195 protein-coding genes, 10 pseudogenes and 1 riboswitch (2 of these 206 running past the window's edge) are annotated in these 226,971 nt (G+C 72.6%); of the genes and pseudogenes, 88 read left to right on the forward strand and 117 right to left on the reverse strand.

The features are described 5' to 3' along the window. Both lnt and ADK64_RS38745 read right to left on the reverse strand, forming a co-directional pair. A protein-coding gene (gene lnt, locus ADK64_RS38740) for an apolipoprotein N-acyltransferase (protein ID WP_053666803.1) crosses the window boundary here: on the reverse strand, nucleotides 1-1,437 show its 5' portion. The gene continues 129 nt to the left of window position 1, outside the view; only the first 1,437 of its 1,566 coding nucleotides appear in the window; its start codon is at nucleotides 1,435-1,437; its stop codon lies off the left edge, out of view. Between the two features lie 91 nt (nucleotides 1,438-1,528). After that, nucleotides 1,529-2,005, reverse strand: a complete 477-nt coding sequence (locus ADK64_RS38745; protein ID WP_199829834.1) for a nuclear transport factor 2 family protein — start codon at nucleotides 2,003-2,005, stop codon at nucleotides 1,529-1,531. Between the two features lie 92 nt (nucleotides 2,006-2,097). Here ADK64_RS38745 and ADK64_RS38750 point away from each other — a divergent pair, with 92 nt between their 5' ends. After that, nucleotides 2,098-2,766: a DUF4291 domain-containing protein gene (locus tag ADK64_RS38750; RefSeq protein ID WP_053666804.1), complete on the forward strand. Its 669-nt coding sequence runs from the start codon at nucleotides 2,098-2,100 to the stop codon at nucleotides 2,764-2,766. Here the strand turns inward: ADK64_RS38750 and ADK64_RS44430 are convergent. From ADK64_RS44430 to ADK64_RS38765, 4 genes are all read right to left on the reverse strand, one after another. Beyond that, the gene (locus ADK64_RS44430) at nucleotides 2,750-2,929 is read right to left on the reverse strand and encodes a hypothetical protein (RefSeq protein WP_078993116.1); all 180 of its coding nucleotides are present in this window, start codon (nucleotides 2,927-2,929) and stop codon (nucleotides 2,750-2,752) included. The genes ADK64_RS38750 and ADK64_RS44430 overlap by 17 nt on opposite strands. Nucleotides 2,930-3,066: 137 nt before the next feature. Further along, entirely contained in the window at nucleotides 3,067-3,942 is an 876-nt protein-coding gene (locus ADK64_RS38755) for an undecaprenyl-diphosphate phosphatase (protein ID WP_053666805.1), read from the reverse strand. 205 nt (nucleotides 3,943-4,147) lie between these two features. After that, nucleotides 4,148-6,376 carry a trypsin-like serine protease gene (locus tag ADK64_RS38760; RefSeq protein WP_078993117.1) on the reverse strand — a complete coding sequence of 743 codons (2,229 nt, stop codon included), beginning with the start codon at nucleotides 6,374-6,376 and terminating at the stop codon, nucleotides 4,148-4,150. 287 nt (nucleotides 6,377-6,663) lie between these two features. Next, nucleotides 6,664-7,164 (reverse strand): hypothetical protein, encoded by a 501-nt coding sequence (locus ADK64_RS38765; protein ID WP_234384900.1) that lies wholly within the window; start codon nucleotides 7,162-7,164, stop codon nucleotides 6,664-6,666. A gap of 268 nt (nucleotides 7,165-7,432) precedes the next feature. On the opposite strand from ADK64_RS38765, the gene ADK64_RS38770 reads away from it, so the two are divergent. Continuing rightward, the gene (locus tag ADK64_RS38770) at nucleotides 7,433-11,440 is read left to right on the forward strand and encodes a polymorphic toxin-type HINT domain-containing protein (RefSeq protein WP_063790025.1); all 4,008 of its coding nucleotides are present in this window, start codon (nucleotides 7,433-7,435) and stop codon (nucleotides 11,438-11,440) included. 12 nt (nucleotides 11,441-11,452) lie between these two features. After that, on the forward strand, nucleotides 11,453-11,644 hold the full coding sequence (locus tag ADK64_RS38775) for a hypothetical protein (RefSeq protein ID WP_053666808.1): 192 nt from the start codon (nucleotides 11,453-11,455) through the stop codon (nucleotides 11,642-11,644). Between the two features lie 87 nt (nucleotides 11,645-11,731). On the opposite strand, the gene ADK64_RS38780 is transcribed toward ADK64_RS38775, so the two are convergent. Then, nucleotides 11,732-12,211 (reverse strand): winged helix-turn-helix transcriptional regulator, encoded by a 480-nt coding sequence (locus tag ADK64_RS38780; RefSeq protein ID WP_053666809.1) that lies wholly within the window; start codon nucleotides 12,209-12,211, stop codon nucleotides 11,732-11,734. A gap of 125 nt (nucleotides 12,212-12,336) precedes the next feature. On the opposite strand from ADK64_RS38780, the gene ADK64_RS38785 reads away from it, so the two are divergent. After that, entirely contained in the window at nucleotides 12,337-13,506 is a 1,170-nt protein-coding gene (locus ADK64_RS38785) for a thiolase family protein (protein ID WP_053666810.1), read from the forward strand. Nucleotides 13,507-13,509: 3 nt separating this feature from the next. Here ADK64_RS38785 and ADK64_RS38790 read toward each other — a convergent pair whose 3' ends face one another. Then, entirely contained in the window at nucleotides 13,510-14,286 is a 777-nt protein-coding gene (locus tag ADK64_RS38790; protein WP_053666811.1) for a TVP38/TMEM64 family protein, read from the reverse strand. Nucleotides 14,287-14,335: 49 nt separating this feature from the next. Here ADK64_RS38790 and ADK64_RS38795 point away from each other — a divergent pair, with 49 nt between their 5' ends. From ADK64_RS38795 to ADK64_RS38805, 3 genes are all read left to right on the forward strand, one after another. After that, the gene (locus ADK64_RS38795; RefSeq protein WP_053666812.1) at nucleotides 14,336-15,058 is read left to right on the forward strand and encodes a DNA alkylation repair protein; all 723 of its coding nucleotides are present in this window, start codon (nucleotides 14,336-14,338) and stop codon (nucleotides 15,056-15,058) included. 261 nt (nucleotides 15,059-15,319) lie between these two features. Further along, nucleotides 15,320-16,495, forward strand: a complete 1,176-nt coding sequence (gene tuf, locus ADK64_RS38800) for an elongation factor Tu (RefSeq protein ID WP_053666813.1) — start codon at nucleotides 15,320-15,322, stop codon at nucleotides 16,493-16,495. Nucleotides 16,496-16,538: 43 nt separating this feature from the next. Beyond that, on the forward strand, nucleotides 16,539-17,384 hold the full coding sequence (locus ADK64_RS38805) for a spermidine synthase (RefSeq protein ID WP_053666814.1): 846 nt from the start codon (nucleotides 16,539-16,541) through the stop codon (nucleotides 17,382-17,384). A 649-nt stretch (nucleotides 17,385-18,033) separates the two neighbouring features. Here the strand turns inward: ADK64_RS38805 and ADK64_RS49395 are convergent. Further along, nucleotides 18,034-18,240, reverse strand: a complete 207-nt coding sequence (locus ADK64_RS49395; RefSeq protein ID WP_063790026.1) for a hypothetical protein — start codon at nucleotides 18,238-18,240, stop codon at nucleotides 18,034-18,036. A gap of 96 nt (nucleotides 18,241-18,336) precedes the next feature. Next, nucleotides 18,337-19,422, reverse strand: a complete 1,086-nt coding sequence (locus ADK64_RS38815; RefSeq protein WP_053666815.1) for a hypothetical protein — start codon at nucleotides 19,420-19,422, stop codon at nucleotides 18,337-18,339. 127 nt (nucleotides 19,423-19,549) lie between these two features. Between ADK64_RS38815 and ADK64_RS38820 the strand changes: the two genes are divergently transcribed. Continuing rightward, nucleotides 19,550-20,008: a DUF4442 domain-containing protein gene (locus ADK64_RS38820; RefSeq protein ID WP_199829835.1), complete on the forward strand. Its 459-nt coding sequence runs from the start codon at nucleotides 19,550-19,552 to the stop codon at nucleotides 20,006-20,008. A gap of 87 nt (nucleotides 20,009-20,095) precedes the next feature. On the opposite strand, the gene galU is transcribed toward ADK64_RS38820, so the two are convergent. Then, nucleotides 20,096-21,049 (reverse strand): UTP--glucose-1-phosphate uridylyltransferase GalU, encoded by a 954-nt coding sequence (gene galU / locus ADK64_RS38825; RefSeq protein WP_053667133.1) that lies wholly within the window; start codon nucleotides 21,047-21,049, stop codon nucleotides 20,096-20,098. A 332-nt stretch (nucleotides 21,050-21,381) separates the two neighbouring features. On the opposite strand from galU, the gene ADK64_RS38830 reads away from it, so the two are divergent. From ADK64_RS38830 to ADK64_RS38860, 7 genes are all read left to right on the forward strand, one after another. Then, complete coding sequence (locus tag ADK64_RS38830; RefSeq protein WP_234384901.1) at nucleotides 21,382-23,304, forward strand: RICIN domain-containing protein; 1,923 nt, start codon at nucleotides 21,382-21,384, stop codon at nucleotides 23,302-23,304. A 393-nt stretch (nucleotides 23,305-23,697) separates the two neighbouring features. Beyond that, nucleotides 23,698-30,741 carry a type I polyketide synthase gene (locus ADK64_RS38835; protein WP_053666817.1) on the forward strand — a complete coding sequence of 2,348 codons (7,044 nt, stop codon included), beginning with the start codon at nucleotides 23,698-23,700 and terminating at the stop codon, nucleotides 30,739-30,741. A gap of 10 nt (nucleotides 30,742-30,751) precedes the next feature. After that, a complete protein-coding gene (locus ADK64_RS38840; RefSeq protein ID WP_053667137.1) occupies nucleotides 30,752-35,530 on the forward strand; it encodes a type I polyketide synthase in 4,779 nt (1,592 codons plus the stop codon). Then, nucleotides 35,527-35,847 carry an acyl carrier protein gene (locus tag ADK64_RS38845; RefSeq protein WP_053666818.1) on the forward strand — a complete coding sequence of 107 codons (321 nt, stop codon included), beginning with the start codon at nucleotides 35,527-35,529 and terminating at the stop codon, nucleotides 35,845-35,847. The genes ADK64_RS38840 and ADK64_RS38845 overlap by 4 nt, the downstream gene beginning before the upstream one ends. Before the next feature lie 3 nt (nucleotides 35,848-35,850). Next, on the forward strand, nucleotides 35,851-36,651 hold the full coding sequence (locus ADK64_RS38850) for an alpha/beta fold hydrolase (RefSeq protein WP_053666819.1): 801 nt from the start codon (nucleotides 35,851-35,853) through the stop codon (nucleotides 36,649-36,651). Next, nucleotides 36,648-37,847 carry a glycosyltransferase gene (locus ADK64_RS38855; protein ID WP_053666820.1) on the forward strand — a complete coding sequence of 400 codons (1,200 nt, stop codon included), beginning with the start codon at nucleotides 36,648-36,650 and terminating at the stop codon, nucleotides 37,845-37,847. Before ADK64_RS38850 ends, ADK64_RS38855 begins: the two co-directional genes overlap by 4 nt. Further along, entirely contained in the window at nucleotides 37,844-38,914 is a 1,071-nt protein-coding gene (locus ADK64_RS38860; protein WP_199829836.1) for a class I SAM-dependent methyltransferase, read from the forward strand. The genes ADK64_RS38855 and ADK64_RS38860 overlap by 4 nt, the downstream gene beginning before the upstream one ends. A 4-nt stretch (nucleotides 38,915-38,918) precedes the next feature. On the opposite strand, the gene ADK64_RS38865 is transcribed toward ADK64_RS38860, so the two are convergent. Next, nucleotides 38,919-39,971, reverse strand: a complete 1,053-nt coding sequence (locus tag ADK64_RS38865) for a lysylphosphatidylglycerol synthase transmembrane domain-containing protein (protein WP_053666821.1) — start codon at nucleotides 39,969-39,971, stop codon at nucleotides 38,919-38,921. Nucleotides 39,972-40,222: 251 nt separating this feature from the next. On the opposite strand from ADK64_RS38865, the gene ADK64_RS38870 reads away from it, so the two are divergent. Then, nucleotides 40,223-40,864 carry a DedA family protein gene (locus tag ADK64_RS38870; RefSeq protein WP_053666822.1) on the forward strand — a complete coding sequence of 214 codons (642 nt, stop codon included), beginning with the start codon at nucleotides 40,223-40,225 and terminating at the stop codon, nucleotides 40,862-40,864. A gap of 20 nt (nucleotides 40,865-40,884) precedes the next feature. On the opposite strand, the gene ADK64_RS38875 is transcribed toward ADK64_RS38870, so the two are convergent. Beyond that, nucleotides 40,885-41,412 (reverse strand): gamma carbonic anhydrase family protein, encoded by a 528-nt coding sequence (locus ADK64_RS38875; RefSeq protein ID WP_053666823.1) that lies wholly within the window; start codon nucleotides 41,410-41,412, stop codon nucleotides 40,885-40,887. A gap of 108 nt (nucleotides 41,413-41,520) precedes the next feature. On the opposite strand from ADK64_RS38875, the gene ADK64_RS38880 reads away from it, so the two are divergent. Then, complete coding sequence (locus ADK64_RS38880; RefSeq protein ID WP_053666824.1) at nucleotides 41,521-42,285, forward strand: acyltransferase; 765 nt, start codon at nucleotides 41,521-41,523, stop codon at nucleotides 42,283-42,285. Between the two features lies 1 nt (nucleotide 42,286). Here ADK64_RS38880 and ADK64_RS38885 read toward each other — a convergent pair whose 3' ends face one another. Then, nucleotides 42,287-43,144, reverse strand: a complete 858-nt coding sequence (locus ADK64_RS38885; protein WP_053666825.1) for an EamA family transporter — start codon at nucleotides 43,142-43,144, stop codon at nucleotides 42,287-42,289. 107 nt (nucleotides 43,145-43,251) lie between these two features. On the opposite strand from ADK64_RS38885, the gene ADK64_RS38890 reads away from it, so the two are divergent. Further along, entirely contained in the window at nucleotides 43,252-43,824 is a 573-nt protein-coding gene (locus tag ADK64_RS38890) for an XRE family transcriptional regulator (RefSeq protein ID WP_053666826.1), read from the forward strand. A gap of 32 nt (nucleotides 43,825-43,856) precedes the next feature. Then, the gene (locus ADK64_RS38895; RefSeq protein WP_053666827.1) at nucleotides 43,857-44,414 is read left to right on the forward strand and encodes a YbaK/EbsC family protein; all 558 of its coding nucleotides are present in this window, start codon (nucleotides 43,857-43,859) and stop codon (nucleotides 44,412-44,414) included. 2 nt (nucleotides 44,415-44,416) lie between these two features. On the opposite strand, the gene ADK64_RS38900 is transcribed toward ADK64_RS38895, so the two are convergent. Then, complete coding sequence (locus ADK64_RS38900) at nucleotides 44,417-45,457, reverse strand: cation diffusion facilitator family transporter (RefSeq protein ID WP_053666828.1); 1,041 nt, start codon at nucleotides 45,455-45,457, stop codon at nucleotides 44,417-44,419. A 61-nt stretch (nucleotides 45,458-45,518) separates the two neighbouring features. Here ADK64_RS38900 and ADK64_RS38905 point away from each other — a divergent pair, with 61 nt between their 5' ends. After that, a complete protein-coding gene (locus ADK64_RS38905) occupies nucleotides 45,519-45,872 on the forward strand; it encodes an ArsR/SmtB family transcription factor (protein ID WP_199829837.1) in 354 nt (117 codons plus the stop codon). Here the strand turns inward: ADK64_RS38905 and ADK64_RS38910 are convergent. The 3 genes from ADK64_RS38910 to ADK64_RS38920 all read right to left on the reverse strand — a co-directional run bounded on the left by ADK64_RS38910 (nucleotide 45,866) and on the right by ADK64_RS38920 (nucleotide 49,428). Further along, nucleotides 45,866-47,095 carry a 4-hydroxybenzoate 3-monooxygenase gene (locus tag ADK64_RS38910; protein WP_053667143.1) on the reverse strand — a complete coding sequence of 410 codons (1,230 nt, stop codon included), beginning with the start codon at nucleotides 47,093-47,095 and terminating at the stop codon, nucleotides 45,866-45,868. The genes ADK64_RS38905 and ADK64_RS38910 overlap by 7 nt on opposite strands. 78 nt (nucleotides 47,096-47,173) lie before the next feature. Further along, the gene (locus tag ADK64_RS38915) at nucleotides 47,174-48,811 is read right to left on the reverse strand and encodes an APC family permease (RefSeq protein ID WP_053666829.1); all 1,638 of its coding nucleotides are present in this window, start codon (nucleotides 48,809-48,811) and stop codon (nucleotides 47,174-47,176) included. Nucleotides 48,812-49,026: 215 nt separating this feature from the next. Further along, the gene (locus ADK64_RS38920) at nucleotides 49,027-49,428 is read right to left on the reverse strand and encodes a CoA-binding protein (protein WP_107093224.1); all 402 of its coding nucleotides are present in this window, start codon (nucleotides 49,426-49,428) and stop codon (nucleotides 49,027-49,029) included. A gap of 190 nt (nucleotides 49,429-49,618) precedes the next feature. On the opposite strand from ADK64_RS38920, the pseudogene ADK64_RS44445 reads away from it, so the two are divergent. From ADK64_RS44445 to ADK64_RS38945, 6 genes and pseudogenes are all read left to right on the forward strand, one after another. Then, nucleotides 49,619-49,984: pseudogene (locus ADK64_RS44445) on the forward strand (hypothetical protein); the annotation flags it as partial. A 510-nt stretch (nucleotides 49,985-50,494) separates the two neighbouring features. Continuing rightward, nucleotides 50,495-50,908, forward strand: a pseudogene (locus ADK64_RS38925) (hypothetical protein); the annotation flags it as partial. Next, nucleotides 50,905-51,450, forward strand: a complete 546-nt coding sequence (locus ADK64_RS38930) for a SixA phosphatase family protein (RefSeq protein ID WP_053666830.1) — start codon at nucleotides 50,905-50,907, stop codon at nucleotides 51,448-51,450. The pseudogene ADK64_RS38925 and the gene ADK64_RS38930, both read left to right, overlap by 4 nt. Before the next feature lie 99 nt (nucleotides 51,451-51,549). Further along, on the forward strand, nucleotides 51,550-52,176 hold the full coding sequence (locus ADK64_RS38935; RefSeq protein ID WP_053666831.1) for a YigZ family protein: 627 nt from the start codon (nucleotides 51,550-51,552) through the stop codon (nucleotides 52,174-52,176). Nucleotides 52,177-52,281: 105 nt separating this feature from the next. Next, nucleotides 52,282-53,445: an exonuclease SbcCD subunit D gene (locus ADK64_RS38940; RefSeq protein ID WP_053666832.1), complete on the forward strand. Its 1,164-nt coding sequence runs from the start codon at nucleotides 52,282-52,284 to the stop codon at nucleotides 53,443-53,445. Further along, nucleotides 53,442-56,438 (forward strand): AAA family ATPase, encoded by a 2,997-nt coding sequence (locus ADK64_RS38945; protein WP_053666833.1) that lies wholly within the window; start codon nucleotides 53,442-53,444, stop codon nucleotides 56,436-56,438. Before ADK64_RS38940 ends, ADK64_RS38945 begins: the two co-directional genes overlap by 4 nt. 4 nt (nucleotides 56,439-56,442) lie before the next feature. Here the strand turns inward: ADK64_RS38945 and ADK64_RS38950 are convergent, their stop codons facing one another. Next, complete coding sequence (locus ADK64_RS38950; RefSeq protein ID WP_053666834.1) at nucleotides 56,443-56,889, reverse strand: Lrp/AsnC family transcriptional regulator; 447 nt, start codon at nucleotides 56,887-56,889, stop codon at nucleotides 56,443-56,445. A 94-nt stretch (nucleotides 56,890-56,983) separates the two neighbouring features. Here ADK64_RS38950 and ADK64_RS38955 point away from each other — a divergent pair, with 94 nt between their 5' ends. Further along, a complete protein-coding gene (locus tag ADK64_RS38955; protein ID WP_053666835.1) occupies nucleotides 56,984-57,460 on the forward strand; it encodes a rhodanese-like domain-containing protein in 477 nt (158 codons plus the stop codon). A 26-nt stretch (nucleotides 57,461-57,486) separates the two neighbouring features. After that, nucleotides 57,487-58,002, forward strand: a complete 516-nt coding sequence (locus ADK64_RS38960; RefSeq protein ID WP_053667147.1) for an immunity 21 family protein — start codon at nucleotides 57,487-57,489, stop codon at nucleotides 58,000-58,002. 142 nt (nucleotides 58,003-58,144) lie between these two features. Here the strand turns inward: ADK64_RS38960 and ADK64_RS38965 are convergent, their stop codons facing one another. The 4 genes from ADK64_RS38965 to ADK64_RS38980 all read right to left on the reverse strand — a co-directional run bounded on the left by ADK64_RS38965 (nucleotide 58,145) and on the right by ADK64_RS38980 (nucleotide 61,843). Next, nucleotides 58,145-59,380: a cytochrome P450 gene (locus tag ADK64_RS38965; RefSeq protein ID WP_053666836.1), complete on the reverse strand. Its 1,236-nt coding sequence runs from the start codon at nucleotides 59,378-59,380 to the stop codon at nucleotides 58,145-58,147. A gap of 33 nt (nucleotides 59,381-59,413) precedes the next feature. Then, the gene (locus ADK64_RS38970) at nucleotides 59,414-60,805 is read right to left on the reverse strand and encodes an NAD(P)/FAD-dependent oxidoreductase (RefSeq protein ID WP_053666837.1); all 1,392 of its coding nucleotides are present in this window, start codon (nucleotides 60,803-60,805) and stop codon (nucleotides 59,414-59,416) included. After that, entirely contained in the window at nucleotides 60,795-61,052 is a 258-nt protein-coding gene (locus ADK64_RS38975; protein WP_053666838.1) for a ferredoxin, read from the reverse strand. The genes ADK64_RS38970 and ADK64_RS38975 overlap by 11 nt, the downstream gene beginning before the upstream one ends. Before the next feature lie 134 nt (nucleotides 61,053-61,186). Further along, nucleotides 61,187-61,843 (reverse strand): hypothetical protein, encoded by a 657-nt coding sequence (locus tag ADK64_RS38980; RefSeq protein WP_053666839.1) that lies wholly within the window; start codon nucleotides 61,841-61,843, stop codon nucleotides 61,187-61,189. Between the two features lie 164 nt (nucleotides 61,844-62,007). On the opposite strand from ADK64_RS38980, the gene ADK64_RS38985 reads away from it, so the two are divergent. Further along, a complete protein-coding gene (locus ADK64_RS38985; protein WP_053666840.1) occupies nucleotides 62,008-62,850 on the forward strand; it encodes an SDR family oxidoreductase in 843 nt (280 codons plus the stop codon). A 16-nt stretch (nucleotides 62,851-62,866) separates the two neighbouring features. Here ADK64_RS38985 and ADK64_RS38990 read toward each other — a convergent pair whose 3' ends face one another. Together ADK64_RS38990 and ADK64_RS38995 are read right to left on the reverse strand one after the other, a co-directional pair. Next, nucleotides 62,867-64,558: a DUF885 domain-containing protein gene (locus ADK64_RS38990; protein ID WP_053666841.1), complete on the reverse strand. Its 1,692-nt coding sequence runs from the start codon at nucleotides 64,556-64,558 to the stop codon at nucleotides 62,867-62,869. A 52-nt stretch (nucleotides 64,559-64,610) separates the two neighbouring features. Next, complete coding sequence (locus ADK64_RS38995) at nucleotides 64,611-65,096, reverse strand: Lrp/AsnC family transcriptional regulator (protein ID WP_053666842.1); 486 nt, start codon at nucleotides 65,094-65,096, stop codon at nucleotides 64,611-64,613. A 60-nt stretch (nucleotides 65,097-65,156) separates the two neighbouring features. On the opposite strand from ADK64_RS38995, the gene ADK64_RS39000 reads away from it, so the two are divergent. After that, complete coding sequence (locus ADK64_RS39000) at nucleotides 65,157-66,377, forward strand: trans-sulfuration enzyme family protein (RefSeq protein ID WP_053666843.1); 1,221 nt, start codon at nucleotides 65,157-65,159, stop codon at nucleotides 66,375-66,377. Nucleotides 66,378-66,615: 238 nt separating this feature from the next. On the opposite strand, the gene ADK64_RS39005 is transcribed toward ADK64_RS39000, so the two are convergent. The 4 genes from ADK64_RS39005 to ADK64_RS48205 form a co-directional block, all read right to left on the reverse strand. Further along, nucleotides 66,616-68,040 carry a GNAT family N-acetyltransferase gene (locus tag ADK64_RS39005; protein WP_234384902.1) on the reverse strand — a complete coding sequence of 475 codons (1,425 nt, stop codon included), beginning with the start codon at nucleotides 68,038-68,040 and terminating at the stop codon, nucleotides 66,616-66,618. Nucleotides 68,041-68,232: 192 nt separating this feature from the next. Beyond that, nucleotides 68,233-69,816 carry an alkaline phosphatase D family protein gene (locus tag ADK64_RS39010; protein ID WP_053666844.1) on the reverse strand — a complete coding sequence of 528 codons (1,584 nt, stop codon included), beginning with the start codon at nucleotides 69,814-69,816 and terminating at the stop codon, nucleotides 68,233-68,235. A gap of 137 nt (nucleotides 69,817-69,953) precedes the next feature. After that, the gene (locus ADK64_RS39015) at nucleotides 69,954-70,784 is read right to left on the reverse strand and encodes an alpha/beta fold hydrolase (RefSeq protein WP_053666845.1); all 831 of its coding nucleotides are present in this window, start codon (nucleotides 70,782-70,784) and stop codon (nucleotides 69,954-69,956) included. Nucleotides 70,785-70,927: 143 nt separating this feature from the next. Then, nucleotides 70,928-71,233, reverse strand: a complete 306-nt coding sequence (locus ADK64_RS48205) for a hypothetical protein (protein ID WP_234384903.1) — start codon at nucleotides 71,231-71,233, stop codon at nucleotides 70,928-70,930. A 564-nt stretch (nucleotides 71,234-71,797) separates the two neighbouring features. On the opposite strand from ADK64_RS48205, the gene ADK64_RS39025 reads away from it, so the two are divergent. Both ADK64_RS39025 and ADK64_RS39030 read left to right on the forward strand, forming a co-directional pair. Then, nucleotides 71,798-72,682: an RNA polymerase sigma-70 factor gene (locus ADK64_RS39025; protein WP_053666846.1), complete on the forward strand. Its 885-nt coding sequence runs from the start codon at nucleotides 71,798-71,800 to the stop codon at nucleotides 72,680-72,682. 191 nt (nucleotides 72,683-72,873) lie between these two features. Beyond that, nucleotides 72,874-73,635: a GntR family transcriptional regulator gene (locus ADK64_RS39030; RefSeq protein ID WP_053666847.1), complete on the forward strand. Its 762-nt coding sequence runs from the start codon at nucleotides 72,874-72,876 to the stop codon at nucleotides 73,633-73,635. 62 nt (nucleotides 73,636-73,697) lie between these two features. On the opposite strand, the gene ADK64_RS39035 is transcribed toward ADK64_RS39030, so the two are convergent. Further along, complete coding sequence (locus ADK64_RS39035) at nucleotides 73,698-74,855, reverse strand: ROK family transcriptional regulator (RefSeq protein WP_053666848.1); 1,158 nt, start codon at nucleotides 74,853-74,855, stop codon at nucleotides 73,698-73,700. Nucleotides 74,856-74,946: 91 nt separating this feature from the next. Between ADK64_RS39035 and ADK64_RS39040 the strand changes: the two genes are divergently transcribed. Both ADK64_RS39040 and ADK64_RS39045 read left to right on the forward strand, forming a co-directional pair. Continuing rightward, entirely contained in the window at nucleotides 74,947-75,297 is a 351-nt protein-coding gene (locus ADK64_RS39040; protein WP_053666849.1) for a hypothetical protein, read from the forward strand. 41 nt (nucleotides 75,298-75,338) lie between these two features. Further along, entirely contained in the window at nucleotides 75,339-75,779 is a 441-nt protein-coding gene (locus tag ADK64_RS39045; RefSeq protein ID WP_053666850.1) for a hypothetical protein, read from the forward strand. A gap of 5 nt (nucleotides 75,780-75,784) precedes the next feature. Here the strand turns inward: ADK64_RS39045 and mug are convergent, their stop codons facing one another. The 9 genes from mug to ADK64_RS39090 all read right to left on the reverse strand — a co-directional run bounded on the left by mug (nucleotide 75,785) and on the right by ADK64_RS39090 (nucleotide 86,704). Beyond that, nucleotides 75,785-76,306: a G/U mismatch-specific DNA glycosylase gene (gene mug / locus ADK64_RS39050; RefSeq protein ID WP_267888606.1), complete on the reverse strand. Its 522-nt coding sequence runs from the start codon at nucleotides 76,304-76,306 to the stop codon at nucleotides 75,785-75,787. 38 nt (nucleotides 76,307-76,344) lie between these two features. Further along, complete coding sequence (purB, locus tag ADK64_RS39055; protein WP_053666852.1) at nucleotides 76,345-77,787, reverse strand: adenylosuccinate lyase; 1,443 nt, start codon at nucleotides 77,785-77,787, stop codon at nucleotides 76,345-76,347. A 204-nt stretch (nucleotides 77,788-77,991) separates the two neighbouring features. Next, the gene (locus ADK64_RS39060) at nucleotides 77,992-78,780 is read right to left on the reverse strand and encodes an SGNH/GDSL hydrolase family protein (protein ID WP_053666853.1); all 789 of its coding nucleotides are present in this window, start codon (nucleotides 78,778-78,780) and stop codon (nucleotides 77,992-77,994) included. Between the two features lie 492 nt (nucleotides 78,781-79,272). After that, nucleotides 79,273-80,286, reverse strand: coding sequence for a hemolysin family protein (locus ADK64_RS39065; RefSeq protein WP_053666854.1), 1,014 nt, complete (start codon nucleotides 80,284-80,286; stop codon nucleotides 79,273-79,275). Next, complete coding sequence (locus tag ADK64_RS39070; RefSeq protein WP_053666855.1) at nucleotides 80,283-81,626, reverse strand: hemolysin family protein; 1,344 nt, start codon at nucleotides 81,624-81,626, stop codon at nucleotides 80,283-80,285. The genes ADK64_RS39065 and ADK64_RS39070 overlap by 4 nt, the downstream gene beginning before the upstream one ends. Before the next feature lie 154 nt (nucleotides 81,627-81,780). Then, nucleotides 81,781-82,206, reverse strand: a complete 426-nt coding sequence (locus tag ADK64_RS39075; RefSeq protein WP_053667151.1) for a GNAT family N-acetyltransferase — start codon at nucleotides 82,204-82,206, stop codon at nucleotides 81,781-81,783. Nucleotides 82,207-82,243: 37 nt separating this feature from the next. Then, nucleotides 82,244-83,164, reverse strand: a complete 921-nt coding sequence (locus tag ADK64_RS39080) for an LLM class F420-dependent oxidoreductase (RefSeq protein ID WP_053666856.1) — start codon at nucleotides 83,162-83,164, stop codon at nucleotides 82,244-82,246. A gap of 155 nt (nucleotides 83,165-83,319) precedes the next feature. Continuing rightward, nucleotides 83,320-85,887 (reverse strand): ABC transporter permease, encoded by a 2,568-nt coding sequence (locus tag ADK64_RS39085; protein ID WP_053666857.1) that lies wholly within the window; start codon nucleotides 85,885-85,887, stop codon nucleotides 83,320-83,322. Between the two features lie 4 nt (nucleotides 85,888-85,891). Continuing rightward, nucleotides 85,892-86,704, reverse strand: coding sequence for an ABC transporter ATP-binding protein (locus ADK64_RS39090; protein ID WP_053666858.1), 813 nt, complete (start codon nucleotides 86,702-86,704; stop codon nucleotides 85,892-85,894). 141 nt (nucleotides 86,705-86,845) lie between these two features. Between ADK64_RS39090 and ADK64_RS39095 the strand changes: the two genes are divergently transcribed. Next, complete coding sequence (locus ADK64_RS39095; RefSeq protein WP_053666859.1) at nucleotides 86,846-87,085, forward strand: toxin-antitoxin system antitoxin component; 240 nt, start codon at nucleotides 86,846-86,848, stop codon at nucleotides 87,083-87,085. Nucleotides 87,086-87,089: 4 nt separating this feature from the next. Beyond that, nucleotides 87,090-87,464, forward strand: a complete 375-nt coding sequence (locus ADK64_RS39100; RefSeq protein ID WP_053666860.1) for a hypothetical protein — start codon at nucleotides 87,090-87,092, stop codon at nucleotides 87,462-87,464. Between the two features lie 218 nt (nucleotides 87,465-87,682). Here the strand turns inward: ADK64_RS39100 and ADK64_RS39105 are convergent, their stop codons facing one another. The 4 genes from ADK64_RS39105 to bioB form a co-directional block, all read right to left on the reverse strand. Further along, complete coding sequence (locus tag ADK64_RS39105) at nucleotides 87,683-88,375, reverse strand: class I SAM-dependent methyltransferase (RefSeq protein WP_053666861.1); 693 nt, start codon at nucleotides 88,373-88,375, stop codon at nucleotides 87,683-87,685. Nucleotides 88,376-88,581: 206 nt separating this feature from the next. Next, the gene (gene bioD / locus ADK64_RS39110; RefSeq protein WP_053666862.1) at nucleotides 88,582-89,298 is read right to left on the reverse strand and encodes a dethiobiotin synthase; all 717 of its coding nucleotides are present in this window, start codon (nucleotides 89,296-89,298) and stop codon (nucleotides 88,582-88,584) included. Nucleotide 89,299: 1 nt separating this feature from the next. Further along, complete coding sequence (locus tag ADK64_RS39115) at nucleotides 89,300-90,598, reverse strand: adenosylmethionine--8-amino-7-oxononanoate transaminase (protein WP_053666863.1); 1,299 nt, start codon at nucleotides 90,596-90,598, stop codon at nucleotides 89,300-89,302. Continuing rightward, a complete protein-coding gene (gene bioB, locus ADK64_RS39120) occupies nucleotides 90,591-91,799 on the reverse strand; it encodes a biotin synthase BioB (RefSeq protein WP_053666864.1) in 1,209 nt (402 codons plus the stop codon). Before bioB ends, ADK64_RS39115 begins: the two co-directional genes overlap by 8 nt. Before the next feature lie 147 nt (nucleotides 91,800-91,946). On the opposite strand from bioB, the gene ADK64_RS39125 reads away from it, so the two are divergent. Next, complete coding sequence (locus ADK64_RS39125; RefSeq protein ID WP_053666865.1) at nucleotides 91,947-93,074, forward strand: 8-amino-7-oxononanoate synthase; 1,128 nt, start codon at nucleotides 91,947-91,949, stop codon at nucleotides 93,072-93,074. A 56-nt stretch (nucleotides 93,075-93,130) separates the two neighbouring features. Here the strand turns inward: ADK64_RS39125 and ADK64_RS39130 are convergent, their stop codons facing one another. Further along, a complete protein-coding gene (locus ADK64_RS39130; RefSeq protein WP_053666866.1) occupies nucleotides 93,131-93,352 on the reverse strand; it encodes a DUF397 domain-containing protein in 222 nt (73 codons plus the stop codon). Nucleotides 93,353-93,361: 9 nt separating this feature from the next. After that, nucleotides 93,362-94,222, reverse strand: coding sequence for a helix-turn-helix domain-containing protein (locus tag ADK64_RS39135; RefSeq protein ID WP_053666867.1), 861 nt, complete (start codon nucleotides 94,220-94,222; stop codon nucleotides 93,362-93,364). A 210-nt stretch (nucleotides 94,223-94,432) separates the two neighbouring features. Between ADK64_RS39135 and ADK64_RS39140 the strand changes: the two genes are divergently transcribed. After that, a complete protein-coding gene (locus tag ADK64_RS39140; protein ID WP_053666868.1) occupies nucleotides 94,433-94,870 on the forward strand; it encodes an ATP-binding protein in 438 nt (145 codons plus the stop codon). 112 nt (nucleotides 94,871-94,982) lie between these two features. Here ADK64_RS39140 and ADK64_RS39145 read toward each other — a convergent pair whose 3' ends face one another. Further along, the gene (locus tag ADK64_RS39145) at nucleotides 94,983-95,894 is read right to left on the reverse strand and encodes a LysR family transcriptional regulator (protein ID WP_053666869.1); all 912 of its coding nucleotides are present in this window, start codon (nucleotides 95,892-95,894) and stop codon (nucleotides 94,983-94,985) included. Nucleotides 95,895-95,977: 83 nt separating this feature from the next. On the opposite strand from ADK64_RS39145, the pseudogene ADK64_RS39150 reads away from it, so the two are divergent. Continuing rightward, a pseudogene (locus ADK64_RS39150) lies at nucleotides 95,978-96,596 on the forward strand (LysE family translocator). Nucleotides 96,597-96,603: 7 nt separating this feature from the next. Here the strand turns inward: ADK64_RS39150 and ADK64_RS39155 are convergent. From ADK64_RS39155 to ADK64_RS39165, 3 genes are all read right to left on the reverse strand, one after another. Continuing rightward, entirely contained in the window at nucleotides 96,604-97,077 is a 474-nt protein-coding gene (locus tag ADK64_RS39155) for a C40 family peptidase (protein ID WP_053666870.1), read from the reverse strand. 2 nt (nucleotides 97,078-97,079) lie between these two features. Next, a riboswitch (cyclic di-AMP (ydaO/yuaA leader) is annotated at nucleotides 97,080-97,216 on the reverse strand. A gap of 441 nt (nucleotides 97,217-97,657) precedes the next feature. Beyond that, the gene (locus ADK64_RS39160) at nucleotides 97,658-97,963 is read right to left on the reverse strand and encodes a hypothetical protein (protein ID WP_053666871.1); all 306 of its coding nucleotides are present in this window, start codon (nucleotides 97,961-97,963) and stop codon (nucleotides 97,658-97,660) included. 7 nt (nucleotides 97,964-97,970) lie between these two features. Continuing rightward, complete coding sequence (locus ADK64_RS39165) at nucleotides 97,971-98,606, reverse strand: ATP-dependent Clp protease proteolytic subunit (RefSeq protein ID WP_053667153.1); 636 nt, start codon at nucleotides 98,604-98,606, stop codon at nucleotides 97,971-97,973. An 86-nt stretch (nucleotides 98,607-98,692) separates the two neighbouring features. Here ADK64_RS39165 and ADK64_RS39170 point away from each other — a divergent pair, with 86 nt between their 5' ends. The 8 genes from ADK64_RS39170 (at nucleotide 98,693) to ADK64_RS39205 (ending at nucleotide 105,529) form a co-directional block, all read left to right on the forward strand. Beyond that, nucleotides 98,693-98,971 carry a type II toxin-antitoxin system Phd/YefM family antitoxin gene (locus tag ADK64_RS39170; RefSeq protein ID WP_053666872.1) on the forward strand — a complete coding sequence of 93 codons (279 nt, stop codon included), beginning with the start codon at nucleotides 98,693-98,695 and terminating at the stop codon, nucleotides 98,969-98,971. Between the two features lie 227 nt (nucleotides 98,972-99,198). Then, on the forward strand, nucleotides 99,199-99,501 hold the full coding sequence (locus ADK64_RS39175) for an urease subunit gamma (protein WP_053666873.1): 303 nt from the start codon (nucleotides 99,199-99,201) through the stop codon (nucleotides 99,499-99,501). Between the two features lie 8 nt (nucleotides 99,502-99,509). Beyond that, the gene (locus ADK64_RS39180) at nucleotides 99,510-99,821 is read left to right on the forward strand and encodes an urease subunit beta (protein WP_053666874.1); all 312 of its coding nucleotides are present in this window, start codon (nucleotides 99,510-99,512) and stop codon (nucleotides 99,819-99,821) included. Further along, a complete protein-coding gene (locus tag ADK64_RS39185; protein ID WP_053667155.1) occupies nucleotides 99,814-101,535 on the forward strand; it encodes an urease subunit alpha in 1,722 nt (573 codons plus the stop codon). The genes ADK64_RS39180 and ADK64_RS39185 overlap by 8 nt, the downstream gene beginning before the upstream one ends. Before the next feature lie 13 nt (nucleotides 101,536-101,548). Beyond that, nucleotides 101,549-102,223 carry an urease accessory protein UreF gene (locus ADK64_RS39190; RefSeq protein ID WP_053666875.1) on the forward strand — a complete coding sequence of 225 codons (675 nt, stop codon included), beginning with the start codon at nucleotides 101,549-101,551 and terminating at the stop codon, nucleotides 102,221-102,223. A gap of 117 nt (nucleotides 102,224-102,340) precedes the next feature. Continuing rightward, nucleotides 102,341-103,018, forward strand: coding sequence for an urease accessory protein UreG (gene ureG / locus ADK64_RS39195; protein WP_053666876.1), 678 nt, complete (start codon nucleotides 102,341-102,343; stop codon nucleotides 103,016-103,018). After that, complete coding sequence (locus ADK64_RS39200) at nucleotides 103,015-103,773, forward strand: urease accessory protein UreD (protein WP_053667157.1); 759 nt, start codon at nucleotides 103,015-103,017, stop codon at nucleotides 103,771-103,773. The genes ureG and ADK64_RS39200 overlap by 4 nt, the downstream gene beginning before the upstream one ends. A 160-nt stretch (nucleotides 103,774-103,933) precedes the next feature. Continuing rightward, nucleotides 103,934-105,529 carry an alpha/beta hydrolase gene (locus tag ADK64_RS39205; protein ID WP_234384905.1) on the forward strand — a complete coding sequence of 532 codons (1,596 nt, stop codon included), beginning with the start codon at nucleotides 103,934-103,936 and terminating at the stop codon, nucleotides 105,527-105,529. Nucleotides 105,530-105,614: 85 nt separating this feature from the next. On the opposite strand, the gene ADK64_RS39210 is transcribed toward ADK64_RS39205, so the two are convergent. The 11 genes from ADK64_RS39210 to ADK64_RS39255 all read right to left on the reverse strand — a co-directional run bounded on the left by ADK64_RS39210 (nucleotide 105,615) and on the right by ADK64_RS39255 (nucleotide 117,679). Beyond that, nucleotides 105,615-106,340: a lysophospholipid acyltransferase family protein gene (locus tag ADK64_RS39210; RefSeq protein ID WP_053666877.1), complete on the reverse strand. Its 726-nt coding sequence runs from the start codon at nucleotides 106,338-106,340 to the stop codon at nucleotides 105,615-105,617. A gap of 196 nt (nucleotides 106,341-106,536) precedes the next feature. Beyond that, nucleotides 106,537-107,766 (reverse strand): PP2C family protein-serine/threonine phosphatase, encoded by a 1,230-nt coding sequence (locus ADK64_RS39215; protein WP_053666878.1) that lies wholly within the window; start codon nucleotides 107,764-107,766, stop codon nucleotides 106,537-106,539. A gap of 69 nt (nucleotides 107,767-107,835) precedes the next feature. Continuing rightward, complete coding sequence (locus tag ADK64_RS39220; RefSeq protein ID WP_053666879.1) at nucleotides 107,836-110,298, reverse strand: SpoIIE family protein phosphatase; 2,463 nt, start codon at nucleotides 110,296-110,298, stop codon at nucleotides 107,836-107,838. Nucleotides 110,299-110,424: 126 nt separating this feature from the next. Then, a complete protein-coding gene (gene rocD / locus ADK64_RS39225; RefSeq protein WP_053666880.1) occupies nucleotides 110,425-111,657 on the reverse strand; it encodes an ornithine--oxo-acid transaminase in 1,233 nt (410 codons plus the stop codon). Further along, nucleotides 111,657-112,466, reverse strand: a complete 810-nt coding sequence (ddaH, locus tag ADK64_RS39230; RefSeq protein WP_078993122.1) for a dimethylargininase — start codon at nucleotides 112,464-112,466, stop codon at nucleotides 111,657-111,659. Before ddaH ends, rocD begins: the two co-directional genes overlap by 1 nt. Before the next feature lie 152 nt (nucleotides 112,467-112,618). Beyond that, the gene (locus ADK64_RS39235; RefSeq protein ID WP_053666882.1) at nucleotides 112,619-113,104 is read right to left on the reverse strand and encodes an Lrp/AsnC family transcriptional regulator; all 486 of its coding nucleotides are present in this window, start codon (nucleotides 113,102-113,104) and stop codon (nucleotides 112,619-112,621) included. 58 nt (nucleotides 113,105-113,162) lie between these two features. Continuing rightward, entirely contained in the window at nucleotides 113,163-113,330 is a 168-nt protein-coding gene (locus tag ADK64_RS45640; protein WP_107093214.1) for a hypothetical protein, read from the reverse strand. 70 nt (nucleotides 113,331-113,400) lie between these two features. After that, entirely contained in the window at nucleotides 113,401-114,351 is a 951-nt protein-coding gene (locus tag ADK64_RS39240; RefSeq protein WP_053666883.1) for a cytochrome c oxidase assembly protein, read from the reverse strand. A gap of 111 nt (nucleotides 114,352-114,462) precedes the next feature. Then, entirely contained in the window at nucleotides 114,463-115,488 is a 1,026-nt protein-coding gene (locus tag ADK64_RS39245; RefSeq protein ID WP_053666884.1) for a 6-phosphofructokinase, read from the reverse strand. 202 nt (nucleotides 115,489-115,690) lie between these two features. Further along, nucleotides 115,691-116,419, reverse strand: a complete 729-nt coding sequence (locus tag ADK64_RS39250; protein WP_053666885.1) for a type 1 glutamine amidotransferase — start codon at nucleotides 116,417-116,419, stop codon at nucleotides 115,691-115,693. A gap of 21 nt (nucleotides 116,420-116,440) precedes the next feature. After that, nucleotides 116,441-117,679 (reverse strand): MurT ligase domain-containing protein, encoded by a 1,239-nt coding sequence (locus tag ADK64_RS39255; RefSeq protein ID WP_053666886.1) that lies wholly within the window; start codon nucleotides 117,677-117,679, stop codon nucleotides 116,441-116,443. Between the two features lie 149 nt (nucleotides 117,680-117,828). On the opposite strand from ADK64_RS39255, the gene def reads away from it, so the two are divergent. After that, nucleotides 117,829-118,368: a peptide deformylase gene (gene def, locus ADK64_RS39260; RefSeq protein WP_053666887.1), complete on the forward strand. Its 540-nt coding sequence runs from the start codon at nucleotides 117,829-117,831 to the stop codon at nucleotides 118,366-118,368. A 1-nt stretch (nucleotide 118,369) separates the two neighbouring features. Here the strand turns inward: def and ADK64_RS39265 are convergent, their stop codons facing one another. Further along, a complete protein-coding gene (locus tag ADK64_RS39265; protein ID WP_053666888.1) occupies nucleotides 118,370-119,014 on the reverse strand; it encodes a TetR family transcriptional regulator in 645 nt (214 codons plus the stop codon). A gap of 170 nt (nucleotides 119,015-119,184) precedes the next feature. Here ADK64_RS39265 and ADK64_RS39270 point away from each other — a divergent pair, with 170 nt between their 5' ends. Next, nucleotides 119,185-120,414, forward strand: coding sequence for an acyl-CoA dehydrogenase family protein (locus ADK64_RS39270; protein WP_053666889.1), 1,230 nt, complete (start codon nucleotides 119,185-119,187; stop codon nucleotides 120,412-120,414). A 50-nt stretch (nucleotides 120,415-120,464) separates the two neighbouring features. Here the strand turns inward: ADK64_RS39270 and ADK64_RS39275 are convergent, their stop codons facing one another. From ADK64_RS39275 to ADK64_RS39285, 3 genes are read right to left on the reverse strand one after another with little or no spacing between them, the layout of a single operon-like run. Further along, nucleotides 120,465-120,986, reverse strand: coding sequence for a cupin domain-containing protein (locus ADK64_RS39275; RefSeq protein ID WP_053666890.1), 522 nt, complete (start codon nucleotides 120,984-120,986; stop codon nucleotides 120,465-120,467). Between the two features lie 7 nt (nucleotides 120,987-120,993). Further along, nucleotides 120,994-122,208, reverse strand: a complete 1,215-nt coding sequence (locus ADK64_RS39280; RefSeq protein ID WP_053666891.1) for a cytochrome P450 — start codon at nucleotides 122,206-122,208, stop codon at nucleotides 120,994-120,996. Nucleotides 122,209-122,215: 7 nt separating this feature from the next. Continuing rightward, nucleotides 122,216-123,280, reverse strand: a complete 1,065-nt coding sequence (locus ADK64_RS39285) for a type III polyketide synthase (protein ID WP_053666892.1) — start codon at nucleotides 123,278-123,280, stop codon at nucleotides 122,216-122,218. A 183-nt stretch (nucleotides 123,281-123,463) separates the two neighbouring features. Here ADK64_RS39285 and ADK64_RS39290 point away from each other — a divergent pair, with 183 nt between their 5' ends. Then, the gene (locus tag ADK64_RS39290) at nucleotides 123,464-124,111 is read left to right on the forward strand and encodes a transcriptional regulator (RefSeq protein ID WP_053666893.1); all 648 of its coding nucleotides are present in this window, start codon (nucleotides 123,464-123,466) and stop codon (nucleotides 124,109-124,111) included. Between the two features lie 6 nt (nucleotides 124,112-124,117). Here ADK64_RS39290 and ADK64_RS39295 read toward each other — a convergent pair whose 3' ends face one another. The 5 genes from ADK64_RS39295 to ADK64_RS39315 all read right to left on the reverse strand — a co-directional run bounded on the left by ADK64_RS39295 (nucleotide 124,118) and on the right by ADK64_RS39315 (nucleotide 128,891). After that, complete coding sequence (locus ADK64_RS39295; protein ID WP_078993123.1) at nucleotides 124,118-124,351, reverse strand: DUF6213 family protein; 234 nt, start codon at nucleotides 124,349-124,351, stop codon at nucleotides 124,118-124,120. Between the two features lie 25 nt (nucleotides 124,352-124,376). Continuing rightward, nucleotides 124,377-125,762: an NADP-dependent succinic semialdehyde dehydrogenase gene (locus ADK64_RS39300; RefSeq protein WP_053666895.1), complete on the reverse strand. Its 1,386-nt coding sequence runs from the start codon at nucleotides 125,760-125,762 to the stop codon at nucleotides 124,377-124,379. Nucleotides 125,763-125,837: 75 nt separating this feature from the next. After that, entirely contained in the window at nucleotides 125,838-126,311 is a 474-nt protein-coding gene (locus tag ADK64_RS39305) for an NUDIX domain-containing protein (protein WP_053666896.1), read from the reverse strand. Further along, entirely contained in the window at nucleotides 126,308-127,846 is a 1,539-nt protein-coding gene (locus ADK64_RS39310; protein WP_053666897.1) for an ATP-dependent DNA ligase, read from the reverse strand. The genes ADK64_RS39305 and ADK64_RS39310 overlap by 4 nt, the downstream gene beginning before the upstream one ends. A gap of 70 nt (nucleotides 127,847-127,916) precedes the next feature. Continuing rightward, nucleotides 127,917-128,891 (reverse strand): NAD(P)/FAD-dependent oxidoreductase, encoded by a 975-nt coding sequence (locus ADK64_RS39315; protein WP_053666898.1) that lies wholly within the window; start codon nucleotides 128,889-128,891, stop codon nucleotides 127,917-127,919. 65 nt (nucleotides 128,892-128,956) lie between these two features. Between ADK64_RS39315 and ADK64_RS39320 the strand changes: the two genes are divergently transcribed. From ADK64_RS39320 to ADK64_RS39345, 6 genes are all read left to right on the forward strand, one after another. Beyond that, entirely contained in the window at nucleotides 128,957-129,529 is a 573-nt protein-coding gene (locus ADK64_RS39320) for a helix-turn-helix domain-containing protein (protein WP_053667160.1), read from the forward strand. Nucleotides 129,530-129,634: 105 nt separating this feature from the next. Continuing rightward, nucleotides 129,635-130,600, forward strand: a complete 966-nt coding sequence (locus ADK64_RS39325; protein WP_053666899.1) for an NADPH:quinone oxidoreductase family protein — start codon at nucleotides 129,635-129,637, stop codon at nucleotides 130,598-130,600. Then, entirely contained in the window at nucleotides 130,597-131,778 is a 1,182-nt protein-coding gene (locus tag ADK64_RS39330) for an acyl-CoA dehydrogenase family protein (RefSeq protein ID WP_053666900.1), read from the forward strand. The genes ADK64_RS39325 and ADK64_RS39330 overlap by 4 nt, the downstream gene beginning before the upstream one ends. Continuing rightward, nucleotides 131,775-132,848 (forward strand): acyl-CoA dehydrogenase family protein, encoded by a 1,074-nt coding sequence (locus ADK64_RS39335; RefSeq protein ID WP_053666901.1) that lies wholly within the window; start codon nucleotides 131,775-131,777, stop codon nucleotides 132,846-132,848. Before ADK64_RS39330 ends, ADK64_RS39335 begins: the two co-directional genes overlap by 4 nt. Nucleotides 132,849-133,009: 161 nt before the next feature. Further along, nucleotides 133,010-133,873: a phosphatidylinositol-specific phospholipase C/glycerophosphodiester phosphodiesterase family protein gene (locus ADK64_RS39340; protein WP_053666902.1), complete on the forward strand. Its 864-nt coding sequence runs from the start codon at nucleotides 133,010-133,012 to the stop codon at nucleotides 133,871-133,873. A 103-nt stretch (nucleotides 133,874-133,976) separates the two neighbouring features. Beyond that, nucleotides 133,977-134,171 (forward strand): hypothetical protein, encoded by a 195-nt coding sequence (locus ADK64_RS39345; protein WP_053666903.1) that lies wholly within the window; start codon nucleotides 133,977-133,979, stop codon nucleotides 134,169-134,171. Between the two features lie 23 nt (nucleotides 134,172-134,194). Here the strand turns inward: ADK64_RS39345 and ADK64_RS39350 are convergent, their stop codons facing one another. Next, entirely contained in the window at nucleotides 134,195-135,433 is a 1,239-nt protein-coding gene (locus tag ADK64_RS39350; protein ID WP_199829839.1) for a phosphodiester glycosidase family protein, read from the reverse strand. 84 nt (nucleotides 135,434-135,517) lie between these two features. Next, on the reverse strand, nucleotides 135,518-135,877 hold the full coding sequence (locus ADK64_RS39355) for a DUF779 domain-containing protein (RefSeq protein WP_053666904.1): 360 nt from the start codon (nucleotides 135,875-135,877) through the stop codon (nucleotides 135,518-135,520). 192 nt (nucleotides 135,878-136,069) lie between these two features. Here ADK64_RS39355 and ADK64_RS39360 point away from each other — a divergent pair, with 192 nt between their 5' ends. After that, nucleotides 136,070-136,558 (forward strand): hypothetical protein, encoded by a 489-nt coding sequence (locus tag ADK64_RS39360; RefSeq protein WP_053666905.1) that lies wholly within the window; start codon nucleotides 136,070-136,072, stop codon nucleotides 136,556-136,558. Between the two features lie 13 nt (nucleotides 136,559-136,571). Here ADK64_RS39360 and ADK64_RS44450 read toward each other — a convergent pair. The 5 genes and pseudogenes from ADK64_RS44450 to ADK64_RS39380 all read right to left on the reverse strand — a co-directional run. Further along, nucleotides 136,572-137,127: pseudogene (locus ADK64_RS44450) on the reverse strand (nitrate reductase); the annotation flags it as partial. Between the two features lie 90 nt (nucleotides 137,128-137,217). Further along, a pseudogene (locus ADK64_RS44455) lies at nucleotides 137,218-137,601 on the reverse strand (amidohydrolase family protein); the annotation flags it as partial. 198 nt (nucleotides 137,602-137,799) lie between these two features. Further along, complete coding sequence (locus ADK64_RS39370) at nucleotides 137,800-138,417, reverse strand: DedA family protein (RefSeq protein ID WP_053667164.1); 618 nt, start codon at nucleotides 138,415-138,417, stop codon at nucleotides 137,800-137,802. A 359-nt stretch (nucleotides 138,418-138,776) separates the two neighbouring features. Next, the gene (locus ADK64_RS39375) at nucleotides 138,777-139,712 is read right to left on the reverse strand and encodes a hypothetical protein (RefSeq protein ID WP_053666907.1); all 936 of its coding nucleotides are present in this window, start codon (nucleotides 139,710-139,712) and stop codon (nucleotides 138,777-138,779) included. 93 nt (nucleotides 139,713-139,805) lie between these two features. Beyond that, nucleotides 139,806-140,375, reverse strand: a complete 570-nt coding sequence (locus ADK64_RS39380) for a hypothetical protein (protein WP_159046459.1) — start codon at nucleotides 140,373-140,375, stop codon at nucleotides 139,806-139,808. A 1,231-nt stretch (nucleotides 140,376-141,606) separates the two neighbouring features. On the opposite strand from ADK64_RS39380, the gene ADK64_RS39385 reads away from it, so the two are divergent. Beyond that, nucleotides 141,607-143,958, forward strand: coding sequence for a tetratricopeptide repeat protein (locus tag ADK64_RS39385; RefSeq protein WP_053666909.1), 2,352 nt, complete (start codon nucleotides 141,607-141,609; stop codon nucleotides 143,956-143,958). 1,218 nt (nucleotides 143,959-145,176) lie between these two features. On the opposite strand, the gene adh is transcribed toward ADK64_RS39385, so the two are convergent. From adh to xylB, 7 genes are all read right to left on the reverse strand, one after another. Next, nucleotides 145,177-146,700 carry an aldehyde dehydrogenase gene (gene adh / locus ADK64_RS39395; RefSeq protein WP_053666911.1) on the reverse strand — a complete coding sequence of 508 codons (1,524 nt, stop codon included), beginning with the start codon at nucleotides 146,698-146,700 and terminating at the stop codon, nucleotides 145,177-145,179. Nucleotides 146,701-146,756: 56 nt separating this feature from the next. Further along, entirely contained in the window at nucleotides 146,757-148,067 is a 1,311-nt protein-coding gene (locus tag ADK64_RS39400; RefSeq protein WP_053666912.1) for a GAF domain-containing protein, read from the reverse strand. 143 nt (nucleotides 148,068-148,210) lie between these two features. Beyond that, on the reverse strand, nucleotides 148,211-148,897 hold the full coding sequence (locus tag ADK64_RS39405; RefSeq protein ID WP_234384906.1) for an N-acetylmuramoyl-L-alanine amidase: 687 nt from the start codon (nucleotides 148,895-148,897) through the stop codon (nucleotides 148,211-148,213). 63 nt (nucleotides 148,898-148,960) lie between these two features. Further along, nucleotides 148,961-149,974 carry an acetamidase/formamidase family protein gene (locus ADK64_RS39410; protein ID WP_053666913.1) on the reverse strand — a complete coding sequence of 338 codons (1,014 nt, stop codon included), beginning with the start codon at nucleotides 149,972-149,974 and terminating at the stop codon, nucleotides 148,961-148,963. A 98-nt stretch (nucleotides 149,975-150,072) separates the two neighbouring features. Beyond that, entirely contained in the window at nucleotides 150,073-151,557 is a 1,485-nt protein-coding gene (locus tag ADK64_RS39415) for an APC family permease (RefSeq protein ID WP_053666914.1), read from the reverse strand. A gap of 239 nt (nucleotides 151,558-151,796) precedes the next feature. After that, entirely contained in the window at nucleotides 151,797-153,005 is a 1,209-nt protein-coding gene (locus ADK64_RS39420; RefSeq protein ID WP_053666915.1) for an ROK family transcriptional regulator, read from the reverse strand. A gap of 34 nt (nucleotides 153,006-153,039) precedes the next feature. Continuing rightward, complete coding sequence (xylB, locus tag ADK64_RS39425; RefSeq protein ID WP_053666916.1) at nucleotides 153,040-154,494, reverse strand: xylulokinase; 1,455 nt, start codon at nucleotides 154,492-154,494, stop codon at nucleotides 153,040-153,042. Nucleotides 154,495-154,616: 122 nt separating this feature from the next. On the opposite strand from xylB, the gene xylA reads away from it, so the two are divergent. Continuing rightward, entirely contained in the window at nucleotides 154,617-155,783 is a 1,167-nt protein-coding gene (gene xylA, locus ADK64_RS39430; protein ID WP_053666917.1) for a xylose isomerase, read from the forward strand. 302 nt (nucleotides 155,784-156,085) lie between these two features. On the opposite strand, the gene ADK64_RS39435 is transcribed toward xylA, so the two are convergent. Both ADK64_RS39435 and ADK64_RS39440 read right to left on the reverse strand, forming a co-directional pair. Continuing rightward, nucleotides 156,086-157,372 carry an SWF or SNF family helicase gene (locus ADK64_RS39435; RefSeq protein ID WP_053666918.1) on the reverse strand — a complete coding sequence of 429 codons (1,287 nt, stop codon included), beginning with the start codon at nucleotides 157,370-157,372 and terminating at the stop codon, nucleotides 156,086-156,088. Then, nucleotides 157,369-160,251, reverse strand: coding sequence for a DEAD/DEAH box helicase (locus ADK64_RS39440; protein ID WP_053666919.1), 2,883 nt, complete (start codon nucleotides 160,249-160,251; stop codon nucleotides 157,369-157,371). Before ADK64_RS39440 ends, ADK64_RS39435 begins: the two co-directional genes overlap by 4 nt. Before the next feature lie 393 nt (nucleotides 160,252-160,644). Here ADK64_RS39440 and ADK64_RS39445 point away from each other — a divergent pair, with 393 nt between their 5' ends. Then, nucleotides 160,645-160,827, forward strand: a complete 183-nt coding sequence (locus ADK64_RS39445; protein WP_053667172.1) for a hypothetical protein — start codon at nucleotides 160,645-160,647, stop codon at nucleotides 160,825-160,827. Nucleotides 160,828-161,001: 174 nt separating this feature from the next. On the opposite strand, the gene ADK64_RS39450 is transcribed toward ADK64_RS39445, so the two are convergent. Next, the gene (locus ADK64_RS39450; protein ID WP_053666920.1) at nucleotides 161,002-161,871 is read right to left on the reverse strand and encodes a hypothetical protein; all 870 of its coding nucleotides are present in this window, start codon (nucleotides 161,869-161,871) and stop codon (nucleotides 161,002-161,004) included. Between the two features lie 303 nt (nucleotides 161,872-162,174). On the opposite strand from ADK64_RS39450, the gene ADK64_RS39455 reads away from it, so the two are divergent. After that, on the forward strand, nucleotides 162,175-163,080 hold the full coding sequence (locus tag ADK64_RS39455; RefSeq protein ID WP_053666921.1) for an oxygenase MpaB family protein: 906 nt from the start codon (nucleotides 162,175-162,177) through the stop codon (nucleotides 163,078-163,080). On the opposite strand, the pseudogene ADK64_RS39460 reads toward ADK64_RS39455, so the two are convergent. Next, nucleotides 163,057-163,266: pseudogene (locus ADK64_RS39460) on the reverse strand (PadR family transcriptional regulator); the annotation flags it as partial. The gene ADK64_RS39455 and the pseudogene ADK64_RS39460 overlap by 24 nt on opposite strands. Here ADK64_RS39460 and ADK64_RS48220 point away from each other — a divergent pair. Next, nucleotides 163,262-163,613: pseudogene (locus ADK64_RS48220) on the forward strand (alpha/beta hydrolase); the annotation flags it as partial. The pseudogenes ADK64_RS39460 and ADK64_RS48220 sit on opposite strands and share 5 nt — an antisense overlap. Nucleotides 163,614-163,650: 37 nt before the next feature. Here ADK64_RS48220 and ADK64_RS39470 read toward each other — a convergent pair. Continuing rightward, nucleotides 163,651-164,250 (reverse strand): class I SAM-dependent methyltransferase, encoded by a 600-nt coding sequence (locus ADK64_RS39470; RefSeq protein WP_053667174.1) that lies wholly within the window; start codon nucleotides 164,248-164,250, stop codon nucleotides 163,651-163,653. A gap of 150 nt (nucleotides 164,251-164,400) precedes the next feature. On the opposite strand from ADK64_RS39470, the gene ADK64_RS39475 reads away from it, so the two are divergent. From ADK64_RS39475 to ADK64_RS39505, 7 genes and pseudogenes are all read left to right on the forward strand, one after another. After that, the gene (locus tag ADK64_RS39475; protein ID WP_053666922.1) at nucleotides 164,401-165,174 is read left to right on the forward strand and encodes an MHYT domain-containing protein; all 774 of its coding nucleotides are present in this window, start codon (nucleotides 164,401-164,403) and stop codon (nucleotides 165,172-165,174) included. A 48-nt stretch (nucleotides 165,175-165,222) separates the two neighbouring features. After that, nucleotides 165,223-167,817 carry a nitrate- and nitrite sensing domain-containing protein gene (locus ADK64_RS39480; protein ID WP_199829840.1) on the forward strand — a complete coding sequence of 865 codons (2,595 nt, stop codon included), beginning with the start codon at nucleotides 165,223-165,225 and terminating at the stop codon, nucleotides 167,815-167,817. Then, entirely contained in the window at nucleotides 167,814-168,251 is a 438-nt protein-coding gene (locus ADK64_RS39485) for a roadblock/LC7 domain-containing protein (RefSeq protein ID WP_053666923.1), read from the forward strand. Before ADK64_RS39480 ends, ADK64_RS39485 begins: the two co-directional genes overlap by 4 nt. A gap of 18 nt (nucleotides 168,252-168,269) precedes the next feature. Further along, entirely contained in the window at nucleotides 168,270-168,683 is a 414-nt protein-coding gene (locus tag ADK64_RS39490; RefSeq protein WP_053666924.1) for a DUF742 domain-containing protein, read from the forward strand. A 197-nt stretch (nucleotides 168,684-168,880) separates the two neighbouring features. Beyond that, a complete protein-coding gene (locus ADK64_RS39495) occupies nucleotides 168,881-169,483 on the forward strand; it encodes a GTP-binding protein (protein WP_053667177.1) in 603 nt (200 codons plus the stop codon). 276 nt (nucleotides 169,484-169,759) lie between these two features. After that, the gene (locus ADK64_RS39500) at nucleotides 169,760-170,173 is read left to right on the forward strand and encodes a roadblock/LC7 domain-containing protein (protein WP_053666925.1); all 414 of its coding nucleotides are present in this window, start codon (nucleotides 169,760-169,762) and stop codon (nucleotides 170,171-170,173) included. A gap of 125 nt (nucleotides 170,174-170,298) precedes the next feature. Beyond that, nucleotides 170,299-171,132 (forward strand): annotated as a pseudogene (locus ADK64_RS39505) (DUF6397 family protein); the annotation flags it as partial. A 480-nt stretch (nucleotides 171,133-171,612) separates the two neighbouring features. Here ADK64_RS39505 and ADK64_RS39510 read toward each other — a convergent pair. Together ADK64_RS39510 and ADK64_RS39515 are read right to left on the reverse strand one after the other, a co-directional pair. Beyond that, the gene (locus ADK64_RS39510) at nucleotides 171,613-172,479 is read right to left on the reverse strand and encodes an acyl-CoA thioesterase (RefSeq protein ID WP_053666926.1); all 867 of its coding nucleotides are present in this window, start codon (nucleotides 172,477-172,479) and stop codon (nucleotides 171,613-171,615) included. A gap of 40 nt (nucleotides 172,480-172,519) precedes the next feature. Beyond that, entirely contained in the window at nucleotides 172,520-175,033 is a 2,514-nt protein-coding gene (locus ADK64_RS39515) for a DEAD/DEAH box helicase (RefSeq protein ID WP_053666927.1), read from the reverse strand. A 145-nt stretch (nucleotides 175,034-175,178) separates the two neighbouring features. On the opposite strand from ADK64_RS39515, the gene ADK64_RS39520 reads away from it, so the two are divergent. Beyond that, the gene (locus ADK64_RS39520; protein ID WP_053666928.1) at nucleotides 175,179-175,973 is read left to right on the forward strand and encodes a metal-dependent hydrolase; all 795 of its coding nucleotides are present in this window, start codon (nucleotides 175,179-175,181) and stop codon (nucleotides 175,971-175,973) included. 98 nt (nucleotides 175,974-176,071) lie between these two features. Here ADK64_RS39520 and ADK64_RS39525 read toward each other — a convergent pair whose 3' ends face one another. From ADK64_RS39525 to ADK64_RS39540, 4 genes are all read right to left on the reverse strand, one after another. Continuing rightward, entirely contained in the window at nucleotides 176,072-176,335 is a 264-nt protein-coding gene (locus tag ADK64_RS39525) for a type B 50S ribosomal protein L31 (RefSeq protein ID WP_053666929.1), read from the reverse strand. A 27-nt stretch (nucleotides 176,336-176,362) separates the two neighbouring features. Then, nucleotides 176,363-176,833 carry a DUF5709 domain-containing protein gene (locus tag ADK64_RS39530; RefSeq protein ID WP_053666930.1) on the reverse strand — a complete coding sequence of 157 codons (471 nt, stop codon included), beginning with the start codon at nucleotides 176,831-176,833 and terminating at the stop codon, nucleotides 176,363-176,365. Between the two features lie 540 nt (nucleotides 176,834-177,373). Then, nucleotides 177,374-179,155, reverse strand: coding sequence for an ABC transporter ATP-binding protein (locus tag ADK64_RS39535; protein ID WP_053666931.1), 1,782 nt, complete (start codon nucleotides 179,153-179,155; stop codon nucleotides 177,374-177,376). Continuing rightward, complete coding sequence (locus ADK64_RS39540) at nucleotides 179,152-180,957, reverse strand: ABC transporter transmembrane domain-containing protein (protein WP_053666932.1); 1,806 nt, start codon at nucleotides 180,955-180,957, stop codon at nucleotides 179,152-179,154. The genes ADK64_RS39535 and ADK64_RS39540 overlap by 4 nt, the downstream gene beginning before the upstream one ends. 307 nt (nucleotides 180,958-181,264) lie before the next feature. On the opposite strand from ADK64_RS39540, the gene ADK64_RS39545 reads away from it, so the two are divergent. From ADK64_RS39545 to ADK64_RS39555, 3 genes are all read left to right on the forward strand, one after another. Further along, complete coding sequence (locus tag ADK64_RS39545; RefSeq protein WP_053666933.1) at nucleotides 181,265-182,008, forward strand: hypothetical protein; 744 nt, start codon at nucleotides 181,265-181,267, stop codon at nucleotides 182,006-182,008. Between the two features lie 52 nt (nucleotides 182,009-182,060). Next, a complete protein-coding gene (locus tag ADK64_RS39550; protein WP_199829841.1) occupies nucleotides 182,061-183,671 on the forward strand; it encodes a peptide-N4-asparagine amidase in 1,611 nt (536 codons plus the stop codon). Nucleotides 183,672-183,849: 178 nt separating this feature from the next. Next, a complete protein-coding gene (locus tag ADK64_RS39555; protein WP_053666935.1) occupies nucleotides 183,850-185,226 on the forward strand; it encodes a cation:dicarboxylate symporter family transporter in 1,377 nt (458 codons plus the stop codon). Nucleotides 185,227-185,564: 338 nt separating this feature from the next. Here ADK64_RS39555 and ADK64_RS39560 read toward each other — a convergent pair whose 3' ends face one another. Then, the gene (locus ADK64_RS39560) at nucleotides 185,565-186,014 is read right to left on the reverse strand and encodes a MarR family winged helix-turn-helix transcriptional regulator (protein ID WP_053666936.1); all 450 of its coding nucleotides are present in this window, start codon (nucleotides 186,012-186,014) and stop codon (nucleotides 185,565-185,567) included. 114 nt (nucleotides 186,015-186,128) lie between these two features. On the opposite strand from ADK64_RS39560, the gene ADK64_RS39565 reads away from it, so the two are divergent. Next, nucleotides 186,129-187,937 (forward strand): ABC transporter ATP-binding protein, encoded by a 1,809-nt coding sequence (locus ADK64_RS39565; RefSeq protein WP_053666937.1) that lies wholly within the window; start codon nucleotides 186,129-186,131, stop codon nucleotides 187,935-187,937. Nucleotides 187,938-188,013: 76 nt separating this feature from the next. After that, nucleotides 188,014-188,910, forward strand: coding sequence for an endolytic transglycosylase MltG (gene mltG / locus ADK64_RS39570; RefSeq protein WP_053666938.1), 897 nt, complete (start codon nucleotides 188,014-188,016; stop codon nucleotides 188,908-188,910). Between the two features lie 12 nt (nucleotides 188,911-188,922). On the opposite strand, the gene ADK64_RS39575 is transcribed toward mltG, so the two are convergent. From ADK64_RS39575 to ADK64_RS39590, 4 genes are all read right to left on the reverse strand, one after another. Beyond that, nucleotides 188,923-190,002 carry an NAD(P)-binding domain-containing protein gene (locus ADK64_RS39575; protein WP_053666939.1) on the reverse strand — a complete coding sequence of 360 codons (1,080 nt, stop codon included), beginning with the start codon at nucleotides 190,000-190,002 and terminating at the stop codon, nucleotides 188,923-188,925. Between the two features lie 122 nt (nucleotides 190,003-190,124). Beyond that, on the reverse strand, nucleotides 190,125-191,138 hold the full coding sequence (locus ADK64_RS39580; RefSeq protein ID WP_199829846.1) for an ABC transporter substrate-binding protein: 1,014 nt from the start codon (nucleotides 191,136-191,138) through the stop codon (nucleotides 190,125-190,127). A 65-nt stretch (nucleotides 191,139-191,203) separates the two neighbouring features. After that, nucleotides 191,204-191,950: an ABC transporter ATP-binding protein gene (locus ADK64_RS39585; protein ID WP_053666941.1), complete on the reverse strand. Its 747-nt coding sequence runs from the start codon at nucleotides 191,948-191,950 to the stop codon at nucleotides 191,204-191,206. Next, entirely contained in the window at nucleotides 191,923-192,825 is a 903-nt protein-coding gene (locus tag ADK64_RS39590) for an ABC transporter permease (RefSeq protein WP_053666942.1), read from the reverse strand. The genes ADK64_RS39585 and ADK64_RS39590 overlap by 28 nt, the downstream gene beginning before the upstream one ends. Before the next feature lie 361 nt (nucleotides 192,826-193,186). Between ADK64_RS39590 and ADK64_RS39595 the strand changes: the two genes are divergently transcribed. From ADK64_RS39595 to ADK64_RS39605, 3 genes are all read left to right on the forward strand, one after another. Then, nucleotides 193,187-193,609: a secondary thiamine-phosphate synthase enzyme YjbQ gene (locus tag ADK64_RS39595; protein ID WP_053666943.1), complete on the forward strand. Its 423-nt coding sequence runs from the start codon at nucleotides 193,187-193,189 to the stop codon at nucleotides 193,607-193,609. A 439-nt stretch (nucleotides 193,610-194,048) separates the two neighbouring features. Further along, on the forward strand, nucleotides 194,049-194,252 hold the full coding sequence (locus ADK64_RS39600; protein ID WP_053666944.1) for a cold-shock protein: 204 nt from the start codon (nucleotides 194,049-194,051) through the stop codon (nucleotides 194,250-194,252). A 186-nt stretch (nucleotides 194,253-194,438) separates the two neighbouring features. Continuing rightward, nucleotides 194,439-195,863 (forward strand): DEAD/DEAH box helicase, encoded by a 1,425-nt coding sequence (locus tag ADK64_RS39605; RefSeq protein ID WP_053666945.1) that lies wholly within the window; start codon nucleotides 194,439-194,441, stop codon nucleotides 195,861-195,863. A 44-nt stretch (nucleotides 195,864-195,907) separates the two neighbouring features. Here the strand turns inward: ADK64_RS39605 and ADK64_RS48225 are convergent. The 3 genes and pseudogenes from ADK64_RS48225 to ADK64_RS39615 form a co-directional block, all read right to left on the reverse strand. Next, a pseudogene (locus tag ADK64_RS48225) lies at nucleotides 195,908-196,183 on the reverse strand (SAM-dependent methyltransferase); the annotation flags it as partial. Nucleotides 196,184-196,336: 153 nt separating this feature from the next. Then, nucleotides 196,337-196,552, reverse strand: coding sequence for a DUF4177 domain-containing protein (locus ADK64_RS39610; protein ID WP_053666946.1), 216 nt, complete (start codon nucleotides 196,550-196,552; stop codon nucleotides 196,337-196,339). A gap of 320 nt (nucleotides 196,553-196,872) precedes the next feature. Continuing rightward, nucleotides 196,873-198,060, reverse strand: coding sequence for a cytochrome P450 (locus tag ADK64_RS39615; protein ID WP_053666947.1), 1,188 nt, complete (start codon nucleotides 198,058-198,060; stop codon nucleotides 196,873-196,875). A gap of 284 nt (nucleotides 198,061-198,344) precedes the next feature. Between ADK64_RS39615 and ADK64_RS39620 the strand changes: the two genes are divergently transcribed. Together ADK64_RS39620 and ADK64_RS39625 are read left to right on the forward strand one after the other, a co-directional pair. Then, nucleotides 198,345-199,796: an amidase gene (locus tag ADK64_RS39620; protein WP_053666948.1), complete on the forward strand. Its 1,452-nt coding sequence runs from the start codon at nucleotides 198,345-198,347 to the stop codon at nucleotides 199,794-199,796. A 177-nt stretch (nucleotides 199,797-199,973) separates the two neighbouring features. Continuing rightward, entirely contained in the window at nucleotides 199,974-202,418 is a 2,445-nt protein-coding gene (locus ADK64_RS39625; RefSeq protein WP_063790032.1) for an ATP-binding protein, read from the forward strand. Here ADK64_RS39625 and ADK64_RS39630 read toward each other — a convergent pair. The 3 genes and pseudogenes from ADK64_RS39630 to ADK64_RS39635 form a co-directional block, all read right to left on the reverse strand. Then, nucleotides 202,411-204,141: a hypothetical protein gene (locus tag ADK64_RS39630; RefSeq protein WP_234384907.1), complete on the reverse strand. Its 1,731-nt coding sequence runs from the start codon at nucleotides 204,139-204,141 to the stop codon at nucleotides 202,411-202,413. The two genes, ADK64_RS39625 and ADK64_RS39630, sit on opposite strands and share 8 nt — an antisense overlap. Before the next feature lie 395 nt (nucleotides 204,142-204,536). After that, nucleotides 204,537-204,940: pseudogene (locus tag ADK64_RS44460) on the reverse strand (DUF4132 domain-containing protein); the annotation flags it as partial. A 96-nt stretch (nucleotides 204,941-205,036) separates the two neighbouring features. Continuing rightward, complete coding sequence (locus tag ADK64_RS39635) at nucleotides 205,037-205,438, reverse strand: DUF5997 family protein (protein ID WP_053666951.1); 402 nt, start codon at nucleotides 205,436-205,438, stop codon at nucleotides 205,037-205,039. Between the two features lie 58 nt (nucleotides 205,439-205,496). Between ADK64_RS39635 and ADK64_RS39640 the strand changes: the two genes are divergently transcribed. Continuing rightward, nucleotides 205,497-206,258, forward strand: coding sequence for a LysR family substrate-binding domain-containing protein (locus ADK64_RS39640; RefSeq protein ID WP_053666952.1), 762 nt, complete (start codon nucleotides 205,497-205,499; stop codon nucleotides 206,256-206,258). A gap of 53 nt (nucleotides 206,259-206,311) precedes the next feature. Here the strand turns inward: ADK64_RS39640 and ADK64_RS39645 are convergent, their stop codons facing one another. The 3 genes from ADK64_RS39645 to ADK64_RS39655 form a co-directional block, all read right to left on the reverse strand. Then, nucleotides 206,312-207,781 (reverse strand): MFS transporter, encoded by a 1,470-nt coding sequence (locus ADK64_RS39645; RefSeq protein WP_053666953.1) that lies wholly within the window; start codon nucleotides 207,779-207,781, stop codon nucleotides 206,312-206,314. Nucleotides 207,782-207,930: 149 nt separating this feature from the next. Next, entirely contained in the window at nucleotides 207,931-208,629 is a 699-nt protein-coding gene (locus tag ADK64_RS39650) for an HAD family hydrolase (protein WP_053667182.1), read from the reverse strand. Nucleotides 208,630-208,649: 20 nt separating this feature from the next. Then, nucleotides 208,650-209,126: an Lrp/AsnC family transcriptional regulator gene (locus ADK64_RS39655; protein WP_053666954.1), complete on the reverse strand. Its 477-nt coding sequence runs from the start codon at nucleotides 209,124-209,126 to the stop codon at nucleotides 208,650-208,652. 230 nt (nucleotides 209,127-209,356) lie between these two features. Between ADK64_RS39655 and ADK64_RS39660 the strand changes: the two genes are divergently transcribed. Next, nucleotides 209,357-210,847 carry an FUSC family protein gene (locus tag ADK64_RS39660; RefSeq protein WP_053666955.1) on the forward strand — a complete coding sequence of 497 codons (1,491 nt, stop codon included), beginning with the start codon at nucleotides 209,357-209,359 and terminating at the stop codon, nucleotides 210,845-210,847. A 104-nt stretch (nucleotides 210,848-210,951) separates the two neighbouring features. Then, entirely contained in the window at nucleotides 210,952-211,992 is a 1,041-nt protein-coding gene (locus ADK64_RS39665) for a lactonase family protein (RefSeq protein ID WP_053666956.1), read from the forward strand. Nucleotides 211,993-212,089: 97 nt separating this feature from the next. Here ADK64_RS39665 and ADK64_RS39670 read toward each other — a convergent pair whose 3' ends face one another. The 4 genes from ADK64_RS39670 to ADK64_RS39685 all read right to left on the reverse strand — a co-directional run bounded on the left by ADK64_RS39670 (nucleotide 212,090) and on the right by ADK64_RS39685 (nucleotide 216,030). Then, on the reverse strand, nucleotides 212,090-213,016 hold the full coding sequence (locus tag ADK64_RS39670) for a sirohydrochlorin chelatase (RefSeq protein WP_107093217.1): 927 nt from the start codon (nucleotides 213,014-213,016) through the stop codon (nucleotides 212,090-212,092). Nucleotides 213,017-213,205: 189 nt separating this feature from the next. Continuing rightward, the gene (locus tag ADK64_RS39675) at nucleotides 213,206-214,180 is read right to left on the reverse strand and encodes an N-acetylglucosamine kinase (RefSeq protein WP_053666958.1); all 975 of its coding nucleotides are present in this window, start codon (nucleotides 214,178-214,180) and stop codon (nucleotides 213,206-213,208) included. Beyond that, the gene (locus tag ADK64_RS39680; RefSeq protein ID WP_053666959.1) at nucleotides 214,177-214,854 is read right to left on the reverse strand and encodes a uracil-DNA glycosylase; all 678 of its coding nucleotides are present in this window, start codon (nucleotides 214,852-214,854) and stop codon (nucleotides 214,177-214,179) included. Before ADK64_RS39680 ends, ADK64_RS39675 begins: the two co-directional genes overlap by 4 nt. Before the next feature lie 87 nt (nucleotides 214,855-214,941). Beyond that, nucleotides 214,942-216,030: a WD40/YVTN/BNR-like repeat-containing protein gene (locus ADK64_RS39685; RefSeq protein WP_053667183.1), complete on the reverse strand. Its 1,089-nt coding sequence runs from the start codon at nucleotides 216,028-216,030 to the stop codon at nucleotides 214,942-214,944. Nucleotides 216,031-216,302: 272 nt separating this feature from the next. Between ADK64_RS39685 and ADK64_RS39690 the strand changes: the two genes are divergently transcribed. Then, nucleotides 216,303-216,890 carry a hypothetical protein gene (locus tag ADK64_RS39690; RefSeq protein ID WP_053666960.1) on the forward strand — a complete coding sequence of 196 codons (588 nt, stop codon included), beginning with the start codon at nucleotides 216,303-216,305 and terminating at the stop codon, nucleotides 216,888-216,890. A gap of 32 nt (nucleotides 216,891-216,922) precedes the next feature. On the opposite strand, the gene ADK64_RS39695 is transcribed toward ADK64_RS39690, so the two are convergent. Then, the gene (locus tag ADK64_RS39695; protein ID WP_053666961.1) at nucleotides 216,923-218,905 is read right to left on the reverse strand and encodes a hypothetical protein; all 1,983 of its coding nucleotides are present in this window, start codon (nucleotides 218,903-218,905) and stop codon (nucleotides 216,923-216,925) included. 144 nt (nucleotides 218,906-219,049) lie between these two features. Further along, nucleotides 219,050-220,723 carry an acyl-CoA dehydrogenase family protein gene (locus ADK64_RS39700; protein ID WP_053666962.1) on the reverse strand — a complete coding sequence of 558 codons (1,674 nt, stop codon included), beginning with the start codon at nucleotides 220,721-220,723 and terminating at the stop codon, nucleotides 219,050-219,052. A 73-nt stretch (nucleotides 220,724-220,796) separates the two neighbouring features. On the opposite strand from ADK64_RS39700, the gene ADK64_RS39705 reads away from it, so the two are divergent. Both ADK64_RS39705 and ADK64_RS45655 read left to right on the forward strand, forming a co-directional pair. After that, nucleotides 220,797-221,555, forward strand: a complete 759-nt coding sequence (locus tag ADK64_RS39705) for a PaaX family transcriptional regulator C-terminal domain-containing protein (RefSeq protein WP_053666963.1) — start codon at nucleotides 220,797-220,799, stop codon at nucleotides 221,553-221,555. Then, nucleotides 221,552-221,971, forward strand: a complete 420-nt coding sequence (locus tag ADK64_RS45655) for a DUF6221 family protein (RefSeq protein ID WP_053666964.1) — start codon at nucleotides 221,552-221,554, stop codon at nucleotides 221,969-221,971. Before ADK64_RS39705 ends, ADK64_RS45655 begins: the two co-directional genes overlap by 4 nt. Nucleotides 221,972-222,154: 183 nt before the next feature. Here the strand turns inward: ADK64_RS45655 and ADK64_RS39715 are convergent, their stop codons facing one another. Further along, a complete protein-coding gene (locus ADK64_RS39715) occupies nucleotides 222,155-223,234 on the reverse strand; it encodes an NADH:flavin oxidoreductase/NADH oxidase (protein WP_053667185.1) in 1,080 nt (359 codons plus the stop codon). A 131-nt stretch (nucleotides 223,235-223,365) separates the two neighbouring features. On the opposite strand from ADK64_RS39715, the gene ADK64_RS39720 reads away from it, so the two are divergent. Next, nucleotides 223,366-223,722: an ArsR/SmtB family transcription factor gene (locus ADK64_RS39720; protein ID WP_053666965.1), complete on the forward strand. Its 357-nt coding sequence runs from the start codon at nucleotides 223,366-223,368 to the stop codon at nucleotides 223,720-223,722. Here ADK64_RS39720 and ADK64_RS39725 read toward each other — a convergent pair. Continuing rightward, entirely contained in the window at nucleotides 223,690-225,021 is a 1,332-nt protein-coding gene (locus ADK64_RS39725) for a nucleobase:cation symporter-2 family protein (RefSeq protein ID WP_053666966.1), read from the reverse strand. The genes ADK64_RS39720 and ADK64_RS39725 overlap by 33 nt on opposite strands. A gap of 136 nt (nucleotides 225,022-225,157) precedes the next feature. Further along, nucleotides 225,158-226,492, reverse strand: a complete 1,335-nt coding sequence (locus tag ADK64_RS39730; RefSeq protein WP_053666967.1) for an FAD-dependent oxidoreductase — start codon at nucleotides 226,490-226,492, stop codon at nucleotides 225,158-225,160. Nucleotides 226,493-226,702: 210 nt separating this feature from the next. Between ADK64_RS39730 and ADK64_RS39735 the strand changes: the two genes are divergently transcribed. Beyond that, nucleotides 226,703-226,971, forward strand: the 5' portion of a protein-coding gene (locus ADK64_RS39735; RefSeq protein ID WP_053666968.1) for a DUF6214 family protein. It continues 313 nt past the right edge of the window; the window shows 269 of its 582 coding nt (coding positions 1-269); it begins with the start codon at nucleotides 226,703-226,705; the stop codon falls past the right edge of the window.

The following is a 226,971-nucleotide window of genomic DNA, read 5'->3' on the forward strand; positions in this document are numbered from 1 at the left end:
CGCGCCCTGCACCGGCCAGTCGCCGTAGCGGACGAACGGCGTGATGCCGTGGGCGAGCGGTACGTCGTACACGCGGGCCGTGCTCGCATCGCTGCCGAGCCACGGCCCGATCCGCTGCCCGCTCGGCCCGTACACGGCGGAGACGCCGGTGAGGGTCGCGTGCACCATGGGACGGCCGGTCTCGGCGGCCCGCAGCGCGCCCAGCGAGGCGTGCTGCTCCGGCGCCCAACTGTCCTGGAACGTCGAGGTGGAGGACTGGCCGAGCAGGACGTCCGCGCCGTCCTCGGCGAGATGCCGGCTCATGTCCGGGAACGCGGTCTCGAAGCAGATCAGCGGGCCGATCCGCAGCCCGTGCCCGACGTTCATCACGACCTGCTCGGTGCCGCGCCTGCGGTCCTCGCCGGCCGCCTTGCCGACCGAGGTGGCCCAGCCGAGCAGCGAACGGGCCGGTATGTACTCGCCGAACGGGACCAGCCGCATCTTGTCGTACCGCTCGTCCGTCAGGCCGTTCGGGCCGACCAGTATCGAACTCTTGTAGATGCCGGGCTTGTCGGAGCGTCGGGCGTCGACGTTGACCAGCACATCGGCGCCGACCGTGCGGGACAGCGCGGCGATCCGGCGGGCCAGGTCGGGCCGCCGGGCCAGGTCGAAGCCGACGCTGGACTCACCCCACACGACCAGGTCGACGTGCTGCCCGGTCAGCTGCCGGGTCAGCTGCTCCTCACGGTCGAACCGCCTGTCCCCACCGTCCATGATCCCGGGCTGTACGACGGCGATCCGCACCTGTCCGTCGACCTGCGGGCGCGGCGCCCACGCCCACGCGGCCGAGGTCGCGGCGGCCGTGGCGACCAGCGAGGCCACGGCCGGCACGCGCGCCTCGCGCACCGCGATCAGCACGGCCGCCGCCACGTTCACGGCCACGAGCAGGAAGCTGAGCAGCCAGACGCCGCCGACCGAGGCCAGCCGCAGGGCCGGGGAGACCTGCCACTGGCTGGCGCCCAGCATGCCCCACGGCCCGCCGAGGCCCTGCCAGGACCGCACCAGCTCCACCATCAGCCAGGCAGACGGCAGCACCAGCAGCGCCGCGGCAGCCCGGCCCGGCGTGGGCCGCCCGCCGAGGAAACGGCGCACCAGCCAGCCCCAGGGCGCCCACAGCGCGCCCAGCAGAGCGGCGATCACGAAGAGGAACACGGTCAGGCTCGGCAGCAGCCAGTGGTGCACGGCGAGCAGAAAGCCGAAGCCGCCGCTCCAGCCGTCGTACGCCGCCCGCCGCCCCGTCGGCGCCGAGCGGGCCAGCAGGATCCAGGGGACCAGCGCGACGTACGCGAACCACCACAGCGACGGAGCGGGGAAGGCCAGCACGGGCAGGGCGCCGGCGAGCGCGGCGACGCAGGAGCGTCGCCAGGGGGAGGTGAGACAGTGGTCGATCGTCCTCATAGGGACCCTCCCTACCCAGCGCTCACCTTCAGTGTGCGCCGGGGGACCGATCCATGACAGAGGGCGTGGAACCGGCGCGGGGCACAGCCTTTCAGGGGGTCGGCGCGGCCACGGCTGTCAGCCGGCGCCACTTCTCGTGTACGACCACCTCGCGCAGGCGCCAGCCCTCCGCGGTCCTCAGCAGCGCGAAGTCGTACCGGCCGCCGCAGACCAGGTCCGGCTCGGCGGGCCCGCCCTCGGTCGCGAAGCGCATCGGGTTGAGATAGTCGGCCCGGATCCGGGCGGTGTCACCGGTGTCGTGGTCCAGGACACCGAACCGTACCTGGCGGTTGACGATCAGATGCTGGCGCATGGCGAACAGGGCCAGGTTCTCCGCGAGCCATGCGGCGATCCGGCCCGCGTCGCCCTCGATGCCGCCGGCCGAGCGGTAGTCGGCGCGCCCGTCCGTCGTGAACAGCCGCCGGTACGCCGCCCAGTCCCCTTCGTCCACCGCCACGGCGTACGCCGTGACCACCTCGTCCACGGCCAGCCGGTCGATCACGGTCGCGAGCTCCGCACGCTGCGTCATCGGCCAAGTGTTGGGCATGGCGGGCGAGGAGCCAAGGGGGTGTGCGGGGTTATTCGGTGGTGCGGATGCGGCGTACGGCCGAATCTGTGCCCATGAACGATCAGCACGAGGAACGGACCGACGATCGAACCATGGGGTCCGAACCGAAGTTCCGCATCCGCGCCTGCTACACGGACGCCACGGTCACGGTCTACCAGGCCTACCGCCCGGAGATCGGCCGGCCGGCGGCCCGCACCGGACGCTTTCCGTCCGCCTGGAAGCGGGACCGGATGACGTGGATCAAGCCGTCCTTCCTGTGGATGATGTACCGCTGCGGCTGGGGCACCAAGGAAGGGCAGGAGACCGTTGTCGCCGTCGAGATCGACCGCGCCGGCTTCGAGTGGGCCCTGCGGAACGCCTGTCTGTCGCACTACGTGCCGGGACTGCACGCGGACCGGGCTTCCTGGAAGCGGCAGTTGAGGCAGGCGCCAGCCCGTGTCCAGTGGGATCCCGAGCGAGATCTGCACCACCAGCCGTTGCCCCACCGGTCGTTGCAGCTCGGTCTCGCCGGGGAGGCGGCGGCTCGGTACGCCGACGAGTGGACCAGGGGCATCGAGGACGTGACGCCACTGGCCACGGAGGTCCACCGGCTGGTGCGGGCGGGCGAACCGGAGCGCGCCGCCGGGCTGTTGCCTCCGGAGCGGCCGTACCCCGTGGCCGACGGGATGCTCGCGCATCTGCTCGCCCGCCCGGGCGGGCCTGGCCTCAGGCCGCCTCGATGATCTCCTCGCGGATGGCCGCGGCCCACTCGACCACCAACAGCTCGTACTCCGCGCGCTCTTGGGTCGACAGGGTGCCGCCCGCACGCAGCCAGAGCGCCCGGATCTGCTCGTTCACCTCGGCGGCGGACCGCACGGAACCAGAGGTCGGGAATTCGGGGGACATGCGGACAGCCTAGGGGCAAGCACTGACACTGCGCTACCGGGCGGCTACGCAGAACGTATGGGGTTGGTCACCGCCGCCGACGCAATCCGCAGGCCGCGACGGCCTCCATGGCCCGGAGACGCCCGGAACAACCGCGCTCAGCCCGCCGACTCCGCCGCGTGCGGGCTCAGCACGCCCGCCGAGACCAGGGCGATGATGACGATGCCGAGGGCGACGCGGTAGTGGACGAACGGCATGAAGCTCTTGTGGGAGATCCACTTCATGAACCACGCGATGACGGCGTATCCCGAGGCGAACGCGATCGCCGTCGCGAACAGGGTCGGCCCCCAGTCCGCATGGCCCCCGCCCACCGAGTCCTTCACCTCGAACGCGCCCGAGGCGAGCACCGCCGGGATGGCGAGCAGGAAGGAGTAGCGGGCCGCGGCCTCGCGCTTGTAGCCCATGAACAGGCCGCCGCTGATGGTCGCGCCGGAACGGGAGACACCGGGGATCAGGGCGCAGGCCTGGCACAGGCCGAAGATCAGTCCGTCCTTGACGCCCAGGTTCTCCAGGGACTTGCGCTGCTTGGGCGCCCGGTGCCGGCCGCCGGTCTCGTCGCGGGCCGCGAGCCGGTCGGCGACGCCGATGACCAGTCCGACGACGATCAGCATCGTCGCGGTGATGCGGAGGTCGCGGAACGGGCCCTCGATCTGGTCCTTGAGCGTCACGCCCAGCAGCCCGATCGGGATCGAGCCGACGATCACCAGCCAGCCCGTCTGCGCGTCGTGGTCCCGGCGCAGCGCCTTGCTGAACAGCGACCGGAACCAGGCCGAGACGATACGGCCGATGTCCTTGCGGAAGTAGATCAGCACCGCGGTCTCGGTGCCGATCTGCGTGATCGCCGTGAAGGCCGCGCCGGGGTCCTCCCAGCCGGCGAACGCCGCGGTCAGCCGCAGATGCGCGCTGGAGGAGACGGGCAGGAATTCGGTCAGCCCCTGGACGAGTCCGAGGACGAGGGATTCAAACCAAGACATGAAGGTAAGGCGTCCAAGTCCTGTCGGGTAAAGAACTGATCAAATGACGAGGGCAGCGTAGCGGGCCGGGACGACGGCGTGGCACCGGGGTCGAGCCCCGCCCTCGACGGCCATGACGGGACGGCGTGCACAGGCCGCGGGCCCCGGAGGGGAGGTGACCCTCCGGGGCCCGCGGTGAACTGCGGCCCCGCTGTGCGGAGTTGGATCAGCGGGCGGTGTAGCCGAAACGGCCGCCGGTGGCGGGGAGGCCGCCCTTGCCGGGCTGGTAGGTGGTGATGGCGGCGTTGGTGCCGCCGGCGGTCACGTTGGACAGCGGCAGGGCGTGCAGCGTGCCGTGGGCGTTCGGGCCGTAGGGCATGCCGACGTAGAGCTGGGTGCCGGTGTAGTGGATGCTCGAGCCGAGCTGCTGGTCGGCGCCTGCCGGGCCGGGGATGCCGGAGGTGCCGGCCTCGATCCAGCGGTCGCTCGCGCCGGGCGAGCCGAGCAGGGAGAAGGTGGTGACGGCGCCGGACTTGGCGGCGGTGCCGATCGCCTCGCCCGGTGCGCCGACGGCGAGCTTCATCGTGGCCGCGGTGCCGACCGCGCCGGGCGCGGTGTTGACGGCGGCCAGGGTCTGGCCGAAGCGGTCGCCGGCCTCGGAGGTGCCGGCGACGTCGTCGGTGGCGGTGCCCGAGCTGTACACGTTCAGCTGGCTGTAGCTGCCGGCCGCGGTGATGCGGAAGGTGATCACGTTGCCGGTGTCGGTCTTGTTGACGCCGTCGATGTCCAGGTCCTCACCGGGCGAGCCCACCGCGAGGACGGAGTCGGTCGCGGCGGCCGCTTGGGAGGGGCGGTAGGGGACCATGGCGAGGGACTTGCCGAACTGGTCGCCCGGTTCGGCGCCGCCGGAGACCTTGTCCAGGTCCTGGTCGAGGCCGAACAGCGGGGTGGGGCGGTTCTCGGAGGTCAGCTTGTGGGAGAAGACCGCCACGTTGCCGGCGCCGGCGTCGGTGCCGATGGCTTCGCCGGGGGCGCCGATCGCGATGTGGTTGGCGTCGGCCGCGACGGCGCCGCCGAAGTTGTCGTTGGCCTCCACCGCGCCGGGCACGCCCGTGCTGTCCTGGGTGATGCCGACGTTGGCGGTGGTGATGCCGATGCTGGTGCTGTCGCGCACGTAGAACGCGATGCCCGCCTTGGGTACGGAGCCGATGGCCTCGCCCGGGGCGCCGATCACCAGGAACGGCTCGCCGGACGCGGTGGTGCCGGCGGCCAGGGCCTGGCCCATGCGGTCACCGGCCTCGGGGGTGGAGGCGGCGATGGACCCGGTGCCGGCCTTCTGCTCGAAGTGGGTGTCCTTCACCGAGCCGGTGCCGATGCCGCCCGGCGCGCCGTACAGGACGTCGACCATGCCCGCGTCGGTCGCCTTGTCGAGGTCCTCGGAGGGAGTGCCGACGACCAGGTCGGTGCAGCCGTCCTGGTTGTAGTCGACGGTGTCGACGCTCTCGCCGAACCAGTCGCCGGCCTCGGCCCCGCCGGCCACCCAGTCCAGGTCCTGGTCGATCGACGCGGTGCCCTTGCCGCCGCCGTAGACGACACGGACGGCACCCGCGCCGTCGTTCCCGCCGACCGCGGCCTTGGGGTCGGCGATCGCGATGTCCTCGACACCGTCGCAGTCGAAGTCGGTGACGGGAGCCGCCTGAACGGTGGAGTCGATCCAGCCGCCGAGGTCGTCCAGACGGACGTCGCGGGCGTCGGTACGGGTCTCGGCCCCGTCCTGCCCGAGGCAACCGCCCTGCCAGGAGCGGGTGGTGAGCGACGTCAGTTCATAGCTGCCGCCGGTGGCGCGCAGCACCGGGGCGCCGGTGTCACCGGCGCACACGGCGGCGCCGTTCTGGCCGGTCATGTCGACGGTCTCGGACTGCACGGCGCCGACCTTGAAGCTGCCCGTGTGCAGCTTCAGCGGGGCCCACTCGGTCTGCGTGCGGCCGTAGCCCGGCACCGTGAGGGACTCGCCGGTGGCCGGAGCGGTGGTGCCGACCTTGACCGGCGTGATCCCGGCGACGGGCCGGCTCAGCCGGGCCAGTACGACGTCGCGGCCGCCGTGGGGCACCAGCTCGACGACCTGGCGGACCTGCCCCGCGCTGGACGTCAGGTCGGTGCGGCCGATCGTCGCGGTGGTGGCCCTGACCGGCTTGCCCGCGCGGACGGCGGAGCTCTGCTCGGGGTCGTCGGCGAAGCAGCTCGCGGCGGTGACGACCCACTGCGGGTCGATCAGCGCACCGGTGCAGGCCCGCTCGTCCGAGCCGATGGCGAGGCGGGCGGTGTAGGCGAAGGAGCCGTTGGCCGCCGTGTCGCCGGTAACGGCGTGGGCGCCGGTGCCGGTGAGCACGCCGGACACGACGGTGGCCGCGAGCAGGGTGCTCGTCAGTGCCACGCGGGGGCGGAGGTTGGACACGTTGGACTTTCCTGGTGGTTCAAGGGCGTGCAGGCCCGCCGGGGCATGTGCCGTGGTGCGGGCGACGCGTGACGTGTGCGGAGCCGGTGCGGAACATCGGCCGGAAGACGGACGGCGGGGCGTGGTGCGGGCCGTGACCACGGGCGCCGCGTCTTTCGCGGCGGAGGTCTCTCGGCACGCGGAGGTGGCGTCCCGGCCGTCGGCGGTCGAGCGGGCTGTGGCGCGCGGCGACCGGGGCCGTGGACCCGCCGGAGCCGAGCTCGTGCCTGCGCTTCCGCGGCCGCGGGTCAGCTGTTGACGCGGAGTTCGACGAGGACGGAGCGCTTGGCGGTGCTGCCCGACTCGCCGACGGGCGTGTAGTCGTTCTTGGGCGCGTTGACGACGGTCTCCTTGCCGTCCGTCGTCAGCGTCGCCTTGACGGGGTGGTCCTCGGTCCAGATGCCGTACGCGTCGGGGAGTTCCATCGTCAGGTGGCCCTGCTTCCCGCTGACCTTGAAGCAGAAGAACATGTCCGCGGTGCGGGACTCGACCTTGATGTCGTACGCCGCGTCGCAGCCCGTCAGCACGATGTGGCCGTCGCCGCGCTTGAGGACGATCTTGCGCTCGGCCTGGATCCGGGCGGCGCCGGGGTAGTCGAAGGTCTCGACGGCGGACGGCATGCCGGTGGCGGCCGTCCGCGGCGCGGTCGGTCCGGAGCCGTCGGCCGACGCGATCGCGACGCATCCGATGGAGCTGACTGTCGCCGCCGTGGCGCCGACCACGAGTGCCTTGACGGCACGGGAAATCACCACAGATTCCTTCCGATTGGGGAGTTAGGGGGCATCACCACCCTGAAGAGGCCTGTAAGTAAAGCATATGTAAGATGCGGGTGAAGAGACCCCCTCTATTCGTTCACGCATCAGTCAAGTTGATGACTGGTCAGCCGCGATGCCACTTCTTGGCTCCGGCGGCGGTTCTCCTGCGTGAACCGCTGTAAACACGAACAGAACGGGCAGCCCTGGGTGGGGTGACCGTGATGAGACGAGGAGGGGGCACGAGCAATCGAAGTGGACTCAGATGAGAAAGCGTTGGCGCCCTGTGCGGGCGTCACACACACGGGCCGGCGACTCCGCGCGAGCCCGGGGCGGTCGTGCCGCGCTGCGTGGTGCGGCTGCCGCACTGCTGCCCCTCGCCTTGACGGCGGAACTCCTCGGGGCCTCGCCGGCGGCCGCCGCCGACGACGACGTGAACCCCTTGAGCTACCGCGGGCTCGTCGTCGAGTACTGGCGCGACGGTGGCAGTGGTGTCAAGGAGGCCGCCGAGCGGGCGCTGCTCGGTGGCCCCGCGGACATCCGGGCGTTCCTCGACGACCGGCCCGCACTCCAGGCGGTCGATGACCGGGTGGACGTCAGCCGCGTGATCAACGCGGGCGGTCCGGCGGTGCGCGAGGCGGCGAAGACCGCCCTCGGGTCGCAGAACCCGGAGAACGTGGCCGCGTTCCTGCGCGACGGCTGGAAGGCTCCTCTGGAGCAGGACCGGCGTGTGGAGGTGTCGCGGGTCATCAACCTCGGCGGCCCCGGCGTCCAGGACGCGGGCAAGGCGGCTTTGCAGGGCTCGCCCGAGGACGTGGCGAAGTTCCTCGCCGAGGGGCAGTACACGGCCCGTGAGACCGACAACCGGGTGCGGGTCTCCCAGCTGGTCGCCGCGGGCGGTCCGGCGATGAAGGCGGCCGGCAAGCTCGCGCTGCAGGGAACGCCGGACGACGTCGTCGAGTTCCTGGAGGTCGGGCAGTTCATCGCGCGCGACCGTGATCAGGAACACGCCACGATCGCTCAGCTGACCGAGCAGGCCGAGCAGGCCGGCAAGCAGGCCGAGGACGCCACGAAGTCGGCCCAGGAGGCGTCCGCGAAGGCGGTCGCCGCCTCGGAGCTGGCGAAGGAGGCCGCTGCCACGGCGGCCAAGGAGACCCTGGCCGCCAAGAACGACTCGCTCAAGGCCGCGGCCAAGGCCCGCCAGGCCGCCGAGGCCGCCAAGGCGGCCTCGGAAGCGGCACAGACCGCCATCAACGCGGCGAACGCGGCGAACCGTTCGGCGCGCATCGCGGCGCTGGCGGCCGCGCAGACCTCCGCGGCCGCCACCGCCGCGGCCAACGCGGCCAGTGCCGCCTACAAGGCCGCCGCCGACGCGGCCAGTGATGCGAAGGCCGCCGACAAGGCGCGCGACATGGCCAAGCAGGCGCGTGCCGCGGGCGCCCTGGCCAAGAAGTCGGCGGACGCCGCCGACCAGGCCGCCAAGGCGTCCACGGCCGCCCGGGCCGCCGTGGCGGCATCGCGGAGCGCGACCGGCAACGCGAACGCCGCGGCGGACTCGGCCGACGAGGCCAACCGTGCCGCCGACGCGGCGGGTGCGCACTCGGCGGAGGCGCAGGCCGCCGCGGCCGAGACGCGACGCCACGCCCGTGAGGCGGACCGCGCGGCGAACGCGGCCGACGCCCTCGCCAGGGAGTCCGCCGAGGCGGCCGCTGGGGCACGGGACGCGGCGAACTCGGCGGCCACACACGCCGAGAACGCGGCGACGGCGGCGGAGGAAGCCGCCAAGCAGGCGGGCAAGGCGACGGACGCCGCCAAGGAGGCCGCCAAGCAGGCGGCCAACGCCAAGAAGGCGGCCGACACGGCGACCGCGGCCGCGACCACCGCGCACAAGGTCTTCGACGTCGCCCGCAAGACCGAGGCGGAAGACCTCACCAGCCGCACCAACGCGTCCATGGAGGCCGCGCAGTCGCAGAAGGACGCCACCGACGCCTTCACCTCCGAGCTGGCCGGCGTCGCGCTGGAGGACAAGCGGATCGGCGAGGACACCGCCTCCCTCGCGGCCGAGGCGGACAAGCCCGGAGCCGACACCGCGGCGATCGCCGCCAAGGGGCGCGCCGTGGCCCTGCGCGCCCTCGAGCAGTACGGCGCCTGGCGCCAGGACGCGGCCGCCGAGGCCCTTTCGGGCGACGACGCCGGCGTCCTCGACTATCTGCGCACCGGTGCGCGGCAGGCCGAAACGGATCAGATACGCCAGCAGGTCGCCGATCTCGCGTCGCAGAGCCCGTACGAAGCTGTCCGGACCGGTGCGACCGAGGCGCTGACCGGCGGCGACGAGCAGGTCCGCGACTTCTACAGCTCGGGTCAGTACACGGTGGCGGCCGCCGACTACCGGGTGCTCGTCTCCCGGATCAACAACGCCGGCGGGCCGGCGGTGAAGGAGGCGTCCAAGGCGGCTCTTGCCGACGGCAGCCCCCGGGCCATGCTGTCGTTCCTCAACGGCGGTCAGTACCAGGCCCGTAACTCCGACGAGCGGGTGCTGGCGTCCAAGCTGGTCAACGACGGCGGGCCGGAGGTGCAGGCGGCCGCGAAGATCGCCCTGACCGGACCGGCCGACCGGCTCCACGAGTTCATCGAGGTCGGGCAGTACATGGCCGACCGCAAGGACAGGCTGGCCCAGACCCACACCGCGCAGATGCAGCGGCTGCTCGACGAGGCCGACGGCATCGCGGCGACGGCACGCAAGGACAGCGCGCTGGCGGCCCAGGCCGCCGCGATCGCCAAGAACGCGAAGACCGAGGCGGACAAGGCGGCTGCCGAGGCGAAGAAGAACGCCGCGCAGGCCGGCACGTACGCCGAGGACGCCAAGAAGTCGGCCGACCAGGCACAGCAGAGCGCCGACCGGGCCGCCCAGTCCGCGAAGACCGCCCGCAGCGCCGCCGACCGGGCCGACCAGGACGCCGCCGACGCCGAGGAATCGGCCGCCCAGGCGGAATGGTCCGCGTCCTACGCGCGCGACTCGGCCTATGCGGCGGACGACGCCGCCGATGAGGCCTGGGACGACGCGGTACGGGCCGGCAAGAGTGCCACCGAGGCCAAGAAGGAGGCCTCCAAGGCCTGGGCCGACGTGGTGACCAAGCGGCGGGCCGAGGAGGCCGCCGCCAAGAAGCAGGCGGAAGACCAGCGCAAGAAGCAGCGCGAGCAGGAAAAGAAGGCCAAGGAAAGAAAGCGCTGCATCGCCTACATGTCCCGGGACAGCCTTCCGCCGTGTGCGCTGGCCGGGCAGCCCCTGGAGAATCCGGAGGCCTCTCCGGACCTCGCCAAGCATCTGCTCAACGGCGGCATGGAGGTTCTCGGCGTCAATGACCTGCTGGACTGCATCGACAAACCGACGCTCGGCAAATGCGCGATGGCTGTGGCGGGCGTGCTTCCCGTCGGGAAGCTGAAGCTGCTCAAGAAGGTCGAGGAGGGCGTCGAGGGCATCGCCGAGGGCTCACGTGCCGCCAAGGCGGCGGAGAAGTGCCTCCAGTGTTTTCTCGCCGGCACCAGGGTGCTGTTGGCCGACGGCTCGACGAAGAACATCGAGTCCGTCGAGATCGGTGACCAGGTTCTGGCGACCGACCCCCTGACCGGGGTCACAGGGGCGCGACCGGTGACCGACCTGATCGTCACCGAGCACGACAAGCGCTTCAACGACCTCACGATCGACACCCGCAACGGCGCCGAGCACCTCACCGCGACGAACGAGCACCCTTTCTGGTCGCCCTCGGCCGGGACCTGGGTGGCGGCGGCGAATCTGCAGGTCGGAGCGACCCTGCGGACGGCTGACGGCAGCACCGCCACGGTCAGCCACAACCGTGCCTTCGGAGAGACCGCCCGGACGTACAACCTCACCGTCGCCGATCTGCACACGTACTACGTGCTGGCCGGTCGGACGCCCGTCCTCGTCCACAACGCGAACTGCAACGTCGCCGAGGCGCGGCGTCTGCAGGCCAAGCTGGCCGCCGAGGAACTCGCGGGCGCCGACGGGCACGCGTTCCGCAAGCACGTCGTGGAGCAGGGGGAGTTCCCCGGCATTCAGACGCGGCAGCAGTTCGCCGACATGGTCGAGGACGTCGTGCTCAACGGCGAGCGACGAGTCGGCGGGGGCGGACGCAGCGCCTACTGGCGTAACGGGGTGATCGTGATCAGGAACCCCAATTCACGGGACGGGGGCACCGTTTTCGCCCCCAAGAACGGCAAGGAATACTTCCTCACGAACTTCCGGCCGGAATAGGAGGCACATTTCATGCAGGTAGAGGATCTCGGTGCGGAGATCGTGGTCTCGATGCCCAGGGAAGAATACTTTCTCGTGGTGTCGCTCATGAGTGAAGCGATCGAGACGGGCGACGAGCGCGACTTCCAGACGCGCACAGGCGCGACGAAGGACGAGGTACGGGCCATTCTGCGCAGCCTGCCCGACCTGCGCTTCGGCTACTAGGACTGCCGGTCCGATCGGCCACGGCGGCGCGGAACGGTGCTCGGCCGGGGGTGTTCCCCGGCCGAGCACCCGGCCGTGTGCTCGGGCTCAGCCCGGGACGGGCCCCGAGAGCGTCCACCCCGGGGCCTGGGGGTGGGCCGTGAGGTCCTCGTGGCGGACCTCTTCGCCACAGGCCCGGCAGGAGACGACCGGGACCAGTTCGCTGCCGCAGCTGTGCTCGACGGCCATGGGCAGGTCGGCGCCCTTGCGTAGATGGCGGTCGCCCCACTCCTTGAGGGTCATCAGGACCGGCTCCAGCTCCAGCCCCGCCTGCGTGGCCCGGTACTCGAAACGCCGCGGGCGCTCGCTGTAGGCGCGCTTGGTGAGGATGCCCGCGTCCACGAGCCGGCGCAGCCGGGTGGCCAGGATGTCGCGCGGGGCGCCGATGTTGCGCACGAGCTGGTCGAAGCGGCCGTTGCCCAGGCAGACCTCCCGCAGGACGAGCAGGGAGTACTTCTCGCCGACCAGCGCGAGGGCGTCGGCGATGGAGCAGGGGCGCGGGTCTTGCGCGGTCTTCCGTACGGCCATGGGGGCCAGTCTAAGGGAGGGTTTGATTTTCCAACTCTGCGAGTTATCGTGAGTTTGGATTTCCTACTCACTGGTAGCTGCCGTAGCCCGCTACGGACAGCCAGGCGGCCAAGGAGGCCGGCGCCATGCGCGACGCAGTGATCGTCGAAGCGGTACGCACCCCCATCGGCAAGGGCAAGCCGAGCGGTGCCCTCGCCCACGTCCACCCCGTGCAGCTCCTCGCCCACACCCTGCGCACCCTGGTCGAGCGCTCCGGCGTCGACCCGGCGCTGATCGACGACGTCATCGGCGGCACCGTCGACCAGGTCGGCGAGCAGGCCATGAACACCACGCGCTACGCCGTGCTCGCGGCCGGGTTTCCCGAGTCGGTCCCGGCGACCACCGTGGACCGGCAGTGCGGCTCCTCCCAGCAGGCTGTGCACTTCGCCGCGCAGGGCGTCATCTCCGGCGCCTACGACCTCGTGGTCGCCTGCGGTGTGGAGTCGATGAGCCGGGTGCCGATGTGGTCCAACGTGCCCGCGGGAAAAGATCCGTTCGGGCCGGGTGTCGCCGAGCGCTACCCGGAGGGCCTGGTCCCCCAGGGCGTCAGTGCCGAGCTGATCGCCGCCAAATGGTCCCTCACACGCGCGCGGATGGACGAGTTCGCCGTCTCCTCGCACCACAAGGCGGCCCGGGCCTGGGCGAACGGCCTGTTCGACGCCGAGGTCGCCCCGCTCGACGGCGTCGCCCGCGACGAGTGCGTACGCCCCGGCAGCACCCCGGAGATCCTCGCCGGCCTCAAGCCCGCCTACTACGACCCCGGCTTCGCCGAGCGCTTCCCGCAGATCGAGTGGAACGTCACCGCGGGCAACGCGAGCCCGGTCAACGACGGTGCCTCCGCCGTCCTGATCACCTCCGGCGAGACCGCGGCCCGCCTCGGCCTGCGCCCGCTCGCCCGTCTGCACAGCTTCGCCGTCACCGGCTCCGACCCGCTGCTGATGCTCACCGGTGTCGTCCCGGCCACCGAGAAGGTGCTGCGCAGGGCGGGGCTGGGCATCGACGACATCGACCTCTTCGAGGTCAACGAGGCCTTCGCCAGCGTGGTGCTGGCCTGGCAGCAGGAGACCGGCGCCGACCTGGACCGGGTCAACACGCACGGCGGCGCGATCGCCCTCGGCCACCCGCTCGGCGCCAGCGGCACGCGGCTGACCACCACCCTGGTCCACGCGATGCGCGAACGCGGCGCCCGCTACGCCCTGCAGACCATGTGCGAGGCGGGCGGACTCGCCAACGCCATGATTCTGGAAGGCGTTTGATCCCTACCGGCCGCGCAGGTGGTGGCGCCGCCGCCAGGCCACCACCGTGCCCAGCAGCGCCGGCACGGCGATGCAGGCCATCGCGATCAGGAAGGCGGGGGACGTCGGTGCCGAGGCGCGGGCGCCGGCGACCGCGTAGGCAGCGGTGTTGGGCACCGAGCCCAGCGCCGTGGCCAGCAGGAACGGCAGCCAGCCCATACGGGAGACGGCCGCGCAGTAGTTCACCGCCCAGAACGGCACCCCCGGGAACAGCCGCGCCGCCAGCATCGACCGGAACCCGTGCCGGCTCAGCTGCCCGTCGACCGCCTTCAGCAGGCGGCCCCGCAGCAGCGGCCGCAGCGCGTCCTGCCCGAGGAACCGGCCGAGCCCGAAGGCCACGCCCGCCCCGAGCACCGTGCCCGCCAGCGCCGTCGCCAGCCCCAGCTGGGAGCCGAACAGCGCGCCCGCCGCCAGGTTGAGCAACGGCCGCGGCACGAACGCCACCGTGCACAGCCCGTACGCCGCCCCGAACACCACGGCCGCCGCGGCCCCGCCGAGCTGCGGCGGCCACCCGTGCGTCAGCAGTCGCTGCGGCTCGAAGACCAGCACACCCGCACCGGCCCCCGCGAGCAGGGCGAGCAACAGCGACAGCCGGGCGTACGGGGACACCAGCGCGCGCGTGCAACGGGCGGCGAATCCGGTGCGGGGCAGGGCCGGGACGGGGACGACCGGGGGGACGGTCGGCTCCGTGGCGGCGGGCCGGGAGGCCGTGGCGGTGCCAGAGCGGTCGGCATCGAGCATCCGGTGACACTAGCCGACGTCCGCGTGTGATCGCCGTATGGTTCGTCTCATGACCGTCACAGGCGCGGCCCCGCCCCAGGTGCCGCGCAGCGCACTCGCCGACACCGTGCTGGAACGGCTGACGGCCGCCTACGAGGCCGCCCATGACCCCGGGCGGGCCGTCTCGATGCGGGCCTACATGAAGGACGCGGCCCCCTTCCTCGGCATCCCCACCCCGGCCCGCCGCGCCCTGTCCCGCACCGTCCTCGCGGGCACACCGCGCCCCGCCGAGGCCGACTGTACCGCGATCGCCCTGCGCTGCTGGGCGCTGCCCGAGCGCGAATACCACTACTTCGCCGTGGACTATCTGCGCCGGTACGCCGCCCGCTGCTCCTCCGGCTTCCTCCCGGTGACCCGGTACCTCGTGACGACCGCGCCCTGGTGGGACACCGTCGATCTGCTCGCCGCGCACGTCGTCGGCACGCTCGTCGCCGCCGATCCGAAGCTCACCGCCGACATGGACACGTGGATCACCGACGGCGACCTGTGGGTGGCGCGCACGGCCCTGCTCCACCAGCTGACCTGGAAGGAACGCACCGACGCCGAGCGGCTGTTCGGCTACTGCCTGCTCCAGTCCGGGCACCCCGACTTCTTCATCCGCAAGGCCATCGGCTGGGCCCTGCGTGAATACGCCAAGACGGACCCCGAGGCCGTACGGACGTTCCTGGCGCGCGAGCGGGGCCGGTTCGCGCCGCTGAGCGTGCGGGAGGCGCTGAAGAACATCGGCGTCTGAACGCGCCCGCCGCGGAAAACCGTTCGACGCCGGACGACTCCTCGGCGATGATCGACGTCATGTTCCGGTATGCCTTCGTCCTCGCAGCATCCGCCCTCGCGGATGCGCCGAAGGCTGCCGTCCCACTCCTCGCGGCCGCTGTCGACGGCGCCCGAAGCTGACCCTCTCCGGAACGTCCGGCGGACCCCGCAGGGGGAGGGTCGGCCGGTCCCCGGGGTCCCGCGTTCTTCTTTCCAGGCTGAGAGGCTTCGAGGTACAGCCATGTCCAAAACGGCCTACGTGCGCACCAAGCCGCACCTGAACATCGGCACCATGGGTCACGTCGACCACGGCAAGACCACCCTGACCGCCGCCATCACCAAGGTCCTCGCCGAGCGCGGCACCGGCACCTTCGTACCGTTCGACCGCATCGACCGGGCCCCGGAGGAGGCGGCACGCGGCATCACCATCAACATCGCGCACGTCGAGTACGAGACCGACACCCGGCACTACGCCCACGTGGACATGCCGGGCCACGCCGACTACATCAAGAACATGGTCACCGGCGCCGCGCAGCTCGACGGCGCGATCCTCGTCGTCTCCGCGCTCGACGGGATCATGCCGCAGACCGCCGAGCACGTGCTGCTCGCCCGTCAGGTGGGCGTCGACCACATCGTCGTCGCGCTCAACAAGGCGGACGGCACGGCGGACGAGGAGCTGATCGACCTGGTCGAACTGGAGGTCCGCGATCTGCTCACGGCGCAGGGCTACCCGGGGGACGCCGTACCGGTCGTACGGGTCTCGGGGCTCAGGGCGCTGGAGGGCGACCCGCGCTGGACGGCTTCCGTCGAGGCGCTGCTCGACGCGGTGGACACGTACGTGCCCATGCCCGAGCGGTACCTGGACGCGCCGTTCCTGCTGCCGGTGGAGAACGTGCTCACCATCACCGGGCGGGGCACGGTGGTCACGGGCGCGGTGGAGCGGGGGACGCTCCGCCTGGGGGACCGGGTCTGCGTGCTCGGCGCCGGGGTGGACAGCGTGGTCACCGGGCTGGAGACCTTCGGCAAGCCGATGGAGGAGGCGCAGGCGGGTGACAACGTGGCGTTGCTGCTGCGGGGAGTCCCGAGGGACGCGGTCCGGCGGGGGCACGTCGTGGCGGCACCGGGAAGCGTCGTACCGGCACGTCGGTTCTCGGCGCGGGTGTATCTGCTGTCCGGGCGCGAGGGCGGTCGTACGACACCGGTCACGAGCGCGTACCGGCCGCAGTTCTACATCCGAACGGCCGATGTGGTGGGGGACGTCGACCTCGGCGAGGCCGCGGTCGCCCGGCCCGGGGAGACGGTCGGTATGACCGTCGAACTGGGTCGGGAGGTTCCCCTGGAGCCGGGGCTCGGGTTCGCCATCCGTGAGGGCGGGCGGACCGTCGGCGCGGGGACGGTCGTCTCCGTCGGCTGGTAGGGGGAGGGGTCCCCGCCCCTGGGCGGGGACCCACAATGGAGAAGTGAACGAATCCATACCCGTCAGTCGCACCACCGACCACGGCACCGCCAAACTCATGCCCGACGTCGACCGTGCGCGGGCCTGGCTGCTCACCGTCGACGGGGCGCCGCAGTCGTACGTCGATCTCGACGAGCCGGCGCATCTGCAGTTCGAGTACGCGCGGCGGCTCGGGCATGTGCTGGATGTCGTGGCCGAGGCCGGGCGGGCGCTGGACGTGGTGCATCTCGGCGGGGGTGCGCTGACGCTGCCCCGGTACGTGGCGGCCACCCGGCCCGGCTCGCGGCAGGATGTCGTGGAGGCCGACGCGGGGCTGCTGGAGCTGGTCGTCGAGCATCTGCCGCTGCCGGCGGGCTCGGGTGTCGCGCTGCACGCGGCCGACGCCCGGGCCTGGCTGGAGGGGGCGCCGGACGATCACGCCGATGTGCTGATCGCCGACGTCTTCGGCGGCTCCCGGGTACCGGCCCATCTCACGACGCTGGCCTACGTCCGCGAGGCCCGGCGGGTGCTGCGGCCGGACGGTGTGTATCTGGCCAACCTCGCCGACCAGGCGCCGTTCGCCTTCCTGCGGTCCCAACTGGCCACGCTCGCCGAGTACTTCGGTGAGCTGGTGCTGATCGCCGAGCCGGGCGTGCTGCGCGGGCGCCGGTTCGGCAACGCCGTGCTGGTCGCCTCGCACCGCCCCCTCGACATCGCCGCCCTGGCCCGTCGCACGGCGGCGGACGCCTTTCCGGCGAGGGTCGAACACGGCACGGCGGTGCGGGAGTTCACCGGCGCCGCACGGCCGGTCGGGGACGCGGACGCCGTACCGTCACCCGAGCCCCCCGACGGGGCCTTCGGCATCGGCTGACACGGGCCGGGGCGGGCCGGGACGACCGGCCGGCTCCGGCGGGTCAGCTCGCGCACGTCCGGGACCAGCGGCACCAGGGCCGTGACCAGGACGACCAGGACGGCGCAGCCCCACAACGCGGCCGTCCGGCCGGACGCGACCTCGGCGGGACCCGCCGGCGCGGTGGCGAGGGGCAGGAGGGAGACCGAGCCGGACCAGTCGTAGGCCGAGAGCCGGGAGAGCCTGTCCTCGGGGATCTCCTGGTGCGGCGCGATCAGCCAGTGCGCGCCTCGGGTGTTCCCCGCAGGAACTGGCACGCGTCCGGCACGACCTCGCAGACCGGCACGCAACCCGGATGACCACCGCGTTGGCGAGGGGGAACCGTACGACGATGCCCACAGCCAGGGTCGGCCGGCGAACTTCCGCCAGCCCTCGCGGAGATCGGCCGCCATGCCCTGGGCCGGGGCGCGCGGCGGGATGTGACTGACGTCGAGGAAGGAGCGCAGGGCGCCGAGAGGGCGAAGCCGGCCGCGTCGACCGCGAGCACTCAGCCGGGGCCGACGGCCGCGACCGGCGCGCCGCCGAGAGCGGCCCCGCCGATGGCCGCTCCCTGTGTGGCCGTACGGGAGAGGGCGAACGCCCGCCCCCCGCTCGCCCTCCACCGAGGACTTCAGCATGCCCTCCACGGCCGGGCCGAAGAACGCCTGCCCGGTGCCGCCCAGCGCCGGTCGGCGAGGGCGTCGCCGATGAGCAGGAGCCTCACCAGCGGCAGCGTGCGCGCGGCCGCCGCCGGTCCCACGTCCCCGCAGTCGTCGCCCGCGTCCAGCACGGCCAACGCGGCGGCGATGAGCGAACCGTTCGCCCCGAGGCCGGTCACGACGGCCGCCGCGGTCAGCGGCGAGTAGGTGCGCCCGCCCAGACGGGTCTGCCGGGGCGGCTCGGCAGAACGATCCTCCTCAGGGGGCGATCCGCGTCATGACCCTGTCGGGTCCCCGTGGAGACGGACCGTGCTCAGGATCTTCATGACGGTCGCGTCCGGAACCTCTCCCGCGACGCCCGTGGCGCCGTAGAAGTTGAAGGACACGAAGTCGTCCTGGGAGTTCTTGAAGCCGAACGTGATGGCCTTTCCGTCACTGGCGCACTTCGACTTGCCCTTCTTCGGGCTGTTGTGCGACCGGGCCCAGGCGTAGCTGCCGGTGATGCCCGAGGCCGTCTTGAACTGCTTGGCCGTCTTGTCGTAGGTGATGCTCTTCTTGTCGGGCTGGGTGTAGCCGCCGTAGACCCACCAGGCCGGTGTGTTCACCGCGATCTGGTTCGCGTCCTTGGCTCCGCTGGCTCCCTTGGAACCCACGACCGCCAGCGGGGTGTTGTCGACGCGGCCGTCCTTGTCATCGTCCGAACTGCACCACTTGGGCTGGTCCTCGGCGGTGCCCGACATCAGGATGAGCGGCTTGGTGCCGTCGCCCTTGTCGTCCGTGAACCCGACCTCGAGCGTGGGGGACTGCACCGACCAGTCCGCGGGGACGTCGTAGGCGATGCCCCACTTGGCGTTCACCACGACCTTCCAGCCGGCGACGGTCGGCTTCTCCGTGCTGATGCCGCGCGGGTCGTCGGTCACCGACGAGGTCGGCGTGGGCTGTGCCGTCGGCGACTGGCTGGTGTGCCCGCCGCCCTTGGCGGCCGTGTCGTCCTTCTTGTTGTCGTCCTTGCCGAGGACCAGGAATCCGGTCACGCCGGCGGCGACCACGACCGCGCCCGCCGCGATGATCGCGATCAGTTTCGTACGGCCGCCACCGCCCTGCGGCGGCTGCGGAATCGGCACGGTGGGCGGCTGCGGCTGCCCCCACTGCGGCTGCTGACCGTACTGGCCGGGCTGCGGATACTGCTGGTATCCCGGCTGCTGGTACGGATTCGGCTGCTGCTGACCCGGTTGTTGGTAACCCGGCTGCTGGTAACCCGGCTGCGGCTGCCCCGGCTGCCCCGGCTGCTGATACGGGTTCTGCTGCGGGTTCTGCTGCGGGTTTGGCGCGCCCCCTGGCGGCTGCTGATCTGGCCACATGGCCAGTAACCCTAGTGCCGCCAGAGACACGATTCGGTCACCGGCCGTCGTCAGGGTCGTTGCGAAGGGCGGCCGGCGGTGGATCCGTGCTGGTCAGTCTCCGCTACCCGTGAGTAACATGAGGTCCATGAGCGCAGACCAGATGTCGATCGGCGAGATGCTCGCCGCCACCGTGCCCATGGCCCGGACCCTGAACCTGGAGTTCCTGGAGACGAACCGGGACCGGGCCGTGGTGTCCCTGCCGGACCAGGGTGCCTATCACAACCACGTGGGCGGGCCGCACGCCGGCGCGATGTTCACGCTCGGGGAGTCCGCCAGCGGGGCCATCGTGCTGGCCGCCTTCGGGGACCAGCTCTCGCGTGCGGTGCCGCTCGCCGTCCGCGCCGAGATCGCCTACAAGAAGCTGGCGATGGGCGCCGTCACCGCGACCGCGACCCTGGGGCGCCCGGCCGCCGAGGTCGTCGCCGAACTGGACGCGGGTCAGCGCCCCGAGTTCCCCGTGACGATCGAGATCCGGCGCGCGGACGGCGCGGTGACCGGAGAGATGACCGTGGTCTGGACTCTGCGGCCCAACCATCAGGACTGACCCTTTACACAGGGGTCTACTGCGATACGCGGCGGTATGTCGGAGAGGGGCCCGGACCCGGGCCCCTCCTGTCGTGCGCCGGTGGTGTCAGGCGGCTCGCCACGCCTCGCCGTCGCCGGTCCGGTCGTCCTCCAGACCGGCCACGAACTCCCTGAGCCAGCGGCTGAATTCGGGCCCCAGGTCCGGGCGGGCGCAGGCCAGGCGGACCACTGTGCGCAGATAGTCGGCCTTGTCGCCGGTGTCGTAGCGCAGCCCGTCGAAGACGACCCCGTGCACGGTGCCTCCCGCCGCGAGGTCCTGGAGGGCGTCGGTCAGCTGGATCTCGCCGCCGCGGCCCGGCGGGGTGCGCTCCAGGACGTCGAACACGGCCGGGTCCAGGACATAGCGGCCGATGACCGCGTACCGGCTCGGCGCGGTCCCGGGCGCCGGCTTCTCCACCAGCCCGGTGACCCGTACGACACCGTCCTCGTCCGTCGGCTCCACCGCCGCGCAGCCGTAGAGGTGGGCCTGTTCGGGAGCGACCTCCATCAGCGCGACCACACTGCCCGCGTGCCGCTCGCGGACCTCCAGCATGCGGCTCAGCAGGGTCTCGCGGGCGTCGATCAGATCGTCGCCGAGCAGGACCGCGAAGGGCTGGTCGCCCACGTGGTGACGGGCGCACAGCACCGCGTGGCCGAGGCCGAGCGGGTCGCCCTGGCGGATGTGGTGGATGTCGGCGAGCCGGGCGGGATCGCGTACGGCGTCCAGGCGCACGGTGTCGCCCTTGGCGGCCAGCGCCTGCTCCAGTTCCAAGGCGTTGTCGAAGTGGTCCTCGATGGCCCGCTTGTGCCGGCCCGTGACCATCAGGATGTCGTCGAGACCGGCCGCGGCGGCCTCCTCGACCACGTACTGGATGGCCGGCTTGTCGACGACCGGAAGCATCTCCTTCGGCGTGGCCTTGGTCGCGGGCAGAAACCGGGTGCCGAGTCCCGCGGCCGGTACGACGGCCTTGCGGACCGTGCGGGGCGGGACGGGGGGCGCTGTGGAGTGGGGGGCGATCATGCGGCCCATGCTGGGACACGTGGATGAGAGTGCGCCCGGAGAAACATGGGAACCGGCTGTGGACGTTCGAGAACCGGCCTGGGGTGCGTGAGAACGGGTCGCAGAGGCGATACCGGCGGTAACTCTCGTGCAATTCGCCGACTTTGAGGTCGGGTCAATCCAGCTTCTTGTTTCCTGTGTTGTGCATGTGCGAAGGTGAGCCTCCCCGCGGGAAGGGCAAAGGCCGGCGCCGAACGCCGAGGCCGGCCCTGGTGGTACGCACCAATCAGGCACTGCTTTCCGACAGCACCGCATTTCGCATGCGGTGCCGCGGCTGGAAAGGAAATGGTTCCGTGCAGTCCCCTCACCCCCCACGCCCGCCTTACCCGCCTCTGCCGGTTCCGACCGGGGAGTCCGACCGCGAACTCGTCGCCCGGCTGACCGGCCCGGGCGACACCCGCCACCACGCCGTCGCCCTGCTGTTGGCCCGGCACTGGCGGGCCGCCCGCGACTACGCCGCCGTCTGCCTGGCCTCCGCGGGTCCCACGGCCCCGCTCGTGGCCACCGCCGCCTTCCACGAGGCCCTCGGCCGCATGGCGGGCGGGGCCGTCGGCGGCGCGCTGCGCCCGCACCTGCTCGTCGCCGTCCGTGACACCGTCCGCGCCTGGGCGGCGGACGACGGAACCTGTGCGACTCTGCCGGAATTGCGCAAACCCACCGGAGGTCGCGGACTGCGCGCCACAAAGCCCGGAACGCCGGAAAGGAGACTGCTCGCCGAGCGCGCATTCCGGGCCCTTCCCGGCGCTTCGCAATGCCTTCTGTGGCACACCGAGGCGGAAGCCGAACCCATAAACATACCCGCCGGTCTGCTGGGGGTCGACCCGGCCACCGCGTCGACCGCCCTGGAACAGGCACGCGAGCAATTCCGCACGGGTTGCGTACGTGCCCACAGAGAACTCGCGCCGTCCAAGGAATGCCGCTTCTACAACCGGCTGCTCGACGTCCCGATGCGCCGGGGCGGAGTCCTGCTGCCGGATGTGCGGCGGCATCTGACGGCCTGCGCGTACTGCCGCCACGCCGCCGACACCATCGGACGGTTCGAGGGCGGTCTGGAGCTGCTGCTGGCCGAGACGGTGCTGGGCTGGGGGGCCCGCCGGTATCTCGACTCACGCCCCGGGCGCGGCGCCGCCGGGAACTGGTCGCCCGCACCGCAGTCGCTGCGGGAGGAGGCCGGCGGCCGGCACCGCACCGGGTCCGCGAGCCGCCACCGTACGGCCGTGCTGGTGGGCGTCGGACTGACCTCGCTCGCGCTGCTCGCCACCGTCCTCGTGGCCAGAAGCTGGTCCGACGACAACGGTGTCCCGGTGCCCGGCACCACCTGGGGCGCCCCCGCCGGCCACACCGCGCACCCGAACGGAACCGGCGCCCGGCGCGCCACCTCGCCCTCCGCCGCCGCGGCCGGCGACCCCGTCGAGATCGCCCGCGGCAGCCTGCGCGAACTCGCCTCCGGACGCTGTCTGGACGTGGGCGAGGACCGGAGCGCCGCGAGCGCGGGAATCCGGGTCGCGGCGGGCACGGGGGTCCGGCTCGCGCCGTGCTCGTCGGGGGCCTCGCAGCAGTGGTCGTACCAGGACGACGGTCTGCTGCGCAGCGCCGTCGACCCGTCCCTGTGCCTTGCCGCCGACCCGGGGACGAGGGACGTCGCGCTGGCCGACTGCCTCGTGCACGCGGGGGAGGTGGCCTACGACATCACCGTGCGCGGCGAGATCCTGCTCCGCTCGGACGAGGCGCTCGCGCTGACTCCGGGTGCGGGTGGATCGGCCATGAGTGTGGGGCTTGCGCGGCGGGACGGTTCGCCGGGGCAGCTGTGGGGGCTGGAGCCGGGTGCGGGTGCTGCGGGGGGCGCGGCGGCTGGTGCCGCGGGGGTGCCGGACGAGGGCGGTGCGCCCGGTGTGCCGGGTGCTGTGCCTGGTGCGCCGGGGGCTGAGCAGTGGGGTCGGCCGAAGGGGGACGGCGAAGGGGGTGGCTCGCCCGGGGCGCAGGAGGGCCCCGGCGATGGGCGGGGGACGCCGGAGATGCCGGGGGTGCCGGGGGAGCCAGGGCGGTCGGGAGACGGGAACGAGCCGCGGATCGCCCAGGTCGCTGCTACCGGTGAACGGCGCCGTACCGGGCCCGTGTCGCCCGGCGACGCGTTGCACGCGGTGGGCGGTGTCCTCCGGCAGGTCACCGGCCCGGTCGGTGCCGCGCCGACGGCGGTGGGGGCACTGCTCGGCTGACCTGCCGGGGTCCGGGGCCGGCCCGCCGACCCGCTGAACCGTGTTCGAGCCACGGACATGAAGTCATCCGGAATTTACAGATGTCGAGTGGATGTCCCGGCGCGTTGCGAGAGGGTGAGTGCCCGGTGAAGCGGGCGGACGCTTTGCCGGGGTTGGGGTGGTGTGGCGCGTGGGGCCTGGCGGTCCCGCGCCCTCGCCCATGACGGAATTCGCCGCGTTTCCCGCAGCTTGCGGGGAATTCGATCGCCTGGCCGAATCGGCGTCTCCGGACAGGTAAAGGGCGCGCTGTTATTGACCCATGAGTAACACCTCGCTAGGTTCCGGTGCCCTCGCACCAGAGAGTTCCGCCGCACACCCCCCACCGTGCTGTCTCGCCGACCGTGCCGGAGCATCATGACCTCCCCTGTGCGCGCCCACGACCTGATCCTGTGCCTCACCCCGTTCGGGGAGCCCGACGCCGGGCTCGCCGCAGCCGCCAGTGCCGCCGGCGGGCTCGGCATCCTCGATCTGGGCACCGGCGACCGAAGAGCCCGTGAGGAACTGTCCCGGCTGAGCCGGGCCGCGCCGGGCCCCTTCGGGATACGGGTGACCGGTCGCTGCACCCTGACCCCGGCCGACGTCGCCGACGCCCCCGACACGGTGCTCCTCACCCCGGACGCACCGTGGAGCGTGGCCGAACTACCGCCCTCGTGGCGGGTGTTGGCGGAGGTGACGGATCTCGGGCAGGCTCGGGAGGCCGTCCGCTGCGGCGCCCGGGGCCTGATCGCCCGGGGTGGCGAGAGCGGCGGCCGGGTGGGCGAACTGAGCACCTTCGTCCTCCTGCAACAGCTCTTGTCGGAGCGGGAGTTGAGCGAGGTGCCGGTCTGGGCCTGCGGCGGCATCGGACCGCGTACGGCGGCGGCCGCCGTGGCAGGCGGGGCGGCCGGGGTCGTCCTCGACAGCCAACTGGCCCTGCTGGCCGAGTCGGGGCTCCCCGAGGCGGTCCGTGCGGCGCTGCGGTCCCTGGACGGCTCGGAGACCGTGCTGCTGGCCGGCCACCGGGTACTGCGCCGCCGCGGCCCCGACGCCCCGCAACCGCCCGCCGACGACCCCGAGGCCGTCGCGACGCTGCTCGGCGCGAGAGACCTGCGCGGCCAGCTGCTGCCGGTGGGCCAGGACGGCTTCCTCGCCGCCCGGTTCGCCGAGCGGTGGGGGGACGTACGGGGAGTGGTGCGGGGGGTGTCGGCGGCGATCCGCGAGGTGACGGACGCCGGGCCGGCGGCTTGCCGGGTGGTGGCTTCTGCGGGATCAGAGGTGTCGCGCGGCGTCGTGGATGCCGGATCGGGGGTGTCGCGCGGCGTCGTGGATGCCGGATCAGAAGTGTCGTGTGGGGTGGCTGGTGCCGGGGCGGCGCCGGTGGAGGGTGCGGCGGATGCCGGGCGCGTGGTGATGCGTGACGTGGTGGATGCCGATGCCCGGCCCGCAGCCGCCCTGCGCCCTGGCTCTGCCATGAGCCGGGCCCTCGGGACTCGGCTGCCCGTTGCGCAGGGGCCGATGACGCGGGTCAGTGACCGGGCGGGATTCGCCGCCGCTGTCGCCGGGGACGGTGCGCTGCCGTTTCTGGCGCTGGCCCTGGCCGACGGGGAGCGGACGCGGGCGATGCTGACCGAGGCCCGGGCCGTGCTGGACGGGCGGCCCTGGGGGGTGGGCGTCCTCGGGTTCGCACCCGAGGAGATCAGGAATGCTCAGCTCGATGCCGTACGGGAGTCGGGGCCCACGCACGCGATCATCGCGGGCGGGCGGCCCGCTCAGGCCGAGGCGCTGGAGCGGGCCGGGATCCGGACCTTCCTGCATGTGCCCTCGCCAGGGCTGCTGCGGCAGTTCCTCGATGCGGGCGCCCGCAGGTTCGTGTTCGAGGGGTCCGAGTGCGGCGGGCATGTGGGGCCCCGCGCGTCCTTCCCGCTGTGGGAGGCTCAACTGGCAGTACTCGAGGACCATTTGGCGCAACGCGACGAACGGGCGGGGCGACAGCTCGAGGTCTTCTTCGCGGGCGGGATCCACGACGAGCGGTCGGCCGCGATGGTGGCCGCCCTGGCCGCGCCGCTCACCGCGCGGGGCGTCGCCGTCGGTGTCCTGATGGGCACCGCCTACCTGTTCACGGAGGAAGCCGTCGCCCACGGCGCCATCCGGCCGCTCTTCCAGCGGCAGGTTCTCGCCGCCTGCGCGACCGCCCTGCTGGAGACGGCGCCCGGCCACGCGACCCGCTGCGTGCCCAGCCCCTTCACCGGCGACTACCGGGAGCGCGAAACCGAGCTGCGGGCCCAGGGGCTGGACGACCGTGACATCTGGGAGGGGCTGGAACGGCTCAATGTGGGGCGGCTCCGCATCGCCAGCAAGGGGGTGGAGCGGGCCGTCGACGGTGCGTTGGCGGCCGTCGGCGAGGAACGGCAGCTCAGCGACGGGATGTTCATGGCGGGCGAGGTCGCCGTCCTGCGCTCGGCCACCACCAGCCTGGCCGAGCTGCACCGCTCGGTCACCGACGGTGCCGCGGACTTCCTGACGGACAGGGCCGCCGCCCGCCCGGGCCCGCTGCCCGCGGCCGAGCCGGCGGCGCCCGCTCCGCTCGACATCGCGATCGTCGGCATGGCCTGCATGTTCCCCGAGGCCCCCGACCTCGCCGCCTTCTGGGCCAACGTGGTCGCGGGGCGCGACAGCGTCACCGAGGTCCCGCCCGACCGCTGGGACCCCGCCGTGCACCACACCGCAGGCAGCACGGCGTCGAAGTGGGGCGGCTTCCTGCCCCGCATCCCCTTCGACCCGCTGCGCTACGGCATCCCGCCCGCCTCACTCGGCAGCATCGAACCCGTCCAGCTGCTGTCCCTGGAAGCGGCCCGCCGCGCGCTGGAGGACGCCGGATACGGTGATCAGGGGCGGGAGTTCGACCGCGCGCGGACCTCCGTGGTCTTCGGTGCCGAGGCCGGCAGCGACCTCTCCAACGCGGTCACCCTGCGCGCCGTCCTCCCCTCGTACTACGGCCACGTCCCGCCCGGGATCGAGGAGCAGCTGCCCCGGCTGACCGAGGACTCCTTCCCCGGCATGCTGGCCAACGTCGTCTCCGGCCGGATCGCCAACCGCCTGGACCTCGGCGGTGCCAACTTCACCGTCGACGCCGCCTGCGCCTCCTCCCTCGCCGCCCTCGACGTGGCGTGCAAGGAACTCGTCTCCGGCACCAGCGACGTCGTGCTGTGCGGGGGCGCCGACCTGCACAACGGCATCAACGACTATGTCCTGTTCTCCTCCGTCCACGCGCTCTCCGCGACCGGACGTTCCCGCGCCTTCGACGCCTCGGCCGACGGCATCGCCCTCGGTGAGGGCGTGGCCTGCCTGGTCCTCAAACGGCTCGCGGACGCCGAACGGGACGGCGACCGGATCTACGGCGTGGTCAAGGGCATCGGCTCCGCCAGCGACGGCCGTTCCCGCGGTCTGACCGCGCCCCGTCCCGAAGGCCAGCGCGTCGCGCTGGAGCGGGCGTACCGCAACGCCGGTGTCTCACCGGCGGACGTCGGCCTCGTCGAGGCGCACGGCACCGGTACGGTCGTCGGCGACCGCACCGAACTCACGGTACTCGGCGAGGTGTTCACCGAGTCGGGTGCCACCACGGGGCGCTGTGCCCTCGGCTCGGTCAAGTCGCAGATCGGGCACACCAAGTGCGCCGCCGGACTCGCCGGCCTGATCAAGGCCACCCTCGCCCTGTACACCGGGATCACGCCGCCCACCCTCCACCTGGAGCGGCCCAACCCGGCCTGGACGCAGGACGACAGCCCCTTCGTCTTCCACACCCGTGCCCGCCCCTGGACGGCACCGGCGCCCCAACGGCTCGCCGGAGTCAGCGCGTTCGGCTTCGGCGGCACCAACTTCCATGCCGTACTGGCCGCTCACGCCCCCGCCGTACCGCCCGCGCAGGCCCTGGACGCCTGGCCGTGCGAGCTGCTGCTGTTCCGGGGCCGGGACACGGCGGCGGCCCATCGGGTGGTCGAGGAGATCCTCGGGGCCGCCGAGGCCGACGGCCGCCCCTGGCGCCTGCGGGACCTCGCCCTCGCCGCCGCCCGCCGCGCCGACACGGCACACGAACCGGTACGGGCCGCCGTCGTGGCCCGCGACATCGGGGAACTGACCGGACAGCTACGGCGGGTCCTCGCCGGGGAGCACGATCCGGCCGCCGGGATCCACCTCGCCGACCCGGTGGAGGGCCGGATCGCCTTCCTCTTCCCCGGCCAGGGCAGCCAGCGCGCCGGCATGCTCGCCGACCTCCTGGTCACCCTCCCCGCGCTGCGTCACTATCTGCATCTCGGCCGCGCCCACGCCGACGTCGTCCACCCGCCGGCCGCCTTCGACGACACCGCCCGCGAACGCCGGCGGGCCGCCCTCACCGACACCCGGGCCGCACAGCCCGCCCTCGGCATCGCGGGCCTCGCCGCCCACGCCTTCCTCGTCTTCGCGGGGGTCCGCCCCGACCAGGCCGCCGGTCACAGCTACGGCGAACTGGTCGCCCTCGCCGCGGCCGGCGCCCTCGACCCCGAGACCCTGCTGGAGCTGAGCGGCGAACGGGCCGGCGCGATCCTGGCGGCGGCCGGCGACGACCCCGGCACCATGGCCGCCGTCGGCGCCCCCGCCGAGACCGTCGTACGCACCCTGGGCACGGCGCAGGCCCCCGCGACGGTCGTCGTCGCCAACCTCAACTCGCCGCAACAGACCGTCATTTCGGGACCCACGGCGGACGTCGAGACGGCCGTACGGCTACTGCGCGCGGCCGGACTCGGCGCCCGGCGCATCCCCGTGGCCTGCGCCTTCCACAGCCCCGTCGTGGCGGCGGCGGGCGAGCGGTTCGCCAAGGTCCTCGCGGACAAGACCGTACGGGCGCCCGAGTTCCCCGTCTGGGCCAACCGCACGGCCGCGCCCTACGCCGCCGACCCCGGCGCGGTGCGCGCCGAACTCGCCGCCCAGATCGGCTCCCCGGTCGCCTTCGCCGCCCAGATCGAGGCCATGTACGAGGCGGGCGCGCGGCTCTTCGTCGAGGCGGGCCCCGGCACCGTGCTCACCCGGCTCGTGGGCCAGATCCTCGGCGACCGCCCGCACCGCACGGTCGCCTGCGAACCGACGGCCGACAGCGGTCTGCGTGGCTGGCTCGACGCGCTCGCCCGGCTCGCCGTCGCCGGGCAGCCGGTGCGCACCGCCTGGCTGCTGCGGGGTCGCGACGCGGTCGACGCACTGCGCGTCCCGGCACCGAAACGGCCCGGCTGGACGGTGGACGGGCACCTCGTCCGCACCGTCGACGGAGCACTCCTGCCCGGTGCCCTCGCACCGGCCCGAAGAGTCGTGGAGACGACCGTGACCACCGACCAGCCGCATGGCGCCCCCACCGACCGGGACGCACTGATCTCCGAATTCCTGCGCACCAGCCGCGAGATGATCGCCGCCCAGCGCGATGTGCTGCTCACGTACTTCGGCGCCGCACCGGGTACGACACCGGCGCCGCCGCCGGTCGCCGCCGCACCGGTTCCGATTCAGGCTCCGGTTCCGATGGGAACGCGTGAACTTCCGCCCAGTGAGCCTCAGTTGACGGATCCTGCCTCTCTCGATCCGGTGGACGACGTCGAGCGGGTCGTTCTGGAGATCATCAGCGAACGCACCGGCTACCCCGTCGACATGATCGAGCCCGACCTCGATCTGGAGGCGGACCTCAGTATCGACTCCATCAAGCGCGCCGAGATAGCGGGCGAACTCGCCAAACGGCTCGGCATCGCGGGCGGCGCCGGGATCCTGGACGACGCCGAGCTGGAGGAGCTGGCCAAGGCGCGTACGGCCGCGGCGGTGACGGCATGGCTGACGGCGCGGGCCGGCGAGGGAGGCAGGGGCGAGCCGGCCCAGGAGCGGGCGGAGGCGTCGTACGACGGCGAGCGGGCCCAGGAACACACCCTGGTCCCCGGCGTACCGCCCCGGCGCTGTGAACTGCGGCCCGTACCCCTGACCGAGCCCGGCCCCGCCGGCCTCGACCTCTCCGGCCGGCGCTTCGCCCTGCTGGGCGGTGGCGAGGACGCGGCTGCCCAAGTCGCCGCGCGGCTCGCCCGGGAGGGTGCCGACGCCGTACTCCTCGACCGTGGCCACCTCCTCACCGAGGCCGACGGCCCGGTGGACGGTGTGCTGTACCTGGGCGCGTTGCCCGGCCCGGACCTCCCGGTGCTGCCGGACGCCTTCCCGGTGCTCCGGGCGGCACTGGCGTGCGGCCCGCGCTCGCTGCTCGCCGTGCGGGCCGCCGACCGCGCGGCAGCGGTGCGGGCGGCCGGTCTGGACGGACTGTTCCGCACCGTCGGCCGCGAGTACCCCGACCTCCTCACCCGGGTCGTCGCCGTGGCGGACACCACCCCGGCGGCCGTCGCCGACGCCCTGCTCGCCGAGCTGCGCGCCCCGGAACCGGCCCCCGTCGTGCTGCGTACGGCGGCCGGAGTCCGCCAGGGACTCGACCTGGTGCCCGCGCCCCTCGGCCTGCTCGGCGGCACCGGCGCCGGACCCGCCGACGACGGTGCCGCCGAGGCCGCGGCCCTGGGCCTCGACCGGGACTCCGTCGTCCTGCTGGCCGGCGGTGCCCGGGGCATCACCGCCCGGTTCGCGGCCACGCTGGCCCGCGCCTGCCGGTGCCGCATCGAGCTGCTGGGCCGCACCCCGGCGCCCACCGCACCCGACGACCCGCGCACCGAGGCCGCCCGCACCCCCGTCGAGCTGCGGGCGGCGCTCGCCGCCGGGCCCGACGCGCCCCAGCCGGCCGAGATCAACCGGGCCGCCGAACTGATCCTCGCCCAGCGGGAGATCGCCGCCACGCTCGCCGAACTCGGCGCGCTGGGCAGCGAGGCCCGCTACCGCTCGGTCGACTTCCGGGAGCGGGAGGCCGTCCTCCAGGCGGTCAAGGAGATCCACGCCGAGCACGGCCGCCTCGACGGTGTCGTCTTCGCCGCCGGAGTGATCGAGGACCGGCTGATCGCCGACAAGACCCCCGAGTCCTTCCAACGGGTCTACGGCACGAAGACGGCCGGGGCCGCCGCACTGTTCGCCGCCCTGGACGACCTGCCCGCCGCGCCCGCGTTCACCGTGCTGTTCGGCAGCATCGCCGCTGTCCTCGGCAACCGCGGCCAGGCCGACTACGCCGCCGCCAACGACGCCCTGGAAGCGCTCGGCACGGACTGGGCCGCCCGCACCGGGCACCGTGCGCTGACCGTCCACTGGGGGCCCTGGGCACCCTCCGGCACGCACACCGGCATGGTCGGCGCGGAACTCGGCCGCGCGTACGCCCGGCGCGGAGTCGAGCTGATCGACCCGGACGAGGGCACCGCGGCCCTGCTCCGGGAACTCGCCTGGGGCGACCCGGCGGCCCGTGCCGTCGTCCACACCGCGTCGGGCTGGTGACATGCGGGACATGACGGACCGTCAGACACCCGTCGCCGTCGTCGGGATGGCGGTGCTGCTGCCCGGCGCCCCCGGCCTGGACGCCTACTGGCGCAATCTGCGCGACGGCGTCGACGCGATCAGCGAGGTCCCCGCGGGCCGCTGGGACACCGACTACTACCGGCCCGGTACGGCCGGCGGGCCCGCCGTCGCCGACCAGGTGTACTGCCGGCGCGGCGGGTTCGTGGACCGCCTGGCCGAGGTGGAGGTCACGCGTTACGGCATCATGCCCGCGTCGGTGCCCGGCACCGAGCCCGACCAGCTGATCGCGCTCGACGTGGCCGCCGCCGCGCTCGCCGACGCGGGCGGCACGCAGCGGTTGCCCGAGCGGCACCGGATCGGGGTCGCCCTGGGCCGCGGCGGCTACCTCACGCCCGGCCTGGTCCGGCTCGACCAGCGAGTGCGGACCGCCGGCCAACTCGTGCGCACTCTCGGTGAGTTGCTGCCAGACCTCGACTCCGCACAACTCGACCGCATCCGCACCGCGTTCACCGACCGGCTCGGCCCCGACAGCCCGGAGTCCGCGATCGGCCTGGTCCCCAACCTGGCCGCGTCCCGCATCGCCAACCGGCTCGATCTGCGCGGCCCCGCCTACACCGTGGACGCGGCCTGTGCCTCCTCCCTGGTCGCCGTGGACCAGGCGGTCACCGAACTGGCCACCGGCCGCTGCGACATGATGCTGGCCGGAGGAGTGCATCACTGTCACGACATCACGCTCTGGAGCGTCTTCTCGCAACTACGCGCCCTGTCCCCGACCGAGCGCATCCGCCCCTTCCACCGGGAGGCGGACGGCATCCTCATCGGCGAGGGCACGGGCGTCGTCGTCCTGAAACGGCTCGCGGACGCCGAACGCGCGGGAGACCGTGTCTACGCGGTGATCCGGGGCGCGGGCGTGGCCAGCGACGGCCGTACGGCAGGGCTCGTCACCCCCGACCCGGGCGGGCAGGCCCGCGCCGTACGGCAGGCCTGGCGGGCCGCCGGGCTCGACCCCGCCGCACCGGACTCCCTGGGCCTGCTGGAGGCGCACGGCACCGCCACCCCCGCCGGTGACGAGGCCGAACTCGCCACGCTGGCCGCGGTGTTCGGACCCGGGGCCGGGCACGGCGACGGCTTCCGCCCGGTCCTCGGCTCGGTGAAGTCGATGATCGGCCACACCATGCCGGCCGCCGGAGTCGCGGGCCTGGTCAAGGCCGCCCTCGCGCTCCACCACGCCACCCTGCTGCCCACCCTCCACTGCGACGACCCCCACCCCGGCCTCGCCGCCACCCGCTTCCGCACCCTGGAGAGCTCCCTGCCCTGGGAGACCGACGCCGACCGCCCGGTCCGCAGGGCCGCCGTGAACGCCTTCGGGTTCGGCGGCATCAACGCCCATGTGGTGCTGGAGGAGGCACCGGGGGCGCGTCCGGCTCCGGCGCCCGCACGGGGTCCCGGCCTGGCACCGGCTCGCGCGCAGGGACCCGGGCCCGTGGAGGTGCGGGCATCCGCAACGGCTCGCGGGCAAGCGTCCGGGCCCGTGGAGGTGCGGGCACCCGAACCGGCCCACGCACACCGCCCGGCACCCGCCCGCGTACAACAGCCCGCCGCCGTCCCTGTCCGCGCCGACGTCACCGAGCCCGAGCCCGTCCTGCTCCTCGCCGCCGACAGCGTGACCGACCTCGCCGCCCTCCTCGCCGCCGACGACGCCGCCGTACGTGCCGCCGGACTCGACCCCGCCCGGCCGCACCCGGGGGCCGGTCCCGTCCGGCTCGGTGTCGCCGTCCCGAACGCCAAGCGGCTCGCCCTGGCCCGCCGCGCGGTCGCCAAGGGCCGGGCCTGGCAGGGGCGCGGGGACGTGTGGTTCCGGCCGGGGCCGCTGCTCGGCCGCGCCGGCGGCAGGCTGGCGTTCGTCTTCCCGGGCCTGGAGGGCGACTTCGCCCCGCGCACCGACGACATCGCCGCCCACTTCGGCCTGCGTCCGCTGTCCGGCACGGACGTCGAGGTCGGCGACGTCGCACGGCACGGCTTCGGCGTCGTCGGCGTGGGTCGCCTGCTGGACCGGGCGCTGCGCCGGATGGGTGTCGTACCGGACGCGGTCGCCGGGCACAGCGTCGGCGAATGGACGGCCATGGCGGCGGCCGGGCTCTACTCGGCCGCCCAGGTGGACGCCTTCATGGCCGAGTTCGACCCCGACACGCTCACCGTCCCCGGCCTCGCCTTCGCCGCCCTCGGTACCTCGGCCGCGCACGTCCGTACCGCGCTGGGCGAGGACTGGCCGGACGCCGGGATCGTGCTCTCCCACGACAACGCGCCCCGCCAGTCCATGGTCTGCGGACCCGGTACGGCGGTCGAGGCGTTCGTGCGGTCCCTGCGCGCCCAGGGGGTGATCTGCCAGGTGCTGCCCTTCCGCTCCGGCTTCCACACCTCGATGCTCGAACCGTACCTCGCCCCCATCAAGGAGGCCGCCGACCGCTTCCGGCTCCACCCGCCGACCGTGCCGGTGTGGTCCGGAACCACCGCGGCGCCGTTCCCACGGGCCGAGGCGGAGGTGCGCGAGCTGTTCGTACGGCATCTGCTGGAGCCCGTGCGGTTCCGTGAGCTGACCGAGGCGCTGTACACCGCCGGGCACCGCGTCTTCGTCCAGACCGGCCCGGGCCGGCTCACTTCCCTGATCGACGACACCCTCGGCGACCGCGACCACCTGGCCGTCGCCGCGAACGCGTCCCAGCACAGCGGCATGGCCCAACTCCGACGGACGGCAACGGCGTTGTGGACGGCGGGAGCCCGCGTGGCACCGGCGCTGCCACCCCGGGCGCCGGCGGCCGCGACCACGGCACACCGGCGTCCACCGGTCCGCCTCGACCTCGGCGGAGCCCTCGTCTCGCTGGACGGGCCGGAACTGGACGCGCTCCGAGCGGAACTACGCGCGGACCGCCCGGCCGCGCACCCGGTACCCGCCCGCCGTGCCGGCCCGCCCGCCCTCGGCGCACTGGACGACCTGGCCACCCGCTTCCCGGCCGCCGCCGAACTGAGCGCCCTGCTGCGGGACACGGCCGACACGGCGGCCGAGCTGATCGCGACGAACGTCAGGCGCGACCGGAGAACGCAGGGGGCCGCAGCCGCAGCCGGACCCGTGGCCACCACCACGGCTCCCGCACCGCACGTGGCGATCAACGCGACCACCACCACCGTGCACGTCTCCCCGCGCACCATGCCCCACCTCCTGGACCACTGCTTCTTCCCCCAGCGCGCCAACTGGCCCGATGTGGCGGACCGTTGGCCGGTGGTGCCCGCCACCACCATCGTCCGGCACATGATGGACGCGGCGGAGGCCGCGGCCCCCGGTCTGCGCGCGGTCGCCGTGCACGGGGCCCGCTTCGACCGCTGGCTCACCGCCACACCCCCCGTCGACGTCCAGGTCACCGTCACCCCCGACCCCGGCCGCCCGGACCGCGCCACCGTCGCCTTCGGCCCCACGGCCCGCGCCGTCGTCGAACTGGCCCCGCAGCACGCCGCACCGCCCCGGCCCCGTCCTCGTCCGGACGCCCCGGAACACCGTCCCGAGCACACCGCCGCCCAGCTCTATCAGGACCGCTGGATGTTCCACGGCCCCGGCTTCCAGGGGCTCACCGACCTCACCGCGATCGGTGAGCGGCACGTCCGCGGAGTGATCACCGCGCCCGCCGCCCCCGGCGCCCTGCTGGACAACGTGGGCCAGCTCCTCGGCTACTGGATCATGGCGACCCGCACCGAACGGACCGTCGTCTTCCCCGTGCAGATGCGGCAGTTGCGGTTCCACGGTCCGCATCCGGACCCCGGCGCCGAGGTCGGATGCCTGGTGCGGATCACCACCCTCACGGAGACCCTCCTGGAGGCGGACGCGGAGCTGACGGTCGGCGGACGGGTGTGGGCGCGGCTCACCGGCTGGCAGGACCGCCGCTTCGACAACGACCCGACGACCCGGCCCGTCGAGCGCTTCCCCGAGCGCCACACCCTCTCCACGGTCCGGCCCGGCGGCTGGACGCTGGTGCACGAACGCTGGCCGGACCTCGCCTCCCGCGAGCTGATCATGTGCAACTCGCTGGGCGGTGCCGAGCGCGCCGCGTACGCCGAACGCCCGCCGCGCGGCCGCCGGCAGTGGCTGCTCGGCCGGATCGCGGCCAAGGACGCCGTACGGCAGTGGCTCTGGCAGCACGGCGAAGGCCCCGTCTTCCCCGCTGAACTTCGGGTGGAAAATGACGAGTTGGGCCGCCCATTCGTCACCGGGGTGCACGGTCGGACGCTGCCCCCGCTGGACGTCTCGCTCGCCCACCGGGCCGAGGCGGGCGTGGCGATCGTACGGCCGCACAGCCCGCACCCCGGACCCGGCATCGACATCGAAGAGGTCACCGCACGCGACCCGGCGACCCTCGCCACCGCACTCGGCCCGGCCGAACTGCGGCTGCTGCGCGGCCTGTCGGCGGACGGTCCCGACCCGCAGGAGCTGTGGTTCACGCGCTTCTGGGCCGCCAAGGAGGCGGTCGCCAAGGCCGAGGGCGTCGGATTCGGCGGCCGGCCACGGGACTTCGCGGTGCTGGAGGCCACCCCCGACGGCGGCCGGCTGCGGGTCTCCGGCCGACTGGAGCGCGCCTACACCGTGCACTGCGCGCCGGCCGGCAATCCACCGGCGCTGCCCGAGCGGGCCTACGTCGTGGCCTGGACGACCGGGCCCGGCGCCGACGACGACGCACATCCCCCGCAAGCAACCGCAGCAGCCGAGGAGTCCCCCCGATGAACCCCACCCAGCCGGCCCCGGCGCAGCCCACCGCCGACACCGTGCTCACCGACGTCACCGGCATGCTGCGCAGGGTGCTTGCCGAGTACGGCGACGACGACGCGGTGATCGGCATGTCCACCACCTTCAACCGCGACCTGGAGCTGGAGAGCATCGACCTCGTCACCCTGGCGGGGCTGCTGGAGGAGCGGTACGGCAACCGGGTCAACCTAGCCGAGTTCCTGGCCGGCATGGAGTTCGACGAGATCATCGAGCTGACCGTGGGCCGGCTGGTCGAGTACGTGGTGTGGAGCCTGAATTCCACGCAGGCGGGCTGAGCCATGGCGATCGTCGACGCCGGCGGGATCCGGCTGCACGTCCAGCGCACGGGGCCCGCCGACGGCCGGGTCCCGCACGCCACCGTCGTCCTGGTGCACGGGCTGCTCACCGACAGCCTGGCCAGCTACTACTTCACCGTCGCCCCCGGCTTCGCGACGGCCGGACTCGACGTCGTCATGTACGACCTGCGCGGCCACGGCCGCAGTGAGCGCCCGCCGCGGGGCTACACCCTCGACCACAACATCGACGACCTGGAGTCCCTCCTCGACCGGCTGGCCGTCACCGGGCCCGTCCACCTCGTCGGCAACTCCTACGGCGGCACCATCGCCTTCGGCTACGCGGCCCGGCACCCCGACCGCGTCACCAGCCTGACGCTGATCGAGTCCGAGCCCGCGACCGCCGCCTGGGCGGTGAAACTCGGCCGCATCCTCGACCGGGTCGTCACCGAACTCGCCCACAACGAACCCGACGCCGTCGCCTGGATCACCGCGAACCGGGGCCACAACACCGCCCGCCTGGCCAAGGGCGCGGCCCGGCTCGCCCGCGAGACCACCCTCGGCCGGGACATCCCGGCCAGCCGGGTGCTCACCGAGGCCGAGATCACCGCCGTACGCTGCCCGGTTCTCGGCGTGTACGGCGGTGAGTCGGACCTCGCCGACCTGGTGCCGCTGAAGCGGGCGCTGCTGACGGACTTCCGTGCGGTCGTGCTGCCCGGGCACGAGCACTCGGTGCTGGTGGAGGCGCCCGCGGCCGTCGGCGGACACATCCTGGACCTGATCCACGCGGGGGCGGGGGTCCGGTGAGCGCCTTCCTCTTCGTCGTGCCGCCGCTGACCGGGCACATCAACCCGGCGGTCGGCGTCGCCGCCCGCCTCACCGCGCGCGGGCACCGGGTGGCCTGGGTGTGCGCCGACCCGCCCCTGGTGCGGCGGCTCGCGGGCCCGGACGCCGAGGTGCACAGGTGCGCGGGCCCGGTGCCGGGCGCCGAGGGGGTCGTACGACCGCCGGGGCTGCGGGGCGCGGAGGCGCTGAAGTTCCTGTGGGAGTGGTATCTGCTCCCGCTCGCCGACGCCATGGCGCCGGGCGTCCGGGCGGCGGCGAGGGAGTTCCGCCCCGACGTGGTCGTGACCGACCAGCAGGCCTTCGCCGGCGCCCTGGTGGCCGAGCGCCTGGGGCTGCGGTGGGCCACCTCCGCCACCACCTCGGCCGAGTTCAGCGGCGCCTACGACGGCCTGCCGAAGGTGGCCGAGTGGCTGCGGGGGAGCCTGACCGCGCTGCGCTCCCGCATCGGCGACCCGTCCGGCACCGCCGACCCGCGCTTCTCACCGCACCTGCTGCTGATCTTCAGCACGCCCGAACTCATCGGCCCCCAGGCGCCGTTGGCCCCGCACATCCACTACGTCGGCCCCTCGCTGGGCGGCCGTCCGGCCGGACCGGGTTTCCCCTGGCAACGACTCGACCGGGGCCGGGCCAAGGTTCTGGTGACCCTGGGCACGGCGAACGCCGACACGGGCGCCCGGTTCCTCGCCGCATGCCTGACCGCGCTGCGCGAACGCGCCGACCGGGTGCAGGCGGTGATCGCCGACCCGGCCCGCGTCCTGCCGGTGCCGCCCGGTGACAGGGACGTCCTGGTCCTCCCGTCGGTGCCCCAACTCCCGCTGCTGGAACGGATGGACGCCGTGGTCTGCCATGCGGGGCACAACACGGTGTGCGAGGCGCTGTGGCACGGTGTCCCGCTCGTCGTCGCGCCCATCCGTGACGATCAGCCGGTGGTGGCCGGGCAGGTTGTGGACGCGGGCGCGGGCGTCCGGGTCCGGTTCGGCCGGGTCGGCGCGGACCGGCTGGGCGCGGCCCTCGACACCGCCCTGCACGACCGTGCCCACCGGGCCGCCGCCGTCCGCATCCGCACCGCGTTCCGCGCGGCGGGCGGCGCCCAGGCCGCGGCGGCCCATCTCGAACACCTCGCAGACCGTGCAGACTTCGAAGCGGAGAGCCGATGACCGACGACAAGAACGAGAAGAAGGCGCGCATCGCCGCCCTGCGCCCCGCCTACCAGGACGACCTGGGAGCCGGCACGGAGCGCTTCTTCGCCGCCCGTCGCACCGACTGTCCCTGGTGCGGCGCGGAGCGGCTCACCACCCGGCTGCGCACCACCGACCTGCTCCAGCACAAGCCCGGCCGCTTCACCCTCGACCGCTGCGCCGACTGCGGCCACACCTTCCAGAACCCCCGACTCACCGAACAGGGGCTGGAGTTCTACTACCGGGATTTCTACGACGGCCTCGGCGAGCAGCGTATGAGCGGCACCTTCGGCGGCCGCGGCGCCATGTACCGCGGCCGCGCCGAGGCGATGCTGCCGCACGACCCCACCCCGAAGACCTGGCTGGACGTCGGCACCGGACACGGCCACTTTTGCGCCGCCGCCCGCGCCGTCCTGCCCGGCACCTCCTTCGACGGGCTCGACTTCACCGACGGCGTCGAACTCGCCGCCCGCGAGGGCCGCGTGGACCACGCCTACCGCGGTGCCTTCCCCGCCCTCGCTCCCGAACTCGGCGCCCGCTACGACGTGGTGAGCATGTTCCACTACCTGGAGCACAGCACCGACCCCGACCGCGAACTCCGCGCCGCCCACGAGGCCGTACGCCCCGGCGGTCACCTCCTCATCGAGGTACCGGACCCGCAGAGCCGCTACGCCCGGCTGCTCGGCCGCTGGTGGCTGCCCTGGCTCCAGCCGCAGCACCTGCACTTCATGCCCGTCGCCAACCTCCGGCGGCGGCTGACCGAGCTGGGCTTCACCGTGGTCGCGGAGCAGCACGCCGAGCCGCACGATCCGGTCGATCTGCTCGCGGCCGTCTGGCTGGCCCTCGACCACACCGCCCCGCGCGAGGACGTGCCCTGGCTGCCCGAGCCGCCCGGCGTCCTGAGCCGTGCCCTGCGCAGCACGCTGTTCCTCGCGGGCGTGCCCGCCCTGGTCACCGCGACACTCCTCGACCGCTTCGCGCTGCGCCCCCTGTCCCACCGCCTCGGCCTCGCCAACGCCTACCGCCTGGTGGTCCGCCGCGACTGACCGCTCACAGGACCTTGGCGCGGATCAGCGACGACAGCACCACGGCGCCGGGCAGCAGCGGCACCCAGTCGGTCAGCACCCGGTAGCCGATGACCGTCGCGGTCGCCAGAGCGGGCGTGGTGCCGAACGTGACCAGGGTCCACACCAGCGCCGCGTCGACCGCGAGACCGCCCGGCACCGGAGCCGCCCCGACGGCCGTACCGGCCGCGAGGTAGGCGAGCACCACGTGCGCCCACGGCAGCTCCAGGCCGAGCGAGGCGCCGACACAGACCAGCGTGGCCCCCTGGAGCAGCGGCATCGCGACCGCCCCGCCCCACAGAGCGGCCACCCGGCAGGGCCGCGTGTGCACCTCCCGTGCGTCGGCGAGGGCGCAGCGCAGCATCCCGGTAACCGGTCGCCGCAACGGCCGGACGACCGTCAGCAGCACCCCCGCGACCGCGAGGGCACCGCCCACGACGGCGGCGAGCGGCACCAGCAGCCGCCCGTCCGGGACCAGTTCGCCCAGCCGCCGCCAGGCCGGCGACGCGGCCAGGAACACCAGCAGCACCAGCGTCTTGGCGGACGACTTGGCCACCGAGTACAGGCCGATCGACGCGGTCGCGCGGTCCAGCGGCACCCCGCGCGCCCGCAGAAAACGCACGGTGACGGCGTGGGCGCCGAGCCCGCCGGGGAGCGCGTGGTTGGCGGCACCGGCGGCGAACTGCGAGGCCAGCAGCTGTCCCGCCGGCACCCGGTCGGGCAGGGCGCCCTGCCGGACGCAGGAGGCCGCCACCCAGTTCAGGCAGGTGAAACCGCCCCCGGCCAGCAGCCACCAGGGATCGGCCGCGACGAGCCGCCGGACCCCCTCGTACACCACCGGGCGGTTGGTCACCGCCCAGCCGCCCGCCAGCAGCAGCGGAGCCAGACACAGGGCCAGCCGTACGGACCGGGCCGCCATGAGGGACGAGGGCCGGTGCGAAGCCGTTGCCTGCGCGAGGGAGGAGGAAGAGGGTGCCGCGGACGGCGGCGACAGGGAGAGCGAGGAGGACAGTGAGGAAGAGGGAGACGGTGAGGGCACGGGGACGTCGTCCTTCCGCGGCGGGCCCCGCGGTGGGGACCTGGGGGAGGCGGGTCGGGCGATACCGGGGGAGCCTTCCCCGCCCGCGTGACACCGGGGTGTCCGAAAACCCAAGGACCGAGGGCGGGACGGTGCCGCCGGGAAGGTGTGCGCAAGCCGCCGTTCACCGCCGACCAGGTAGCCTTCCCTTGGGACGCCCTTTACATGCGGCGCCCGGCAGGCAAGGACAGGGAACAGGGGAGGATCCGGCGGTGCACGTCCAGGAATGGCTCGACTCGGTGCCCGCGGTCGCCGTCTACGCCGCGGTGGCCCTGGTGATCGGTCTGGAGAGCCTGGGCATTCCGCTTCCGGGCGAGATCATCCTGGTCTCGGCGGCGCTGATGTCCTCCCAGCACTCCGGCATCAACCCGATCGTCCTGGGCGCGTGCGCGACCGCCGGCGCCGTGATCGGCGACTCCATCGGCTACGCGATCGGCCGCAAGGGGGGCCGCCCGCTGCTGGCCTGGCTGGGCCGGAAGTTCCCGAAACACTTCAGCGAGGGCCATGTGGCCACCGCCGAGCGGTCCTTCGAGAAGTGGGGCATGTGGGCCGTCTTCTTCGGCCGCTTCATCGCCCTGCTGCGGATCTTCGCGGGCCCCCTCGCGGGCGTCCTGCACATGCCGTACTGGAAGTTCCTGATCGCCAACGTCCTCGGCGGCATCTGCTGGGCGGGCGGCACGACGGCCGTCATCTACTACGTGGGCGTGGTCGCCGAGGGCTGGCTGAAGAAGTTCTCCTACGTCGGCCTCGCGGCAGCGGTCCTGATCGGCCTGGCCTCCATGCTGATCATCAAGCGCAAGGCGAAGAAGGCCCAGCAGCAGAACGACCGGGAACCGGTGACCGCGGGCGAGTGAGGGGCGCCCAGCGGGGCCGTCTAGAGGTGCACGTCCTGGTGCGCCTTGGCCAACTCCGCGTACATCGTGCCGTTGAGGGTGACCCCCTGCCGCTCTTCCTCGCTCAGCTCCCGCCGGACCTTCGCCGGCACCCCGGCCACCAGCGACCCGGGCGGCACCACCATCCCCTGCGGCACCAGCGCCTGCGCGGCGACGAGCGACCCGGCGCCGATGACGGCCCCGTTCAGCACGGTCGCTCCCATCCCGATCAGACAGTCGTCCCTGACGGTCGCCCCGTGCACCACCGCGTTGTGCCCGATGGACACCCGCTCACCCACGCTGACGGGAAACCCGGGGTCCGCGTGCAGCGTCACGTTGTCCTGCACGTTCGCGCTCGCCCCGACGGTGATCTTCTCGACGTCACCGCGTACGACCGCCCCGTACCAGACACTGGCCCCGGCGTGCAGGGTGACGTCCCCGATCACGGAGGCCGTGGGCGCCACGAACGCCTCGGGATCGACCTGGGGTTCCTTGCCACCGATGCCCACGATCAGGGCCTGCTGCGTCATCACCGTTCTCCTCGTGTCGTAGTACCCCGCACGGTACGACACGGGCTGGGGCAAAGATCACAGCAGGCAGCCCTCTCGCTGAAAGCACCCGCTTAGTAACGTAACCCCGTGCCCCAGCGCAAGAACACGTTCTCATCCTGGCGTCACCGCGCAGCGCAGCGCGCGGTGCACGCGGCCTGGGCCTGGGCGCAGCGCAGCGGTTCCGTCACCGCCGAGCGCCCGGGCCGGCTCCGCTTCGGCGCGATCGGCGAAGCCACCCGCCTCGCCTTCCCGCTCGGCACGGTCTTCGGCGAGCCCTGGATCCACCTGGGCTCCCACTGCATCATCGGCGAGCAGGTCACACTGACCGCCGGTCTGATGCCGGACCTGGATCTCGGACCGGACCCGATCCTGCGCATCGGCGACGGAGTGGTCCTCGGCCGCGGCAGCCATGTCATCGCGGACACGACGGTCACCATCGGCAGCGACTGCTACTTCGGCCCGTACGTCTACGTCACCTCCACCAACCACTCCTACGACGACCCGCACCAGCCCATCGGCAGGCAGTGGCCGCGGATGCAGCCGGTGGAGATCGGCCCGGGCTGCTGGATCGGCACCGGCGCGGTGATCCTGCCCGGCGCGCGGATCGGCCGGAACGTGGTCGTCGCGGCCGGTGCCGTGGTGCGCGGCTCGGTGCCCGATCACGCCGTGGTGGCCGGGGCGCCGGCCCGGGTCGTCCGGCGCTGGACGCCCGACGACGGCTGGCAGCCCCCGCTCAGGACGCCCGCTCCGGTGCCGATACCCGACGGTATGACGCCGGGGCAACTCGCGGCGCTGGCGGAGCTGGACGAGGACGGGCTGGCCCGGCTCGCGCAACTGGAGACCGAGGGCTGACTCAGCCGGTCGCCAGCAGCAGCGTGCCGAGCAGGGCCAGGCCCGCGCCCGCCGCCTGGATCGCGCGCAGCCGCTCGCTGAGGAAGCCGCGTGCGGCCAGCGCGGTCACCACCGGGTACAGCGAGGCGAGGACGGCCGCCACGGTGACCGGGCCGTGCTGGGCGGCGACCGAGTAGGTGCCGTTCGCCGCCACGTCGGCGAGCCCGACGAAGGCGAGCGCGGGCAGCGAGGCCCAGGGGAGACCGCCGTCCGGCACGGCCCGGCCGCCCCGCCGGACCGAGACGGCGAGCGCGGTCCCGCCGGCCGCGACACTGGTCAGCCGCTGCACGAACAGGGCGAGGAACAGGCCGGTGACCGTGGTGGAGGCCTCCGCGATCAGCGCGAAGACCGTGCCGAAGCCCATGGCCGCGACCAGGGTGAGCAGGATCGCCTGCCGCTGTACGGCCGCGCCGCGCAGCTGGGGGCCGCCCGCGAGGACGACGCCGGTGACGGCGACCGCGATGCCCGTGCCCTGGAGCAGCCCCGGGCGCTCGCCGAGGACCAGGCCCACGCCGACCGGGACGGCCACGCTGAGGGTGGCGAGCGGTGAGACGACTCCCATGGGGCCGAGCGCGAGCGCCTTGTAGAAGCAGAGCAGGGCGACGGGTCCGGCCAGGCCCGCGGCGAACGCGAACCACAGCCGGGGTCCGGCCTCGCTCCAGCCGCCGGTCGCGACGACGATGGCGCCGAGCACGGTCGCCGCGATGGCCTGCGAGACGACCACGACCGTCAGTGCGGGGAAACGCCGGGTCAGCAGTCCGCCGCCGAAGTCGGCCAGCCCCCACAGGAGGCTGGTGGTGAGCGCGAAGAATGCTGTCACGGCCAGCCTCGCAGTACAGTTTGATGAACGATCGGGTGCACCCCACCGTAGTTCAACCAAGTGAACTCTGTCATCCCATATACTGGACTCTCCTTGATGGACGTGATGTGTCGGACCTCGACCTGCTGACCCAGTCCCTGGCGCGCAACGTCAAGCGCTGGCGCACCGAGCGCGGCTTCACCCTGGACGCGCTCGCCGCCCGTGCGGGAGTCAGCCGCGGCATGCTCATCCAGATCGAGCAGGCCCGGACGAACCCCAGCATCGGCACCGTCGTCAAGATCGGCGACGCACTCGGCATCAGCATCACCACGCTGCTCGACTACGAGCAGGGCTCCAAGGTCCGCATCGTCGCCCCCGAGCAGGCCGTACGGCTGTGGCACACCGACGCCGGCAGCTACAACCGCCTGCTGGCCGGCACGGAGGCCCCCGGCCCGGTGGAGATGTGGGACTGGCGGCTGATGCCGGGCGAGTCCAGCCCCTCCGAGCCGCACCCGGTGGGCACCGTGGAGCTCGTCCACGTCACCGCCGGCGACCTGACCCTCACCGTCGACGGCGTGGCCCATCTGGTGCCGGTCGGGGCGAGCGCCACGTTCGAGGCCAGCACCGAGCACACGTACAGCAACGAGGGCGGCGTACCGATGGAGATGGTGATGGCCGTCTCGGTGCCGCCGGTGCGCTGAACCGCGCCGGACCGGGCTGTTAGCGTCCGGCCATGCGCGCACCCATCGGACACTTCGACACCGCCACCCCGGCCCCGGACTGCCTGGACGAACTGATCGCGCCCGTCGCCGACGCCGTACGCGGCTGGCGGGGCGCGGTCCCCGCCGACCGCGTCCTCTACGTCGAGACCGATCCGCGCTGGGCCGACACCGCCGTCTTCGTCGAGCACTACGGCCGCGACCTGCTGGAGCAGTCGGCGAACTGCGTGGTGGTCGCGGGCAAGCGGGGCGGTGAGACCACGCTCGCCGCGTGCCTGGTGCTGTCCACCACCCGGGTCGACGTCAACGGCGTCGTCCGCCGCCATCTCGGCGCCCGCAAGGCCTCGTTCGCCTCGATGGACACGGCGACCGGCGAGACCGGCATGGAGTACGGCGGCATCACCCCTGTCGGTCTGCCCGCCGACTGGCCGGTGCTGGTGGACGCGGCCGTCGCCGACCTGCCGTACGTCCTCGTCGGCAGCGGACGCCGGCGCGGCAAGCTGCTGGTGCCCGGCAAGGCCCTCGCCGAACTGCCCGCAGCCGTGGTGCTGGAGGGCCTCGGGGCCGACTGACGTCAGGCCGTCAGATGGTGGGCCAGTGCCAGGTGCGGGTCCGTCTCGCCCGGCGCCGGTACCGGATCGGCGTGCACCAGGGCGGCCGTCAGCCTCGGTACGGCGTGCAGCAGCGCGTGTTCGGCCTCGACGGCGATCGCGTGCGCCTGCCGTACCGTCGCCTCGCCGTCCACCACCAACACGAGTTCGGCCCGCAGCCGGTGCCCGATCCAGCGCAGCCGCAGCTCGCCCACCTCGCGCACGCCCGGCACTGCCCGCACCGCCTGCTCGGCCCGGTCCACCAGCGCCGGGTCGACGGCGTCCATGACCCGCCGGAACACCTCCCGCGCCGCGTCCCGCAGCGCCAGCACGATCGCGGCCGTGATCGCCAACCCCACGATCGGGTCGGCCAGTCGCAGACCGAGAGCGGAGCCGCCGGCGCCCACGAGCACGGCCAGGGAGGTGAACCCGTCGGTGCGGGCGTGCAGGCCGTCGGCGACGAGCGCCGCCGAGCCGATCTCACGGCCCACCCGGATCCGGTACCGGGCCACCCACTCGTTGCCGACGAAGCCGACCAGCGCGGCCGCCGCGACCGCCGGCACCTGCGCGACCGGGCGCGGGTCGAGCAGCCGCCCGACGGCCGCCCACGCGGCGAAGGCGGCGGAGGCGGCGATGGTCAGCACGACCACCAGCCCCGCCAGATCCTCGGCCCGCCCGTAGCCGTAGGTGAACCGGCGGGTCGCCGCCCGCCGCCCCAGCACGAAGGCGATGGCGAGGGGTACGGCGGTCAGGGCGTCGGCGGCGTTGTGCACGGTGTCCCCGAGCAGTGCCACCGACCCGGACCCGGCCACCACGACCGCCTGTGCCAGCGCGGTCGTCCCCAGCACGGCCAGCGACACCCACAGTGCCCGCATCCCGCGCGCCGAGGCCTCCAGGGCGGCGTCCAGCTTGTCGGCGCTCTCGTGGGAGTGCGGGGTGAGCAGGTGCGCGAGACGGTGGCGCAGGGAGGGAGAGCCGTGGTCGTGCGGGTGCTCGTGCGGCCGGTGCTCGTGGTGGTCGCTCACGTGGATCCCCTTCCGGTGCGCGGAGGTGGACGCGCGGCGCCCACGGAGCCATTATGTGCGTATGAGCGCACGCATGCACCTGTCACCTGCGCACCATGCGCACCCGCGCAGCCCGGGCGAGGAGCAGTTCGCGCTGGCCGCCGAGCTGTTGTCCCTGCTCGGCGACCGCACCCGGCTCACGCTCCTGCACGCCCTGACCGCGGGAGAGGCCGATGTCACCACGCTCACCGACACGTGCGGCGCGGCCCGTCCCGCCGTCAGCCAGCATCTGGCCCGGCTGCGGCTCGCGGGTCTGGTGAAGACCCGCAAGGAGGGCCGCCGGGTGGTCTACTCGCTCGCGCACGGGCACTTGCGCCGGCTGGTGGACGAGGCGCTGAAGACGGCCGACCACCACCTCGCCGAGCGGGCTCAGTAGGCAGGGGCCGAGCCCAGGTACTGCTCGGCGAAGGCCGCCGCGGCGGCGGGCGAGGAGAACAGCCGGCGCAGCCGGGCCAGCGTGGTCCCGGCGCGGAACGGATCACCCGACGCGAGGCCGTGGTAGACGTCCGACAGCCACTGCGAGAACTCCTGGTAGTCCCACACCCGGCGCAGACACGCGGCCGAGTAGCCGTCCAGACCGCTCACGTCGCCCAGGGACACGTAGGCGGCGAGCGCGTCGCCGAGCACGAAGGCGTCGTTGAGGGCGAGGTTCATGCCCTTCGCGGCGATCGGCGCGACCAGGTGACCGGCGTCGCCGGCCAGGAACAGCCGCCCGTGGACGAGGGGCTCGACGACGTAGTGGTGCATGTCCAGCACGCGCTTCTCGATCAGCCGGCCCTCGGCGAGCGGGGGCGCCCCGGCCGCGCCGAGCCGTTCGCGCAGCTCGGTCCAGACCCGCTCGTGCGGCCAGTTCTCCGGATCGTCGCCCGGCGGGCACTGGAGATAGAACCGGGTCACCTCGGGGCTGCGGGGCATCTGCCCGGCGAACCCGCGCGGATGGAGGCCGAACAGGACGCAGTCCATCGACGGCGGGACCTCGGCGAGCAGCGCCAGCCAGCCGATGCCGTCGTCCTGCCGTGCGATCCTGCGGTGTCGGGCGGGTATCGCGTCCCGCGTCACCCCCCGCGCCCCGTCGCACCCGGCGATGAAGTCGCAGCGCAGCAACCGCGTTTCACCCGTGTCCGGGCAGCGGTACGACACCGCGGGCCGGTCCGTGTGCAGGTCGTGCAGCGTGACGTCGCGCACGCCGAAGCGGATGTCGCCGCCGCGAACGTCGGCGTACTCCCGCAGCAGGTCCGTCACCAGCAACGGCTGCGGATAGACATAGTGATGACGGCCCGTCAGTTCGGTGTAGGGGAAGCGGTACCGCTCGCCGGCGAAGCGGAACTCGCACGCGCTGTGCGGTGCGGCCCGCTCCGGCAGCCGCCCGGCCAGGCCGCGGCGGTCGAGTTCGCGCACCGCCCATTCCTCGATGACACCGGCCCGCGGCCGCGTCTCGACGAACTGCCTGCTCTCGGTCTCCAGCACGACACAGTCGACCGAGGCGGCCCGCAGGATGTTGGCGACGGCGAGCCCGGCGGGCCCGGCGCCCACGATGACGACCGTACGGCCGTCATCGGGCGCGGAGTTGGAGTGGGGGGATCGGGGGGAGGGGGAGATCACCCCCGCATTATGACGGTGTCCCGTCAGCCGGGGTGCGGCCGACGGGACACCAGGGGGGATCCGGGGGAGTCGGGGTCAGTGCGCGGGCGCGTCCGTGACCACGACCTCGTCGATGCTGCGCTCGATCGCCTCGGGCGCCGAGGCGGTGGCCTTGGCCCAGTAGTAGATGACGATCGAGAACACCGCGATGACTGCCATGTCCCACCACAGCGGGAGGGTGCCCCGGCCGCCGAAGCCGCCCAGCCAGGAGATCACGCCCATCCCGAGCAGGTAGGGCGGCAGCCACTGCGCGGCCTTGAAGTCCAGCCGGGGCGCGTCGGGCAGGTTCTTGCGGATCGCGTACCAGGCGTAGGAGCCCAGCAGCACGTAACCGAGCAGGATCGCGAAGCCCAGGCGCCACAGGGTGCCCCAGCCGGCCCAGTAGATGATGAGGTTGGCGATCACGAACGACACCGGAGAGATGATCTTGCCGGCGGGCAGCCTGTACGGCCGCGGCAGGTGCGGCAGCCGGTCGCTGAACACGCCGTACGCGAGGGGCGCGCCGGCGTACATCAGCACGCTCGCCGAAGTGATGAAGCCGACCAGCGTCTGCCAGCTCGGGAACGGCAGGAAGCAGACCACGCCCGTGATGAACGAGATGAGCAGACCGAACCACGGCACGCCGCGCTTGTCCGTCTTGATGAACAGCTTCGGCGCGTAGCCGTTCTTCGCCAGGCCGTAGGAGACGCGCGAGGTGGCGGTCGTGTAGATCAGACCGGTACCGGCGGGAGAGATCACCGCGTCGATGTAGAGGACCACGCCGAGCCAGCCGAGGCCCACGATGGTGGCGAGACCAGCCCAGGGGCCGCTGATGCCGGCGAAGTTCAGGTGAGCCCAGCCGTGCGCGAACGAGGCGTGCGGCAGCGCGGCGATGAACACGACCTGGAGCAGGACGTAGATCACCGCACCGATCGCGACCGAGCCGAGGGTCGCACGCGGCAGGTCCCGCTGGGGGTTCCGGCTCTCACCGGCCAGCTGGATGGCCTGCTCGAAGCCGAGCAGGGCGAAGATGATGCCGCTGTCGCTGATGGCGCTGAGCACGCCCTTGGCGCCGAACGGGGCGAAGCCCTCGGAGGTGAAGTTGGCGGGGTGGAAGTTGCCGATGGCGATGATGAAGATCGCGCCGAGCGGGACCGCGATCTTCCACCAGGTGGCGGCGCTGTTGGTGTGCGCGAGGGCGCGGACACCGAAGAAGTTGACACCGACGAAGACCGCCATGAGGACGACCGCGAGGGCGAAACCGCTGGTGGTGAGGGTGCTGTCGGCGTGCTGGAGCCCGTCGGCCCACTTCCAGTGCTTGGCGTAGCCGATCATGGCCTCGACCTCGATCGGGGCCACCGTTGCGGCCTGGAGCCAGGAGAACCAGCCGAAGGACATACCGGCCAGGCCGCCGAAGGCGTAGTGCGGATAGCGCGCGGTGCCGCCCGCCACCGGGAACATGCCGCCGAGTTCGGCGTGCACCAGCGCCAGCAGCACGATGGCCACCGCGCCGATCACCCACGAGATGATCGCCGCGGGGCCCGCCGCCACGACCGCCTTCTCGGCGCCGAAGAGCCAGCCCGACCCGATGATGGATCCCACCGAGGCCCACATCAGACCGATGAGTCCGACGTCGCGGCGCAGACCCCCGGTGTCGCTTGTGGCTACCGGTGCAGCCTGGTCGACATTCGCCATGTCAAGTGGCCTCTCAGATCGTAAACGCGGAATTAACGAGCAAGGGGGCCACAGGCTAGGGACGCTTTCCATGTGAGCAAAAGACTGTTAACCAAGTTTTGACCCGGGATCTTGAGTGTCTTGGGTGCACCCTCAGCCACAGGCTTGGCACAGGTCAGACGTCGACTTCGAATGTCAATATTCAGCGCCGAATTGTGAGAAGAAGGTGAGACAACCTAGTCGAGGCGAGGAATTTCGATCGCCGGGCAGCGGTCCATGACCATCTCCAGCCCGGCCGACCGGGCTCGCGCGTAGGCGGCCCGGTCCACGACGCCCAGCTGGAACCACACGCCTCGCGCGCCCTTCGCCACGGCCTCGTCGGCGACCGCGCCGGCCAGCTCGCTGTTGACGAAGACGTCGACCACGTCCACCTCGAAGGGGACCTTTGAGAGGGAGGCGTAGCCCCGCTCGCCGTGCACCGTCTCCGCCTTCGGATGCACCGGCACGATCCGCTTGCCGAACCGCTGCAGCACCTGTGCCACTCCGTACGCGGCCCGGTTCCGGTTGGTGGACAGCCCGACGACGGCCCAGGTGTCGCCCAACTCGGTCAGGAGCCTCCGGACGGCCGCTTCGTCCATTTCGTCCGTCATGTTGTCGATCGTGTCATCGCCGTGCATGGCCGCCATGGCCGCCTCCTCGGTACGCGGGAACCGTTCGCCCGCTCAACAGGGTGCCGCCGGGTCCGGATTCCCGTCCCGTACCCGCCGCCATGTCCGGAATCGCCGCAAGATGCCTGCGTACGGCCGTCCGCCCGCCTACGCTCGCCCCGTGCTGCGCATCCTCGACGAACGAACCGGTGAGCCCGTCCCCGCCGCCCCCGCCCGCCGCGGCCTGACCCGCATCGAGGCCTACGCCTCCGGACTGGACCCGACCGCCCTGCGGGTCCTGCTCACGGCCGACCTCCTGGTCCGGGCCCTCGAACTGGGCGGCACCCCGGTCTGGACGATCCTCACGGCCCCCCGCCAGCACGCCGAACTGCGCACCGCTGCCACGACCCTGGCCATCCGCCCCTTCGAGGACGGCCGCGACCTGGCCTCGGGCCTCGGCGAGGCCCAGGCGATCCACGTGGCGAACGACCCCGCGACCGCCTTCGGGGCCGGACCGGTGATGCGGGTGGCACCGGTGAGCTGGGAGGGGGAGAAGACGAGGGAGCGCGAGACGGGGGCTGCTGGGGGTGGTGGCTCCGAGTCCGGCTCCGGTGGTGGGTCCGGGGGTGCTGGGGGCCGTGGTGCTGGGTCCGGCTCCGGTGGTGGGTCCGGGGGTGCTGGGGGCCGCGAGCCCGGGTGTGGGGCAGGTGGTGGCTCCGGGTTCGCCTCCGATCAGGGTTCCGGCCGTGGGTCCGGGCCTGCTGGGGGTCACGGTTCCGAGCCCGCTTCCGGCGGCCGGGTGCCAGGATCCGGTCCTGGCGGCGCTCCCGAGCCGGGTGCCGGCCGTTCGCCCGGGTCTGCGCCGGGCCGTGGTTCCGGCTCCGGCTCCGGCTCCGGCTCCGGTGGTGCGTCCGGACCTGCTGCGGGCCATGACTCCGAGCCCGCTCACGGCCCTGAGGCCGGGCCTGCCGCGGGCCCCGTCTCCGAGTCCGCTTCCGAGCGGCGGTCCGGCCCCGCGCCTGGATCCGCTCCCGGCCCTGCCTTCGAGCCTGCCCCCGGATCCGCCCCCGGCGGTGCGCCCCACCCGGCTGTCCACCCCACTGCCCACCCCGCGCTCCCCCTCCTCCTCGCCGACCCCGAGGCCTTCCGGTTCGCGCTGCTGGCCGTTCCGCGCAGTGAGCCCGTGCGGCTCGACCGGGCCGTGCTGGACGAGGCGGCCGGGTCGCTCGCGCGGTGGCGGCGGGCTGTGGCCGGGTGGGCGCGACAGCCGTCGCGGCCGGTGCCCGAGGCGGTGCGGGCGCGGCTGCGTTCCGCGTGGGAGGACGATCTCGATCTGCCCGGCGTCCTGGACGTGCTGCGGGACGTGGCCGGCGCCCCGGACCTGCCCGACGGTGCCCGCTTCGAGACGTACGCCTACGCCGACCGCCTGCTGGCCCTCGACCTCCTCCGCGACGTCGGGACCCTCGCGTGATCACGCGCGCGGGCGCGACGGGCCCGCTGCGCCGGCTGGTGGTGCTGCGGCACGCCAAGTCCGCCTGGCCCGAGGGCGTAGAGGACCGCCGCAGGCCGCTCGCGCGACGCGGCCTGCGGGACGCCCCGGCCGCCGGACGCGCCCTCGCCGAGGCCGACTGCCTGCCCGACCTCGCCCTGTGCTCCACGGCCGCGCGGGCGCGCCGCACCTGGGAGCTGGCCTCCGCCGAGTGGGGCACCCCGCCGCCGGTGCGCTACGACCCGCGGCTGTACGCGGCCGACGTGGCGGAACTGGTGGAGGTGGTCCACGAGGTGCCGTCCGAGGTGGAGACCCTGCTGCTCGTCGGGCACAACCCGGGCTTGGAGGAACTGGTCCTGGAGCTGGCCGGGGACGGCCTCGACGACACGCTGCAGCGGGTGCGGACGAAGTTCCCGACGTCCGCGATCGCCGTCCTCAACTGGCGCGGCACCGGCTGGTCCGCCCTCGCCCCGGGGGCCGCCCTGCTGACCTGGATGACCGTGCCGCGCGGCGTCAAGGAGTGACGCGCCTCACGCGCGCGTGCCCGAGCCGCAGCACCCCGCGCGCGTGGCCGCGTCCTCGGCCCGGGAGGGGCACTCCCCGTCACCGCATAGGCTGACGGGATGCAGGACGAGTACCGCACAGTCGCTCGCGCGGGCGTGCACGAGACCGAGATCAACCGCTCCCGCTTCCTGTGCGCCCTCGCCCCGGCCGCCACCGAGCAGGAGGCGCAGGACTTCATCGCCTCCGTCGGCAAGGAGCACGCCGACGCGACCCACAACTGCTGGGCGTACGTCATCGGCACGGACGCCTCCGTGCAGAAGGCCAGCGACGACGGCGAACCGGGCGGCACCGCCGGCGTCCCCATGCTCCAGATGCTGCTGCGCCGTGAGATGCGCTACGTCGTCGCGGTCGTCACCCGCTACTACGGCGGCGTCAAGCTCGGCGCCGGCGGACTGATCCGCGCGTACGGCGGTGCCGTCGGCGAGGCCCTCGACACGCTCGGCACGCTTACCCGGCGCCGCTTCCGGCTGGCCACGGTGACCGTCGACCACCAGCGCGCGGGCAAGGTCCAGAACGACCTGCGCGCCACCGGGCGCGAGGTCCGGGACGTCCGCTACGGCGAGGCCGTCACCATCGAGATCGGCCTGCCCGACGCCGACGTGGACGCCTTCCGCGCCTGGCTGGCGGATGCCACGGCGGGCACGGCGGGGTTCGAACTGGGCGGAGAAGCCTACGGAGACGCGTGACACAGCGGGCTGATCGTTCATATTCGCATCAACTTCGCGGTCGTGAAGGGCTGATACGGGAGTAACCGCCCGTGATGTCAGGCCCGGCCGTTAACCTCGGGGATCATGAGACTGCTGCACACGTCCGACTGGCATCTCGGCCGGGCCTTCCACCGGGTGAACCTGCTCGGGGCCCAGGCCGAGTTCATCGGTCACCTCGTCAGCGTCGTGCGCGAGCACGCCGTGGACGCGGTGGTCGTGTCCGGCGACGTGTACGACCGCGCGGTGCCCCCGCTTGCCGCGGTCGAGCTGTTCGACGACGCGCTGCACCGCCTCGCGGACCTCGGCGTGCCCACGGTGATGATCTCCGGCAACCACGACTCGGCCCGTCGTCTCGGCGTCGGCGCCGGGCTCATCGAGCGCGCCGGCATCCACCTGCGCACCGATGCGGCCGCCGCCGGCACGCCGGTCGTGCTGCCCGACGCCCATGGGGACGTCGCCTTCTACGGGCTGCCCTATCTCGAACCCGCCCTGGTGAAGGACGAGTTCGGGGTGGAGAAGGCCGGGCACGAGGCCGTGCTCGGCGCCGCCATGGACCGCGTCCGCGCCGACCTCGCCACGCGCGCGCGGGGCACCCGCTCCGTCGTCCTCGCCCACGCCTTCGTCGCCGGCGGCCAGGCCAGCGACAGCGAGCGGGACATCACCGTCGGCGGGGTCGCCGCCGTACCGGCCGGTGTCTTCGACGGGGTCGACTACGTGGCGCTCGGCCATCTGCACGGCTGCCAGACCCTCACCGGGCGCGTGCGCTACTCCGGCTCCCCGCTCGCCTACTCCTTCTCCGAGGCCGACCACCGCAAGAGCATGTGGCTGATCGACCTCGGCGCAGACGGTTCCGTCAGCGCCGAGCGCCTGGACTGCCCGGTGCCGCGACCGCTGGCCCGCATCCGGGGCACCCTGGAGGACCTGCTGGCGGACCCGGCGCTGAGCGGCCACGAGGACGCCTGGGTCGAGGCCACGCTCACCGACCCGGTCCGCCCGGCCGACCCCATGGCCCGGCTCACCGAGCGCTTCCCGCACACCCTCAGCCTCGTCTTCGCCCCGGAGCGGGCTCCCGGCGGCCCCGGGGCGTCGTACGCCCGGCGGCTCGCGGGCCGCAGCGACCAGCAGGTCGCCCAGGACTTCGTCGCCCATGTGCGCGGGGCCGGACCGGACGACCGGGAGCTGGACGTGCTGCGCGAGGCGTTCGACGCCGTGCGCGCCGACGACGTCGTACGGGAGGTGGCCCGATGAGGCTGCACCGGCTCGACATCACCGCCTTCGGGCCCTTCGGCGGCTCCCAGAGCGTCGACTTCGACGCGCTGTCCGCCGCCGGCCTCTTCCTGCTGCACGGCCCCACCGGCGCGGGCAAGACCTCCGTCCTGGACGCCGTCTGCTACGCCCTGTACGGCTCGGTCCCCGGCGCCCGCCAGAGCGGCGGCGGCCAGGGGATGAACCTGCGCAGCGACCACGCCGAGCCCGGTATCCGCACCGAGGTCCGCCTCGACCTCACCGTCGCCGGACGGCGGCTGGAGATCACCCGGCAGCCGCCCCGGGAGCGGCGCAAACTGCGCGGCACGGGCACGACGGTCGACAAGGCCCAGACCTGGCTGCGCGAGTACGACGCCGCGGCCGGCGCCTGGAAGGACCGCAGCCGCTCCCACCAGGAGATCGGCGAGGAGATCACCCAGCTGCTCGGGATGAGCCGCGAGCAGTTCTGCCAGGTCGTGCTGCTGCCCCAGGGCGACTTCGCCCGCTTCCTGCGCGCCGACGCCGAGGCCCGCGGCCGGCTGCTCGGCCGGCTCTTCGACACCCAGCGCTTCGCCGATGTCGAAAAGCGCCTCGCCGACCGCCGCCGCGCCACCGAGGCACGCGTGCGCGAGGGTGACGCGGGTCTGCTCGCCGACGCCCACCGCATGCAGCAGGAGGCCGGCGACGCCATGGAGCTGCCCGAGCTGGCGCCCGGCGACCCGGGCCTGGCCGAGGCGGTCCTGGGAGCCGCCGCCGTGGCCCGCGTCACCGCCCGCGAGCGCCTCACGGTCGCCCACTGCCGCCTCGGTGCCGCCGAGTCCGCCCACACCGAGGCCCGCCGCGCCCTGGACGACGTACGCGAACTCGACCGGCTGCAGGGCAGGTTCGCCGAGGCGCGGCGGCGCGCCGAGCGGCTTCAGCAGCACGCGGGCGCCCACCGCGAGGCCCAGCAGCGCATGGAGCGGGCCCGCAAGGCGGAGGCGGTGGCGCCCGCGCTGGAGCTGCGCGAGGCCGCCGAACAGGAGCACCACAGGGCCGCGGCGGCCGAGGCACGCGCGCGCGGGACGCTCCCCGGCTCCTACGCCGATTCCGGCCCGAGCGGACTGGCCACCGCCGCCCGCCGGGTCGCCGAGGAGCTGGGCGGCCTGGACGCGGCCCGGCGCGCCGAGCGCCGGCTCGCCCGCCTGACCGAGGAGCGCTCCGGGCTCGACCGGCAGGAGCGCGCCGACGAGGACGTGCTGCGCGAGGCCGACGCCTGGCTCGACGGCTGGGACACCGCCCGCGCGGCGCTCCAGTCCCGCGTCGACTCCGCCCAGGAGGCCGCCACCCGCGCCGAACAGCTCGCCGTACAGCGGGAACCGATGGGCGGGCGGCTCGGCGCGGCCCGCACCCGGGACGCCCTGGCCGCCGACCTGGAGGACGCGCAGCGCCGGGTGCGCGCGTCCCAGCAGCAGGCCCTCGGCGCCCGCGCCCACTGGCTCGACCTCAAGGAACAGCGCCTGAACGGTATCGCCGCCGAACTGGCCGCCCACCTCACCGACGGCGAGCCCTGCGCCGTCTGCGGAGCCACCGCACACCCCGCCCCGGCCCGCAAGGTCGCCGGACACGTCGACCGCGAAGCCGAGGAACGGGCTCAGGCCACCTCCCAGCAGGCCGACCGGCAGCACGCCGAGGACGAGCGGCGGCTCGGCGTCGTCCGCGAGGCCCTGGCCGCCGCCACCGCCGAGGCCGGCGACACGCCCACGGCCCAACTCGAAGAGAACGCGGCCGAGTTGGAGCAGGAGTACGCTCGGGCCCGCCGTGAGGCCTCCGCCCTGCACGCCGCCCACGAGGAGCTGCGGCGCGCCGAGCACGAGCGCGAGCAGCGCCTCGCCGATCGCCAGCAGGCCGCCGTACGGGCCGCCTCCCGGCTCACCCGGCGCGAGACCCTGGAGCGCGAACAGGCCGAACTGGAAGCGGAGTTGGTGCAGGCGCGCGGTGCCGCGGGCAGCGTGGCCGCGCGCGCCGCGCAACTGGAGCGGCGGGTGGCGCTGCTCACCGACGCCGCCGACGCGGCGCGCACCGCCGAGGACGCCGCGCAGCGCCTGAAGGACGCCGACGCCCGCCTCGCCGACGCCGCCTACCGCGCCGGGTTCGAGACCCCGCAGGCCGCGGCCGCCGCCCTCCTGGACGCCACCGCCCACCGCGAGCTGCAACACCGCCTGGACGCCTGGCAGTCGGAGGAGGCGGCCGTACGGGCCGTGCTGGCCGAGGCCGACGCCGCGGCCGCCGCCCAGCAGCCGCCCGCCGATCTCGCCACGGCCGAACGGGCCGCGGCGGAGGCGGAGCGGCGCCTGCGCACGGCCGCCTCGGCCCGCGACGCCGCCGCCCGCTGCCGCACCGAGCTGGACCGGCTCTCCGGGCGCGCCGCCGAGGCGGTACGGCGGCTCGCCCCCGTGCGCGAGGAGTACGACCGGGTCGCCCGTCTCGCCGCCCTCACCGCGGGCACCTCCGCCGACAACGAACGCAAGATGCGCCTGGAGTCGTATGTGCTCGCGGCCCGCCTGGAGCAGGTCGCCGCCGCCGCGACCGCCCGGCTGCAGCGCATGTCGTCCGGCCGCTACACCCTCGTCCACTCCGACGACCGCTCCGGACGCGGCCGCAGCGGGCTGGGGCTGCACGTGGTCGACGCCTGGACCGGACGCGAACGCGACACCGCCACCCTCTCCGGCGGCGAGACCTTCTTCGCGTCGCTCGCACTCGCCCTGGGCCTCGCGGACGTCGTCACGGACGAGGCCGGCGGGGTCCGGCTGGACACCCTCTTCATCGACGAGGGCTTCGGCAGCCTCGACGACCAGACCCTCGACGAGGTCCTCGACGTCCTCGACTCACTCCGGGAGCGGGACCGCAGCGTGGGCATCGTCAGCCACGTCCCCGACCTGCGGCGGCGGATCCACGCGCAGCTGGAGGTCGTGAAGGACAGAGCGGGGTCCACGGTGCGGCAGCGGGGCGTCTGACGCGTCAGCGGCCCAGCGCCCGCCGGGGCAGTGGCGAGGAGTACACGACGCTGGTCGTCACCGAGCCCAGCGCGCCGATCTTCCCGGATATCTGCTCCAGATGGGACATGGACCGTGCGGCGACCTTGATGACGAAGCAGTCGTCGCCCGTCACATGGTGCGCCTCCAGGATCTCGGGCGTGGCGGCCACCAGGTCGTGAAACGGCTTGTAGTTGCCATTCGGATAGCGCAGCCGCACGAAGGCCAGGATCGGCAGCCCGAGCCGCTCGGGGTCGACGACCGCCGCGTAGCCCTGGATCACGCCGGCCTCCTCCAGCCGTCGTACCCGTTCGGTGACGGCGCTCGGCGACATCGAGACGGCACGCGCCAGTTCGGCGTAGCTGGCCCGGCCCTCCCGCTGGAGGACCTCGAGGATGCGCCAGTCGGTGGCGTCCGGGGAATACACGGTCATCCCGGATGGATAGCAGGGAAATCCCCGGCCCATCAAGGGGAAGCCCGTGCATCGTCCCTTCAGGGAGCGGCCCGGCGGCCGTAGATTCTCAGCCATGATCACCACGACCACCACGAACCCCGTCCTGCGCGTGGCCCCGGCCGCCCCCGCCGAGGCAGCCGCCTACTTCCGGGCGAGCCTCGCCTTCCACGCCGACGTCTCCGACGTGGCCGCCGCCCTCACGGCCGACGGCGACCCCGGCTTCGTCGTCGTGGACTCCCGCTCGACCGAGTCCTGGGACCAGGGCCATCTGCCCGGCGCGATCCACCTGCCCACCGCGCTCATCCCCGAACAGGCCGGGCAACTCCTCGACCGGTCCGTGCCGGTGGTGACGTACTGCTGGGGCCCGGGCTGCAACGGCGCCACCCGCGCCGCCCTCGCCCTCGCCGAACTCGGCTACCAGGTCAAGGAGATGCTCGGGGGGTTCGAGTACTGGGCGCGCGAGGGCTTCGCCTACGAGACCTGGCAGGGCCCGGCACGCCGCGACGCCGACCCGCTGACCGCTCCCGTCGAAGGCGAGTGCGGCTGCTGACGACGGCCCGTGTAGGTTCTCTGCCCATGGCTCGATACGCGGATCCAGGCGCCCTGGAGTGGGTGGAATCGGGCGGCGGCCCCCTCATAGCCGTACCCGAGACGGTGCTGCCGTTCTGGGCGGGCGCCGACAGCGAGGACCTCGCCACGGACTACGACCGGGCGTGCGAGGTCGACGGACCCGTCGGCCTGCTCCCCGTCGGCGACAGCGCCGCCCTCGTCTTCGGTGACGAACCCGACTCCACCTCCTTCCTGCCGGAGCACGCCACCTTCGTACGGTGGTCCGCCGCGTACTCCGAGGCGGAGCTGCTCGCCGGTGTCCCGGCCGCCCTCGACGCGGCGGTGTGGGGGAGCGAGGTCCGCTGGCGGGTGCCCGGACCGGTGCTGCTGTTCGACGCGGCCCGGCCCGGCCGGGCCGCGGGTCGCACCGAGCACCTGCGGGTGCCGCTGGAGGCCGGCACGTACGCGGTGCGCGCCGCCTATGCGCAGCCGGGGCCGGAGACCTGGCTCGGGCTGGTGCGGCTCAGCCGGATCAGCGCCTGAGCCCCCGTCGCCCGGGCCCCCGTGGCCCGGGCCTTCGTCGTCCGGGCCCCCGTGGCCCGGGCCTTCGTCGTCCGGGCCCCCGTGGCCCGGGCCTTCGTCGTCCGGGCCCCCGTGGCCCGGGCCCTCGTCGGCCGAGCCCTCGTCACTTCAGCGCGTCGAAGGCGATCTCCAGATGCCGGGGGCCGCGCAGCACCGCGTTGGGCCGGTAGGGCGGCGGGTCCGCCACCAGACGGGGATTCTCCAGCCGCCGGGCCAGCGCCTCCAGGGCGATCTGGGCCTCCAGCCGGGCCAGCGGGGCGCCGAAGCAGCTGTGGACGCCGCTGCCGAAGCCCAGGTGCTGGATGTCCTCGCGGTCCGGGTCGAAGCGATCGGGGTCCTTGAACCGCTCGGGGTCACGGTTGCCCGCGGCCAGCATCAGCCAGATCCGCGAGCCCTTGGGGACGGTGGTCCCGCGCACCTCGATGTCGGCGATGCAGGTGCGCTGCGGCAGGAGCTGCACCGGCGGTTCGTAGCGCAGCAGCTCCTCCACGATGTGGGCGGCCAGGTCCGGGTCCGCCCGCAGCCGCTGGAGGATCTCCGGGTGGCGCAGCAGGGTGAGCATGCCGTTGGCGATGAGGTTGACCGTCGTCTCGTGCCCGGCGATCAGCAGCAGCACGGCGGTGGTCATCACCTCCATCATCGTCATGGCGCCGTCCGGACCCCGGTGGTTGACCATGTCGGACAGCAGGTCGTCGCGCGCGTCCTTGGCGCGCTCGTCGACCAGCCCGGCCAGGTACATACCGAGCTGCATGCGCGCTTCCGTCGTGGCCTTCGCCATCTCGGCGTCCGCGCTCCTGCGGGTGTCGGGGTCGAGGCCGGCGACGATCGGATCGACCCAGGAGCGAAAGCGCGGCTCGTCCTCGCGGGGCACGCCGAGCAGCCGGCAGATCATCGTCACCGGGAGGGGGTAGGCGAACTGGTCGACCAGATCGATCTGCCGCGCGTCCCCGAAGCCGTCGATCAGATCGTCGGCGAGGCTCTCCAGGTCGCCCCGCATGTCCTCGATCCGGTGCGGCCGGTGCGGCGGCCCGAAGCCGCTGTTGGTGATGCGCCGCAGCCGGTCGTGCTCCGGCGGGTCGAGCCGGATGAAGGACGGCGGCAGCCCCGTGTTCTCCGCCTGGGAGATCTCGTCGTCCCCGGCCGCGGTCAGATTGACGGCGTCGGAGCTGATCCGTGGATCGTGCAGCAGGCTCTCGATGTCGTAGTAGGAGCTGAAGACATAGGGGCCGCCCTCCTCCTCGTGCAGCACCGGCGTCCTGCGCAGTTCCGCGTAGAGCGGGTACGGGTCGGCGCGGTTGGCGAAGTCGGTGATCTGGCGCAACAGCGGGGTCTGCGTCATGACAGGTCCTTGGGGCGTCGGGCCGGGCGGCGGTCAGTGGCGGGCGGGGTGGAAGACCAGCTGCTGGTCGGCCGGTGAGTAGCCGCTGAGGGTCACGGTCGGGCCGTGGGTCGGCAGCGACGGGTCGGGGAAGTCGGAGGAGAGCGGCTGCCGGCCCTCGGGACGCCGGTCGACCGTCGGATAGTCCACCGGGAACGGCGCGCCCCGCTCGATCTGCCGCTGGTAGAACTCCAGCCACCGGCAGTTGTCGAAGCTCACGGCGGCCACGATCCGGCCCAGATGGCCGTAGACGCCGACGAACCGGCGCTCGGCCAGCGACCCCTGGGTGATCATGAGTTGCTCGCCCATGGGCGGCACGCCGACCGACTTGATGTTCACCCGGAACTGCGAGGACCAGAACGCGGGCATCCACAGATGCGGGCGCCGGTCGGCACCCCGGCAGATCATGTTGTGCGCGGCGGTCTCCGCCTGCGCGACGGCGTTGCCCCAGTGCTCCAGCGAGAGGAACTGGTAACCGAAGAGCGCGTGCGGCGAACGTGCGACGTCCCCCGCGACGAAGACGTCGTCGGTGACGATCCCCCGGAAGTCGAAGGCCCGGCAGCCCGCGTCACAGGCGATCCCCCGGGGCCCGGCGCCGAGCCCCGACCCGGCCAGCCATTCCGTGTTGCGCATCGAACCCAGCGAGACGACCACGACATCCGCCTCGACGATGCTCTCGTCGGAGAGGTGCACCGCCCGCACCCGTCCCGCCGGGTCGCCCTCCAGGGCCGTGACCGAGACATGGGTGCGCAGGTCCACGCCGTTCTCGTGCTGCAGGTCGGCCGCGACCGCGCCGATCACCCCGCCGAGCGCGCCCACCAGCGGCCCGCCCGCCCGTTCCGCCACGGTGACGGGGATGCCCCGCTCGCGGCAGGCCGAGGCGACCTCCGACCCCGTGAACCCGGCGCCGATGACGAACACCCGGCGCGGCCCCGACCGCAGCCGCTGGTACAGCCCGGCCGCGTCGTCGCGGGTGCGCAGCACGAACACGCCGTCCAGGCCGGCCTCCGCCTCCTTCGGCCAGGGCCGGGCGCGCACCCCGGTCGCGATGAGCAGCCGGTCGTACTCGACCTCGTCGCCGTCGGCCAGCTTCACGCGCTTGGCCGACAGGTCCAGGCCGGTCGCCGCGACCCCGAGCCGCCACTTCGCGTCGATGTCGCGGCGCCGGGGCAGCTCGGTGCGGTGCGGGGACGCCTTCTCCAGCAGGACCGACTTCGACAGCGGCGGGCGGTCGTACGGCTCGTAGGGCTCGTCGCCGATCAGCGTGAGCGACCCGGCGAAGCCCTCGGCGCGCAGCGTCTCCGCCGCCCGCAGGCCCGCCAGGGACGCGCCCACGATCGCGATCCGGCCCTCGCGCCTGAGCCGGTCCACGTGGTCAGTGGCCATCCGACGCCTCCCCGGCGGATCCGGCCCCCGGCCCACCCACGAGCCCGTCCAGCCCGTCCAGCCCGTCCGCCGTGATCGCCTGCACCGGGCAGGCGGCGACCGCGCGGGCCAGCCGCTCCCGCTGTTCCTCGGGTGCGTGCGGGTTGTAGAGCAGCGACTCCTCGCCGTGCAGGGCGAAGACGTCGGGTGCGAGGAACGCGCACTGGGCGTACCCCTGACATTTGTTGAGATCCACGACGAGCCTCATCGACGCTGTGCCCTTCCCGTGGCCAGGTCCGGTGCGCGTTCCGCGATGCGCGCGGCGGCCCGGACGGTGGTCATGTCCCGCCCGCCAGCATGAGAGCCCCGGGGCGAGCCCGCCTGTCGGCGACACCGTCCGGGTCAACGGGCGCGCCGGCTCACCACGAGGATGTACCCGCTGAGCACCAGCGACCACGCGGGAAACACCAGCTCCGCCCAGGGCACGTTCGACGCGGCGAAGAGCAGCGTCAGGGCGGTGAGGAGGCCCAGCACGGTGAGCGGGCGGGGCAGCGCACCGAGGCGGTGGCCGATCACCGACGTGGAGCACACGAAGACGGCCGCCATCCGCATGGCGTAGTCGTTCATCAGCAGGTACGCCACATGGCGGCCGAAGTCCCAGGAGGCTGCCCCGGGTGCCGCGCCGGGCCGGTGCGTGAGGGCGAGTACGGCACCGGCCGCCGCGGCGGCGCCGAACAGGGTGGCGGTGAAGACGAGCCCGCTGCCGAGGAAGACGGTCGCGAGGAACTGGTCCTCCCTGGCGCCGACGTGTGCCCGTACGGCGCCGATGAACCAGAGGAAGAAGATACCGGCGAACGGCACCAGGGCGAGGGCCCACCCCACCGCTTCGCGCCGTGCGGTGTCCGTGAACACCGGGCCGGTGACCGCCTCGGCCCGGTCCGGGATGCCCAGCCGGATCAGGACGATCGCCGCCGCCAGCAGCAGCGCGAAGACGACGCCCGCCAGCCCGGCGGCGCGCGGTGTCTGAAGTGCCTGCTGCACCGGCCTGTTGTCCTGCATGCAGGCCCGCCTCCTTGCATCGGCCCCGGGCACCAGCTAGCCGCCTGCCGGTGCCCCGTGCCACCGGGGGAGGGCCGTACGGCCGACCCGGACGCCGTACGGACGCGCCGGGGCCCGACTATCGCGTCGCGCCGGGCCCCGTACGCCCCCTACGGTGTTCGACCATGCCCACGGACACGTACCCCCCTCCGGCCGGTCTGCGCCGCGACCCGCTCCCGCTGCGCGGCCGTACCGCACTCGTCACCGGCGCCTCCCGGCGCGCCGGGATCGGGCATGCCGTGGCCCGGCGGCTGGCCGCGTACGGCGCGAGCGTCCATCTGCACCACCATGTGCCGCACGACGCGGCCATGCCCTGGGGCGCCGACAGCCCCGGCGCCGTGGCCGACTCGGTACGCGCGGCGCTCGGCGATCCCGGGGCCCGGGTCGACTCGGGCCCCGGTGACCTCGCCGACCCGGCGGAACCGGCCCGGCTGATCGACATCGTCGTCCGGGAGTACGGCCGCCTCGACATCCTCGTCGCCAACCACGCCCTCAGCGGCTGCGACGGCACGCTGGACGAGATCGACGCCGCGATGCTCGACGCGCACTGGGCGGTTGACACCCGCTCGGTGCTGCTGCTCGTCCAGACCTACGCCCGCTCACGCGCGGCCCTGCCCCCGGGCACCTCCGGCGGGCGCGTGGTACTCATGACCTCGGGGCAGGACATCGGCGGCGGCATGCCGGACGAGATCGCCTACGCCCTGCAGAAGGGCGCGCTCGCCTCGGTCACCAGGTCCCTGGCCGGCCCGCTGGCCGAGCACGGCATCACCGTGAACACCGTCAACCCCGGCCCGGTGGACACCGGTTACGCCAGCGGGGAGGCCCACGCGGCCGTCGCCGCCCGGTTTCCCGCCGGACACTGGGGCCTGCCCGACGACCCCGCGCGGCTCATCGCGTGGCTGGCCACCGACGAGGCGCGCTGGATCACCGGGCAGGTCATCAACTCGGAAGGCGGCTTCCGGCGTTGACGCCGGCGCCGGGCCGTCAGAGCAGGGACAGCTCGTCCACCAGATCGTCCAGGCCCAGCGACCCCTGCGACAGCGCCGCCATGTGCCAGGCCTTGAGGTCGAACGCGTCGCCGTGCCGCTCGCGCGCCTTCTCCCGGCCCAGCAGCCACGCCCGTTCACCGAGCTTGTAGCCGATCGCCTGGCCCGGAATCGTCAGATACCGGGTCACCTCGCTCTCCACGAAGTCCGCGGGACGGCTGCTGTGCGCCGCGAAGAACTCCTGGGCCAGCTCCGGCGTCCAGCGCTCACCGGGGTGGAAGGGCGAGTCCGCCGGGATCTCCAGCTCCAGGTGCATGCCGATGTCCACGATCACCCGGACCGCCCGCATCATCTGCGCGTCCAGATAGCCGAGCCGCTCCTCGGGGCTCTTCAGATAGCCCAGCTCGTCCATCAGCCGTTCCGCGTACAGGGCCCAGCCCTCGGCGTTGGCGCTGACCCCGCCGATCGTGGCCTGGTAGCGGGAGAGGTTCTCCGCCACGTGCACCCACTGCGCGATCTGGAGGTGATGCCCGGGCACACCCTCGTGGTACCAGGTCGACACCAGGTCGTAGACCGGGAACCGGGTCTGGCCCATGGTCGGCAGCCAGGTGCGGCCGGGGCGCGAGAAGTCCTCCGAGGGGCCGGTGTAGTACGGGGCCGCGGCACCGCCGGGCGGCGCGATGCGCGACTCCACCTTCCGCACCCGCTCGGCCAGTTCGAAGTGCGTGCCGTCCAGGTCCTCGATGGCCTGGTCCATCAGGCCCTGGAGCCACTCCCGGACCTCCTCCACGCCCTCGATGTGCCGGCCGTGCTCGTCCAGGTGCGCCAGCGCCACCCACGGCGTACCGGCGCCCGGCAGGATCTTCTGCGCCTCCTGCCGCATCTCGCCGAGCAGCCGGTGGAACTCCGCCCAGCCGTACGCGTACGCCTCGTCCAGGTCCAGGTCGGTGCCGTTGAAGTAGCGGGACCAGCGCGCGTACCGCTCACGGCCCACCGTGTTCGGGGCGTCCTCGCCCGCCGGCGCGTACACGTCCCGCAGCCAGTCCCGCAGCTCCACCAGGGCGCCGGTCGCGGTGCGGGCCGCCTCGTCCAGCTCGGCGCGCAGCGCGTCCGGACCGGCGGCGGCGAAGTCCTCGAACCAGCCGCGGCCCGTGCCGTCGGTGTCCGTCCACTCGGTGAGCTGCTGGATGTACGTCGCCGTGGGCCGAGGCGCCGCGAACAGCTTGCGGTCCAGGCCGAGCCGGAGCGAGGCACGGTAGCCCGCGAGCGCGCCGGGCACCGCGCGCAGCCGCTCGGCGATCGCCGCCCAGTCCTCCTCGGTCTGCGAGGGGGTGACCGTGAAGATGTCCCGCACCGAGTGGCCGGGGGTGTGCATGTTGCCGATCGCGCGCAGATGCTCGTCCGTCTCGTGGACCGCGAGTTCGGCGGTCAGCCGCTCCCGCAGCAGCCGCGCACAGCGGCGCTCCACGTCACTGTCCGCGCCGGGCCGCCGCTCCGCCTCGTCGAGCCGGGCGAGCGTGGTCCGTGCCAGCTCCGCGAGGGCCTCCTGGCCCGCGGGCGAGTAGTCGGGCAGCCGGCTCGAACTCTCCCGCACACCGAGATAGGTACCGGTGACGGGGTCGAGGGCGATGAGGTCGTCCACATACGCGTCGGCGACCTGCCGGGGCAGCGGGCTGTTGGTGTCAGACATACGGGCCATCCTCGTACGCGAGGGATCACCGCGTCACCCACGTACGGGGGATTCAGCTCTGGGCGTGGCCGGGCGGCAGCAGCGGCCCGCACTCCCACTGCTGGAAGATCAACCGGGTCTCCACCCGGGCCACTTCCCGCCGGGACGTGAACTCGTCGAGCACGAGGCGCTGCAGATCGGCCATGTCCGCGACGGCCACATGGACCAGATAGTCGTCCGGCCCGGTCAGATGGAACACCGTCCGGGCCTCCGGCAGCGCCCGGATCCGCTCCACGAACGGCCCCACCAGCTCCCGCCGGTGCGGCCGTACCTGCACCGACAGCAGCGCCTGGAGCCCGCGCCCCAGCCTGGCCGGATCCAGCTGCAACCGGTGGCCGAGGATCACGCCCGAGCGGCGCAGCCGGGTCACCCGGTCCAGGCACGTCGACGGCGCCACGCCCACCTGCTCGGCGAGGTCGCGGTAGGTGGTCCGGGCGTCGTTCTGCAACAACCGCAGCAGGTGGAGATCCACCGGATCCAGTGCGACAGATTCGGCCATTGGCCGAACGTAGCACGGTGTTCGACTCCGGAGAACCGTTCACTGTTCACCCTTCCGCCCATGGACACAGCGACCACCGGTGCCTACGACGGCGTACGCACCGCATCGAGAGCCCTGGCCACCGAGGCCGTGCACGCCGGCCGCGACGATCTGGCCCGCCAGGGCCTGCACGCCCCGCCGATCGACCTGTCCACCACCTACCCCTCCTACGACAGCCGCGCCGAGGCCGCCCGCATCGACGCCTTCGCCGGCGACGGCGCCGACCCGGTGGGGCCGCCCGTCTACGGCCGCCTGGGCAATCCGACCGTCGCCCGCTTCGAGACCGCCCTGGCCCGTCTGGAGGGCACCGAGTCCGCGGTCGCCTTCGCCAGCGGCATGGCCGCGCTGAGCGCCGTGCTCCTCGCCCGCACGGCCATGGGGCTGCACCACGTCGTCGCCGTACGCCCCCTGTACGGCTGCAGCGACCACCTGCTGACCGCCGGGCTCCTCGGTACGGAGGTCACCTGGACCGACCCGGCCGGGATCAGCGACGCGCTGCGCCCGGACACCGGTCTGGTGCTGGTCGAGTCCCCGGCCAATCCGACCCTCGCCGAACTCGATCTGCGGGCCGTCGCCCATGCCTGCGGCTCGGTCCCGCTGCTCGCCGACAACACCTTCGCCACGCCCGTGCTGCAACGCCCGGCCGAGCAGGGGGCACGGCTGGTGCTGCACAGCGCCACCAAGTACCTCGGCGGCCATGGCGACGTGCTCGCCGGGGTGGTGGCCTGCGACGAGGAGTTCGCGGGCCGGCTACGGCAGATACGGTTCGCCACCGGTGGCGTCCTGCATCCGCTGGCGGGCTATCTGCTGCTGCGGGGACTGTCCACGCTCCCGGTGCGGGTGCGGGCCGCCTCCGCGAACGCCGCCGAACTGGCCCGCCGGCTCACCGCCGACCCGCGCGTGGCCCGCGTCCGCTACCCCCGGCTCGGCGGCGCGATGGTCGCCTTCGAGGTCTACGGCGACCCGCACGAGGTCATCTCCCGGGTCCGGCTCGTCACCCCGGCGGTGAGCCTGGGCAGCGTGGACACGCTCATCCAGCACCCCGCGTCCATCAGCCACCGCATCGTCGACGCCGACGACCGGCGCGGGGCGGGAGTGAGCGACCGGTTGCTGCGGCTGTCGGTGGGGCTGGAGGACGTGGACGATCTGTGGGCCGACCTGGACCAGGCGCTGGGCGCGGGGCCGGAGACACTGGTGGCTGCCGGGGAGCCGGGCGCCACGGGACAGCGCCAGGGCTGCTGAGCACCGTCGCGGCGGATTCCCGGGCCGGCCGACGTGAAGAGCACGCGGCCCGGCCGCCGGCACCGGGCCGGCGGGGGTACGGGACCGGTGGCGGCCGGGGTGGGCCGGGCCGTGGTCCGTGGGGTGGCCGGTGCCGGGCCGCTGTCCGTGGGTGACCGGCGTCAGTCAGTGGGGGGCTGGGCCATCGTCCCGTGGCGATGGGTGCCGGTCCTGGCGGATCCGGATCGTGGCGGGGCCGTTACTCGCGGTGGGCCTTCTCGCCCAGCCGGGCAGGGATGTCGGCGTGATGGGGCACCGGCGCGTCCAGGCGGGCCGTGATGACCAGGGTGCCCTCCTCGATCTGGTAGTCGAGGGGGAGTCCGAGGCCGCGCATCGCGGCGACCATGCCGGTGTTGGACGCCTGCGTGACGGCGTACACGCTCGCGCAGCCGGCCTCCACGGCCATCGCCACGAGCCGGCCGAGCAACTCGGCGCCGATGCCGCGCTGCTGCCACTCGTCCTCGATCAGCAGCGCGACCTCGGTCTCGTCGCCGTCCCACAGCAGATGCCCGAGGCCGACGATGCGCCCCGAGGCGGTCTGCGCGGCCAGCGTCCGCCCGAAGCGCGGGCTGAGCAGGTGGTTCAGATAGCGGTCCGCGTCGCCGACCGGGCCGTGGTAGCGCAGGCCGAGGGTGCGCGGCGAGCACCGCTCGTGCATCGCCTTGGCCGCCGTCAGATCACCGGTGTCGACCCGGCGGACGGTGATGTCGTCGCCCTCGGGCAGTGTCAGCACGTCCTGGCCGCGCGGGATGCGCGGACCGAGCCGGTTGTCCAGCTCCACCAGCGCCCGGGCCCGCGCGAACTCGGTCGGGGTGAACGGCAGGTACGGCCGTTCCACCGTGAGCACCCCGCCCTCCGGCGCCCGCAGCCGCATCACGGTGTCCTCCAGCACGCCCTCGACCGGCACCGGCTCGGGCCCGTGGCCGCCGCCGACCGGAGCCCCGGGCAGCGAACGGATCGTGCACCGGCCCAGCAACTGGCGTAGCGCCAGCGGGAGTTCGGCGGCGTCCAGCGCGGTGCGGGCCGCGAGGCCCAGCACCCGGGTGGGGGCGTCGACCAGGTCGTGCGCGTCCGCCCGCTCGATCCAGGTGGACACGCCCCCGGCCAGCGAGACGGCCCGGGTCAGCTCGGCCGCCGGGAGCGCGCCCGGTGCCCGCAGCAGGAACTCGTCCACGGTGCCGTCGGCCAGCGGATGGGTCTGGAGGCTGAGGATGTCGACGCGCTGCCCGGCCAGTGCCGTGCACAGCGTCGCCAGCGAGCCCGGTTCGTCCTGGACGGTCGTGCGCATCCGCCACAGCGCAGTGGCCCCGGCCACGTCGTCCGTGGCGGCGGGCAGCTGCCCGGCGGGCCCGGCCGACCGCGTCTCGGCGGTCGGCCGGGTGCCGGTATCGTCGGCCGGCGGTGCGTGTCCGTGGCGCCGTGCCCACCAGGTGTGGAAGCCCGCCGTCGCGGCCAGCACGAGCGCCGAGATCACGAGCAGGGCGGGACCGTCGGGGCCGTGCCCGACCAGGTTCGCCACCGCGTCGGCGACCGCGACGGCCGTGAAGAGGGCGGCGAGTTCGACGAGGTCGCGCCGCCAGTGGTGCACGGGGCGTCCGTGCTTCGCCCGGGTCACATCGGACATCTCTGGAGTCATACACCCACTGTGAAGGAAGGGTGTTGCGTGATCACGAACGCCTTGTGACCGATGGGTAAAGCATGCTCCACGCCATTTGTCTAGTTTTCTACGATCCACTCGGGCCGCGCTCCGGGGGATGACGCCGTAGCGCGGCACGGTGTGAGGTGAAGCGTACGGGACCGGCGGCCCCGCCGCTGCCTACTGGCCGACCCGGCCCGGCTGGAGCGTCTGCGTGAACAGCACGGTGCCGTCGTACTCGCGCAGCCGGACCGTCAGTTCGCCGCTGCCGCCGTCGATGTCGACCTCGCCGAAGAACTGGTAGCCCTCGGCCGGCGACACGTTGGAGGCGGTCGGCGCCTTCACGAACACCCGGTCCGGGCCGAACGTGCCGTCCAGCGCGCTGGCCGGGAAGGCGCCGGCGTTGAGCGGGCCGGAGACGAACTCCCAGAACGGCTCGAAGTCCTTGAACGCCGCCCGGGAGGGGTCGTAGTGCTGGGCGGAGGTGTGGTGCACGTCGGCCGTCAGCCACACCGTGCCGGTGATCCGCCGGTGCTTGACGAAGCGCAGCAGCTCGGCGATCTGCAGCTCGCGGCCGAGCGGAGCGCCCGGGTCGCCCTGCGCGACCGCCTCGAAGTTCGGCTTGCCCTCGACCGGGTCGGGCACGACCAGGCCGAGCGGCATGTCGTTGGCGATCACCTTCCACACCGCGCGGGACTTCGCCAGCTCCCGCTTGAGCCACTCCAGCTGTTCGCGGCCGAGGATGCCCACCGGGTCGGTCGTCTGGTCGTCGGGGGAGTTGGCGTTGCGGTAGGTGCGCATGTCGAGCACGAACACGTCGAGCAGGGGGCCGTGGTTGACGACCCGGTAGATCCGGCCGTCGGGGCGTCCGCTGACCGTGGAGATCGGGAAGTACTCGGAGAAGGCCCGCCGCGAGCGCAGCGCCAGGTCGTCGAGCCGGGTGCCGGCCGGGTAGGGGGTGCCGGTGCCGATGACCTCGCCCGGGTACCAGTTGTTGCGGACCTCGTGGTCGTCCCACTGGATGATGTTGGGCACCTGGGCGTTGAACCGGCGCAGTGCCGCGTCCAGCAGGTTGTAGCGGAAGTTCCCCCGGTAGTCGGCCAGGGTCGTTGCGACGTGCGACTTCTCCTCGGTCGTGACGCTCCGGTAGACACTGCCGTCCGGCAGGGCGGCACTCGCCGCGATCGCGCCGTCGGCGTAGATGTTGTCGCCGCTGCACAGGAAGAAGTCCGGGTCGGTCTTCGCCATGGCGTCGAAGATCCGGTAGCCGCCGATGGACTCGTTGATGCCCCAGCCCTGTCCGGCGAGGTCGCCCGACCACACGAACTTCACGCCGTGGCGCCGCCGGACGGGAGCCGTGCGGAAGGTGCCGGTCACCGGTTCGCCGGTGCGGCGCGGGTCGTCCGGGTCGGCGAGCAGAACGCGGTAGTGGATCTGTTCGCCCGCGGGCAGGCCGTGCAGCCGGGTGGTGCCGGTGAAGTCCGTGCCGGAGCCCAGCAGCGGGCCGTGCCATCGGCGCGCGTTGCGGAAGGACTCGGTGGCAGTGGTCTCCACGATCATCCGGGCCGGCCGGTCCGAGCGCACCCACACCAGACCGGAGTCGGCGCTCACGTCGCCCGCCTGCACGCCCCAGCCCGCCCGGGGGCGCCCGGAGCGGGCGAACGCCGGGGCCGCGCCGAGGCCTACGGGCAGGGTCAGGGCCGCCGACGCGACGAGGGAGCCGCGCAGCACGCCGCGGCGGTCGGGGAACGGACGGTCTGACATGGCTGCGCCTCCAGGGACGGGATCCGGCCGGTGTGCACGGCCACACCTACGGGGGCGTCGCGGCGCGCACGGAAACCCGAAGTGAACAACGGCCCGTGGGGCAGGGGTTCGTGCGCGCGGCCCAGGTCGGCCGCCGGTCAGCTGCTGCCGTCCAGGATGACCCGCGCGACCAGCGCCGGGTCGTCGTTCATCGGACAGTGACCACAGCCCGGCAGCCGCACCAGACGGGCGTGCGGCATCATCTGCTTGGCGCGCACGCCCTGCCGGCGGACGAGGATCCGGTCCTGGGTGCCCCAGCCCACGGTGACGGGCAGGCCCGACAGATCGTCGGTGAACCGGATCGTCCGGCCCGCCCGCAGGGTCGCGTCGAAGCCGGCGGACCCGACGAGAGCCAGCGTCTCGGCCACCACGGCCTCGGGCGCGCGGCGCGCGGGACGGGCGTAGATCGTGCTGGTCAGCGCCGTCCGACCGGCCGTCGTGTGCGACAGCCGCTCCACGAGCGGCAGCGGGAGCCGCTGGGCGATGGTCCGCATGGTGAGCAGCACCGCGAAGGCGTACCGGCGCTCGGCCTCGCTCCAGAACCCAGCGGGGGAGAGGGCTGTGACGGACCGTACGAGCTTCTCCCGGCCAAGCTCCAGGGCGAGCAGACCGCCCAGCGAGTTGCCCGCGATGTGCGGGCGGTCCAGGTCCAGTGCCTCGAACAGGGCGCCGAGCACGGCGTTGGTGGCGGGCAGGGTGTAGTCGAGGCCGTCCGGCAGGGCCGGAGAGGCGCCGAAACCGGGCAGATCGACGGCGATCACGTCCCGCTCGGTGGCGAGGATGTCCACGACCGGGTCCCAGGCCTGGCGGTGGTGGCCGATGCCGTGCAGCAGGACCAGCGGCTCGCCGCGCCCCACGCGCGCGTAGGACACGGTCACGTCCTTTGGGCCGTGCGGGCCGGGTACCTGAAAGGAGACGGTGGCGGACATGGGGAGTGCTCCTCGTCTGGGCGCTGACGGGCGGTCTGGGTGCTGCGGGACGGTCCGAATGCCGGCGGACGTCGTAGACAGCTTGTCAGCAATTACTACCGGCCGGTAGCCCCCGGGGGTGTTCCCGGAGGGTTCCCCAACGGTCAACCCGCCCGGCGCACCTCGATGTTGAAGTCCGCGCTCCCGGGGTTCCGGAACATCGTGGGCCACAGCAGCAGGTACGTCTCCACCGCCCGTGCCGTCCGGATCCCGCCCAGGTCCAGCACCCGCTCCGCCGGCCGGCCGAACTCCCCGGACAGCGCCGTCACCTGCGCCTTGGCCCTGGAGTCGTCGCCGCTCACGAAGTGGCCGTGCGCGCCCGGCACCCGCCCCGGGTCCACCATCACCCGGCAGTCGACCGTGTCCGGCGTGTTCACCACGCGCGCGTGCGGAAAGGCCTTCACCGTCATCGACGTGGTCCGCGTGACCGAGGTTCACCACGCGCGCGTGCGGAAAGGCCCGCTGGATCCGCTCGCCCACGTTGTCCGAGTCCACCGGGTCCAGCCGCGGCTGACCGTCCTCAAAGGGCAGCGGATCGCAGACGTCCACCAGCACCTTGCCGTCGGGGTGCTGCGCGCGGCTGCCCGCAGGGCATCGAGCGCCACCGGGCCGCCCACCGCGTTGACGACCACCTCGGCCGCCGCGGCCGTCTCCGCGGACGTGCCCGCGCGGGCACGGCCCGCCACGGCCCACTCCGCCGCCACCGGATGGCCCTTGGTGGGCGGCCCGAGGGTCACCTCGTGGCCCCGCTCCACCGGCCGGCCGGCCGGTCGGCCGGCGTGCGGCCCACCCCGCCCGTGCCCGGCACCCCGTACCGCGTCGGCCGCCTCCCGCTCACCGGCCGCCGGCCCCCGACGGCCCGCGGTCCTTGTGATCCGGACCAACCCCGGACGGGCCGATTCCGGCGGCGGCGTCCGGCGCGTGTCGGCGGGGGCGGGACAGGACGCACGGGGCGCGTGTCCGATGATGGAACAGTGAGCGCCGACACCGAGACCGACGTCTTCGAAGAACATCGGCCCCTGCTCATGGGGGTCGCCTACCGCATGCTCGGCCGGGTGGCCGACGCCGAGGACGTGGTCCAGGACACCTGGCTGCGCTGGTCCCGCGACGACCGTGCGGAGGTCCGCGAGCCGGCCGCCTACCTGGTGCGCATCACCACCCGGCTGGCCATCGACCGGCTGCGCCAGGTGCAGGCGCGGGGCGAGGCGTACGTCGGGCCGTGGCTGCCCGAGCCCTACGTCACCGAGTCGGGCGCCACCGTCCCGGACGCGGCGGACCGCGCCCTGCTCGCCGACAGCGTCTCCTTCGCCGTGCTCGTCGTCCTGGAGTCGCTGTCCCCGCTGGAGCGGGCCGTCTTCGTGCTCAGAGAGGCGTTCGGCTACCCGTACGCCGAGATCGCCTCGCTCCTCGACCGCGGTGAGGCGGCGGTACGGCAGCTCGCCGGGCGGGCTCGCCGGCACGTCGACGAACGGCGGCCGCGCTACGAAGTCGACCCGGCCCGGCGCCGCGAAGTCACCGAGCGCTTCCTCGTCGCGGCGTCCGACGGCGACCTCGACGGACTCATGTCCCTGCTCGCCCCCGACGTCCGCCTGGTCGGCGACAGCGGCGGCAAGGCCAAGGCCCCGGCGCGGATCGTGCACACCGCCGACAAGGTCGGCCGCTTCCTGGCCGCCGTCGTACCGCAGGCTCCGGCGGAGACGTCGTACCGCTTCGTGGAGGCCAACGGCGGCCCGGCCGTGCTGGTCCTGGCGGGCGGCGAGCCCGACAGCCTGTTCCAGCTGGAGATCACCGACGGCCGCGTCACGACCGTGTACATCGTCCGCAACCCGGACAAGTTGCGGCACCTCGCCGCCCGCTGACCCAGGCGCGGCCGCGCGCGTACGAACGCCTCGTGAACGCTCTGCGGCAGGACGCCCGTGCGTTCCCCAAGGGATCGAGGATTGGTCTTGACCAAGGGTGAAGGCGGCCCTATGGTCGCAGAGAAGTGCAACAACCTTTAATAAACAAGGGCGCTAAAAACCGCCGGACCACGGCTCTCGCGGAGGACAGGGTGGGGACCACTCAGCTGGAATCGGTGCCGGAACCGAAGTACTGGCATCTCAAGACCGTACTCAGCGAGGCACTGGACTCCGAGTTCTCGGTCGGTGAGATCCTGCCCAACGAGCGTGACCTCGCCGCCCGCTTCGGCGTGGCCCGCGCCACGCTCCGCCAGGCGCTCGAACAGCTCGAACTGGAAGGCCGGCTCCAGCGCCGCCGCGGCGTCGGTACGACCGTGGCGCCGCCGCGCGTGGGTGTGGCCGTCGGCACCGAGCAGCACGCCTGGCCGGGCGCCGCCGGTGACGCCTGGCAGCCCGTGGACTCCGAGCAGGCGGCACCGCCCGCCGCCGTCGCCGCCACCCTGGAGACCGGCGCCGGTCAGACCGTGCACACCGTGCGCCGCACCCGGATGTCCCACGGCCAGCGGGTCGCCACCGAACTGCTCTACATCCCGGCGGCCGCGGTGCCCGACCTCACCGCGATCGACGCCCCGTCCGGCCCGGCACGCGCGCGTGCGGTGCTGCGCGAGCTGCAGCACCTGGCCCTGGAGGGACAGGACCGCTCCGTCGAGCTGGGCTCCGCCCGCGCGGACGACGCCAGGGAACTCGACCGGCTCCCCGGTTCGCCCGTCCTCGTCGTCACCACCCGCTTCGTCGCCGAGGGCCGCACCGCAGCCCTGTCCGTCGCGACCTACCGCGCCGACACCTGCCGGCTGACCTTCGGCGACTCGGCCGGCGTGGAAATACACCACGACCCGGAGCGCCAGGCTTCCTGACCGCTCCTGCACCTTCCGGACCCGCAGCCGCACGGCGACCCGCGCCCGTCTACGCGCACCGCTCACCGACGGGCCGTCACCGTACCGTCAACCGCGAACAATTGTTCCTCGACGTGGTCGAGAGCCAGCCGTAGCGCCCCCGTGGCCACAGCCGCCTCACCCAGCACGGACAACGCCACCTGAGGCGGCCGCAGGCAGTAGCGGGCCAGTTCACGGCGCAGCGGCTCCAGGACGCCGTCCAGACCGGCCGCCCAGCCACCGATCACGACCAGTTCGGGGTCGAGCGCCAGCACCAGCGCGGCCACGTCGTGCACAAGCCGCTGGATGTACCGCTCGACGGCGGCCCGCGCCCGCTGGTCGCCCTCGCGCGCCAGCGCGAACACCTCGGCGACCGCCTGCTCGTCCAGCGGGTGCAGCGGTTCGTCGGTGGTGGACAGCAGCGTCTCCGGGGTCGCCTCCCGGCCCAGCAGATGCAGCGCGCCGATCTCCCCGGCCGCCCCGCCGTAGCCCCGGTGCAGCCGTCCGCCGATCAGTGAACCCGCGCCCGGGCTCAGCCCGGCCAGCACGAACACCACGTCGTCGGACTCGGTCGCCACGCCCTTCCAGTGCTCGGCGACGGCCGCCGCGTTGGCGTCGTTCTCCACGAGCACTGGGCACCGGAAGGACCGGCTCAGCCGCTCGCCCAGCTGGAGGCCGCTCCACTGCGGCAGCGCCGTGCTCAGCCGTACCGTGCCGCCGGCCTCCACGATGCCCGGCGTGCCCACGCCGACCGCCCGCAGCGAGCCGCGCGCGACGCCGGCCCGGCGCAGCAGCTCGGCGACCGCGCCGCGCAGCCGGTCCAGGCGCTCGTCCGCCGGGGCCGTCTCGTCGACCTCCTTGGCCTGTGTGCCCAGCACCCGCCCGTCCAGGTCGGACAGGAGCGCGGCGACCCGGTGCGGGCCGATCTCCAGGCCCAGCAGATGCCCCGCCTCGGCCCGGAACCGGAACCGGCGCGCGGGCCGCCCCTGACGGCGCGCGGTGCCCTCGTCGGCCGCCGTTTCCACGACGAGCCCGCCCTCGATGAGCCCTTCGACGACGCCCTCGACCGTCGGCCGGGACAGTCCGGTGACCCGGGTGATCTCGGTGAGCGTCGCGCAGTCCGTGGCGCGCAGCGCGTGCAGCACCACCGCGGAATTGATCCTTCGCAGCAGCGAGGGATCGCCGCCGGTCAGCTGCGCCACCGTCCGTCCTTCCAGCTCGCGGGGGTGTTGGGCGGATCGTACTCGCCGGGCGCACCCCCGGCGAGTACCGGGTCGGGGCCGGTGGCCGACGGTGCCGGCCGTCGGCCTCCGCACCGCACTGGTGACCCTGCCGGTCGGCAAGGCCGTCCTCGGCGCCTCCGGGCCGACGTGGACCGAGGGCCTGTGCGGTGTCGTCGGCTGTTGCCTCCAGCTGACCCTGATGCCACTGTTCGTGATCGGACGCGCGGCGGTGCTGCGCAACGGCGTCGCGACCCTGTCCGTGCTGGTCCCGTTCGTGCTGGTCCCGTTCGTGCAGATCGTGTCCTTCGTCGTCGGCGACCTGTCCGGCGGCATCGCCGACTTCCTGCCCGACCGGGCCGGTCATGTGGCCCTGCACAGCGGCTGGGAGGGCGCCTGGAGCCTCGACCGGAAGGACGCCTGAAGGCCCGCCGGTTGTCAGTGCCGCCCGCTTTACTGGATCGCATGGACATCACGAACCACCTTGCTGTGATCGACCTTCTGTGCGACCGGGAGTTTCCCGCGGAGCACGGCAGGACGGACGACGGCACGGGCGGACCCGGGTACCTGATAGCCGAGTTACAGACCAGCGGTGATTTCTACGACGACGGCGGCAGCGAGCGGGAGGAGACGGAGGCGCAGTACGAGGCGGACCGGGACGCCCTCGGGGAGCGGCTCGCCGAACGGTGGGGGCCGGCCGACGCGTTCAGCCTGTCCAGCGCCTTCGAGCGGACCATGACGGAGGAGGACATCGACGAGCCATGGGCCACGCTTGCCTCGCACGTACCCGATGTGCACCTGTGGAAGGCGCCGACGGGCCGCTGGGTCGCCCTGGGCGTGTCCCAGTGGGACGACGAACTGCCGTTCCAGCTGCTGGCGGTGGTCACGACCGTGGACCCGCCGTGACCCGGCTAGGCCGAGGCGGCGACCCGCAGCCGGGCGAACTCCTCCGCCATCGTCGCCGCCGTCCAGTGCGCGTTCAGCCCGCTGGGATTGGGCAACACCCATACCCGGGTCTCCCCGAACGTCCGCTCCTGCGGCCCCACTTGCGCCGCACGGTCACCGAATGCGGCCCGGTACGCGGTCACCCCGACCACGGCCAGATGGCTCGGCCTCAGCCGCGTCACCTTCGCGGTGAGCAGTCGCCCGCCCTCGGCGTACTCCTCGGCGGTCAGCTCGTCGGCCCGCGCGGTCGCCCGCGCCACGACGTTCGTGATGCCGAGCCCGTACGACAGCAGCTCGTGCTGTTCCGCCGGCTTCAGCAGCCTCGGCGTGAAGCCGGACAGGTGCAGCACCGGCCAGAAGCGGTTGCCGGGGCGGGCGAAGTGGTGGCCGGTTGCGGCCGTCATCAGCCCCGGGTTGATACCGCAGAAGAGCACCCTCAGGCCGTCCGCGACGACGTCCGGTACGAGACGGTCGCGGGCGGCCTCCAGGTCCGCCTTGCTGAAGCGGGGTGGGCGGGGAGCGCCGGTCAGAGGATCGCTCCGGGGGTGTATCCGGCCGCCGCGGGGTGCTGCTTGACGATCTCCTCGATCCGGCCGACGACGACACCGACCTGGTCGGCGGCGGCACCGGTGAAGGACAGCTTGTCGGCCATGAGGGCCGCGAGCTGCTCGCGGTCCAGCGGGAGGCGCTCGTCGGCGGCGAGCTTGTCGAGCAGATCATTGCGCTCGGCGCCCTGCTCGCGCATCGCGAGCGCGGTGGCCACGGCGTTCTCCTTGATCGCCTCGTGCGCGACCTCACGGCCGACCCCGGCCCGCACGGCGCCCATGAGCACCTTGGTGGTGGCGAGGAACGGCAGATAGCGGTCCAGCTCACGGGCGACGACCGCCGGGAAGGCGCCGAACTCGTCGAGCACGGTCAGGAAGGTCTCCAGCAGACCGTCCAGCGCGAAGAAGGCGTCGGGCAGGGCCACTCGGCGCACCACCGAGCAGGACACGTCGCCCTCGTTCCACTGGTCGCCCGCCAGCTCGCCGGTCATCGAGGCGTAGCCGCGCAGGATGACCATGAGGCCGTTGACACGCTCGCAGGAGCGGGTGTTCATCTTGTGCGGCATCGCCGAGGAACCGACCTGGCCCGGCTTGAAGCCCTCGGTGACCAGCTCGTGCCCGGCCATCAGCCGGATCGTCTTGGCCAGCGAGGACGGCGCCGCCGCCAGCTGCACCAGCGCGGTGACGACCTCGTAGTCCAGCGAGCGCGGGTAGACCTGGCCGACGGAGGTGAAGGCCTGTGCGAAGCCCAGGTGCCCGGCGATCCGGTCCTCCAGCTCGGCGAGCTTCGCCGCGTCGCCGCCCAGCAGGTCCAGCATGTCCTGCGCGGTGCCGACCGGGCCCTTGATGCCGCGCAGCGGGTAGCGGGCAAGGAGCTCCTCGACCCTGCCGTAGGCCACGAGCAGCTCGTCGGCGGCGGTCGCGAACCGCTTGCCGAGGGTGGTCGCCTGCGCGGCCACGTTGTGCGAGCGGCCGGCCATGACCAGCTCTGCGTAGTCGCCCGCCAGCTTGCCGAGGCGCGCCAGTACGGCGACCGTGCGGTTGCGCATCAGTTCCAGCGAGAGCCGGATCTGCAGCTGCTCGACGTTCTCCGTGAGGTCACGGGAGGTCATGCCCTTGTGCACGTGCTCGTGCCCGGCGAGGTCGTTGAACTCCTCGATCCGCGCCTTCACGTCGTGCCGGGTGACCTTCTCGCGCTCGGCGATCGAGGCCAGGTCGACGGTGTCGAGGACACGCTCGTAGTCGGCGATCGCCTCGTCCGGCACCTCGATGCCGAGATCCTTCTGGGCCCGCAGCACGGCGAGCCAGAGCTGCCGCTCCAGCTTCACCTTCTGCTCGGGCGACCAGAGCGTGGCGAGCTCTGCGGAGGCGTAGCGTCCGGCGAGGACGTTCGGGATGCGGGGCTTGGCGGGAGCGGAAGTCACGTGACCGGATTCTACTGGCGATTCCTGCAGCTCAGCGCCACCAGGGTGTTCGTCGGAAGCTACGAGAGCATCGCGGTCGGGTCCGCCGGCCCGTCCGCGTGACGCAGCTGCGGCGCGCACCAGCAGGCCAAGGGCCCGGTCGGCGGCCCGCACCCGTGGATACGGCCCCGGACGTCGATCACGCGCGTGGTCAGGACCGTGAGGTTACGCCGGACCCTCGTACGGCAGCAGCTCCGGACGCTTGGGCGGGCGGCCGTCCCCGGAAGAGCGGCCGGTCAGGCGGCGGCCTATCCAGGGCAGCAGATGCTGTCGGGCGAAGCGCGCGTCCGCGATCCGCCGGGCCGGCCAGTCCGGCGGGGGAGTGGCCGGCGGCGGTACCCGCCACTCGGTGTCCTCCGGCTCGTACCCGAGCGTCTGCCACACCGCCTCGGCGACCCTGCGGTGCCCCTCCGCCGTCAGATGCAGCCGGTCGACGTCCCACAGCCGGGGGTCGCCCAGCGCGGGCGCGCCGTACAGGTCGACGACGACCGCACCGTGCTTCGCGGCCAGCTCGTCCACGCAGGCGAACAGCTCCTCCATGCGCGGCCGGAACCGCTCCAGCACCGGGCCCTGACGGCCGGGGCTGCGCATCAGCACCAGCTGTCCGCAGGCCGGTGCCAGCCGCTCCACGGCCTCGGTCAGCAGGCCCTTCACCCGGCCCATGTCGCACTTGGGCCGCAGGGTGTCGTTGAGGCCGCCGACCAGCGTGATCACGTCGGCGTTCATGGCCGCGGCCACGTCTACCTGCTCGTCGACGATCTGCCGGATCAGCTTGCCGCGCACGGCGAGGTTGGCGTACCGGAAGGCCTGGGTGCGGGCGGCCATCCGCGCGGCGAGCAGGTCGGCCCAGCCCCGGTAGGAACCGTCGGGCAGCAGGTCCGACATGCCCTCGGTGAAGGAGTCGCCGACCGCGACCAGGCTGCTGTACGGGGGAGATGCGGGATTCGTCTGCATGGCGTCAGCGATGGTATCCCGCTTCCATACCCGCCGGTCGGTCGCCCTGGATCCCCCCGGGGGCGGGGCAGGCCCGAGGAGGGAGAGAGATCCGACGGCGCCGGTTCCGGCCCGGCCGACCCGGGCCGCCCGGCTCCGCTCGCCGGACCCAGCCGGACCGCCCGCTGTGCCCGTCCCGTGCTATCGGCCGGTCCCGCCAGCCGGATCCCGCCAGCCGGATCCCGCCGGATCGCTCGTCGCACCCGTCCCGTTCCACCGGCCGGTCCCGGCAACCGGATCCAGCCGGATCGCCCGCTGTTTCCGTCCGGCCCCATCGGCCGAACCCTCCGGTCCCGTCTGCCGGGTCCAAGCCGGTCCCTCCGGTCCCCCCGGATCCAGCCGGTCCCGCCTGAACCCTGACAGGCTCACGCAGGCCGCCCGAACCGTCGGAGGGTCACACGGGCCGCCCGAACCGCCACAGGGTCACACGGGCCCCCCGAACCGCCGGAGGCCTCACGCGGGCTGTCCGAACAGCTGCCGCAGTACGTCCTCCATGGTCACCAGGCCGGCCAGCCGGCCGTCGTCGCCGAGTACGGCCGCCAGGTGGGTCCGGCTGCCGCGCATCGCGGTGAGCACGTCGTCCAGCGGGGTGCGTTCCCGCACGCGCGCGATGGGCCGCATGTCCTGCAGCCGGAACGGCATGTCCCGGGGCGAGGCGTCCAGCGCGTCCTTGATGTGGAGATAGCCCACGATCCGGCGGCCCGCGTCGACCACCGGGAACCGGGAGAATCCCGACTCGGCCGACAGACGCTCCACCTGCTCCGGGGTGACGCCCACGCGCGCGTAGACGACTTTCTCCAGCGGCACCACGACATCACGCACCGGGCGGCTGCCCAGCTCCAGGGCGTCGTGCAGCCGCTCCTGCGCCCGGTTGTCGATCAGTCCGGCCTCGCCGGCGTCCTTGACGATCTGGGCGAGCTGGGCGTCCGTGAAGGTCGCCGCGACCTCGTCCTTCGCCTCCACCCTGAGCAGCTTCAGCAGCCCGTTCGCGAAGGCGTTGACCGTGAAGATCACCGGGCGCAGCGCCCGGGACAGCGCGACCAGGGGCGGGCCCAGGAGCAGCGCGCTGCGCACCGGCTCGGCCAGCGAGATGTTCTTCGGGACCATCTCGCCCAGCAGCATGTGCAGATACGTCGCCAGGGTCAGCGCGATCACGAAGGACACGACGTGGCCCGCGCTCGCGGAGACCCCGATCGCGTGGAACACCGGCTCCAGCAGATGCGCGATCGCCGGCTCGGCGACCACGCCGAGGACCAGCGTGCACAGCGTGATGCCCAGCTGGGCGGCGGCCAGCAGCGCGGAGACGTGCTGCAGGCCCCACAGCACGCGATTCGCACGCCGGTCGCCCTCCTGGGCCAGCGGCTCGATCTGCGAGCGGCGCACGGAGATCAGCGCGAACTCGGCGCCGACGAAGAAGGCGTTGACGACGAGCGTCGCGAACCCGATCAGCAACTGTACGACCGTCATCGCGCCTCCTCCGGGCTTTCGTGGGTCTGTTCGTCGTCCAGCGGAGCGTGCAGCAGCACCCGGGCCGCCCGGCGGCCGGAGGCGTCCACCACGTCCAGCCGCCAGCCGGCGACCTCGACCGTGTCACCGGTCTGCGGTATCCGGCCCAGCAGTGCGGCGACCAGGCCGGCCAGCGTCTCGTAGGGCCCCTCGGGCACGCGCAGTCCCACGCGCGCGAGCTGGTCGGTGCGGGCCGCGCCGTCGGCCGAGTACAGCGCCCGGCCCTGCTCGTCCGTGCCGGCCGGGGCGAGGTCGGGCGTCTCGTGCGGGTCGTGCTCGTCCCGGACCTCGCCGACGACCTCCTCCACGATGTCCTCCAGCGTCGCGACGCCCGCCGTGCCGCCGTACTCGTCGATGACGACGGCCATCGTGCGCCGGCCGCCGAGCCGGTCCAGCAACCGGTCCACGGTCAGCGACTCGGGCACGAGCAGCGGCTCGCGCATCACCTGGGCGACCGGGCGGCGCGGCCGCTCCTCGGCGGGCACGGCCAGGACGTCCTTGATGTGGGCGATGCCGACGACCGAGTCCAGGCCGCCCCGGTAGACCGGGAACCGGGACAGACCGGTGGCCCGGGTGGCGTTCGCCACGTCCTCACAGGTCGCCAGGGCGTCCAGGGCGACCACCTGGACGCGCGGGGTCATCACGTTCTCCGCCGTCAGATCGGCCAGGTTCAGGGTCCGGACGAACAGCTCGGCGGTGTCCGCCTCCAGCGCGCCCTCCTTGGCGGAGTGCCGGGCGAGGGCGGCCAGCTCCTGCGGGCCGCGCGCGGAGGCCAGCTCCTCGGCCGGTTCGATGCCGAGCCGGCGCACGAAGTGGTTGGCCGAGTTGTTCAGGTGCGTGATGAAGGGCCGGAAGGCCGCGCTGAACCAGCGTTGCGCGTTGCCCACCCGCTTGGCCACGGTCAGCGGCGAGGAGATCGCCCAGTTCTTCGGCACCAGCTCGCCGACGACCATCAGGAACACCGTCGACAGCGCCGTACCGAGCACCAGGGCGACCGAACTCGCCGTCGTGTCCGACAGGCCCATCGCCCGGAACGGTCCGGCGAGCAGCTTGGCGATCGACGGCTCGGCGAGCATGCCGACCACCAGGTTGGTCACGGTGATGCCGAGCTGGGCGCCGGAGAGCTGGAAGGTCAGGTTCCGCGCTGCCTTCAGCGCGCCCGAGGCGCCCCGTTCGCCGCGCTCCGCGGCCCGCTCCAGCTCGCCGCGCTCCACCGTGGTCAGCGAGAACTCCGCCGCCACGAAGGCGCCGCAGGCGAGCGACAGCAGGATCGCCACCAGAAGGAGCAGCACTTCGGTCATCGGGTCACCCCCGTCCCATGATCGGACAGGGCAGGACGGATCGCGCGGTGTCGCGGACTGGGAGGCTCGCCCATGGGCGGACGCTCACAACCTTTCATCGAGGGCCGAGGTACTCCCCTAATGGTAAAGGACGGGCAAAGCGGCCTTGTGGGGGTCAGTCCGTGAGCGGTTTCACCCAGCGCCGCCAATGTTCCTCCGGCCCGTACCCGGCCGCGCTCCAGGCGCGCTGCGCGCTCTCGTTGCGGACCAGCACCATCGCGTCGGCGCGCCGCCCGCCGAGCCGTACGAAGCGCTCCTCGGCGGCGTCCAGCAGCGCCGAGCCGATGCCCTGCCGGCGCCGCTGCGGATGGACCGCGAGCCGGTACAGATGGCAGCGCCAGCCGTCGAAGCCCGCGATCACCGTGCCCACCAGCTCGCCGTCCAGCTCGGCCAGCAGCAGCGCCTCGGGGTCACGGTCGACCAGGCGCTCCACCCCGGCCCGGTCGTCGCTGATGCTGGTGCCCTCGGCGGCCGTCTTCCAGAAGGCGAGCACGGCATCGAGGTCGTCGGGGAGCGCGGGGCGTATCCACAGGTCGGTCATGGGGGGCATCGGATCACGGGCGGTATACCGCCCGTGATCATTTCCACCATGCGGACCCCTCGCGCATCCCCTGGGCGGATTCCGCGCGCAACCGCTCCAGCACCGGCGCGAACGCCTCCATGTACGGCTCCAGGACGGTCAGGTACGAGAAGCCGAACCGCTCGCGCAACGCCCGCACGCGCGCCACGACGTCCTCCAGCGGGCCGGCCAGCACGACGGGCAGCTCCGGCGCCTGGTCCGGGGACAGCCGCGGCTGCCGTTCCACCAACGGCTTCAGCACGGGTCCGGGATCGTCGGTGATCGCCACCAACTGGATGAGCAGGTTCAGTTCCGCCGTCTTTGCACGGCCCGCCGCCAGGCCCCGGTAGCGGGCCACCCGCTCGTCCAGTTCCTCGGCGGTGAGGGGCTCCAGCGACCCCGGAGCATGGCCCGGCCGGGCGCCGGTGAAGGCCGCGATGTCCGCATGCTCGGCGGACAGCCGCAGCATCCGGTCACCGTTGGCGCCGATCAGCAGCGGTACGCGGGAGTGGCCGGGCCGGGGCCGCGACCCGGCGGAGTCCAGCAGCCGGTTCACTTCCTCGACCGTGCGGGCGAGATGGTCCACCCGCTCGCCCGGCGAGCCGAACGGCAGCCCGGCCGCCGCGTGCTCGGCCGGCACGTACCCCGTGCCGAGCCCGAGTTCGAGACGCCCGCCGGTGAGCGCGTCCGTGGTCGCGACCTCGCGGGCCAGCAGGGCGGGGTTCCAGAAACCCGTGTTGAGCACGAACGTGCCGAGCCGGGGCCGCTCGGTCGCCTCGGCCGCCGCGACCAGCGCCGGGAACGGCGCGACCATGCCGAGGTGATCCGGTACGAGGATCACGTCGTACCCCAGCTCCTCGGCACGCCGGCACTTCGCGCGCCACTCGGCGGCGGGCGCGGGCGTGAGCAGGTTGACCCCGAAACGGAACGGGCGCGACATGAACTCTCCTCGGTGGTCGATGACTTGGGCCTCCTCCCGTGATCTGATCCGATCACGCAGGCGGCCGGGCGGGTGCAGGAGGCCGTCGGCTGTGGGTGACCGTCGCCCCGGCGCAGGAGCGTCCCCGCGGTGGGCCGTCCTTGCCCGGCGGGCGGTCACTCGTGCGCGATCGCCGCCAGCACGTTCATCCGCGATGCCCGCAGCGCCGGCAGCAGGGCCGCCACCACGCCCACCACCGCCGCGCCGATCACGACCCCGACGATCGTGCCCCAGGGAATCGCGAGTGCCGTCAGCCCGCGCAGGGCCAGCACCTGCTGCATGCACACGCCCCACACGAGCCCGAGCGCCAGCCCGAGGACCGCGCCGAACACCGCGATCACCACCGACTCCAGGCGGATCATCCGGCGCAACTGCCGCCGCCCCAGACCGATCGCGCGCAGCAGCCCGATCTCCCGGGTCCGTTCCACCACGGACAGGGCGAGGGTGTTGACCACACCGAGCACGGCGATGACGATCGCCAGCGCGAGCAGCGCGTACACGAGGTAGAGCAGAACGGCGATCTGGTCGTGCACCAGTTGCTTGTAGTCGGTCTGGTTGCGCACCTGGACCTGCGGGAACGGCTTGAGCGCCCGCTCCAGCCGGGGGCGCAGGTCCTGCGGTTTCGTGCCGGCGGCCGCGTTGACGTAGAGCACGGAGTCCTGGCCGTTCGGCACATACCTGTCGAAGGTGGCGAGGCCGAACCAGATGCCGCCCTGGGCGCCGAAGCCGTTCGCCGACGCCTGGTCGGTGAGCGCCCCGACGGTCAGCTGCGTGTGCCGTCCGCCGGGGAACTCGACCGGGAGCACGCTGCCGATCCGCACCCCGTGGTCCTTGGCGAAGCCGGCGTCCATCGCGAGATGCCCGTCCGCCAGCGCGGCCGCCGAGGTGCCCCGTGCGTAGGTGGTGTGCACGACGTCGTCCAGCCCGGGGCCGTATGCGGCGGCGGACGTGACGACCCGGTTCCCGTTCGGCAGCCGTACGGCGAACGGCGTGAGCCGCTGCGGCACGACGAGCCCGACGCCGCGCGTGGCGGCCACGGTGTCCCGCACCTGTTTCGTGTACGGCGTGAAGTTGGTGTTCTGGATGATGAAGTCGGCGCCCAGCGTCCGGTCGATCTGCCGGTCGAACGACGCCGACATCGAGGCGCTCGCCACCGACATCCCGCCGACCAGGGCCAGCCCCACCATGAGCGCGGCGGCCGTGGCGCCGGTACGGCGCGGATTGCGCAGGGCGTTGCGCTGGCTCATCCGCCCGACCGGGCCGAACAGCGCGGGGAAGGCCGCGCCGAGCACCCGGATCACCGGCCGCACCAGCAGCGGCCCGGCGACCACCGTCGCGATCAGCGTCAGGGCCACGCCGGCCCCCAGCAGCGCGGCCGCCTGCGCCGTCCTCGTGGCCGCCGCGCACCCGGCCAGCGCCGCCGCTCCGGCCGCCCCCAGCACCGCGCCGACGACCGCCCGCGTCCTCAGCGGCCTGCCCACACCGGCGACTTCGGCGTCCACGAGCGCGGCCATCGGCGAGACCGCCGCCGCCCGCCGCGCGGGCAGATAGGCGGCCACGAAGGTGACGCCGAGCCCGACGACGTACGCCGCGACGGGCGTCTTCCAGCCGACGACCATCTCCGTTGCCTTCAGGTTCATGCCGAGCGTGCTCATCAGCCGGATCAGCCCCAGCGCCAGCCCGATCCCCGCCCCGAGTCCGAGCGTCGAACCGACCAGCCCGAGCAGCGCCGCCTCGGTGAGCACCGAGCGCCGCACCTGCCGCCGGTCCGCGCCAAGAGCCCGCAACAGACCCAGTTCACGGGTGCGTTGGGCGATCAGCATGGAGAAGGTGTTGACGATGAGGAACACGCCGACGAGCAGCGCGACACCGGCGAAGCCGAGCATCACGTACTTGATCACGTCCAGGAACGGGCCGAGGGCGGCAGCCGCCGACTTGGCCTGCTCGCCGGCGGTCTTCAGGTCGTAGGCGCGGGTGTCGACCGCCGCGCCGATCCTGCGTTTGAGTTCCGCGTCGGACACGCCCTTCGCCGCGTCCGCCGAGACGCTGGTCGCCAGCCGCTCGGACCCGAGCAGTTCACGGCCCGCCACCGCCGGGTCCAGGAAGACCAGGGCCGCGCCCGGGTTGGTCGTGGTGAACGTGGCGATCCCGACGACGCGGATCCGGAACGTGCCCGGCTGCGCCTGCACCGTCAGCATGTCGCCGATCCCCACGTGCTTCTTGCCGGCCGTGTCCGCGTCCAGCAGCCCCTCGCCCGCACCGTGCGGCGCGTGGCCGGAGGTGAGCTTCACCGGGCTGCGGTCGCTGACGTACCAGGCGGTGGCGATGGTGGGCGCGCCGGTGGTCGACCCGATGGACCTGTCGTGGCCGTCGACCACGACGACGTTCTGCACCTTGACGTCCGCGCGGGCCGCCGCGACCCCGGGCACCCGCGCCACCCGGTCCCGCAGCGCGGCGGGCATGGCCTGCACCAGGCTGCTCGGCAGCGAGGACTTCAGGCTCTGTTTCGGCTGCACGGTCACATCGGCGGCCGCGGAGGCGAACAGCCGGTCGAAGGTACGGGTGACGGTGTCGGAGAAGATCAGGCTGCCCGCGACGAACGCCACGGACAGGACCACGGCCAGCGCGGACAGCGCGAGCCGCCCCTTGTGCGCGAGGAAACTCCTCAGGGTCGCCTTGAGCACCGGGTCAGTCCTCCTGGGCGGCGCTGTCGTCGCCGAGCCGTTCCCGCACGATGTCGAACCGTTTCATCCGCTCGAGGACGGAGTCCGCCGTCGGCCGTTCCATCTCGTCCACGATCCGACCGTCGGCGAGGAAGAGCACCAGGTCGGAATGGGCGGCGGCGCCGGGGTCGTGGGTGACCATGACGACCGTCTGCCCGAGATCGTCCACCGCGCCGCGCAGGAAGCCCAGCACCTCCAGGCCGGCCCGCGAGTCCAGATTGCCGGTCGGCTCGTCGGCGAAGACCAGCTCCGGCCGGGAGACCAGCGCCCGCGCACAGGCGACCCGCTGCTGCTGACCGCCGGACAGCTGCGCGGGCCGGTGCGTCAGCCGGTCCCGCAGACCGAGCGTGTCGATCACCTGGTCCAGCCACCGCTCGTCGGGTCTGCGGCCGGCGATGGCCATCGGCAGGGTGATGTTCTCGGCGGCGGTGAGCGTCGGGATGAGGTTGAACGACTGGAACATGAAGCCGATCCGGTCCCGCCGCAACCGGGTCAGCTCGCGTTCCCGCAGCCCGGTGATCTCGGTGCCGCCCAGCCACACCTGGCCGGCCGACACGGTGTCGAGGCCCGCCAGACAGTGCATGAGCGTGGACTTCCCGGACCCCGAGGGCCCCATCACGGCGGTGAACCGGCCGCGTGTGATGTCCACGTCCACCGAGTCCAGGGCGACGACGGCCGTCTCGCCGGAGCCGTAGGCCTTGGTCAGCCCGCGGGCGCGGGCCGCGATCCCGCCGTCCGGCGCGCCGCCCGGAGCGTGCTGCGCAGCAGGTGTGGACAAGACCGCCTCCCGGTCGCGTCGACGTACCGACTCCCTGGTCCGGGCCGAGCCTAGTGTGACCCGTCGCACATCAGGAATCCCCCGGGGGTCCGAGGACGCGGGCAGTTGCCGCTGCTAGCAATTCGGCGCTAGCTTCGAGGTATGGCGAAGACCCAGCTGAACGTGCGCGTGGACGAGGGCACCGCCCGCGCGGCGCGCGAACGTGCCCTGGCCCGCGGTATCAGCGTCAACCGGTACATAGAAGAGCTGGTCAGACAGGACACCGGGGAGGCCGGCCGTACGTTCGTGGAAGCCGCCGCCGACTTCATGAAGCAGTACGAGACCGTGTTCGCGGAGGAGTTCACCGAGACCCGCGGCACCGGTACCGGGGACGGCCGCTGATCACTTGAACGAGCTCAGCATCGACCTCGCCTGGCTGCTCATGCTCGCCGAACAGCGCACGCCCGGGGACCCGCAGGTCACCGACTGGGGCGCGCTGATCGCCGCCGTCGCCCGGCACCGGGCCGAGGTGTTCGGCGTGCCGGTCTACGACGACCCGCACGCCCGTGCCGCCTCGCTCCTCCAGCTCCTGATCCACGTACCGGCGCTGGAGCGCTCCAACGCGCTGTTCGCCTCGGCGGTCGCCTACGCCTACCTGGTCGCCAGCGGGGTGAAGGTCGTCACCACACCGGAACAGGTACGCGATCTCGCCCGGCTGGTGAAGGACGGCGCGACCGACGTGGACGACATCGCGCGGGAGCTGCGCCGCTGGGGCGTCTGACGGGCGCGGCCGTCGGGTGCGTCTGACCGGAAGCCACCGGAGTGGCCGACTGGGACCCGGCGGAGTGACCGACCGGACCCCGGCGGAGTGGCCGACTGGGACCCGTCGGAGTGGCCGACCGGGACCCGTCGGAGTGACCGACCGGAAACCGTCGCAGTGACCGACGAGAGGCCGCCGGAGCCCCGGCCGCCGACCCGCCCCGCCCCGTCCGCGTCCGGTCAGCGGGCCACCTCTTCCCCCGGCCGCCACGCGACGCCCAGCGTGCCGTACGAGGTCGGCAGCCTGGGCCCCTTCTCGGGCAGCAACACCAGCCGGTGCGGGCCGAGTTCGAACCCGGCCGCGCGCAGCTCCGCGACCGGCTCCCGCGCCACGTGACAGCCGCCGAACAGCACCGGCCACACCGTGCGGTCCAGGGTCCGCTGGGTCAGCTTCATCACCCGGCCGCCGCCCCGCCCGTGCTCCAGGAAGCGCACCTCGCCACCGGGCCGGAGCACCCGCCGTACCTCGGCCAGGGCCCGCGCCACGTCCCGTACGCTGCACAGCACCAGTGACAGCACCGCCGCGTCGAAGGCCTCGCTCTTGACGGGCAGTGCCTCCGCCGCGCCCGGCACCACGTCGACCGGCACCTGGGCGCGCAGCGCGGCATCCTGCGCCAACTTCCTGAGCAGCGGCTCCGGTTCGATCGCGACGACCTCGGCGACGGCCGTGGGATAGTGCGCGAAGTTCAGCCCGTTCCCCGCGCCGATCTCGATCACCCGCCCGGACAGTCCGGCGAGCAGCCGGTCGCGCACCTCGGCCATGCCGAGCCGGGTCTCGGCATTCACGCTGAGCCGGGTGTAGAAGCGCGCGAACACCGGATGGTGGACGGGACTCCGCGCCACCTTGCCGGAGGCGGAGGACAGCAACCGCATGACAACCTCCCGGAGCAGAACGGGCCTGAGACCTGAGAAGAGTGTCCCCCGTACACCCCGGTCACACCCCCGGTCGGCAGGCCCCGGGCGCGCCGCGGCCGAACGCCGGTCCTGGCCGGGGCCGAGTCACCCAGGTGCCCAGGACCGGCTGCCGGCGCGGCCCACGAGCGCCGGTCGCCGTCACCCCGGACTGCCTGCGCGCCCGCCTACGGCGCCGTCCGCACCCGGAACGCCTCCGCGTCCCAGGTGCCGTCCAGGCGGGGGGCCAGCCAGGCCGGGGCCGTCGTGCGGAAGGCGGCCGGTGCCAAGGCGCCCGCCCCGGACGGGATCGCGCCGAGCAGGGGAGCATCGGCGACCTCCGGGAGGTCGGCCACGTTGCAGCGCGAGGCGAGGTCGGGGGAGTCGGGCCAGCTGCCGATCACCAGGCCGGCCAACTCCAGCTCCCGGCGCCGCAGTTCGCGGGCCGTCAGCTCCGTGGTGTTCAGCGTGCCGAGCCCCGCCGTGGCCACGACCAGCACCGGTGCGTTCAGCAGCCGGGCCGCGTCCGCCAGGGTGCCGCCGGCCGCGTCGAACCGGACCAGCAGCCCGCCCGCCCCCTCGACCAGCACCAGATCGTGCTCGGTGGCCAGCTTGGCCGCGCGGTCGGCCACCTCGTGCGGGTGCACCGGCGCCATCCCGGCCCGCCGGGCCGCCGTACCCGGAGCCAACGGCTCGGGGTAGCGGGCCAGTTCGGTGGCCGTGACCGCACCCGCGAGCCGCGCGACCTCGTCGGCGTCCCCGCGCTCGTCCGGCCGTACCCCGGTCTGGGCGGCCTTCAGCACCGCGACCGAGCGTCCGGCCGCGAGGGCCGCCGCGGCGACGGCGGCCGTGGTGACGGTCTTGCCGACCTCCGTGCCCGTCCCCGTGATCACCAGTACCGGCATCTCATCCCTCCCGCGCCGCGGCGCACACCGCGCGCGCGATCCGTGCCACGTCCTCGTCCGAGGTGACGTACGGCGGCATCGTGTAGACCAGATCGCGGAACGGGCGCAGCCACACGCCCTCCCGCACGGCGGCCCGGGTGGCCGCCGTCATGTCCACCTCGTGGTCGAGCTGGACCACTCCGATGGCGCCGAGGACCCGGACGTCCCGTACGCCCGGGAGTTCCGCGGCCTGGGCCAGTCCCTCGCGCAGGCCCGCCTCGATCCGCTTGACCTCCGACAGCCAGTCCTGCCCCAGCAGCAGTTCGACGGAGGCGCAGGCCACGGCCGCGGCGAGCGGGTTGCCCATGAACGTCGGCCCGTGCGCGAGCACCGGTACCTCGCCCCGTGAGATGCCGTCGGCGATCCGCGCGGTGCACAGTGTCGCCGCCATGGTCAGATAGCCGCCGGTCAGCGCCTTGCCCACGCACATCACATCCGGGGTGACGGCCGCGTGGTCAGCCGCGAACAGCGCGCCGGTACGGCCGAATCCGGTGGCGATCTCGTCGAACACCAGCAGCACGTCGTGCGCGTCGCACGCCTCGCGCAGCACCCGCAGGTAGTCGGGGGAGTGGAAGCGCATCCCGCCGGCGCCCTGCACGACCGGCTCCACGATCACCGCGGCCAGCTCGTCCGCGTGCCGGGCGATCAGCTCGCGCAGATGGCCGGCGTAGGACTCCTCGTACTGTGCGGGCGGCGCGTCGGCGAAGACCTGGCGGGGCAGGACGCCCGCCCACAGGTCGTGCATCCCGCCCTCGGGATCGCACACCGACATCGGCTGCCAGGTGTCGCCGTGGTAGCCGCCGCGCCAGGTCAGCAGCCGACGCTTGCCGGGTCGGCCGAGCGAACGCCAGTACTGCAGGCACATCTTCACGGCGACCTCGACCGACACCGAGCCGGAGTCGGCCAGGAAGACGTGCTCCAGACCCTCGGGTGACATGTCGACAAGGAGCTTCGCGAGTCGTACGGCGGGCTCGTGGGTGAGCCCGCCGAACATCACGTGGCTCATCCGGCCGAGCTGCCGCCGCGCCGCCTCGTCCAGGACCGGGTGCCGGTAGCCGTGGATCGCCGACCACCAGGACGACATGCCGTCGACCAGCTCGCCCGAGCCGTCCGCGAGCCGCAGCCGGACCCCGCTCGCCGACTCCACGACGAGCGGTTCGGCCCGTCCGGGCATCGGTCCGTACGGATGCCACACGTGCCGCCGGTCCAGCTCCAGCAGTTCGGACACGCTCGGGCCGGGCGGGCCGGACAGCTCAGGCATTGGGCGCGAGGTCCGTCCCGGCACCCCGGCGGCGGACGGCGACGAGGTCGGTGCGCGCCTCGGTGGCGACGTCCGCCGCGGCCGTACCGCACACGTCAGCACCTTCGTGACCGCATCCGTCCGCCCCCTCGTGCGAGCCGCAGACGGAGCCGCATCCGGCACTCTCGTGCGAGCCGCAGCCGCCCGCGCCCGCTGTCGCCCGGTGCTCCGGCAGCGTCACCTCGCCGGTGCCCTCCACCTCGAACCCGGCGTCCGCGATCATCTCCAGGTCCGCCTTGCCCGCCTGGCCCTCCGTGGTGAGGTAGTCGCCCAGGAAGATCGAGTTGGCCAGGTGCAGCGCGAGGGGCTGCATCGTGCGCAGGTGGACCTCGCGGCCGCCCGCGATCCGTACCTCCACGTCCGGGCAGACGAACCGCACCATCGCCAGGATCCGCAGACAGCGCTGCGGGGTCAGGTTCCACTCCTTGGCCAGCGGCGTGCCCTCGACCGGGATCAGGAAGTTGACCGGCACCGAGTCCGGGTCCAGCCCGCGCAGCGAGAAGACGACGTCGACGAGGTCCTCGTCCGTCTCGCCCATGCCCGCGATGAGACCCGAGCACGCGGACAGACCGGCCGCGTGCGCCTTCTGCACCGTGTCCACCCGGTCGGCGTAGGTGTGGGTGGTGGTGATGTCCCCGTAGATGGACTCCGAGGTGTTCAGGTTGTGGTTGTAGGCGTCCGCGCCCGCCGCACGCAGCCGTTCCGCCTGGCCGTCGGAGAGCAGACCGAGACAGGCGCACACCTCGACGCCCTCGTTCTGCTCCTTGATCGCCTGGATGGTGCCCGCCACCCGGTCCACGTCACGGTCGGTCGGCCCGCGTCCGGACGCCACGAGGCAGACCCGCTTGGCGCCGCCGGCCAGACCCGCGGCCGCCGCCCGGGAGGCGTCCTCGGGCTTGAGCCAGGTGTACTTCAGGATGCCGGTGTCGGAGCCGAGCCGCTGGGAGCAGTAGGAGCAGTCCTCCGGGCACAGGCCCGACTTGAGGTTGACGAGATAGTTGAGTTTCACCCGCCGGCCGAACCAGTGCCGGCGCACCTTCCCGGCCGCGGTCACCACATCGAGCAGGTCGTCGTCGGAGGTGGCCAGTACGGCGAGCGCTTCCTCGCGGGTCGGCAGCTCGCGCCGAAGCCCCTTGTCCACCAGCGTGTTCAGCAGGTCCATGAGGTCCGATCCTGTCCTACGGGACCGCCCCGGGCCAAGGAGAGATTGCACAACAGAGACCGTTCACCGTGTGGGTATTGCCACACCCTGGGCGGCCGGGCGTGCCGCTAGTGTCTGTGCGCTACCTACAAAAGCCCCGGAGGACCCATGGCGTTCGGCTGGATCGACGACCAGGCCGCGGCGCGCCGCCGCGCCGGACTCGTACGGACCCTGCGCCCGCGCCCCGCCGACTCGCCCCTGCTGGACCTGGCGAGCAACGACTACCTGGGGCTGGCCCACCACCCCGAGGTCACCGAGGGCGCGGCCCGGGCGGCCCGTACCTGGGGCGGCGGCTCCACCGGGTCCCGGCTGGTCACCGGCACCACGGAACTGCACACCGAGCTGGAGCGCGAGCTGGCCGCCTTCTGCGGCTTCGAGGCCGCCCTGGTCTTCTCCTCCGGCTACGCCGCGAACCTGGCCGCGGTCACGACGCTCGGCCCGCACGGCTCGCTGATCGTCTCCGACGCGGGCAACCACGCCTCGCTCATCGACGGCTGCCGGCTCGCCCGGGGTGAGCGGCAGGTCGTCGGGCACGCGGACCCGGAGGCGGTGCGCAAGGCGCTGGCCACCCGCCAGGGGCCGGCGGTCGTCGTCTCCGACACGGTGTTCTCCGTGGACGGTGACGCGGCACCGCTGGCCGAGCTGGCCAAGGCGTGCCGGGAGTACGGCGCCGGGCTGGTCGTGGACGACGCCCACGGGCTCGGGGTACTGGGCGACGGCGGCCGGGGTGCGCCGTACGCGGCCGGGCTCGCGGGCGCCGCGGACATGGTGGCCACGGCCACCCTGTCCAAGTCGCTGGGCAGTCAGGGCGGGGTGGTGCTGGGCCCCGCGCGGGTGATCGACCATCTGGTCAACGCGGCCCGGACCTTCATCTTCGACACGGGCCTCGCTCCGGCGGCGGCCGGCGCGGCCCTGGCGGCGCTGCGCCTGCTCGCGCGGGAACCCCGGCGCGCGGCACGGGCCCGCGAGGTGGCCGCGGACCTGCACGCACGGCTGACCGCCGCGGGCCTGGAGGCGGTGCATCCGGACGCCGCGGTGGTCTCCGTGCGGGCTCCGTCCCCGGAGCAGGCGGTGCGCTGGGCGGCCGACTGCCGTACGGCAGGGCTGGCCGTGGGATGCTTCCGTCCTCCTTCCGTGCCCGACGGCATCTCGAGACTGAGGCTGACCGCCCGCGCGGATCTGTCCGGGGCCGAGATCGAACGCGCTGTACGGGTGATCGACGAAACGCGACCATGAGTCGGCGTGACACGGCCGTGCTCCGCATGAGAAGGATCAGTAGTGATCGATTCTGATCAGATGGTGGACGCGAACTCCGCCCAGCTCGCGGCAGAGAAGAGCAGCGCGGGTCCGGCGGGGTTCTTCGAGTCGCGTACGGCGAGCAGCCCGGCCCGGGGGCCGGAGCACGGCCGCGCCGTCTCCACACAGTTGTTGGCTCCCGTGCTGTAGCTGCTGCGCAGCCAGCGCACGTCGTGCAGGTCGGTACTGGCAGGGACGTTCCGAGGCAGTGCTGACATGGTGCCTCCTTACGCGCCGTCACCTATTCCGGCGATGTAATCCAACGTGTCCTCGGGGGAAAGGGCGTGGAACCGAAGGGTGTCGAAGGCCTCCGAGTAAGCCTGGAGGTCTTCTTTCCGTTCGAGGTAGAGGCTACTCGTCAATTGGTCGAGAACAACCACGTCCAGATCGGAAGTGCTCGGAAATGAGAAGATAACGAAAGGTCCGGTGAGTCCCACATGGGCTCCGGCCCCGAACGGCAGTACCTGGAGCCGGACTTGGGGCAGTCGGGCGGCCTCCGTCAGCCGCTCCAGCTGCCGGGCCATCACCTCGGGACCGCCGACCTCGCGCCGCAGCACCGCCTCGTCCAGCACCGCGCACAGCTTCAGCGGCCGGCTCGAGCGCAGCACGTCCTGCCTGGCCAGCCGCACTTCCACCAGCGTGTCCAGGCGCTCCTCGTCCAGGCCGTGCACGGCCGCCCGGGTCACCGCGCGGGCGTACTCGGGCGTCTGGAGCAGGCCCGGCACCACCGTGGTCTCCAGGGTGCGCATCGCGCTCGCCTGCGACTCCAGACTGATGAAATCCCGGTACGTGGGCGGCAGCACTCCGCGGTAGGCGTGCCACCAGCGATGCCGGTCACCCGCGTCCTCGGAGCCCGCCAGCATCAGCAGTAACTCGCGCAGATGCCTGTCCTGCACCCCGTAGGCGTCCAGCAGCGACCGCACATCGGCTGGTTTCACCCCGCTGGCCCCGGTCTCGATACGGCTCACCTTCGACTGGTGCCAGCCGACCAGCCCGGCCGCCTCACCGCTCGTGAGCCCAGCGCCGGTCCGCAGCATGCGCAGTTCGGCACCCAGTTTGCGGCGCCGCACTGCCGGCCCGTTCTGCATGGGCTCCTCCTTACTCCTTCCGGGCCGCCCAAATACGGTCTCGCGTCGTAGAGTTCACCGCTTCGGGCGACAGATATATGCATATCTTGGTGGATGCCCCCCGTGACCAGCCCGGTGATGGCAGTCTGACGAGGAAGCACCAGTCCGGGACCGTACTCGAACCAACCGCTCCTTGTCGGTGCGATCCCGTGGGAAAGGGACGACGTCGCCATGGCAGACCATTTGGAAGCATCCGTCACTCTGCCGAGCGATCCCGCCTCGGTCTCCGCAGCCCGTTCCTACGTCGTCGGCACCCTCGCGGAGTGGGGCCTGCCGTCGGACACCGAAGCGGCGGACACCGTGCGCCTCATCGTCTCCGAACTCGCCACCAACGCCGTGCAGCACACCTTCGGCCAGTCGCCCACCTTCACGGTCGACATCGCGCTGGACCGTGACGAACACCTGCGCATCGGCGTCACGGACAGTCATCCGCGCTTCCCGAAGAGACTGCCCGCCGCCGTCCAGCAGGACAACGGCCGCGGCATGGTCATCATCCGCTGGCTCACCGCGGAATGCGGCGGCAAACTCCGCATCCGCCCCACCCGGGAGGGCGGCAAGACGGTGTCGATCGAACTGCCGTGGACGGCCCCGGTGGAGCCGGTGCTGTAGAGCGCCCCGAAGGGGCGCGGGGCTGTGTGTGACCAGCGGCTCCGCCGCGGGGCGCGGGCAGCCACGACGGCGCCGCGGGCGCCCAACGACATTTCGTGGCACTCCCGGAGCGCTAGCGCCCCGCCCGGCCGAAGGCCCCCCGCAGCAGCGCCCGGAACGCGTCCGCCGCCGGCGCCGCCTCCTCCGCACGGTAGGCCACCGAGATCGTCCGGTGCAGCGGCCCCGCCTCCAGAGGCCGTACCCCGACCGGTGTGGCCGCCGTGCGCGCCACCATCTCCGGTACGACGGCCACCCCGAGCCCGGCGCTGACGAGCGCGCACACCACCGCGTACCCGGGTGTCGGCACCAGCAGCGCCGGCGAGGCGCCCGAACGGGCCAGCAGGGCCTCGATATCGCGGCGGGCCGGATGGTGCGGGGCCATGCTGATCAGTGGCTGCCCGGCCAGCTCCGCCAGCGGCAGCCGGGAGGCGGCGCTGCTCAGCGCGTGTCCCGGAGCGGTCACCAGCACCAGTTCCTCCACCAGCACCGGCTCCAGGCGCACCGACGACGGCACGGGGGCGGGCTCGGCCGGGTGGTAGGTGTGGGTCAGCGCCAGGTCCACCTCGCCGGCCGCCACCGCCGTGACCCCGGTCGGCGGATCGTAGTCCGCGACCGACAGCGTCACGTCCGGATGGGCCCGGCGGAACGCGCTCAGCGCCGGCGGCAGCAGATGCACCCCGGCGGTCGGGAAGGTGCCGAGCCGCAGGGTGCCGCCGCTGAGGCCGGTCAGCCGCGCCAGCTCGTGCCGGGCCTGCTCCAGCTCGTCCAGCACCCTCCGGGCCCGTGCCACCAGCACCATGCCCGCCTCGGTCAGCCGGGCCCCGCGATGGTGGCGGACCAGCAGCGCCGTACCGGCCTCCCGCTCCAGCTTGGCCAGCTGCTGGGAGAGCGCGGGCGGCGTGTAGCCGAGCCGGTCGGCGGCCCGGGTGATCGAGCCGGCCTCCGCGACCGCCACGAGCGCGGCCAGCCGAGTGGGGTCGTACATGGCTCCAGCCTAAAGCAATGCTTAAGGCAGACCGCGCTGATTCGAAATACCTGGTGAAGGTCTCCGTCAGGCACGCTGACGGCATGGACGGACAGCTCATCGCCTTCACCGGGATCGCCGCGGGCCTGGTCGCCATGCCGGGCGCCGACTTCGCCGTGGTCGTCCGCAACGCGCTGGTCTCACGCCGGGCCGGCGCGGTCTGCGGGCTCGGCATCGCGGGCGGGGCTGCTGGTGCACGCCACGCTGGCGGTGGCCGGCGTCGCGGCCGTGCTGGTGGCCGTGCCCGCGCTGTTCCGGGCGGTCCAGTTGCTGGGCGGCGCCTATGTGCTCTGTCTCGGAGTGCGCACCCTGGGGTCGCTGCGCGGGGCCGGACAGGGCGCCGAGGAGCCGCCGGGCGAAGCCGGGCATCCGCTCCGGCAGGGCTTCGTCACCAACGTCCTCAACCCCAAGGCCTCGCCGACGTTCCTCAGCCTGCTGCCGCAGTTCGTGCCGGCGGGGCACCACGCGCTGCCCAGGACGCTGCTGCTCGCGCTGATCGTGTTCTCGCTGGCGCTGGCGTGGTTCCAGGTCGTCGTCCTGCTGGTGGACCGGCTGGGCCGCCGGCTGCGTCGGCCCCGGGCCGCCCGTGCGCTCCAGGCGGCCACCGGGGTGGCGCTGACCGTGCTGGGAGCGGCCCTGCTGCTGGAGCCGCTCCTGCCGTGACGGCGGGTCAGCTGACCCGGCCGTACCAGACGCTGTTGGTCCAGATCTTCTGGAGCCTGACCACGTCCCCGCTCTTCGGCGCGTGCCAGAGCTTTCCGTGGCCGGCGTAGATGCCGACGTGGTAGACGCTGGAACCCGAGTGGAAGAACACCAGGTCGCCCGCCCTGCGGCTGCCGGCCGAGATGTGGTGCGTCTTGTTGTACTGCTGCGCGGCGGTACGCGGCAGGGTCTTGCCCGCCTTCTTGAACGAGTAGAGCGTCAGCCCCGAGCAGTCGAAGCGGCGCGGCCCGGTGGCCCCGTACTGGTACGGGGAGCCCTTTTTGGAGGCCGCCACCTGGAGTGCTTTCGTCGCGAGGCTTGCGGCCGAGGCGTCGGTGGCGAGCCCCGGGACCGCGATCGAGCCGCCGACGGCGGCCAGGGTGAGTGCCGAGGCCGTGCCGGCCCGGGCCATGAGCGACGGGACACGATTGAGCGCAGTCATGCGCAACCCTTCGTCAGCCGCCTGTGAAGGATGACCTGTCGGATTCGGGCTGGCGAAGGTGCCCGGCCGCGTTGCCGCGGCTTCACCCCAAGGGCCGCTCGCAACCTCCGGCCGTCTGCATGTGAGGCACAGACGAACATCGGTTCCGGCGACCCGTCTTGCTCGGGTCCTCCACTCCTGCCGATCCACTCCTGTCGACCGGTCATCCGGGCGGCGGCAGGACTCGGCGTCCGCCCGGATCGCCCCGCCGCTGCGGCGGGGGCTTGTCGTCAGTCAGGGATCTTCACCCATCGCGGTCGGAAAATCCCAACGCATCCGGGGATTTGTGGCGTTACTCACCACTCACCCGTTCGGGTGGACAGTGTGACGTTCGAGGCACCGTCAGATCCCGTACGTAGCCCCGGACCTGGGGCGGAGCGCCTTCGCGTGCGGGCCGGACGCGCGCCGTGCGCAAGCCGCGGGACCCGAAAAACGATCTGCATATACACCGGTCGGCGGTAGCTCGTTCGGGCCGTTTCGTGTCCCGTGCGAACGCCACGTGTCGACACCGCGGTCCCGTCGGGCCGCTCGGCCGTCCGGATCAGCCGACGCCGTCCGGCGGGAGCGCGACGCGAGCGGTACGGCGTTCGCCGTCCAGCAGGCGCAGCGCCCGTGCCAGCGTGTCCCCGTGCAGCTCCGTCTCGCCCCGCTGGTGCATCAACGCGAGGGCGTCACGCAGCTCTGCCGCCTTGCGCACCAGGGCCTGGGCCGCGCGCAGAGCCCGGTAGGTGCCGCCGTCGAGGGCGGGGTTGATCCGTCCCAGCAGGTCGGCCGCCTCCAGGTAACGGTCGATCAGCTCGCCCTCGGCCCGCGTCAGTGCGGGCAGCGGCGGCAGTTCCGGAAGCATCGTCGGCTCACCTCGCGTCCGATGCGCCGGGCGTGCTCCGCCGGCTGGGCACGATGCCGTCCACCAGACCGTAGGCCAGGGCGGCCGGGGCGTCCAGGACCAAGTCCCGTTCCAGGTCGGCGTGCACCTGGTCCGCCGTGCGCCCGGTGTGCCGTACGAGCATCTCCTCCATCAGCGTCCGCGTCCGGGCCGCCTCCTCGGCCTGGATGAGGAGGTCGCTGAACGGGCCCTGTGCCGGCTCGGCCAGCTGGGGCTGCTCGATCACCATGCGTGCGCCCGGCAGTGTGAACCGCTTGCCCGGGGTTCCGGCCGCGAGCAGGAGTGTGGCGTAGGAGGCGGCCTGGCCCAGACAGTAGGTCGCTACGTCACAACTGACGTAGCGCAGCGTGTCGTAGACCGCGGTCATCGCCTGGAAGGTGCCGCCCGGGGAGTTGACGTAGAGCGTGATGTCCCGATCGGGGGCCGCGTGTTCGAGGTACATGAGCTGCGCCATCACATCGTTGGCCGCCGTGTCGTCGAGCGGGGTGCCGAGGAAGACGATCCGGTCCTCGAAGAGCTTGCCGTAGGGATCGAGCGTGCGTGCGCCGCTGCTGGTGCGCTCGGTGAATTCAGGCAGGACATAACGGGCGAATGCCTGGGACATGGTCATACCCCTTCTGGTGTCGCGGCCCGGTGTGGCTCCGCTTCTGTAAAAAATGTACAGGACGTACGTGACGTTAGAATGGGGGTATGGCCTACGAGATTCCGGTGACGCAAGCCAGGGCTGAGCTCGCCGACCTGATCAACCGGGTGGTGTACGGCGGTGAGCGCGTCGTTGTGACACGGCACGGAAAACCGCTGGTCGCGCTGGTCTCGGCTGCCGATCTGGAGCGCCTGGACGCACTCGACGAGCCGGCCGGGGAGCAGATCGTCAGCTCGGTCTCGGGCGTCCGGGAGGCCGGTTCCGCCCCGCGTGAACAGCGGCGGTTCGGGATCGCCGCCGAGCACCGGGGGCCGGACGTGTCGTGACCCGCGCGGCACGCGGGTAAGGGGTGTCTCATCACGCGGTCATCGGGTGATCAAGGTCTGGTTAACGTCGTTGAAACTCCGACGAACTAACCTCCCGATCCACGCCACCAGCGATTTTTCTGCCCGGATTGTTGGCGATCCCGGTGTTTGTCCGTGTGTTAGACCTGTGCCGGTGGCTGCGGCAACCGGACCCCGCACGGTCCGGAGCGAGGACTGTGAGGTGGGACGTGCAACTGACCCCGCACGAGCAAGAGAGGCTGCTCATCCACGTGGCGGCCGACGTGGCCGAGAAGCGCCGGGCCCGCGGGCTCAGGCTCAACCACCCGGAAGCGGTCGCCCTCATCACGTCGCACATCCTCGAGGGCGCGCGTGACGGCCGTACGGTCGCCGAGCTGATGTCCTCCGGCCGCAAGCTCCTCACCCGGGACGACGTCATGGAAGGCATCCCGGAGATGATCCACGACGTCCAGGTGGAGGCCACCTTCCCGGACGGCACCAAGCTCGTCACCGTCCACGAGCCGATCATCTGAGGGGCGCGATGATTCCCGGAGAGATCCTGTTCGCGGACGAGGCCGTCCCGTTCAACGACGGCCGCGAGGTCACCCGTGTGAGGGTCCTCAACGCCGCCGACCGGCCCGTCCAGGTCGGCTCCCACTACCACTTCGCCGAGGCCAACCCCGGCCTGGAGTTCGACCGTGCCGCGGCCCGCGGCAAGCGGCTGAACATCGCCGCCGGCACCGCCGTACGCTTCGAGCCCGGCATCCCCGCCGACGTCGAACTCGTCCCGCTCGCCGGCGCCCGGATCGTGCCCGGGCTGCGCGGGGAGACCGGGGGTGCCCTCGATGCCTGAGATCGCCCGGGGCGCCTACGCCGACCTGTTCGGCCCCACCACCGGTGACCGCATCCGGCTCGCCGACACCGACCTGCTGATCGAGATCGAGGAGGACCGCTCCGGCGGCCCGGTGAACTCCGGGGACGAGGCGGTCTTCGGCGGCGGCAAGGTCATCCGCGAGTCCATGGGCCAGTCGCGCGCCACCCGCGCCGACGGCACCCCGGACACCGTGATCACCGGCGCCGTCGTCGTCGACCACTGGGGCGTCGTCAAGGCCGACGTCGGCATCCGCGACGGGCGGATCACCGCGCTCGGCAAGGCCGGCAACCCGGACACCATGGACGGTGTCCATCCCGATCTGGTCATCGGCCCCGAGACCGAGATCATCGCGGGCAACGGCCGGATCCTCACCGCCGGCGCCATCGACGCGCACGTCCACTTCATCTGCCCCCAGATCGCCGACGAGGCGCTGGCCTCCGGCATCACCACCCTGGTCGGCGGCGGCACCGGCCCGGCCGAGGGCTCCAAGGCGACCACCGTGACGCCCGGTCCCTGGCATCTGGCCCGGATGCTGGCGGCGATGGAGGCCTACCCGGTCAACGTCGGCTTCCTCGGCAAGGGCAACACCGTCTCGCACGAGGCGATGCTCTCCCAGATCCGAGGCGGCGCGGCCGGCCTGAAACTGCACGAGGACTGGGGCTCCACCCCGGCCGTCATCGACGCCGCGCTGACCGTCGCGGACCGCACGGGCATCCAGGTCGCCATCCACACGGACACGCTGAACGAGGCCGGCTTCGTCGGCGACACCCTCGCCGCGATCGCGGGCCGGGGCATCCACTCGTACCACACCGAAGGTGCCGGCGGCGGGCACGCACCGGACATCATGACCGTGGTCTCGCAGGCGAACGTGCTGCCCAGCTCCACCAACCCGACCCGGCCCTACACCGTCAACACCGCCGAGGAACACCTCGACATGCTGATGGTGTGCCACCATCTCAACCCCGCCGTCCCCGAGGACCTGGCGTTCGCCGAGTCCCGGATCCGGCCGTCCACCATCGGCGCCGAGGACGTCCTGCACGACCTCGGCGCGATCTCGATCATCTCCTCCGACTCCCAGGCCATGGGCCGGGTCGGCGAGGTCATCCTGCGGACCTGGCAGACGGCCCACGTCATGAAGCGCCGGCGCGGGGCGCTGCCGGGTGACGGACGTGCCGACAACCGTCGTGTCCGTCGCTATGTCGCCAAATACACGATCAACCCGGCGCTCGCCCAGGGCCTCGCGGCCGAGGTCGGCTCCGTCGAGACCGGCAAGCTCGCCGACCTGGTGCTGTGGGAGCCCGCGTTCTTCGGGGTCAAGCCGCTCCTCGTGCTCAAGGGCGGGCAGATCGCGTATGCGCAGATGGGCGACGCCAACGCGTCCATCCCCACGCCGCAGCCGATCCTGCCCCGCCCGATGTACGGCGCGATCGGCCGCGCCCCGGCCGCCAACTCCGTCAACTTCGTCGCCCCGCTGGCGATCGAGGACGGGCTGCCGGAGCGGCTCCAGCTCGGCAAGCGGTTCGTGGCGATCGAGTCCACACGACGGGTCACCAAGGCCGACATGCGCGAGAACGACGCCCGGCCCGACGTACGGATAGACCCCGACAGCTTCGCGGTGTACATCGACGGCGAACTGGTGGAGGCGACGCCCGCCGCCGAACTGCCCATGGCCCAGCGCTACTTCCTCTTCTGATGAGCGGATTCTGATGAGCAGGGCAGCACTGCTCGTCCTGGCCGACGGCCGCTTCCCCGCCGGAGGGCACGCGCACTCCGGCGGGGCGGAGGCCGCCGTCAAGGCGGGCCGGATCAGCTCCGCCGCGACCCTGGAGGACTTCTGCCGGGGCCGGCTGCACACCGCGGGACTGGTCGCGGGCGCGCTGGCGGCCGCCGCCGTACTCGGCGTGGCCGCAGGGGAGTTGGACGCGGCGGCGGATGCCCGCACCCCGTCGCCCGCCCTGCGCACCGCCGCCCGTCGACTGGGCCGGCAACTGCTGCGGGCTGCCCGGGCGAGCTGGCCTTCGGCCGAACTCGAAGCGCTGGCACGGGAGTTCCCCAAGGGTGCCCACCAGCCGGTCGTGCTGGGGCTGGCGGCACGGGCGGCCGGGCTCACCCCGCAGGACGCTGCCTACTGCGCGCTCTACGAGAGCGTCAGCGGACCGGCGACGGCCACGGTACGGCTGCTCGGCCTGGACCCGTTCGACGCGACGGGAGTACTGGCGCGGCTGGCGCCGGAGTTGGATCGCGTCGCCGATTCGGCGGTGGAGGCGGCTCGAAGGGTGCGGGACGAGGGTGTCGACGCGCTGCCCGCGGCTTCGGCACCACTGCTGGAAGTCATGGCCGAGGCACACGCCGCATGGCCGGTACGGCTGTTCGCGTCATGACGGCGCCCCACGCCCACCCATCCCACGTGCCCGACCCGCCCGACCCGTCCGGCTGAAGAGCGGCCGTCCCGACACCGGCCCTCTCGAACAAGCCCCCGGCCTCTAGGAGCCGTCCCCATGCATCTCGATCACACCCACTCCGGCCCCGCCGCCCTCAGCGCCGACGCCCACCGGCCCGACGGCACCCGGCGCGCCCTGCGCATCGGACTCGGCGGTCCCGTCGGATCCGGGAAGACCGCGACCGTCGCCGCGCTGTGCCGGGCGCTGCGCGACGAGCTGTCCCTCGCCGTCGTCACCAACGACATCTACACCCGCGAGGACGCCGAGTTCCTGCTGCGCGAGGCCGTGCTGCCGCCCGAGCGGATCACGGCCGTGGAGACCGGTGCCTGCCCGCACACCGCGATCCGCGACGACATCTCCGCCAACCTCGAAGCCGTCGAGGACCTGGAGGACGCGGTCGGCCCGCTGCACCTGATCCTCGTCGAGTCCGGCGGCGACAACCTCACCGCGACCTTCTCCAGGGGGCTCGTGGACGCGCAGGTCTTCGTGATCGACGTGGCCGGCGGCGACGACATCCCGCGCAAGGGCGGCCCGGGAGTCACCACCGCCGACCTGCTCGTCGTCAACAAGACCGACCTCGCCCCGTACGTCGGCTCCGACCTCGCCCGGATGGCCGCCGACGCCAAGGCCCAACGGGCCGAACTCCCGGTCGTCTTCCAGTCGTTGCGTGGCGGGACCGGGGTCGCCGACGTCGCCGCCTGGGTGCGGGAGCGGCTCGCCGCGTGGACGGCGTGACCGTCACCGGCGTCCGGGCGCACGCGCGGATCGTCGCCCGCGCCGACGGCCGCGGCGGCACCGCGCTGCCCGTGCTGGACGGCGAGGGCCCGCTCGCCCTGCGCCGCACCCGGGCCGTCGGCACCGAGGCCAGGGTGATGGTCGTCGGCGCGATGAGCGGCCCGCTCGGCGGCGACCGCTTCGCGCTCACGGCCACGGTCGCGGCGGGCGCCCGGCTGCACGTCGGGTCGGCCGCCGCCACCATCGCGCTGCCGGGCCAGACCAAGGGCGAGGCCCGCTACGACGTCCGGCTCGACGTGGCCGACGACGCCGAACTGCACTGGCTGCCCGAGCAGTTGATCTCGGCCCGCGGCAGCGACCTGTACGTCACCACCCGCGTCGAACTCGCCGCAGGCGCCCGGCTCGTGCTGCGCGAGGAACAGGTCCTGGGCCGGTCCGGAGAGCACCCCGGGCGGCTCACCAGCCGGCTGACCGTACGCATCGCGGGCCGGACCGTCCTGGACCAGGAACTGGCCTGCGGCCCCGGCGCGCCGGGCGGCTGGGACGGCCCGGCCGTCCTGGCGGGACACCGGGCGGTGGGCCAACTCGTGGTCGTCCGCCCCGAGTTCACGGAACACCCGGTCGAGGCGCGGCCCCTGGGGGAGTACGCGGCGCTGGTACCCCTGCCCGGCCCGGCGGCCTTGGTCAGTGCCGTTGCCCCGGACGCGCTGGGCCTGCGACGACTCCTGGACGAGATACTGACCCGCCTCGGCTGAGGCGCCCCGAACCCGCGGAGCGACCCGCTCAACGGGACATGATCATCCGGTTATCGGATTGGTAAAGATGCCCGACGCCCCCTGTTCTCAGGCAACTCACAGCCGAGAGGATCCCCGCCAGACCACTCGCAGCGATGCACATGTAGGGGGAGGGGCCCACTTGAGGGACAACAGACCGAAGAGCCGCCTGCTGGCGCTCGGTTCGGCCGGAGCACTCGTCACCGCCACCCTGATCGCCGGCGCCGTGTCGGCACCCGCGGCCAGCGCCGCCGGCCGGCCCGGCCCGGACCGGGAGGCCAGGGGCGCCGCCGTCGCCGCCGCCCGCGCGGCCAGGGCCGGCATCCACTGGCAGGACTGCCCCGCCGACTGGGGGCTGGTCAAGCCCATCCAGTGCGGCTGGGTCAGCGTGCCCGTCGACTACGCCCACCCGTACGGCAAGCAGGTCAAGCTCGCCGTCGACCGCATCGGCAGCACGGGCACCAAGCGGGAACGCCAGGGCTCGCTCGTCTACAACCCGGGCGGTCCCGGCGGTTCCGGGCTGCGCTTCCCGACCCGGGTCATCACCAAGAACCCCGTCTGGGCGAACGTCGCCAAGGCCTACGACTTCGTCGGCTTCGACCCGCGCGGCGTCGGCCACTCCGCGCCGATCTCCTGCGTCGACCCGCAGGAGTTCGTCAAGGCACCCAAGATGGACCCGGTGCCGGACAACGTCGCCGACAAGCGCGCGCAGCGCAAGCTGGCCCGCGAGTACGCCGAGGGCTGTGCCGAGCGCAGCGGCGCGATGCTGCCGTACATGACCACGCCCAACACCGCCCGCGACCTGGACGTCATCCGCGCGGCCCTGGGCGAGAAGAAGCTCAACTACCTCGGCGTCTCCTACGGCACCTACCTCGGCGCCGTCTACGGCACCCTCTTCCCGGGCCACCTGCGCCGCATGATCGTCGACAGTGTGGTCAACCCGGCCCGCGAGAACATCTGGTACCAGGCCAACCTGAACCAGGACATCGCCTTCGAGGGCCGCTGGAAGGACTGGGAGGACTGGGTCGCCAAGAACGACGCCGCGTTCCATCTCGGCACGACCCGCGCCGCCGTCCAGGCCAAGTGGCTCCAACTGCGCGCCACCGCCAAGAAGAACCCCATCGGCGGGGTCGTCGGACCGGCCGAGCTGATCTCCTTCTTCCAGAACGCCCCGTACTACGACTCCTCGTGGGTGCCGGTCGCCACGGTGTTCGGCAAGTACGTCGCCGGTGACACCCAGGCGCTGGTCGACGCGGCCGCGCCCAACATGTCCGACACCGCCGGCAACATCAGCGCGGAGAACGGCAACGCCGTCTACACGGCCGTCGAGTGCACCGACGCCAAGTGGCCCACCAGCTGGCACAAGTGGGACCGGGACAACACCCGGCTCAACAAGGACTACCCGTTCATGACCTGGGCCAACGCCTGGATGAACCTCCCGTGCGCCACCTGGCCGGTCAAGCAGCAGACGCCGGTCGACGTCCAGACCCACAAGGGCCTGCCGCAGGTGCTGATCGTGCAGTCCACCCGGGACGCCGCCACCCCGTACGAGGGCGCCGTCACGCTGCACAAGCGCTTCGCGGGCTCCCGTCTGATCACCGAGAAGGACGCGGGCTCCCACGGGGTGACCGGCCTCGTCAACCCCTGCATCAACCAGCGCGTCGACGCCTACCTGATCGACGGCAAGCTGGACGGCGCGGACGTGACCTGCGGCCCGCACGCCACGCCCAAGCCGTAACCGGTTCCCTGCGGTGACGAGGGGCGGCCGGACACTTCGGCCGCCCCTCGCTCGTACGGCCGTCGGCCCGGCCTCGTATCCGTCGTCAACTCAGGGGCGCCCGGGGGAACCGGCGCCCCTTGCCGCCCGTCTGCGCGGCCTGCCGGCCCTTCACGACGGCCGCGTACTCGTCGACGTACTCCTGCTCGGACAGCATCAGGATCGCGTACATGATCTCGTCGGTGACCGCCCGCAGGATCGCCTTCTCCCGCTCCATGCCGGCGTAGCGGGAGAAGTCGAGGGGCTTGCCGAAGCGGATGGTGACGGGGTGGATGTTCGGGATGACCTTGCCGGGCGGCTGGGCCTCGAAGGTGCCGATCATCGCGCAGGGCACGACCGGCACGCCGGCCCGCAGCGCCATCACGGCGACACCGACCTTCCCCTTGTAGAGCCTGCCGTCGTGCGAACGGGTGCCCTCCGGGTAGATGCCGAGCAACTCGTCCTTGCCCAGCACCCCGAGGCCCTCGCGGATCGCCGCCTGACCGGCCTCCTTGCCCGAGCGGTCCACCGGGATCTGCCCGGCGTTGCGGAAGAAGAACGCGGTCAGCCGGCCCTTGAGCCCCGGCCCGGTGAAGTACTCCGCCTTCGCCAGGAACGTGATGCGGCGCTTGAGGATCGCCGGCATCAGGAAGTGGTCGGAGAAGGACAGATGGTTCCCGGCGACGATCGCCGGCCCCGACGCCGGCACGTTCTCCAGGCCGTCGATCCGGGGCCGGAAGACCAGTCTCAGCAGGGGGCCCAGCAGTACGTACTTGAGCAGGTAGTAGAACACGGCTCGCCCCTCACTGTGCCAGGTCCGGCTGCACACCGATGGTGCCCGGCCATTCCGGTGCCGGCCCGCGTCCGTCTGTAGTCATCTGTAACCGCCTTGCACACCCCTCATGCCCGCCCGCCCACACCCACCTCCCCGTTCGCCCGGCGGGCCCCGCACCACCGGCAGGCGCACGAGCCGGCCCGCCACGGCACGGTCACAGCCGTACGAGGACCAGCGCCGTGTCGTCGACGGCGCCTCCGGGAGGCAGCAGTTCCAGAAGGACGGCGTCCGCGAGGCGCTCGGGGTCCTCCTCGCGATGCCGGGCCAGGGAGTCGGCGAGGCGGGCCAGCCCGGTGTCGATGTCCTCACCGCGGCGCTCGACCAGGCCGTCGGTGTACAGGACGAGGGTGGCACCCTCGGCGTAGACCGTGCAGGCCTGAGGCCGGGGGATCGGTTCGGGGCTGGCGTCGAGCGGTGGGTCGGTGGCCTGGTCGAGGAACTCCACACGGCCGTCCAGGTGGACGAGGACGGGCGGCAGATGCCCCGCGCTGCTGTAGCTGATCGTCTGCCGGTCGAAGTCGATGAACGTCGAGACGGCGGTGGCCGATTCGGCGCCGTCGACGACGTGCGCGTACCGCCCCAGGACGTTCAGGGCGTCCCCCGGCCCCATGGCGACCCGGGAGGCGGCGCTCAGCGCGCTGCGCAACTGGCCCATGACGCCGGCGGCTTCCAGGCCGTGCCCGACCACGTCGCCCACGGCCACGGCCATGCGGTGGCCGCCGACCAGGTCGACGATGTCGTACCAGTCCCCGCACACGTTCAGCGCGCCGACCGCGGGCCGGTAGCGCACGGCGGCGTGATGGCGGCCGACCTGCCGGCGGGCGGGAAGCATCGCCTTCTGCAGGGCGAGGGCCACCTCGCGTTCGCGGGCGTGGGCCTGACGCAGCCGTTCGTTGATCTCCTGCAGTTCGCGGGCGCGGGTGTACAGCTCGGCCTCGAGGACGCGGGCCCGGCCGCCGGTGGGGCCGCCGCGGGTCCGGATCAGCTCGGTGACCTCCTCGACCCGGTGCACCAGCAGGACCACCTTCCCGTCGGGACCGAACACCGGCGCGTTAACAGGGCTCCAGTAGCGCTCCTCCCACTCCCCGGGCCGGTCGGGGCTCTCGACGTCGTACCGCTGCAGGGCCATGGCGTCGCGCTCGCCGCTGGCCGCGACCCGCTCCAGCGAGGCGGCCAGGTTGCGCATGCCCGACGCGCCGGAGTCCTTCGGATTGTCCGGGAAGACGTCGAAGAGGTAGCGCCCCACCACCTGCTCGCGGGTGCGCCCGGCCATCCGCAGGAACTCCTCGTTGGCGTCCACGTAGACCAGGTCGGGTGTCAGCAGCGCCACCATGCCCGGCAGCGCCTGGAACACCCCCGCGTAGTCGATGGCCGTATCGTCCATGGCTACCGCCCATCCGCCGGAATCACGCCATTTTCCCACGTCACGCGATGTATGTCCGTACCGTGTATGTCAGGTAGGCGGATCCGTCAGGGACTGCTCCGCCCAGATGACCTTGCCGCCGGGGACGAAGCGGGTTCCCCACCGCTCGGTGAACTGGGAGACCAGCAGCAGTCCCCGGCCGCCCTCGTCCGTGGTGCGCGGATGGTGCATATGGGGTGCGGTGGCGCCGCCGTCGGAGACCTCGCAGATCAGGGACCGGTCCCTGATCAGCCGCAGCCGGATCGGGCCCACCGAGTGCCGGATCGCGTTGGTGACCAGCTCGCTCACGACCAGTTCGGTGGTGAACGCCAGCTCGTCCAGAGCCCACTCGGCCAGCTGCCGGGCGGCTTCCTTGCGGGCGTCGGCGACCACGGCCGGGTCGGCGGGCAGGTCCCAGTCGGCGACCCGGTCGGCACCCAGAAGCCCGGTGCGGGCCATCAGCAGGGCCACGTCGTCGTGCGGCCGGGCCGGGACCAGGGCGTCGACCACGGCCCGGCAGCGCAGGTCGAGCGAGGGAGCGGGCCGGCGCAGGGCGCGACGCAGCCGGTCGCGGTCCCGCCCGTCGACGGGCCCGTCGTCCCCGTGGGCCAGCAGCCCGTCGGTGTGAAGGACCAGCGTGCTGCCCTCGGCCAGAGCCAGCTCGACCGCCTCGAAGGGCGGACCGCCCACCCCGAGCGGCGGCCCCTGCGGGAGGTCGACGAAGTCGACGGTGCCGTCGGGCAGCACGACGGCGGGCGCGGGATGACCCGCGGCGGCCATCGTGCACTGCCCGTCGACGGGGTCGTAGACGGCGTACACACACCCGGGCCCCACCGCCTTGCGGTGTGCGGCCGCCGGGGGCTCGGGCCGCACCCCCTCCTCCCGGGCCGCCCGCGCCACCAGGTCGTCGAGGCGCGCGAGGACCTCCTCGGGCGGCAGATCGAGCGCCGCGAGGGTCCCCACGGCGGTACGCAACCGCCCCATGGCCGCGGCGGCGTGGATCCCGTGCCCCGGTACCTCGCCCACGACCAGGGCCACGCGCGCACCGGACAGCGGAATGAGGTCGTACCAGTCGCCGCCGAGGCCGGTCAGCTCGTCGGCCGGCCGGTAGCAGGCGGCCACCTCCACCGCGTCCTGCTCGGGCAGCCGGTGCGGGAGCAGGCTGCGCTGCAGGACGAGGGCCGCGTCCCGTTCGCGCGTGTAGCGGCGGGCGTTGTCCACGCATACCGCCGCCCGGGACACCAGGTCCTCGGCGAGACTCAGGTCGTCCTCGTCGAACGGCTCCTGACGGCGGCGCCGGAAGAAGGTGGTGATGCCCATCGTGACGCCCCGCGCACGGACCGGCACGATCATCGCGCTGTGCAGGCCCAGCTCCAGGAAGGTCGCCTCCCGGCCGCCCGGGATGTCCGTGGCCCACTCCCTGGCCAGCGGGGCGAGCTCTTCCTCGCGCCAGGACCGGCCCGTGGCCAGACAGCGGATCGGGGGTGATCCGGCGAGGTAGCTGGCCGGCTCGCCGATCCCGACGACGGCTTCCGGGAGGCCGGCGTCCGCCGACTGGTGCCCGGCCCGCCGCAGCGGTGCCCGATCGCTCTCGTCCAGCGGCTCCGGCTCGGGCTCCGCGCCCCGCAGCACGGACGCCAGCAGATCCACACTCACCAGGTCGGCGAAGTCCTGCACGGCCACATCGGCCAGTTCCTGCGCGGTCCGCACGATGTCCAGGCTGCGGCCGATCTGCTCCCCGGCCCGGTCTAGCAGGGCCAGTCGCTGCCGGGCACGGTGCCGGTCGGTGATGTCGACGACGGTGTAGTACACGCCCATCGGGTGACCCCGGTCGTCGTCGAGGCGGGTGAACGACATCATGTGCGCCGTCTCCCGGTGCGGCGTGGACCGCACCTGGCCCACGTGCTCGTACCCGACCACGGGCCGGCCGGTCGCCAGCACGCGCCGCATCTGCGTCTCGATGCCCTCGGAATCGATGCCCGGCTGGATCTCGGCCAGTCGTCGACCCAGCCGCTCCCGCGCGGAGCCGCCGCCGAACCGCTCCAGTGCCTCGTTCGACCAGACGCACCGCAGATCGGCGTCCACGATCGCTATGCCGACGGGGGAGCCGGTCACCATCTGCTCCAGCACCGCACGGCTCATGTCCCAGCCGCGTGCCCCGGACATGTCGGAGAGCAGCACCAGCCAGTGCGGCGCACCGCCGGGTTCCACGGCCGGAGTGATCTGCACCATCACCCGGACCGGCTGACCGTCCTTGCGCCGGGCGGTCAGCAGCCCCGCCCAGCCGCCGTCCCTGCGGCACCGTTCGGCCAGCTCGGGCGCCCGCGCTGCGTCCTCGGTGGACAGCAGGCCGCTCACCTTGGTCCCGACCGCCTCGGCGGCGGTGTACGCCAGCAGCCGTTGCGCGTTGCGCGTCCAGCTCGTCACCACGCCCTGCGCGTCGACCAGCAGGGGGGCGGCATCGGCCACGTCGAACGGCTGCCCGGCGACGTGCTGATCCTCGTGAGTGCCCACGACCGACCTCTCTGTCGCTGAGAGTGGTCTACCCCCTCTTGCCCCCATCTTCACTCTTCGGGCATCGAGGGGCGTGGTGACGGGCGGGGGGCGGTGTGCGGCCACCCCCCTGGGAGCAGGGCGAGGTCAGGATGCGAGCACCGTGCGCAGCGCCGCCAGCGCGGAGCGCAGCTCCTCCGCCGTGATGGTCAGCGGGGGCGCCAGCCGAATGGTGGATCCGTGGGTGTCCTTGACCAGGATCCCCTCCCGCATCAGCCGCTCGCTGATCTCACGGCCGCTGCCGACCGCCGGGTCGACGTCGACGCCGGCCCAGAGTCCGCGCGCCCGGAAGCCGACCACACCGTCGCCCACCAGCTCGGCCAGTCCGTCGCGCAGGATCACGCCCAGCTCGGTGGCCCGCCGCTGGAACTCACCGGTCTCCAGCAGGTCGATCACGGCCGTGCCGACCGCCGCCGCGAGCGGGTTGCCGCCGAACGTGGAACCGTGCTCGCCCGGGTGCAGCACGCCCAGTACCTCGCGCCGGGCCACGACCGCCGACACCGGCACGATGCCGCCGCCGAGCGCCTTGCCGAGCAGCAGCACGTCCGGCACGACGTCCTCGTGCTCGATGGCGAGGGTACGGCCCGTGCGGCCGAGGCCCGACTGGATCTCGTCCGCGATGAACAGGCAGCCCTCGCGCCGGGTCAGCTCGCGCACCCCGGCGAGGTAGCCGGCGCTCGGGACGATCACGCCGGCCTCGCCCTGGATCGGCTCGATCAGCACCGCCGCCGTCGTCTCGTCGACCGCCTCCTCCAGCGCGGCCAGGTCGTCGTACGGCACGATCCTGAAGCCGGGGGTGAACGGACCGAAGCCGGACCGGGCCGTCTCGTCCGTGGAGAAGCTGACGATGGTCGTCGTACGGCCGTGGAAGTTCTCCGCCGCGACGACGATCGTCGCCTGCCCGTCCGGTACGCCCTTGACGTCGTAGGCCCACTTGCGGGCCACCTTGACGGCGCTCTCCACGGCCTCCGCGCCGGTGTTCATCGGCAGCACCATGTCCAGCCCGGTGAGCTCCGCGAGCCGCTCGGCGAACTCGGCGAGCCGGTCGTTGTGGAAGGCGCGGGAGGTGAGGGTGAGCTGGTCGAGCTGGCGGTGCGCGGCCTCGATCAGTGCCGGGTGGCGGTGGCCGAAGTTCAGCGCCGAGTAGCCGGCGAGCATGTCGAGATAGCGCCGGCCCTCGACGTCCTCGACCCAGGTGCCCTCGGCCCGGGCGACGACCACGGGCAGCGGGTGGTAGTTGTGCGCGAGGACCGGCTCCTCCGCGCGGATCAGGTCGGCGGACGTACGCGTGCGCGCGGATACACGGGTGGGCGCGGTCATCAGCGGATCTCCTGGGTGCAGCACTTGATGCCACCGCCGGCCTTGTGGAACTCCGACAGGTCGACGGGGACGGGGACGTAGCCGTGGTCAGCGAGGTTCTCGGCGAGAGCCTCGGCCTGGGGGGCGATGAAGACGTTGCGGCCGTCGGACACGGAGTTCAGGCCGAACGCCATGGCGTCCTCGCGGGTGGCGAGCACCGCGTCGGGGTAGAGCCGCCGCAGCACCTCGCGGCTGCCCGCCGAGAACGCCTCGGGGAAGTAGCAGATGTTGTCGTCGTCGAGGACGAACAGGGCCGTGTCCAGGTGGTAGAAGTACGGGTCCACCAGGGTCAGGGCGATCACCGGGTGGCCGAGGAACTCCTGCGCCTCGCGGTGCGCCTCACGGGTGGTGCGGAACCCGGTGCCGGCGAGCACGTACCGCCCCGTCCAGACCAGGTCTCCCTCGCCCTCGGTCACCGCCTCGGGGCGGTAGACGTCGTAGCCCGCCGCCTTGAACCAGGTGTCGTAGTGCACGGACTCGGGGCGCCGCTCGGGCGCGTGGAACAGGGAGCCGAAGACCCGGCCGCCGACCACGAACGCCGCGTTGGCGGCGAAGACCATGTCGGGCAGGCCGGGCACCGGCTCGACCGACTCGACGGAGTGACCGTGGCGGCGGTAGGCGCGGATCAGCTTCTGCCACTGCTCCTGGGCGAGGTCCACGTCGACGGGCCGGTCGGGCTCCATCCACGGATTGATCGCGTAACTCACGGCGAAATGTCTGGGTTCACAGACGAGGAAGCGCCGGGAGCGCGGCACACGGCTTTCGGGCACAGAGAGTTTCCTCCGTTTCCTGTGTGTCACTGAGGGGTGAGACAACCGTAGAAACGGAGCTCGGCGCTCGACAAGCGACAAAGGCTGCGCGCATACGCAGCATCACTGCGTTCTCGACGGGTTCCGCGCAGGAGTGGTGCGCATACTCCGCGTCATTGCGGGGCCACATGGGTAGCGCCCGCCTCCGGGCTTTCCGGGAGGAGGTGGGACAGCACCATCACGCTGATCGTCTTCCGGATGAACGGCTCGGTGCGGATGCGCTCCAGCACCTCCTCGAAGTGGTCCACGTCCCGGGCCCGCACATGCAGCAGCGCGTCGGCGCCGCCGGTCACCGTCATGGCGGCGGTGATCTCCGGATGGTTGCGGACGACCTCCGCCAGCCGCCGGGGCGGGGCCGCGCCCTCGCAGTACACCTCGACGTACGCCTCCGTGCGCCAGCCCAGCGCGGACGGCTGCACCGTGGCCGAGAACCCGGTGATCACCCCGGTCTCCCGCAACCGGTCCACACGTCGCTTGACCGCCGTCGCGGACAGCCCGATCGCGGCGCCGATCTCGGCGAAACTGGTCCGGGCGTTCGCCATCAGCGCGGTGATGATCTTGCGGTCGAGCTCGTCGAAGGACGCGGTCCTGCTGTTCATGCGGGCACTGTAATCAGCCACGCCCGTCGCGGCGCGGGCGCCTGCGGTCGGACGGGCCCTACGACTGGGTGACGACCATGGCGAGTGTCAGCAGGCCCAGCACCACCCAGCCGAACCACAGCCAGCCGTTGCTGCCGAGTGCGACCGTGTAGGCGGTCACGACGACGAGTCCGCCGACCGTGAGAGCCCCCATCGCCTTGGTGGAACCGTTCGTGGAACCGGGCATCGCGACACCCTCCTCTTGGTCCGTCCATGACCATGGTGCCCCGAATCCCGCCCGGAGGGGACAGCTCCGGCTAGCTCTCCCGTGCGTTCAGCGAAGCCAGGTAGGCGTTGTACGCCTCCAGCTCCCTGTCGCCGTCCCGGTCCGCGGCCCGGTCCTTGCGCTTGGCCTGGCGCTGCTCGGAGCGGTACCACTGGAACAGCAGGGCGATCAGCACCAGCACGGACGGGATCTCGCTGAACGCCCAGGCGATGCCGCCGGCCGCGTTCTGGTCGGACAGCGCGTCGATGCCGAGCGAGGCCGACGGGTTCTTGAACGTGCCCACCATCGGCTCCGACGCCATCATCAGCGCGATGCCGAAGAACGCGTGGAACGGCATCCCCGCGAACAGCTCCAGCATCCGCATCAGATACCCCGGCCGGTGCGGACCCGGGTCGACGCCGATGATCGGCCAGAAGAACACCACGCCGACCGCGAGGAAGTGCACCATCATCGCGATGTGCCCGGTCCTGGAGCCCATCAGGAAGTCGAAGATCGGGGTGAAGTACAGCGCGTAGAGGCTCGCGATGAACAGCGGGATGGTGAAGGCCGGGTGCGTGATGATCCGCATGTAGCGGCTGTGCAGCAGTGCCAGCAGCAGTTCGCGCGGGCCCTTGCGCCCCTTGCCGGCGACCGGCAGCGCGCGCAGTGCCAGCGTGACCGGGGCGCCGAGCAGGATCAGGATGGGCGACAGCATGCTGATGATCATGTGCTGCACCATGTGCACGCTGAACATGACCATGCCGTAGTCGTTCAGCTTGGTGCACATCACCAGCGCGATGGTCAGCACACCGACGACGTACGACACCGTACGGCCGGCCGGCCACACGTCCCCGCGCCGCCGCAGCCGTACGACACCCCAGCCGTACAGGGCGAGCCCGGCCAGACAGGCCACCAGGAAGAACGGATCCGTCGACCACTGGAGGCCCCGCCCCAGCGTGAACGGCGGCAGATCCATCATCATGCCGTGCCCGCTGTGATCCATCCGGCGGCTCCTGTTTCGTGGGGGTTGTGCGAGTTGTCCGCCCCCAAGACTAGAACCGCCCCCGGTCACGGCCGTGACCGGGGGCGGTTTGTTCTCGCCTGAACTACCGGACTAGAGGACGCACTCCGCCTCGTCGTACCGCTGCACCGGAACGGTCTTGAGCGTCTCCACCGCCTCCGCCAGCGGCACCGTCACGATGTCGGTCCCGCGCAGCGCGGTCATCCGGCCGAACTCGCCCCGGTGCACGGCCTCCACCGCGTGCCAGCCGAAACGCGTGGCGAGCACCCGGTCGTACGCCGTCGGCGTGCCGCCCCGCTGGACGTGCCCGAGGATGACCGGCCGCGCCTCCTTGCCGAGCCGTCGCTCCAGCTCGACCGACAGCTGCCGGGCGATCCCCGCGAAGCGCTCGTGACCGTAGATGTCCTTGCCGCCCTCGTCGAAGTCCATCGTCCCGGGCCTCGGCTTGGCGCCCTCGGCCGCGACCACGATGGCGAACCGCTTGCCCGCTTCGAACCGCTCGCCGACCTTCCGGGTCAACTCCTCGATGTCGAAGGGCCGTTCCGGTACGACGACGGCGTGGGCGCCGGCCGCCATGCCGGAGTGCAGCGCGATCCAGCCGGTGTGCCGGCCCATGACCTCCACGATCAGCACGCGCTGATGCGACTCGGCGGTGGTCTTCAGCCGGTCGAGGGCCTCGGTGGCCACGGTGACGGCCGTGTCGAAGCCGAAGGTGACATCCGTGACGGCGATGTCGTTGTCGATGGTCTTGGGCACGCCCACGATCGGCAGGCCGCCCGCCGACAGCAGCTGGGCCGCCTTCAGCGTGCCCTCACCGCCGATCGGGATGATCGCGTCCAGACCGAGTTCCGCGACATGGCCCCTGGCCCGCTCCACACCGTCGCGCAGATGCTCCGGGCGGACCCGGGAAGAGCCGAGGATGGTGCCGCCGCGCGCCAGGATGCCGCCCACGGCATCGAGGTCGAGCTTGACGTAGTCGCACTCCAGGAGGCCTTTCCAGCCGTCCCGGAAACCGATGACCTCGTCGCCGTGGTCGACGACGGCACGGTGCACGACGGACCGGATGACGGCGTTCAGGCCGGGGCAGTCGCCGCCGGACGTGAGGACACCAATGCGCATAGCCCGAAATACCTTCTCAACGTGGGCCGGGTAGACCGGACCACGTCGTCCGGCGGATTCCCGGCCACCCTACCGGCGTGAGGGGGTGGCTCCGTAGCGGGCGTCCGCCTGCTGGACGCGCCCGCACATGTGAGCGGACGGCCCGTCAGGCGGGCTCGCGACGACCCTGCCGGACAGCGCTGAAAGGAGGCTGACGTGACGCTTACGCGGGCTGCTGAGCAGCGGCGATGCGCTCGCCCCGGAGAGCCTCGTACCAGCGGTCGTCGATCGGCGGCAGCGCGTTGACGTCCAGCGCCAGCTTCAGCAGCAGATCGGCGATCAGCGGGTTGCGGGCGAGGACCGGGCCGTGCATGTACGTACCGAAGACGGTTCCGTTGTACGCGCCCTCCGTGCCGTCCCCGGTGCCGTTGCCCTTGCCGATCTGGACCCGGGCGAACGGGCGGGCGCCGGGACCGACGTGGGTGACGCCCTGGTGGTTCTCGAAGCCGGTCAGCTGGGGCAGGCCGAGCTGCGGGTCGATGTCGCCGAGCACGTCACCGACGCACCGCTCGCCCTCGCCACGCACCGACACCACGTCGAGCAGGCCGAGGCCCGGCTCGCGCTGGCCCAGGTCGTTGATGAACTCGTGGCCGAGGATCTGGTAGCCGGCGCAGACGGAGAAGACGATCGCTCCGTTCTGCACCGCCCGCTGCAGATGGCCGTCCCGGCGCAGCCGCTCGGCGGCGAGCCGCTGCGGACGGTCCTCGCCGCCGCCGATCAGATAGATGTCACCGGAGGTCGGGATCGGCTGGTCGCTGCGCACGTCGAGACGGGCCACGTCCAGACCGCGCTGCCGGGCCCGGCGCTCCACGACGAGCGCGTTGCCCTGGTCGCCGTAGGTGCTCAGCAGGTCCGGGTAGATCCACACCAGCCGCAGTTGGTTGTCGCTCATGAGGTGATCGCCCTTCGAAGATCAGTTGCCGACGCGGCGGCGCAGGTCCTGGAACGCGGTGTAGTTCGCGATGACCTCGATCCGGCCGGGCGGGCACATCTGCACGGCCTGGTCGAGGTTCTCGCAGACCTGGAAGTGCTGGTTCGCGACCTCCAGGCGGACGGCGAGGTCCAGCTTCCGGTCGCCGATGACGAAGATCGGGTGACCGGTCAGCCGGGTGTAGTCGACGTCCCACAGCCAGGAGGTGTCGGTGCCGTCGGCGCCGCGCGCGTTCACGGACAGGATCACCGGGGCGGGCGGCGGGTCGATCAGGGAGAACGTCTCCAGCCAGCCGGCCGGGTTCTTGGCCAGCAGCAGCCGCAGGTCGCGGTTCTGGAACTGGACGACGTCGTAGCGTCCGGCCACGGCCTGCACCTGGTACATGCGTTCCAGGGCGACCTGCGGCGGCACCCCGAAGACGGCGGCCACGGCGGCGGAGCTGGCCGCGTTCGCCTTGTTGGCGCGGCCCGGCAGCTGGAGGTGGATCGGCCAGGCGGACCCGTGCGGGTCCAGCACGTGGTCCCCGGACAGCGCCCAGGTCGGGGTCGGCCGGCGGAAGCCGCACTCGCCGCAGAACCAGTCGTCGCCGGGGCGCTGCATCACGCCACCGCAGGCCGGGCAGGACCAGGCGTCGTCCTTCCACATCTGCCCGGCCGCGACCCAGATCACATTCGGGGAGGAGGAGGCGGCCCACACCACCAGCGGGTCGTCGCAGTTGGCGACGACGACGGCCTTGGAGCCGGCGAGGCCCTCGCGCCAGTGCTCGGCGAGCATCCGGGTCTCGGCGGCGCGGTCGAGCTGGTCGCGGGAGAGGTTCAGCAGGGCGATGCACTTCGGGCTGGTATCCCGGGCCACCCCGGCCAGGTACTTCTCGTCGACCTCGATGACGCCGAACTTCGCCTCCGAGCCGCCCGCGAGCGCGGAGGTGATGCCGGCCGGCATGTTGGCGCCGAGCGCGTTCGACACGACCGGGCCCGCGGCGCGCAGCGCCTCGGCGATGAGCCGGGTCGTCGTGGTCTTGCCGTTGGTCGCGGACACCAGGACGACGTCCAGGTTCTGCGCGAGCCGGGCGAGCAGATCGGGGTCGAGTTTCAGCGCGACCCGGCCGCCGATCACCGACCCGCTGCCGCGTCCCGCGGCTCGGGATGCCGCGGCGACCGCCTTGCCCGCGGTCACGGCCAGCTTGGCCCGCGGCGTGAGCGGGTCCGAGTTGCCTGCCATCAGTTCTCGATCCTCCTTGCGTACGCGCCGCGCCTGGGGCCATCCGGCAACGTGGTGTGGACCTCAGCCTATCGAGATCCGTTCGCACACCCGAATCCCGCCCACATCGCGCGACGGGCGTGGGTCCAACGAACCGTACCCTTGCGGCCATGCGACACGGTTCCATTCCGGGCGCCCACGGGCGAGTCCGGCCTCTCACCCTGCTCGGCGACGCGGCGCTGCGCGAGCAATGCCGGGAAGTCACCGAATTCGGCGCCGAGCTGGCGGCCCTCGTGGAAGACCTGTTCGCCACGATGTACGCGGCGCAGGGGGTCGGTCTGGCGGCGAATCAGGTGGGGGTGCCGTCGCGGGTGTTCGTCTACGACTGCCCGGACGACGATGACGTACGTCACCTGGGCCACATCGTGAACCCCCGCCTGGTGGCGGCGGACGGCGTGGTGATACGCGGCCCCGAGGGCTGTCTGTCCCTGCCGGGGCTGGAGGCCGGGACGGAGCGCTACGACCACGCGGTGGTCGAGGGATTCACGGCGGCGGGGGAGCCGGTCACCGTGCACGGCACGGGCTTCTTCGCGCGGTGCCTGCAGCACGAGTGCGACCACGTGGAGGGGCGTGTGTACGCGGATCATCTCACGGGGTGGCGCAAGCACCGGCTGGCGAGACAGATCTCCCGGGCTCCCTGGAGCCGGTGAGTCAGAAGCCGGGGCCGCCGATCCTGTCCCCCGCCGCGGCGAGCCGACCCCACAGCAGGTCCGCGAGGGAGCGCACCAACTCGGCCCGGGAACAAGGGCGTTCGCCGAGCCACCAGTCACCGGCCGCATGCATCATGCCGACGATCCCGTGCCCCCACACCCGTGCGAGCTGCTGGCTGTCCGGCCCGAGATCCACCCGCTCCTCGATGACCTGGGCCAGCTCCTCGCCCATCCGGCGCAGCAGCGGAGCGCTGTGCTTGCCGACGTCGAACCCGTGGTCGCCGCCCGCGCTGCCCTCCGACGGATGCATCAGGAAGCGGTACACCTGGGGGCGCGCCTCGATCGCGGCGAGGTACGTGTCCAGCGTGGACTCGACCCGCTCGCGCCGGTCCGCGGGAGCGTCCAGCGCCGCCCGCAGCGAAGCGAGCAGCGCGTCGGTGTGCCGCTTGGCGAGCGCCGCGTACAGTCCGCCCTTGTCGCCGAAGTGGCGGTACAGGATCGGCTTCGTGATCCCGGCCTCGGCCGCGATCGCGTTCATCGACGCCTGTGGGCCGTCCCGGAGCACCACCCGGTCGGCGGCCTCCAGCAGCTCGCGCCGTCGGCGGTCGGCGGACCTCTGCTGCTCGGTCCGCTGTGTGGTGTCCATGTGCTCTCCCCACCCGTGCTGATTCGGTGACGCCTGCGCAAACTAACACTGACCGTGCCTCTGACATCGAACGGGATGCCGAGGAGTCGTCGGCGGTTGACTTTTCCTACCCGTCGGTAACAGACTCAGGTTACCGCTAGTAACATCGCATCACCGCCGCTGGAGGGGACATGGCCGAGTTCACCATGGAGCTGAACGACGAACAGAAGGAAGTCCGGGACTGGCTCCATGGCTTCGCCGCCGACGTGATCCGCCCCGCGGCCGCCGAGTGGGACGAGCGCGAGGAGACTCCCTGGCCGATCATCCAGGAGGCCGCGAAGGTAGGCATCTACTCCCTCGACTTCTACGCACAGCAGTACTTCGACCCCACCGGGCTCGGTATCCCGATGGCGATGGAGGAGCTGTTCTGGGGCGACGCGGGCATCGCCCTGTCCATTGTGGGCACCGGTCTCGCCGCCGTGGGCGTTCTCGCCAACGGGACCGAGGAACAGATCGGCACCTGGATCCCGCAGATGTACGGCGACCAGAACGATGTCAAGGTCGCCGCGTTCTGCTCCTCCGAGCCCGACGCAGGCTCCGACGTGGCTTCCATGCGCACGCGTGCCGTGTACGACGAGGCGAAGGACGAGTGGGTGATCAACGGCACGAAGACCTGGGCGACCAACGGCGGCATAGCCAACGTCCACGTCGTCGTCGCCAGCGTCGACCCCGAGCTGGGCTCCAAGGGCCACGCCTCCTTCATCGTCCCGCCGGGCACGCCGGGTCTCGGGCAGGGCCAGAAGTTCAAGAAGCACGGCATCCGCGCCTCGCACACCGCCGAGGTCGTCCTCGACAACGTCCGCGTCCCGGGTTCCTGCCTGCTCGGCGGCAAGGAGAAGCTGGACGAGCGGCTCGCCCGGGCCCGTGAGCGCGCGAAGGCCGCCGGAGGCGAGCGGGTGAAGAACGCGGCGATGGCGACCTTCGAGGCTTCGCGGCCGGCCGTCGGTGCGATGGCGGTGGGCACCGCCCGGGCCGCCTACGAGGTCGCCCTCGACTACGCCAGGACCCGCGAGCAGTTCGGGCGGCCGATCATCGACAACCAGGGCGTGGCCTTCCAGCTCGCGGACATGCGGACCCAGATCGATGCCGCCCGGCTGCTCGTGTGGCGGGCGTCGTGGATGGGGATCAACGGGAAGCCGTTCACCGCGGCCGAGGGGTCGATGTCGAAGCTGTTCGCCAGTGAGACGGCGAAGAAGGTGACCGCGCAGGCGATTCAGATCCTGGGCGGCAACGGCTACACCCGTGAGTACCCGGTCGAGCGGATGCACCGGGACAGCGCGATCTACACGATCTTCGAGGGGACGAGCGAGATCCAGCGGCTCGTCATCGCCCGCACCTTGTCGGGGATGCCGATTCGCTAGCGCCGTGGGGGTGCGGGTACGCAGTCCCGCGCCCCTTTGGGCCGCAACGCTCACCCGTGCTTCAAAGGCGTGAGTTGCTCGATGTCGTACTTGGCCCGTAGTGCTTCGATCGCCTCCTGGTCCGGCGGGCCCCCGGTCCCCAGGATCTCCAGCAGCTCCTCGAAGTAACGCTCGTGGTCCGGCGGGGGACTCGCCTGGAAGAACATCTTCGCCGGGGTGTCCGTCGGGTTCGCGAACGCGTGCGGGCAGCCGGGGGGTACGACGATCACCGTGCCCGGGGTCGCCCGTACCACTCTGCTGCCCGAACTCGACTCCCACTTCTTCCAGTTGTCGGGCGTGCGGATGCGGGGCTCGAAGGCGAGGACGTCGAGTTCGCCCTCCAGGATGTAGAACAGCTCCTCGCTGCGTGTGTGCACGTGCGCACCCACGTCGAAGCCCGGCGGGACCTCCACCTCGAAGGTGGAGGCCATCCGCGAATGCGTGCCGGTGACCTTGAACGTCACGCGCTGGGCCGGCGTCTCGACGAGGCGGCCTTGGCCCGGCGGTACGTAGAGTCCCTCGGTCTCCGTCATGGGCCGGTCACCAGGTCACCGGTACGGCCTCGGGCCCCCGGATCAGCGCGCCCTTCTTGAAGGGCACCTGCTCCGGCGGTACGGCCAGCCGCAGGCCCGGGACCCGGTCCAGCAGGGCGTCCACCATGAGTTCCTCCTCCAGCCGGGCCAGCATGTTGCCGGGGCAGAAATGCGGGCCGAAGCCGAAGGACACATGGGGGTTGGGGCTGCGGGAGAAGTCGACGGTCTCCGGGTCGGGGAAGACGTCCGGGTCGCGGTTGGCGGCCAGGTAGGAGTTGTACACCGCGTCGCCCGCGCGGATCTTCACGCCCCGGATCTCCACGTCGACCAGGGCGATGCGGGACAGGCCGACCGCGTTGCGGTGCGGGATGTACCGCAGGAGCTCGTCGATCGCCTTCGGGCGGATCTCCGGCTCCGCGCGCAGCCGGTCCACCAGGTCGGGGCGGGTCAGCAGCAGGTAGAACATCTGCCCGCTGTTGTTGGTGACCGCCTCGCCGCCGATCTGGAGCAGACCGGCCAGCCCGACGGCCTCCTCCAGCGTCACCTCGCCCCGGCCCACCGCGGCACCGAGCAGCGAGGTGACGTCCTCGCCCGTGCTGTTCTCGCGCAGCCCGATCAGGTCGGAGAAGTAGGCGGCCATCTCCCGCTTGGCCTTCTCGCTGACCTCCTTGCCGTTCGAGGAGGACAGGATGAGCTGCGTCCAGGTGTGCATGACGTGCCGGTCGGCGGCCGGGACGCCCATCATTTCGCAGATCACCGCGATCGGGAACGGGCTGAGGATCTTGGCCGTGAGATCGGCGGGCGGGCCGTCCTGGAGGAGTTCGTCGACCAGCTCGTCCAGCATGACCCGTGCTCTCTCCCGCACCCGTTCCACGCCCTTGGTGGTGAACGCGGCCGCCACCGAGCGGCGCAGCCGGGTGTGGTCGGGCGGGTCGAGGAAGCCGACCGCGCCCGGGTCCGGGATGAAGTGCGGGGCAAGCCGGGTGACCGGTTGGTCCATCACGGCCTCGCGGCTGAAACGGGGGTCGTTGGTCACCATGCGCACGTCGTCGTACCGGGTCACCAGCCAGGCCCAGCCTTCGCCGTTGGGCAGTTGGATGCGGGTGACCGGTCCCTCGCGCATCAGCTCTCTCAGCACCGGGTCGAAGTCCGTCCCGGTCAGGTCGAGCGCCGGCCAGTGCCGGATCGGGGGCAGGGTCTCGGTGAGCGTCTCTTCCGTCATGCCGTACTCATGCCGTTTCTCGGTCGGGGCCGCGCCAGCGGCCCAGCGCCATTTCCGCGGTGATGCCGGGCCCGAACCCGGCGAGCAGCCCGCGCGCCCGATGTTCGGCGCCGCCCTCGTCGAACATCCGGCGCAGCGCGTCCAGCACGACGCCGGAGGCGATGTTGCCGTACTCGGTGAGGGTGGCCCGGCTGAACCGGAACGCGTGCGGGTCGACCTGGAGGAACTTGCTGAGGTCGTCGAGGATGCGTGGCCCGCCGGCGTGGACGATGTAGAAGTCCAGGTCGGAGGCGTCCCAGCCGTGCAGGCCCGCGAGGTCCTGCAGGGCCGGGGCGAGCGGCTCCATCGTGGCCGGCACCCGCTTGTCGAGCAGGAAGTGGAAGCCGGTCGCGCGGACGTCGTACATGATCCACTCTTCGGTCTTCGGGATCAGGTACGAGCCGTTGCGCTCCAGCTCGATGCCGGTGCCGCCCTTGCCGCGGACCACGGCGGCGGCTATGCCGTCACCGAACAGGCCGTTGGACAGGAGCGAGCCGACGCCGAGGTCGGTGGGCTGGTAGCACAGCGAGCAGAACTCGCAGGCCACGATCAGCGCGTTGCCCTGGGGGTAGGCGGCGCAGAAGTCGTGGGCCCGGTTGATCGCCGCGCCGCCTGCCGCGCAGCCCAGCTGGGCTATGGGGAGCTGTCGGGTGGTGGGGTCGAAGTCCATCTCGTTGATCAGCCACGCCGTGAGCGAGGGCATCATGAAGCCCGTGCACGAGACGTAGATGATCACGTCGATGTCGGTGGTGAGGAGTTCCGCGTCGTCGAGCGCACGCTGGATCACCGCGGGGACCCGGGCCTTCGCCTCGGCCTCGTAGAGCTTGTTGCGGTCTTCGAAGCCGGGGTGTTTGAGGGTCTCCTCGATGGGCTGCACGATGTGCCGGGTCTTGACGCCCGTGTTCTCGATCAGCCGCAGCGCGAGCGGCAGTTGAGGATGGTCCGCGTGACGGGAGCGCGCCAGCTCCAGCGTCTCCTCCATCGTGATCACGTGTTCCGGAACCGACACCGCCGGTCTGCACAAAGTCGCCATGAACCGTGCCTGCTTTCAGCCTTCCGGAAGGCCTTCGCCCACCGGTCAGAAGGTGGTTCACCTCAGGAGGTGGTCCACCCACGATCACCCGTCGGGGCGTCGATCTCTCGCCGGACTACTCCAGACCGGGGACACCGGGTAAGGATCCGAGGAGAAGTCGCACGTCGCGCGAGGGAGGAAGACATGACCGTCACGGCCGGGAAACTGCTCGAGACGACCACCGGGGCACTCGCCCCGGATCCCGCGGCCAACCCCTTCGTCCCGCTCGTGGAACGCGGTGAGGCGGCCCTGGAGGCCCTGGCGCGCCTGGCCCTGGAGCAGCGGTGGGTGATCCCGGCCGACCGCCGCGCCTTCCAGTACCTGGCCGAGCGCGCCGAACCGGCCGCAGCGGCCTGCTTCACCAGCCTGGCGACGGGCGAGGAACTGGCGGCGACCCACCTGGACGCGTTCGCACGGGCCTGCGGAGTGACCCCGGAACGCTCACGCGCGTACGTCCCCCTGCCCGGCTGTCAGGCCTACCCGGCCTACGTCTCCTGGCTGGCCCTCAACGCCGCGCCCGCGGACGTGGTCCTCGCCCTGACGGCCAACTTCTCCGCCTGGGGCGGCTACTGCGACCGCCTGGCCAAGGGCCTGCGCACGCATTACGGCTTCGAGGACGAGGCGTGCGCCTTCTTCGACTTCTTCGCGGCGCCGGCTCCACGGCTGGACCAGCAGGCGACGGCGGCGGTACAGGCGGGGCTGGACGGCGGCGCCCTGGACACGGACCTGGCGCACACGTACGGGACCCTGCTCCAGAGCTACGAGAGCATGTTCTGGGCAACGTTGGGGTGAGAGTGCCTAGGGGGCCCCACTGCTGTGCGCGATGCAGGCCACATCGATACGATCCGCGAGTTTGGCCAGCTCGATGGTCAAAGCCGCGACCGTGTCCTCGTCCAGCCCCTCGTCCCCGGCCTCGACCAACCGCAGCCACCGCCCGCCCACGGTCCGCAACAGCTTGCTCACGTCGGAGGCAGCCACGTGCAAGGTCCCTTGGTCGTCGACGATCAGAGGCAGGGTCACTTCGCGGTTCACAAAAGGGATGGTAGCCGCGCGGCCGTCACGCCCCCTGCCAAACCGTGGTGATGTTGCAGAACTCCCGGATTCCGTGCCCGGACAGCTCACGCCCGTACCCCGAGCGCTTCACACCGCCGAACGGGAACGCGGGATGGGAGGCGGTCATCCCGTTGACGTACACCGAGCCGGCCTCCAGGTCGCGGCTGAACCGCTCCACCTCGCCCTCGTCCCGCGTCCACACGTTGGAACTCAGCCCGAACGGCGAATCGTTGGCGATGAGCAGCGCCTCGTCCAGATCGCCCGCCCGGTACAGCGTGGCCACGGGTCCGAACGCCTCCTCCCGGTGGATGCGCATCTCCCGGGTGAGGCCGGCGAGCACGGTCGGCGGGTAGTACCAGCCCGGCCCCTGCGGCCGCTGCCCGCCGCACAGCACCTCGGCCCCGCTGCGCCGCGCGTCGTCGACCAGTTCCTCCAGGTCCCTGCGCCCCTGCTCGGTGGCGAGCGGTCCGACCTCGGTGTCCTCCGCCAGCGGGTCGCCGGTCTTGAGCGCCTTCATCCCGGCGACGAACTTCCCGGCGAAGGCGTCGTACACGTCCCGGTGCACGATGAACCGCTTCGCGGCGATGCACGACTGCCCGTTGTTCTGCACCCGCGCGGTGACGGCGACCTCGGCCGCCCGGTCCAGGTCGGCGGAGGGCAGGACGACGTACGGGTCGCTGCCGCCCAGTTCCAGCACCGTCTTCTTGATCATCTCCCCGGAGGTGGCGGCGACGGCCCGGCCCGCGGGCTCGCTGCCGGTCAGCGTCGCCGCCTTCACGCGCTCGTCGCGCAGGACGGCGTCCACCGTGCCCGCGCCGATCAGCAACGTCTGGAAACAGCCCTCCGTGAAGCCGGCCCGGTGGAACAGGTCCTCCAGGTACAGGGCCGTCTGGGGGACGTTGGAGGCGTGTTTGAGCAGGCCCACATTGCCCGCCATCAGTGCGGGCGCGGCGAAGCGGACCACCTGCCAGAGGGGGAAGTTCCAGGGCATCACCGCGAGCACCGGGCCGAGCGGCCGGTAGCGCACCCGTACCCGGGACGCCCCCGAGTCCTTCACGTCCGATGCCGCGGGCTCCTCGTCCGCCAGCAGCGCCTCTGCGCGCTCGGCGTACCAGCGCATCGCCTTCGCGCACTTCGCGGCCTCCGCGCGGGCCTGCTTGACCGGTTTGCCCATCTCCAGGGTCATGACCCGGGCGATCTCCGGCTGGTCCTCGTCCAGGAGAGCGGCGGCCTTGTCCATCAGACGGGCGCGCTCGGCGAACGGGGTCGTCCGGTAGGTGCGGAACGTGGCCTCGGCGAGCTGGAGCCGGCGTTCCAGTTCCTCCTCGCCCATGGCCTCGTACGTCTTGAGCGTCTCACCGTTCGCCGGGTTCACCGTCGCGATGGGCATGGCTGACCTCCCTGGGAGCGGGCTTGTCTCGACCTTCGCGCGCGGGCGCGGCGTCCGCAACGCGTAGCCCCCTGTTCAGCCCGCGTGCTCCGCCAGCCGGTCGAGGAACACGGTCTGCGCCGTGATGACCAGCTCGCGGGCCCGGTCGAGGCCCAGCCACGCCACCCGGTCCAGCTCGGGGAACTCCTGCTCCCGGCCGGAGCGCGGGGGCCACCGCATGGTGAAGGTGCCGGGGGTGAAACCCGACAGGTCAAGGTCCGCCTCCACCGCCCACGCCGTGACGATCTTGCCGTTCTTCTGTACGACCTCGCCCAGCGGTACGGCCGCCCCGTCGGGCGGTGCCAGCCCCAGCTCCTCCTGGAACTCGCGCCGAGCCGCCTGCCAGGCCGGCTCGTCGGGTTCGTACTCGCCCTTGGGGACCGTCCACGCCCCCGCGTCCTTCTTCGCCCAGAGCGGGCCACCCATATGGCCGAGCAACACCTGGATTCCTTCATCGGTGTGCCGGAACAACAGCAGTCCCGCGCTGCGCTTCGTCGCACGCACCGTCACGGCGTGACCTCCGGGTGGGCCGCCAGCAGGGCCTCCACCGTATCGGCCTCCTCGGGGCGTTTGTCCTCGCGGTAGCGGACCACGCGGGCGAAGCGCAGGGTGACGCCGGCCGGGTAGCGGGAGGAGCGCTGGAGGCCGTCGTAGGCGATCTCCACGACGAGTTCGGGGCGGACCCGGACCAGCCGGCCGTCGTCCTCGACCGCCAGTTCCCGGAGCCGTTCGGTCTGCCAGGCGAGCAGCGCGTCGGTCATGCCCTTGAAGGTCTTGCCCAGCATGGCGAAGCCGCCGTCGGCGCTGCGGGCGCCCAGATGCAGGTTGGAGAGCCTGCCGGTGCGGCGGCCGTGGCCCCACTCGGCGGCCAGCACCACCAGGTCGAGGGTGTGCACGGGCTTGACCTTCAGCCAGGCGGCGCCGCGCCGGCCCGCGCTGTAGGGGGCGTCCAGCGCCTTCACCACCACGCCCTCGTGGCCGCGGGCCAGGGTGTCGGCGAGGAAGCGTTGCGCCTTCGCGGTGTCGCCCGGCCCGGCGGCGACCGTCCGGCGCACCCGCATCGGCTCGGGCACCAGCCGGGCCAGCTCCGCGTGCCGCTCGGCGAAGGGCAGGTCGAGCAGGTCGCGGCCGTCGACCGACAGGGCGTCGAAGAAGACCGGGGAGACCGGGACCTGCCCGGCCGCCCTCGCCACGTCCGTGCGCGAGCCGACCCGGCCCGCGGTCTCCTGGAAGGAGCGGGGGCGGCCGTCGTCGCCGAAGGAGATCACCTCGCCGTCCAGGATGAAACGTGGTGCCGTCAACTCCCGTGCCGCGGCGGTCACTTCGGGCAGCCGGTCGGTGATGTCGTCCAGGGTGCGGGTGTGCACGCGGATCGTGTCGCCGTCCCGGTGGACCTGCACCCGGATGCCGTCCAGCTTCTCCTCCACCGCGCAGGCGCCGAGCTTTCGCACCGCCTCGGCGACCGAGGAGGCGCTCTGCGCCAGCATCGGCAGCACCGGGCGGCCGACGGTGAGCCGGAACCGCTCCAGCGCCCTGGGCCCCTCGGTGAGCAGGGCGCGGGCGACGGTCTGCAGCGAACCGGCGAGCATCACCGCCCGCCTTACGTCCGCCGGGTCCGCGCCGGTCGCCCGGGCCAGGCCCTCCACCGCGACCGCGTCCAGCGCGCCCTGCCGGACCTCGCCGGTGAGCAGCCCGAGGAGGAAGCGCTGCTCCTCCTCGGTGGCCGCGCCCATCAGCTCGCCGACGATCCGGGCCCGCTCCGCCTGCGCGCCCGGCCCGGACACCCCGGCCAGCTCGGTGAGCCGGGCGTCGACCTCCCGGACGGTGAGGCCGGGCTCGGCGGCCGGCGGCACCCGGCGGCTCAGCACCTTCCAGCCGACGCCGAGCCGGCCCTGCGGCAGCCGTCCGGCCAGATACGGGATCACGACCGGCACGTCGTCCGCCGCCGCGTCCCGGAACAGTTCCGCGAGCAGCTCCGTCTTGCGGGACCGGGCCGCCGTCGCGGCCACTTCCCGGGACACGTGGGCCAGCCGGGCGAGCAGCATGCAGCCATGGTGCACCAGCGCTCCGCCCAGGGCGCGGTGTCCGGTCGCGCCCGCGCGGTGGTGGCGCGTGTCAGACACCGCCCCGCGCCCCTTGGGGGGCGCTGCCGTCGAGGTCCGCCATGAGCAGTTCCCCGTTGATCGCCGCCCCCGCCCGGTAGCCCCGGCTCGCCGCGTTGACCACCTGCTCGGCGAAGCCGCTCGCGTTGCCCGCCGCCCAGAGGCCGGGCACAGTCGTCAGGCCGCGTTCGTCGATCACCGGGTAGCTGCCGAACGGCGTCTCGCGCAGCTCGGCGCCCAGCTTCACCAGCAGGTCGTTGTGCGGAACGGCGCGCGGGGCGGCGTACAGCACCTCGAGGTCGTGGACCGTGCCTCCCCCGGAGGGGGTACCCCCAGCCAACCGGACCCCGGTCAGCCGGTCGTCGGTGACGACGAGTTCCGCGACCTCGCCGGGCACGACCGCGACCCCGGCGGCGGCCAGCCGGCGCAGGTCGTCGTCCGTCAGCTCCGACTCGCTCACCTCGTGCAGGAAGAACCGCACGTCCTTCGACCACTGGGTGACCATCAGTGCCTGGTGCACGCTCAATGGCGAGGTCGCGAGCACCCCGGTCGGCAGGTCGCGGACCTCCCAGCCGTGGCAGTACGGGCAGTGCACCACGTCCCGGCCGAACCGCTCGGCCAGCCCCGGGACCCCGGGCAGCTCGTCCGTCAGGCCGGTGGCGATCACCAGCTGCCGGGCCCGTACCGTCCGGCCGCCGGCGAGCTTCGCCGCGAAGCCCTCGCCGTCCCGGTCCGCGTCCACCACCCGGTCCCGGACCAGCTCCACGCCGTACCGGGCGATCTCCTCGCGCCCGATGGCCAGGAACCCGGCCGGGGACATGCCGTCCCGGGACAGATAGCCGTGCATGTGCGCACTCGGCGTGTTGCGCGGCTCGCCCGCGTCGACGACCAGCGTGCGGCGCCGGGCCCGGCCGAGGACCAGCGCGGCGGACAGCCCTGCGGCTCCGCCTCCGACGACGACCACTTCGTACCTGTTGTTCTCGGTCATGAGGCGACGGTCGCTCGGTGCCTGCGGGATTGACAAACCCATTTGCCGAATCTGCAATGGTGGCCATGAGCACGAACGACGTACTGACGGAAGTGGGCCCCCGGCTGCGGCGCCTCCGCAAGGAGCGGGAGGTGACCCTGGCCGCGCTGTCGGAGGCGACCGGGATCTCCGTGAGCACGCTGTCCCGGCTGGAGTCCGGACTGCGCAAGCCCAGCCTGGAGCTGCTGCTGCCGATCGCCCAGGCCCATCAGGTGCCGCTGGACGAACTGGTCGGTGCACCTCCGGTGGGGGACCCCCGGGTGCGGGCCAAGCCGATCGTGCGGGGCGGGCGCACCCACTGGCCGCTGACCCGCCAGCCCGGCGGCCCGCAGGCCTTCAAGGTCCTCGAACCGCAGCGCAGCCAGGAGCCCGACCCGCGCACGCACGAGGGCTACGAGTGGCTGTACGTGCTCTCGGGCCGGCTGCGGCTGGTTCTCGGCGACCACGACGTGGTGCTGTCGGCGGGGGAGGCCGCCGAGTTCGACACCCGCGTGCCGCACTGGTTCGGGTCGACGGGGGAGGGCCCGGTGGAGTTCCTGAGCCTGTTCGGACCGCAGGGTGAGCGGATGCACGTACGGGCGCGGCCCCGGCAGGCGTGACGCACGCGACGGTCCGTGTCGCGGCAGACTGTTCCCTGATGGGCAAGCGACCGCTTAGTATGCCGTCGGACCCGGTCAGACGAAGCAGTCCCGTGGAGGCCCCGCATGCAGGCATGGCAAGTGCACGAGAACGGCGAGCCGAGCGAGGTGATGCGCCTGGCGGAGGTGGAGCGGCCCACGCCCGGCGACGGCCAGGTGCTGCTGCGCGTCCGCGCCGCCAACATCAACTTCCCGGACGCCCTGCTGTGCCGCGGCCAGTACCAGATGCGGCCGCCGCTGCCGTTCACGCCCGGCGTGGAGATCTGCGGCGAGACCGAGGACGGCCGCCGGGTGATCGCCAACCCCGCGCTGCCGTACGGCGGCTTCGCCGAGTACGCCGTCGCCGACGCCCGCGCGCTGCTGCCCGCCCCGGACTCGCTGGACGACGCCGAGACCGCCGCGCTCCACATCGGCTACCAGACCGGCTGGTTCGGCCTGCACCGACGGGCTCGCCTGGAAGCGGGAGAGACCCTGCTGGTGCACGCCGCCGCCGGAGGTGTCGGCAGCGCCGCCGTCCAGCTCGGCAAGGCGGCCGGGGCCACCGTGATCGGTGTCGTCGGCGGCGCGGACAAGGCCGCCGTGGCCCGCGAACTGGGCTGTGACGTGGTCGTCGACCGCCGCGGCGAGGACGTCGTGGCCGCCGTGAAGGAGGCGACCGGCGGCCGGGGCGCCGACGTGATCTACGACCCCGTGGGCGGCGAGGCCTACGCCCAGTCCGCCAAACTCGTCGCCTTCGAGGGCCGGATCGTCGTCGTGGGCTTCGCCGGCGGCACCATCCCGAGCCCGCCCCTCAACCACGCGCTGGTGAAGAACTACTCGATCCTCGGCCTGCACTGGGGCCTGTACGCCACCAAGAACCCCAAGCTCATCCCGCACTGCCACGAGGAACTGACCGAACTGGCCGCCCGGGGCGCGATCAAGCCCCTGGTGAGCGAGCGGGTGCCGCTCGGCGAGGCAGCCGCGGCCGTGCAGAAGGTGGCGGACGGCCGGTCCACCGGCCGGATCGCCGTGGTGATGGAGGAAGCAGCATGACCGACGCCGCTGAACTGGTCCGCCGCACACGGGAGTTGTTGACCGAGTACCCGCCGGCGAGCACGGACCGTCTCGCATTCCTCCGGGCCCGCTTCGACGCCGGCCTCGCCTGGGTGCACTACCCGCAGGGGCTCGGCGGACTGGGCGCCCCGCGCTCCCTGCAGAGCGTCGTGGACGCCGAGCTGGAGGCCGCAGGCGCCCCCGACAACGACCCCCGGCGCATCGGCATCGGGCTCGGCATGGCCGCGCCGACGATCCTCAAGTACGGCACGGAGGAGCACAAGCAGCGCTATCTGCGGCCCCTGTGGACGGGGGAGGAGGTCTGGTGCCAGCTGTTCAGCGAGCCCGGCGCCGGCTCCGACCTCGCCGCGCTCGGCACCCGGGCCGTCCGCGCGGGCGAGGACTGGGTGGTCAACGGGCAGAAGGTGTGGACCTCCAGCGCCCATCTCGCCCGCTGGGCCATCCTCATCGCCCGCACCGACCCTAACGTGCCCAAGCACGCGGGCATCACCTACTTCCTCTGCGACATGACCGACCCGGGCGTCGAGGTCCGGCCACTGCGGCAGATCACCGGCGAGGCCGAGTTCAACGAGGTCTTCCTCACCGACGTCCGCATCCCCGACTCCCGCCGCCTCGGCGAAATCGGCGACGGCTGGCGGGTCGCGCAGACCACGCTCAACAACGAACGCGTCGCCATCGGCGGCATGCGGCTGCCCCGCGAGGGCGGCATGATCGCCCCGGTCGCGAAGACCTGGCGCGAACGCCCCGAGCTGCGCACCCACGATCTGCACCAGCGGCTGCTGAAGCTGTGGGTCGAGGCCGAGGTCTCCCGCCTCACCGCCGAACGCCTGCGCCAGCAGCTCGTCGCCGGACAACCCGGCCCCGAGGGCGCCGGCATGAAGCTCGCCTTCGCCCGCCTCAACCAGGAGATCAGCGGCCTGGAGGTCGAACTGCGCGGAGAGGAGGGCCTGTTGTACGACGACTGGACCATGCGCCGCCCCGAACTGGTCGACTTCACCGGCCGCGACGCGGGCTACCGCTATCTGCGCGCCAAGGGCAACAGCATCGAGGGCGGGACCAGCGAGGTCCTGCTCAACATCGTCGCCGAGCGCGTCCTCGGCCTGCCCGCCGAGCCGCGCACCGACAAGGACGTCGCGTGGAAGGACCTGGCCCGATGACCGATCTGCTGTACTCGGAGGAGGAAGAGGCGCTGCGGGCCGCCGTCCGCGACCTGCTCACCGACCACTGCGCCCCGGCGGACGTCCTCGCCCGCACCGAGTCGGACACCCCGCACGACCTCGCCCTGTGGAAGCTGCTCGCCGACGGCATGGGCCTGGCCGGCCTCCTGGTGCCCGAGGCGCAGGGCGGCCAGGGCGCCTCAGCCCGCGAAGCCGCCGTCGTCCTGGAGGAGTTGGGTCGCGCGGTCGCCCCCGTGCCCTACCTCACCAGCGCGGTCGTGGCCACCGAGGCCCTGCTGGCCTGCGGTGACGAGGAGCTGCTCGCCCGTCTGGCCTCCGGGCGCACCATCGGTGCCCTCGCGGTCGCACTGCACACGGCGCCGGGCGCCGCCGTCAAGGCCGTACGGCTCGAAAACGGAGCCCTGCACGGCGAGTTGACCGGCATCGCCGACGCGGCCGTCGCCGATGTGCTGCTCGTCCCCGCCGACGACGGCGGCCTGTACGCCGTCCCCGCCGACGCCGTGACCGTCACCCCGCAGACCTCCCTGGACCTGACCCGGCCGCTGGCGACGGTACGGCTGGACGGTGCTCCCGGCCGCCGGGTCGGTGACGCGGAACCCGCCGTACGACGCGCCCTGGGCGCCGCCGCCGGACTGCTCGCCTCCGAGCAACTTGGCGTGGCCGAATGGGCGTTGACCGAAACGGTCCGCTATCTGAAAGAGCGCAAGCAGTTCAACCGGCAGGTCGGCGGCTTCCAGGCGCTCAAGCACCGGCTCGCCCAGCTGTGGCTGGAGACGGTCAACCTCCGGGCGGCCGCCCGCGCCGCCGCCGACGCGCTGGCCTCCGGCGAGGGCACCGGTATCCCGGTCGCCGTCGCCCAGGCGTACGCGGCGCCCGTCGCCGTCCACGCCACGGAGGAGGCGGTACAGCTGCACGGCGGCATCGGCATGACCTGGGAGCACCCGGCCCACCTGTACCTGAAGCGGGCCAAGGCGGACTCCATCGCGTACGGCACGGCGGGTGCGCATCGCTCGGCGCTGGCCGAACTGGTCGACCTCCAGGCACCCTGAGCCACCCCGTACGAAGCCCGCCCCACCTGGGGCGGGCTTCTTCCCGCGCCTGCGCCGGCGAGGTGAACAAAGCGCCAACTCCCCGCGAGAGCAGGCTCGTTGGGTGACGGGTGCACGCATACTCTCCCCGGTCCCATCCGGCACCTCCAGGGAGGCAGAGCATGGCCCTCAGCACCCGACGCAGAGCCCTCACCGCCCTCGGCGCCGCCCTCGCCGGCGCGGTCTTCCTGCCCGCGTCACAGGCCTGGGCGGGCAACCCCCACCGCCCTCGGCGTCCGCTGTGGAACGCGCACGCCCACAACGACTACGAGCACCCGCGGCCCCTGTTCGACGCGCTCGACCACCGCTTCGGCAGCGTCGAGGCCGACATCTTCCTCGTCGGCGACCAGCTCCTCATCGGGCACGACAGCTCCGAGCTGGACCCGACCCGCACCCTCGAATCCCTCTACCTCGACCCGCTGGCCGCGATCGTGAAGGCCAACCACGCCTCGGTGTACCGGGGGTGGCGCCGACCCCTGCAGCTCCTCGTCGACATCAAGACCGAGGGCTCCTCGACGTACCTCGAACTCGACCGCCATCTGCGCCGTTACCCGTATCTGTTCACCCGCTACGACCACGGCCGTATCCACCGCGGCCCCGTCACCGCCGTCATCTCCGGAGACCGCGCGGCCCGTGTCCCCATGGAGGCGCAGCAGGAGCGGCGTGCCTTCTACGACGGCCGGCTCACCGACCTCGGCACCGCCGCCCCCGCCTCCTTCATCCCGCTGATCAGCGAGGACTGGACCCAGAACTTCACCTGGTCGGGGGCGGGCACGTTCCCCGCCGCCGAGCGGCAGAAGCTGCTGGGCATCACCGCCGCCGCGCACGCGCACGGGCAGCAGGTGCGGTTCTGGGCCACCCCGGACGCCGCGGGCCCGGACCGCGACGCCCTGTGGACGGAACTGCTGGCCGCCGGCGTCGACTACCTCAACACCGACGACCTGGCCGGCCTGGAGGCCTTCCTGGACGCCCACCCCTCCGCGTAAACATCACACGAACGGGGGACACGTCAGCCGCCCGGACGAACCCTCCGCTACGCCACACTTGCGGCCGAACGCCGCTCAAGGGGCGTGGCGGAGGAGGTTCCCGATGGCCATTTCCATCTCTGTGGTGCTGTTGCTCCTGATCGTGGCCGTGATCTTCATGCGCAACGGCGCGCTGAAGGTCACCCACGGCCTGGTCTGCATGCTGCTCGGCTTCTTCCTGGCCGGCTCGAACATGGCGCCCACCATCAACAGCGGGCTCACCGCGACCGCCGACCTGGTCAGCAGCTTGCATCCCTGAGCCGTAGGGGGCCGGTCAGGCCCTCATGAGGTGGTGAAGACGCCTACGCCGTTCGCGACGGGGCGCTCGGCGCCGGCGCTCGGATGGTTGCGGATCGTCACAGAGCTCGCGCCCGCGTCCCGGGTGACCAGCTCGCTCGAGCCGCCGCCGTCGAGGTTGAACGCGTCCGACGCGCCCAGCGAGCGCATGGTGGCCGCCTCCTCCGCGACCGTCATACCGGACCGGTAGGCGGCGGCCCCGTCCAGCGCCAGGATCAGCAACTGCCTGCCGCCGTTCTCGAAGCCCACGACCGTCCGCACCGCCGAGGTCCCGTTGTCCAGGCCGGACAGCTCCCTGCCGTCCCGCAACACCGGGAAACCGCCGATCGCGAACGCGTACGGCACTGAGGACGAGGCCGCCACCAGGGAGTGCGTCACGGTCACCGCGTTCCCCACGGAGAGCTTGCGCAACTGCCGCGCCCCCTCCTCGCGGCCCACCAGGACCGTGGTGTCCGCCGGGATCGCGCCGGTGCCGGGCTTGTCGGCGGCGGAGACGACCCGGCCGTCCTTGACCTTCACCTCGTAGGTGTCGGTGCTGCACGGCGCCGAGCGCTGGGTGTCGGTGCCGCAGACGGCGCGCTCGCGGGAGGCGCTGCCCCACCGCGAGGTGAAGGCGCCGACCGAGTTCTCCGGGAGCGCGTACTGGTTCAGGCCCTTCAGCGTGAACCGGCCCTCGGGGGTGTCGACGGCGCCGGTGAGGGAGAGGCGGTCCAGCCGGGCCCGCCGGTCCGTGCCGACGCCGAACACGTCCCGTGTGCTCGTCCCCGGCGGCAGCCCCGGCCCGAACCGCTGTCCGTCCGGCACCGCCGCCTTGAGCACACGCCCGTCCGCGATCGCCGGTCCGACACTCGCGCCGGTGGCCTCCACGCCCGGGTGCTGGGTCTCGGTGATGTCGAAGAAGTCACCGTTGACCCCCGCGACCGCCCCGGCCGAGTCCGCCAGCCGCGAGACGGTGGCCCGCGCCGCCACCGCCCCCGGATGCAGCAGATCCACGCGTACATGCGGATCGGCCAGGTCGACCGTGAGCAGATGGGCGCGCGTCGGGCCCGCGGCCGCGGCGACGTCGAACTGCCGGTAGGTCACGCCGGGCGCGATCCGCTTGCCCGCCGGTACGGCACCGGCCGGTGCCGCCCCCGCCAGGGCCGCACCGGCCAGCACACCGAACGCGGTGACCACCGTGAGAACCGCTCTCGCCGCTGCCGTACGCCTGTTTCGTCTTGTCACCCTGCCCCCTGATGCCTCGTCAACTGTCCCTGTCTTCCAAGGGTTCAGTGGCAGTGGAGCAGACGGCGGCGGACGGCGGGCCGACTAGGCGTCGACTACGCGAGAACGAGTGAGAAAACGCACCCCCTCGGGCGCCTCCAGTGAGAAGCCGCTCCCCCGCCCGGGTACGACGTCCACGATCAGCCGGGTGTGGCTCCACGCCGCGTACTGGCTGCGGGACATCCAGAAGGTCACGGGCTCCGCCACGCCGTCCACCGCCAGCTCCGCCAGCAGCACGTCCGAACCGCCGGTGCGGAACTCGCCGTCCGGATAGCACATGGGCGCGCTGCCGTCACAGCAGCCGCCGGACTGGTGGAACATCAGCGGGCCGTGCTCGGCGCGCAGCCGCCGCAGCAGCTCCGCGGCCCGCGGGGTGAGTTCGACGCGGGGGACTTCCTCTTCCATGGGCACCGTCCTGGAGAGCCGGGAGCGCGTGGGGTCGTTGGACCCGATCCAGTCTCACGGTTCGTCACGGACGCGTCCAGAAGGCGGAGTTCCATCGGGGTCCCGTACGGGGAACCGCCGTGCGCCCACCCGCGCGGCCGGGTTCCCGGCGGCGACCGGCGTAGGCGGGCACGGGCCTGAGAGGATCTGCGCATGTGCGCTCTCTTCGGCCGGCCCGAGCCGCGCGACGTGCCCGTCGGCGAACACCCCCTCTGGGACGAGGCACTCGCGGCCGTCAACCGGGACCTGGCGGCGACCCGCCCCGACCAGCGACCCCTGCGCCTGATCGCCTGCTCCGAGGCCGGGGACCCGGACGAGCAGGTCTACGTGGCCCTCTCCAACGGCGAAGCACACGGCAGTGCCCTGACACCGACGCGGTCCGCCACCGAAACCCTGATGGCCGTCGCCGACGCCGCCCAGGAGACGGTGACGGAGCGGCTGTGGGGGGCGTGGCCGGTCTGCACCGTCCATGACCTCGGTATGCACCCGCGGGACGTCGACGGACGGCCGTCCTGGTGGTGCGCCGGCGGCACCCGGCGGGGCGACCCGGCCCACCTTTGCGCGGCGATAGGCGAGCTGGACACGGTCCACCCCACCCCCCGCCCGAACCGCAAGCGCCGCAAGTGCCGCACCCCGCGCTGAGGGGGGGGCGCCGTCAGCCCGTGACGAGGACGCGGCGCATCAGCAGGGCGTACGCCGCCGCGGCCACCACCATTGCGGCCGGCAGGGCCAGGTCGACACCGCCGAGCGCGGCGCCAACGGGGCCGGTACCAGAAGGGGCCGGTGCGGGTCTCGTCGCCGAGGGCGGGGCCGTCGTAGCGGTTGCCGCGCAGCAGGACGTCGGTGGCGTAGACGGCCGTGCCCGGGCCGAGCAGGACCACGCAGCACGTTGCCGACGGTGTCGGGGAAGTCCGAGACGAGCAGCGCGTACGGGGTCAGGCAGACGGAGACGGTGCCGTCGACGAGGACGCTGGGCGGGCGCCGGATACGGATGCCGACGGCCTGGAGGCGAGAGCGGCGCTGTAGGCCGTCAGCGCGTTGAGGGCGATGGTGCCGCGGACCGGCGCGAGCAGGAACAGCGGGCGGAACCAGCCGGGCAGCAGCGGCTGGAGCGAGGACTCCGGGTCGGTCATGTCGACGGCCGCCGCGGCGCACGCGCCGATGCCGCAGACCAGGATGCCGGGCGGGAATCCGCCCCACGCCGTCCAGCCTCTTTTCCCGAAGGAGCCCCCGTCTCCGCCGACCTCGTCCCGCACTCCGCCCGGCTGCTGGACCCCCGGTACGGGCAGCGTCCCCCCGGCACACCGCGCTCGCCGCGCAGGACGGGCGGATCCGCTGTGGTCCGCGCGGGTGAACTCGCAGCAGTGCGTGGGCTGCATGGACGCGGCGACACCGAGCGGCGCGAACCGTCGTACGGTGTCGTCGGGCACGGTCTCGCCGTGCTCGACCCGATGGCGTACAGCCGCCGGCACGCCGCCTGGACCGTCCGTCCGCGCCTTCTCGACGGAGTCGAGCACATGGCGTACCGCCGCGTCCCCGATCGCGTGGGTGGCCGTGGACACGCCGGCGCGGTGCAGGGCCGTGACGACCTGGGTGTAGCGCTGCGGGTCGGGCCAGTAGGCGTGCGCCGACTCGCCGTGGCAGTCGGGGGCCTCCAGCCAGACGGTGCCGTTGTCGATGGTGCCGAGGATCCGCTGGAGGGGACCGACACGGAGCTGGCCGGGCCGCCGGTGCTGGTGACGGTCGTGGGCATGCGGGTCACCTGTCGAGGGGCAGGGGTGCGAGCGCCTTCGCAGGGGCGCGGGACTGTGTCCGGTGTGCGGCTGCCGCCGCGTGGGCGCCGGAGACGAACCATGGCCGACGACGGCCGAACCGGCGGAGCGCTAGCGTCGGGCCCGCCACGCCTCGATGAGCAAGGGCAGCATCGACACGACGACGACCACGGCGACCAGCGGCAGCAGATAGTCGTCGATGTGCGGGACGGAGGCCCCCAGGCTGTAGCCCGCCAGGACGAGCGTCTGTGACCACAGCACACCGCCCACGGCCTGCCACAGCGTGAACGTCCGCACGGGCACCCCGAGCGTGCCGGCCACCGGATGCAGGACGGTCCGCAACAGGGGCACGAACCGGCCGATCACCAGCGCCTTCCGGTAGCCGTACCGCGCGAGCAGCACCTCGGCCCGCGCGGCGGCCGCCTTCACCCGCCGGTTGGAGGTCCGCGCCAGCAGCGCCTGTCCGCCGTGCCGCCCGATCAGATACCCGACCTGTCCGCCGGCCACCGCCCCGACGGCCGCGCACACCAGCACCTGCCACAGCTCCAGCCGCGGCGGCTGGTGCACACTGCCGGCGCACAGCACCCCGGCCGGGAACAGCAGCGTGTCGCCGGGCAGGACGAAGCCGACCACCACCAGGCCGGACTCGGCGAAGATGACCACCAGGACGCCGATCGCACCGAAGGCGGCCAGCACCGAGGCGCTGTTCAGCGGGTTGACGGCGATCACCTGGGCGCGCCTCCTGGCCTCCTCGCAGGGCTGCTCGCTCACCAGCATCGCCCGCCCGGCGCGAAACCGCCCGCGTCCGTGTGGACGCGGGCGGTGCCGGTGAACCCGTGCCTGTGGAGGCCGGCGCCGACACCCCACTGGCCCGCAGCACCAAGCCGGTCGAGGACGCGCGGAACGGCAAGGCGGCGACCCGGCACCTCGCCGACCGGACCGTCACCAGGACCAGCGAGGCGTCCTCGGCCATCGACCGGTCGGTCCGGCCGGTGCGCGGCGACGGCGGCTTTGGCGCTGCGCCGCGCGGGCGCGCCGACGGCCGGATCGCCGGGCGGCGCGCCCGCGCATCCATACCGCCCGAGTGGTCAGTCGACGTGCAGGGTGAGCGCCGCCGTGTGCAGCCGTCCTGCCGTCCGGAACTGCAGGAACAGCCGCCAGTTCCCCGACTGCGCGAACTCGGCGTGGAAGGTCAGGGCCGGTCCGCCGTGGTCGCCGTCGGCCTCGGTCTGCGGGTGCAGGTGCGCGAAGGCCAGGTCGCCCTGGTGGAAGGCGGTCAGATGGGCGTAGGTGTCCAGGTAGGGCTGGAGATCGGTGACCGGCTTGCCGTCCTTGGTGACGGTGGCGGTCAGCTGGTGGGCCATGCCGACCATCAACGCGCCCTTCACGGCGACGGTGTAGCCGTCGACCGTGGTGGTGCCGGACGCCTTGGCCAAGGGTGTGGTCATCGCCATGCCGGGCACCTTCACGGTGCGGCTGAGGACGAAGTCCTTGCCCTTGCCCGAGCCGCTGTCCGGGATGAAGGAGGCGTACAGCCGCCAGGTGCCCGGCTCCAGCGCGGCCAGCGGCGCGGTCCAGGTGCCGTCCTTGGCCATGGCCGGGTGCACATGCTGGAAACCGGTGAGGTCGGAGCGGACGGCGTAGAAGTGCATCCGCTGGGTCTGCTCGACGGCGAAGCCGGTGACGGGCTTGCCGTCCGGACCGGTGACGGCGAAGCGGTAGCCGGTCGCCTTGCCGGCGGCGAGGGTGGTGGCGGAGGAGGTCATCCGATAGCCGCCCTTCGCGGCGGCGAGGCCGTTGCCGGTGTCGGCGGTGTTCATGCCGGGCATGGCCGCCATGTCACCGGCCGACGCCGACGCCGACGCCGAGGGGGAGGGGGCACCGGGCATGGGGGAGGTGTGACCGGAGCCGGAGCCGGAGCCGGAGCTGGAGCCGGAGCCGCAGGCGGTCAGGGTGACGGAGAGCGCGGCGGTGGCGACGGCCGCCACGAGAGCGTGACGAGTCGTCCGGAGAGCCTTGGACATGAGTGTGTCTTTCCAGGTGGGCGCCGTGACAAGGCGCGGATGAACGTGGGTCCTGGCCGGGCCACGGCACTGTGCCGGAGCCCGCGGGACACGTCACGTCCGCGCGACGCACACCTGAAGCAGAAGATCACGCCCACCGCCCGGCGGTCCCCGCCGCCGGACCTCGCCGTACGCCCGCCGCGCCCAGCGCAGCAGGACGACGGCGGTCAGCGCGAAGGCGAGCGCGGTGAGCGGGGGGAGCGGGATGTCGGAGCGGGTGGTGGTGGCGAGGCACAGGTCGCCTCGCACGGATTCGGTGGGATGGGCGGCCGCTTTGCCATCCGCGGGATGGATGATCGCCACGCCGTCTGCGGTGACCGGAGTGGACGCAGCCGGCATGACGGCGGTGTGCGAGGCCGTCGTCGGGGACGTCGATCGCATGGCGGCCGTGTCCGCGACCATGACCGTCGACGTCGAACGCATGGCGGCCGTGTCCGCGACCAAGACCGTCGACGTCGAACGCATGGCGGTCGTGTCCGGCATGGTCCCGTGGCACCCGCCACCTGCCGCGGCCGGACCGCCGTGCATGAGGAACAGCCCGAGCAGCACCGCGACCAGCACGGAGGGACGCACCACTCGCCGGCGGGCGCCGGCTGTACGGGGGGCGGGCTGCGGGACGAGCACGGCACCACCCTAAGGGAGCCGCCGCTTCGCCGCGCGAGGCCACGTCGTCGTGGGCCCCGGCAGTGGCTGCGGCGGGCCCGCATCTCCAGGCCGCGACCGGCCGGGCAGCCCTCGTTCGGATCAGTCGGCCATGGGTCCGGGTGTGTCGTTGACTGATCCGCTGGGGGAGGCGGATGGAACCGTCACTCCCGGACCGGACACCCGAGCGGGGTGGTCGCCGCGGGGCGTCTACGACCGGCTGCGCATGCGGGCGTCGACGGCACACGGGAGATGATCTCGACCGCGCTCATGGCTGCCGGCCGCTGCCGGCCCCTGGCCTTCGTCCTCACCGCGGGCCAGGCCGGTGACGCACCCGCCCGACGCGAGGCCATGGCACGCCTGCGCGTTCCCCGTCGGTGTGGACGGCCCAGCACCAGGGCGGACCTCGTCCTGGCCGGAAAGGCGCGGCCCGGGTGCGCTGTGCGGAGATTCGGCCTGCGCATCGCCGAGCGGTCGAGGGAGTGCGCGGAACGTCGCGTCGTGCCCTGGGTGTTCGACAGCGACGGCTCCGTCGTCGGCACGATCACGCTCTCCGGACTGCTCTACGGGCCCTTTCGCAGCGCGTCCGTGGGGTACTGGGTGGCCGCCGACCGGCAGAGCCGGGGGCTGGCCGATGCGGCGGGAGAGCGTCTGCCGCACGGACCGCGACGTCATCGGCCTGCACCGCATCGAGGCCACCACGCTCCTCGACACCATCCCTTCGCGACGCGTGCTGAATCCCTTCGCGACGCGTGCTGAAGAAGAACGGGTTCGAGCCGATCGGCATGGCTCCGCGCTGTCCGCACATCAACGGGGAATGGCGGGATCACCGTGTGTCCCCGCGGATCCCGCACGACGGTCCGCCGCCGGACTGACCGCCGGGCGCCACGCCGGCGGTGACAGCCCCCGGGCCCGCCGCGGCGATGGTGACGGCAGCGGGGGCAACGGCCAGGCGCCGTAGTCCGGATGCCATGATGCCGGGCTCGTCCTCCCGGAAGCGGATCGGCGGAAGCCGGCGTTCGCGAGCGCGCAGTCCTGGCCGTGCTGCCGGGCAGGAACGGGCGGCACGGTGTCGCTGGAGGAGTGGACGCCGTTGCCGTGGCAGATTCAGGACGTTCGACTGCCGGGTGTGGGTGCACGACTCCACACAGTTCCACACACGCCATACACTCCAGACGAACCGACAGGCATCAGCGTGAAGGTGACGGGGGAAATGCCGAAACCACAACAGAAGAGCGCACCGGATCCGGGGAAGGCCGCGGATCTCGCCGAATTCATCGGCCTGCTGAGGGAGTTACGGATCTGGGCCGGACAGCCCTCGTACCGGACGCTGGCGAAGCGGGTCGGACCGCTGCTGCGCCCGCCGCGTGCCGTATCACCGTTCACCGTCGTGGACGCCTTCAAAGTCTCCCGCCGCCGTTTGGACCTGGACCTGGTGGTGGGGATCGTTCGGGCCCTGGGGCTGGACGAGGAGGAGGTCGACCGCTGGCGGAAGGCGTGCGTCAGAGTGCACGCCCAGGCCAAGACCGGCGGCCCGACCGGCGTGCTTCGCCAACTCCCGGCCGATCTGGCGACGTTCACCGGTCGTGAAAGGGAGCTGGACGAGCTGCTCGCAGCGGCTGCCCGACCCGGTGCCGACGGCGCGGCGGCGACGGTGGTGATCTCCGCGATCGAAGGGATGGCCGGGGTCGGCAAGACCCAGCTGGCAGTCCACGTCGCTCACCGGCTGGTGCGCGACGGCCGATACCAGGACGTGCAGCTGTACGTGAACCTGCGGGGCTTCGACCCCGAGGCGAAGCCCGTCGATCCGGCGGCGGTCCTGGATACCTTCCTGCGGCATCTGGAGGTGCCGGCCCAGCAGATCCCCGAAGGCCTGGACGAGCGCGCCGCGATGTTCCGCGACCGGATCGAGGGCAAGAGCGCGTTGATCATCCTGGACAACGCCACCGACGAGCAACAGGTACGGCCGCTGATCCCGTCCTGCTCGTCCTGCCTGGTGCTGATCACCAGCCGCCGCAGCCTGATCGAGCTCGACGACGCCGCCGTCACCCAGCTGAACGTGTTCGAACCCGCGGAGGCGATGTCGCTGCTCGCCCGGATCGCCGGCGCGGACCGGGTGGCGGCCGAGCCGGAGGCCGCCGCGGCGATCGCCGAGACCTGCGGTTACCTGCCGCTGGCGGTCGCGCTGGCCGCCGCCCGCCTGCGGTCCCGCCCTTCCTGGAGCCTGGCGTACCTGCTGAGCCGCCTGCGCAAACACGGCGTGGACGCGGTCAGCACACCAGGGCAGTCGCTCCAGCATGTCTTCGACCTGTCCTACGAGGGTCTGGACCCCCGGACACAGCGCCTGTTCCGGCTGCTGGCGCTGCACCCGGGGCAGGACTTCACCCCGCCGGCGGTTGCCGCCCTCGCCGAACTGGGCGAAGCCGAGGCCGAATTGCTGCTGGAACACCTGCAGGACGAGCATCTGGTCCAGCAGCAGACCTCCGGCCGCTACGCTCTGCACGACCTGCTGCACGCCTACGCCGCTGGACGCGCCCGGCAGGACCGGGACGAGGAACAGGTCGCCACCGAACGGGTCTTGACCTGGTTCCTGGCGTCTGTCGACGCCGCGGCCCAGCAGATCATGCCGGCGCGTTACGCGTTGCCGCTGGAGTCGGCCCCGATGGCCGCCGCTCCCGCGGGGTTCGACGGGAGCGCCGAGGCGATGGCCTGGTGCGACGAGGAGTACGCGAACCTGCTGGCCGCCGCCGAGCGAGCCGCGAAGGTACCGGGCAGCGACCTCGCCTGGCGGCTGGCGACGTCGATGTCCATGTTCCTCTTCCTTCGCTGCCGTTGGCAGGAGAGCCTGCGCGTTCATGAGGCGGGCCTGGAGTCAGCCTTGGCAACGCACCATCGGGCCGGGGAGGCGTGGGTACGCAACAACCTGGGAATGTGCCTGGCCGCGCTGGGCAAACCCGAGCTGGCGGCCCCTCAGCTGACCGTCGCCCTGGAGGTACGGCGCGAGCTCGGCGATGTGAGCGGTGAGGCGGCCGCTCTGAGCAACCTGTCCCGGGTCTTCGTCGAGTCAGGCGAGTTGGAGGCCGGACTCGACTGCTCGCTCCAGGCCCTGGACGCGGCTGTGCGCGCCGGCGACCGCAAGCGGGAAGGCACGGCGTTGAACAGCGTGGCCATCTGCCTGTGGGAGCTGAAGCGGCCACGGGAGGCCCTTGACTACCTGCGGCGGAAACTGGCCATGCACCGTGCGGACGGCGACCCGATCGGGCTGGGTCTGGCCCTGCACAACATCGCCGAATTCCACGAGACCCTCCACCAGTACGACGAGGCACTCAACGTACTCCGGGAAGCACTGGAGGTTGCCAGGGCCTCAGGTGACCTGCATGCCGAAGCCGGGGCGCTGTTCGGCATCGCCCGGTGCCTGTCCGCCACCGGGGAGCACCAGCAGGCCCGTGCGGACCTCGGAAGGGCGCTTGCCGTCTTCGAGAAACTGCGAGCACCCGAGGTCGACCAGGCGCGCGAACTGCTGGCGCGGCTGGGCACGTTGCCCCTGAAGGCAGATCTTCCGTGAGCCGCCGGCGCCGAGGCGCTTGCCCGCCTCCCCGCGCTACAGGGGCTTCGGTGTGAGATCGCGTGGGACAGCGAAGCCCCGCCGGGGATCTTGACTCCGACGGGGCTTCGTCGTGCGAGTGGGTTGCGAAGGCGTGCCGCGGCCGTCCCGCCGCCCCGACGGAGCGGCCGCTTCAAGGCGCCGGCGCCGCTGGTCGGCGGTGCACGTGCCCCCGATGTCCATGGAGCAAGCCCTCGCACATGCGGCTGCTCCGCACGTCACCCTTGGTGCGGTCCGAGGAGCCCTCCGACGACCGGCGCGCTCCCGAGCAGCCCGAACACCGGATTCAAGGGGCTACCGTCCGGGCCGGACGAGGGGATGGGAACGGACCTGACTGTCGGAGCTATGGCCTCCGCTGCCGATGTTCCGCACGGGGCGACGACTGTGATCGACAGGGCGGCAAGCGGCGGGACGACTGCATAACGCAGCCACGTGATCGTTCTCACCGGCCAAGCGTCTCGCAGCGACAGGGAAACGAAGCCGGGACACGCCCGGTTACTGTCTGATTTACGAAGAATACCCGCGCTGTAGCCGGGCCGGACGGCCACCCCCACGCCGCCCTGACGCGACGTCCATCCGCAACTCTTGACCCTTACTCGGGGGCCGACAAATCTGGCGACGGGCGGAGTCCGGGACGCGCTCAGAACGGGGGCAAGCGCGCAGACCAGCGGCGAAGATCGTGGAGGCCGACATGTGGTACGCCTCCCATCCGGCCATGACGGTCGAGGACACCACCAAGGCGCAGAAGGTCACGCAGGCGTTCTACGCGTTGCTGGACACCGCGTGCGGCTAGCAGCCATCTCGCGCCCCAGGCGCCTGTAGCCCCGCGCCCATGGGAGATTCCGGCTCACTCCTCGATGTCGGCGCCGACGAATGCGCGGTTGCCTGCACCTTCTCGATTCCGACCGGACCGGACGACAAAGGGGAGTTGTGCAGCGGGGAAGGTGCGTGCTGCCCGACGGGGAATCCGTTTCGTCGCTGGTGAATGACGAGCGGCGCGGCGAGGGACACGCTGTCGGAGAGCCAGCTCATGGGCGGCAAGGGGCACTGCGGGCCCGTGCCGACCGACCCCCGGACGCTACGGCTGCGGACCGCGGAGAGCTCGAACTGGTCCGGATTGTCCCTGGTCCGGGTTGTCTGGAGGGGGGAAGTTCCCTCCAGACAACCCGGCTTGTGGCTCTAGAAGAACCCAAGTTTCTTCGGGCTGTATGAAGTGAGAATGTTCTTCGTCTGCTGGTAGTGCTCCAGCATCATCTTGTGCGTCTCGCGGCCGATCCCGGACTGCTTGTAGCCGCCGAACGCCGCGTGCGCCGGGTAGGCGTGGTAGCAGTTGGTCCATACGCGGCCCGCCTGGATCGCGCGGCCCGCGCGGTACGCGGTGTTGGCGTCCCGGGTCCAGACGCCCGCGCCGAGCCCGTACAGCGTGTCGTTCGCGGTCTTGATCGCGTCGTCGAAGTCGTCGAAGGAGGCCACCGAGACGACCGGCCCGAAGATCTCCTCCTGGAAGATGCGCATGCGGTTGTCGCCCTCGAAGATGGTCGGCTGGACGTAGTAACCGCCCTTCAGTTCGCCGTCGTACTCGACGCGCTCGCCACCCGTGAGGACCTTCGCGCCCTCCTGCCGGCCGATGTCCAGGTAGGAAAGGATCTTCTCCAGCTGGTCGTTGGAGGCCTGGGCGCCGATCATCGTGTCGGTGTCGAGCGGGTGCCCCGGCTTGATCTGCTTGGTGCGGGCGACCGCCGCCTCGAGGAAGTCCGTGTAGTGGCCGCGCTGGATCAGCGCCCGGGACGGGCAGGTGCAGACCTCGCCCTGGTTGAGCGCGAACATGGTGAAGCCCTCTAGCGCCTTGTCGCGGAAGTCGTCGTCGTGTGCCCACACGTCGTCGAAGAAGATGTTCGGGGACTTGCCGCCGAGTTCGAGGGTGACGGGCTTGATGTTCTCGGAGGCGTACTGCATGATCAGCCGCCCCGTCGTGGTCTCCCCGGTGAACGCCACCTTCGCCACCCGCGGACTGGAGGCCAGCGGCTTGCCCGCCTCGACGCCGAAACCGTTGACGATGTTCAGCACGCCCGGCGGCAGCAGGTCCGCGATCAGGCTGACCCAGTAGTGGATGGAGGCCGGGGTCTGCTCGGCGGGCTTGAGGACGACCGCATTGCCCGCGGCCAGCGCCGGCGCGAGCTTCCAGGTGGCCATCAGGATCGGGAAGTTCCACGGGATGATCTGCGCGACGACCCCGAGTGGCTCGTGGAAGTGGTACGCCACCGTGTCCTCGTCGATCTCGCCGAGCGACCCCTCCTGCGCCCGGATCGCCCCCGCGAAGTAACGGAAGTGGTCGATCGCCAGCGGGATGTCGGCCGCCAGCGTCTCCCGGACCGGCTTGCCGTTCTCCCAGCTCTCGGCCACCGCGAGCGGCTCCAGATGGGCCGCCATACGGTCGGCGATCTTCAGCAGGATGTCGCTGCGCTCCGCCGCCGACGTACGGCCCCACGCGGGCGCGGCCTCGTGCGCCGCGTCCAGCGCCCGCTCGACGTCCTCGGCGGTGCCCCGCGCGATCTCGGTGAACGGCTGCCCGTTGACCGGCGACGGATTGTCGAAGTACTGCCCGCGCACCGGCGGCACGTACTCCCCGCCGATGAAGTGGTCGTAGCGCGCCTGGTAGGAGACGATCGCGCCCTCGGAGCCCGGCGCCGCGTAACGAGTCATCCTGGTCTGCCTCCCGGTGCAGCGCTGCCCGCCGTTGGGCAGCTGTCGGCGTGAGGCTAGGCGGGCGGACGTTGCAAGTACGTTGCACCGCTGCTCCGCCCCGGTCCCCGGCCGACCGCAGCCGTCAGCTCGGCCTCCAGCGCGGCGAGCCGGGCCCGGACCGGGGCCGTGGGCCGCGCCGCGGCGAGCGCCCGCCACACCGCCACGTCGTCCTCGCCCCAAGGTGCGTGCGCCCAGTCCGCCAGCAGGTCCGGATCACGGTGTGCGATCAGCGCCGCGCGCAGCCCGTCGGCGAGCCGCTCCCGCAGCCGTACGATCGCCGGCGCCTGCGAACCCGGAAGCAGTGGGCCGGTGTACGCCTCCGCCGCCGCCGTGAGCGCCCCCGCCTCCAGCCGCCGTTCGACGACGGTGACGTCCGACTCGACCGCGGCCGTGAGCCGGTACGGCCGCGAGGCGAGCAGGCCCGGGCCCGACAGCCTGCGCAGCCGCGCGAGTTCGGCACGCAGGGTCACCGGGGTCACCGACTCGTCCGCGTACAGCGCGCACAGCAGCTCGTCACCGCTCAGCCCCTCCGGATGCCGGGCCAGCAGCATGACTATCTCGCTGTGCCGACGGCTGAGCCGTGTGCGGCGGCCGTCCAGGACGAGTTCGGCCTCGTCCCGGCCCAGCGCGCTGAGCAACGCCGTGTCCCCGGGGCTCCGCGGCGGCGGCACCAGCAGCGCGAGCTGCGTCTCCGCGGCCCGCGCCACCGCCTGCACGAACCCGAGGCTGTGCGGATGCGCCAGCCCGTCACCGCCGGTGATGTCCACGGCGCCCAGCACCCGGCCGGTGCGCGGATCGTGGACCGGCGCCGCCGCGCAGGTCCACGGCTGGACCCGCCGTATGAAGTGCTCTGCGGCGAACACCTGCACCGGCCGGCCCACGGCGACCGCGGTGCCCGGCGCGTTGGTGCCGACCGCGGTCTCCGACCAGCGTGCTCCCGGCACGAAGTTCATCCCGTCCGCCCGGCGCCGGGTCGCCCGATGCCCCTCGACCCACAGCAGCCTGCCGTGCGCGTCGCACACCGCCAGCAGATGCTCGCCGTCGGCGGCGAAAGTGCCCATCAGTTCCCGGAACAGGGGCATCACCCTGGCCAGCGGGTGCTGCGCACGGTAGGCACCGAGGTCGCCGTCGGTCAGCTCCACGCTGGCGGTGCCGTCCGGCCCGACACCGGCCCGGGCGCTGCGCCGCCACGACTCCGCCACCACCGACCGCACCGGTCGCGGCACCGTACCCACGGTGGTGAACGTCTCGTGCGCCCGGCGCAGCGCACGGACTCGCTCGGCGGGGTCGGCCCCCGGCTCCAGGGCCACCCACGGATCGGTCAATTCAGCCTCCCCGGACGGTGAAAGAGCAGTGATGCGGCAGCGACCATCGTCACTCGCCGTGGTGGTGCGGACAACCTCTTCGGCATCGGTTCGACCGGTTCCGGCGGTGGCCCCTGGGGGCCGGCGGGTCCTGCCGCCGGTCGCTAGGCGAAGTTGACCAGGCGGATGTAGCGGACCCAGTCCCAGCTCGGCCCCGGATCGGTGTGGTCGGTGCCCGGCACCTGGTAGTGGCCGATGATGTGCTCCCGGTCCTTGGGGAGGCCGTACTTGTCGCAGATCGCCGCGGTGAGTCTGGCCGACTGCGCGTAGAGGGCGTTGGTGAAGTAGGCGGGCTGGTCCACCCACCCTTCGTGCTCGATGCCGATGCTGCGCGTGTTGTAGTCCCAGTTGCCCGCGTGCCAGGCGATGTCGGCCTCGTGCACGCACTGGGCGATATGCCCGTCCGCAGAGCGGACCAGATAGTGCGCGGACACCTTCTTCTGCGGGTTGGCGAAGATCGCCAGCGTATTCGGGTAGGTCTCCTGTGTGACGTGGATGATCACACGGTCGATCGCATAGCTGTCGGGCCGGTCGGACGAGGTGTAGTTGGAGCTGCTGGCCGGCTCCCACTCGGCGGGCGGATAGTCCACGGCCTCGTTCTGCGCTCCGGCCCGCGGATCCTCGGTCTGCGCGCCGGCGCGCGGATCCGGGAGCAGCACGTAGGGGACGGCGGCGAGCGCCGTGCCCTTCAGGAGCCGTCGCCGGCTGAGGCGCGACGAGGCCGGCCGGGCTGGTGGTGTTGGTTGTGATGATTCTTCCGGTTGTGCCGGGCCGGCCGGGTCCATGTCCATCGTCGGGTGCCTTTCAGGAGTCGTGGAGTGCGGGGCAGGAGCCGGGTGGAGACGTCGCAGGCGTCAGCTGCGCAGCGCTCGCGCGGTCTCCCGAAGCCGCGCGTGCATGCCGCGGTACGTCTCCCGCGCGGGCAGCCACTCCTTGCGGAGCTTCGCCACGCACGTGTAGTTCGTGTCGCACACGTTGGCCAACGGTGATTCGACCGCCTGGGTTGCGAATTGATACGCGTCCGGCTCACTGAACCCGTAGTCATGCGCCAGCCACCGCACCAGGTCGAGCTGCGATATCCGGAACGCGTCCTCCAGCGGGCGGGCCGAACCGGTCGAGATGATGTGGGTGTCGGACTCCAGCCGGGGCCAGGGGGTGGCGACGTCCTTGAGGAGCTCCACGATCACCACGGTGTTCATGGCGCACTCCACGGCCACCCCGCAGGTCTCGCCCTCGCCCTGGCGCGCGTGCCCGTCGCCGAGGCTGAGCAGCGCGCCCTCGACATTGACCCCCAGGTAGCAGGTGACACCCGCCCGCATCTCGGGCGTGTCCATGTTCCCGCCGTGCGCGTCAGGGACCAGGGCCGAGCGCACCTCCAGATTGGCGGGGGCCACGCCCACCGTGCCGTGCATCGGGTCCAGAGGCAGCTCCACCTCGATGTCACTGTCCCGCGCCTGGAACAGGGTGGTGCGCCGCGCACGGTCCAGCTGCCAGATCCAGACCCGCTCCGGCAGCGGGGGCTGGAGCGTGGCCGTGGTGTGCGTCGAGGTGAGCGCGCCGAACAGGGGGACCGTCGTCGACGCCGCCCAGTCGCGGGCCGGTTCGATCGACACGAAGTGCACGGCCACGGTGTCGCCGGGCTCCGCGCCCTCGACGTGGAAGGGGCCGGTCTGCGGATTGAGGAACGGAAACTCGCAGACTTCGGAGACGAGGTCCTTCTCGGAGCGCACCCGGCCGGCGAAGCAGTCCTCCGTGAACAGGTCGAGCACTGTGCCGGGCGCGATCCGCGCGACGGGCGCCGCTCCGCCGAACGTCCAGGCGTATTCGTCCGGTTCCGGGCGCACGGTGAGGATCCGGGGGTCGGTCATCGTGACGGTGGTCCCTTCTGGCAGGGGGTGGTCGTGGGAGCCGAGGGCCGACGGGGGGCTTCGGAGGACGCGGCTGGTCGGCGGCCCGGCCGGACGGGTCAGCCCGGCACGGTTCCGTCCTGCCGGTGGCCGGCCGGGTCGTACGGGTCGAGGTGCACCCGCGCGGTCTCGGATATCCGCTCGGGATGACGCCGTATCAGCAGGAGCAGTACGACCACGCCCGCCGCCATCCAGACGCCGACGACGGGGCCCGCGTAGGACACCGGGGCCGTCAGCTTGGTCACGAAGTCGAACACCGGCAGGCCGGCGGCCGTCAGCAGAGCCGGGACGAACGCCGCGATGCCCAGTACCGGGAACAGCAGATGCCGCACCGGCTTGAGCGCGGCCCGGCCGGCCCGCAGGAAGTAGCCCGCACAGGCGAGGTTCACGACGATGTAGACCCCGACGACGACCGTGACGATCAACGTGGCGAGGAGCAGGAACGCGGTCACGGGGTCGTAGGCGAAACCGAGTCCCAGCACCGCCCCGATCGCCACGACGCTCTGCACCGCGATACCGGCCACGGGGGAGCGGTGCCGAGGGTGGAGCGTGGCGAGCGCTCCGGGCAGGACACGGATGCGGGCCAGGGCGAAGGCCGTACGGGTCGAGACGTTGGCGCACGCGTTGGCGTTGGCGATCGTGGAGTTGATGATCGCCAGGAACACCAGCACCCAGAAGAAGCCGAACGACGCCCGGGTGACGCCCTCCCATGACGCCGCGCCCGACGCGCCGAACGCCGCGAAACGGTCCGGACCGATGTACACGGTCATCGCATAGGTCGTGATCACGTAGAAGAGGCCGATCCCCAGGGCCGCTCCGAGCACCGCGCGGTGCATGGTCCGCCGGGGCTCGCGCGTCTCCTCGGCGAGCGGTGCCGCCGCCTCGAACCCGGCGAACGCCAGCACCGTGTAGACGGAACCGGCGAACACGCCGCTGAACCCGGCGTGACCGTCGGCGGTGTGCGAAGTTCCGAACACCGTAAGGGTGTTGGCGCTGCCCGCCTCGCCGATGAGCAGGACCGCGAAGACCAGGAAGACAAGGATCTCGAAGACGCCGAGGACGGAACCGAGGCGGGCCGACGCACGCACGCCGAGGTAACCGGCGACGGCTATCACGGCGGTACCCGCCAGGGACCAGGGCCACCACAGGTCGGCCGGATACGCGGACCATTCCTGGTGCAGTGTGCCGGCCGCGGTGAAACCCAGTTGCAACAGCAGCAGGGGCGGGATCAGCATCTCCACGAAGACGTAACCCCAGCCGACGAGGAAGCCGACGGCCGGGTGCAGCCCCCGTGCCGCATACGTGGCCACCGAGCCCGCCGCCGGTAACTCCCGGGCCAGCTCGGCCACGCACGACGCCGTGAACAGGCAGGCCACCAGCGCGATCAGCACCGCCAGCGGCAGGCTGCCGCCCGCGAAGGCGGCGCCGGACGGAATCGACGCGGCCACCGCGGCGGCCGGCGCCATCGCCGTGACGCTCTGGAACAGCACCTCGCGCAACCCGATGGCGTCGCGCCGCAGCTCTCCGGTCGTCTCCCCGCGCATGCCCGTCCCCCCGATGCCTGTCAGTCCGCTGCCACCCGACGTGTGTGAAGTGCCGTCATCTCGCAGGGCACTCCACGGTCCATGACGGCCCGTCGGCAGTGCCTCGCGTGCAATCACGGTACGGCGCGGGAGGGTTGGGCAGAAGGGTGTGCCGCGGTTCCGTGGACGATCCGCCGCCTGTGGAAAACTCGGCCACCCGATCGGGTGACTCAAGGCCCGCCGGGAGCCTGCCGGTACCGTCAGGAACGGTCCGCCACCACCGCCGGATCGTCCAGTACGGACCGGACGACCGAGTGCGCCGCACCCAGCAGGGGGCCCTGCGGACCCAGGCGGGACACGGACACCGGGCAGGGCGGGCCCGCCGTACGGCCCGTCAGCTCGGTCTCCAGGGGCGGCAGCAGCCAGGGAGAGAGGTCGGCCAGGGCGCCGCCCAGGACCACCGACTCGGGGTCGAGCAGGTTCACCGCCCCGGTCAGCGCGATGCCGAGCGCCGTGCCGGCGTCCCGCAGCGCCGCCCGTACGCGCTCGTCGCCCTCCTCGGCGCGCTCCGCGAGCAGACCCACCCTGTCCTCGCGCGGCTCCAGCCCCGCCGCGCGCAGCACCGCGTCCTCGCCCGCGTACTGCTCGAGGCAGCCGCGGCCGCCGCACGGGCAGGGCGGCCCGTCCGGCCGTACGGGCACATGGCCCAGCTCGCCCGCGAAGCCCTGGGTACCGCGCAGCAGAGCGCCGTCCACGACGACCGCGGCACCGATGCCGATCTCCGCCGACACATGCAGGAAGTCACGCGGGGTGCCGTCGCCGAGCCACAACTCGGCGAGAGCGCCGTAGTTGGCCTCGTTGCCCACGGTCAGCGGCCACTCGCCGGGCAGCAGGGCGCCGACATCGGTGTCGTGCCAGTCGAGGTTCGGTGCGCGGACGACCGTACGGCCGTCCCGTGCCACGAGCCCGGGGACGGCGACCGCGAGCCCCGCGGGCCACAGTTCGGCCCGCTCCGCCTCCGTGACGACCCGGCGCACCAGCTTCGTCAGCTCCTGTGCCACCACCTCGGGAGCCCGGCCCCGATTCGCCCCGCGCCGCACGGCCCGGGCGCGGACGGTGCCGCGCAGGTCGACCGCGCACACCGCGAGGTGGTCGACGCCGATCTCGGCCCCGATCCCCGCCGGACCACGGCCGCTCACCGCGAGGGCGGACCCGGGCCGGCCCACCCGGCCCGGCCGCTCCGGGCCCAGCTCCTCCAGCAGTCCCCAGCGGATCAGCTCGTCCACCAGCGTCGACACGGCCGCCCGGGTCAGCCCGATGCGCGAGGCGACCGCGGCCCGCGACAGCGAACCCTCGGCGCTGACGGCGTGCATCACGCGGGCCAGGTTGCGCCGGCGCATGCCCTGCTGGGTGTCCGGCAGGGCGCGGCCGGCGCCGGGTGGGCGGGCCTCGTGCAGCGGTGCGGTCATGCCTGCGTCAATCCTCGGTCTCCGCCGCCCGGCTTCACGCGTGCGGCCTGCTGTCCGTCCCCCGCTCCAGCAGTGGGGCCGCGTCGGAGAGTACCCCGGTGATCCGCTCCATCCTCGCCCCGTCCCGCTCCACCGCGTCCAGCACCGGGCCCGCGGCCGTGTTCCAGCGGCGCGCCACCGCGGCCGGATCCTCGCCGGTGAGCAGCCCAGCAGCCTGTGCGGCGGCCCCGAGGGCGACCAGCTCCCGGGCCTCGGGCACCTGGACCGGCCGCCCCGACAGCCGCCGTACCGTCTCCTGCCAGGCCCTCCCCCGGGCACCGCCGCCGATCAGCAGGAGTGGGGTGCTGCGGTCCGCGTCCTCGTCCAGGACCAGGTCGAGGGCGCCCAGCAGCGCGTGCACGGCGCCGTCGTAGGCGGCCTGGAGCACCTGCCCCCCGGTCGTGTCATGGCGCAGCCCGTGCAGCAGCCCGGAGGCGTGCGGCAGGTTCGGGGTGCGCTCGCCGTCCAGATACGGCAGAAGGGTCAGGGAGCCGCCCGGCTCCACCGCCTCGCGGTCCCGGCCCAGCAGCGCCGCGACGCGATCCACGGCGAGCGTGCAGTTCAGGGTGCAGGCCAGCGGCAGCCAGTCCCCGTGCGCGTCGGCGAAGCCCGCCACCGTCCCGGTCGGATCGGCCGGGCGGCGCCGCGAGACGGCGTACACCGTGCCGGACGTGCCGAGGCTGAGCACCGGGGTGCCCGGCCGCAGACCGAGGCCCAGCGCTGCCGCCGCGTTGTCGCCGCTGCCCGGGGCGACCAGCGTGCCCTTGGAGAACGGCAGGTCGTGGCTGTCGCGCACGGTGCCGGCCACCTCGCCCGGCCGCACCACCCGGGGCAGCAGTGCCGGATCCAGACCGACGTGCGCGAGGGTCTCCGCGTCGTACGTTTCCGTCCCGGACGCCCACCAGCCGGTGCCCGAGGCATCGCCGCGGTCGGTCGTGCCGTCCCCCGTCAGCCGCTCGGTGAGGTAGTCGTGGGGGAGCCGTACCGCCCTTGTCGCGCGGACCGCCTCCGGCTCGTGCTCGGCCAGCCACGCCCACTTCGTGACGGTGAACGACGCGCCGGGCACGCTGCCGGTGCGCTCCGCCCAGGCCTTCGGGCCGCCCAGCTCCTCCACCAGCCGGCGGGCCTGTGGTGCCGAGCGGACGTCGTTCCACAGCAGCGCGGGACGCACCGGCTCACCCCGTTCGCCGAGGGTGACCAGGCCGTGCTGCTGTCCGCCGATCGACACGGCCGCCGCCTCGTGCGCCGCGTCACCGCACTGGCGCAACGCCGCACACAGGGCGTCCCACCACTGACGCGGATCACTCTCCCGGCCCGCGCCCGAGGACACGGTGTGCGGCGCCTGGCCGCTCGCCACCACCTGCCCGGTCGACGCGTCGACGACCAGCGCCTTCGTGGACTGCGTGGATGTGTCCACGCCGACGACGAGTGGACCCTCGGCTGCTGACATCGGGCTCTCCTCTTCCGCGGCTCTGCGGTATCTGCATCTTGTCTCTTCCCAGAGGTGCGTGCGCATACTAATTTGTAAACGGCCATGACGAAATAGTCGTAACGCAGCAAGGGAGCCGCGGCATGAGCTACCAGCCCACCCCCGAGGACAGGTTCACCTTCGGCCTGTGGACCGTCGGCTGGCAGGGAAGGGACCCGTTCGGCGACGCGACCCGCCGCGCCCTCGACCCGGTCGAGACGGTCCAGCGCCTGGCCGAGCTGGGTGCCCACGGGGTGACCTTCCACGACGACGACCTGATCCCCTTCGGCGCCTCGGACACCGAGCGCGAGTCACACATCAAGCGATTCCGCCAGGCCCTCGACGCGACCGGCATGGCCGTCCCGATGGCCACGACGAACCTCTTCACGCACCCCGTCTTCAAGGACGGCGCGTTCACCGCCAACGACCGCGACGTGCGGCGCTACGCGCTGCGCAAGACCATCCGCAACATCGACCTCGCCGTCGAACTGGGCGCCGGGACCTACGTCGCCTGGGGCGGGCGCGAGGGCGCCGAGTCCGGCGCCGCCAAGGACGTGCGCGCGGCCCTGGACCGCATGAAGGAGGCGTTCGACCTCCTCGGTGAGTACGTCACCGCCCAGGGGTACGAGATCCGCTTCGCCATCGAGCCCAAGCCGAACGAGCCCCGCGGCGACATCCTGCTGCCCACCGTCGGGCACGCGCTGGCCTTCATCGAACGCCTGGAGCGTCCCGAACTGTACGGCGTCAACCCGGAGGTCGGGCACGAGCAGATGGCCGGCCTGAACTTCCCGCACGGCATCGCACAGGCCCTGTGGGCGGGCAAGCTGTTCCACATCGACCTCAACGGCCAGTCCGGCATCAAGTACGACCAGGACCTGCGGTTCGGCGCCGGCGATCTGCGGGCGGCGTTCTGGCTGGTCGACCTGTTGGAGAGCGCCGGCTACGCGGGGCCGCGGCACTTCGACTTCAAGCCGCCGCGGACCGAGGACCTCGACGGCGTGTGGGCGTCGGCGGCCGGCTGCATGCGCAACTACCTCATCCTGAAGGAGCGTTCGGCCGCCTTCCGGGCCGACCCGGAGGTCCAGGAGGCGCTGCGAGCCTCGCGCCTGGACGAGCTGGCACAGCCGACCGCGGCAGACGGCCTTCAGGCCCTGCTCGCCGACCGCGCGGCCTTCGAGGACTTCGACGTGGAGGCGGCGGCCGCTCGCGGCATGGCCTTCGAGCGGCTCGACCAGCTGGCGATGGACCACCTGCTCGGGACGCGTGGCTGAACGCGCCCCACGCGCGCGTGTACTGACCAGGGGATGAGGAAAGGCCGGGGAGAGCGACCGGAACGCGCCCCGTCCTTTGCTCCCCTTGCGGCCCGCCGGGCAGATGTCTGCCGATGCCACCCAGCCTCACCTCGCGGTCGTCGGTCACGCTTCCGGGCAGTGGCGCGTTGCCGAACGCCCCGAGCGGGACCTCGCCGAGCGTCGCTGTACGGACACACGGGCCTCGCCGGACGGCGCCGCAAACGGCCGTCCTGGCAGCCACCAGGGCGGCGGCCAGGGCCAGCGGCGGCGATTGCGGTCAGTCAGAATTCCCTGCCGGACTCTGCCTTCGGGCCGAGCCGTGCCACGGCCAGAGCGGTTGCCGGGTCGTCGTCCGGCCCGCCTGCCGGGATCCAGCGGCCGCTCTCGTCGCGGTACGGCCACCAGCGGCCGTCGCCGTCCAGACGCAGCTGTACCCCTTCGGCGGGCACGGTCCACCGGTTGCCGCTCCGGTGGAACGACGGCTCCTCGTCCGCCTCCCAGGCCGCTTCCAGCGCCCCACGCGCGCGTGCAAGCGCCACGCCCTCCACCGACCACTCCTCGTCCAGGACGACCAAGGCCGCCGCACCCCCGGCGTGCCAGGCCCGGACAGCGGCCGTCAAGCCTTCGCGACCGCGCCCCGATCCGTCGGCGAGCCGCTCGGTGATGCCGTCGGCAGGGGCTTCGCAGGCAAGGCGTACGGCGTCCTGCGCGGCCGTCGCCGTGGTGCCGTCCCGTGCGTCGCCGCGGAGCACCTCTGCCAGTAGCCGGTACGCCTCAACGGCCGTGCGGCCCGCCAGGTGCTCCAGCGCCACCGGATCGACCCCGGGCGCCGGTGCCGTCCCGGTGTCGAGAGACGGTGGAGCGCCGGGTGCAGACGGAAGCCCGGGCAACTCGGGCAGCGGGGGCAGGATGTCCCCGGCCGCCCACGCCTCGGTCGCGTCCACGCCCTCCGGCTCGGGCGCGGCGAGTTCCGCCCGGGGCGCGGTACCGCGCACCTGCAGTTCCGTCAGAAACACAGCCCTCTCCCGCCCCCGCAGCAGCAGAAGCAGAAACGGATCTTCGTCCAGCAGTCGCGCCACCTGGTGGCACAGGGCGGCGGTGTGCCCGCAGTGGTCCCACGTCCCGCAGTCGCACGCGGGCTCCAGATCGCCGAGGCCGGGGAGCAGCTCGATCCCGCTCACCGCGGCGTCCTCGACCAGGTGCGGCGGAAGCTCCCGGTCGAGCAGCGCAGCCATGTGTCCGGCCTGCTCCACGGCCACGTCCAGGAACCGCGCCCACTCCTCCTCGGACAGCTCCGGCACCAGGACATCGGCCCGATGGGCCGCGCCAGAGGGCTCCCGTACGACGGCGGTGACCCGGCCCGGCCGTACGGTCATCGCGCCCACGCCACCCGCGCGCGCGAGCCGGCGCCCCGCCTTGACCGCCGCGTCGTCCAGGGCCGCGTCCTCCAGGGCCCGCAGCCATGCGCGCCCCCACCAACTCTGCGCAAATCCCCGCCCGCGCGCGGGCGGTTGCGCGGCGAACGTGCGCGCGGACGCGCCCGTGCGCTCGTCGTCGTAGCGGTTCATCGCGCCTCCCCGCGCAGTTCCACCAGTGCGGCCAGTTCCGCGTCGGTCAGCTCCGTCAGTGCGGTCTCGCCGGTGGTGAGCACCGCGTCCGCCAACTGCTGTTTGCGGCCGAGCATGTCCGCGATGCGGTCCTCCAGGGTGCCTTCGGCGATCAGTCGGTGCACCTGCACCGGGCGGGTCTGCCCGATGCGGTACGCGCGGTCGGTGGCCTGTGCCTCGACCGCCGGATTCCACCAGCGGTCGTAGTGCACGACGTGCTCGGCGCGGGTGAGGTTCAGGCCCGTCCCGGCGGCCTTCAAGGACAGCAGGAACACGGGTGCTTCACCGTCCTGGAAGCGCCGTACCAGCGCCTCGCGCGCGGTGACCGGGGTCCCGCCGTGCAGCAGCAGCGTGGGCACGCCGCGGGCCGCCAGATGTCGTCCGAGCAGGCGGGCCATGCGCACATACTGCGTGAAGACGAGGACGCCCGAACCCTGCGCGAGGATCGTGCCGAGGAGTTCGTCCAGCAGCTCCAGCTTTCCCGAGCGTCCCGCGAGCCGTGGAACGTCGGCCTCGTCGTCCTCCTTGAGGAACTGCGCCGGGTGGTTGCAGATCTGCTTCAGGCCGGTCAGCAACTGCACGATCAGACCCCGGCGGGCCATGGCGTCGGCTGCGGCGATCCGGTCCAGCGTCTCGCGGACCAACGCCTCGTACAGTCCCGCCTGTTCCGGCGTGAGGGCCACCGGGTGGTCGCTTTCGGTCTTGGGTGGCAGCTCGGGGGCGATGCCCGGGTCGGACTTGCGACGCCGCAGCAGGAACGGCCGCACGAGCTTCGCGAGCCGCCCCGCGGCGGCCGGGTCGAGGCCGCCCTCGACGGGCTGCGCGTATCGCGCGCGGAAGGCGCCGAGGCGGCCGAGCAGGCCGGGTGTCGTCCAGTCGAGGATCGCCCACAGTTCCGCGAGGTTGTTCTCCACCGGAGTGCCGGTGAGCGCCACGCGTGCGCGTGCGCCGATGGAGCGCAGCGCCCGCGCGGTCGCCGAGTAGGGGTTCTTCACATGCTGCGCCTCGTCGGCCACGACCAGGCCCCAGGGCACCCCGGCGAGCCGCTCCGTGTCCTGGCGCATCGTGCCGTATGTGGTCAGCACGAACTCCCCGGCCGCGACGGAGCCGAGAGCACGGCCGGCCCCGTGGAACCTGCGCACCGGCACACCGGGAGCGAACCGCTCGATCTCGCGCTGCCAGTTGCCCAGCAGAGAGGCGGGGCAGACGACGAGCGTGGGGCCGGCCGCCGAGGCTTCCGTCTGCCGGTGCAGATGCAGTGCGATCAGCGTGATCGTCTTGCCGAGTCCCATGTCGTCGGCCAGACAGCAGCCCAGACCGAGGGAGGTCATGCGGACCAGCCAGTCGAGACCGCGCAGTTGGTAGTCCCGCAGCGTGGCGGCCAGGTCCGGCGGCGGCCCGACGACCGGCGTCGGCTCGGTGTCCGTGAGCCGCTCCCGCAGCCTTTCCAGCCAACCCGTCGAACGCACGCCGACCTGCCGGCCGTCCACCTCCGCCGAGCCCGTCAGAGCGGCGGCCAGCGCCTCCACGGGAGCTACGGAGCGGTCCTGCCGGGTCCGGGCGCGGTCCGCCTGCCGTGGGTCGACCAGGGCCCACCCGTCGTGCAGCCGTACCAGGGGACGCTTGGCCTCCGCGAGCCGGTCCAGCTCCGACCGGGACAACTCCCGCCCGTCCAGCGCGAAACCCCAGGAGAACGCGACCGTGCCGTTCGCCGAGAGGAACGCCGAGGGAGCGGAGGCATCTCCTGGGGCAGCCGTGCCGGCGTCCGGCGGGCCGACGGTCGCGTGCAGGGTGAGGCCGTGCGACAGTTCCTTCGGCCAGTGCACGTCGACGCCCGCCGCGGCCAGCGCCTGAGCGCCCTCGCCCAGGAGTTCGGCGATCTCGTCGTCGGCGAGGTCCACGGCATCCGGTACGGCGGCGGCGAGCAGAGGCGTCAACGACGGCCAGGCGCGGGCCGCGCGGCGCAGCGCCAGCAGCACGTCGCCACGCGCGCGTGCGCCGAATGTCTCGTGCGCATGTCCGGCGTCGGCCCACAGGTCGGCGGCGCCCATGACGTCCGCCGCCCCGTTCGGACCGTGCACTTGCAGTACCGCACGGAATTGGGCGATGCCGCTGTCCTGCTCCGTGGCGGCCTCGAGACCGGAGACCTCCACACGCAGCGACAGCCGTACGCCCGCGTCGTGGCCGGCGGCGACGTCGTCCGCCCACGCGCGCAGTTCGGGCAAGGGCGTCGGCTCGGGCGCCGCGTACGTGGGGCCGCCGGTCACCCAAGGCGCCGCGGGAGAGCGCGGGAGTACGTCGGCGAGCGCGTCCAGGAACGCACGCAGCAGCCGCTCCGGATCGGGCAGCCGGGGAGGCTCCGTGCCCGTGAGCGGCACCGCGTGGGCCTCCGGGGGCATGGCGGCGGCGAGTTCGCGGACCAGCTCCGTGTCCCCCGCGGACAGCGGGCCCACCCGCCAGGCGTCGTGGTCGGCCGGGGAGAGCCCCGGCAGCAGCAGCCCGCGCGCGAGGAAGTGCAGGGCCAGTTCGCAGGCAGCGCCCCAGAAGCAGGCCGATTGGCGCCATTCCGGCAGCGCACGCGTGCGCGTGAGCAGCGGCAGGGCGCTGCGTACAGGCAGCAGGAGCGCGGGCGTACGGACCTGTTCCACGCCGCCGTCCGCTGCGGGCAGCACGAGGTCCAGCTCCGTTGCGGAGCCGTCGGCGACGGCGGGAGGGGCCTCACCGTCCCAGCGCCAGAGGGCGATCCGGCCTGCGCGGGCCGGATCGGACGGCAGGAACCCGACGCAGCATCGGGCCAGTGGGGACAGCTCGGAGGGTGGTGCCGTGGGGATGGTCAGCACAGCTCTGCCGCACTCCTCAAACTTGACTACTAGAGCGGAGTGGCCGAGGGTACAGCACGCCGAGGGCGGCCCCGATGCGGCAGCGTCGTGATCCGGACCACTTCACAACCTGTTCGACCGGTGGCCCTCGTGCATGGTGCACGGGCAGCGGGGCGGCTTCGGCTGCCCGGAGCTGCGGCCGGTCGAGGGGGTGCCCGACATGGACGGGTGAAATTGCAACGTGCGGCCCGCCGACAACGGACTCGTAACGGAGCGATACTGCGAGCAGAGCCCGAGCGGGACCATTAGGGGGCGGTCCTCGGGGATGTCTCAGGGTCGGGGTCCGGAACCGCGGGGAGCGCGGGGCCGTTTTCTGAGCAGAGAGCGGCAGTGGCCGCGAAGGAGGCGACGCTCATGTCCAAGAATGCGAAGATCGCCGCAGGAGGTGTGGCGGTCGGGTTGATCCTGCTGATATGGCTGCCCTGGTGGGTGGCTTTCCTGATCGTGGTCGGGGTCCCGGTGGCCGCGTATCTGACGCTGGACCCCTCGCAGCGGCGCAGGCTCCGCAGGGTCACGCGCAAGGAACTCGGCCGCTGAGGCGACGAGGGACGGCCGACGAGGCTCGCCCGGGAGCCGGGCGGCCGGAGACGCTCGCGTAGGAGCCCGCAGGGACTCTGCAGGTCCTCGGGGGCCGCGCCGTCACCACGGCGCGGCTCCCCGGGGCTGGCACGGGCGGCCGGTGCGGGGTGGAGGGTGGAGAGGCGGCGGGCCTCAGATGGGCCGGACGGCTATCTTGTCGAGCGCCTCCAACAGGCCCGGCAGCTCGGGGCCCCGGCCCACCGGCAGGACCTCGCCGGGCTCCTCGTCCAGCAGCACGAACGCGATGTCGTCGGTGCGGGCCACCATCGACCAGCCGGGGCCGTCGGCGCGCAAGGTACGGGCGTCACCCGGGGCAAACGACGAGCGCACCCGGCCGAGCGGTGGCGGCGAGTCGACGTAGGCGCGCGCCTCCGCGAGCACCCGCCGGACACCGCGGTGGCCGGCGTGCGGCGTATCCCCGCTCCCCGACGCGGTCTTCTCGGTCTCCCCGCCCTGCGGCGAGGGTCCTGTGGCCTTCGCCGACTCGCCCCGCGCGGAGAACTCCTCGTCGTTGATCTGTTCCCGCCAGGCCGCCCACTGCAGAGCGATCTCGTCGGCGCCCAGACGGCGCTGGGCCGGCCCCCAGGTGCTGGTGTCCGGAGGGCTCAGCGCGGGCCCGTCCGTCACCTCGGGGGCGGGGTCGTGCGGTGCGGGGACGTCGGGGGCCGCGACGGCGACCGCCAGAGGCCAGCCCGGCAGCGCGGCCACGACGGCGCGCTCGTCCGGTGACAGCTCGTACTCCATGCCGCAGTCCCAGGAGGCGATTGCCACGGCGACCAGCGAGACGTCGTCGATGACGACCGTCCAGCGGGCACCGGCACCGTCCTGGCCCAGCACCAGGCCGTACCCGTCGGCGCGGGGCGCCAGTCCCATCGCCGCGCACGCTTCCGGATAGTCGTCGCCCAGAACGCTCGGAAACTGTGCCGGCGTCAGCAGCACCGCTGTCAGCACGTACAGCGCCTCGTCCGCGGTGGTGACGGCCTCATCGTCCGTTCCGGCCATCCCTGCCTCCCCAGTGGTTCGTCCAACCGGGCGCACCCTAGTGCGAGCGGAAGGCCCTTGTCACGACTCCGCACACCACGCGGAGCTGCAGGTTTCCGCCTGGACGGGGGCGAAACGACCACGATGGACGAGCGGCGTTCCGTGGCCCGTGGGCAGCCCGAGGAAGGCGCTGGCCTGCTCGATCGCCGCCTCGAACACATTGTGTGCACGCCTCTCTCGCGCCCTTGATCGGTTCGTCGCCCATCGCTCATATTCCGTCACTCACCGTAGAGTTGGACCTCTCCGGAGAAGGGGGACGGCGCGGTGAACCGGTTCGAGCGGCTCGGTAGGATCCGTCGGCTGGATCCGGTGGCGGACGCGGTGGAGATCTACCGGCTGAGTGTGGCCTACGAGTTCCCCTGGGACTACACGCGCGCCCTTGAGCTGGCCCTTTATCGCACCTACGCGGTGCCGAGCATCGGCCGGCTGCTCGCCGGGACGGCGGAGCTGGTCGAACGCGCGCAGATGCGGTACGACGACACCGTGCTCCTCCTCGACAGCATCGTGGAGCACGGATTCGCCGCCGAGGAGGGCCGCACGGCGATCCGCCGCATCAACCAGATGCACCGCAGCTACGACATCGGCGACGACGACATGCGCTACGTGCTGAGCACCTTCGTCGTGATGCCCAGACGGTGGATCGACGCCTACGGCTGGCGGCGGCTGTCCCGGCACGAGATCGTGGCGGCCACCGAGTACTACCGCACTCTCGGCCGGTACATGGGCATCCCCGACATCCCCGAGAGCTATGAGGAGTTCGAGGCGCTCCTCGACGCCTACGAGCGGGACCGCTTCGGCTGGGACGAGCGCGCCCGGCAGGTCTCCGACGCCACCCTCGACCTGATGGCGTCCTGGTATCCGCGCCCGCTGGCGCCGGTGCTGCGCACGGCGACGCTCGCCCTCCTCGACGAGTCCCTGTTGCGCACGTTCCGCTACTCGCCGCCCAGCACGCCCGTCACTGCGCTCATGCGCCGCGCCGTCCGCACGCGTGGCCGCCTCGTCCGGCTGCTGCCACCGCGCCGCAAGCCGCATTTCGCCCGCCAGAACTGGGAGGTGAAGGGTTACCCGGACGGCTACCGCGTCGACGGTCTGGGCACCCGCCCGGTTCCTGGGCTGCGCGGCTGCCCGGTGCGGCACCGGGACGCCTCAGCGGCTGACGCCCCCGAGTGACGCGAGGGTGTCGCGCAGCCAGACGAGTTCGGCCCGGCTCGTGGCACGTGCGATGGTGAGGGCATCCCGCCGGAAGGGGTCGTCCAACTCCTCGGCGCGCAGCGGCCGGTCACCGTCGTAGGAGAAAGTAGCGGGCTCTTCGAGGAAGGCCAGTCGGCGTCGCAGTACGGCCGCCTGGGCGGCCGGCAGCAGCAACATCGCCGCCTATGGGGAGGGCGAATTCGTCGGAGAAGGGTACGCGCGCGTGCTGGCGGCCGTCGGCCCTCTGCGGGCGGCGACCATGCGGCTGGCCGACCCGCGCGCCCTGCACCGCAGCGCCGTCGGCCTGCGGCAGGGCTCGGGCCCTGGCACGCGCACGATCCTGGAGGGGCCGTCCGTGGAGCGTGTCTACCTTCAGGGTGTGCACAGCAGTGCACTGGCGGGGGGTGGTGACGGTGCCCGGCGCCGGGCACAACGTCATGTTCGACAACCCCGCCGCCTTCGTTGCGGCCGTCGCCGGAACGTACTGGCTCCGCCCGGCGGTTGAGCCGTAGCGGCTCCGAGCCGCGCGTGTCTTGGCCGGTATGTCGCTCAGCTCTCGCGCGTGGCCAGCGCGAGAAAACGCGCGTCCTCGTCGACGTACGACGTCATGCGCCACCCCGAACGGGCCAGGAGCGGACCGAGGTTGGCCTCGGCGCGCAGGTCGTCGGCTGTGATCTGCCGGCCCTGCCGTGCCGCCAGGGCCGCGCGCCCGATGGGATGGAACAGCGCGAGCGCGCCGCCCGGCCGCACCACGCGGGCCAGCTCCCGCAGGTTGCCCACCGGGTGCGGCAGATGGGCGATCAGACCGGCCGCGAACACGGCGTCCAGGCTCTCCGAGCGCAGCGGCAGCGCGGCGACGTCCGCGAGCAGAAGCCGCCCGTCCCGGTCCCGGCCGGCCCGCACGGCCGCCTGGAGCATCGCCGGAGTCAGGTCGGCGCCCAGCACCACCCCGGAGGGGCCCACCGCGGCCCGCAGCGGCGCAAGGGCGCGCCCGGTGCCGCAGCCCGCGTCCAGCACACGATCCCCCGGCCGCAGGCCGAGGTCGGCCACGGCGGCCGCGAAGGCCGGGCCGTCGTCGGGGAACCGGCTGTCCCAGTCGGCTGCCCGGGCTCCGAAGAACTCCTGCACGTGTGTGTGGTCGTCGCTCATGTTCCGCATGATTCCTCACCGTCACGGGGGATACGTAGGCGCACATGTTCGGGCCGGACCCGATCGTTCCGTCGCATCTGCGTGTCATATTCCAGCACGTTTCGAAATGCGCCCCCTGTGTGCGCCCGTGCCCCCTAGCGTCCCTTGGCCATGGGACACTTGGACCACGCCGCCTTCGGCTGGCTGACCCCCGTGCTGTCGTACGCGATGGCTTGCGTAGGCGCGGCACTCGGACTGCGCTGCACCGTCCGCGCACTCGGCACCACCGGTCGTTCGCGCCGCAATTGGCTCGTCACCGCGGCCACCGCGATCGGGACGGGCATCTGGACCATGCACTTCGTGGCCATGCTCGGCTTCCGCGTCAGCGGCACCGACATCCGCTACGACGTGCCGCTGACCATCCTCAGCCTCCTCGTCGCCATGGTCGTCGTCTGCGCCGGCGTCTTCGCCGTCGGCTACAGCCGCGACCGCAACCGGGCGCTGCTCCTCGGCGGACTCACCACCGGGCTCGGTGTCGCCAGCATGCACTACCTGGGCATGGCGGCGGTCAGGCTGCACGGAGACGTCCGGTACGACCCTGTCCTCGTCGGACTGTCGGTGCTGATCGCCGTCGTGGCGGCGACCGTGGCCCTGTGGGCCGGCCTCAACATCAGGTCGCCCCTCGCGGTCACCGTCGCCTCCCTCGTCATGGGAGCGGCCGTCAGCAGCATGCACTACACCGGGATGTTCGCGGTGAGCGTGCGTGTGCACCCCTCCGGCGAGGCCCTGCCCGGGGCCACGGCGATGCAGTTCATCTTCCCCCTCGCCGTCGGCCTCGGGTCCTATCTCTTCATCACCTCGGCCTTCGTCGCCCTCTCACCCACGGCCGACGAGCGCGAGGCCTCCGCCTCCGCCCAGCGGCCCGTCGAGACCATCGCCCGCTAGCGGGAAACCCCTCCTAGCGACCCGACCCACGCCCCGAGCGAGGAGGCCATGCGCCCATCCCGTACCCGCCCGAGAACCGGCGCCCCGGCACACCCCCCGCGCGGCCGCCGCGCGCACGCCGGGCCGCCCGCCGACGAGGTCGGTGACCGTCCTGTCGGTGCGGTGCCGACCACGCCACGCGCGCGTGGAAACCGCCGGTACCTACGACCCCGTACCGTGCGTGCCAAGGTCGTCAGCCTGCTGATGGTGCCCGTCGTCTCCCTGCTAGCCCTGTGGGCGTACGCCACCGTCAGCACCGCCCAGGACGTGGCCCGGCTCCGTCAGTCCCAGCGGGTCGACGCCGAACTGCGCACCCCGGTGGCCGCAGCCGTCGCCGCCCTCCAGGCCGAGCGCACCGCAGCCGTGCGCTGTGCCACCGTGCCGGACCCGGGCGACGCCGGCGACGTCCAGGTGCTGGCCGCCCGAACCGACCGGGCCGTAGCCGCACTGCGGCTCGGCGGCGACAGCACCGTCGCCGACAGCGAGGAGTTGCCCGCCGACGTCTCCGATCGCCTCGCCAGCTTCGTCTCCGGCGCCGCGCAACTGCGCGCGCTGCGCACGGCCGTACTCGATCACAAGGCCGGCTGGGGAACGGTGTACGCCCAGTACACGAAGACCATCGGGGCGGCCTTTGCCGTGGACGGCGCTCTCACCGGCATCCAGCAGGCCGACGTCGGCTCCGACGCGCGCGTGCTGCTCGAATTCTCCAGGGCCGCCGAGGCGCTGGCCCAGGAGGACACACTGCTCAGCGGCGCACCGACCTCCGACGGTCTCCAGGGCGAGCGGCTGAGGGCGTTCGGTGCCGCCGTCGCCGCGCGCCGCACCCTCACCGAGACGTCCGTCGACGATCTGCCCGCCGTCCAGCGCGCCGCCTGGCAGCACCTGAGCGGCAGCGACTCCTACAGCACCCTCGGTGCAGCCGAAGACAAGATCCTCGCCGCCGGGCCGGGCGCCAAGCCGGCTGACACGACACCGCAGGCCGCCTGGGGCTCCGCCCACGCGCGCGTGCAGGACGGCATGCGGAGCATCGCGACGGACACGGGCCGGGCAGTCGCGGGCCGCGCCGATCCGGTCACGCGCGGACTGGTCAGTCCCGCCGGTGCCGCCGTACTGCTCGGTCTGGCCGCTGTGGTCGCCTCGTTGGTCATCTCCGTCCGTATCGGACGAGGGCTTGTGGTCGAGCTCGTGAATCTGCGCAACGACGCCCTGGAGATCGCCCGCCGCAAGCTCCCGGAAGCGATGCGCAGACTGCGCGCGGGCGAGGACCTCGACATCCGGGCAGAGGCCCCCGTCGGACCACCGGCCGAGGACGAGACCGGTCAGGTCTCCGAAGCCCTGACCACCGTCCACCGCGCCGCCCTGCGCGCCGCCGTGGAACGCGCCGAACTCGCCAGCGGCATCTCCGGAGTCTTCGTCAACCTCGCCCGCCGCAGCCAGGTGCTGGTCCACCGCCAGCTCAGCCTCCTCGACAGCATGGAGCGGCGCTCCGACGACCCCGAGGAGCTGAGCGACCTGTTCCGTCTGGACCACCTCACCACCCGGATGCGGCGCCACGCCGAGAGCCTGATCATCCTCTCGGGGGCGGCACCCGGCCGGGCCTGGCGCATGCCGGTGTCCCTCACGAACGTCGTACGGGCCGCCGTATCGGAAATCGAGGACTACGCGCGCGTGGAAGTACGCCGGCTCCCCGAGACGCACGTCATCGGTGCCGCCGTGGCCGACCTCACCCATCTGCTCGCCGAACTCGTCGAGAACGCGGCCCAGTTCTCGCCACCGCACACGCGCGTACGCGTCATCGGTGAACTCGTCGGCAACGGCTACGCCCTGGAGATCGAGGACCGCGGCCTCGGCATGGGCGCCGAGACCCTCGCGGGCGCAAACCGGCGCATCGAACAGTCCGAGGCCCTCGACCTGTTCGACAGCGACCGGCTCGGGCTCTTCGTGGTCAGCCGGCTTGCCTCCCGGCATGACGTCAAGGTGCACCTGCGGACGTCCCCGTACGGTGGCACCACCGCCGTCGTCCTGCTGCCCACGGCTCTGCTCCATGACAGGTCGACCGAACCTGCTTCCCGCCGGAACGAACAGGTTCGCCACGAGCAGGAACGCGCGTACGCGCACGTGCCCGGCACGAACTGGTCCCAGGAGGCCGTCGCCGCACGGCCGGACCGCCCAGCCCTCGCGGCCACCGCTTCCGGCCCGTCCAGCACGGCGGACGATCCGGGCCGCCACGGCACGGACGGCGAGTCGGGACGCCGTGGCAGGGCAGGGGAGTCGGGACGCCCGGGCACGACCGACGAAACCCCGCACCCCGGCGTCACCGCCTTGAGGCCGCACCGCCCGATGAACGACTCCGATCCCTCCGACGACCTCCCACGCCGCGTGCGCCAGGCGAGCCTGGCTCCCCAGCTCCGGCACCAACGCCGCGAGGAGCCGGCGCCGCAATCCCCGGGACACGGCGACGAACGGCGTACTCCCGAACTGGTGCGGGACCGCATGACGGCTTACCGCGACGGCTGGGTGCGTGGTGGTGGCAGACAGTCCGGCCGGGCCGCCGCCCCGGAGCCCGAAACGGCCAGTGACAGCAATGAAGGAGACCCGGCATGATCCAGGACCCGCACACGAGGCCCGGCCCGCGATCCGGCGAACTGGACTGGCTGCTCGACGACCTGGTGACTCGGGTGAGCGAAGTGCGGCACGCCGTCGTGCTCTCCAACGACGGGCTGGCCGTCGGTGCCTCCACCGCCCTCGCGCGCGAGGACGCCGAACACCTCGCCGCCGTCGCCTCCGGCTTCAACAGCCTCGCCAAGGGGGCCGGGCGGCACTTCGGAGCGGGCGCTGTGCGGCAGACCATGGTCGAGATGGACGATGCGTTCCTCTTCGTGGCCGCCGCGGGTGACGGTTCCTGCCTCGCCGTGCTCACCGCCGTCACCGCCGACATCGGACTGGTCGCTTACGAGATGGCGCGCCTGGTCAAGCGGGTCGGCGAGCACCTCTACACGCCACCGCGCCTGGCAGCACAGCCGCCCGCCGCGGGGTGAGACGGAAAGGCGGTACCGATGACCGAGAACCCGATGGACGACCGTCGCGAGCCGGGCAGTCAGTGGTACGACGGCGAGGCCGGGCCGTTGGTCCGTCCGTATGCCATGACGGGCGGGCGCACGCAGCCGGGGCCCACCGGGGTGCGCTTCGATCTGATCGCCCTCGTCACCCTCGACCTCGCGGCCCCGGCGCTCGACGACGACACCGCGCTCGGCCCCGAGCACCGGACCCTGATCCGCCTGTGCCGCACGGAGACCCAGTCCGTCGCCGAACTCGCCGCCGACGCCGACCTTCCCGTCGGCGTGGTCAGGGTGCTCCTCGGGGACCTCCTGGAACTCGGCTGTGTGGTCATCAGCCGCCCCGTGCCCCCGGCGCACCTGCCCGACGAGCGGATTCTGCACGAGGTCATCGCGGGATTGCGAGCGCTGTAGATGACCGCGCGGAGCACGCCGTACGTCGATCCCCACTCCTATCCGGACGCGTTGCGCCCCGGGCCGGGCGCGAGTCGGTCACTTCGGGTGCCTTTCGGTCCAATCGCCCAGAAGTGTGCCCTATTTGTCATGATGCTGACTTCACGCCCGAAGTACCCGGACGCCGACCGCGACCGGTCCTCCCGAGAGAAGTGATCATGGTCTCCGAGCACTCCGACGACGCCGGCGAGACTGCCGCACTGGCGCTGAAGATACTGGTCGCCGGCGGGTTCGGCGTCGGGAAGACGACCCTGGTCGGGGCCGTCAGCGAGATCCGGCCGCTGCGCACCGAGGAACTGCTCAGCGAAGCGGGGCAGTTGGTCGACGACACCGACGGCGTGGACCGAAAGGTCACCACCACCGTCGCCATGGATTTCGGGCGCATCACCATCCGTTCCGGCCTGTCCCTGTACCTCTTCGGCACTCCCGGTCAGGACCGCTTCTGGTTCCTCTGGGACGAGTTGTCCCAAGGGGCCCTCGGTGCCGTCGTCCTCGCGGACACCCGGCGCCTGGAGGACTGCTTCCCCGCCGTCGACTATTTCGAGCACCGGCGCATCCCGTTCGTGGTGGCCGTCAACTGCTTCGCGGGCGCCCGCACCTACGGCGCCCACGACGTCTCCCGCGCCCTCGACCTCGACCGCGGCACACCTGTCGTGCTGTGCGACGCGCGCGACCGGGACTCCGGCAAGGAAGTCCTGATCCGACTCGTCGAGTACGCGGGGCGGATGCACACCGCCCGGCTCCTGGACTCGGTCGGCTGAGCCCGCGAGATGGCGCCCCTTCGCGGTGTTCTGGCCGATGCTGACGGCTGGTTCCCCTCTGTCCGGCAGACACCGACCCGCTGCCCCGTCAGGGCTCCCACCGGCGCGAACGGCGGTCAACTTGCCGGTATGTGTACCGTGCGGGACAAACGCCCGACATCACCCGTCGGTCATCTTCTGTGCCATGCGCCCGTCCGGCTTGCCCGGACGCCGGTCGTGGTGAAGGCTGGCGGGGAGTTCCTCCAGCCAGGGGGTGCATCACGCGGGGAGACGGAGATGGCGCAGAACCAGGGACTCGGCTGGCTCCTGGACGATTTGACCGAGCGGGTGGACCATGTGCGGCACGTGCTGGTCCTGTCCAACGACGGACTGGTCACGGGCGCGAGTACGGGCCTACGCCGTGAGGACGCCGAGCACCTCGCTGCCGTGGCCTCCGGGCTGCACAGTCTGGCCAAGGGGTCGGGACGTCACTTCGGCGCGGGCAGGGTGCGCCAGACCATGATCGAGTACGACGACGCCGTGCTGTTCGTGACCGCGGCGGGCACTGGTAGCTGCCTGTGCGTGCTCAGCGGGGCGGAGGCCGACATCGGCCAGATCGCCTACGAGATGACCCTGCTCGTCAATCGCGTCGGCGAACACCTCGGCGTCGATGCCCGACAGCCCGAGCGAACGCCCAACTCGGAGTTCTGACCTGCGAGTTTCGCCACCCCGCGGAGTTATCCACAGGCTCGCCACGAGATGCGCCGAACCGGCTACGGTGTGTACACGGCTCGCGCACAGGGCGTGAGTCACGACTCCACGGGGGAGTTACGACCATGTCGACTAGCACCTTCAGCCCGCCCCGGCCCATCACTTGCACCCCGAGCCGCGCGGCCCGGGAACTGGGCCTCAAACGAAGCGAGTTCGACCTCGCCGTGGAACTCGCCCACATCCGCACCGTGCCCGACGAAGGCGGGGGAGGCGCTCGGCGGGTGGAGCGCGCCGAGATCGACCGCCTCCGTGCGCAGGGCGACTTCCCGGAATCCCTGAGCGAGCGCGTGCGGGTGGTGGGAACCGCCGAGGGCGCGGCGCTCATGCAGATCCCGGCCGGCCGGTTCACCCGCCTCGCTCGTCTGGGGCTGCTCGTGCCCGCGAAGTGGTACCTCAATCGCTACCGCGCCGTGGTCTGGCTCTATCTGGCGGAAGACCTGCGGAACTTCACCTTGGACCCCCGGAACGCACACCTGCTCAAGGGGCGCACGCCCGAGACCCTGCGTGGCCAGCTGGAGGCGGGAGTGGACCTGCGCGCCCGCAACTGGCGCGGACGCCAGCTCGGATTCCTGCTGCGGCGGGCCGAGGACCCATGGGCCCGGGCCGGCGCCGTGGCCGCCTTCCTTCCACCGATCGAGATCGCCGACGTCGTCAAGAACCCGTACGAGCGTGCTTACTTGAACCGGTTCCGGCCCATGCCGCCCGGCCGGGGTGCCGCGGGATCCCCTGCGGCCCATCTCGCCGAGCGGATCACGACAGCACAGGACGCGGACGAGATCGACTGGTTGCGCGGAGAGCTGGCCCACTCGGTCGAGGAGGCTCGCAGCGACGTACCCGCCCCGCGCCCGGACATGCGCCGTGCCGCGCCGACGGTGCGAGCGACCGCACGGCCCATCCCGCCCTTGGCGCGAACGGTCACACGGGCCGCGGAGTCGCGGGAGCTGCAGGAGCACCCGGTCGTGCGCGTACCGGGGCCGCACGGTGAGCCGGTGCTTGGGACACCCGAGTCGACGGGGGAGCCGATGGCCGGGGCGTCCGGGCCGAAGGCAGAGCGGGTGGTTGGGGCATGCGCGCCGGACGGTGAGCAGGCGGCTCCGGCGCCCGGGCGCGACTACGAGTCGGCGCTTGGGGCGCAAGAGGGGGACGACGGGCCGGTGTTCGGGGCGCCCTGGCCGGACGGTGCGGCATCGGGCCGAGCGTCCGAGCGGCACCGTGCACCGCTGGTACGGCAGGCCAGGCCTCCCGCGCGCCGGGACCGGCGTTCCGAGCAGGACCCGGCGCCCGCGAACCGCGGCCTGCGTGGCTGGTTGCGGCGCAGAAGTCCCCGGACCACACGTATCTGAACCCCCCACCCGGCCCCAGCCTCGGCCGTCGGCCCGCTACAGGGACCTGAACAACCCCTCCTGGACGACCGAGACGAGCAGTCGCCCCTGCAGGTCGTAGATGCGCCCGCGGGCCAGACCACGCCCGCCGGTGGCGATCGGCGACTCCTGGTCGTAGAGGAACCACTCGTCCGCGCGGAACGGGCGGTGGAACCACATCGCGTGGTCCAGCGAGGCCAGGTCGAAGTTCCGCGTACCCCACAGGGGCTCGACCGGGATGCGGACCGCGTCCAGGAGGGTCATGTCGCTGGCGTAGGTCAGCGCGCACGTGTGGACCAGCGGATCGTCACCCAGCGGTCCGACCGCGCGCATCCACACGGCGCTGCGCGGCTCGGCCCCCTCGATCTCCTCGGCGTTCCAGCGCAGCCGGTCGACGTAACGGATGTCGAAGGGCTGGCGGCGCGCCATCCGCTCCAGTTGCTCGGGCAACGCGCCCAGGTGCTTGCGGATCTCCTCGGTGACCGTCGGCAGTGCTTCCGGATCCGGCACCTCGCGGGCCGGCGGCAGCTGGTGCTCGAACGGTCCTTCCTCAGGCTTGTGAAAGGAGGCGGTCAGATTGAAGATCGTGCGGCCCTGCTGTACGGCAGTGACCCGGCGCGTCGTGAACGACCTGCCGTCACGGACCCGCTCCACCTGGTACACGATCGGCACGCCCGGGCGACCCGGGCGCAGGAAGTACGCGTGCAGCGAGTGCACCGGGCGCTCGCCGTCCGTGGTGCGGCCCGCGGCGACCAGCGCCTGGCCCGCCACCTGGCCGCCGAAGACCCGCTGCAGGGACTCCTGCGGGCTGCGGCCACGGAAGATGTTGACCTCGATCTGCTCCAGGTCGAGCAGGTCGACCAGTCTCTCGGCCGGGTTCGTCATCGGTGGGTCTCTCCTTGGCTCACACCTGGTCGAAGACGGTTCACAGCTGGCCGACATCGGTGACGCGGACGATCGCGCGGCCCTCGGCGTCCGAGGCCGAGAGGTCGATCTCCGCGCTGATGCCCCAGTCGTGGTCGCTGTTCGGGTCGTCGAAGATCTGGCGGACGCGCCAGAGGCCGTTCTCCGGCTCTTCCTTGATCACCAGCAGCTTGGGGCCGCGGGCATCAGGGCCGGTACCGAGGTCCTCGTACTCGTCCCAGTACTTGTCCATCGCCTCGCCCCATGCCTCGGCGTCCCAGCCGGCCTCGGCGTCCAGCTCGCCGAGTTCCTCGACCTGGTCGAGGGCGGCCAGCTCCACGCGGCGGAACATGGCGTTACGGACCAGGACCCGGAAGGCGCGCGCGTTCGTGGTGACCGGCTTGACCTCGTCGGCCTTCTCCTGGGCCTCCTCGGCCGTCATCTCCTCCGGGTTGGCCAGCTGCTCCCACTCGTCCAGCAGGCTGGAGTCCACCTGGCGCACCATCTCGCCGAGCCACTCGATCAGATCCTGCAGGTCCTCGGACTTCAGGTCGTCCGGGATGGTGTGGTCGAGGGTCTTGTAGGCGCTGGCCAGGTAGCGCAGGACGATGCCCTCGGTGCGGGCCAGCTCGTAGAAGGAGACCAACTCCGTGAAGGACATCGCCCGTTCGTACATGTCCCGGATGACCGACTTCGGCGACAGAGGGTGGTCGCCGACCCACGGGTGGCTCTTGCGGTAGGTGTTGTACGCGTGGAAGAGCAGCTCTTCCAGCGGCTTCGGGTAGGTGATGTCCTGGAGGCGCTCCATGCGCTCCTCGTACTCGACACCGTCCGCCTTCATCGCGGCCACGGCCTCGCCGCGCGCCTTGTTCTGCTGGGCGACGAGGATCTGCCGCGGGTCGTCCAGCGTGGACTCCACGACGGACACCATGTCGAGCGCGTAGGACGGCGACTCGGGGTCGAGAAGCTCGAACGAGGCGAGTGCGAACGTGGACAGCGGCTGGTTGAGCGCGAAGTCCTGCTGAAGGTCGACCGTGAGGCGGACGATGCGGCCCTCGGCATCCGGTGTGTCGAGCTTCTCCACGATCCCGCCGTCGAGCAGCGAGCGGTAGATCGCGATGGCCCGGCGGATGTGCCTGAGCTGCTGCCTGCGCGGCTCGTGGTTGTCCTCCAGCAGGTGACGCATCGCCTTGAAGGCGTCGCCCGGGCGGGCGATCACCGCCAGCAGCATCGTGTGCGTCACCCGGAAGCGCGAGGTCAGCGGTTCGGGCTCGGAGGCGATCAGCTTCTCGAAGGTGTTCTCCGTCCAGCCGACGAAGCCCTCCGGCGCCTTCTTGCGCACCACCTTGCGACGCTTCTTCGGGTCGTCGCCCGCCTTCGCCAGAGCCTTCTCGTTCTCGATGACGTGCTCGGGCGCCTGCGCCACGACGAGCCCGGCCGTGTCGAAGCCGGCCCGCCCCGCCCGGCCCGCGATCTGGTGGAACTCGCGGGCACGCAGGGTGCGCACACGGCTGCCGTCGTACTTGGTCAGGGCCGTGAACAGCACCGTACGGATGGGTACGTTGACGCCCACGCCGAGCGTGTCCGTACCGCAGATGACCTTCAGCAGGCCGGCCTGGGCGAGCTTCTCCACCAGGCGGCGGTACTTGGGCAGCATGCCGGCGTGATGGACGCCGATGCCGTGCCGGACGTAACGGGAGAGGTTGCGGCCGAACTTGGTGGTGAAGCGGAAGTTGCCGATCAGCTCGGCGATCTGCTCCTTCTCCTCGCGCGAGCACATGTTGATGCTCATCAGCGCCTGCGCCCGCTCCACGGCCTGCGCCTGCGTGAAGTGCACGATGTACACCGGTGCCTGCTTGGTCTCCAGCAGATCGGTGAGCGTCTCGGTGAGCGGAGTGAACTTGTACTCGTAGGAGAGGGGCACCGGACGGGTGGCCGAGCGGACCACCGAGGTGGGGCGGCCGGTGCGGCGGGTGAGATCCTTCTCGAAGAAGGAAACATCACCCAAAGTGGCCGACATCAGGATGAACTGTGCCTGAGGGAGCTCCAACAGCGGGATCTGCCAGGCCCAGCCGCGGTCGCCCTCGGCGTAGAAGTGGAACTCGTCCATGACGACCTGGCCGATGTCCGCGTTCTTGCCGTCGCGCAGCGCGATCGAGGCCAGGACCTCGGCGGTGCAGCAGATCACGGGAGCATCGGCGTTCACGGAGGCGTCGCCGGTGAGCATGCCGACGTTCTCGGTGCCGAAGAGCTTGCACAGTTCGAAGAACTTCTCCGACACCAGCGCCTTGATCGGGGCGGTGTAGAAGGTGACCTCGTCCCGGGCCAGCGCGGCGAAGTGCGCGCCCGCGGCGATCATGCTCTTGCCGGATCCGGTGGGCGTCGAGACGATCACGTTCGCCCCCGAGACCACCTCGATCAGCGCCTCCTCCTGGTGGGGGTAGAGGGTGAGACCGCGCTCCTGTGCCCACGACTCGAAGGCTTCGTACAGGGCGTCGGGGTCGGCGGTCGGCGGCAGCTGATCGATGAGGGTCACGCACCCATCTTGCCTGGCCTTGACCCCGAGAGGGGAATCGGCTGCGGGGACGAAGATCATGGCAGCTACGCTGTGTCGCCGACGCGACGTCAGCGCGCCGGGTCAACTGGACAGCGGCACACGAGGAATGGGGCGGGAAGCGGCCATGATGGGACCAGCACACTCACTGTCGGGGGCCGCGGCCTGGCTCGGCGTCGGAGCGGCCGCCGCAGCGACCGGGCACCCGATGCCCTGGCCCGTTCTCCTCGTCGGCGCGCTGATCTGTGCCGGCGCCGCACTCGCCCCGGACCTCGATCACAAGGCGGCGACCATCTCGCGCTCCTTCGGGCCGATCTCCCACTGGGTCTGCGAGATAGTGGACAAGCTGTCCTACGTCGTCTACAAGGCGACGCGGATGAAGGGCGACCCGCGGCGCAACGGCGGCCACCGCACGCTGACGCACACCTGGCTGTGGGCGGTCCTGCTCGGCGCCGGCTGCTCGGCCGCGGCGATCACCGGGGGCCGCTGGGCGGTGCTGGCGATCCTCTTCGTGCACATGGTGCTGGCCATCGAAGGCCTGCTGTGGCGGGCGGCCCGGGGTTCCAGCAGCGATGTCCTGGTGTGGCTGCTGGCGGCGACCAGCGCGTGGATCCTCGCGGGGATCCTGGACAAGCCCGGCAACGGCTCCGACTGGCTGTTCACGGCGCCCGACCAGCAGTACCTGTGGCTGGGGCTGCCGATCGTGCTGGGCGCGCTGGTGCACGACCTCGGGGACGCGCTGACCGTGTCGGGCTGCCCGATCCTGTGGCCCATCCCGGTGGGCCGCAAGCGCTGGTATCCGCTGGGGCCGCCGAAGGCGCTGCGGTTCCGGGCCGGCAGCTGGGTGGAGCTGAAGGTGCTGATGCCCGTGTTCATGCTGCTCGGCGGGGTGGGCTGCGCGGCCGCCCTCAACGTGATCTGACACGCCAGCCCCGCCCCTGGCGCGATGCCCGCGGTTCGTCCGGCGCGAGCGGTGCGCAGCACGGCCCCGGTCCGCGGGGGCCGAGCCCTCGTACCCGGTCAGCCGGCCTCGCCGGACTCCGCTCCGCCGTACCGGCGCTCGAAGCGGGCGATGCGGCCTTCGGTGTCGACCGTGCGGGCCTTGCCCGTGTAGAAGGGGTGGCTCTCCGAGGAGATCTCCACATCGATCACCGGGTAGCTCTCGCCGTCGTCCCACTCGATGGTCTGCTCGCTCTGCGCGGTGGACCGGGTCAGGAACGCGTATCCGGCGGCGCGGTCGCGGAATACCACGGAGTGGTAGTCGGGGTGCTTGTCCTGCTGCATGGCGACTCCTGGTGCGGGGCGGGCGGGTCAGCCGGACAGGGAGTCCTCGTCGACGATGTGCATCGCGGCTTCCTCGGCGGAGGCAGCGGCGCCGTCGATACCGACATCGGTGGCGACCAGGGCGGCTTCGTCGTCCTCGTGCGCCCCTTCGTCGGGGGCCACCAGCCTGCCGGAGCGGAGGTCGCCGACCTCGTTGTCGAGGAGTTCCCCGTCGGTGCCGGCGCAGTCGCCGATGCCGTCGCCGGCGGGCGTGACGAGGTCGGGCTGTTCCTCGGCCAGTCGCTGGTCCAGGGTTTCCCCCGCCTGGCGCTCGGCCGCCGTCACACCACTGTGTTCCACCGCCCACGGCCGCTCGGGAGGGGACCAGCCGCGGTCGAGCGGGTCGGCGACGCCGTCGAAGTCCAGTGTGTCCTCGACGTCGAGCACCCCCGAGTCCTCGCGGGTCTCCGAGGAATCGGGCTGGTAGACGTCGTCCCCCCAGCTGTCGGCGCTGTCCACGAGTACCTCCGGGTGATGAGGACGGCCGCATACCACCGCAGGGGGCGGCGGGCCGCCGGCATGCGCGGCACGGGTGTCACACACCGCGAACCAGAAGGTTCGCCGGCGCTCCCCGAACCGGTGCCGTTCTCCAGCCTTCCACCCCGGCTCGGGACTGCGCAACGGCACGCCCCCCGGCCAGGGCCCGCGCCCGGGCATCGTGGCCCGGCCGCTGGCACGGAGATCCGGACGGCCCGGGGCCGGGTGTCCCGCGCTCCGGCTGTGTCAGGACGCACCGCGGCCCGGTCGGCCAAGGCCCGGCCGGCTCATGCTCCGGCTGTGGCGGCATCCGCTCCGGCCCGGTCCACCGATGCCCGGCCGCCCCAAGCTGCAGCTGCCGGAGCTACTGCGGCTCCAGGCACCCGAGGCAGCCGCCGCATCCTGCTCCCGGCGTCCTGCACCATCAGCGGCTCGGCGGCTGTGACCGCCGGGACCGTGGTGACCGGCACCACTGGCGGGTTCTCCGCCGTAGTACCGGTCACCCGGGGCACCGGCGGATCCTCAGCCGTGCCAGGACCGCCACAGGGCCGCGTAGGCGCCGCCCGCCGTGACCAGCTCGTCATGGCTGCCCAGCTCGCTGATACGGCCGTTCTCCACGACGGCGATCACGTCGGCGTCGTGGGCGGTGTGCAGGCGGTGGGCGATGGCGACCACCGTGCGGCCGTCCAGGACGCGGGCCAGGGAGCGCTCCAGATGGCGGGCCGCGCGCGGGTCGAGCAGCGAGGTCGCCTCGTCCAGGACGAGTGTGTGCGGATCGGCCAGCACCAGCCGGGCCAGCGCGATCTGCTGGGCCTGCGCCGGGGTCAGTGCCAGCCCGCCGGAGCCGACCTCGCAGTCCAGGCCGTCGTCCAGGGCCCGTGCCCAGCCGTCCGCGTCGACAGCGCCCAGGGCCGCCCAGAGCTCGGCGTCGGTGGCGCCGGTGCGGGCCAGCAGGAGGTTGTCGCGCAGGGAGCCGACGAAGACGTGATGCTCCTGGTTGACGAGGGCGACGTGCGAGCGGACGCGTTCGGCCGGCATCCGGGACAGCTCCGCGCCGCCCAGGGTGATCCTGCCGTCCCGGGGTGCGTAGATCCCGGCGAGCAGCCTGCCCAGCGTGGACTTGCCCGCCCCCGAGGGACCGACCAGGGCCAGCCGGGTGCCGGGTGCCACCTCCAGCGAGACCTTGCGCAGAACGTCGACGCCCTCGCGGTAGCCGAAGTGCACCCGGTCGGCGGACACGTCCCGTCCGTCGGGAGCCAGCGAGACGTCCCCGGCGTCCGGTTCGATGTCCCGCACACCGACCAGGCGGGCCAGCGACACTTGGGCGACCTGCACCTCGTCGTACCAGCGAAGGATCAGATTCACCGGGTCGACGAGCATCTGGGCGATCAGGGCGCCGGTGGTCAGCTGGCCCACCCCGATCCAGCCGCGCAGGACGAACACGCCGCCGGCCATCAGGACCGAGCCGAGCACGATGACATGGACGGCGTTGATGACCGGGAAGAGCACGGACCGCAGCCACAGGGTGTAGCGCTCCCAGGCCGTCCACTGCTTGATCCGCCGCTCCGACTGGGCGACGCGGCGGGCGCCCAGGCGGTGCGCCTCGACGGTGTGGCCCGCGTCCACGGTCTCGGCGAGCGCGGCGGCGACGGCGGCGTACCCGGCGGCCTCGGAGCGGTAGCCGGAGGGCGCCCGCTTGAAGTACCAGCGGCACCCGATCACCAGCACCGGCACGGCCAACAGCACGGCGGCCGCCAGCGGCGGGGCCGTGACGACGAGCCCGCCGAGCAGCAGCACCGCCCACACGACACCGATCGCCAGCTGCGGCACGGCCTCGCGCATGGCGTTGGCCAGGCGGTCGATGTCGGTCGTGATACGGGAGAGCAGATCACCCGTGCCCGCTCGTTCCAGCACGCCCGGCGGCAGACCGACGGCCCGGACGAGGAAGTCCTCGCGCAGGTCGGCCAGCATCCGCTCGCCGAGCACCGCACCCCGCAGCCGCACCTGCCGTACGAACACGGCCTGCACGGCAAGGGCGAGTACGAACACCCCGGCGATCAGGCCCAGATGAAGCTCCCGGGACCGGTCGGAGACCCGCTCGACGAGGTCGCCGAGCAGGTACGGGCCCACCATGGAGGCGATCACGGCCGCGGTGTTGACGCCGATGAGCAGCAGGAAGGCCCGCCGATGCCGGCGGAACAGCTCGGTGACGTAGGCCCGCACGGTCGCGGCCGCGCCGACGGGCAGGGTGGTGGCGGTCGTCGGGGCCGCCGGATCGTATGCCGGTGGCGCAACGCCGATCATGCGCTCTCCTCGATCTCTTCCAGCTCCTGGAGGGCCTTCAGGAGGCCCCCTTCGTCGGCCGCGGCCAGTTCCGCGTCCGTCTGGCGCGTGACCACGGCCCGGTACCGCGGCTCGCTGTCGACCAGTTCGCGGTGCCCGCCGACTGCCACGACCTCGCCCTCGTGGACCAGGGCGACCCGGTCCGCGCGGTCGAGCAGCAGCGGTGAGGAGGTGAACACCACCGTCGTGCGGCCCGAGCGCAGTCGGCGCAGCCCGTCCGCGATCCGTGCCTCGGTGTGCGAGTCGACCGCGGAGGTCGGTTCGTCCAGCACCAGCACCTCGGGGTCGGTGACCAGCGACCGGGCCAGTGCGAGCCGCTGGCGCTGGCCGCCGGACAGCGAGCGGCCGCGCTCGGTGATGCGGGCGTCCATCGGGTCGGCGGCGCCCAGCGATCCCTGCACGAGCGCGTCCAGGACGTCGTCGCACTGCGCCGCGGCCAGCGCGTCCTCGGCGTGTACGGCTCCGGAGGCCGGCACATCGAGCAGCTCGCGCAGCGTGCCGGACAGCAGGACCGGGTCCTTGTCCTGGACGAGGACGGCGGTACGGGCGCTGTCCAGGGGGAGTTCGTCCAGGGCGACACCGCCGAGCTGCACCGGGCGGCCCGGCTCGGCCGGATGGCCGCCCAGCCGCTCCGCGAGCCTGCCCGCCGCGTCGGGGTCGCCGCAGACCACGGCGGTGAGCCGGCCGGCGGGAGCCAGCAGACCGGTGTCGGGGTCGTACAGATCCCCGGTCGGCACCTCGGCCTCGCGGATGCCGTCGGTGGCCGTGGCCCGCTCCAGCGACAGCACCCGGGCCGCCCGTTTGGCTGACGGACGGGAGAAGGAGTACGCCATGGCGATCTCCTCGAAGTGCCGCAGCGGGTAGTTGAGGACCATGACCGCGCTGTAGACGGTGACGAGTTCGCCCACCGTGATCCGGCCCTGGCGGGCCAGATGGATGCCGTGCCAGACGACGGCGATGAGCAGCAGCCCGGGCAGCAGCACCTGGACGGCGGAGATCAGCGACCACATCCGGGCGCTGCGTACGGCGGCGTGGCGTACCTCCTGCGAGGCCCGGCGGTAGCGGTCGAGGAACAGCTCCTCGCCGCCGATGCCGCGCAGCACGCGCAGCCCGGCGACGGTGTCCGAGGCCAGCTCGGTGGCCCGGCCCGCCTTCTCGCGCTGCACATCGGCGCGGCGGGTGGCCCGGGGCAGCAGCGGCAGCACCGAGAGCGCAACGACAGGCAACCCGACGGCGACGACCACACCCAGCGCGGGTTGGTAGAGGAGGAGGCCGACACAGACCACGACGACCGTGAGCGCGGCCGCGGTGAACCGGGAGACCGCCTCGACGAACCAGCCCACCTTTTCGACGTCGCCGGTGGATACGGCCACCACTTCACCGGCCGCGACCCGCCGCGTCAGGGCGGAGCCCAGCTGGGCGGCCTTGCGGGCGAGCAGTTGCTGGATGCGGGCGGCGGCCGTGATCCAGTTGGTGACGGCGGCCCGGTGCAGGAAGGTGTCGCCGACGGCGATGCCGGTGCCGCACAGCAGCATCAGACAACCCGTCAGCGCGAGCCGGGTGCCGGAGCGGTCGACGACCGCCTGCACGGCGAGGCCGACGCAGAAGGGCAGGGCCGAGACGGAGACGAAGTGCAGCAGGCCCCAGGCGAGTGACTTCAGCTGCCCGCCCAGCTGGTTCCGCCAGAGCCACCACAGGAATCGGGGGCCCGAACGCGCGTCCGGGACGCCCGGATCGGGGTACGGAAGGTCTTGAATCTGCATGACGTCCCAGTGGCTCGTGTCAGGGAGGAGGGGGAGAGGGGGAGAACGGCAACAAGCCGTGAAAGGTTCGCGTCGCAGAGTGGTGATTTTCAAACGGTTTTTCTGATGGACCGCCGAATCCACCGCTTCCGGCCACCGAGCCGTCGAGGCCGGGGACGAGAGCTGTACCCCCGTCGGGTCGCCGGTCGAGGTCGGCGGCCGGGTGATCTCATTCCGTGCAGGTCACCGCGGCGATGCTGTCAGCCAACCCGGTGAAATAGCAGGAAAAGTAACATTATCGTTCTGTGTGTGATGCGACCATGGATGTGTGCAGACCTACTGTGTGCGGCGATTTACGGTCGCGGTGACGGCGTTCGGTTCTCTCCTGGCGACCCTGTCCGGGTGCGGCGGTGGCGAATCCCGTCCTGCCGACCCCGATGGTGCGCAGGGTCCGCGCGGCCCGGTCGTCGCGGCCCTCCCCGCGACCGACCCCACGCGCCTCCCGGGTGTCGGCGACCGCCTGCAGCGGCGGATCCCCGCCGATTCCGGTCAGGTACTGGTGGTGTACGGCGAGAGCGAGGATTCGGCCGACTCCACGGTCGTGCTGTACATGAAGGAGGGGCCGGAGTGGCGGCCGGTCGCCCGTTGGGCCGGCCACAATGGCCGGAACGGCTGGACCATGGACCATCACTCGGGTGACGACCGCAGCCCCGTCGGCGTGTTCGGTCTCTCCGATGCGGGCGGCGTACTCGACGACCCCGGCAGCAGGCTGCCGTACGACCAGGACGCGTACGCCTACGCGCCGACGATCGCGGGCGAGGCGTACGAGCACGTCTTCGACTACGTCATCGCCATCGACTACAACCGCTGGCCGGGCACTCCGCCGCACGACCCCAGGCGCCCGATGGGCGACGACAGGGGTGGCGGCATCTGGTTGCACCTCGACCACGGCGACGGCACGTCCGCCTGTGTCAGCGTCCCCAAGGAAGCGATGAGGTTCCTGTTGCGCACGCTGGACCCGGACCGCCATCCGGTGATGGTGATGGGCGACAAGAGGGAACTGCGCGCCTGACGCGACGAGGCGTCATTGCGGGGTGGGCCCGACTCCCCGTAGAACACGGGCCATGAGAAGACGGATAGTCATGTCCATGCTCGCCGGGGCGACCCTTCTGGCGAGCGCCCTCTTCGGCACCGGGGCCGCTGCCGCCCGAGCGGCCTATGTCCCGGCTGAGTTCGGCACCGACTGGCACGACCCGATCACCGCGGCACCGCCCGTCGACCGCCCGCACGGAAAGTCGTGCCAGGTGACCCTCGCCGACGCGCAGTTCCGCGACTTCACGCCCTACCGCGGGACGTACACCCCGCCCCTGGGGTGCGGCGACCACTGGAGCAAGGTCGTCCTGCGCCTCGACGGCAAGGTGAAGGGCCGCCAGTACGACCGGCTCGGCTATCTGCACGTCGGAGGGGTCGAGATTCTGCGCACGTCCACCCCGGAGCCCTCGCCCGACGGCATCCAGTGGCACGTCGAGAAGGACGTCACGCGCTACAGCGACACCTTTCGCAGCGCGCGGGACGTCGAGATGCTGATCGGCAACGTCGTGGACGACACGTACACCGGCGTCATCGACGTGCACGTCACGCTCACCTTCTACGCGGGCCGCCCCGCCGAGCGCACCCCCGACCGCGTCCTCACGCTCGCCGACACGCCCGACGGCACGACCCTCACCGCACCGCGCAACAGTGAACGGATCCTCGCCGAGGTGTACGCGACGGGCTCGGGCGGCGGTTGTGAGGAGTTCTGGTACCTGACTGTCGCCGACCCGGCGTCGTACTCCTGCAAGGCCGATCACGGCCCCTACCGCGAGGTGCAGATCAAGGTGGACGGCCGGCTCGCGGGAATCGCGGCGCCGTTCCCGAACGTGTGGACCGGCGGCTGGTCCAACCCCTTCCTCTGGTACGTCCTTCCGGCTCCCGGCGCCTTCGACGTCCGGCCGATCGAGTACGACCTCACACCCTTCGCCGGTCTCCTCAACGACGGCCGTCCGCACCGTGTCGAGGTCTCCGTCGTCGGCGTGCCCGCGGGGCAGCCGGGCTGGAGCGCGCCGGTGAACGTACTGGTCTGGCAGGACCCGCACCGTGCCCGCGTCACCGGCGCGCTCACCAAGGACGACGCGACGGACATCGCCAACTCCTCCACCTACACGCCCGGTTCGGAGAGCCGGGTGAACACCGAGGCCGGCCACCGGCTCGCCGTCTCCGGATACCTCGACACCTCGCACGGGCGCGTGACCACCACCGTCACCCGCACGCTCGCCAACACCTCCGCGCACCGCTGGACCGACGGCGAGAACACGGACGGACTGGACGCGACCTGGACCGACGACGAGACCGTCACGGCCGGCGGGCACGGACCGGCGCGGGCGACGCACACGCTGCGGACGTACACCCTGAACGGCGCGACGACCATCGGCACGGACAACCGGCTGCGCACAGTGCTGACACTCGGCGACCGCGCCTCGGTGACGGAGCTTCGGGACGGCCGGCGCGCCGTGTGGTCGCGGCTCGACGACACCTACAGCGGCGACGCGGCGTACACGATCAACGTCCCGCGCGACCAACGGCACGCGGTCGGCACCTCCAGCGAGCGGTACCGCCTCCACGGCTCCGACGGCTGCTACGACCGGTCGCTGACCACGGTGCAGGGGGTGCTGACGGAGGATCGCAGCCGCTGCTGAGCCGGACGGGGGCCAGACACGTGTGGGATGCGCTGCGCGCGGCGTGATTAACAGGGCTGTGACACGGGTGTCTCCGAGGGGATCAACGACGCCTCCAGAGTGATCGACACGGAAGCCGCTTTCCGTATCGCAGAAGCCCCGTCCGGCTTCCGCACGTCGACATCCCCTAGGAGTGCCCGTGCCGCAGTCCGTACCGTCCCTGCCGCGACGCGTCGCACGCATACTGCGTACCTCCCTCTTCGCGCAGGTCGCCTGCGCACTCGTGCTCGGCATCGTCGTCGGGAGGCTGTGGCCGGAGTCGGCCACGGCCTTCCAGCCGCTCGGTGACGGTTTCGTCCGCCTGATCAAGGCGGTGATCTCGCCGCTGGTGTTCTGCGTTGTCGTCGTCGGCATCGCCAAGGCAGGCGATCTGAAGGCTTTCGGACGGATCGGGCTCAAGGCCCTGATCTGGTTCGAGGTCGCCTCGACGGTCGCGCTGCTCATCGGCCTGGCCGCCGCCAACGTGGCCGGGCCCGGCTCCGGCATGCACGTCGACGCCGCCAAGCTCGACGCCTCGGCGCTCGACCAGCAGACGCAGGGCGGCGCGCTGCCGTCCACGACCGAGTTCGTCCTGAACTCACTGCCGAACAGTTTCGTGGGCGCCTTCGCCGACAACGCGCTGCTCCAGGTCCTGCTCCTGGCCTGCCTGGTGGGCGCGGCGCTGCTCCACCTCGGTCACACCAAGGTCCCCCGGATCCTGCCGGCCGTCGAACAGGCCCAGGAGATCGTCTTTACGGTCGTGGGCTTCGTCATGCGGCTGGCCCCGCTCGCCGTGTTCGGCGCGATGGTCCACCTGGTCGGTCAGTACGGCCTCGGTGTGATCCAGACCTACGGCAAGCTGATCGTCCTGTGCTACGCCGTCGCCGTCCTGTTCCTGGCGTTGCTCGCGGTCGCGCTGCGGCTGGTCAGCGGGCTGAGCCTGTGGAAGTTCGTGCGCTACACCCGCGAGGAGTTGCTGCTCGCACTCGGCACGGCTTCCAGCGAGACCGTCATGCCGCGCATGATGCAGAAGCTGCGGCAGGCCGGGTGCCGGGACGACGCCGTGGGCCTGGTGCTGCCCACGGGCTACTCCTTCAACCTCGACGGTGCCTCGATCTACCTCTCCGTCGGCACCCTCTTCATCGCGCAGGCGGTGGGCGTGGACCTCAGCCTCGGCCAGCAGATCACGGTCGTCCTCGTGCTCATGCTGACCAGCAAGGGCATGGCGGGCGTGCCCGGTTCCGCCTTCCTCGCGCTGTCCGCGACCGCGACCTCGCTGGGCGTCATCCCCGCCGGAGCGGTCACCCTGCTGCTCGGCGTCGACCGGATCATGGACTCCATGCGGGTCACCACCAACCTGCTCGGCAACTGCGTCGCCGTCTTCGCGGTCTCCCGCTGGGAGGGCGCGCTGGACATCGCCCGGGCGAAGAAGGTGCTGGACGGGGAGATCGCCTTCGTGCCGGAGCGAGGCGGAAAGAGCGAATCCGAGGCACCGGTGCGGCCGTCCGTGAAGGAGCCTGCATCCGAGGTCGGGTGACGTCACCTGGCAGGTGGGGCGGGGCGCTGGGCCGTCCGAGGCGTGTGCTCGTGGGGCGTGGCCGCAGGGTGGAAGAGATCCTGGCCGGTGCTGTGTGTGGGCCGTGGCCGGGGATCGGTCGAGCCGGCCCGGTACGGAGCAGACAGCGTGATCGCCGGCCCGTATTTCCGCTTTCCGCCGGTACGGGCCGCAGGATCGTCAGCAGTGCGTGCCGGTGGAGCGCGGGATGCGGGGGACGTCGGCGATCGGTGCCGACGGCCGGGCGGTCGTCGGCAGGCCGTACTGATCGTGTGCGGGGCCGTCGCCGGCCCGTGCCAAACGGTGCGCTGCCCCCGATGTCAGCAGCTCTTGGCCGCCTCCCCGTCGATGAGCGTGTCCAGGAGTACGCCCAGCACCTCGCGCTCCTTCTCGGTCAGCGGAGCGAGTATCTCCTCGGCCGCCGAACGGCGTGCCCCGCGCAGTTCGCGCAGGGCCGCGCGCCCCTCGTCGGTCAGCTCGATCCGGGTCACGCGGCGGTTCGCCGGGTCCGCCGCCCGTCGCACCTTCCCGCTCGCCTCCAGCCCGTCGACCAGCGTCGTCACCGCGCGCGGCACCACCTCCAGGCGCTCGGCAAGGTCGGCCATGCGCGGCGGCGAGGGGTAATGCGCGAGGGTGCGCAGCAGCCGGGACTGGGCCGGAGTGACGCCCAGGTCGCGCTGTTCCAGATGGTGCTTCTGGATGCGGTGCACCCGGCGGGTGAGTCGCAGCAACTGCTCGGCGAGCAGGCCGTCGGAATCTGGGGTGCTCATGCGGGAACAATATCAGGATGCCGTTCATTGTGAGTATAGGTAACAATGAGCTACGATCCGTCAGTCATCGTCGGCCGTCCTTCGGCCGGCGCCCGTTCACCTCCGTGGGAGCCCATGAATCCCGACCGTGAAATCTCCTGGACCCCGCCTGCCGACACCAAGGAACAGCCCCGGCAGGTGCGCCGCATCCTGAAGCTCTTCCGTCCCTACCGCGGGCGGCTCGCGATCGTCGGCCTGCTGGTCGGCGCCGCCTCGCTGGTCTCGGTGGCCACGCCGTTCCTGCTGAAGGAGACCCTCGACGTCGCGATCCCCCAGGGTCGCACCGGCCTGCTGAGCCTGCTCGCGCTCGGCATGATCCTCAGCGCGGTCCTCTCCAGCGTCTTCGGCGTGCTGCAGACGCTGATCTCGACCACCGTCGGCCAGCGTGTGATGCACGACCTGCGCACCGCTGTCTACGGCCGGCTGCAGCGCATGTCGCTCGCCTTCTTCACCCGAACCCGCACCGGTGAGGTGCAGTCGCGGATAGCCAACGACATCGGCGGTATGCAGGCGACCGTCACCTCCACGGCCACCTCCCTGGTCTCCAACGCCACCAGCGTGATCGCCACGATCGTCGCGATGGTCGCCCTCGACTGGCGGCTCACGATCGTCTCGCTGCTCCTGCTGCCGGCGTTCGTGTGGATCAGCCGCCGCGTGGGCAACGAGCGCAAGAAGATCACCACGCAGCGGCAGAAGCAGATGGCCGCGATGGCCGCCACGGTCACCGAATCCCTCTCGGTCAGCGGCATCCTGCTCGGCCGCACCATGGGTCGCTCGGACTCGCTGACCGCGTCCTTCGCCGAGGAGTCCGAGGGCCTGGTCGACCTCGAGGTGCGGTCGAACATGGCGGGACGCTGGCGCATGGCCGTGATCACGATCGTCATGGCCGCGATGCCCGCCGTCATCTACTGGACCGCGGGTCTGGCCCTCCAGTTCGGCGGCCCGAAGGTCTCGCTCGGCACCATCGTCGCTTTCGTCTCGCTCCAGCAGGGCCTGTTCCGCCCGGCCGTGAGCCTGCTCGCGACCGGCGTCCAGATCCAGACCTCCCTCGCCCTCTTCCAGCGCATCTTCGAGTACCTCGACCTGCCGATCGACATCACGGAGCGCGAGCGGCCCGTCCACCTCGACCGGATCAAGGGCGAAGTACGGCTGGAAGGCGTCGAGTTCCGCTACGACAACGACGACACGACGCGTCCGGTCCTCGACGGCATCGACGTCACCGTGCCCGCGGGCGGCAGCCTCGCCGTGGTCGGCCCGACCGGCGCCGGCAAGTCCACGCTGGGCTATCTGGTGCCCCGGCTCTACGACGTCACCGGAGGCCGCGTCACACTGGACGGCATCGACGTCCGTGACCTCGACTTCGACACCCTCGCCCGGGCGGTCGGCGTCGTCTCGCAGGAGACGTACCTCTTCCACGCCTCCGTCGCCGACAACCTCCGCTTCGCCAAGCCGGACGCCACCGACGCTGAACTGCACGCGGCGGCCAAGGCGGCACAGATCCACGACCACATCGCCGCGCTGCCCGACGGTTACGACACGGTCGTCGGTGAACGCGGCCACCGCTTCTCCGGCGGCGAGAAGCAGCGCCTCGCGATAGCCCGCACCATCCTGCGCGATCCGCCGGTCCTCATCCTCGACGAAGCCACCAGCGCGCTCGACACCCGTACGGAGGCCGCGGTCCAGGACGCCATCGACGCCCTGTCCGCCGACCGGACGACGATCACGATCGCCCATCGCCTGTCCACGATCCGCGGCGCCGACCAGATCGTGGTGCTGGACTCCGGCCGCGTCGCCGAACGCGGCACGCACGAGGACCTGCTGGAGCAGGACGGGCGGTACGCCGCCCTGGTGCGCCGGGACGCGCAACTGGAGCCGGTGAGCTGAACGCACGGGCCGACGCTGCGGCCGACGGACTGAACATATGCCAGGTATAGGGGGATATACGTATTAACGTTCCCGCATGCAGATGAAGTTTCCGCCGCGGAGCACGATCCGACTGACACGCCGGGGCAGACTCGTCCTCGTCGTGGCCGGCGCCGTCGTGGCCGGTACCGCCGTGGCGGTGCCGCTGCTGACGTTGGACAGCGGCCCCGAGGAGACCCGGTCCGCCGTTCTGGTCATCCCTGAAGGCTGGCGCGCGAGGCAGGTGTACGAGGCGGTCGACAAGGCCCTCGCGCTGACCCCGGACAGCACCCGCAAGGCCCTGGGGAGGGCCGGCCTGAATCTGCCGAGCGATGCGGAGGGCAACCCGGAGGGCTATCTCTTCCCGGCGACGTACCCCTTGCCGAAGGGGGCGACGCCCGAGTCCCTGCTGCATTCCATGGTCGACGCCGCCAACTACAGGTTCAACGCGGCGCCGGTCGCCGCCGGGGCGCAGCGCAACTCGATGAACATCTACCAGGCCGTCACCATCGCCAGCATCATCCAGGCCGAGGCCGCGACGAAGGCGGACATGGGCAAGGTCGCCCGGGTCGTCATCAACCGGCTGGAGCGCGGGATGCCGTTGCAGATGGACTCCACCATCAACTACGCGCTGAACCGCAACACCGTGCGCACCAGTCAGGACGACACCCGCATCGAGAGCCTGTACAACTCATACCAGCGCAGGGGCCTGCCGCCGACGCCGATCGACAACCCCGGCGAGGAGGCGGTGCGTGCCGCGCTCGATCCGACGCCGGGCGACTGGCTGTACTTCGTCACCGTCAGGCCGGGGGACACCCGCTTCTCCGCCGACTACGCGACGCACATGAGCAACGTGGCGGAGTTCAACGCCCTCCACCAGGGCGCCGGCCAGGGGCAGTCGCCCGGCCCGAGCGAGGGCCCGTCCCCGGTCTCGGCGCAGTCTTCGGTTCGCTGAGCCGACGGGACGTCACGCGGCGGCCTGCTGCTCCTCGCCCAGCAGCCGCCTGATGTCCCGGACGGCAGCGCGTCCGGCCCGGTTGGCGCCGATGGTGCTGGCGGAGGGGCCGTAACCGACGAGGTGGACGCGCGGGTCGGCGAGCGACCGGGTGCCCTCGACCCGGATCCCGCCGCCGGGCTCGCGCAGCCGCAGCGGGGTGAGATGCTCCAGCGCGGCCCGGAACCCGGTGGCCCACAGGATCACGTCGGCGACGACACGGCGCCCGTCGTTCCACTCCACACCGTCCGGAGTCAGCCGGTCGAACATCGCCTGCCGGTCGAGGACCCCGTCCGCGAGGCCCTGCCGGATGGCGTCGTTGAGGGGCAGCCCGGTGACCGAGACCACACTGCGCGGTGGCAGCCCCTGACGCACCCGTTCCTCGACGAGTGCGACCGCCGCACGGCCTACCTCCTGGTCGAACGGCCCCTCGCGGAACACCGGCGGCCGCCGGGTGACCCAGGTGGTCGCGGCCGCGTACGGGGCCAGCTCCAGCAGGTGCTGGGTGCCCGAGGCGCCGCCGCCCACGACCACGACCCGCTGCCCGGCGAACTCCTCGGGGCCGGCGTACTGGGCGGTGTGCAACTGCCGCCCGCGGAAGGTCTCCTGACCGGGGTAGCGGGGCCAGAACGGCCGGTCCCAGGTGCCGGTCGCGTTGATCAGTGCCCGCGTGGACCAGGTGCCGTCCGAGGTCTCCACGGACAGCCGGCCGCCGTCGCCCTCCCGTACGGCCCGGACGTCGACGGGCCGCTGCACGCGCAGGTCGAAGGTGCGCTCGTACCGGTCGAAGTACGCGCCGATGACCTCGGCCGACGGCCGTGCCGGATCGGCGTCCGTCAGCTCCATGCCGGGCAGTGCGTGCATCCCGTGCACCTTGCCGTACGTCAGCGAGGGCCAACGGAACTGCCAGGCACCGCCCGGCGCGGGGGAGTGGTCGAGCACCACGAAGTCGCGGTCCGGCTCGAAACCGGTGCGCCGCAGATGGTAGGCGCTGGACAGCCCGGCCTGACCAGCGCCGATGACGACAACCTCGACCTCGCGCGATTCGTTCACGCTTCCACCAACCAGGGGGCGGGCACGCATCTTCCCGGCGCCTTGGGCGGCCCTGTTCCACGGGCCGACCGAGGTCGTACGGGCCGGTCCCGCGGTGCCCCCTGCGCAGCCCTTGCCCGGGATCACCCCTTGGCGGGGGTCGTCGACGGCGGCAGGCCGCCGTTGAACCGGGTGTTCACGAAGGCACCGAAGTCCACCTTCCCGGGGATGAGCTTCAACTCGGTGAAGGTGTCGGCGATCTGCTGCTCGGAGGCGACGAGCGGCTTGTCGACGGCAACGGCGACGCGCGTGGAGTTGGTCCGCCGCACCGAGTCCAGCGCCACGTCGTACGGCAGCCCGGTGTCCTTGGCCCACACCTTGGCCCATTCCTGCTGATGGCTGTAGACCCACACCTGCGCCCGCCGCAGCCGGGCCAGGTAGTCCTTGATGACGGCGGCCTTCTTCGGGTCCTTCAGCGCGGAGGGCGCGGCCACCTGGAAGGTGAGCCCGTTGGTGACGCCCTCGCCGGTGGTCAGCACGCGGCCCTGCCCGGACCGCAGGATCTGGGAGGTGTACGGGTCCCAGACCGCCCACGCGTCGACCTTGCCCGAGGTGAACGCGGCGAGCGCGTCGGCCGGCTGAAGGTACTTGACCTTGACATCGGCCAGGCTGAGCCCGACCGCCTTGAGCGAGGCGATCAACTGGTAGTGCGCGGACGAGCCCTGCGCCACGGCGATGGACCTGCCCTTGAGCCGGCCCGGCCCGGTCAGCTTGGAGCCATGGGGCACGAGGATCGCGTCGCCCCTGGACGTGCCGTGCCAGGCGGCCACGACAGAGATCTTCGAGCCGGCGCCGGCCGCGAAGACGGGCGGGGTGTTGCCCACGCCGCCGATGTCGACGGCCCCCGCGTTGACCGCTTCCAGCAGCGGCGGGCCGGAGGTGAAGGTGGACCACTTGATCTTGTAGTTCAGGTTCTTCAGCTCACCGGCGGCGCGAAGGATGGCCTCCGAACCGCCCTTCTGGTCACCGACGTCGAGCGTGACGGAGCCCTTTCCGTCGATGTCGCTGCCGGTGCTCGCGGACGAGTTCCCGCCGCAGGCGGTGAGCACAAATGCGAAGGGGAGGAGCAGTGCGGCGGGGACGAGGCGTCGTCGCATGACGGTTCCGTTCATGTGCGGGGGGCTCGGTGGGGTCTGGCTCATGTGCAGGGTGTTTCCCGGGGTCAGGCGGCTTCGGCGGCGGTGTGGACGCCGAGCCGTTCCAGCAGGCCGGCGCGGAGCGCGGCGAAGCGGGGGTCGGTGATCTCGCGCGGTCGGTCGAGGCCGACGCGCTGCTCGTGGGCGATACGGCCGCCGTCCATCACCAGGACGCGGTCGGCGAGCAGAACGGCCTCCTCGACGTCGTGCGTGACCAGCAGCACGGCGCAGCCGCGGCGCTGCCACAACTCCCCGACCAGGCGCTGGGCCTTGATCCGGGTGAGTGCGTCGAGGGCGCCGAACGGCTCGTCGAGCAGCAGCAGATCGGGCTCGCGCACCAGGGCCCGGGCGAGCGAGGCGCGCTGGGCCTCGCCGCCGGAGAGGGTCCGCGGCCAGGCATCCACGCGGTGTCCGAGACCGACCTCGGCCAACGCCCGCTCGGCAACGGCGCGTTCGGACTTACCGGGCAGACCGAGCAGGACGTTGCGCCAGACCTTCTTCCAGGGCATCAGCCGGGGCGCCTGGAAGGCGACCGCCCTGCGGCGGGGGACCAGTGCGGTGCCCCGGATGTCACGGTCGAGTCCGGCGAGGATGCGCAGCAGTGTCGACTTGCCGCAGCCGCTGCGGCCGAGCAGGGCGACGAACTCGCCCGGCGCGATGTCGAGGTGCAGATCGTCGATGACCGTACGGCCGTCGAAGGAGCGGGTCAGCCCCTCGACGTGCACGGCCGTGGAGATCGTGGGGGTCACCGGCCGGTGAACGTCGGTCGCCATTGCAGCAACAGCCTTTCGAGGGAGCGGACGATGAAGTCGGCGAGCAGGCCGAGGAAGGCGTAGACGATCAGGCAGACCACGATCACGTCGGTCTGCAGGAAGTCCCGCGCCTGCACCATCAGGAAGCCGATCCCGGAGTCGGCGTTGACCTGCTCGGCGAAGACCAGCGCGAGCCAGGCGATACCGAGCGAGTAGCGCAGCCCGGTCAGCGCACCGGGCAGCGCGCCCGGGAGTACGACGTGCCGCACCAGCCCCCGCCGGGACAGCCCCAACGACTCGCCCGCCTCGATGAGTTGGGAGTCGACGCCGCGGATCCCGGCGTACACGTTGAGGTAGAGAGGGAAGGTCACGCCGAGCGTGATGATGGCGATCTTCGGGGCCTCGCCGATGCCGAACCAGATGATGAACAGCGGGATGAGACCGACGAACGGCACCGTCCGCAGCATCTGCACCGGCGCGTCCACCAGGTCCTCGCCGATCCGGAACAGCCCGGAAACCAGGGCGAGTCCGGTGCCGGTCAGGGTCCCGAAGAGCAGCCCGAGCGCGACGCGCCGGAGCGAGGTCGCCATGGCCGACGGCAGCGAGCCGTCGCTGATCAGGTCCCAGCCGACCTGCGTGATCCGGCCCGGCGAGGCCAGCACATCGGCCGTCAGTACGCCGGTGGCGCTGAGGAGTTGCCACAGGGCCAGCAGCAGGATCGGGCCCGCGGTACGGCGTAGCCAACGGGGGATGCGCAGGGAGCGGGAGGCGGCGGGGACGACGGGCTGGAGGTCGAGGGCGGTGTGGCCGGAGCGAGCTGTTCCGGGATCCTGCGGCTTGGATATACCGGAAATATCGGGTTCGGGAGAGCTGGGTGGGGCATGACTGATGCTCATGGATGCTCCGCGGGGAAGGGCGAGCGGGAGTGAGGGGAAGGGCGGGGCGGCGAACGGTGCGCTGCCGAGCCGCGGTACGCCTGTCTCAGAAGCTGGTCAGGTGCGCACGAGGGCGACGCCGGAGCGTGCTGGAAGGGTGAAGCGGAAGAAGGGCGTCAGCAGCCGCGGCGACACGCGGCAGAGGCCACCCACAGCAGGTCGATGTGACCGCGCGAGGTGAGCAGGGCTGAACGCAACATGCGGCTGAACGTAGCCAGATGGGCGGTCCACGGTCAATGGTGTCTCGGCCTGTGGACCTCGAATATCAGGACATGGTCGCGCCACCCAGGGGGAATCCCGGCGTATGAGCCAGGATGGGGGCATGCCAGAAGCCTTCACCACCCGTACGCTGCACGTCTCCACCGGCTCCCGGGAGCGGGTCGTCGACCTCACCTCCGACTGCGAGGACTTCCTCCGGGACGCGGCGGCCGGCCGTGACGGGCTGCTCAATGTCTTCGTCCCGCACGCCACCGCCGGGATCGCCGTCATCGAGACGGGCGCCGGCAGCGACGACGACCTCCTCGCCGCCCTGCACACCCTGCTCCCCGCCGACGACCGCTGGCAGCACCGCCACGGCAGCCCCGGCCACGGCCGAGACCATGTCCTGCCGGCCGTCGTCCCGCCCCACGCGACCCTCCCGGTGATCGCCGGGCGCCTGGAGCTGGGCACCTGGCAGTCGGTGTGTCTGGTCGATACGAATAAGGACAATCCCGACCGTCAGGTTCGGCTGAGTTTCCTCGGCTGATGCGTGTGCCGGAACCGTGGCGCGGAATTCCGGCGGCACCGAACGCCGCCCCGCTCGTGTGTGATCACTCGTGAGCGTCATGAGCCGTCGTGAGGTGGTGGCGACGTGTCCCGACCAGGGAGCGCCATCGTGTGCGGGGCCGGAGCCCTCCGTCGATCCATCGTGCCCGCGTGGTGTGCCGGGAGAGCGGAAGGCCGGCCGTGAAGTGCACGATCTCGGCGTAGTGGGCGTAGGCGCCGGGTGAAAGTAGTGCGAATGTGTGTACCGTGCTAAACTTGTAACTAGTTGCAGTTGTGGTTCCCGAAACTTCAAGTGCCTCGGCGGCTGTATCTCGTCGGGCGTTTTTGTATCTCCGGTGCTTATCCGGACGGGGTTCATTGTGGCAACGCAGGGGTCCACACGGTGTGGGCCCGCGGGCACTGCCCCGAGGAGATGTGACATGGCTACTGGCACCGTCAAGTGGTTCAACGCGGAAAAGGGCTTCGGCTTCATCGAGCAGGACGGCGGCGGCCCGGACGTCTTCGCCCACTACTCGAACATCGCCACCCAGGGCTTCCGTGAGCTCCAGGAAGGCCAGAAGGTGAACTTCGACGTCGTTCAGGGCCAGAAGGGTCCGCAGGCGGAGAACATCACTCCCGCCTGACGTCAAAGCGTATGAGTTGGCTGGGGTCCCGCCTTGCGGCGGGGCCCCAGCTTCCTGCTTTTTGCATACCGGTTTCCATATTCCGGTGGAATTCTTTTAGTCTCACATTCGGCTCGTTCTTGCAATTCGTCCGGCTCATTCCTGTCGGGAATTCCTCGATGCGTGCCCTGCCGAGGAAGGTTCTCCATGAGCCGTTCAGCTCGCACGAACGACCGTCTCCGTCCACAGGGGGAGTTCGCGCTGCCGGTCACCGTCACACCGGCCCTCCCCGCGGTTGCGACCTTCGGTGAACTGGACATGCCCGTCGAGATGCTGAAGGCGCTCACCAGCCTCGGCGTGAACGAGCCCTTCCCGATCCAGGCCGCCACGTTGCCGAACTCCCTCGCAGGGCGCGACGTCCTGGGCCGCGGGCGCACCGGATCGGGCAAGACGCTCGCCTTCGGTCTGGCGCTCCTCGTGCGCACGGCCGGGCAGCGTGCCGAGGCGCGGAAGCCGCTGGCCCTGATCCTCGTCCCCACACGCGAGCTGGCCCAGCAGGTCACCGACGCGCTCGCACCGTACGCCCGGTTGCTGAAGCTGCGGCTCGCCACCGTGGTCGGCGGAATGTCGATCGGCAGGCAGGCCGGCGCACTGCGTGCCGGGGCCGAGGTGGTCGTCGCAACTCCGGGTCGCCTCGCGGATCTCATCGAGCGCAAGGACTGCCGTCTGGACCGAGTGAACATCACCGTCCTGGACGAGGCCGACCAGATGGCGGACATGGGCTTCATACCGCAGGTCACCGAACTGCTGGACCAGGTACGTCCCGACGGTCAGCGCATGCTGTTCTCGGCCACGTTGGACCGCAACATCGACGTCCTGGTCCGTCGCTACCTGAATGACCCGGTGGTCCATTCGGTCGACCCGTCGGCGGGCACGGTCACCACGATGGAGCATCACGTGCTGCAGGTGCACGGCGCCGACAAGTACGCCACCGCCACCGAGATCGCCGCCCGCGACGGGCGCGTGATCATGTTCCTGGACACCAAGCATGCCGTCGACCAGTTCACCAAGCACCTGCTGAGCAGCGGTGTGAAGGCCGCGGCGCTGCACGGCGGCAAGTCGCAGCCCCAGCGCACCCGCACCCTGGCACGGTTCAAGACCGGCGACGTCACGGCGCTGGTGGCCACCAACGTCGCGGCCCGGGGCATCCACATCGACGACCTCGACCTCGTCGTCAACGTCGACCCGCCCAGCGATCACAAGGACTACCTGCACCGCGGCGGCCGTACGGCCCGCGCCGGCGAGTCCGGCAGCGTCGTCACGCTGGTCCTCCCCAACCAGCGCCGGGACATGGCCCGTCTCATGTCCGACGCGGGCATCAGGCCGCGGATCACGCAGGTCCGCTCCGGCGAGGCCGAGCTGAGCCGCATCACTGGCGCCCAGGCTCCCTCCGGTGTCCCCGTCGGCGGCAGCGGGCCGGTCGCGGAGCGCCCGAAGCGCGGCGGCGCTCCCTTCCGCGGTCTGGGCACCCGCCCGGGGCGGGCCGTCGGCGGTGGTGAGTCTCGCCGGTCCGCTGAGGCCCGCCAACTGGCCGAGGCCCGCAAGGCCGCCCGGGTCCGTCGTGGCGCATAGCTCCGCCACGGCGCCCTCGTCACCCGGTGTGCGTGACTCAGGCCGGGCCTGTCCCGCACGGAGCTGTGCTGCGCGGAAGCCCGGTTGAACGGCGCCCCGTCCCGGTCCACGGCGCGTCGTTCCCGCTCGGGCCACACGATCCGTGCCGTCAGGTCGAGTTCGGCTGGCCATGCGTACCGGTGCCGGAAGTTGCCGCGGCGGTAGCGGCCGTCGTCGCCGTCGCGGGTGAAGCGGTGCGAGACGAGAAACTGCCCGCCCGGATCGAAGGCGTCGAAGCCGGCCCGCCGCACGGAGACGTCGCACGGCACCGCGTTCTGCCCGGCGGTACGTTCGCCGGCGTGCTCGTGGCCCCGCACAGGGTGCCCGTCGCCGTCGCGTCGGCGGTGGCCGACGTTCTGGCCCAGCCCCGTACGCGCGCGACTGCCGAGCGCGGCGGGGCCCGCCGTTCACCGTGTCGTGCAGGACCCGTGCCGTCAGCGGCGCGGACGCTCCAGAGTGAGAAGCAGGCCCTCGACCGCACCGGGCCCGATACGGCCCTTGACGTCGGCAGACGTGATCGCCTTGAGGGCCCAGCCGTCCTCGGCGTGCTTGTTGAGAACCTTCTCCAGCTTGTCGCTGTCCAGTGCGTCTCCGATCAGTGACTCGCGGAAGGTGACGACCTTGTACTCGAGGGCGTAGGGGTTGCTCATGGTGGGGCCTTCCCGTGGATGGACCGGTGGATGGGCCGGTGGATGGACTGGCTGACGGAACCGGGGACAGCCAATCACCGTTCGGCGTTGCCCCACACGGCGGGGTGGAGGTCATGTCACCGGGGGCGACCTCGTGGCGCGGCCTCTGTCGCAGTGGCCTGCGTGGCGCCGAGTCGGACCGCGACGACGGGGCGCACCTCAGGCGCGAGCCAAGCGCCGTGCGGTCCAGGGCGGGCAGGTCCGGCGGGTAGGTCCACTGCGCTTGCCGGCCGGGCACCCAGGCCACCTGACCTGCTTCGCGGACGTGACCCGGCGTCGCGTCAGCGCTGCGCCGGCACATCCCAGCGGACGCGCAGAGCCGGGGGCTTGCGGAAGACCAGGCCTCGGGGCGCGGTGGGCGAGGCAGGGTCGAGCCGCAGGCCGGGGAGGCGGTCGAGGAGTGCGAGGAGGCAGACGCGGGTTTCCAGGCGGGCAAGATGGGCGCCCAGACAGAAGTGGGGGCCGTGCGCGAAGGCCAGTTGGCGGTGGGAGTTGCCCCGCCGCAGATCAAAACTGTCGGGGTCCTGGAAGATGCCGGGGTCGCGGTTCGCGCCGGCGAGCGAGACGACCACCAGATCACCGCGCCGCACGTCGGCGCCGCCGATCGTCACGTCGGCGGTGGCGTAGCGGTCCACGACCGCCGCGGCGGGTTCCAGGCGGAGCGACTCCTCGATCGCCGCGTCGACCAGGTCCGGGTCGGCACGCACGAGGGCGAGTCGACCCGGGTCGGCCAGCAAGTGGAGTACGGCGTTGGCGATCATGCCCTCGGTGGTCTCGATACCGCCGAACATCAGCACCGCGGCGTTGGCGACCACCTCCGGCAGCTTCAGGCGCCTACTCTCGGCCGCCGCGACCAGCAGCGACGCGTCGCTTCCTCCCTCGATCGTCGCCTCGACGCTTCCTCGCAACTGGTCGAACGCCGCCACTCCGGCGGGGTTCGCCGACAACCCTGCGGTGATGTCGGAGACGGCGCTCACGATGGCGTCGTACCAGGACAGCACCGCCTCGGCGTCCGCGTCGACCAGGCCCAGCGCCTCGGCGACGACGGCGACGGCCAGGGGCCCGGCCACCGCACGGCGCAGTTCGGCGCTGCCGTGCGGTCGGATGCCTTCGACGAGCCGGGCGGCCTCCTGTTCGACGAACCCGGTGAACCGGTCGTGCACATCATGCGTGCGGAACGGGTCGGTGAAGGGGGCCCGGTGCCGCTTGTGCTCGGCGCCCTCCAGGGAGAGCATGCTCGGGCCGACCACCTGGGCGGTGGAGAAGCGGGGGTCGTCCACCGTGAAGGTCGCCGCGTCGCGCATCACGCGCAGGGCCAGATCGTGCCGGGTCACCAGCCAGCCGCCCAGCACGGGGAGCCACGAAACCGGTTCGCGGGCGCGCAGCAGGGCCAGCCGGGGGTGGGGGGCGTCCTCCAGCTCCGTGAGAGTGGTCGCGGAGCCGAGCGGAAACCGGCGCGCTGTCTCCATGGAAGCAGTCCCCTGTTCCCGTTCCTGGAATTCCGGCCTCTCCGGAGCCCACTCGGAGCGTCAAGGATAGGTGCGAAGGCCGCCCCAGCGCAGTGTGGCGGGCACGCACGCGGAGTGTGGCGGGCACGGACAAGGAATGGATCCACGTACCGCCGGAACCGGGATCCGGCATCCGGCAGGTGACGGTGACGGCGGCAACGGTGCCGCCAGGGTATCGAGACGTCAATTCCGTTGCGTGAAGCGACATTTCATGACCTGTCGCGGCGGCCGGTACGGTCGGATTCATGGACTGGATTTTTCGGACGGCCGAAGAACTCGCGGCTGCCTTGCGTGCCGGTGAAGTGACGTCGACGGAACTGACCGACCAGGCGATCGCCCGTATCGAACGGCAGGACAAGGCGATCAATGCGATCTGTGTGCCGGACTTCGACCGGGCACGGGCCGCCGCGCTCGGTGCCGACCAGGCGCGCGCTCGCGGTGAGGACCGGCCGCTGCTCGGCATTCCGGTGACGGTCAAAGAGTCCTACGACATCGCAGGGCTGCCCACGACCTGGGGCATACCGTTTCACCGGGACTACACGCCGGCCGAGGACGCGGTGCAGGTGTCGCGGCTCAAGGCCGCGGGCGCGGTGGTGCTCGGCAAGACCAACGTCCCCTTGGGGCTGCAAGATGTGCAGAGCTTCAACGAGATCTACGGCACCACCAACAACCCGTGGGATCACGGTCGTACGCCGGGTGGGTCGTCCGGCGGATCAGCTGCGGCCCTGGCGTCCGGATTCGGCGCGCTGTCCATCGGCTCCGACATGGCCGGTTCGTTGCGCACCCCCGCACATTTCTGCGGTGTCTACGCACACAAGCCGACACTCGGGCTGGCGGCGACCCGCGGTATGGTCCCGCCGCCCGCGCCGGCCTTGCCGGCCGACGGCGACCTCGCCGTCGTCGGTCCCATGGCGCGCACTGCCCGTGACCTCACGCTCCTGCTCGACGTGATGGCCGGACCGGACCCGCTGACGCTGGGTGTGGCGTACGACTTGACGCTGCCGCCCGCGCGCCACGAGCGGCTCTGCGACTTCCGGGTCCTGGTCCTCGACGAGCATCCGCTCCTTCCGACCGGGGCCGCTGTGCGGGCAGGCGTGAACCGGGTGGCCGACGCCCTCGTCGACGGCGGCGCCCGCGTCGAACGGCACAGTTCGCTGCTGCCCGATCTGACCGAAGCCACCCTGCTCTACGCGCGGTTGCTGTTTTCGAGCTCCGGTGCGCATTTTCCCGTCGAAGCGTACGAGCAGCTGCGGACTCGCGCCGCCGCACTGAGCGCGGACGACCAGAGCCTCGACGCGGCGCGGCTGCGCGGCATGGTGCTCAGTCACCGCGACTGGATCGAGGCGAACAGCCGTCGTGAACTCCACCGCCACGGCTGGCGGCAGCTCTTCGCCGAGTTCGACGCCGTGGTGTGTCCCATCACGCCCACTCCCGCGTTCCCGCACGACCACAACCCCGATCCGGGGGAACGCCGGATCGACATCGACGGCGTCGAGTACCCGTACCTCGACCAGCTCGTCTGGGCCGGTCTGCCCACCATGCCCGGCCTGCCCGCCACCGCCGTGCCGGCGGGCCGGTCTCCCGAGGGACTGCCGGTGGGAGTGCAGCTTATCGGTCCGATGTTCGAGGACCGTACCCCGCTGAGGCTGGCCGAACTGCTCGAGCAGAAGATCGGCGGCTTCCAGGCGCCGCAGTAGGGCGTACTCCCGGGTGTCCGTTGGGGACCCGCATCGCGAACGCTGCACCCGGAGTCGCCACGTCGCTCTCGCGCCACGAGTTCCGGAGTCCGGCGGTGCCGACTGGGATTCCGGCGAAGATCCTTCTACCGTGGGGTCGGTCCGTTCCGGCGCCGTGGACGACGTGAAGGGGGCTTGGTGGAAGCCGAGTTGGGGACACTCGCCGCACAGGCGGCCACTGCTGTGGTCGGGCTGGCCGTCACGGACGCCTGGCTGAACATGAAGCACGTGAGGCGGCGGGTCACCCGCTGGCTCTCCCGGCGCGGGGCGGACGGTGAGCTGGACGCCGTCCGCGACGAGCTGGCCGCGGCCAGGCGGCACGGCGACGAGGAGAGCGCGGCCGACCGGGTCGCCGCGGACTGGGAACGGCGCCTGCTCGGGATCCTCGAGGACGATCCCGAGGCGGCGGAGGAACTGCGCCGGCTGCTGGCCGAGGTACTTCCGGGAACGTCGTACGACATCGCCTTCGACGTCCCCTCGAACGAACCGGCGGCGCCCGGCGCGCAGCCCGACCAGCTGCCCACCCTGACCGGCACGTTCAGCAACCGGATCGCCGAACTCGACCGGATGGACGCCCTGTGCGGCGCGCCCGGCCGGGTCAACCTCGCCGTGCTCGCCGGGCTGCCCGGCGTCGGCAAGACCGCGATCGCCTGCCGCTGGGCGGACAAGGAACGCGCCCGTTTCCCCGACGGCCTCTTCTACGTCGACTACGGCGCTCTGCGCGACGAGTCGGCCGTGGGCCCGGCCATGGGCCCCGCCATGGCCTCACAGGCCCTCGCCTCGATCCTGCGGGCGCTGCTGGGCAGCGACGCGCATGTCTCCGAGAGGTTCGAGGAGCTGAGGCGGCAGTACCTGAACCACTCCCGCGACCGGCGCATGCTCGTCCTCATCGACAACGTCACCCTCGCCGCCCAGGTGCGCGCGCTGATCCCCGCGGGCCATGGCAGCACCGTCATGGTCACCAGCCACACCCGGCTCGGCGAACTCGTCGCCGTGGACGGCGCCGAACTCATCGCGCTGGAACCGCTCGACACGCAGGGCGGCCTGAAGCTGCTGACCGACCAGTGCGGAGAGGCCGCGGTCGCGGCCGAACCCGTCGCGGCCGAGCACCTCGTGGACCTCTGCGGCGGGCTGCCGGTGGCGCTGCGCATCGTGGCGACCCGGCTGGCCACCGGCGACGCCCCGTCCCTGACGTACCTGGCCCAGGAGCTGGCGGACGAGGCCGAGCGGCTGGAGGGCCTCTCCCTGCCCGGCGGCGGCTACTCGCTGTCGGCCGTCCTCGGCCCTTCCTACCGTCTGCTGCCGCCCGCAGCGGCCCGGATGTTCCGGCTGCTGGGCTGGCTGCCCGCCGGACTGTTCGACGAGTCGGTCGCGGCCGCCGCCGCGGGCGTCGACCGGCGAACGGCCAGGCGGCTGCTGCGCGAACTGGCCGCCACGAGTCTGCTGGAGATCGACCGCGACGGCCGTTACCGCGTCCACGACCTCGTCCGCCTCTACGCCCGCGAGCGTGCCGTGACGGAGGAGCGGCCCGCCGAGGAGACCGCCCTCATCGAGCGGGTGACCACCCACTATCTCGTCCTCGCGGCCTTCGCCGACCGGGCTCGACGCGCGGACCGGCTGCGCGTCGCCGACCTGACCGAGCTGCTGGAGCGGGCCACCGACCCCTTCTCCGCGCCCGGCGGCCCCGCCCCGCTGACCTGGCTCGACGCCGAGTGCCCCGCGATCCTCGCCGTCCTGCGCGCGGCCGTACGACACCGCTTGTACGGGCTCGCCTGGCCGCTGGCGGAGGCGTTCACCGTGCTGTTCCTGCACCACCGCCATCTCGGCGCCTGGAAGGAGTCCCTCAGCCTGGGCGTCGAGGCCGCCGCCGCGGAGGCCGCCGCCGCGGAGGCCGCCGACCCGGCGGCCGGCACCGGCACCGCCGCGGAGGCCCTGGCCGGCGAGGCCCGGCTGCGCAGCCTGCTCTCCCGCCCCCTCACGGACCTCGGCGAACACGACGCCGCCCGCACCGAACTGGAGCGGGCCGTCGCCCTCGCCGAGCCCACCGACCGGCTGCTGCTGCGCGCCTCCGTCCAGGAGTTCCACGGCCGCCACCTCGAACGCTTCGCACCGGCCCGGGCCGTGGAGACCTACCGCTACTGCCTCGACCTCAACCGCCGTGCCCAGGACCGGCGCGGCGAGGCCCTGGCCCTGCTCTTCCTCGGCTCGGCCCTGGACGCCCAGGGCGACCACGACCAGGCCCTCGCCCTGCTCGGCCAGGCGCGCGCGGACCTGTTGAACCTCCCTGAGCCCGACGGGCGGATGGCGGCTCGCGCCCTGCGCGCCCTGGGCCGTGTCCACGCCCACCGCGAGGAGACCGACGAAGCCTTCCAAGCGCTGGAAGCGGCGGCCGACAGCCTCAAGGAGCACGGCGCGTACAGCTATGAGGCCGATGCGCTGGAGGACCTCGCCGATCTCGCGGAGCGGACCGGCCGCCATCCGGACCGGGTGCGCGCGTGGCTGACCCGGGCCCTCGCCATCCACGAGGCGAACGGCAGCCTGCGCGTGGACGTCGTGCGCCGGCGGCTGGAGGATCTCAGCTGACGAGCGGGGAAGCGGGGCGCGGGCGCAGTACGACGTCCTCGTCCCGCACTCCGGCGATCCGCAGGGTCAGCAGCGCCTCGCCCCGCGGACGGCCCTGCCGCAGCCAGGCGTAGACGACCGCCGCCACGAGCCCGGGAGGCGTCGCGGGTCCGGTCACCGCCGCCTCGATCACCCGACCGTCCCGCAGCCCGACCAGATGGCGACCGTCCCGCACCGCGCAGACTGCCAGCAGACTCCCGGGCAGCCTCGCCAGCGTGTCACGGATCCGGCGCAGCGCCTCGGCGTCGGATCCGGCGCGGTCGGTGCACTCGATCACGGAGGCGCTCTCGAGCAGCCGGCGATCGCGTTCCGCGTCCGAGCAGGCGAGATGGGCGAAACGGTAGGGGGCATCCTCCGCCTCGAACCCACCGCGCCCGTGCGACTGCCCGTACGCATGCGCCGTCGCCGGATACCGGCGCACCGCCACGACCGGACCGGCCGCCTCCTCGTCCGCCTCGGTGACGACCGTCCAGGAGGTGACGGGCGCGGCGGCCGGTTCCGGGGCGGGCAGCAGCAGGTCCGGCGGGGGCCCGGAGTTCGGCTCCGGAAGGTCCAGCAACTCGTAGACGGCCGTGCGCAGCCGCGCGAGCGCCTGCCCCGGTCCGGCGAAGGCCCGCCGCGCCACCGCTTCGTACCGCTCGGGGGCGTGGTCGCGTACGACGTCCTCGACCTGCGCCGCCAGATCCCCGCCCGGATCCAGGCGCCGCGCCGCCGCGGCCAGCTCGTCCGCCGCGGTGTCCGGCACCGCGTCGGCGCCGAACGCACCGAGCAGCACCGGTGTGCCGAGGGCGGCACCGTAGAGGGTCACCGAGCCGTGGTCGCCGATCACGAGGTCCGCCGCGACCAGCGCCGGACGCCAGGCGTGCACGGGTGCCGTCAGCATCAGGCCCGCCTCGAGAGCCGAGGCCTGGAGCGCGCGGATCTGCCAGTCGCCGTGCGCCGACCAGACGTTGGGGTGGACGACGGCCGCCACCCGGTAGGCGTCGTGGGGGAGCGCGCCCAGGAGACGGACCGGCAGGTCGGGGTGCCGGCCGAGCAGGGAGGTGGGTCCCCAGGTGGAGCTGATCACGACGAGCCGCTGACCCGTGCTGACGCCGAGGGCCGCCCGGTACGTGTCCCTGTGCGCCCGGCCGGTGCGCAACTCGTCGTAGCAGGGGTCGCCCAGCAGCAGGGTGCGGCCCGCAGTCTTGGGATGGGCGGCGAGGAGCTGCCGCTCCTGCTCCGGGTGTGACACGGCGAGGAAGGCGCGGCCGGACTCCAGCAGGGCGTCGGGGACGAGGCCGGACAGCCGGTCGTGCGATCCGCGGGCGTCCGGGACGCGTTTTTGGAAGCCCACGCCGTGCGGCAGCACCAGGACCGGGCAGTCGCCCTCCGGTATGTCCACGTTCTCGCTGGCCGTGAGGATCAGATCGGCCCTGATGTCCGCCAGCTGCTGCCATGGCATGACCCGGCATCCGGCGGCGCTGAGGAGCTCCGGCACCCCGTCGGCGAACGCGGAGGTGGGGTCGTGGGCGAAGACGACGCTCACCCGGGGGTCGTCGCGGAGCACGGCGGGCAGCGACTCGAGGACCCGTACGGTGGAGGTCACGGTACGGGCGGCGACGACGAGCGTCCGTGCGGCGGGGAACGTACGCCAGCGGTGGGCGTCGGGGCCCACCGGGACCCGGAGGAATCCGGGTCTCACCGGAACCTCCGGGAACCGGTCAGCCGGTTCGCGGTTCGCGGTTCGCGGTTCGCGGTTCGCGGTTCGCGGGACAGTCGCTTTATCAGATGACAAGTTGGCTGACAACCCTTCAGTTCTGATCGCTCCCGGCGGACCGGTCCACGGTAACGAATCACGGAGAGTGAGCCCAGGCCTCCGGGTGGGCCTGCCGCGGTCCGGTTCGTCGGTGTAGCGGGCCGCCGGCAGCCACGTGCGGGCGAAGCGGTCCGGGTCCGTCGGATCTGCTCGGCCACGGGCACCGCCCAGAGCCGGTCCAGCGGCTCCGCGCGCCAGCCCGCCCCGGGTGCCGCGACCGCCCGTACTCCCGCGCCCGCGCCGAGCCGCCCGCCGGGGGAGACGGTGGCCCCCTCGAGACCGATGCGGACGGTGTCGCCGGCGAGGTCGGCCAGGCCCAGGCCGCGCTCCGGGTCGGCGTCCCGCAGGAAGCCGGTGACCTGCTCGTCCACACCGGTGACGACGAGGTCGCGCAGCGCCGCCTGTCAGGCGGGGTCGGGCCACACGCGCGTGACGACGGCGTGGGCACCGGCAGGGAACGCACCATCCACCGCTCGGCATCGGCCAGGCACTGCCGCTCGTGCCGCTCCAGCCACTCCACGAGCTGCTTGAGGCCCACGACCGCCGGATCGTCCGCGATCTTCGGCGGCACCGACTTCAGCGGCCGCCCCGAGGCATTGCGGCACACCACCTTCCCGCCGTCGAGGGCGACTTCGTAGTCGCCGGCCGACACCCACTCATACGTGCCTCCCGCACACGCACTGATCAAGTGACGGGAACTGCGGGGCAGCGCACTGACAACGCCCCCCGGAGGCCGGAGGGCGTTGTGGACAGGCAGGAAAGCGGAGGTGGAAGGGGGCGGTCAGTCGCGCCCGTCGGCGCGTTCCGCCTTCTCCTGCTTCAGGTTCTTGATCCGCGCGGCCTCCTTGCGGACCTCGGCCTGGGTGGCGCGCTCCTTCTCCAGCCACTGGGGCCGCTCCTGCTTGAGCGCCTCGATCTGCTCGGTCGTCAGTGCCTCGGTGACCCCGCCGCGCGCGAGGCCGGCGATGGACACGCCGAGCTTCGCGGCGACCACCGGACGCGGGTGGGGGCCGGTGCGGCGCAGCTCGCTCAGCCACTGCGGCGGGTTCGCCTGCAGCTCGTTCAGTTCGGCGCGCGTGACGACGCCCTCCTGGAACGAGGCGGGGGTGGCGGGGAGGTACACACCCAGCTTCTTCGCCGCGGTCGCGGGCTTCATCGTCTGGGTGCTCTGCTGCGAACTCATGAGGTCAAGGGTATCGGCCGCGTGCCCGGCCGCCGACCACGGCCGGTAACCTGGCCTGGTGACAGGCTCGGAGGAATCACCGTCGTTCCGGCTCGCGTACGTCCCCGGAGTGACGCCCGCCAAATGGGTGAAGACCTGGAACGAACGCCAGCCGGACATCCCGCTCACCCTCGTCCAGGTCCCCGCCGCCGAGGTGCCGGAGATCCTGCGCGCGGGCGAGGCCGACGCGGGTCTCGTACGGCTCCCGGTCGACCGTACGTTCTTCAGCGCGATCCCCCTCTACACCGAGACCACGGTGGTCGTCGTGCCCAAGGACCATCTGATCACGGCCGCGGAGGAGGTCACCCTCGCCGACCTCGCCGACGAGGTGCTCTTCCACCCCCTGGACGACGTCTTCGACTGGGACAGCCCGCCGGGGGAGCCCGCTTTCGAGCGCCCCGCGACGACACCGGACGCGATCGAACTGGTCGCCGCGAACGTCGGCCTCCTGGTCGTCCCGCAGTCCCTGGCCCGCCTCTACCACCGCAAGGACCTCACCTACCGCCCGGTCACCGACGGCCCCCAGTCGAGCGTCGCCCTGTCCTGGCCGGAGGAGGCCACCACCGACCTGGTGGAGGACTTCATCGGCATCGTCCGCGGCCGCACGGTCAACAGCACCCGGGGCCGCGAGAAGCCTCCCGCCGAGCAGAAGACCAAGCGTTCCGAGAGCGCGGCCACCCGCAAGAAGCCACAGGCGAAGTCCCCGGGCCGCACACCGCGCCCCCGCGCGACCGGAGGCAAGCCGACCCCCAAACGCGGCAAGCCGCGCCGGAGGTCCTGAGCCGACGGCGGCGCCAGCGTACGGCGGCGGCCGGGCGGATCAGAGGCGAAGGCCTAAGGCTGAGACCCCTGCCGAGCCGCCTCGGCCCTCCGCTCCCCCTCGGGGTGAGCGCGGCGTTCCCGCAGGTCGGTGTAGGCCAGGAGGAGGGCGAGCAGGATGATGCCGACGGATGTCAGCAGGCCGAGCTGGAGCGCGGTCGCGGGGCTGCCGTGATGGGCCAGGTGGGCGAAGTACACCGAGCCCACGACGGCGATGCCGCCCGCCGAGCCGATGCGCTGAGCGGTCTGCAGCGCACCACCCGCGGCTCCGCCCCGGCCCACGGGCACGCGGGACAGGGTGAGCGTGGTGTTCGGCGAGATGGTCAGGCCCGAACCGATGCCCGCGACGAGCAGCGGCAGTGCGACTCCCCAGGCCACGGCCCGCCCCGGCACGAACTGCACGGCCGTGATGACACCGAGCATCCCCACCGCCACCGTGCTCAGCCCGGCGATGACCAGCCGACGCCCGAACCGCAGCACCAGTCGGCCCCCGGCGGCGGCGCCCACGGCCGCGCCCAGCGCGAACGGCATGGACGACAGGCCCGCCGCGAGCGCGCTGTATCCCATGCTGTTCTGCAGGAACAGCGTGTAGACGAAGAACAACGTCGTGAATCCGGCGAAGTACACCAGGCTCAGCAGCGTGCCGAGCGAGAAGGAGCGCAGCTCGAACAGCCCGAGGTCGATCAGCGGAGCCCGGCCGCGGCGCCCCTGGTGCTGCTCCCACGCCCAGAACGCGGCCAGCAGACCGCCGCCGACCGGGAGCAGGGCCCACTTCAGCGGCCCGTGCCACTGCTGGTTCTGCACCAGGGGCAGCATGAGGGCGAGCACACCCGAACCCAGCAGCAGTACGCCCGGCAGGTCGAAGTACTCGCGCTTGCCCGGTGAGCCGGGGGAGCGGGGCAGCAGCCGCAGTGCCGCGCAGAAGACGGCGACCCCGATGGGCAGGTTGACGTAGAAGACCCAGCGCCAGCCGTCGGGTCCGCCGGCCGCCTGGATCAGCAGGCCGCCCGCGAGCGGGCCGACCGCCGTGGAGATCCCGATGGTGCTGCCCATCATGCCGAACGCGCGGGCCCGCTCCGGGCCCTGGAACATCTGCTGGATCAGCGCCGAGGTCTGCGGTGCGATCAGGCCCGCGGACGCCCCCTGGACCAGCCGGAACAGCACCAGCCAGGCGGCGCCGGAGGACAGCCCGCAGGCCGCCGAGGCCAGCGTGAACAGGGCGAGCCCGGTCAGGAAGGTCTCGCGCCGCCCCCGCATGTCCCCGAGCCGCCCCGCCGGGACGAGCGAGAGGCCGAAGGCGAGCGCGTAGCCGGACATCACCCACGACAGGTCCGCCTCGTCGGCGCCCAGCCCGCGCTCCATCGAGGGCAGGGCCACGTTCACGATCGACGTGTCCAGCAAGGTCATGAAGGCAGCGGTCAGACAGACAGCGAGTGCTTTCCACCGCCGGTCGCCGACGGCCGGTCCCGCCTGGTCTGTGGTCATGTGATCACGCTAGGCAGCCACGGCCCCTCCCGCACGACGGGACATCCGGGCGCACCACGGCGGACCGGCGCGAACGGCCGTGTCCGCAGTGCCAGTCGCACCGGCCCCCGTGGCCGCAGGACAGGCTCGTGTACTGGCCCGTACGGGGCTCAGTGAGCGCGGGCGGCGGTGTCCCGCAGCCACGCGTACGCCGACTGCGCCGTGAACTCCCCCTGGCCGCCGTGCAGCAGCAGGTCCGCCGTGGCGAACTCGGGCGCGAGGGCCTGTGCCGCCACGTACGGGATCGCGAGGCACCGCATCCCGGCCGCGTGGGCGGCGGCCGCGCCCGGCGCCGCGTCCTCCAGGACCACGCAGTCGACGGGGTCCGTGCCCAGGCGCCGGGCCGCCTCCAGGAAGACGTCGGGAGCGGGCTTGCCGTGCGGCACCTCCTCCGCGGACACCACCGTGCGCAGGTACGCGCCCAGGCCCGTCCCCGCGAGGATCACCTCGATCGCCTCCGGGGAGGACCCCGAGGCGACCGCCGTCGGCACCCCGTCGGCGGCCAGCAGCTCCACGAACTTGCGCATCTCGGGGTACACCGGCGTCCGGGCGCGCGCGAGTTCCAGATAGCGGAGGTTCATCTCGGCGAGCAGATCGCCCTCCGGAGCGCTCAGACCGTGGCGCTCCCGCCACCGGGCCACCGTCTCCCCGGTGCTGACGCCGACGTAACTCTCGTGTTCCGCCCAGGTGAAGTCCGGTACGCCATGCGCGGCCAGGGTCTGCCGGCTCGCCTCGTAGTAGTTGGGCTCGCTGTCCACCAGCGTGCCGTCGAGATCGAAGATGACCGAGAGAGTGCCGAGATCGCTCATGCGGTCCAGCATGCCAAGTGTCAGGCGCGGGCCGCCCGGCCGACCGACTCCACCAGGGGCAGCAGCCGGTGCGGGACGCGCTCGCGCAGCGCCACCTCGGTACGGGTGCGCACCACGCCCGGGAGGCTGATCAGTTTCTGGATGACGTCCTCCAGATGGGCGTTGTCCCGGCCCACCACGCGCGCGAGCAGATCCCCGCCACCGGTGATGGAGAACGCCTCCACGATCTCCGGTACGGCGGCCAGCGCGTCTCCCACGTCGTCCAGATGGCCCTGGGTGACCTCGATGTGCACGAACGCCAGCACCGGATGGCCCAGGGCGGCGGGGGAGAGGGAGGGGCCCGTGCCGGTGATCACGCCGTCCCGTTCCATCCGGTCCAGCCGCGCCTGGAGCGTGCCGCGCGCGATGCCGAGGACGCGCGCGTACTCGCGCACACTGGTGCGCGGCTGCTCCAGGAGGAGTCGCAGGATGCGGGTGTCGAGTTCGTCCACGGCCATGATGGACGACTGTACCAATGGCTCAGCCGTGCCGCGCCCCCGTAGGCCGCTCTGCCTGGTCCTTTGGCTTTTCGGTGGCTGTCGGCCGCAGACTCGTCCTGTACCAATGGACCAGTGATTCGGCGAACACTTGAGCCAGTGAGCCGAGTGATGCTCTCATGGACACGTCGATGGCGCTGCGGACCTCCGCGGCGCCTTTTCTGTGCCGGTGTTCCATGGGGAGGGCAGCAGTGCTGAAGAGGATGTTCGTGGCGCCGGACCCGGGCCGGGCGCGGTTGCGCTTCGCCGCTCGGGCCGTCCTCGGCATCGGGCTGGCGGTCGTGGTCTGCCTCCTCGCCGGACACACCCTCGTCGGCGCGGTCACCGGCGGTCTCGCCGCGCTGCTCGCGCTGTTCACCGTCGCCGACGCGACCGTGCGCGGGCAGGCGGTCACCACCGCGCTGCTGCCCGCCGTGGGCCTGCCGGTGCTCGCCGCAGCGGCCGAGCTGCACGCGTTCCCCGTCGCACGCGACCTCGCCTTCCTCGCCGTCGTCGGCGCCGGGGTGTACGCGCGCCGCTGGGGCCCGCGCGGGCACAGCCTCGGCGTGTTCGCCTTCATGACCTTCTTCGTGGCGCAGTTCCTGCACGCGACCCCGGAGAAGCTGCCCGGTCTGTACGCCGCCGTGCTGCTGGCCGTACTCAGTGCCGCCGTGGTCCGCTTCGGTCTGTGGTGCTACGAACGCCGGCTGCCCCCGGCCGCCCTCCCCGCGCCGCCCGCCGGGACCGGGCTCCTGCGGGTCACCACGCGGCAGGCCCTCCAGGCGACCGCGGGCGCCGGCTTCGCGCTGGTCGTGGGCCAGCTGGTGTCCGGACAGCGCTGGTACTGGGCGGTCGGCGCCACCTGGTGGATCTTCGTCAACACCGCCTCGCGCGGCGAGACACTGGTCCGCGGCTTCCGGCGGGTGCTCGGCACGCTGATCGGCATCGGCCTGGGCTTCCTCGTCGCCGTCCCCGTGCACGGCGCGCCCGTACCGACCGCCGCCCTGCTCGCGGTCGCCGTCTTCGGCATCTTCTACTCGGCCGCCGTCTCCTACACCTGGATGATGCTCTGGGTGACCCTGCTCGCCGAACTGCTCTACGGCCTCCTCGGCGTCCTCCATCCCGCACTGCTGGCCCTGAGGCTCGCCGAGACCGGCGTGGGCGCGCTCGGCGCCGCACTGGCCGTGCTGTTCGTCCTGCCGGTCACCACCCACGCCATCACCGACGGCTGGATCCAGCGCGCCCTGCGCTGCGTCCACGCCTGCACCGCCGAGGCCGCGGACCGGCTCGCCGGCTCCGCGACGGCCGATCCGGCGCCGCGCGTGGCCGAACTGGAGCAGTTGCTCGGCAGGGTCCGGCTCGCGGTCGCCCCGCTGGTGCACCCGCTGAACCCGATGCCGGCCCGCAAGCGGCGCGCCCGCCGGGTCCTCGCGCTCCTCGACGACTGCGCCCGCGAGGTACGCGGCCTGGTGGCCGTCGCGGCCGACCCCGAGGCCTCGCACGACGCCCGGCTGGCCGCGGCCTGCTGGCGCGTGGAGGCCGCCGTCGAGGCGCTCACCGCGGGGCGCCCGGAGCCGGTCGGCGGCCCGGCCGAGCAGCCCGCCGAGCCCGCCCTGGCCCATCTGCACGGCCTGGAGCGCGCCCTCGCCGACCTCGCCGAACCCCTGCGGGCACCGTCGGGTTCGCGGCTGGTGGGGGCCTGAGCCGAAGCGGAGCCGGCGCAAGACACCGCCGCACCTCTTGGTCTAGACCGAAATGACCGACTGCTACCGTCGGCCCGGACTGGCTCGACCGAGAGGGGACAGCGGTGTCACAGGACGGCAGGTCCGGCAGGCGCCGGGCGTTCATCGGCTCGTTCACGGCGGCGGGCGGCCCCGGCCTGGTGACCGCGCGGCTCGCGCCGGACGGCGGCGCCGCCCTCACGCTCGGCACCGCCGTGCACGACGTACCCGACCCGTCCTATCTGGCCCTGTCGTCCGACGGGCGCACGCTCTACGCGGTCAGCGAGACGGCCGAGGGCACCGTCGCGGCCTTCCGGATCGGCGGCGACCGGCCGGAACTCGCCGGTCCGCCCGTGCCGGTGGACGGCAGCGGCCCCACCCACCTCGGCCTCTACGACGGACACGTGCTGACCGCCAACTACGGCTCCGGCAGCGTCACCGCCGTACCCGTACGCCCGGACGGCACGCTCGCCGCCAAGCCCTCCGGACTGCTCCAGCACACCGGCTCCGGCCCGCACGACCGGCGCCAGCGCGGCCCGCACGCCCACCAGGTGCAGGCCGACCCGAGCGGCCGCTGGGTCGTCAGCGTCGACCTCGGCACGGACTCGGTACGGGTGTGCGCACTCGCGGACGGCGCTCCGGTGCTGCACCGCGAGATCGCCCTGCGCCCCGGCTCCGGCCCCCGCCACCTGGCCTTCCACCCGGACGGCCGGCACGCCTACGTCGTCAACGAACTCACGCCCACCGTGACCGTCTGCCGCTGGGACGCCGCCGGCGGCTCCCTGAAGCCGCTGACCGAGGTCTCCGTGCTGCCGGGCGCCCCGGCCGGCGACGCCTATCCGTCGGGGATCGTGGTCGCGCCCGACGGCCGCTTCGTGTGGACCGCCGTCCGCGGTGAGGACGTCCTGTCGGTCCTCGCCGTCACGGGCGACGGACTCCGGCTCGTCGGCGCGGTGACCTGCGGCGGGAACTGGCCGCGCGCGCTCGCCGAGCACGACGGCTTCCTGTACGTGGCCAACGAGCGCTCCGGCGACGTGACCTGGTTCGCCGTGGACGAGGCGACGGGGCTGCCCCGCTACGACGGCTCGGTGCCGGTCCCCGCGGCCTCCTGCATCGTCTTCGGCTGAGCCCCCGGGCGACGCCGGGCCGGCAGGGCGAAGGGCCCGCTCCGGGGTGTGGAGCGGGCCCTTGGTCGTACGGATGCCGGGTGGTGCCGGCGCGGGGTCAGCGGACCGGCGCGCCCTGTGCCGCCTGCGGGGCGATGCCGAGTGCCGTCGTGTACTTGGCGAGGGCGAGCTTGCCGATCGCCGGGTAGGCGCCGAGCGCCTCGGCCGTGGCGCAGCCCGCCTCCTCGGCGGCCGCCGCCAGCAGACCCGGGTCGATCTCCGGGCCGACCAGATACGGCGCCAGGGCCAGCTGCTGCGAGCCGGAGGAGCGCAGCTGCTCGGCCACGGAGGTGATCGAGCCCTCCTGGTCCAGGGCCGCCGCCATCACCGGCACGGCCAGGCGCGCGGCGAGCAGCATGCCGGTGATCCCGGCCGCCTGCACCGCCTCGTCGCCGCCCACCGACGCCAGGATGATGCCGTCCGCGGCCGTGGCCACGGTGAACAGCCGAGCGCGGTCGGCGCGGGCCAGCCCCGCCTCGGACAGCCGCACGTGCAGCGCCTCGGCGAGCAGCGGGTGCGGGCCGAGGGCATCGGTCAGCTCGGCGGCGACCCGGCTGTCCATCACGGACTGGCGGATCTGGCGCAGCAGGGCGCTGTCCGGACCGGCCAGCAGCGGCACGACGACGGCGACCGGGCCGTCCGGCTCCCTGATCCCCTCGACCCCGGCGGCGACGGCCTGCTCGTAGCGGGCCACACGCTCCTCGGCGGCACGCGCCAGCACGGAACGCAGCGTGGGGAACTCGGAGTCGTCCCCGTCCAGGTACCCGATCCGGGCGTCGAGGCCGGGCAGCTCGGAGCGGGCGATGCTCACGACCTCCTCGGCGAGGCCGCGGGTGGCGGTGCTGGGCGCGCCGGGCACCGCGAGGACGAGCGCGGGCGCGCCCTCGGGAGCCACCAGCGGTTCCGGCCGGCGGTGCCGTCCGGGCTGGCGGGGTCGCGGCATTCGTACTGGCAGGCCGGACGCGGGTCCAGTGGGGGAGCTCATGGCGCCGCATGTTACTGGCTTTGTGGGTTCCCCCGTTCGGGGAGGGTGCAGGTGAGCGGTATCCGTCCGGTTTTGTCTGATGAGTTACGTGCGGAAGTCGCGTGTTCCCGGCACATGCCGGGAACACGGGCCCAGCAGGCGAACAATCCGCTTTTACGGGGATCTCACTCCCGTTGCCCTACGGAGACCTCAATCCGCCTGTGCGGGGACCACGTAGAGCATCGCCGGTTCACCCGGCAGGGTGAGCCGGCCGGCCGCCAGGTCGGTCGCGATCCGTACCGAGCCGTGCAGGGGGTCGCCCTCGGCCGGCACCTGCCGGGCGTGCGGCAGCCTGCTCGCCAGCTCCTCGCGCAGCGGTCCGAGGAGAGGTTCGCCCATGCGGAACAGGCCGCCGGTGAGCGCCACTTCGGGCTGCCCGTCCGCCGGGCACACGGCCGCGGCGGAGTCGGCCATGTGCCGGGCCGCCGCGCGCAGGATGCCCGCGGCCACCGGGTCGTGCACGGCGCACGCGGCCACCCGGGGCGCGAAGGAGGCCAGCACGGCGGGCCGGTCGGTACGGGGATAGAGCCGGCCCGGCAGCCCGGGCACCGGGCCGAACTGCTCCTGGGCGCGGGCCAGCAGCGGTGCGGAGCCGCTGTCGCGGCCGTCGTGGGCGCGCAGCGCCGCCTCCAGGCCGGCCCGTCCGATCCAGGCGCCGCCACCACAGTCGCCGAGCAGGTGGCCCCAGCCGTCGGCCCGCCGCCACCGCGCGAGGTCGGTGCCGACCGCGATGAGCCCGGTGCCCGCGGCGAGCACCACGCCCGGACGCGGCCCGAGGGCACCGACGTAGGCGGTGACGGCGTCGGCGGCGAGTGCCACCCGCCGCACCCCCAGCTCCCGGGCCAGAGCGCTGGGCAGTTCCGCGCGCAGGGCGTCGCCCAGCGTGGCGAACCCGGTGGCGCCGACGACGGCCGTATCCAGCCCGGCCACCCCGGCCTCCGCGGCCGCCGCGTGGGCCAGCGGGAGGAGTTCCGCCAGCAGGTGGGCCGGATCGATGCCCTGCGCACCCGTGCGGACGGGCTCGTGGGACGCGCGTTGTGCGGCGGGTGCCCGCCCGGGTACGCCGACGGCGACCCGGAGGCCGGAGCCCCCGGAGTCGACGGCCAGATACCCGGCGCCGGTCACGGCAGACGCCAGTCCACCGGCTGTCCGCCCTGCTGCGCCAACAGGTCGTTGACCCGGCTGAACGGGCGCGAGCCGAAGAACCCGCGGTCGGCCGACATCGGCGAGGGGTGCGAGGACTCCACCGCCGGCAGACTGCCCAGCAGCGGACGCAGATTGCGGGCGTCCCGGCCCCACAGGACGGACACCAGCGGCTTGCCGCGTGCCGCCAGGGCCCGTATCGCCTGCTCGGTGACCTCCTCCCAGCCCTTGCCGCGATGGGCGGCCGGGCTGCGCGGGGCCGTGGTCAGCGCCCTGTTGAGCAGCAGGACGCCCTGCTGGGTCCACGGCGTCAGATCGCCGGTGGACGGCTGGGGCAGCCCCAGGTCGCCGTTCAGCTCGCGGAAGATGTTGATCAGGCTCGGCGGCAGCGGGCGCACCTCGGGCGCGACCGAGAACGACAGGCCCACCGCGTGCCCGGGGGTCGGATACGGGTCCTGACCGACGATCAGGACCCGTACGTCGTCGAAGGGTTGCTGGAAGGCCCGCAGGACGTTGGGTCCGGCCGGGAGGTACGTGCGTCCCGCGGCGATCTCCGCGCGCAGGAAGTCGCCCATCTCGGCGATCCGTCCGGCGACGGGTTCCAGGGCCTTCGCCCAGCCCGGTTCGACGATTTCATGCAAGGGTCGTGGTGCCACGGGCGTCACCCTACTGCCGTGCACGGGCAGGTGATCAACCGATGACCGGAGCACGACACGCGGACCTCCGCCGGCCGGCCGCGCGGTTCAGCCGATCACCGCCGCCCGCACACACAGCACGTCCGGCAGATGCGCGGCCAGCTGTCGCCAGCTGTCGCCGTCGTCGGCCGAGGCGAACACCTCGCCGTTGCGGTTGCCGAAATACACACCGGCCGGGTCGGCGTCGTCCGTGTACAGGGCGTCCCGCAGCACCGTGCCGTAGTGGTCCTCCTGTGGCAGCCCCTCGGTCAGCGGCTCCCAGACGCGGCCCGCGTCCTCGGTGCGGAAGACCCGGCAGCGGTGCTCGGCGGGCACCCGGTCCGCGTCGGCGTTGATCGGGAAGACGTACGCCGTGTCGCCCCGGTGCGGATGGGCGGCCACCGCGAAGCCGAACGTGGACGGAAGGTCCGCGCCGATGTCGGACCAGTGCCCGCCCGCGTCGTCGCTGCGGTAGACCCCCCAGTGGTTCTGCAGATACAGCCGGTCCGGGTCGGCCGCGTCCCTGGCGATCTTGTGCACGCACTGGCCGAACTCCGGGTTCGGATCCGGCAGGAACACCGCGGACACACCGGAGTTGGACGGCGTCCAGCTCGCGCCGCCGTCGGTCGTGCGGAACACCCCGGCCGTCGAGACGGCCACCGTCACCGCCTTCGCGTCGCGCGCGTCGGTGACCACCGTGTGCAGGCCCTCACCGCCGCCGCCCGGCACCCACCGCGAGCGCGTCGGATGCTCCCACAGCGGCCGGACCAGCTCGAAGCTCTCGCCGCGGTCCTCCGAGCGGTACAGCGCGGCCGGCTCCGTGCCCGCGTAGACCACGTCGGGCTCCGCGGCGGACGGATGCAGCTGCCAGACGCGCTCCAGCGAAGCGCCGGTGTCCTTCGGGAACCTGACGGCGGGCCGCGCCGGTTCGGTCCAGCTGCGGCCGAGGTCGTCGGAGTGGAACACCGACGGTCCCCAGTGGGCGCTGTCGCCGCCGGCCAGCAGTCGCGGCCGGGCCTCCCGGGTGTCGATCGCCACCGAGTACACCGCCTGCGCGTTGAAATACGGGCTGTCGTCGAACTCCCAGGCGCCGCCGCCCTTTCGCCGCCCGACGAACAGACCTTTGCGGGTGCCCACCGCCAGCAGTACCTCGGTCATGCCGATCACCTCCGGGACGCCGTTGTCCAGGTAGTCGTCAGATATCGGCCAGTCTGCACCCCACCACTGACACTCTCCCTCGAAGTGTGCGTCGGCGCAGGTCACAGCGGTGTCGTCGGCATACGGCGAAGATCGGCCGGATGCGTTCGGGGATGTGCCTGCGCGATCGGGGTGTCTCGTGCGACCGTCGGGGAGACGGCTCGTCGTGAGCAACGGAGCGCTCTCCCGCGTATGGGAGGGCGGTCCGGCCGGTCGGTGCGCTCGTGAGGAGGATGCCTTTGAAGGCGTTCCGTGGTCCGAAGACGTGGTTGTGGCGCTGGCGGCGCAACCCGCTCAAACGCCGGGCCGATGTGCTGGAGGCCTGGGTGGTGCTCGGCGCCTGGCTGCTGACCGTGGCCGCCGGGGTGCTGGCCGGTCTCGCGGCGGCCGGATCGGTGGAGGACGGGCTCGCCCAGGAGCGCGCCGCCTGGCGTCCCGCCGTGGCCCGTGTCGTCGCACCGGCCCCGGCGTCCCGCCCGCACAGCAACGTCTCCGCGGGGGAACGGGTGTGGGCCAAGGTGCGCTGGACGGTCGCCGACGGCACCGCCCACACCGGGCAGGTCCGGGTGGAGCCCGGCAGCAAGGCCGGGACCCCGGTCACCGTCTGGACCGATCCCCAGGGCCGTCTCGTCACCCGCCCCACCTCCGTCTCCGAGGCCACCTTCCGGGGCGCCCTCATCGGCACACTGGTGGGCGTGAGCGCCGCGGCCGTCCCCTTCGTCGGCGGCCTGGCCCTGCGCGGCCGCCTGGAACGCCGCCGGATGGACGCCTGGGACACGGAATGGTCGAGGCTCGGACCGCAGTGGGGACGGATGGTCTGACCACCGGCCGCCGTCCACACCGCCATCACCCCCTACACCACCACCAGCACCTCCCGGCACGCGCTCAGCAGCGCCTCGTCCCTCGGTATGCCGCGGCGGCAGGACGCGCCCGTGCGGGGCAGATGGCGGCGCGGGGTGGTCAGTTCCACTGCCACCAGGTCCTGCAACGGGGACGCGGCCGGGCCCATCGAGGCGAGACACCGGGCGATCGGTGCGCGGGTGCGCGGGTCCTCCGTCCAGGCCGTCCGGAACACCGGCAGGATCTCCTGCGGATCCGCGCCGATGTGCCACAGCGCGCACGCGGCCGACGTCCGCTGCCGTGTCCGGCCGGCCCGCGCGACCCGGCGCAGTGCGGGCAGGGCGGCCCGCGCGGCCGGACCCAGCCCGCCCAGCCGGTGGGCGGCCAGGCACTGGCTCGCCGGATCGCCCTGCGTCAACTCCCGCAGCAGGACCGGCAGTACGGCGGTGGCGTTCCCGTCCGCCGACCAGAGCGCGCCGGCCGCGGCGGCCGCGTGCCGGGTGGTCAGGAGTGCCCGCAGCAGCGGCACCGCCCGCGCGGTGGCCTCCAGCGCCTCCAGCGTCCCGATGGCCTGGCCCACGACCGCGTCCCGTGCGCCCAGCGCGTCGGGAGCGCCCGACAGCAGCCGTAGCACCTCCGGGACCGCCTCCCGGTCCCTGACGGCCCGCACGGTGGCCAGTAGCGGGGCCGCGAGCAGAGCGGCGGACGGGGAGGACAGCGGGATCCGGCCCAGGCGGTGCCGTACCGCGGGGGCGAGCGGGGTCGCGGCAGCGCCCAGGTGGGCCAGTTCGAGGCCCAGGTCCAGTGGTGCGGCCGGGCCGGCCAGGAGCTGGGCCAGGGCCGGGAGCGCGCGCGGATCACCGCTTCTGGCCAGCGCCTTGAGCGGGCCGCCGAGTGCGGGGGAGCCGCGCTCCCAGCGGTGCGTCCACAGGTCGGGCCGGGCGCACACGAGCGCGTGCAGGGCGTCCGCCGCGGGCGCGGCCAGGGCGAACAACTCCGCCAGGACCGTGACCGCGGCGTCCCGTAACCGATCCTGCTCCGCTCCCAGTTGGCCCCCCAGCAGCCCGACCGTCACCGTGTGGTCCCCGCGCCAGCCGCGCAGCAGCTCCGCCGCCATCCACACGGCGTTGCACCGGTCCACCGGGTCCGGGCCGGTCAACTGCCCGGTGAGCAGGGCCGTTCGGTCGGCCACGCGGTCGCCGAGCGCGGTGTGCAGGGTGCGCAGCAGATGGGCGCCCTCCTCGTCGGAGGGGCGCAGCCGCCGCAGCCGCCCCACCAGGGTGTCGGTGCACGGGGGCTCGGCGAGTCCGGCGCGCTGCGCGGACCGCTCCCGCTGCAGCCGGACCGCCGTCGACACCAGGTCGGCCGGCAGCCGGGCGGGCGCGGTGAGCGCGAGCTGCCCGAGCGCGGCGAGCCGCAGCCCGGCGTCGTACGGCGGCGCGCTGTGCTCGGCCAGGAGGTCCACCGCGGTGCCGGCCCGCGCGGGGTACCGGCGGGCGAACAGGCCGAGCGCCTCGGTGAGGGCCCGCAGGACACAGCCGTCCCGCTCGGCCCGCAGCCGCTGCCGCAACAGCTCCAAGGCCCGCGCGGGTTCGGCCAGAAAGTGCACGAGGGCCCCGGCCGCCGCGCCGCGCACCGCCGGATCCGGGTCCCCGGTCAGCGGGACGAAGACCTCCGCGCCCGCGCTCACCGCCTCCCACGCGCGCGTGTCCCCGTCCACGGCCTCCGTGCCGATACCGACCAGCAGTTCCACGATGCCGGACCGGTCCGGCACCGCCGCGCGGGCCGCGAGCGAGAGCAGGAACGGGACGCAGGCCAGCGTCGAGTCGTACACCCGGCCCTCGTGGCGCAGTGCGCCGTACATCCCGTCAAGCGCGGTCGCCCGCTCGGTGCTGTCCGCGGACGCCAGTGCCCGCAACCATCCGGGCACGTCCCGCGCGCTGCCGCGGGCGTGCCGCAGCGAGGCCCAGTCGACCTCGTCGATCCCCGTGAACACGTAGTCCTCCCCAGGCGAGTGCCACCTGATCGCGAGTGTGCACCACGGCACTGACAACGGTCCGGAACCACGCGCTGACTGTGTGCGATCCGTCGGCTGTCACCGGCCATGGGAGCGACCGGCCCGCACTCGCCCGGGGAGGGGTCAGTTCAGGCCAGGCAGCGCCCGCTCCAGGATCGCGTCGAGGCCGGTCCCGGCGGGCAGCGTGCCGAACGCGTGCCCCCAGTCGCCGCCCAGCCGACTCGCGCAGAAGGCGTCCGCGACCTGCCGCGGGGCATGCCGGACCAGCAGGGAGGCCTGGAGGGCGAGCGCCATCCGCTCGACCAGCCGACGGGCGCCCACCTGGTCGGTTTCAGCCAATTGGTCCTTCAGCGCGGCGACCGTCGCGTCCAGGCGGGCGTCGGCCCCGCGCGCGAGGGCGAGTTCGGCGAACAGCGCCTCGACGGTGTCCGGTTCGCGGCCGAGGGCGCGCAGCACGTCGAGCGCGTTGACGTTGCCCGAGCCCTCCCAGATCGACAGCAGCGGGGCCTCCCGGTAGTGCCGGGGCATGCCGGAGTCCTCGACGTAGCCGTTGCCGCCCAGGCACTCCAGGGCCTCCGCGGTGAACGCCGGACCCCGCTTGGTGACCCAGTACTTACCCACGGCGGTGGCGATGCGCCGGAAGGACCGCTCCCCGGCGTCGCCGCGCACCGCGCGGTCGGCCGCGCCGGCCAGCCGCAGCGTGAGCGTCGTCGCCGCCTCCGACTCCAGCGCGAGGTCGGCCAGTACGTTGCGCATCAGCGGCTGGTCGACGAGCCGGGCGCCGAACGCGCTGCGGTAGCGGGCGTGGTGCCCCGCCTCGGCCAGCGTCTTGCGCATCAGGGCCGCCGAGGACATCACACAGTCCAGCCGGGTGCAGTTGACCATCTCGATGATGGTCTTCACGCCCCGTCCCTCCGGCCCGACCAGCCAGGCCACCGTCCGGTCGAACTCCGGCTCGGAGGAGGCGTTGGAGCGGTTGCCCAGCTTGTCCTTCAGCCGCTGGATGCGGAACGTGTTGCGGCTGCCGTCCGGCAGTACGCGCGGCACCAGGAAGCACGACAGACCCCCCGGGGCCTGCGCCAGCACCAGGAAGACGTCGCACATCGGGGCCGACGTGAACCACTTGTGGCCGCGCAGCGTGTACACGCCCGGCTCGCCGGTGGGTGTGGCCGTGGTGGTGTTGGTGCGCACGTCCGAGCCGCCCTGCTTCTCGGTCATGCCCATCCCGGCGAGCAGTCCCGGCTTCTGGGTCGGCACGCGCAGCTCCGGGTCGTACTCCCGGCTGGTGAGCAGCGGTTCGTAGACCTTGGCGAGGTCCGGCTGGGCGCGCAGCGCGGGGACGGCGGCGTACGTCATCGACGTGGGACAGCCGTGCCCGGCCTCCGTGTGCCCCCACACCAGTCCGCCCGCGGTACGGGCCACATGGGCGCCGGGCCGCTCGTCCGCCCACGGGGCACCGGCCAGGCCCTCGGCGACGGCCGTGCGCATCAGGTGGTGCCAGCTGGGGTGGAAGTCGACCTCGTCGATCCGGTTGCCGTAGCGGTCGTGGGTGCGCAGCTCGGGCTCGTGCCGGTTGGCCAGTTCGCCCCACTCCTGCGCCTCCGCGCTGCCGGCGCGCGCCCCCAGCCGCCGGACACCGTCCTCGGCCCACCCGGCGCCCTCCCGTCGCAGCCCCTCCAGCAGGGCCCGGTCGTCGGAGGCGTCGTACGGGGCCAGGGGCGGGGCCTGGTTGGTGACGTCGTGCGTGTCGTACTGCGGCTGGGGCGGCGACTGCGGCTGCGCGGGAATCGAGACCATGCAGTCATGTTGCACTCTCGCTTCGGCTGTAGCAATAACGCAACAAGCAGGCTCGCACGTACAGTACGTGCCCATGCGCATGAACGTGCCGGCCGAGCCGGAGGAGGCGGGCCTGCGGCCGCTGTCCGCGCGGTCGGTCGTGCTGAGCCTGCTCCTCGGCGCGCATCCGCCGGAGCTGCCCGTGAAGGACCTGGTCCGGCTGGTGGAGCCCTTCGGCGTGGGCGGTTCCACGCTGCGGGCCGCGCTGAGCCGGATGGTGGCCGCCGGGGACCTGCGGCGCACGGACTCCGTCCACCGGCTCAGCGAACGGCTGCTCGCCCGTCAGCGCCGCCAGGACGAGGCGCTGCGCCCCGGCACGCGCGCGTGGGACGGCGACTGGGAGATGGTGGTGATCACGGCGACGGGCCGCGGCCCCGCCGAACGCGCCGACCTGCGCGCGCGGTTGACCGCCCTGCGCCTGGCCGAACTCCGCGAGGGCGTGTGGCTGCGTCCGGCCAACCTCGACCGCCCCCTGCCGGGCGACCTGCACAGCGTCGCCCTGACCTGCGCCGCCCGCCCCGACGAGCCCGCGGGCGACCTGGTCGCCCGGCTCTGGCCTCTGGACGCCTGGGCGGCCACCGCGCGGGCGCTGCTCACGCGCACGGCGGCCGGCCGGACCCCGGCGGACCGTCTCACCGCCTACGCCGCTGCCGTACGCCACCTGCTCGCCGACCCCGTGCTGCCGCCCGGGCTCCTGCCCGCGGACTGGCCGGGGGAGGCCCTGCGCACGGCCTACGCCGCCTATCAGCGGGAGTTGGCCACGTCGGTGGGCCGAAGGGAGCGTGCCGCATGACGGCCGAGGCCCTGGAAACGTTCCTGTGGGCCCGCTTCCCGGAGGAGGAGCGCGTGGCCCGGGACGCGATCGCCGGTGCGCCCGGCGCGGTCCGGGGCGTCCTCGCGGCCGAGATCGAGCCGGTGCTCACCTCCCCGGAGGGCCGGACCACGCACACGCGGATGGTGCGGTCCGGCGCCGAGGGCCCGGTGCGGAGGCCCGCCCATGTGGCGCGTCATGATCCGGCGCGTGTCCTGCGGAACGTCGAGGCCGGACGGGCTCTGCTCGCGGAGCACCGGCCGCCGCGCGACGGCCGGTGCCGCTCGTGCGCCACGGCCGACGGCGCTCGTCCGCGGCCGGTCCCGTGCGCCACGCTGCGTCTGCTCGCGCTGCCCTTCGCCGGGCATCGGTCGTACGACGAGGCGTGGCGCCCGTAGCCGGCCGGCGCTCCCGTGCGGGTGATGTCCGAACCGGAGTACTTGCAGTACGTCCCGTCCGGACCCGAGCCGTCGGCGGGCGGATCCTCGCGTCGGCCGTGCCGGAAGGGTTGTTCCGCGGCGCGCGCCGGGCAGGCCGGCGCCGTCGGCCGCCTCCGGCCGTCCGGTGGTGTCCCGTCGTGCTCAGACCGACCGGTGGTACTGGTCCGGCACCCTGATCTCGCCGCCCAGTTCACGGGCCGCGTGCCGGGCCCAGGACGGGTTGCGGAGCAGCTCGCGGCCGAGCAGGACGGCGTCGGCCTCGCCGTTCGTCACGATCTTCTCGGCCTGCTCGGCCTCCGTGATCAGGCCCACGGCGGCGACGGGCAGCGGCGTCTCGGCCTTCACCCGGGCGGCGAACGGCACCTGGTAGCCCGGACCGGTCGGGATCGTCACGCCGGAGGCGTTGCCGCCGGTGGAGACGTCGAGGAGGTCGACGCCGTGGGCGTGCAGATCACGGGCGAAGCGCACCGTGTCCTCCGTGGTCCAGCCGCCGTCCTGGAGCCAGTCGGTGGCCGAGATGCGGAAGAACACCGGCTTGTCCTCGGGCCACACCTCGCGTACGGCGTCCACGACGTCGAGGGCGAAGCGGGTGCGGTTCTCGTACGAGCCGCCGTAGGCGTCGGTTCGGTGGTTGGAGTGCGGGGAGAGGAACTCGTTGATCAGGTAGCCGTGGGCGCCGTGGATCTCGGCGATCTCGAAGCCCGCGTCGAGCGCGCGGCGTGCGGCGGCGGCGAACTGGCCGACGATCTCCGTGATCTGATCCGCCGTCAACTCTGTCGGCACGGAGTGCCGCTCGTCGAAGGGCAGCGCGCTCGGCGCGAACGGCTGCCAGCCGTGCTCCTCCGGTCCGACCGGCGCGCCGCCCTTCCAGGGCCGGTCGGTGGAGGCCTTGCGGCCGCCGTGCGCGAGCTGGATGCCCGGCACCGTGCCGTGGGCGGCCAGGAAGCGGGTGATCCGGCGGAAGGCCTCCACCTGGGTGTCGTTCCACAGGCCGAGGTCGTAGGGGGAGATCCGGCCCTCCGGCGAGACGGCGGTGGCCTCGACGATGATCAGGCCGGTGCCGCCCGTGGCGCGCGCCGCGTAGTGCGCGAAGTGCCAGTCGTGCGGTGCCCCGGCGAGCGGGCCCTCCGCCTCGGCCGAGTACTGGCACATCGGGGGCATCCACACCCGGTTCGGGATGGTCACTTCGCGCAGGGTGATGGGCTCGAAGAGCGCGCTCACGACGGACTCCATTCGTCACGGGACCGGTGGTCGGCTCGTACGATAACTCTCGTACTACGAGGGATGTCAAACTACGACGCTTCTCGTACAATGCTCGAGGAAGTAGGACCACGTGACGAAAGGCGGCCGCTGTGACCGACACCGCCACGACCGGCCGCGCGCTGCCGCACCCGGAGCGGGAGGAGATCCGGCTGGAGACCGTGCTGCATGCGCTCTCCGACCCGGTGCGACTGCGGATCGTGAGTGAACTCGCCGCCGGGGAAGCGGAGTTGGCCTGTTCGTACTTCGACCTGCCGGTGACCAAGTCCACCACCACGCACCACTTCCGGGTGCTGCGCGAGTGCGGGGTCGTCCGGCAGGTCTACCGCGGCACGGCCAAGATGAACGTCCTGCGCCGCGACGATCTGGACGGCCTGTTCCCGGGGCTGCTCGACAGCCTGCTCGCCGCCGCCGGCCTACAGTCCCGTCGGCTCGGCGACGGAGCCTGAAGCGGGAAGGTGGTTGAAGAGCAGGTTCAGTACGATCGCGGACAGACAGCCCGCGCTGATGCCGCTGTTCATCACCGTCTGGAACCAGTCCGGGAACTTCTCGTAGACCGTGGGCACCCCCACCGGCAGCATGCCGATCGCCACCGAGACGGCCACCACGGTCAGGTTGTTGTTGCCGTGGAAGTCCACCCGGGCCAGCGTCCGCAGCCCGCTCGCCGCGACCGTGCCGAACATCACCAGACCGGCCCCGCCGAGCACCGGCGCCGGGATCGCCGCGACCACCGCGCCCAGCTTGGGCAGCAGACCGAGCAGCACCAGGATCCCGCCGGCCGCCGCGACCACCCAGCGGCTGCGCACCCGCGTCATGCCGACCAGACCCACGTTCTGCGCGAACGCCGTGTACGGAAAGGTGTTGAACACCCCGCCCAGCACGGTCGACAGGCCGTCCGCGCGCAGCCCGTCGGCGAGGGAACGCGGCTCGACCCTCCGGCCGGTCAGCTCGCCGACGGCGATCAGGTCACCGGTCGTCTCGGTCATCGTCACCAGCGCCACGACCAGCATCGACACGATCGCGGACGCGTGGAACGCCGGCGCCCCGAAGTGGAACGGTGTGCTGATGCCGACCCAGTCGGCATCCTCGACCCCGCCGAAGTCGGTGAAGCCGAAGGGCACCGCGACGGCCAGGCCCACCGCGATGCCGATGAGGACGGCGATCCGGCCGAGGAAGGCGGGCGCGAACCGCTGCACACCCAGCACCACCGCCAGCACGAAGGCCGCCAGCGCCAGGTTCCTCGGCTCCCCGAAGTCCTTCGCACCGGCGCCGCCGGCGGCCCAGTTCCCCGCCACCGGCAGCAGCGAGACCCCGATGATCAGGATCACCGTGCCGGTCACCAGCGGCGGGAAGAAGCGCAGCAGCCTGCCGAAGACCGGCGCGAGCAGCATGATCGCCAGCCCCGCGACGATCACCGCGCCGTAGATCGCGGGTAGTCCGCCGCCCGTCGTCCCGATGAGCACCATCGGCGAGACGGCCGCGAAGGTGCAGCCCTGCATGATCGGCAGCCGGACGCCGAACCGCCAGAAGCCGACGCACTGGATCAGCGTGGCGATACCGCACACCAGCAGATCGGCGGTGATCAGATACGCCAGGTCGGCGGGCGACAGTTTCATCGCGCCGCCCACGATCAGGGGTACGGCCACGGCGCCCGCGTACATCGCGAGCACATGCTGCAACCCGAAGGCGGCCAGCTGCCGTACCGGTGGTATCTCGTCGACGGGGTGGATGTCTGCGGTGGTGGCCATGGGGACTCCATCAGCGGCGGGTGGGAGTGGCATCCGAACAGGACGAGACCGTAGGCGTCTTGAACAGTTTGTTGATTTCCGGGCTGTTGCCGCCGTGTGTCTCACCCGGCCGCCGACGTGTCCCCGGCCGGCCGGGCTAGGCCGAGCGGGCCGCCGCGCGCAGCGCGTCCCAGTCGGCCAGCTTGACCACGCTCCGCCCGAGCCGCGCGCCCAGGTCGGCCTCGGCCCGCTGGATCGACTGCCACCCCGCCCACGTCACGGGTTCCAGCCCGGCCGCGCGCAGCGCCGGCACCGGATCCTCGGGGACCTCGCCGCGAAGCAGCGCGGGCGCGTCCGCGAGCAGGGAGGCCGCCGTCTCCTTGGCGCAGGGCCGGTTGGTGCCGATGACCCCCGTCGGACCGCGCTTGATCCATCCGGCGACGTACTCGCCGGGACAGGGCACGCCGTCCCGCACGATCCGCCCCGCCTCGTGCGGCACCGTGCCGCTCGCCCTGTCGAACGGCAGCCCGTCCAGCGGCACCCCGCGATAGCCCACCGAACGCAGCACCAACTGGGCCGGCACGTCCTCGTAGCGGCCCGTGCCCGTCACCCCGCCCTGTCCGTCCGGCGCCGTGTGCTCGAAGCGGACGGCACCCACCCTGCCCCCGTCCGCGAGCAGTTCCACCGGCCGCAGGAAGAAGCGCAGACCGATGCGCCGGCCGGCCCGCACCGGCGGACGCGCCGCCCACTCGCGCAGCACCTCCAGATTGCGACGCTGTACGCCGGGCAGCGTGCCGGGGTCGGTCGGGTCGAGCGCCAACTCGTCTTTCCGCACGGTCACTTCGGTGCCGGGCAGGGCGTCCAGCTCGCGCAGCTCCTTGGTGGTGAAGCGGGCCTGCGCCGGACCGCGCCGGCCCACCATGTGCACGTCGCTGATCCCGCTCGCCGTCAGCGTGTCCAGAGCCGCCTGCGGGATGTCCGTGGGGTTCAGTTCAGCCGCACCCCGGACCAGCATCCGTGCGACGTCCACCGCCACATTGCCCACGCCGATGACGACGGCCGACCGCACACCGCGCAGGAAGTCCGCGTCGGGCGCGTCCGGATGCGCGCTGTACCAGGCCACGAAGTCGGTCGCCGACACGCTGCCCGCCAGCTCCTCGCCGGGGATCCCGAGCCGGCGGTCGGTGGCGGCGCCCACGCAGTACACCACCGCGTGGTACAGCTCCCGCAGCCGCTCCGCCGGCAGCCCGCCCGGGCCGCCCACCCGGACCCCGCCGAGGAACCGCACCCGCTCGTGCTCCAGCACCGACGCGAGGCTGCCCTGCAGGGACTTGATCTTCTCGTGGTCCGGGGCGACGCCGTAACGGACCAGGCCGTACGGGCACGGCAGCCGGTCCAGGACGTCCACGTGGACGTCGGGATCCCGCTGGACCAGGCTCTGGGCGGTGTAGCACCCGCTCGGCCCCGAACCGACGACGGCGACACGCAGCACGGCGGAACTCCCTGACGGAAGGAGGAAGCGTGCGGACAGCTCCAGCATGGCACCGCCCGGCCCGTGGCGGCAGGGGCCGGCGGGGTGACGCGGATGCGTGTCCTTTCTGAGCGAATGTGATCATGCGGTTACGTTGCGTGTGTGCTAGAAGCATCCTTGCTTAATCGTTCTGTCCTTCGCCTGTCCGATCGGAACGCGCAGGACGGCGTGGTGTCCGTATGGCCCGCGTGGGTGGTGCGGGAGCGCGACGGCACCCTGTCCTGGTTCCATGTCCGGCTGGCCTTTCCCGACGGTGCGCGGATCGACGTCCTGGCCGTCGTGTGCGAGGGGTGCGTGTCGATCGAGGACGTCCGCGCCGAGCCGGCCCTGTCCCTGGCCGACCTGACGGTCCTGGCCGACCGGATCGAGGGCTCGCTGTCCAGGACGCGCGGGGTGGCGGCGGAGCGGGCGGACGAGAGTGTGGCGCAGGGGGCGTACGA

The sequence above is a fragment of the Streptomyces sp. MMG1121 genome (assembly GCF_001280015.1).
Classification (GTDB): domain Bacteria; phylum Actinomycetota; class Actinomycetes; order Streptomycetales; family Streptomycetaceae; genus Streptomyces.

Excerpts from the sequence above, each read along its gene's own strand:
- ADK64_RS38745 (WP_199829834.1), bottom strand. The coding sequence starts at position 2,005 with ATGACGCAGCGTGCGGAGCTCGCGACCGTGATCGACCGGCTGGCCGTG.
- ADK64_RS38750 (WP_053666804.1), top strand. The coding sequence starts at position 2,098 with ATGAACGATCAGCACGAGGAACGGACCGACGATCGAACCATGGGGTCC.
- ADK64_RS44430 (WP_078993116.1), bottom strand. The coding sequence starts at position 2,929 with ATGTCCCCCGAATTCCCGACCTCTGGTTCCGTGCGGTCCGCCGCCGAG.
- ADK64_RS38755 (WP_053666805.1), bottom strand. The coding sequence starts at position 3,942 with ATGTCTTGGTTTGAATCCCTCGTCCTCGGACTCGTCCAGGGGCTGACC.
- ADK64_RS38770 (WP_063790025.1), top strand. The coding sequence starts at position 7,433 with ATGAGAAAGCGTTGGCGCCCTGTGCGGGCGTCACACACACGGGCCGGC.
- ADK64_RS38775 (WP_053666808.1), top strand. The coding sequence starts at position 11,453 with ATGCAGGTAGAGGATCTCGGTGCGGAGATCGTGGTCTCGATGCCCAGG.
- ADK64_RS38780 (WP_053666809.1), bottom strand. The coding sequence starts at position 12,211 with ATGGCCGTACGGAAGACCGCGCAAGACCCGCGCCCCTGCTCCATCGCC.
- ADK64_RS38785 (WP_053666810.1), top strand. The coding sequence starts at position 12,337 with ATGCGCGACGCAGTGATCGTCGAAGCGGTACGCACCCCCATCGGCAAG.
- ADK64_RS38790 (WP_053666811.1), bottom strand. The coding sequence starts at position 14,286 with ATGCTCGATGCCGACCGCTCTGGCACCGCCACGGCCTCCCGGCCCGCC.
- ADK64_RS38795 (WP_053666812.1), top strand. The coding sequence starts at position 14,336 with ATGACCGTCACAGGCGCGGCCCCGCCCCAGGTGCCGCGCAGCGCACTC.
- tuf (WP_053666813.1), top strand. The coding sequence starts at position 15,320 with ATGTCCAAAACGGCCTACGTGCGCACCAAGCCGCACCTGAACATCGGC.
- ADK64_RS38815 (WP_053666815.1), bottom strand. The coding sequence starts at position 19,422 with ATGTGGCCAGATCAGCAGCCGCCAGGGGGCGCGCCAAACCCGCAGCAG.
- ADK64_RS38820 (WP_199829835.1), top strand. The coding sequence starts at position 19,550 with ATGAGCGCAGACCAGATGTCGATCGGCGAGATGCTCGCCGCCACCGTG.
- galU (WP_053667133.1), bottom strand. The coding sequence starts at position 21,049 with ATGATCGCCCCCCACTCCACAGCGCCCCCCGTCCCGCCCCGCACGGTC.
- ADK64_RS38835 (WP_053666817.1), top strand. The coding sequence starts at position 23,698 with ATGACCTCCCCTGTGCGCGCCCACGACCTGATCCTGTGCCTCACCCCG.
- ADK64_RS38840 (WP_053667137.1), top strand. The coding sequence starts at position 30,752 with ATGACGGACCGTCAGACACCCGTCGCCGTCGTCGGGATGGCGGTGCTG.
- ADK64_RS38845 (WP_053666818.1), top strand. The coding sequence starts at position 35,527 with ATGAACCCCACCCAGCCGGCCCCGGCGCAGCCCACCGCCGACACCGTG.
- ADK64_RS38850 (WP_053666819.1), top strand. The coding sequence starts at position 35,851 with ATGGCGATCGTCGACGCCGGCGGGATCCGGCTGCACGTCCAGCGCACG.
- ADK64_RS38860 (WP_199829836.1), top strand. The coding sequence starts at position 37,844 with ATGACCGACGACAAGAACGAGAAGAAGGCGCGCATCGCCGCCCTGCGC.
- ADK64_RS38875 (WP_053666823.1), bottom strand. The coding sequence starts at position 41,412 with ATGACGCAGCAGGCCCTGATCGTGGGCATCGGTGGCAAGGAACCCCAG.
- ADK64_RS38895 (WP_053666827.1), top strand. The coding sequence starts at position 43,857 with ATGCGCGCACCCATCGGACACTTCGACACCGCCACCCCGGCCCCGGAC.
- ADK64_RS38905 (WP_199829837.1), top strand. The coding sequence starts at position 45,519 with ATGAGCGCACGCATGCACCTGTCACCTGCGCACCATGCGCACCCGCGC.
- ADK64_RS38915 (WP_053666829.1), bottom strand. The coding sequence starts at position 48,811 with ATGGCGAATGTCGACCAGGCTGCACCGGTAGCCACAAGCGACACCGGG.
- ADK64_RS38920 (WP_107093224.1), bottom strand. The coding sequence starts at position 49,428 with ATGGACGAAGCGGCCGTCCGGAGGCTCCTGACCGAGTTGGGCGACACC.
- ADK64_RS38935 (WP_053666831.1), top strand. The coding sequence starts at position 51,550 with ATGCAGGACGAGTACCGCACAGTCGCTCGCGCGGGCGTGCACGAGACC.
- ADK64_RS38940 (WP_053666832.1), top strand. The coding sequence starts at position 52,282 with ATGAGACTGCTGCACACGTCCGACTGGCATCTCGGCCGGGCCTTCCAC.
- ADK64_RS38945 (WP_053666833.1), top strand. The coding sequence starts at position 53,442 with ATGAGGCTGCACCGGCTCGACATCACCGCCTTCGGGCCCTTCGGCGGC.
- ADK64_RS38950 (WP_053666834.1), bottom strand. The coding sequence starts at position 56,889 with ATGACCGTGTATTCCCCGGACGCCACCGACTGGCGCATCCTCGAGGTC.
- ADK64_RS38955 (WP_053666835.1), top strand. The coding sequence starts at position 56,984 with ATGATCACCACGACCACCACGAACCCCGTCCTGCGCGTGGCCCCGGCC.
- ADK64_RS38960 (WP_053667147.1), top strand. The coding sequence starts at position 57,487 with ATGGCTCGATACGCGGATCCAGGCGCCCTGGAGTGGGTGGAATCGGGC.
- ADK64_RS38965 (WP_053666836.1), bottom strand. The coding sequence starts at position 59,380 with ATGACGCAGACCCCGCTGTTGCGCCAGATCACCGACTTCGCCAACCGC.
- ADK64_RS38970 (WP_053666837.1), bottom strand. The coding sequence starts at position 60,805 with ATGGCCACTGACCACGTGGACCGGCTCAGGCGCGAGGGCCGGATCGCG.
- ADK64_RS38975 (WP_053666838.1), bottom strand. The coding sequence starts at position 61,052 with ATGAGGCTCGTCGTGGATCTCAACAAATGTCAGGGGTACGCCCAGTGC.
- ADK64_RS38980 (WP_053666839.1), bottom strand. The coding sequence starts at position 61,843 with ATGCAGGACAACAGGCCGGTGCAGCAGGCACTTCAGACACCGCGCGCC.
- ADK64_RS38985 (WP_053666840.1), top strand. The coding sequence starts at position 62,008 with ATGCCCACGGACACGTACCCCCCTCCGGCCGGTCTGCGCCGCGACCCG.
- ADK64_RS38990 (WP_053666841.1), bottom strand. The coding sequence starts at position 64,558 with ATGTCTGACACCAACAGCCCGCTGCCCCGGCAGGTCGCCGACGCGTAT.
- ADK64_RS38995 (WP_053666842.1), bottom strand. The coding sequence starts at position 65,096 with ATGGCCGAATCTGTCGCACTGGATCCGGTGGATCTCCACCTGCTGCGG.
- ADK64_RS39000 (WP_053666843.1), top strand. The coding sequence starts at position 65,157 with ATGGACACAGCGACCACCGGTGCCTACGACGGCGTACGCACCGCATCG.
- ADK64_RS39005 (WP_234384902.1), bottom strand. The coding sequence starts at position 68,040 with ATGTCCGATGTGACCCGGGCGAAGCACGGACGCCCCGTGCACCACTGG.
- ADK64_RS39010 (WP_053666844.1), bottom strand. The coding sequence starts at position 69,816 with ATGTCAGACCGTCCGTTCCCCGACCGCCGCGGCGTGCTGCGCGGCTCC.
- ADK64_RS39015 (WP_053666845.1), bottom strand. The coding sequence starts at position 70,784 with ATGTCCGCCACCGTCTCCTTTCAGGTACCCGGCCCGCACGGCCCAAAG.
- ADK64_RS48205 (WP_234384903.1), bottom strand. The coding sequence starts at position 71,233 with ATGACGGTGAAGGCCTTTCCGCACGCGCGCGTGGTGAACACGCCGGAC.
- ADK64_RS39045 (WP_053666850.1), top strand. The coding sequence starts at position 75,339 with ATGGACATCACGAACCACCTTGCTGTGATCGACCTTCTGTGCGACCGG.
- ADK64_RS39060 (WP_053666853.1), bottom strand. The coding sequence starts at position 78,780 with ATGCAGACGAATCCCGCATCTCCCCCGTACAGCAGCCTGGTCGCGGTC.
- ADK64_RS39065 (WP_053666854.1), bottom strand. The coding sequence starts at position 80,286 with ATGACGGTCGTACAGTTGCTGATCGGGTTCGCGACGCTCGTCGTCAAC.
- ADK64_RS39070 (WP_053666855.1), bottom strand. The coding sequence starts at position 81,626 with ATGACCGAAGTGCTGCTCCTTCTGGTGGCGATCCTGCTGTCGCTCGCC.
- ADK64_RS39075 (WP_053667151.1), bottom strand. The coding sequence starts at position 82,206 with ATGACCGACCTGTGGATACGCCCCGCGCTCCCCGACGACCTCGATGCC.
- ADK64_RS39080 (WP_053666856.1), bottom strand. The coding sequence starts at position 83,164 with ATGTCGCGCCCGTTCCGTTTCGGGGTCAACCTGCTCACGCCCGCGCCC.
- ADK64_RS39095 (WP_053666859.1), top strand. The coding sequence starts at position 86,846 with ATGGCGAAGACCCAGCTGAACGTGCGCGTGGACGAGGGCACCGCCCGC.
- ADK64_RS39105 (WP_053666861.1), bottom strand. The coding sequence starts at position 88,375 with ATGCGGTTGCTGTCCTCCGCCTCCGGCAAGGTGGCGCGGAGTCCCGTC.
- bioD (WP_053666862.1), bottom strand. The coding sequence starts at position 89,298 with ATGCCGGTACTGGTGATCACGGGGACGGGCACGGAGGTCGGCAAGACC.
- ADK64_RS39115 (WP_053666863.1), bottom strand. The coding sequence starts at position 90,598 with ATGCCTGAGCTGTCCGGCCCGCCCGGCCCGAGCGTGTCCGAACTGCTG.
- bioB (WP_053666864.1), bottom strand. The coding sequence starts at position 91,799 with ATGGACCTGCTGAACACGCTGGTGGACAAGGGGCTTCGGCGCGAGCTG.
- ADK64_RS39125 (WP_053666865.1), top strand. The coding sequence starts at position 91,947 with ATGGCGTTCGGCTGGATCGACGACCAGGCCGCGGCGCGCCGCCGCGCC.
- ADK64_RS39130 (WP_053666866.1), bottom strand. The coding sequence starts at position 93,352 with ATGTCAGCACTGCCTCGGAACGTCCCTGCCAGTACCGACCTGCACGAC.
- ADK64_RS39135 (WP_053666867.1), bottom strand. The coding sequence starts at position 94,222 with ATGCAGAACGGGCCGGCAGTGCGGCGCCGCAAACTGGGTGCCGAACTG.
- ADK64_RS39140 (WP_053666868.1), top strand. The coding sequence starts at position 94,433 with ATGGCAGACCATTTGGAAGCATCCGTCACTCTGCCGAGCGATCCCGCC.
- ADK64_RS39145 (WP_053666869.1), bottom strand. The coding sequence starts at position 95,894 with ATGTACGACCCCACTCGGCTGGCCGCGCTCGTGGCGGTCGCGGAGGCC.
- ADK64_RS39155 (WP_053666870.1), bottom strand. The coding sequence starts at position 97,077 with ATGACTGCGCTCAATCGTGTCCCGTCGCTCATGGCCCGGGCCGGCACG.
- ADK64_RS39160 (WP_053666871.1), bottom strand. The coding sequence starts at position 97,963 with ATGCTTCCGGAACTGCCGCCGCTGCCCGCACTGACGCGGGCCGAGGGC.
- ADK64_RS39165 (WP_053667153.1), bottom strand. The coding sequence starts at position 98,606 with ATGTCCCAGGCATTCGCCCGTTATGTCCTGCCTGAATTCACCGAGCGC.
- ADK64_RS39170 (WP_053666872.1), top strand. The coding sequence starts at position 98,693 with ATGGCCTACGAGATTCCGGTGACGCAAGCCAGGGCTGAGCTCGCCGAC.
- ADK64_RS39180 (WP_053666874.1), top strand. The coding sequence starts at position 99,510 with ATGATTCCCGGAGAGATCCTGTTCGCGGACGAGGCCGTCCCGTTCAAC.
- ADK64_RS39185 (WP_053667155.1), top strand. The coding sequence starts at position 99,814 with ATGCCTGAGATCGCCCGGGGCGCCTACGCCGACCTGTTCGGCCCCACC.
- ADK64_RS39190 (WP_053666875.1), top strand. The coding sequence starts at position 101,549 with ATGAGCAGGGCAGCACTGCTCGTCCTGGCCGACGGCCGCTTCCCCGCC.
- ureG (WP_053666876.1), top strand. The coding sequence starts at position 102,341 with ATGCATCTCGATCACACCCACTCCGGCCCCGCCGCCCTCAGCGCCGAC.
- ADK64_RS39215 (WP_053666878.1), bottom strand. The coding sequence starts at position 107,766 with ATGGACGATACGGCCATCGACTACGCGGGGGTGTTCCAGGCGCTGCCG.
- rocD (WP_053666880.1), bottom strand. The coding sequence starts at position 111,657 with ATGACCGCGCCCACCCGTGTATCCGCGCGCACGCGTACGTCCGCCGAC.
- ADK64_RS39235 (WP_053666882.1), bottom strand. The coding sequence starts at position 113,104 with ATGAACAGCAGGACCGCGTCCTTCGACGAGCTCGACCGCAAGATCATC.
- ADK64_RS45640 (WP_107093214.1), bottom strand. The coding sequence starts at position 113,330 with ATGCCCGGTTCCACGAACGGTTCCACCAAGGCGATGGGGGCTCTCACG.
- ADK64_RS39240 (WP_053666883.1), bottom strand. The coding sequence starts at position 114,351 with ATGGATCACAGCGGGCACGGCATGATGATGGATCTGCCGCCGTTCACG.
- ADK64_RS39245 (WP_053666884.1), bottom strand. The coding sequence starts at position 115,488 with ATGCGCATTGGTGTCCTCACGTCCGGCGGCGACTGCCCCGGCCTGAAC.
- ADK64_RS39250 (WP_053666885.1), bottom strand. The coding sequence starts at position 116,419 with ATGAGCGACAACCAACTGCGGCTGGTGTGGATCTACCCGGACCTGCTG.
- ADK64_RS39255 (WP_053666886.1), bottom strand. The coding sequence starts at position 117,679 with ATGGCAGGCAACTCGGACCCGCTCACGCCGCGGGCCAAGCTGGCCGTG.
- def (WP_053666887.1), top strand. The coding sequence starts at position 117,829 with ATGCGACACGGTTCCATTCCGGGCGCCCACGGGCGAGTCCGGCCTCTC.
- ADK64_RS39265 (WP_053666888.1), bottom strand. The coding sequence starts at position 119,014 with ATGGACACCACACAGCGGACCGAGCAGCAGAGGTCCGCCGACCGCCGA.
- ADK64_RS39270 (WP_053666889.1), top strand. The coding sequence starts at position 119,185 with ATGGCCGAGTTCACCATGGAGCTGAACGACGAACAGAAGGAAGTCCGG.
- ADK64_RS39275 (WP_053666890.1), bottom strand. The coding sequence starts at position 120,986 with ATGACGGAGACCGAGGGACTCTACGTACCGCCGGGCCAAGGCCGCCTC.
- ADK64_RS39280 (WP_053666891.1), bottom strand. The coding sequence starts at position 122,208 with ATGACGGAAGAGACGCTCACCGAGACCCTGCCCCCGATCCGGCACTGG.
- ADK64_RS39285 (WP_053666892.1), bottom strand. The coding sequence starts at position 123,280 with ATGGCGACTTTGTGCAGACCGGCGGTGTCGGTTCCGGAACACGTGATC.
- ADK64_RS39290 (WP_053666893.1), top strand. The coding sequence starts at position 123,464 with ATGACCGTCACGGCCGGGAAACTGCTCGAGACGACCACCGGGGCACTC.
- ADK64_RS39300 (WP_053666895.1), bottom strand. The coding sequence starts at position 125,762 with ATGCCCATCGCGACGGTGAACCCGGCGAACGGTGAGACGCTCAAGACG.
- ADK64_RS39310 (WP_053666897.1), bottom strand. The coding sequence starts at position 127,846 with ATGCTGCTCGCCCGGCTGGCCCACGTGTCCCGGGAAGTGGCCGCGACG.
- ADK64_RS39315 (WP_053666898.1), bottom strand. The coding sequence starts at position 128,891 with ATGACCGAGAACAACAGGTACGAAGTGGTCGTCGTCGGAGGCGGAGCC.
- ADK64_RS39320 (WP_053667160.1), top strand. The coding sequence starts at position 128,957 with ATGAGCACGAACGACGTACTGACGGAAGTGGGCCCCCGGCTGCGGCGC.
- ADK64_RS39325 (WP_053666899.1), top strand. The coding sequence starts at position 129,635 with ATGCAGGCATGGCAAGTGCACGAGAACGGCGAGCCGAGCGAGGTGATG.
- ADK64_RS39330 (WP_053666900.1), top strand. The coding sequence starts at position 130,597 with ATGACCGACGCCGCTGAACTGGTCCGCCGCACACGGGAGTTGTTGACC.
- ADK64_RS39335 (WP_053666901.1), top strand. The coding sequence starts at position 131,775 with ATGACCGATCTGCTGTACTCGGAGGAGGAAGAGGCGCTGCGGGCCGCC.
- ADK64_RS39340 (WP_053666902.1), top strand. The coding sequence starts at position 133,010 with ATGGCCCTCAGCACCCGACGCAGAGCCCTCACCGCCCTCGGCGCCGCC.
- ADK64_RS39345 (WP_053666903.1), top strand. The coding sequence starts at position 133,977 with ATGGCCATTTCCATCTCTGTGGTGCTGTTGCTCCTGATCGTGGCCGTG.
- ADK64_RS39355 (WP_053666904.1), bottom strand. The coding sequence starts at position 135,877 with ATGGAAGAGGAAGTCCCCCGCGTCGAACTCACCCCGCGGGCCGCGGAG.
- ADK64_RS39360 (WP_053666905.1), top strand. The coding sequence starts at position 136,070 with ATGTGCGCTCTCTTCGGCCGGCCCGAGCCGCGCGACGTGCCCGTCGGC.
- ADK64_RS39375 (WP_053666907.1), bottom strand. The coding sequence starts at position 139,712 with ATGTCCAAGGCTCTCCGGACGACTCGTCACGCTCTCGTGGCGGCCGTC.
- ADK64_RS39385 (WP_053666909.1), top strand. The coding sequence starts at position 141,607 with ATGCCGAAACCACAACAGAAGAGCGCACCGGATCCGGGGAAGGCCGCG.
- adh (WP_053666911.1), bottom strand. The coding sequence starts at position 146,700 with ATGACTCGTTACGCGGCGCCGGGCTCCGAGGGCGCGATCGTCTCCTAC.
- ADK64_RS39405 (WP_234384906.1), bottom strand. The coding sequence starts at position 148,897 with ATGGACATGGACCCGGCCGGCCCGGCACAACCGGAAGAATCATCACAA.
- ADK64_RS39410 (WP_053666913.1), bottom strand. The coding sequence starts at position 149,974 with ATGACCGACCCCCGGATCCTCACCGTGCGCCCGGAACCGGACGAATAC.
- ADK64_RS39415 (WP_053666914.1), bottom strand. The coding sequence starts at position 151,557 with ATGCGCGGGGAGACGACCGGAGAGCTGCGGCGCGACGCCATCGGGTTG.
- ADK64_RS39420 (WP_053666915.1), bottom strand. The coding sequence starts at position 153,005 with ATGACCGCACCGCTGCACGAGGCCCGCCCACCCGGCGCCGGCCGCGCC.
- xylB (WP_053666916.1), bottom strand. The coding sequence starts at position 154,494 with ATGTCAGCAGCCGAGGGTCCACTCGTCGTCGGCGTGGACACATCCACG.
- xylA (WP_053666917.1), top strand. The coding sequence starts at position 154,617 with ATGAGCTACCAGCCCACCCCCGAGGACAGGTTCACCTTCGGCCTGTGG.
- ADK64_RS39435 (WP_053666918.1), bottom strand. The coding sequence starts at position 157,372 with ATGAACCGCTACGACGACGAGCGCACGGGCGCGTCCGCGCGCACGTTC.
- ADK64_RS39445 (WP_053667172.1), top strand. The coding sequence starts at position 160,645 with ATGTCCAAGAATGCGAAGATCGCCGCAGGAGGTGTGGCGGTCGGGTTG.
- ADK64_RS39450 (WP_053666920.1), bottom strand. The coding sequence starts at position 161,871 with ATGGCCGGAACGGACGATGAGGCCGTCACCACCGCGGACGAGGCGCTG.
- ADK64_RS39470 (WP_053667174.1), bottom strand. The coding sequence starts at position 164,250 with ATGAGCGACGACCACACACACGTGCAGGAGTTCTTCGGAGCCCGGGCA.
- ADK64_RS39475 (WP_053666922.1), top strand. The coding sequence starts at position 164,401 with ATGGGACACTTGGACCACGCCGCCTTCGGCTGGCTGACCCCCGTGCTG.
- ADK64_RS39480 (WP_199829840.1), top strand. The coding sequence starts at position 165,223 with ATGCGCCCATCCCGTACCCGCCCGAGAACCGGCGCCCCGGCACACCCC.
- ADK64_RS39485 (WP_053666923.1), top strand. The coding sequence starts at position 167,814 with ATGATCCAGGACCCGCACACGAGGCCCGGCCCGCGATCCGGCGAACTG.
- ADK64_RS39490 (WP_053666924.1), top strand. The coding sequence starts at position 168,270 with ATGACCGAGAACCCGATGGACGACCGTCGCGAGCCGGGCAGTCAGTGG.
- ADK64_RS39495 (WP_053667177.1), top strand. The coding sequence starts at position 168,881 with ATGGTCTCCGAGCACTCCGACGACGCCGGCGAGACTGCCGCACTGGCG.
- ADK64_RS39500 (WP_053666925.1), top strand. The coding sequence starts at position 169,760 with ATGGCGCAGAACCAGGGACTCGGCTGGCTCCTGGACGATTTGACCGAG.
- ADK64_RS39510 (WP_053666926.1), bottom strand. The coding sequence starts at position 172,479 with ATGACGAACCCGGCCGAGAGACTGGTCGACCTGCTCGACCTGGAGCAG.
- ADK64_RS39520 (WP_053666928.1), top strand. The coding sequence starts at position 175,179 with ATGATGGGACCAGCACACTCACTGTCGGGGGCCGCGGCCTGGCTCGGC.
- ADK64_RS39525 (WP_053666929.1), bottom strand. The coding sequence starts at position 176,335 with ATGCAGCAGGACAAGCACCCCGACTACCACTCCGTGGTATTCCGCGAC.
- ADK64_RS39535 (WP_053666931.1), bottom strand. The coding sequence starts at position 179,155 with ATGATCGGCGTTGCGCCACCGGCATACGATCCGGCGGCCCCGACGACC.
- ADK64_RS39540 (WP_053666932.1), bottom strand. The coding sequence starts at position 180,957 with ATGCAGATTCAAGACCTTCCGTACCCCGATCCGGGCGTCCCGGACGCG.
- ADK64_RS39550 (WP_199829841.1), top strand. The coding sequence starts at position 182,061 with ATGAGAAGACGGATAGTCATGTCCATGCTCGCCGGGGCGACCCTTCTG.
- ADK64_RS39560 (WP_053666936.1), bottom strand. The coding sequence starts at position 186,014 with ATGAGCACCCCAGATTCCGACGGCCTGCTCGCCGAGCAGTTGCTGCGA.
- ADK64_RS39565 (WP_053666937.1), top strand. The coding sequence starts at position 186,129 with ATGAATCCCGACCGTGAAATCTCCTGGACCCCGCCTGCCGACACCAAG.
- mltG (WP_053666938.1), top strand. The coding sequence starts at position 188,014 with ATGCAGATGAAGTTTCCGCCGCGGAGCACGATCCGACTGACACGCCGG.
- ADK64_RS39580 (WP_199829846.1), bottom strand. The coding sequence starts at position 191,138 with ATGCGACGACGCCTCGTCCCCGCCGCACTGCTCCTCCCCTTCGCATTT.
- ADK64_RS39585 (WP_053666941.1), bottom strand. The coding sequence starts at position 191,950 with ATGGCGACCGACGTTCACCGGCCGGTGACCCCCACGATCTCCACGGCC.
- ADK64_RS39590 (WP_053666942.1), bottom strand. The coding sequence starts at position 192,825 with ATGAGCATCAGTCATGCCCCACCCAGCTCTCCCGAACCCGATATTTCC.
- ADK64_RS39595 (WP_053666943.1), top strand. The coding sequence starts at position 193,187 with ATGCCAGAAGCCTTCACCACCCGTACGCTGCACGTCTCCACCGGCTCC.
- ADK64_RS39600 (WP_053666944.1), top strand. The coding sequence starts at position 194,049 with ATGGCTACTGGCACCGTCAAGTGGTTCAACGCGGAAAAGGGCTTCGGC.
- ADK64_RS39605 (WP_053666945.1), top strand. The coding sequence starts at position 194,439 with ATGAGCCGTTCAGCTCGCACGAACGACCGTCTCCGTCCACAGGGGGAG.
- ADK64_RS39610 (WP_053666946.1), bottom strand. The coding sequence starts at position 196,552 with ATGAGCAACCCCTACGCCCTCGAGTACAAGGTCGTCACCTTCCGCGAG.
- ADK64_RS39615 (WP_053666947.1), bottom strand. The coding sequence starts at position 198,060 with ATGGAGACAGCGCGCCGGTTTCCGCTCGGCTCCGCGACCACTCTCACG.
- ADK64_RS39620 (WP_053666948.1), top strand. The coding sequence starts at position 198,345 with ATGGACTGGATTTTTCGGACGGCCGAAGAACTCGCGGCTGCCTTGCGT.
- ADK64_RS39635 (WP_053666951.1), bottom strand. The coding sequence starts at position 205,438 with ATGAGTTCGCAGCAGAGCACCCAGACGATGAAGCCCGCGACCGCGGCG.
- ADK64_RS39645 (WP_053666953.1), bottom strand. The coding sequence starts at position 207,781 with ATGACCACAGACCAGGCGGGACCGGCCGTCGGCGACCGGCGGTGGAAA.
- ADK64_RS39650 (WP_053667182.1), bottom strand. The coding sequence starts at position 208,629 with ATGAGCGATCTCGGCACTCTCTCGGTCATCTTCGATCTCGACGGCACG.
- ADK64_RS39655 (WP_053666954.1), bottom strand. The coding sequence starts at position 209,126 with ATGGCCGTGGACGAACTCGACACCCGCATCCTGCGACTCCTCCTGGAG.
- ADK64_RS39670 (WP_107093217.1), bottom strand. The coding sequence starts at position 213,016 with ATGAGCTCCCCCACTGGACCCGCGTCCGGCCTGCCAGTACGAATGCCG.
- ADK64_RS39685 (WP_053667183.1), bottom strand. The coding sequence starts at position 216,030 with ATGACCGAGGTACTGCTGGCGGTGGGCACCCGCAAAGGTCTGTTCGTC.
- ADK64_RS39690 (WP_053666960.1), top strand. The coding sequence starts at position 216,303 with ATGCCTTTGAAGGCGTTCCGTGGTCCGAAGACGTGGTTGTGGCGCTGG.
- ADK64_RS39700 (WP_053666962.1), bottom strand. The coding sequence starts at position 220,723 with ATGGTCTCGATTCCCGCGCAGCCGCAGTCGCCGCCCCAGCCGCAGTAC.
- ADK64_RS39705 (WP_053666963.1), top strand. The coding sequence starts at position 220,797 with ATGCGCATGAACGTGCCGGCCGAGCCGGAGGAGGCGGGCCTGCGGCCG.
- ADK64_RS45655 (WP_053666964.1), top strand. The coding sequence starts at position 221,552 with ATGACGGCCGAGGCCCTGGAAACGTTCCTGTGGGCCCGCTTCCCGGAG.
- ADK64_RS39725 (WP_053666966.1), bottom strand. The coding sequence starts at position 225,021 with ATGGCCACCACCGCAGACATCCACCCCGTCGACGAGATACCACCGGTA.